The organism is Bdellovibrio sp. HCB2-146 (assembly GCF_047345725.1).
Classification (GTDB): domain Bacteria; phylum Bdellovibrionota; class Bdellovibrionia; order Bdellovibrionales; family Bdellovibrionaceae; genus Bdellovibrio.
Genome location: NZ_JBLEQP010000002.1, coordinates 173,015 through 400,824, shown reverse-complemented (window position 1 = coordinate 400,824; position 227,810 = coordinate 173,015). Strand labels below are relative to the sequence as shown.

Below are 227,810 nucleotides of genomic sequence, written 5' to 3'. Positions count from 1 at the left end.
GTTTAACGCAATTTTTCCTGCGGTTTACTTTGTGCATTAAGAGCTTTAGTATTAAAAAAGAGGCAAAAGTGAGGAGCGGTATGGGCGCAATGGAATGTCAGACAAAATGGCTAGGTGAATCAGCTGGAGGGTTGGCTTTTTCAGCCCAGGTGCGCCAACACAGTTTCATCATGGATGCGGGCCAAAGTTCGGGCGGAAAGGACCAAGGTCCTTCACCGAAAGAAGTTCTCCTCGCCAGCATCTGTGCCTGCTCAGGAATGGATGTGGCTTCCATTCTGAAAAAAATGCGGGGAGTCGTTGAAAGCTGTGAAGTGAATGCAAAGACGGAAACAACTTCAAGTTACCCATCGATCTTTAAAGAAGTCTTAGTCGAGTACAAAATCAAAGGTTCTGAAATCAGTGAAGAGCAGGCGTTGAAAGCTGTTCGCCTCTCAATGACAAAATATTGTGGTGTAAGTGCAATGGTGGTCGATGCTTCACCAATCAGTTATCAAGTGCATTTGAACGGAAAATGGATTGGCGACGGCAAGGCACATTTCGAAGAGGTTGCCGAGTGATTGCGTTTGAAATTCCCTTTCATGAAATGGATTTTACTTACGCGAGATCGCGCGGCCCGGGTGGGCAGAACGTCAACAAGACGAATTCCGCAGCCATTTTGCGCTGGAATCTCTTCTCTTCGCATGTGTTTAATGAAGAAACCAAAGCAAAGCTCGCCAATAAACTTCAATCACAGCTGACTGTGGATGGGGACTTATTAGTGCGCAGTGAGGTGCATCGCGATCAAGATCAAAATCGCAGTGAATGTATTCGAAAATTGCATGAAATTTTGCGTAAAGCTTTGTTTGTTCCACGCAAAAGAATTGCGACGAAACCCACGCGGTCTTCGCAACGAAAACGCGTCGAGAGTAAAGTGCGCCGAAGTGAAGTGAAACAAGGAAGACAGAAGATCAAACTCTAGGTGCCTCATGACACAAAGAGTCCGAGGTCTTGACGATGCTGCGACTTACCGATAATTCATAATTATGACAACAATTTGGAAGTTCTTAAAGTTCGTGTTGGCGCTTCTTATCCTCGTCGGCATCGTCTGGGGTGTAGTGGCAAACTACAGTGTGATTTTCTCAAAAACAGTGGTGGGTGAAATCACACGTGTTGAAAGAGTCGAGTTGCCAGTTGCTTTAATGGCGCGCCCTGATCAAGTGACATCGAAAGTTTTCTCTTTCGCCATTGGAATTAAAGATCAAAAAACAGGTGAAATCTACACAGCTTCTTCTGAAGATCGCCAGTGGGCAGTTGCTGAAAAAGGTCAATGTGTGGAAGCCGTTTTTCTCCCTTATCCACCTTGGGAATTCACTAAAAAAGACACTTACTTTGGTGCACGCTTAGTTCGTTTATACGAGTGTGCTAAGTAATGCTTGAACTTCTCCTTTTGGTGACTGCCATTGGAGCTGGATTTCTTGGAGCGCTTCTAGGACTGGGTGGCGGGATTATTATCGTTCCCGTCCTGACTCTTGTTTATCACGTCGATATTCGCTATGCGATTGCCGCCAGTTTGATTTCCATTGTGGCAACTTCTTCGGGTGCAGCGGCCAGTTATCTGAAGGATTCATTAACAAATCTTCGTCTGGCCGTATTTCTTGAAGTTGGAACCGTGAGTGGTGCAATTGTCGGATTCTTACTGGCAAGTTACATCAAAGCGCAGTTTTTATTTTTGCTCTTTGGGGTATTTCTTTTGTTTTCCGCTCTGATGATGCTTCGTCGTCGTGGTGATCATATTTCGCAACATAATCATTCTTGGGCGAACAGCATGCGTCTCGATGGCGAATTTCCGGATGGAAAAGGTAACATCGTAGCTTACAAAGTCGAGCATGTTCCTTTGGGTTTGTTTGCTATGTTCGGGGCTGGCGTTTTGTCGGCACTTTTAGGAATTGGCAGTGGGATCTTTAAGGTCCTGGCAATGGATGGAGCAATGAAGCTCCCGATGAAGGTGTCTTCGGCGACTTCAAATTTTATGATTGGTGTAACGGCTTCGGCCAGCGCAGGAGCTTATCTTTTGCGTGGAGATGTTCGTCCTGAAATTGCCGCACCTGTAGCAGTGGGAATTATCATTGGTTCGACTGTGGGCGCTCGCGTGATGATGAAAATGTCGCCGGGGCTTATCCGTAAAATTTTCGTAGTTGTCCTTGCGATTGTTTCCGTTCAAATGATTATGAAGGGATTGGCATGAACCCACAAGACAACCAACTTCATGATTTAGAAATGATCATCAGCAAAGTCTTGCGCATCGGAGTGATGACTGCGGGAATCTGCTTGCTCTGGGGCTGGGTCGGAATGTGGATCAAAGATGGTGATGCCCTTTCTCATTTTCAAACTTATCAACCAGAACCACTTTTGGAAAAAGTCCAGTGGGCTCTTTTAATGCAAGATCGTCCACTCCTGATTGCACTTTTCGGTTTGGTTATTTTGGTTTGTTTGCCGCTATTGCGTGTGTTGTTGACTGGCATTCTTTTTTGCAAACAAAAAGATTTCCGTCTTGCTTTGATGGCTTTCCTTGTCTTTGGAACTTTGGTTGCAAGTTTCTTTTTAGGGATTGAATTGTAGCTTTTGTTCCCTCACAAAATACAAAAATTTAAGGCCGCCTTTTCTTGGAAAGCAGTTAACCTGCGCAAAAGAAAAAGGAGTCTCTATGATCGTTCGAGATATCATGCACTCAGGTGTTCGAGTCATTAATCATCAATTGTCTGTTGAACAAGCAGCTAAGATGATGGAACAAGGAGATTTTGGCAGCATTCCCGTTGAAAAGAATGACAAGATGATTGGGATGTTAACCGATCGAGATATCGTCATTCGCGTGGTAGCCGCCGGTAAAAATCCCAAACTGACCAAAGTGAGCGAATGCATGAGCCGAGGTATCAACTGGTGCTTCGATGATGATGATCTAGAAACTGTCGCACGAAAAATGAAGGAAAATAAGCAGCGTCGTTTGCCTGTGGTTAATAGGCAAAAACGTCTGGTCGGAATGATCAGCCTTGCAGAGATCACGAATCTTCGTGAGCAGCCAAGAATTGCGCAGGAAGTCCTCTCTCAAGTCACTCATTAGTTTCTGGGTTTGGAGTCTGGGTTTGGGAAAGAAACCTCCGACCCAGATTCCAAAATTGCGAATCAGTTCAGAAAATCTTTTAGATATTATTTTTAGATATTATTTGGGTTGGGTGCCGAAAATTTCGAGCAAACGGGACGCTATTGCTTCTGGATTTCTTTCCATAAAATCTACCTGCAGAGGGTAGGCTCGTGCTGAGTCTTTTAACAATTGTTCTATCATGGCGTAGCTGCGGCCGAGGGGTGTGTCTTCAGGGGCCGACGAACGTGGGTAAATCATCACTGAAACGCTCGTTGCAAGCATTGCTTTTACTACGCACAGAGTGCCGCCAAAATTGTTTTGGTAGTAGAAGTCTGGCATCTGGATGGACTCTTCGATTTTATTCAAACGAGAGCAATGAATAACGGCTTTGAATTGTTGTTGTTTAAATAGATCGAGAAGTCGTTGGTAATCGCAGAGGTCTGCCTCGACGGTCATTCCGAAAGCAGGAAGGCTTTCATAAGTGGAATGCATTAGCTTATCGATGGCAATAGGATCAAAGCCCGCCTTTGCGATGCTTTCACAAACAAGATTTCCAAGTTGCCCGGCACCGCCGGTGACTAAAACTTTAATTTTCATTCTTAAACTAATTTATTCGCCAAATACCAAGGAAGCAAAATGTAAAGAGTGACATCACGAATTAGATAGTAAGCAAAGAAGGCTGCAAATATTTTCCAGCCAAAACGTTGAATGACAGCTTTTATGCCGCCTTCGCGAAAGACCTTTTTTACCTCAAGCAAAAAGCGCGGGGTCAACCGATCTAGAAATTTCACTTTTTCTGGCGCATTTTGCATAAAAGATCCCTCTGCTTCGTGTCTCCTCTCCTTTAAAGGGCATAAGCTGAGGGGTCAAGGAAAAGGGGGGATCCGTGAAAAGGAGGGAATGAGAGAAGGATCTGAGGGGACTTTCCACGGACCCGCTCCTAGGGCCTTATTATGACACACTTAATGATGCTCATGGTCATCGCTAGTCCATCTCTGGTCTGGAGTCTTAGCATAGAGGAATGAATCTGAAAAATCTCAAAACCACAGCCTTTATTCAATTGTACGGCCTTTTTAAAATCCCGTTGGTGCTGTTCGTAAGCCCGCGTGTTGTCGAAGCGACAGATCAAAAATTTGTTTTGAAACTTCCTTTGAAACGCCGAAACAAGAATCACCTAGGATCTATGTACTTTGGAGCCTTGGGAATTGGCGCGGAACTTTCAATTGCTGCCGCAGCGGTGATGGCAATTGTGGAATCAAAACAAAAAATCGATTTTGTTTTCAAAGACTACAAAGCCGATTACACCAAGCGCGCTGACGGACACGTGCATTTTGTTTTTGAAGATGTAGCTGCCGTTAAATCTTTGATCGAAGAGGCAAGAACCAATCCGAACCGCATCGAGAGAAAATTTAAAGGACACGCGGTCGTGCCCTCTAAATCTGAAACAGAGCCCGTGATGACTTACGAGCTCACGCTGTCGGTGAAGAACAGATCACTCAAGTCCTGATTTGGAGAGAGCTTTGCTGCTCTCTTCAAACTCGTTGATGAGCTTTTGGTAAATCTCACGCACCGATAGGATATCATCGACAAGGCCGACAGATTGGCCGGCACTCCAAACTGTTTTCCAAGTTGGATTGATCGCCGCTTTTTCCAGCGACTTCATGCCCATGAGGTGAATCAATGGCACCATGTACTTCTTGGTCATTTTATTTTCTTTTAAAACTTTTATCGCCCAAGGAAGATCCGTTCCAAGTTTTTGTACATAAGGAGTGTTGATCACAGCAGCCGGAGTTCCTGAAACTCGTGTCGTCATCACAATATCTTCAGGTGTTGATTTCACGACGGCCTCTTTATAAGCCAGATCCACTTGCGCCTCTTTGCTCGCGATAAAGCGAGTTCCTATGCTCACGCCCGCAGCTCCGAGAGCCAAACTTGCCGCAATCATGGAGCCATGGCTGATTCCGCCGGCTGCGATAATTGGAATCTGTAAGCGAGTTTTAAGCCAAGGAATTAAAACCAACGGAGAAATAGGCCCCGCATGTCCACCAGCTCCGGCGCCTACCGCAATGACGCCATCAGCTCCTTGATCTTGAACTTTTAAAGCGTGTTCTAAATTCGTGACATCACATAAAACTTTGGCGCCGTTTTTATGAGCCTCTTCAATCACACGCTTTGGATTTCCCAGTGATGTAATGAAAAGATCCACGCCGTGATCAAGCGCAATTTTAAGATCTTCATTTTGTCGGGTGTTGGATTTATTAACGATGATATTGACGCCAATCGGTTTGCTGGTTCGGCTGCGGATTTCCTTAAGAGCCTCTGCGTATTTTTCGATGGGACGATAGTTCAAAGCAGGAAAGGTTCCAATCCCACCAGCCTCACTGGCTTCGGTGACGATGTCTGTATTACTCACTAAAAACATCGGCGCCGCGATGATCGGGAAATCGACTTTCATCAATTCAGAAAATGGTGTTCTAATTCTTTTCAGCATATTTACGTACCTCAATTTTTTGCGAAGAATAAATTCCTGTGTGACCAGAGAAAATGTAACTCGTGATACATGCAATCGCCATGTAGATAGCGGGCGCGGATCCAAACATTTCAAGAGCCATTAGTAACGAAGCGAGCGGAGTGTTGGCGGCCCCAGCAAAAACGGCGACAAATCCCATTCCGGCAAGCAGTCCTGTTGGAAGTGTAAAGATGGTCGAAAGAAAACTTCCTAAAGTGGCTCCAATAAAAAACAGGGGCGTGACCTCACCACCTTTAAAACCGACACTTAATGTGATGACAGTAAAAAGAATTTTCAAAGCAAAGTCATAACTGGCACTCGGATGATAAAAACTATCCGCAATCACCGGAATCCCAAGGCCGAGATAGCGTTCCGTTTGCACAATCAAAGAAAGAGCAATGATGACGAAGGCACCTAAAACCACGCGCACATAAGGTGAGTTGATCGAGCGGTTCAGATAGTTAGAAAGATGATGCTGACTGGTTGAAAAAATCCAAGCGCACAAACCAAATAAGGCCCCTGCAATAAGTGCTTGTAAAAGGCTTGTGGCATTCAGATCAGGAACAATAACAACCGAGTAGGAGGTGTGCGTGATTCCCCAGGCTAAACAAACTGCATGGGCAATGATGGCTGACAGCAAGCAGGGGAGCAGAGCACTGTAGCGAATGCGTCCGATAGTTAGAACCTCAAGACCAAACACCGCGCCCGCCAGAGGTGTTCCAAAGACTGATGCAAATCCTGCCGACATTCCCATCATGAGAATTTGCTGGCGATCAATCGCGAATTTTCTAAAAACTGCGGCCCATCGATCGGCCAAGGCTGCTGCCATCTGAATAGCCGTTCCTTCACGTCCAGCAGACCCACCAAAGAGATGTGTGAGTAGGGTGCCGGCATATACAAGGGGAGCCATACGAAACGGAATAACAGCCTGGGGCTGATGAATCTCTTCCAAAATGAGATTATTTCCACGCTCGATTTTATGTCCATAGCGAGAGTAAAGAAAAACCACGAGAAGTCCGCCGAGTGGCAAAAGATAAAGAAGCCAAGAGTGGTCTTCGCGCGTTTTTGTGACCCAATCAAGAGTCCACAGGAAAAAAGCAGAAGCAGAACCGGCCAGAGTGCCGATGATCACAGAGTTCAAAATCCAAAAGCTAAGGGTGATAAAAAAATCTTTGAACTTGTGAATAGGATCCTCCTCGTACTTTCAGCATACGAGGAGGAGTAAAGGACGCAAGGTCTTTTTTACGCTTTGATGTAGCGGCTCATGAGAACGAAAACTTCATCCTTGATCGCTTGCTCTCTTTCAGGTGTTTGTGGACCTAAAAGGCTCAAGTTCAAGATGTTGTTAAAGCAGCTCACGATGAACAATGCGATCATGTCGCGGTCGCGACCAGGAATCGCAGGTAAATGTTCAAGAACGGCTTTTTGATAGTGCTCAAAGAACACGCGGCGAGTTTCCCAGTAATCAAGCATCCCTTGAACGCCTTGAAGAGCTGTTCTAAGTGGACGGTTGTCGTGGAATCTCGTGAATCCAATATCAATGAAAGCATGAACTTTCGCGTCGATATCTGGAGCATGGAGTTTCGCTAAATGCTCTTCGATATATGCCAAGTCTTTCTGTAAAAGATCATCGATAACCGCAGCTACAATAGCTTCTTTGTTAGCGAAGAACTGATAAAGAGACCCGATACTGACTCCTGCCATCGCAGCAATTTTATCGGTCGTGATCGCATGGTAAGGCTCCTGAACAAGTAGACGTGAGCAGGATTCAACAATGCTGGCGACCGTTTCCTTGGACCGCTTTTGAACAGGGATTTTCAGCATGTACTTCTTGTCTTGTTGTGTGTGCGCTGGAACTGCACTCATAATTTCCTCCCTTCGAGGTTCGTAAACTTAGCTCACGTTCATATTCACCCGACGGGGGTTAACATTCAATACTGGTGCCTAAAGTATCATTTAGCAGTACTGCAGTCCTCCCAGAAGGTACATTTTGACCGTTTCTTGATTAAAATTGAGCAATAATAGATTTTGTGAGAAATTCTCACGCTACAAATACGTATCATTACGGGATAGCAATCAAGAAGCTGTTCAATGATGGTGAAAATTCGAATTTCACCATTACGAACGTGAAATCTTACGGATTAATACGAGTAATTTATCATGAAGTAAAACTTTAAATTTGAAGGAAATACCAGAATATCACTGGGAAACCGCTCTCAGAGCGGGTTTTGCGATGTCGAAAAATATTTTTTAAGCAGCCGTCCATCGCAATGCGACATCGCTGTTTTTGCGTGGACTCGCGTTTATAAAAACACTTCGAATTCCTAAGGCGATGGGGTTTCTATATAGCGCTCCTCGGGTTTTTCATAGAACTTGCGTGTGATCACATACACCGGACAGTGAGCCTTTCTCGCGACATTACGTGAGTAACTTCCCAATATCGCTGCACTCATCGGACCGCTCTGTGCTTCCATGATCACGAGATCCATTTCTAATCTATCGATGGATTCCAAAATAATTTCGTCCACAGCTCGGAAGCTGTTGTCGACAATAAAGTGTGCCGTGACACCTTCTTTTTGTGCCCATTCAATCCAATGTTGAGCGCGTTGTTTTTGATATTCAATTTGATGTTCGATGATCTGTTCCAGGGTTAGCATTTTGCCTTTGTAGTTATAAACCTGCGGGCGAGTCTCAAGGTCAAAAAGGCTTTCCACCGGACGAGTGATAATATGCAAAAGCGTGATTTCAGAATTAAAAATTTTTGCCACATCTAAAACATGGCGGAAGTTATCTTTGGAGTGATCCCCAAATTCTGTTGGGAACATAATATTTTTAAAGTTATTCAGACGATTGGTGTGCGTGCCGATGACGAGGACAGGAATGCTGGATTGAAGTAAAAGACTTTCCGCAAAGCTGCCTAAAATAAAGCGCTGAAATCCTTGGCGACTGTGACTGCCGACGACAATCAAATCCGCTTTGACTTGTTTGGCATATTCTACCAAGGTCTCTGCAGCTCCGGCATGAGACTGCGATGCGTGCGGGATGACTTTAGGGTCCTTCAAAAAAGGTAAGTTGTAGTCTTCCAATACTTCCAGAAATAAAGATTCAGCCGTCCGCGAATGATCTGTGACCCAGGTTGGTACCTCATATGTTGGGAGGACAATTTCGTTTTCGCGCAAAAGATAGAGAGGTTGGATGTCTGCCTGTGTGAGTTGATTGAGCTGCTTTAGGCAGAGTGCCATCTTCTGGTTGAGCTCTTTATTGTCTTCAAAAGCATCCATGGCCCAGATGATCTTCATAAAACCTCCCGCATTATCTTCTATTGCGCCAAAGCCTTGTGGGTTGCGCAAGAAGGCTGCAGGGAATGTGTCGGAAATCACGGACGTGAGTCGCGATATCTTAATTTTTATTTGAATAAGAGGTCTTGGGATTCTTTTATGTAGCTGAGGCCGCGTTCGTAGATTTCATCGGCGTTTGCTGGGCATTGTTGTTTGTTTTTTAGGGAAGGGTCTTTTTCCCATAGGTAGCATTCTTTTTTGCCGAAGTGGCGGATGTTGAAAACTAAGGCCCAGGGACCTTCGAACCATGCGGTTTGGCCTAAGTGGAAAATTGATGCGCCTTCTGAAAATTGGTCGGGGCGCAAAATCGATCGCCCTAGGAAATTTTCGGCCTGTAGTCCCATGAGGTCGACCATTGTTGCGCTGACATCGTTTTGTGTAAAGGCACCTTTCACTAAATTATCTTGGAAGGGTGATTTTCCTTTTGGTGTGACGGAGTGATACTTCATCAAAAAAGGAATGGCGTAGTGTTCGAAAATGTTTTGTGCTGAAAAACTTGTGTGATCCGAGAGGAGAACTAGCACCCAATCTTTTTTCCACTGGCGTTTTTTGAGTTGCTCGTAGAAATAACGAAGTTCCGTGTCAGCATGATGAACTGTGCTGAAGTGGTAAACAGTGTCAGTCTCATCGCCAAAGGCAGGATCTGTTCCTGGTGGTAATGCCAGGTCGTGAGTTGTGTTGGTGTTAACGCCGATGATGAATGGTTCCTGCATTTGATTCATTTTCGTCAGCGTAAATTCATACAAAGATTTATCAAAAACACCCCAGGTGTTTTGCGGGAGTTTTTCTAAATTGGGAATTTCGCGCTTCCCGTATGAATCTTGGAATCCAGCTTTTTGTGCCATCGGCCCAACGCCACTTGTGAGCGCATCAGATCCTTGAAAGAATGCAGATGAATAACCTTTCGCTTGAAGCATTTGTGGGAAGCAAAGAAAGTTTTTATTTTCAAGTTCCGAACTCATGATGCTTTTGCCCAGCGGATTAGGAAGTCCGCACAGAGTTGCAAACAAACCTTCCGTGGTGCGATGACCACCAGCCAGCATCAACTCCACATGCAGAGAATCTTTTTGTAAGGAGTTAAAAAACGGCAGAATTTCTTTATCCTGTTCGACACGGTTGACATAAACCCCGGGCCAGCCCTCAAGGAAAACAATAACGACGTTGCCATCAAAGTTATGCAGAGCTTTTTTGATTCCGCGTTGAGCCCGCCATTTATGAAAAACTTCCGCCGTGTTTACGGCAGTTGGAATATCCAGTTGTTCGCGTGTGACTTTCGGGCCTGCGAAAATCGCCCAGAGGATGCTATAAGAGCCGTTCATTGCCAGTGTCGCACCTGTAGCCCCGCCACCCGCACGATAGGCCCATGAAGGATCCTGAGGGATGCCTTCAAAGTTTCGAATCATTCCAAGGCTTAGAGCTAAAGTCAGGAATAGTAAAACCCCGCGTTTCCACCAACCTTGAACAGGCTTGATAAATGTAAAGCGCGACTTGATCAGGAAATAAGCAACCAGGAACGAGAAAAGAACCTTCAGCCAGTTTTGTTCAATTAAGCCACCTAGAGAGCCTTGAATCGAAAGCAGGCTGTAAACTTCGTAGGAAATATGGCGACCGGATTCTTTGACATAGATCGCATCCGTGCTCATTCCGACGGCATAGGCGAAGAAAAAGAAAAACTGCAAACTCTTCTGGGCCTTTTTGCTGAGATTAAAAATCAAATGCAGACCAAAAAGAATTAGGAAGAAAAATCCCGCCATCGCCAAATCAAAATGCCAACCGTACCAGAAAGCACCGAAGCTGTTTTTGATCGAGCTTAGATCAGAGAAGCTCCAAATTTTTAAATAGAAGGCGACAAAAGCACGAAAGGCCATCCCAAGGATGGCCATGCGTAAAATGAAAGAAATGGCGGCGCCGAAGAATGAAAACAAGTCGGAAACCTAGTTTGAAGTCGCAGGTGATCCGTTGGTAACGCCTTGTTGAGCTTGCAACTCAGCTTGCTCTTGTTTCAAGATGTACTTCTTCGTTGCTTCCGGAAGTTCTTTCCACATACGGAAAGACAACCAAGCGCCCATGATCGCAAATGGAATCAAGAACAATGGCCAGTAAACCCAGTTTTTATGGCTGAGGTAACCGATTGCCAAAGATTGCAAACCTGAACCCAAGTACACGCAACCATCCACGATACCGGATGCAGTTGCAGTCATTTTCTTACCACCGAAATCGGCAGCAGCTGTCCCAGACATCAAAGAGTGAACACCGATAACTGCCAAAGTCATCAAGACCGCAGCCGTACCAAAGATCGTAGGATTGTTCATCAAAGTGATTGTCATGATGATCAAAAGAACAACCATCACGATATTATTGATTGCTGCTGGAGGGCCACGACGTGATTGGAAGAAACGGTCTGAAACCGTACCTGCCAAGAAACCGCCGATGATACCTGTTAAGCAAAGCAAAAGACCCCAGTTCTTCATAAAGAATTCAGAACCGTGGAAGAAAGCTTCATTTGTATTTTGAGTTTCTTTAGCGAAAACCAAATACCACTGCATGATACCGTTACGAATCACGCCTGATGTGAAATCCACAAGAGCGATCGTGATCATAACCGGGTTTGTGAAGATCTTTTTAAGCATGAAGCCAATAGAGATTTTCAACTTATCGTCATTCATTTGAGGGTCATCAGAAGATGCGTCAGCTGTATCGAAATCGTCAAAGTTTGCGTCTTTAGGGGAGTCTTTCAAAAGAACCATGTCGATCAATGCCCAGCACACAAGAAGGAACGCAGGGATTGTGAATACCAACCAAGTTGCATCTGTCACGCCTGTGTCGATAGCGAAGATGTGTTGGATAAAGTTACGGAAAGCAGAAGGTTCACCTTTAGAAGTCAAAGTCGAAGCATCAACGATCGCTTGACCCCAGTCGAAGGCAAAGTACACACCGAATGAAATCAATGTACCAAAGATCGCGCCGAAAACACCGCGCTCACGAACGTGGAACCAATATGCCTTAATCTTAATAATGGAAACTGCACCGTAAGATTGGAAGAACATATTAAGTGCGAAGAGAACTGACATCGCCAAAACCATGTTCGTTTTCAAGCGACCGATCAAATACAAGTAAGTCACGCCACCCATTAAAAGATTCATAAGAGCAGAACCAAGAGCTGCGATGATGATACCTTTTTTACCGCCGATTTTATCGACTAGGGGACCGTTGAGGAGGAAAGAGAAACCGTAAGTGATTGTTCCGGCTGCGAAGATCAAACCAAATTGTTCTTTGGTCATCATGTCGCCAAGGGCGTTTTTAGAAACAGCGAGATTGTATCGACCCATGTAGAGGAAGGCGTAAGTCATGCCTAGTGGGAACCAGTTCATAAATCTGCGCACCATAAACTTGCGACTGTGATTTAGAGGGTTGTTCTTAAAGTATAAGAAAATCACAGCAAACAAACACAGGCTAACGAGTACCAACGCCATGGGGCCTCCATTTAAATTTTCGCGCTCAACTTAGAGGATAATTACCGCATTTGCAATCTAAAGGGCCTCACTTTGCAGAGCGAATTTCATCAGGATTCTGTCAAGACGGCTTCAGTTGCGGCTCACATGGCGGTCTTTATAAATTTTACGCAACACATTAGGTATATGAAGAATAATAAGGTTCCTTATAGAGGAGAAAATGCCCCCTTTCGGGGTTTGGGAGAGGGTTTTTATCCATAAGTAACACTTATGGAAGGAGTAAAAATTATCAGTTTGTCCTTATAGGTCTAGTTCGATAAATTGAGTCTCAGAACGGGACACAAGATTGATCCCGAACCCTCGGTAAGACCCAGGGCCCCTCTTCAAAGTGCGAGAGTCCGGCCCACAAAAGCGAAGCCGTAGTCACGGCGCCCTAACATCCCACCTTATAAGCCCACCTAACACTCCTTACCGAGGCTTGCACGCGCCTGCGTCGATCTGTTAGTTTTCATTCACTATGTTTAAATACCATCCGCTCTACGAAAAACAAAAAGACACCACTCAATACAAAAAAATCTCGTCAGACCACGTGAAAGTCGAAAAAGTCGGCGATCGTGAAGTTCTCGTTGTCGCTCCGGAAGCTCTTGAGCTTCTAGCGCAGGAAGCATTGAAAGATGTCTCTCATCTTTTGCGCGCGTCGCACTTAGAAAAGCTTGAAAGAATTCTTCAAGACCCTGAGGCGTCACCGAATGATCGTTTCGTAGCAGTGGATCTTTTAAAAAACGCGGTGATCGCGGCTCAGGGCGAATTTCCGTCTTGCCAAGACACGGGAACAGCGATTGTGGTCGGTAAAAAAGGTGAGCGTGTGTTCACTGGTTTTGATGATAAAGAATTTCTCTCCAAAGGTATTTACAATACTTATCAGAATAAAAATCTTCGTTACTCGCAAATGGCGCCGATTAGTTTCTTTGAAGAAAAGAACACAGGATCAAACCTGCCAGCGCAAATTGATATTTATTCCGAAGCAGGTGATGAATATAATTTCTTGTTCCTGGCAAAAGGCGGCGGCAGTGCGAATAAATCTTATTTGCACCAAAAGACCAAGTCAGTTTTGAATCCAGAGTCATTTGAAAAGTTCGTAAAAGAAGTTTTGAACTCTTTGGGGACAGCCGCGTGCCCTCCTTATCACTTAGCTCTGTGTGTGGGTGGGACTTCTGCTGAAGAAACTCTCAAAATCGTAAAATATGCCTCTGCTGGATATTTAGATGGTTTGCCAACTTCAGGAAGTGATGGTGGTCGCGCCTATCGTGATCTTGAAATGGAAAAGAAAGTTGAAACTTGGGCGCGTGAAACAGGTATTGGCGCTCAATTTGGTGGTAAATACTTCGTGCATGATGTGCGCGTGATTCGTTTGCCTCGTCATGGAGCCAGTTGCCCAATTGGAGTGGGAGTTAGCTGTTCAGCAGATCGCAACATCAAAGGCAAAATCACGAAAGACGGTATTTTCCTTGAGCAACTCGAATTGCACCCAGAACAATACTTGCCGAATCATTTGAATGATTCTTCGGCTGAAGCAATTGTGATTGATCTGAACAAACCAATTCAAGAAACACTGAAAGTTTTGTCAGCCCAAAAAGTCGCAACTCGTGTGATGCTCAATGGTCCAATGATCGTAGCCCGCGACATTGCCCACGCAAAACTAAAAGAAAAAATGGACAAAGGCGAAGGCGTGCCAGAGTACTTTAAAAACTATGCAGTCTATTACGCAGGACCAGCAAAAACTCCTAAGGGTTATGCCTCGGGTTCATTCGGCCCAACAACAAGCGAACGCATGGATCCATACGTAGGCGAATTCCAAAGCAAGGGTGCTTCAATGATCATGCTGGGCAAAGGCAACCGAAGCCCACAAGTAACAGAAGCATGTAAAACATACGGTGGATTCTACTTAGGCTCAATCGGCGGCCCAGCTGCGCGCTTAGGAAAAGAATGCATAACAAAAGTAGAAGTCCTAGATTTCCCAGAGTTGGGGATGGAATCAGTTTGGAAAATCGAAGTAAAAGACTTCCCAGCGTTCATTATCGTCGATGACAAAGGAAACGATTTCTTCAAGTCCTTCATCAGAAAACTGTAAGAATAACATCAAGGTCGATCATCACGATCGACCTTAAGCAATTTTTAAAAACTAGTTCGGTACTTCGCAACGGATCGTGCAAGTCGCATCACAGAATACTTGAACGGGTTTGCTGCCTGGTGGAATGTAGTTCGGTGAGCATCTTGTGTTGCAGAAAGGTGAACCGAATTCTGGACGGCCACGATTCATTTCACAACGTCGTCTGCCATCGTAAGTTGCCGTTTGTTCAGCTCTTCGTTTTACATCATCAATGCAGAAGCTTCCGCGATTCGAGCAAGTTGCAAACTCACGGCCGTAACCATACTCATAAGTGATACGCGAAAACTCAATTGCGCCCTGGATTTCATAAGCATCCTGTTGAGCATCATAAAGTTCTTGTTGTGCCCAAGCGGCATTCATTCCTAAAGCCAACGTGCAAAGAAAAACGAACAATTTCATCCCGATCTCCTCGTTTGTGTTTATAACACTATCATTTCGTGAAGCTCTGCCGAGTTCAATCCTTTTGTAAGTTGTCCTTCAGCAGAATCGGCAGTGCGCGACTGACGAGATTCAATACAACCGGTCCTAGCAATAATCCGGGAAGACCCAACATAATAACTGCTCCCACCACACAGGTGAAGCTGATAACGGCCGAGATATCGTTGTCTTTTCCAACAAGCAGAGGCTTTAAAATATTGTCGATGGTTCCTGAGATTGTTGCGATAATGGCTAAGCCAATAGCTGCTCCCGTTCTGTCCCCTAAGTACGCTAAAAGGGCCAAAACATATCCAACAGGTGCAGCACCAATAACAGGAATAAAAGAAACGACAAAGGTAACCGCTAGAACCAACCAGAAATCTCCTTCGCCGAAAACCAAACTTCCCATGCCCACGATAAAAGCTTGAATCACACCGACGACAAAGGTTGAAAAAAGAGTGATCGAACAGCTGTCTTTGGCAATCTTAATAATCTTATCCGTCGTGTCTTCCGCAAGCGGGGAGTACGACACAACAAAGTATCGAACACCGTTTGCTTTTAAAAGCATGACCAAAAGAAGAATAAAAAACGTAAAGCTCGAAATCACGAATGCTGGCAGTTGAGTGACAAAATCACTGGAGAACTGAAGAACAGAAGCGCCCAGTTTATGCAAACCAGATTCGACGATATCGCGGGCAGGGGTGGCCAGATCCACTCCGGTAAAGTCAGAAATTCTTTGGATGTTTTGGATGGCGAAGTTTTTTAAAACTTGAACCTGATTTGCGATGCGATCTTTTTCAATCTCTTGGGGACGGCTGAGGTACATCACCGCACGGTATGCAGCTAAAAATAACGGAATAAAGAAAACACCGAGTCCCGCAAGAAGAGTGACTGTGATGGTGAGAGTTCGGTGTGAGCGAAAACGCTTGGCCATCTTTTCAATCCAGTCGTGCAGACCTAACGCAAAGATGCCAGCTAGAATCATCGGGAATAAAAACGGCCAATTAATATAAATAAAGGCCGTGATAAGTGAAAGTATGAAAAACCACAAAAATACACGTGTTTGATTCTGAGAGTATGATGGCATGAATCAAGCTTAGGGCGTTGCGCCCCCGAGGTCAACCCGATGCGCTTGTGACAAAGCGAAGTCCCAATTTTTGAGTCTCTTCGGCTGCATCCCACTGGCTCCAACGCACCTGGCCTTCGACGGAGACAAACTCACCATCTTTGCGCTGATAAGAGAGTTGGATAAAATCTTTGTCTTTATAAAAAGGCGCTTTGATTTTAACGCAGGACCCATTTGGTGACACATTTTCAAAGGACCCCGGTAAGATCGGCTGAAATCCTTTATTAGTCGTTCCTGCTGGTAAGAGCGACGGGCTTACCAGTCCGCGCACTTGGTTTTCTTCGCGTTGATCTTGACGAAGCAGTGGCGTTTGACCGGCGAGGTATTTGGTCAGAATCGTTGGTAAATGAGACTCTTCGGTTTTCCATAGGACTACAAACTCATTAGAGGCTTTTACTTTAAGTTTCATTGAGCTTGAAAGCTCTTGCACAATAAAAAATGTTTTTACCCGAGAGTAAGTTTTTTGAAAGTAACGATAGAGCTCGAAGTGGCGTAATTCTAAAAATGGTAAATAGGCCAAAATGATTTTTTCAGATTCATTATTGATCAATTCGGCTCTGAGTTCGTAAGGATTCTGAATCATTTTAACATCCATGTTGCTTAAAGACTTCAGTGTCTTTGGTTTTTCTGTGAGTCCTGTCACAAAGATTTGTGTTTTCATGAAAACCTCCTGTGTGAGAGGTCTCAAAGCAAAGAAGGCGCCAAGGAGAGTTCGATTGTAGAGGCCTCTGAACTGTTAGAGAGCTGACAGGTGTTAAGTGCCAGCTAACAGGGGGCAGTTCTTAACATCCCAAAGGGAGACACATCTGGTCGGATTTCCTTTCTTTTCAAGGTCTTAAAGGAGGGCTAATATAGGAAGCGCTCGAGGTGAGTATGCAAACCAAGACAGTTGTTATTGTGGGTGGTGGCTTTGCTGGATTGTCTGCTGCCAAAGTGTTGGCCAATAAACCAGAAGTAGAGGTCATTCTGATTGACCAAAGAAATCATCATCTTTTCCAACCTCTTCTTTATCAAGTTGCAACCGCAGGACTCAATCCATCTGATATTGCCGTGCCGATTCGAGGTCAGTTTCCAAAAGCTCCGAATGTCGAGGTTCACTTGGGTCGGATCGAAAACATCAATTTGCGGGAAAAGTATCTGCAGATCCCGGAAGGAAAACTTTCATTCGATTATCTTATTCTCGCCTGTGGAGCTCAGCATAGTTATTTCGGGAATCCCCAATGGGAAGACTTCGCTCCAGGACTTAAAAGTGTGGAGCAGGCGACCGAAATCCGCCGTCGCATTTTAACAGCGTTTGAAGAAGCAGAAAATGAGATTTCTGAAGAACGGCAAAAGGAGCTACTTACATTTGTGATTGTTGGCGGGGGCCCTACAGGTGTGGAGCTTGCGGGTGCAATCGCTGATATCAGCCGCACGGTTTTAGTAAAAGATTTTAATCGCATCAATCCAGCAAGTGCTCATGTTATTTTATTAGAAGCGGGTCCTCGTATTCTTGCAAGTTTTGATGAAAAACTCTCGGCTCAAGCAAAATCTGATCTAGAGACTTTAGGTGTGGATGTGCGACTGGGTGCACGAGTGATGAAAATCGATGGATCAGGAGTGCAAGTAGGAAATGATTGGATCGCGGCGAAAGCTGTGTTCTGGGCGGCAGGAGTGAAGGCCGCAAAAATGCATCTGGATCCGACTGTCGAGTTGGATCGTGCCGGGCGAATCAAAGTGAAAGGAGACTTTTCGGTACCTGGGTTTCCTTCGGCATTTGTTGTGGGAGACATGGCTTCGTTTGAAATGTCCGCTGGAAAATTTCTTCCCGGCTTGGCACCAGCCGCAATTCAAGGTGGCAAGTATGTGGCGCAAGTGATTCTCAATGAAATTCGGGGCAGGGCTCGGGGAAACTCCTTTCAATATCTCGACAAAGGCCAAATGGCGACGATTGGAAAAAAGAAAGCCATCGCTCAGGCGAAGTTTTTCAAGATGACAGGTTTTCTGGCTTGGGTTGCCTGGCTCTATGTTCACATTCTTTATCTGATCAGTTTTAAAAATAAGTTCTCGGTATTTTTACAGTGGTCTTGGAGTTATCTTTTCTCGAAAAGAGGCGCTCGTTTGATCACGGAGCGCGATTGGAAGCTGAAGGACTGATAGCTTCGTTGAGGGTTTTTAACAATGGAGTTTTTTCGGCTGGCACCATTTCCGATACAAAGTGCCACCAAAAATATCCACCAACAAAATTTTCATGAAATTGCGGATCTTTGCTCATGCTATAGAATTCGCGAATCAAATTTATTTCGTACTCAGATCCAAACTGTGGTTTTTCTGGCCCGATTTCACCGAATCCGACTTTTGCATTTGGGAAAATCTGCGCTAATTTGATGAAGACCTCTTTCCAGCGAGGTTTGATTTCGAAACACTGGTCGGGGTACCAACTGACAAATACATAAGATAAGCCCAGGCGCATTTTTTCGGATTGTGACGATCGCGCGGAAGGCTTCTTGTCGAGTTCGAAGTGTTTGTGAATCCAGGAGAACATATCACTCCCGGGAGCTTCAATGCAGTTCACAGTGTCTTCAGGTTCTCCTTCATAAAAGAAAGTCACAGCGGTGAGAGATTTCTTCTTGGAAATTTCCTCATAGGCATTTCTGATTTTTTCAAAAGCGTGAGGACCCAGCCAAAGTCCATTCACTTCATTTCCAACTTCCCAAATGTCGACTTCGTTTTGGAGTGCCCGCCAAAAAGTTTGTGTACGCAAGCGATAGGCTTCCGGAGTAATATTTTTCATCTCAGAGGAGTCGGCAATCTGTCCCATAATATACGCAGCTGATTTCATTTTTATCAGTGCTGATTTATAAGAGTTAGGACTTCGTCCAAAATCAAATACGACTCGGGCTGTGGGCTTGATAGTGATTTGTGAAAGAGATCTGATAATTTCTTGAACAGGTGTCACATCATCAATCGTGACACCAATAAGGGGGCTTGGCGGAGTTTCGCCGGTAGCTTTGACTGCAAAGAGCAGACTGAGACTAACAAAGATTCCGCCGAAGTATCCCCTCATTGTTTAAACCTCTTATAGATTGAAATACCGCGAACGAATGACTTTCTCTGTCGATGGTTTTCCGATGGGAGAAAATCCGTTATCGTTTTCACCATTTTTATTTGGATCGACTGAGATCTCCCAAAAACAGATGCCTTTAAACCATGGCCATTTCGCATCCCAGAAGGATTGAAAAATCGCTTCATAGGCCATGGCCTGGTGATTAATATTGATCTCTCCAGATCCTGCATAAGTGAATGGATCGATAAAACCGTTGTGGACAGATCGGAATCCCAATTCTTTGATAATGGCTTTCTGAGTTTGGCCAACAGCCATTTCAATTTGAAGAAGACCAGTGTCAATCTGGCTTGCGTATGAATCGGCTCTTGATTTTAAAACAGACACCATGGCGTTTTCGTCTGTTGGAAAATTTTGTCCCTTGGAAGCGAGCGAACGATAAATATCAAGTCCAATGGCATCGAGTTCTTTCCAGAAACTAGAGAGGTCTTGCCAGATTTGTTTTTCCGTAGGATTTGTACGATCTGATAAATCGGCAAGGCGATAACGCCATCTCTCGAATTCGCCACCGGATGCCGCCAGTCCGTTGGAGTTAACTGTGTCATCGGTAAAATTGATATCGTACATCAAACGAATACCAGGGGCTTTGAAGCGAGCGTAACGTAAGAGTTCAAGCCATCTTCCTGGAAAACCGTAAGGGTGTTCTTTCCATTGGTCTTCAATACCGACTGTCATTGAATAAAGCTCAGCTCCCAAAGTAAACTCATCTGCTTTTGCAATACGGGCCACAGTTAAATAGATATCTAAATAGATGCGAAAGGATTCGAACCAACGGTTGGGATCCTTTGGCTGAATATTTCCATGCCACCAATTTTTAAATGTTCCATCCGCTTGTCGTTCTATATAGGGAAACTCTCCGTGGGGTCCGACGACGAAAAAGATCGGGCGGAGTCCAGCAGTCATGCCTTGGGATTTAATGTATTTGATGAGTCTGCCAATTCGAAGAGCTTCTTTGGATCTTTCGGCTGGTGGGGTTACGGGTGTGATTTCTGACGTGTAGGGTCCGTTCATAGTCGCGCGAACATTGAGAATGATATGATTCGATCCCAAAGATTTTGCGGCATCGACGGCTTTTTGTGCCGGTGTTTTCTCTTGTCCTGCTGGGGCAGCGTCATAAACGAAACTGCCATTTTCCGTGAGGTTAAAGCCCGCAATATATTTATCAAGGGCCCAAGCGGGTGAGCGCAAGAGTACAAAAAAAGCAAGTAGTACCAGTTGTTTCATATAAAGCTCCGACTATTCAATTCGATATAAAGTTGTTTTTTCTGTTGAAAGTCCCACACCACCAACAAGTGTTTGAATTTCAAGTTGATCACCGCGAAGAACACCACGAAGCTGCAACCATCCCGCACCCGGACGACGTCCGGTTGTCAGGTAGACGATGCCATCGGTGCCCAAACTTCCCAGCGTCAGATCCGCAAAGAAAAGAGTGTTGCCGACTTCTTCCAGTTTCCCCACTAAGTATCCGTCGAGGATAGAAACGGAAAGTCGAACATGAGCACTCTTGCCAGAAGGGAAAATGATATTTCCTTCATAGACACCCGCTGGCTTTTGTTTTTCTTTGCTGATTTCTACATAACGATCTTCAAAACTTTGAACCCTACGTCCTCTAAAAAGGCGCGACTCCGGTCGAATTGCAAATTCGTCTTTAATCCAAAGGAAGCCTTTTTTATCCAGGGCAATATGCAGAGGTGCATTTCTCTCGTGCGTCGTATCGGGTTCGCGGTCTGAAGCAATGAACTCCATTTTTTCAAAGTCGTAAGAAATGTTATAAAGGGATCGTTGTATTGAACGATCGGCATTGGACAGACATGCTATGACCAAATTGTCTCGAGCGATGGCTAGAGTCAAAGTCCATACTTCACCGGCGTTGTCGACCATTGCGTATTTTCCTTCGAGATCTTGAACTCGCATCACGACAGGTGTCGAAGAATGACTGAGCCATTTGAGAAGCTGTGTGGCTTCTTTGGTCAGATCAAGTTCTTGTGCGCGATTGACTAGCAGACCGGAGAGTTGCAAATAAGTGTAAACATAGTCAGGAGATGGGTTGTAACGAACTGACATCCACGCTTGTGCGAGGCCTTGGATTTGGCGTGGATTGAGGCTGTCAATGGCGCGTTTGAATTCCTCCTTCTTAATGACTTCTGCCAGATTGACCATTCGGATCAGTGTTTCCACGATCAAATCTTGGACGGCGGTGACTAAAGATGTGGGGGCTCCGGTCTGGAGAGTTTGGCCGTGCAAATTAATCGCAACCAAAAGATCAAGGTAATCATGTCCTTCTTTTTTGTTGTCGGCTTTTAAAGAATAAATCTGCAAAGCCATGATATCGACATACTCTGCAAACTCCGAGGGAATTTTAACTTTTCTAATCCACTCCAATTTATCAGCTTGGGTAAGTCCTGGACTTTTGAGGACATTAACTGCGGTCGTCGAAAGAATGCGACGAAACCCAATAAGAGAATAAGAATTATCACCCGCTATTTTTTGAACCAGAGGAAGAATGGATTCCAAGTTATTAGCAGCGGTTTTTAGGCGCCCTAAATCGGTCACTGAGTCGAGCTGATAATCAACCAGACCTAAAAGACGCTCAATTACAGGTGGAGTCATCCATCGCACATAGTATTGCATCCGCTCTTGAGAATCTTGTGTAACATTGAGCCATCGCATCCCATTGTCGGCCATAAGTGAAGCCAGATCCTTCACGGCATTCGGATAATAATCATTAAGCTGGGAAACATTTGCGAACTCGGTAAGCTGATCGAGGAGATAAAAATATTTATCAAAGGTCGCGGGATCTCGCATTTCTGGAATATTGAGTTCAATATCCATGATGATAGCGCGCAAATCTGCACGTCCACCTTTGGCTCTTTTTAAAAGCTCATCGGGTTCGGCGAGTTTCAGTGTCGCAAAGACCTGAGTTGTGAATAAAAGTGTGAACAAAAACGTGCCCAAGATTTTCATAGGGTATCCTTATAAATAGGTTCAGGTCTTTTTGAGACAGTGTTGTTTTTAATAAAGGCGTTAATATCGATAAATTTGTATCCGAGTTTTTTAAGCTCACGGATTATGAACTGCAGCTCAGCAGGATCTCCCGGGAATCTTCCTCGGCCTCCTTCTTCATAGCTTGTGACTAAAAACGGGTGATAGAAAAACGAAGCCCAAGCATCTCGCAAGACAAGGTTTCGTTTGGCATCGGCAACAATTTCTTCTTTTGAACGGGGAGCTGTAACATGTTCATTAATAAAGGGCTGAGAATTCCCTAAATTTTCAGGAATCAAACGTTGACCGTAAATGTCGCCATAGATTTCATAGGGAAACATCTGCCCTGTCCAAGGAGAACCCGTATATTGAACCGCCAAGTTTTTAAATGCATTTTCACGAAGTGCAGCGGCTTGCGGATGTGTTGATGACATATATAAACGTGGATCTTCTTTTTCGGGCACACCTCGCGCTTGAATATTGTAGTAAATGACTCGCCCAATGTTCCAAGGAAAGACGCGGGCGAAAATCAGATAATCTAAAGGGCTTGCTTGATAGTGTGGCATGAGCCAAATCGGAGCCTGCACTTGAGCGGCTTTCATGACAACGTTTCCATCTTCCAATTTATTGAGTACGTATGAAACACTATCTTCCGTCAGAGGCTGATTGTTGCGAGCATCAAAGAATTCAAAATCATCCCCGGAAGATCCGCTGTGGGGATTTTTGTGATTGCTGTATTGGTGAGTGACTCCGTGCCAGATGAACCCCGCATCAGGTCTTTTTTGAATTTCTCGCAGATAGCTCATAAACGGAGGGTGGCGATCCATTGTCACAAAACTTTGGAAAGGTGAGCGGGTAAAGTTGTAAAGAGGATCAAAGAAAATAGGAATGATGGAGATATTCACGGGAACTTGTTCTTCTTCTAAAAGGTCCGTCACTTTGTAAAGCCAGCTTAGAGGAATCAGTGCGTGGACATCTTCGATACGAAGAATCGCATGCTTGGCGTCGTGGCGAGGAGCTTCGCCAAGAATATCAAATAGAATATCTGCAAATACGAAATACCGATCAGCCTCATGAATAAAACTTAACGGGATGTCAGCAATATAGAAGTGATTACCTGATCTCAAGATGTAAGGAGATTTTTCGGCTGTAAAGTTGTGCTGGGCAGTGGCGAGCACTTTCGAACGATTTGGATAAATTTCAGAAAGAAGGGTTTGTTCAAAGGGAGCTAAATACACACCCGGTGCATCTTTACTCCAACCGCCATATTTAAAAAATACTTCTCCTTTATAGTGAATGTTTTTAAAGTATGTCGGATTTTTGTTTTTATCTAAGTGATCATAATCTAGATGTGAAAGACCTGAATAGCGATAGCCGAATATTTTTTCAAAGTCTGTTCCCAAATTCCAAACTTTGTATCCAAGCCAGGCTACGTTTTTTTTGGTGGCAACATAGTCTTGATAAAATTCTTGTGGAACGCGATTGTCGAAATAAGATGCGATGTAAATCGAGGCACGGCAATTTTCGATATCACCTTTTTTATAAAGCTCAATCGGGGACACAATTTGTTGATATTCAGGGAAGTGCCCCAGTAAATTTTGAACAAGGACTGAATAAGTTTTCCCCATCCAATATTTAGGATCGTCGGATTTGTCATAATAAATGTTTACACATTTTGTCCCCGCATATGAGGACAGGGTTATGAAAAAGCTAAGTAGAACGTACAAAGTATTGCGCATTGTTTTGGCCCCCGAATGGACCGAAAAACTAGCAAATGTCGGTAATTGCGCAAATTACCTTCAAGAAATTTCAATTTATTAACTTAGCCGCATTGCACACGTCATGTTTGAGAAATAAAGACGTCGCTTGTTTGTGATCTTTAACATATTTAAATTTAAAAACGGGGACAAGAAACTTAAGTGCAACCACGAATCAAAAACAAAATGATTAATACTGGAATTGGAATGCCAATCAGCCAAAGAAATATCCAACCGATCTTTCCGTTGTTGTTAAATAATGAATTCATATTGACTCCTCTCGCGTGAATTACTGAGTCCGTTTTGTTTTCCATTATCTCCTTTTTTGCGAGCGGGCCCAATACGAAATTTTACAGTTGCGAATGCTCACTCATTGTCGATTGTCGAACATGAAGTCGAGTTTCCGAATGAAATACAGATGCAATTACGACTTTGCGCCATTTACCGTCTGCTCGCTTCTTGTTAGGCTTGATGCAAACACCGAGTGAACTCGGAAATAGGGAGGAAAGTATGGCTAATCAAAATAAAAACCAAGGTGAATCTCAACGACAAGGCGAACAACGCAAAGGTGGCCAAGAGCAGCAACAGCGAGGTGGCGGCTCTTCTCAAAGCGGCGGCAGCCAAAATCAGCCAGGTCGTGGTTCAAGCACATCTGGATCTGAAGGCACAAAACGAAATGCCTCCAGTCGTAGCTAGGTTTTTAAATTTTTTGGGTGAGCCCCTCAGTGATGATGAGGGGTTGCTCCCTGTTCATGTTCCTTGTGAAGTCCTTCCGCAAACTCCTCAATCATTTTTTTATTAAAAGCGGGAATATCTTCCGGTTTGCGGCTGGTGACCAGGCCGTTATCAACCATGACTTCGGCATCATACCATTCAGCTCCGGCATTTATCATATCCGTTCTCACCGAAGGCCACGATGTGACTTTGCGGCCCGTCAGGATACCGGTTTCGATTAAAAGTTGCGGTCCATGGCAAATTGCTGCGATCGGCTTTCCTGAATCGACAAAATCTTGAGCGAAATCCACGGCTCTTTCGTCATTTCGAAGTTTGTCAGGATTCATCACACCACCAGGAAGAAAAAGGGCATCGAAATCTTCAGAATCCGCTTCCTCGAGATCTTGTCCTACTTCGATCAGCGATCCCCAGTTTCCCTTTGCCCATGCTTTGATATGCCCTTTATGGGGGGAAACGATCACAGTTCTCGCACCAGCTTTTTCCAGAGCAGCTTTTGGTTCGAAAAGTTCAGACTCTTCAAACCCATCTGTTGCAAGAATCGCAATATTTTTACCGTTGAGTTCGTTGGCCATATTGTTCTCCTATTTTTTTGTGTGAGCATAATTAGACTTGATATCCCTATTTAACACTCAATTCGTGACACTTGCGACGATACATACTTTGCTGCTTTTGTTTGGCATAAACTCGTCGCATCCTTTGACGTTTTGGCAGGGCACTGTTGGACTAAGGTTTCGCAGTAAAACAAAAAAAGGAGTTTTCTTTATGCTATCAAAGTATGTTCTTTCTTTGTGTGTTTCCGTGTTTGCTTTTTCGGCATTCGCTGCTGAGGGTGATGTCGTTGTCACTCAAACAGGTCAAAATTCAATTGAAGCAGTAAGCGCAACAGAGGTGGAAGCCAAGGTTGTGAAGGTCGATAAAAAAAAGCGTCTCTTAACTTTGAAGAAGGAATCCGGTGAAGAAGTCACAATCAATGTGGATCCAGAAGTTCAAAATTTCAATCAAATCAAAAAGGGAGATATTCTTAGAGTCAGCTACCTTGAGTCGCTTGCTTGGGAGTTGAAAAAGAAAAATCAAGATCCGATTCGTGTTACTGAAGATACCGATATTGTTCGAGCAGCTCCGGGACAAAAGCCGGGTGCGATGGCAAGCAAAAAGGTCACAGCAACTGGAACTGTCACAAAAGTGGATGAGAAAAATCACGCTGTCACTGTGAAAGGTCCAAAAAGAACTATCGTGTTACAGGTCCCAAAACCAGAAGTGTTTAAAAATATCAAAGTGGGGGATCAAATTGAAGCTACTTATACGGAAGCTCTTGCGATCTCTATAGATTCAGTAAAAAAATAGTTTTTAACCCATGTTTGGTCTAAAAAGGGAATCCCGACTTGGACCAAACATCCCAACACATCACTCCGGCCACAACGATAGATGCGAAACTCAAAAGTAATACCGCGCCAGCAGCGCAATCTTTAGCTTTGCCAATAATTGGATGTTGTTCGGGATGAAGACGATCGATGATAAATTCCAAAGCTGTGTTGATCATTTCTGCTGCCAAGACAAGCGCAATTAAAACGATAATCAGCGCCCACCAGAGGGGCTCGGGTCTGAGCACCATTAACAATATCAAAGCGCCCCATGCGAAAAGTGCCTGAGTACGAAAGCTAGATTCGTTTTTGAAAGCTATTTTTATTCCGTTCAACGAATATCGAAGACGGCGATGAAAGGCTTGGTTCTTCATGCTTTCCATTGAAACAAATTTTGCTACAAAAAACTATGAGAAGTTAAGGAGCCGATAAAGGAGGCTCTGGAGGAAGAGGTTTTTTAGCCCACTGTCTGATGATATTGATCAGTTCACTGCCTTCAACCGGCTTGGCAACGTGAACTTGAAATCCTGACCTCAGAGCCTTTTCCAAATCTTCGGGAGCCGCGTAGGCGGTGAGTGCAATGGCAGGAATCGAACCTCCGTGTCGTGGATCAAGTTTACGCACCATCTCGATCAAATAATAACCATCATACTCCGGCATGCCAATATCGCTGATTAAGACGTCGGGCCTGTTGGCAATCACTTTTTTAAGTCCTTCAGTTGCAGAACTGGCGGTGTAAACTTCTGCTCCCGCGCGTGATAACAATTTGGCCAAAAGATTCAAAGCATCTATCTGATCCTCAACAACTAACAAGCGCAAACCTCGTAGTGGCAGTGTCTGAACGCTGCCTTGATCTTTCGGAAGTGTCAGTGCAACTTTAACCGCATTAATGGGAAGAGTGACAACAAAAGTGGACCCTTGGTTTTTACCGGCACTTTGAGCTTCAATAACTCCACCATGCTGTTCGACGATGTTGCGACAAATAGAGAGCCCTAGGCCTAAACCCCCATGACGGCGCGTGGTTGAGGCGTCTTCTTGACGAAAACGTTCGAAGACATAAGGAAGAAAACTAGCTTCGATTCCTTGCCCATCATCTTTGACAGCCACGCGGACCTGAGATTCCACAACGCTTGTTGTAATTTCAATATGCCCATAGCGAGGAGTGAATTTAATCGCATTGGACAGGATATTCCAAAACACCTGCTGCAATCTTCCAAAGTCACCGGCTATGGACGACGCCACAGGATCAATGTGTTTCGAGATTTCAATATTTTTTGAGTTAGCGGTGTAAGCGACGGACCCAATAGCGGCCTCAATAACATCATTGATGTTCACGTCAGTGATATTGAGTTTTAATTTTCCGGTCACGACCCGCGAGATATCGAGAATATCATTTACGATTTGGGATTGAATTTTCGCATTGCGATTAATGATATCGTAATACTCACGGCGTTCTTCATCCGAGAGTGGGTCGGTGCAAAGCATGTCACTGTATCCAATGATAACATTAAGAGGTGTACGAAGCTCATGTGAGACGGTCGCAATAAACTCGTCCTTGAGTCGATTTGCCGTCTGAGCTTGTTCATATAAAAGGGCCTTTTCCGCCGCTTCTTTGTGTAGACTTTCGTTCGCCAATTCGAGGTCGCGAGTCCGATCGTTGACCTTTTGTTCGAGTTCTTGATTTAGTTTTTCAAGTTCCTCCTCCGTGTTGCGACGACGAAGAAATAGCCCTATCTTCCGTCCGGCCTCTGCGAGTATTTCGATGATTTTCTTGTCTTCAGCAATAACAGAGTTGTTATAAACGTTAAGAACGCCAAAAGTTTCGCTACCATCGTGAATTTTGGCCGAAACGCAGGTGTGGAGATGAACTTTTTTTGCGAGTTCTTGTCGATCAAAAGTGCTGGTCGCAGCCACATCGACAATCCAATCGCAATCGCGATGTTCTAAGCGTTTCACGGCAAAAGCATCATCGCTTTCAAGAACCATTTCAAAAGATTTTTCTAAAAATGGTTTGTATGTATTATCAGGGATGCGCATTCCCCGTAAGGTCAGCTTATGGGTATGATTGAATAGCCAAATTTCAGCGACTTGAAAATCAATACTCTTTACGATCGCTTCTAGCAGGGGGTTGATGGCCTCCGTAACAGTGTCCGCCTCCATCATCACGCGAGTGATCTGAAGTTGTGAGCTAATCGTTTGTTCGGCCATTCTTTTTTCTGAAATATCGTGCAGGAAAGAACCAAAGAATGTCTGGTTGTCTTGTTGGAAAGGATAGATGGTCAGCTCAACAGGAATCTCCGTATTGCTTTTATTACGTGCGCTGATTTCAAACCGGCGGTTTAATACAGGACCCTCTCCGCTCTGTAAATAGTGCGCAAGACCTTTTAAATGAGCTGAGGCGTAGCGGTCAGGAATAATCGTGGACGTAAGCTCCTTTCCCAGGGCTTCAGAGCGTTTCCACCCAAAGATAACTTCGGCTTGAGGGTTCCATTCGACGATATTACTTTTTGAATCAATCACGATCAGAGCATCGTGTGCTGCATTTACAATTTGGCGAAATCTCTCCTCGCTCTGTCTTAGGGCCTCTTTTGATTTTTCTAGTTCGACCACTTGTTTTTTAAGAGGAGCTTCCGTCCTCTTTTTTAGGGCGCCGATAATCAAGGCTGTAAGAGGGATTGTAAAGGACCAAACGAGTATTCGAACCCAGCTATTGTTGGGAACAAAGTAGAGAGATTCGGGATTCGTTGCTGTGTAGCTAAAGTAAACCAGCGCGACTAAGCCTGTAAGTAGTGAAGACAGCGTTCCTGCATAATATCCCGTTGCTGCCATCAACAGGAACAGTGGAGAGATGGGAGGAACTGGATAAGCAGTTTCAGTCGAGTACTCGATAAGACCAATGACAACAATCGCAATGCTCGGTCCGAGAAAAATTTTAGAATATTTGTTTTGAAGCACATTCTTAGCCATCCATCACGTCCTTTTCAGAACAGAGTGTTCACCGGCCAAGAATATAGTTTGGTAATTTAGAAAAAAGATCTATGAACTTTCGCAGATAGTGGGAAAAAACATAAACAATATCTATTTACGTGCGAAAGATAGGGAACGCCGAGCTATGAGCCCGACGTTTCCTCTGTTGATGTTTCTGCAACTGCCGGGAAGTAAACGCTCTTGGCGTTGATTTGGTGGCCCGCAGGAATACCAGTGCCTAATTCTTCCGCGCGGAAAACATTTTCTGGTAAATTCAAAGTCTTGCGAACTTCTTCCATTGTTGATGGAACAAATGGCGCCAACATGATCATCAGATTTTTAAGTACATAGAAGCACGTGAACAAAGCATCTTTTCTTTCTGCTTCAGGCGCACGGTCATCATGAGGTTTGAATTGCGTGAACAAAGAATTAATTTGTCGCGCATAGTTTTCAATCTGGCCCAACAAAATCGCGTAATCGCCTTTTTGCATATTTCGCAAATACATTTGCACCAGCTTCACAGTTTCGGCTTCGACTTTACCGATCAATGTTCCTTCAGGAACTTTGCCGCCAAATTTCGAGTGGCAAGCAGAAATAGGTTTCTCAAGAGCCGCATTCATCGGTCCCGCCAAGAATTTATTTCTTTCCGCAAAATGATCAAAGTCAAAGTTTGAAGCTTTCACTGCCAAACTTAAAAGAGCCAAGTAATAACGAACTTGGTCTGGAGAGTAACCCATCTCAAGCAATTGGTCGCCCGAGTAGAAGTTTCCTTTCGACTTACTCATTTTTTCGCCATTCACCATCAAATGGTAGCAGCTCAAAATTTCCGTCATTTGCAAATCACCTTTTTGCGGCAATTGCAGAGGATTATTTTTATGTCCCAGCCACATTGAGCCTTGCATGATCACATAGAAGAACACATTGTCTTGTCCCAGGAATTGCACAACGGTCGCCTCTGGGTCACACCAGAAGTCTTTGTATTGATCCGGATTGCGACCTGATTCTTTCAAAGCCACTTGGGTAAAGACGATTGGAGCAATCAACGAATCCGGCCAAACATACAGGGTTTTGCCTTTCATGTCTGGATCCAATTCCGCAGGAACCGGAATACCCCAAGATACGTCACGTGTGATTGGGCGCGCCCCCCATTTATCAGTCGGATGTGATGGAATGCCAGCTGCTTCAAGTGTCGCTTGAGCCGTTGCCAAGTCTGCTTTTGAATCAAAAAGACATTCTACTTTTTTACCAGCAACATAACGAGATTTATGTTTTGGCAAAGTTGCTTTGATCTCTTTGTATTTTTCTTCGAATTGATTTTCAAAACGGCAGCCAATTAAAACCGTGTTCGTGACTTCTTGAATGACAGCCGAACGCCATGCTTTTGTTTTACTTTCAATCCAAGTTTTAAGAGGATCTGCGACTTTCCACATGTCCAGCCACCAGTGAGCCGTGTCTTTAAGTTCTGGTTTTGCATCACTCAACTGGCTGCGTGGATCTTTCAAAGTACTAGGATCAAATTGCGTACCGCAAGCATCACACTCATCTGAATAAGCTTCTGTGTTGCCGCAATTCGGGCATGTGCCGCGGACGAAGCGGTCTTGCAAGAAGCGATTCATTTTTGGATCGTACCATTGCTTGGTGATACGTTTTTCCAAAAGGCCGTTGTTAAACAAACGTCGCAAGAAATCTTGAGAATAAGCCTCATGCAAAGGATAAGTTTCAGGACGAGATGTGCCCGTGAAAATATCGGTTTGGATCGAATAATTTTTGAGTGTCAGTTTTTGTTTTTCGTGAATGTTATCAATGAACTCACGAATTGTTTTACCAGCTTGAACGGCAGCCACTTCACTGGTTGAGCCGTGATCGTCATTTCCGTTCACGAATAAAACATTTTCCGCGCCGATCAGCATTCTCATCCAACGCGCATAAATGTCAGCTGGAACGTGCGCACCCGCAAGATGTCCTAAATGAAGAGGACCATTGGCGTAGGGCATACCGGCCGTGACGACAACTTTCTTAGGTTTTTTGAAGTTCGCGAGAACTCCTTTAACATCTGTTGGTGGTGCAAATTTATTTTCTGGTTTTGATCCTGGCTGCATATAGACCTCTAGAAGAGAATTTATCGAAAAGACAGTGTATGTGCACTAACTTTTGCGCATGGAAGCGAGAGATTTTTTTGGCAATCTGCCTGTTTTCAAGTTCATTCTTCGAAGAACAGTCGATATTGCTCCCAGAGAGGTCGTGAGAGGCCGTATAAGGTATTGACATTGTTTTTGATTTTTTTCACTTGGAGGGGGGTTTTTGTCCTCAGGGGATTGCGGAGATGTTGGGGGAGTCGGTATAAAGTTCAAGTTCTGATTACTACCAATTGATTAAAAGGAGTTCCTATGAAAAGTGTGATTATTGGCTCGATGCTTGTTTTGTTCTCTGTAAATGCGTTTTCTTCCGAGCTAAAAGATCTCAAGTGTTATTGCTTCGAAACGAGTACACTTCCTGCAGATCCAAATTACGGTCAATGGCCAGGAGACGATGAAAATAACGAGGGTACATACAGATCAGACGTTTTAGCGCGTTGTTATGTTGGGAATGATTTTGATTCCGCTGCGGACGATAAAAAGGTTGAGATTTTAAAGGCTGTATTTACCAGCGGTGCTCGATCTGAAATCGACAAAAAAGTTAAAAAAATCTGCCCGGTTGCAAAAAAACAAGCTCAGATAGTCTTGTCTTCAGGGTCAGCTAACTAATTATTGTTGAACTTGCGAGAGATTTGGAAAAAATGGTTGCGGGGGCAGGATTTGAACCTACGGCCTTCGGGTTATGAGCCCGACGAGCTACCAGACTGCTCCACCCCGCGACAAGGAAGCTCAGTTATAGGGGAGAAGGGTTGTTGGGTCAACCCTCATTCCAAAATATATCAAAATAAGTGCAACACCCTGTCCCAGAGTCTTACTTCTTAACTGAAACAGTCTCTGATTCACCCTTCGAATTCACTGTGACAACTTTGGTTTTCGACACGCGAATCGTCGGAACTTCAGAGCCATCACGTGCGAGTTTTTCAATTTCAAAAGGAACAATTTGCTTGGGACCTTTGCGACCTGGATGAAGTTTCCATTGGTGCGCACAGTTTTTAGAGCAAGTGTCTTGTTTGTGCTCAAGTTTCGCGCAATCAACACAGATCAACTCTTCTGAGTCACAACGTTTGCATTCAATTTTGATTTCAGATGGCTGACCACAGTGCGGGCAAAGTCCGTATTTTTGTGAGGGTTGTAAATCTGCATCGAGCGCTACGCGATGATCGAAAACAAAGCATTCGCCTTCAAACTGATCGCGCGGATATTCCTTCATGTAATTGAGAATTCCACCTTCAAGCTGGTAAACGTTGTCGTAACCTTGTTTTTGCAGCTCCAAGATTCCTTTTTCACAACGAATGCCGCCGGTGCAAAAGATCAACATCTTTTTATCTTTGCTGATACCTTGAGATTCAATGTACTGAGGAAAATCCGTGAATTTCTCGATGTTCGGATTTAAAGCACCTTTGAAAGTTCCGATTTTGTATTCATACCAGTTGCGAGTATCAATCATCACAAAATCTTTTTCTTCCTTCAAAACCTTATTCCACTCTGTCGGTGTCAGGTGATGATTGATACCTTCTGGCGGCATCATCTCTGGAATTCCCGTGGTGACGATTTCTTCGCGAATTTTCGCTTTGAAACGACGGAAGGGAGCTTTTGGAGAAACAGAGTCTTTAAAGAACAACTCAGGAGCGCTAAAGTATTCACGAATGAATTGCTTCCAAGCTTCAAAAGATTCAACCGAAGAAGCAGCACAAGTGGAGTTAAAACCTTCCGTTCCAAGAATCACAAGACCCTTGACGTTCAATTCTTCTGCTTTGTTTTCGAGATCTTTTTGAACAGCGGGAACATCCGCCAATTTCATAAACTTATAGAAAGTCGTTACATAATAGTTCGACGAGGAAGTCATATTGTCACCTTCGTGTCCTATCCACTGGCTCCAAACCAAGGGGAGTTAAAAGTTCAAGTCGGTTATAAGGGCTTTTTAAGATTGAGGCAAGGTCCGACCCGGGTTAGCCTTAAATCTGAGGGGACTTTGTATGAAATTCGCGGTTCTGAACATGATGGCCATCAGCTTTTTCACTTTTTCCGCTGGGGCAAACGATAATAACTCCTTTCCCATTCCAAGATTGAAAGGTCTCTTCGCATATCAGGGAACATTTGAAGTTCCTGATATTCGCCGTTTGGAAATCGTTCCATCTCAAACCCCGGATGGAAAAGCGCGGCTCAAATCTCTACGCCAAGACGGGCATACGTGTATTCTAAAAAATCCTCAGAACTACCAGTGCTGGAAACACTGGCAGCCGGAAGTTCCGCCGGCAGGACTTGCGGAGTCACTGCAAAAATTTTTAAATGGACGAGAAATCGAATTCTCTGTGACAGATGTAGAACCCGAGTTGGTTCATAACGGCTCCACGACCCAAGAATGGTATGTCCGCGAACCCGTGCGCGTTCAAAGTAAAATAGTGAGTCTGTACCGTGTATCGCGAACATATGATGGGCAGATTTTCGTTACCTTCCCGGTCAGTGAAGATCAGCCCATCGGAAATCTTCACTATCGGAACAAAAAACAACTCGGTTTTCGCCTTGTGGCCAATCAAAAAGAATCTGCTTCTGTGACTTGGACTTACACGCTTCTTCCGTTTTTCGAAGCCGTATTGTAAGTGCGCCGCGGCATTTACTTGTAAGCCCTGAGTTTTCCCCGTAAAACACTCAGTGGAAGGATACATTCACATGCTTGCACCCGCACCTGTTCAAAAAGAAATTCAACGCCGCCGTACGTTTGCGATTATCTCGCATCCCGATGCTGGTAAAACCACACTCACTGAAAAATTGCTCTACCATGGTGGCGTGATCCATGAAACGGGTGAGGTCAAAGGAAAGTCAGGAACAAAAGCTGTGACATCCGACTGGATGGCGATGGAGCGTGAAAAAGGGATCTCCATCACGTCTTCGGTGATGACATTCGATTACGATGGTCTGCGCGTGAATCTTCTCGATACTCCCGGCCATAAAGACTTCTCTGAAGATACGTATCGTGTTTTGATGGCGGTGGATTCTGCCTGCATGTTGATCGACGTTGCCAAGGGTGTGGAAGAGCGTACCAAAAAACTTTACGAAGTCTGCCGTCTGCGCAAAGTACCTATCTTCACTTTCGTGAACAAGCTTGACCGTGAAGGTAAAGATCCACTGACGTTGATTGATGAAGTTGAAAAAACTTTGAACATGCAATGTTACCCAGTGACATGGCCTTTAGGTATTGGTCAGCGCTTCCGTGGTATCTACAATCGCTTGACGAAAGAAATCTGGATCTACGATCAACGCCGTGAGGAAGTAGAAGACTACAAAATCATTCCTTTTGAAAAAGGTAAAGACGATCAAATCCTCTATCAATACCTCGATAAAGAATCAGCTGACCAAGTTTTAGAAGAACTTGATTTGATCGAAGGCGCATTGCCACCGTTTGATGTAAACGAATTCCTCAATGGAACAATTTCTCCAGTAACTTTTGGTTCGGCGAAACAAAATTTCGGGGTGGATACCTTCTTGAAGTTCTTCACTCAGTACGCTCCAGGTCCGCAAGCTCGTCATACCAAAGACGACAAGGACATCGATCCATGTGACGACAACTTCACTGGTTTTGTATTTAAAATCCAAGCTAATATGGATAAACGTCACAGAGACCGTATTGCGTTCATTCGCATTTGCTCAGGAAAATTTGAGCGTGGCATGAAAATCAAACACTCTCGTCACGACAAAGAATTGCGCTTGTCTTACGCCAGCCAATTTATTGCAGCCGACAAAGAAACGGTTGATGATGCGTACGCGGGTGACATCGTCGGTGTTGGTGATACCGGAAACTTCGCTATCGGTGACTGTGTGTTCGCTTCAGGTCGCGTAATTTTTGAAGACATTCCGAAATTCGCTCCGGAACTTTTTGGTCGTCTCTCTGTGCGTGACGCTTTGAAACGTCAAAAGATGCAACAGGCTTTGAATCATTTGTCTGAAGAAGGCGCGATTCAGTTGTTTATTGATCCAATCGTCGGCCCACAAGATCCAATTATCGGTGCGGTCGGTGAACTTCAATTCGAAGTTTTGCTCCGCCGTTTGCAAGACGAATACAACTTGGAAGTGAAACTCAACCGCTTGCCTTATGGTGTGGCTCGTTGGCCAAGAACGGCTGATAACAAACCAGTTTCTGATCTAAAAGGTGGCGCCAATATGTTCCGCGATCTTCAAGACAATCCTGTGGTTCTTGTGAATCAAGAATGGGATTTGAACTGGTTAAAGCGTGAGAATCCAGATGTGGAGTTCCAGACAAGTATCTCGCGTGTCAGATAGGAGTTGGCAGTGAGTCTTCCTTTAGAAATTAATAACCTTCGTAAGCTCTACAAAGGCGGCACAGTTGAAGCCGTCAAAGGTGTGAGTTTTAACGTCAACCCAGGAGAAATTTTTGGTCTCTTGGGTCCGAATGGAGCAGGAAAAACCACGATTATTTCAACGATCACAACGTTAGAGCAGCCCACCACGGGCTCCGTGAATGTGTTCGGCGTGAATGTGGCTAAAGACCCGATGTTCACGAAAAAGCAAATCGGAGTGGTTCATCAAGAAGTCATCAATTCAGGCTTTTTCGATGTTGAAGAAATTTTAACATTCCATTCTGGCTATTATGGTCTTCGTAAAAACAAAGAGCGCATTCATTTTCTCCTCAATAAACTAGCCCTCTTTGAGCATCGAAATAAAAAGGTCAAACAACTCTCAGGCGGTATGAAACGTCGTCTGATGATTGCCAAAGCCCTGGTTCATACACCTAAGCTGCTACTTCTTGATGAACCAACAGCCGGTGTGGATATTCGACTGCGTGAAGATCTTTGGAAATTTGTGGTCGAGCTTCGTAACGAAGGCATGTCGATTCTTCTCACGACCCATTATCTGGAAGAAGCTGAGCAACTTTGTGATCGCGTGGGAATTATTAATCTGGGCTCTCTGATGGCATTGGGCAACACCAAAGAAATCATCCGCCAGTACACGCATAAAAAAATTCGCGTGATTTTAACAGAACGTCATCCTTTGCAGTCGCCGTATTTGGTAGAAACTGTCGGTAAGGAGTACATGTTTATCGTTCCTCAGAATAAGTCTTTGGGAGAATTCCTCAATGAAACCAAAGTCCCGATGGAACTTATCAAGGACGTGCATATCGAAGAAGGTGATTTGGAAGAGGCTTTCTTAAAAATCACCAGCAAACAAGAAGCACAGGTGCCTCTATGACAGGATTTATCACTATCTTTCAGAGGGAAATCGCCCGCTTTTTAAAAGTCATCGTGCAAACGGTGATCACACCTTTCGTTTCGTCTTTCCTTTATCTATTGATCTTTGGTGTTTCGCTCGGCGAACAGATGCAAGCCCACCAAGGCGTGAGTTATCTCGCATTCTTGATTCCAGGTTTGATGATGATGGGTCTTATCAACAATGCCTTCCAAAACTCATCTTCGTCGATTGTATCGTCGAAGTTTTCAGGGGACATGGAAGATCTGCGGGTTGCGCCCGTGACCGATCAAGAAATCATCTGGGCGATGAGTCTTGGTGCTTTGGTTCGTGGGACCTTGGTTGCAGTTATTACGTATATCGTGGGTTCGCTTTTCATGTACTACCAACAAGGCACTTGGCTTGTGATTGTACATCCCTTTGCGACGTTGTTCTTCTTGATCTTAGCAGGACTTATTTTCGGAATGATTGGGATTAGTATCGCATTTTGGGCGACAACGTTCGACCAACTCTCGGCGTTCTCGGCTTTTATTTTGTTACCTCTGACATACTTAGGTGGTGTGTTCTTATCCATCGAACACTTGCATCCATTCTGGCAAGCGGTTTCAAAAGCAAATCCGTTGCTGTATCTAATTAATGGTCTGCGTTTTGGAATCCTTGGTGTCAGTGACGTGAATGTCTGGACCGCGGGAGTTATCTCTCTTATTGGCTTCGCCGTGTTCTATGGGGTCGCGCGCTGGAGTCTGAAAAAAGGCTCGTTCCAACGCTGGTAAATCTTCACAATTTGAGTCTGCATTTTGCAATCAACGGGTTCTCAGAGGGATCATTCCCCTCTGAGAAATATAACGACCCTTGAGGACTCTTATGAGAGCGTTCATCGCCATTTTTTGCATTCTGACTACTTCGTTGACAGCACTGGCTGGCGACGTTTTTTCGTATAGCGCTGAGATCTTTCATAAAACTTCTCCGAACATTGTTCCTAAGGCCGAAGTTTTAATCAGTGCCTATCAAGCCAAATGCGTCTATCCACCTCAGGTCCCACAACCTTGTTTTCTGTTAGAACAAGACATCAATCCCAAAGGGCGCGTTGATCGAGTTTTGCTTTTTAGGGGCGAATCGAGCATCAAGAGTCAGCCGGTGACTTCAAGTTTCTATCGGACGGCTAAGAGTGAATCAGGTTTTTGTCGTTCATGTGATGAATCTGAATTAACAAAATATCTTTTCGATGTCGGCACGCCGCTTGAGAAAGGTTTTGAATTGCCAGTTTATCTCCGTAGGCAGGACCTCAGTTGGAGAGATATGAACGGCCGTCTCGCAGCTCTTAATAACGAAAACAAAAAGACGCTTATTGAGTTGTTGGCGATTCGTCACAAGATCGGAGCAGGACTTTATTTCGAAGAGGGAAAGCAGCCCTTGTTCGATCCTTTGATCTCGTTTTCGTACGATCCATTTGTGGCGGATTTGTTTGGTGGAATTAGTCAGAAAAAAGAGGGCGTCTTGTGGATCGTGTCGGTTCCAAAGTCTGCTCTGAATATCGTCAAGAGAAAAGACTGCCAGAAGCAGTCGTTGGTCGTTGGAAAATTATATGACTTCAACGCATGTATTGATGAGGCGATCAGTCAGCAAGAGTCTGAGATCAATGCCTATCTCTATCTTCCCAAAGACTACTACTTTGGGAAGATCCTCAATCGCTAGGACCTAGTTGTAACCCGGAGCGATCACAACAGGAGTGACTTCTTGCGAAGAAACTGGTGGAGCGGCTTGCGTAGGCGCGGCCGTTTGTTGTGCTTGTGCTGTTTGGGCTTGGACTGTTTGCATGTGCACTTGCGCTTGAGAAACAGGAGCAACCGCTGTTTGAATTTGTTCTGCAACCACGGAGAAGTTCAAAGATTCAAACTGACGAAGGCGGCGCTTCTCGTCTTCCATGCGTTGTTCTTCTAATTTCTCAACGATAGTTTGTTCAGTTTGGCGTTCCATTTGCTGGCGAGCCAAGCGCAAGTTTTCAGATCCAGAAGTGTGAGCGCGCAAGTTCTGAGCGTTTGCAGAGAAAGCCGCCAATGTGATCAATGATAAAACGATAGATTTCATGTTCCGCCCCTTCGCGAAGAAGCCCTTCATACTCACAAAGTGACAACAATGGACCACACGATGCGCCGCATATATAAAAAGGTAAAAAGCCCTGTGCTGCAGCAAGCCATGCCCAGCATCTTTGTCATTCTCTCTCTGATAAGTTAAATACTCTTTCTTTGGGAGTTTCACATGTTTGAGAGTTTATCCGACAAAATCATGAACAGCCTTAAAAAGGTTCGTGGTCAGTCTAAAATTACGGAAGCAAATATCGAAGAGGTCATCAAAGAGATTCGTCTGAGTCTTCTTGAGGCCGATGTGAACTTCAAGGTCGTTAAAACTTTCATCGACAAAGTAAAAGCAAAAGCTCTCGGCCAAGACGTTCTTACCAACGTCAATCCCGGCCAAATGTTCGTTAAGATTGTTCACGATGAATTAGTGAATGTTTTGGGTGGGGGCGCTGTTGACGTCAACGTGCGTGAAAACCCAAGTGTGATTTTCTTAGTAGGTCTGCAAGGGGCGGGTAAAACGACTTCTGCGGCGAAACTGTCTCTTTATATTCGTCAAAAACTTGGAAAAAAACCGGGACTTGTTCCTGCCGATATTTATCGTCCGGCGGCGATTGATCAGCTTCAAACATTGGGACGTCAAAACAACATCCCAACATACCCAACTCAAGTGGGAATGAAGCCGGAACAAATTCTTGAAAACGCCAAACAATGGGCGCGCGACAATATGGTCGAAGTCGTTATTGTCGATACGGCCGGCCGTCTGCAAATCGATGAAGATTTGATGGGTGAGTTGGGTCGCTTGAAAGAAATCTGGGGCCCACAAGAAATCTTGCTCGTGGCCGATGCAATGCTCGGTCAGCAGTCCGTAAATGTTGCGGAAGGCTTCCATAAACGCTTAGGCCTTACAGGTCTTGTGCTTACAAAAGTAGACGGGGATGCGCGCGGTGGTGCGGCTTTGTCTATTCGTGAAGTGACAGGAATTCCAATTAAGTTCCTCGGTGTCGGCGAAAAAGTTTCCGCTCTTGAGGTGTTCCATCCAGATCGTCTTGCGGGACGTATTTTGGATATGGGTGACGTTTTAAGTTTGGTCGAAAAAGCGCAAGAAGTGATCGACGAAAAAGCCGCTCGTGATTCCGCGAAGAAGATCATGAAAAATGAATTCACGTTGGAAGACTTCCTCACGCAGATTCAGCAGCTTAAAAAAATGGGCGGATTCGAAAGTATTCTGAAATTTTTACCTGGCATGGGTGAGCTCAGTAAGCAGCTAAAAAATATGACCCCGCCAGATGCTGAGATGAAAAAAATTGAAGCCATTATCCATTCTATGACTCTGCAAGAGCGCCATAACCATAAGATCTTGAATGCTTCGCGTCGTATGCGTATCGCAAAAGGAAGCGGAACTCAGGTCCAGGACGTCAATAAGCTGATAAAACAGTTTGAAGACGCGAAAAAGATGATGGGCGGTCTTATGAAAATGGGAATGGGTCGAGGCGGGATGAAGTTCCCATTTTAATTACTTGATATTTTAACTCCAACACAGTACACAGTTGGACTTACTGTTTGAAACAAGAGGTTTATACATGGCAGTTGTTATTCGTTTGGCTCGTATGGGCTCTAAACATGACCCAAAATATCGCATCACTGTGGCAGATTCACGCCGTTACGTTACTGGTAAATTCCTTGAAGTTCTTGGAACTTACATCCCAACTCCTAAAGGTAACGATAAAAAGGTTGTTCTTGATCTAGCTAAAACTGAAGAGTGGATCAAAAAAGGTGCACAACCTACTGACCGTGTAAAACACGTTATTAAATTGGCTCAAGCTAAATAATTTGTTGGCATCGGACCGATATTCGATAGAATGTCATATAGGACACTATCTGTGGGGGTAATGTAATGGATAGCTTGAAAGACCTCGTGGAATTCATGGCGAAGTCTCTTGTAGACAACCCTGAAAAGGTTGAGGTGGACGAAATCCCTGGCCAACAAACAACGTTGCTTGCTCTTAAGGTTGATAAAGAAGACCTTGGGAAAGTTATTGGTAAGCAAGGTAAGACGGCAGCCGCGATGAGAACAATCATCCGTGCAGCTGGGACAAAGCTAAATAAGCGTTATCATCTTGATATCGTAGAATAGTCGCTAATTTAAAAAATTTAGTCTCATGGAAGGGGTTGGTTTCAACCCCTTTTTTTATTTGTTATAAGCACAGCTAAAATTTCTTAAAAATGTCTTCGCATAGGCGCTAGACGGAGTAGGTATTATGAAGTTAGTCGGTAAGGTAAGAGAAGCGCACGGGCTTAAAGGAGACCTTTACGTATTGGTTTTCTCTGGCGATATCTCTTGGGCCAAAAAAATGAAGTCCTTCACTCTTAAAAAGAAGAATGAAGAAGAAGCATACGAGTTCGAAGTCGAGCGTATCAAGCCTTTCAAAAAAGGTATCATCGTAAAAGGTAAAGGCATCACGGATCGCACGGCAGCAGAAGGTCTTGAGCACTCCGAGTTCTTTATTGCAGAAGAACTCTTGGTTTCAGCTCCTGGCGAAAGAATCTTCCTAAATGAAATTCAAAATTTCAAATTGAAAGATCCAGAACAAGTTTTATTGGGAGAGATCGTTTCTTTCTCTTCAAATGGGGTTCAAGATCTTTTGGTTGTGAAAACTGCTGATGACAAAAAAGTCGAAGTTCCATTCGTTGATGAGTTCATCAAGAAAATCGATTTCAAACATCAAACAGTCGTGATGGATTTGCCTGAAGGACTTTTTGATCTTGAGAATATTTAATGCTCAAAATTGATGTCATCACTCTTTTTCCTGAGATGATCGAGAAGGCCGCAAGTTACGGCGTTCTCGGTCAGGGCTTGAAAGAGAGTTTGCTCGAAGTGCAAGCTCACACACCTCGTGAGTTTGCCTCCGACAAGCATCGCACCGCCGATGATCGCCCTTTTGGTGGCGGTGATGGCATGATTATGCTCGCTGAAACTCTGGAAAAATCCATCTTGAAAGTGAAACATAAAAATTCAAAGGTCGTCTATATGTCTCCGCAAGGGGAGGTATTGACTGACGAAAAGGCTCGAGCTTTAGCAAAAGAAGAGCATTTGATTTTTATATGTGGTCGCTATGGTGGAATCGATCAACGCATTTTGAATCTTCACGTCGATGAGGAACTCTCAATTGGTGATTATGTCTTGTCGGGTGGGGAGTTGGGCGCATTGGTGGCTATTGATGCCTTGTCGCGCTTTATTCCAGGTGTGCTAGGGCACGGGGAGTCTGCTGATAAAGACAGCTTCTCTGACGGTTTATTGGAACATCCGAACTTTACACGTCCTCGTGATTTTCACGGGCAGAGTGTTCCAGAAGTATTAACGAGTGGGAATCATGCTTTGATCTCTGAATGGAAAAGAAAGGTGTCGGCTCTGGTCACGCTCAAGAAAAGACCCGACCTCTTTCTTGCCTATTTAGAGAAAGAAAATATCGCGTATCAAAATCTGAAAAAGAAAAAAACAGGGAAGCCTCTCGAAGAGCTTTTAAAGTTTTGGAAAGCTCTTTCAGAAAGCGATAAGAAAACTCTGGGGCTCAGCGATCTTCGTGAGGAGGATTTCCGTGGCTGACACGACTTACGTTCCACGCCTGGCTATTGGCTTGGTTCATTACCCGATTTATGACCGTTTGAAAAAAACCGTTGCGACGAATGTGACGAACTTTGATATTCACGACATCGCTCGTGCGGCGACTGTTTATGGGGTGGAAAAATATTACATCATCCATCCGATGCAAGAGCAGCTGATGTTCGTAGAACGAGTTCTTGATCATTGGAGAACGGGTCAGGGCGCGAAGTTCAACCCGAAGAGGAAAACCGCTTTGGGACCCGTTAAAACCGCAGAGAGCATTGAAAAAGCTGTGGCTGACTGGGGAGTTCCGGACTGTCTGACTATTGCGACTTCGGCTCGCAATGAAGAACACCCGAATAAATATACATTTGCGGGCCTGCGTCATGAAATGCATGTAGCGCAGAAACCCGTTTTTATGCTATTTGGTACGGGCTTCGGTATGACAGAGGACGTGCTCAGGTCCTGCTCAGGGGTCTTGGAGAGTATCCGAGGGGCTCCGCCGGCTGATTACCGCCATCTTTCCGTAAGATCGGCAGTAAGTATCTGTCTTGACCGCGTTATGGGTCCATGGTAGACCCTTGTTTTACTTTTGTGAAAAATTGACTGCTACAAGGATTAAGCAATGGCTAAAGAAACAAATCTCGTTCGTCGCGTAAGTGTTAAACCTGCTAACAAAAACGTTCAATCTTTCGATTCAGGTGACACTGTAAACGTATATGTAAAAGTTAAAGAAGGTGAAAAAGAGCGTGTTCAGCTTTACAAAGGAATCGTAACTAAGATTCAAGGTGCTGGCGCTGCAAAATCTTTCACAGTTCGCAAAGTATCTGCTGGTGTTGGCGTTGAAAGAACTTTCCCGTTCTCAAGTCCAATCCTTGATAAAGTTGAAGTTGTAACTCGCGGTAAAGTACGTCGTTCTCGCTTGTTCTTCCTTCGTAACTTGGCAGGTAAAGCAGCGAAAATCGAATCTGAATTGGTTGCTGCAGGTTCTGCAGAGTAGTTCGATCCGAAACACAATTAAAGTTGTTGTTGATAAGACCTGGGTAAACCCCAGGTCTTTTTGTTTCAGGCTCCTGCCTGAAACCCTCGCAAGCGAGGGCTACGCGAAAAAATAGCATCCTGCTATTTTTGTTTTTCGCCTATTTAAACGCGAGTGGAAATCCTCGCGCCGCGCATTTAAAATCATATCTGGACTCTCTGCTAGAGACTGTTTAACTTTTCGCCTCTATGGCGAAGAAAACAGCGAAGAAATCTACATCAGCGACAAGCACCAAGAAGATCATCACGAAAAGCAAAAAGGCAGCCGAGCTTCCGAAAGTGGATTGGCGTATGTTTGCTCCTACACCTATTATTGGCGTTGATGAAGTTGGACGTGGGTGCCTTGCCGGGCCCGTGTATGCGGCAGCCGTGATCTTTCGCTCTGATGAACTTTCTGATCTTGTGACGGATTCAAAACTTTTATCCGAAAAGCGTCGCGAGGAACTTCACGATCAAATTTTAGCGGTTCACCAAGTTGGTATTGGATTCGCAACACCTGAGGAAATCGATGAGCTCAATATTTTACAAGCCTCGCTTTTAGCGATGAAGCGTGCGATTGAAGCTTTGAAAGTTTCATCAGGTCACGTTCTTGTAGATGGGAATATGAAAATTCCGGGGCTCGTTGGATTTCAACAAACAACTATCGTCAAAGGTGACTTGCGAGCAGCTCCTATTTCAGCGGCTTCGATTGTTGCCAAGGTCACGCGTGATCGTGTGATGAAAGAACTAGGAGCGAAGTTCCCACTTTATGGTTTCGAAGTTCACAAAGGTTACTCAACACCAGTCCACAAAGAAAGCATCGTCCTCAACGGGCCCTGTGCCGTGCACCGCAAGTCCTTCGCGGGCGTTAAAGAATACGTCTAAATCCACTCATTGGGCGCACAAACGGGGAATCAACTCCGAAGACCATGTGCGCCTTTATTATCAGAAAAAAACTTACCAGCTTATTGAACAGCGAGTAAAAACTCCGTTTGCGGAAATTGATTTGCTCTTTCGTACGCCGGAAGGTCATCTGCTTTTGGTTGAAGTTAAAACAGCTAACTCTGTTGCGTTTTATAATTATCGAGTGACCGCGGGACAAAAAGAGCGCCTCTTTCGAGCGGTGCAGTTCTTAGCGGCACGATTTGAATGCCTTGTGGAACTTCACTGGGCTTTCGTCAGCATCGAGGGCGAAATCACCATCATCAGCGACATCAGTGGTTGACGGACTTTGATTAGTCTTGCGCAATAGAGATATGAAAAGACTTTTGCAGATCTCTATTCTCACTCTTCTTATTCCTTCTTTGGTTCATGCAGCCGACCTCAAAAAATTTTTAAAATCTTGTGCCTGGGGAACTTTGATGGGTGCAGGGGCGGGAGTTGTCAGCTTGGCTTTCACAGATAAGCCGAGTGAAAACTGGAATAACGTTGCCAAGGGTGCCAGTTTAGGTTTGTACGGCGGTATTGCTTACGGCTTGATTCAAATTAACCAGTCAGAGCCGCAAGTAGATCAGCATCCTGATTTTTCTTTAGCTCCCCAGTTTCGCGATGGCCAAGTTGAGGGCATTCGTGTTTCGGGAATTCTCTATTCGTTCTAAATTAAGAAACTAGAAACCGAACTGATCCAGAGTTTCTGGAGGAAGTGCCGGTTTTGGAACTCCATCGAAAGTAAATTCAAAACTCAGACTGAAGTTCGTGTCACCACCTGTGACCTGATCTTGCATGGCTGTGATAAGCCAACAGTCGCCCGGCGGTTTGAACTGAGCAATGTAAGCCCATGACTTGATTTTGTCCTGCGATTGAGATTCAGTCCAATTCGCATCGTAAACCAATTTCCCCATCAAGTTCAGATAGCGAGAGACGAAACCGGCAGAGAACGTATAGTCTTCAGTACGATTTTTGGTATTCACTTCCTGGCCAGGCGTAATTTTGTAGTTTCGTGTCAGTCCCACTTCGCCAAATCTTCCCCAGTCATCCATCACGCGAACACGAGACGAAATATTAGTGAGATCTTCTTTAGGGAAATAATTGAAAATTGAATACGTTTGGAAACGATCCATGCGTACGTCAAGCGTGGTCACGATATCAGACCAAGGTTCACGGTCGGTTCGGTTGGCTTGAGTCGCATCATAAGACTGAGCGATTTTAAGTGAGGCAATTTGGCGATAGTCGGGGCGATCTCCTACCCAACGTTTTTCAACGATCTTATTGATAAGACCTAACGTCACAAGGTTGCGATCGTAAATACGGTCATTATAGTCAAATTGCAATCCATACGGACTTCCTAAGTCACCATCAGAAATACTGTCGCGCGATGTGTACGGGGCATCGTCGATCTGGCCACTTCCAAAAAACGGATGGTTTTTAGCATCCATCCAAGGGATATGAGTGTAAGCAATCGCCGGAATGATTTCATGTTTATAGCGCGTGGATTTCGGATTGATCGTATCGCCGTATATACGGCTAAAATTCATACGTCCACCCAGCTCTGTGCGAAGGTAGCGACGAACATAGTTTGTTTCATCGCCAGCTGTAAACGTGTAGTGAGTTTCACGATAAGCAACGCGTGGAATGATATCAATGCCATCGCCAATCTTTATTGGATAATAAATCGCGGGTTGGAAATCCAAACGTTGACCTGCACGAATCAGATCCGTGTTCGGATCATAAGTTCCGTCGAAGACGCGACGACAAATAGGATTGTTTTCCCAATTCGGATCACTACAGGTATTTTTTAAATATCTTAACTGATTGCCAGTCGAAGGATCCGTGAATGGATCTAAATCGTCATAAGCATTTCCTGCACGGGCGAAATTCACATAATCCAAATCCATCGAAAAAATGAAGTTGGTATCATAAATATTTTTTTGCGCCTGAGAAAAGCGGAGTTCGGGAAGACGATGAACGGCATCGTAGTTTCCAGACAGAGGGTCCCCATGCAACATGTTGACGTAATAAGAAGAGTCGACACTGTAGTGTTGATCCTTGGTGTTTTTGGTCAACGACATACGGTTGTCCATGGCCGAGTCACCGTGATTTTGTGTTTCAAGTGGGAAGTCTTTTGGATATTGCAGGTCACTGGCTAAATTAACTTGAGCGCGATGCACGTACTCATCTGGCATTTCAAAGTAGTGATCATAGCGAATAAACCAACGGTTCATCGCGCGACCTTGTTCATCAAATGGTCTGTAGCGATTGAATCTTTCTTCGTTGGCAAAGGCGTCATCGTACATTGTTGAGGTGTTGAGCATGCCCTCGCTGTCGTCATTCAGCATGTAGCGATACTCAAGCAATCCTTTAAGACCCCTTTTTTCGTAATTTTTTGCTGTGATTGTCGCATCAGTGTTGCGAGAAATCGCCCAGAAGTAGGGAAGCGCGAAGGCCACACCACCCGTACTTGATTGTTCAAATGTCGGAGTGAGAAGGCCCGATTGTCTTTCGCTTTTAAGAGGCACGATCAGATACGGAAACCAAAAAACCGGGACATCCCAAAAACGCAAAATCGCATTTTTGATGTAGGCATATCCGCCCATCTCAGCGCGCACAGTGCTACCGCTAAAACTCCAAGACGCTGGGCAGTTCGAGCAAGTGGTGTAGTCGGCGGAGCTGACGATGAATTCTGCATCTCCGATTTTTTGTAAAGTCGTGCCGGAAAACACGACAGGGCCTGATTGCACAGAGCCTTCGTAAATAATGCCGGTGTTGTTTTCGTAATCGAGATAAATGCGATCACCTTGAATCGTGTTCTTGGCATCTTTGATTTCTACGTTGCCGAAGAGTTCGATTTGTTTGATGCGCAAGCCGACGCGTGCTTTGTCAGCTTTGATATACTGACCTTGATAAACCATCTGAATATTGCCTTCTAAGATCATGGATTCTTTTTGAGAATCATAGAAGGTGCTGTCGGCATCAATTAAGATACCTTGGATTTTGGTTGCGGCACGCGCTGCTGAAAAAGGCAGCAAGCCTCCCAAAGAGATCAGAATAAAAAACAAGATGATAAAACGTTGAAGCACCGAGGTATTGTAGGAACATTTCTGGCCGTTTGTCGAGATGAAACCCCGGTCTTTTTTTGGACTCAAAACGTCACAAATTTCTGCCGAAAAATCGGGAACTATAGCTATTTATGCAAAGAGGTTTTCATGGAAGTTAAACTCGTGCTGGACGGGGATATTACTGTTGTCGCTCTAAGTGGTCGTATGGAAATTGAGAAAGCACAGGCTTTTAAAGCGGCTTGCTTGCGCAATTTTCCCAATAGAAAAATTGTCTTTTGCATGAGAAACCTCAGCTTTGTCGGTTCTTCGGGTATTCAAAATTTCTTTAGTGCGTTGAGTGATCTTAACTCATCGAATAAAATGAACGCGAAAATTGCGGGTCTCAATCAAGATTTTACCCGCCTTTTTCAATTTTCTGAATGTCCAAACTTAGAACTCCACGAAAACGTGGAAACTGCGATTCAAAGCTTCTAAAAACTATTCTCCGCGACGAATTTCACTGAGTTTTTGGCTCAGTTCTAGGTTCAATCGCTCCAAGGCAGCTGCGGCTGCCTTTAGTTTTTCATTTTCCTCATTCTTGGCAGCCCACATGAAACGCAAGCTTTCCATTTGCTCTTGCATTTGGAAGTGCTCTTTTTCTAGGCGTTGGATCTTTTCTGAGTCCTCAACAACACGTACTTGTAAGTCCGCATGCTCCACACCCAGTTTTTGATTCTGACGAGAAAGCTCCTGCATACGCTCGTGATTCTGTGCGAGATCTTTTTCCAGACGCTGGCGCATTTCTTCTTTCGAACGGCGTAAAGCGACAAGCTCATTTTCAAGACTGTCTTGACGCTCTAGGGCAGCGTGAAGTTTGAGTGATTTAATCTCAAGTTCCTCTTGAACTCTTGTGAGGTGAGCCAGGTCATGGGTCATTTTTGTGATTTGACCTTCGTAGAACTCGATCATCTCTTTTGATTTTTTATCCTGAACTTCCACTTGGTAGATGGAGTTTTTAGCGACTTCCATCATCTGATGACGAAGATCACGAAGTTGAGCTTCACGATTTGCCAGCAAACTTTCAGTTTCAGCCAGTTTTAAATCTTGCGTACGAGAGTACTCTTTAAGTTGTGCGATGTAAGGGCGAACTTGAGTTTTGATCTTCTCATGATATTTGAGATGACGACTCATTTCGCTGGCAAGACCCTGTGATTTTTCTTGAAGGGCGCGGATTTTTTCTTGTTGGATCGCGCGTTCTTTTTCAAGTTGATCAACTTTGTTTTTCCAAAGATTGTCTTTTTCTTTCCACACCAAAAGTTGGTCTGTGGTGGAAGATTGAGACATCCGAGCTTTTTGGGCTTCTTCAGAAAGACGTTGATTTTCGTTTTCCAGTAAGGAGAGTCGACGCAGCGAAACTTTAAGTCGCGCCATCAAGTCTTCATTCTGTGAAATCAGATTTTCAACGGTTGAAGATTTAAGAATCTCTTTTGGGAGATGACTGAAATCGTTTTTCTGAGGGACTTCGTCCGGCAAAGGAATGCCTTCGCTTCTGCGTTGAACAGTCGGTTGGTCGAAATCGAGATGTGCTAAAATTGCGCTTTGGAATGAATCGGTTTCCATAGCCCTCCTCCATGAAGTCTAGGTCGCCACAAGACTATTGTCTCAAGATGGGTCGACCTTAGTCAAACTCACTTCTGAAGTCTGGACCTTAGTATAAACTAGACGGGGGAGGCTGAATTCCTCCTCGTAATCTTCCGAAGAGAGAAATATGGCAGTTCCTGCAGTTAAAGATGCTCCAAATGGAGTGGTTGAAAAAACAGAAAGTGCAGATCCCGCATTGTTTGATGTGGGGGTGGATCGCTCCGATCTTGGGCGACCGGACTCTATTCGCTATAACATTTTGGTTTGGGTTTTGGATGAGCGCTATGACAAAGCCATTGAAGAGTTAAAGGACTTTCTAGAAAAGCCTTCGGAGTATCCAAACTTCAAAGATAAGGTCACGCGATATATTTATCACTCAATTGATCTTATTTATGCCATCAAAGCCAAGCGAAGTTTCCCAGGAATCAACTCGTTGACCCGTGCAAAACAACAAGAGCTGCGTGAAAAGTTCAAAGAACACTTCCGCGAACTTCAATATGTTCTAAAAGTTGTTGAGAAAATTCAGAGCGATCTGCGCATTCAAGATGTGCGCTCGACAATTTATGTTGTGAAGGCTGTCTGGATTTCGGCGTTGGCCATCATTCTTTTAGCGTTCTGGCTCGATATCGTAAATGGTCTGGCAAAGACCACAATCGTTGTCTTTGATGACGGCTTCGGCAAGTTCGCGAATTGGCTTGCCGAGCTCGTCGGTTTCTAAAGAATTACTTTAAAGATTTATAGGCTGCTTCAAGAACAGGAATCACCTGTCCGCGATCTAATACGCGACCATTTACGAAGATTGTCGGCGTTCCTTGGATCTTGGCATTTTCGCCTTCTTTTGCCATTTTTGAAACCAGTTCGCGGATCTCCGGGCTTGCGACACATTTTTTAAGATCTTCAAGTGGTGCTTGAATATGTGTTGCGATCTCTTCGAGATTTTTATCTAAGTTCCCGGCTTGAACGATTTCAGTTTGCTTGTCGAAGATATAGTCGTGAGCGGCCCAACCTTTTTGCCAATTTTTCTCTGCACACATCGCTGCGAATGCAAGTCCGCAAGAAATGCCATCTCCGCGACCACCAAGAGCTTCATTGCAAGTTCCATCAAGTGGGAATGGTTTGTAAATCAAGCGCACATCGGGATGGCTGTTGACGAACGAGTGAATCGGAGCTGCCGCAGATTTACAATGTCCGCAACGGAAGTCGGCAAATTCAACGATTGTCATGACAGGTTCACCAGAACCTTTTTGCATGATAAGTCCTGTTGTTTGATCAAATGTCTGCTGAGGAGCGACATTCCAATAAGCGACTTTTTCCTTCGCTAATTTATCAACTTCACTCATTCCATGGCTTTCAAGATACATAATATTTCCCAGGAAGGCGATCACAGGAATTGCAATAGCGAACCCAAGAACCCATCTTTGGGAAACAAAAACGTCTTTGATATCTTCGACAATATTTGAAGCTGAAAGGTCTTCTGCGCCCAACCAAGCGCCGATAAATCCAATTACCGACAAAACGTAAGCGCTGATACAGAATAAGCACACTGAACCGATTTTAGTGAAAGAGATGATTCCCATCACCACCGAGGCAATCACTGTCACTAAAGAGAAGAGGAAGGCGTAGCGTGATGTTTGAGCGCGATCTTGCGTCAGATTCCAGCGAGTGACCGCAAGGAAGTAAAGAAGGACAAGGTTTGTAGCCATACCCCAAAGAGCAATTGGAATTCCAAAGAGCGCTGAGTAGCTGCTCGCCGTGACGACATCGCAGTTCATAGTTTCGCTGACGTTACAAACGGAAGGTCCCTCTTGGGTTCCAAACTTCAAAGCATAGAAGTGTTGAGTTAGGTAGAGATGAACGCCGATGGCAGCCAAAGTCGTCAAAAGTGCAAGAAGAAGAAACTTGTTTTTTAAAGCGCTGTTTTTCATGACTTCATTCAATCTTAGAATGTCGCTTGAAATCAATCAAAATTATGTGAAAATCTATAGCCATCAAGGATTGATGTTTGGACGATTTGCAAAAATGGATACGAATTCGAAAGGACCTCTACGTTCAGATGGAACGTCAGGTACGAGCACGACTTGGGGAGGATACTCCGGAGTTGCTGCGTTATCGCAAACTATATGAGAAGGAATTCAATAAAAAGTGGCAGCCCGTAGCCCATGATGAACTGTGGGACCAGGTGGCTCAATCGCGTGTTTTATTGATGGGTGATTTTCACGCCCTTCATCAATCTCAGAAAGCACAAGTTCGAGTGCTTCGAAATATTCCCAAAGAGCGCAGAAAAATTTTGGCTGTCGAATTTTTTGAAGCTGCGGATCAAGAAAAAATCGACCGTTATCTTAGTGGCAAGATGTCAGAGAAAGACTTCTTAAAAGGAATTCAATGGCAGAGTCGCTGGGGATTTCCATGGGAGCACTATCGGCCGTTATTGCGATGGGCGCAAAAAAATAAAATTCCAGTTGTTGGTTTGAATCGCAGTTATAAAAAACGCACGGGGACGACATTAAAATCTCGGGACGTTTTTGCGGGAAAGAAAATCGCTGAACTGGTGAAGCAACATCATGATGCCTTGATTTGTGTGATTTATGGTGATTTGCATCTGGCCAAAGAGCACATTCCCGCTGAGATCGAAAAAAATCTGGGACCTGCATTTTCCAAGCATATTCTGCGTCTTTTTCAAAACTCTGAGAAAATCTATTTTCAGCTCTTAAAACAAGAAAAAGAAGCTCATGCCGATCTGATCCGTATCTCGCGAAATATTTTTTGCCTGATGAGTGTTCCTCCTTGGGTGAAGTGGCAGAACTATCTGATGTATCTTGAGCAAGCCTATGACTTGGGTTTGGCAAAAGGTTTGATAGACGAGGATGACGAGGATGAAGAGTTTCTCGATTATTCAGACCATGTCGGCCGTTATGTAAAAATCATATCTGATGAACTCGGGCATCCCGTTTCTCTTTCGGGTTTGTCAGTGTACTCGACAAAAGATAAATCGTTCTGGTCGCAATTGAAATCTGTCTATGATTTGCGCAAGCTAAAATGGATTGAATATCTGATCGCTGAAGAAATGTCTTTTTATTTGCCCGAAGCGCAAATTGCCTATTTAGCTCGTCCTACGGTCAATCACGCCGCCTCTTTAGCTATGCAGTATGTGCATGCGCAAATGAGTCCGCAGTTGAAACTCGCTTCTGATATGCCGAATGACTTTGAAAGACTTATTTGGCTTGAGGGGATTTCTTATTTTGGGTCTAAGATCATCAATCATAAACGCAAAACAGATACGATTGCTGATATCAAATCCAGTTTGTCGTCAAAGGGTCCTATTGATTTAGGCAAAGAAGCTTTACAGCTTGCCCTCGCTCAAAAAATGCATGAATTGATGGCAGTCACAGGATCTTCGCGTCGTAAGTTGCAAGCCAAGCCGAAGCGAAAACTCAGTTTTGTCGTGGCGGCCCGCCTTCTTGGGGGAATTTTAGGGGAGCGGTTGTATTTCGGTTATCACAAAAAGATTTTGTCTCGTCAGACAGTTGTTGGATTTTTGAAAAAACCCGTGAGTTCTGAGAGTTTTTCTGTAGCCTATTATGAGATGCTTGAAGTGATCGAGGCTTTGCCCGTGCCGTTTCACAGTAAAAAGGAAAAGTTATGAGTCAGAGAAAATGGTATTACAGCCAGAATCTAAAACCGCAAGGGCCTGTAAGTGAGGAAGAAATCCGTCTTAAAATTCACCGGGGCGAAATTGGTTTGTATGACTTACTGTCCTTAGTCGAAGAAGGAACTTGGAAGCCCGCAAGCGAATGGCGATACTTTGAAGCGAGTCTTTTTCCTTCTCAACAAAAAGTAGCAAATCCTGAAATGGGTGAAGATTTGGATGCCTCTTGGGTCTTGCTCTTAAACTCGAAACAAGAAGGGCCGTTTAGTTCTCAACAAATTCTGCAGATGGTGAGAAGTCAGCAGATCACAGCTTCTCAACTTATTTGGAAATCAGGATTATCAGGATGGTGTCAGATTGGAGATCGTCCAGAATTTCGCAGCCTGATTAATTCAGAGCATCTTTAAGATCTTTACCTGGTTTAAAACGGGGAACGTAAGCGCTGGGAATTTTCACTGTTTCGCCAGTTTTTGGATTGCGCCCTTGACGAGGTTTGCGAGTGCTGCGTGAAAAAGTACCAAAGCCGACCAACTTCACTTCGTCACCTTTTTTAAGAGCTTCTTGAATCACTTTAAGAGTAGCATCCAGGATCATCTCGGACTGGCTTTTGGTGCTCTTTGTTCGCTCGGAAACAAGTTCGATCAGTTGCGCTTTGTTCATTCTGAAATCCTTACCTGCAGGGCTTGTCAGGTTAGTTTTTGCGCCGTGTAACGTCAAGTTAAAATAAAATTAAGCAGATTATTAGCTTCCCCTTTGTCATCATTGAAAAAACGGGCAGACTGAATGTTCGAGAGAGGTGAGTATGATTTCAATTATTGGTACTTTGTTGATTTCGTCCCTGAGTTTTGCGCAGGCGGATCTGCATTTGGTTGGGACTTTGTATGGACTTAAATCGAAACAAACAGAAAAGCTTTTTACGAGTGATGTTGATTTGAAAATTGAAGTTGACGGCACTTCTAGCACTCAATCTGTCTACAAGGATCTTCAGGGGCAAGTTGTTGTCATTGAAAAAGGTCAGTTGCGTGGAGTGGAATTAGAAAAGTACGAAATGGATCGTCCGCAAACAAAGGAAAAAGGCACTATCACAGTGAACAACGGTCGAGTGCACTTTGAATATCAAGGTCCCGACGGAAAAAAGAAAACTGATGACGAAAAGGCAAAGGGGACGATCGTATGTACGGCAAACTTTAATGCCTATGTACTTGCGAATTGGGATCAATTGATGTCTGGAAAAGATCTCGATGTGCGCTTCGCGGTTTGGGATCGCCTTGAAACCGTGGGTTTTACCTTGCAAAAAGTCGGTATCACTGAAAAAGACGGGAAAAAATGGCTGGAGCTTCGTATGAAGCCGACAAGTTTTGTGATTGCCGCTTTAGTTGATCCTCTTTATTTTGGCTACACGGTCGAGGATAAACAGCTTCGTCTTATGAAGGGGCGAGTCAGTCCTAAAATTCAAAAAGATGGAAAATGGAAAGACCTGGATGCGGAAGTCGTCTACACTGAACCAAAGTAGTGTTTCATATTGAGATAAATCTGCAGCCTTTTAAGGCAAGCTCCTAAAACTGCTCAATTTTTTTCGAATCTGTCCGATAAAGAGACTATGAAAAACAACAATAGTCTTTTTGTCGTCTTTTGTCTTTGTTTGACTGTCGGCTTGATGGGCGTTTACGTCACCTTCGTTGGTCACTTCAATGGCAAAAAAGAATTTGAGATGCGTTTAAGTGCCAAGCAAAAAGAAGTGGAGCAAGAGCGCTTCCAAAATGCCTTGTTGTCCTATCAGCTGAAAGACTTTCAACAAAGTGTTGCACAGCTGATGCCGGATGAAAAAAAGCTCGTCGCTCAATACGATCTTAAAACCTTTTCTTCAGCTGTTCGGTCTCCAGCAAGTGAAAGTGCCATTGATCTTTCGGGTGTCCTTTTTGAAAAGGGAAAGACTTACTTTAACAATCAAGACTATGAACGCGCGATCAAAGAATTTAACTCTTTGCTTGAGAAATATCCTTTGTCTCGGTATTCCGTTGAATCTCAATTTTTCGTAGCGGAAAGCTATTTTCTCAAAAGAGATTTCCGTAACAGCCTAGAGCGTATTGATGAAATGGTCACTCAATATCCAAGTCATGATTTGACGGGCTTTATTTTGCTACGTATGGGGCAAATTTCTGAGCTCAACAATCAGACGGAAGAGGCTTCTGAGATTTACAACACAGTTCTTAAAAACTTCCAAAACGACTCTCTTAAAAAGCAGGCCGCGAAACTGGCAAAAAGTGTGAGTTACGAATAATGAAGAAGGTTTTTCAATTCTTTCTTTTTCTAGCGGCTTTTCAAATGGAAGTACGGGTTCGTGCTTCCGGGGATTTGCTGCAGCAGCCTGAGGCTTGTCTTCAAACTAAAGGCAGCTGTGTGGTTCAGGCTCCGGCAACGGAGTTTGTATTTCAACGAGAAGGATTGAGTTTAAGAGCTCCACCTCAAGCAACACTTGAAAGAAAATCCGAAAAAGAATGGCGTCTTATTCAAGGTTCTGTGTGGGTCGAAAAAGGACATAAGGTCAGCGTTGAAACCGTTTTTGCGGAAGTTCGTTCTCGCGACGGAGAATTCTGGGTTTTAGAAAAGGAAGGCCGTTTTTGGATTCGTAACATCAGTGCGGATTTAACTGTTCATTTGCGTGATGGAAAAGAATTGCCGCTGCCGGCTGGTTTTGAATTTTGGGTGAGTGGAATCAATACCAAAGCTCAGAATGAATTTGGAGTTTTGCAGCCTATTTCTTTAAAGAATCACTTGAAGGATTGGGCGCAGCTTTATCCTGGCACTTCGGAACAGTTTAAGAAAGATGTTCAGGAGTTAAAGGAAAACTGGAAGTCTTTAGCTTCTAAAAGTGGAGATATCTATCAGCAGGTGACGAATCGTCGTCTTGCTTCAATTGCCGAGGCCAAGCGCCAAGAGCAGATCCGCAAGGACAATGCTCTTGCTGAGCAGAAGCGCGTGAAAGAGCTTTATTTTCATAAGGTCTTTGAGCGCTAGATCTTAGTCTTGATTTTTGTTTTCAGACAGTATCACTCCGAGAATCTTTCTAAACCCCATGATAGGCTAGGGAATAGGAGGATAGGATGTCTTCTATTTCATCATCAGACCGTGCACGTCAGGACGAAAAGATTCGTCAGACGCGTGAAGAATACGAAAACCGCGAGGCGGAAAATACCAAGAAGCGTAAAGCTGAAATCACTCGTTTAGAAAAACGCCACAATGATGAAATCAATAGGATTTCTGAGAATTACGAAGATCGCATCGATGCTTTGAAGTCGCGCAATCGCGAAGTCATGAACGAAAAAGATGCAGCGAATAATCGTAAAATTGAAGAAGTTCGCAATACTTATCGCGAGTCTCTAAAAAATCGCATGGAAGACAATTACAACGACCGCGAGGCCGTTCGTAGTTCGTATGAAGGTGCGCTTAAAAAGCAAAAAGAAGTAAATGAATCCCAAAAAGAAAATCTCGTCACGCAGCTGAATGATGAAATCGGTCTTCGTGATGAGAAGTACACCGAAGCTCTTGAAACTAACCGCAAACAAACGCAAGACACGATTCGCGAAAATGCCCGCAAATTAAACACAGCTCATGAAAAAGAGCGTGAAACAATTGCGAGGGGTCATGATGAAGTGCGTGGTAAAGATCGCCGCGAAATGAGTGAGATGAAAAAGTCATACGAATCTCGTTTGCGCGAATCAGATCGCCGTCGCGAAGCGGATAATTCTCGCTGGGCACAAAAATACAAAGATACTGTCATCAATAACAAAGATGAATATGGCGATAATATAAATATCAAGCAAGAGATCATGAATTCAGAGAGAAACGTGATCCGCGAGAAGTTCGAAAATGCCTTGGCAAAAAAATCAAATGCCATGGATGAGCAAAATCAAGAATTCCGTGATTCAGTTAATGAGCGCGTGAATACACAAGTGCGTTCACGTGATAGTCAAATTCAACGTCTGCAAGGTCGCTTGAATAACGAAATTTCTAAAAATGAGCGTCTGCGTGGAATCGAGCGGCGCAATTTGACAAATGCTTATGAAAAACGAATGGACCTTGTTGAACAACAGCGTGATGACGCTATTGTGACGATGAAGGATTTGAATGATGAACGTATTTCAGGAGTTTTGAGAAATAATCAAAAGCTTTTGCAAAATGCGGATCGTGAAAACAAATCTCAGGTCAACCTGATGAATTCGCGCCATCGCGAAGAGCGCGAAAATATGATTCAACAACACAAGGATCAAGTTACTCAGGTGACAAGCAATGCGGATAGTCGCGTGCAAAAGGTTATCGATCTGCAAAACAAAAACAACGATCAAATGGGTCGTTACTATGTAGATTCTCTGGATACAATGAAGGGGAATTACATGGAAAGAATGGATCAAGTTCAAGAAAAGAATCTTCAAGACAGAACCGCGCAGAATAAGGTGATGACAGAAAGATTTAGAAATCTTGAAACAAATTTTCAGAATAAGCTTGAGCAAACAGTAAAAACCTATGAGGACAAGTTGGCAAACCTGAAGGACAGCCAAAGCCGCGAGATCAAGCGTCTTGAACAGATGCATGCGCAGCGAATGTCTGAAAAGGAAAAGGCGACACGCCTCGAAAAAGAATCTATTACGCAGAAGTATGAGGCCAAGTTGGCGCAATCCAGCGAGTCTCATCAAGATCAGCTTGATAGAATGAATAGACGTCACGAAGAAGATATGCAAAACTTAGCGGTGAAGGTGAATTCTTATAACAGGAAGGCATAAGGCATATGTTAGCGGATCGTAGAGCGAAAATTGTGGCAACAATCGGTCCAGCCACTCGTGAAGAGAAAAATCTAGAAAAAGCAATTAAGGCGGGTATGAATGTAGCCCGCCTTAACTTTTCTCATGGGTCCCATGAAGATCATTTAAAAGTTGTCGAATCTATTCGCAAACTCTCAAAAGAGTTAAGAGCGCCTGTTGCGATTTTACAAGATTTGCAGGGTCCAAAAATTCGTGTTGGTAAATTTGAAAAAGGCTCCATTGAAATCAAACCTGGGCAGAAGCTCGTGGTGACGACTGCTGCTGTTCTTGGGAAAGAAGGACTTATTCCGTCCGATTTTAAAGAGCTTCCTTTGGCTTGCTCTCCGGGAACAAAAATTCTCTTGGATGACGGCTTAATGGAACTCAAAGTTCTGCAAGTCCGTGGCGAAGAAGTGGACGTCGAAGTTGTCTATGGTGGTATTTTAAAAGACCGTAAAGGCATGAATCTTCCAGGTGTGAATTTGCCTGTGGAGTGTATGACGGAAAAAGATTTGCAAGACCTTGAGTTTGGAATCACTCACAAAGTGGACTATATTGCGCTCAGTTTCGTTCGTCATGCTCGTGACATTCGTAAACTGCGCGAAATTCTTGAGACTCGAAAATCTCAGGCCAAAATTGTCGCAAAAATTGAAATGGTCGAAGCTCTTGAGAACCTTGAAGAGATCTGCCGTTTGAGTGACGTGGTGATGGTGGCGCGCGGAGATTTGGCTGTTGAAGTCGGTCAAAGTCGTTTGCCGGGCTATCAGAAGCGTATCATCCATGTGTGTAACGAGTTGGGTCGTCCAGTTATCACGGCGACTCAGATGCTGGATAGCATGGTTGAAAACCCTCGTCCAACGCGAGCTGAGATCACGGACGTTGCCAATGCGGTTTTGGATGGAACAGATGCATTGATGTTGTCGGCGGAATCAGCAAGCGGAAAATATCCGTTCAAATGTATTCGTACCATGCATGAAATTATCAGCGAAGTTGAGCGCAACGAAGAGGAATACTACAAAATCTCTCTTGAGAGTGAATTCCTCAGTGCTCCCGCTGCCATTGCAGCAAGTGCCTCATTGAGTGCTTTAAAGCTGAATGCTACGGCGATTGTGTGTTTAACGACGACAGGTAAGACGGCTAATATCATTTCAAGCTTTAGACCGCGTGCGAAGATCATTTCAATCACGCAGCATATGGAAGCTTTGAATGCGATGGAAATGCTCTGGGGTATTCAAACCCACGTGATCAAGCCTTATAAGACAATGGAAGATATCCTAACTCAGGTTGATCAATTGGTTGTGACTCATGGTTTGGCGAAAACGGGTGACAAGGTGATCCTAACGCTTGGGCAGCCGATTGCCTCGGGTGCAAAGACCAATTCAATATATGTGCACACGGTGGGTGGAGAATCATTCCAGCGCTTGCCAGATGATCAGTTGCCGCTTCGTTGTCAGACGGATCCGGTTGTTGAGTAGTCAAAAAAGTAAATTGTAGAAATAAAAAAAAAGCCTCGGGAGACCGAGGCTTTTTGATTTAACGAAGTTTCTTTTTGAAAGTATTCACCATGTCCCAGTTGCGGGCGAGGGGCTCAACGTAAGGAAGTTCTACCATGATGTAGACTCCTTTTTCGTCCATGATTTTTTCTGTGAGATATTTTTTCTCAATCAAGCTATTCACATCTTCTGTGCGAATGAGATTTCCAGTTTCTTTCATGGAATCGTTTTGTACGTCATTCAAATTGACTTTGTAGAGGCCTTTGTTGTTTGGCTCTACCTTTTTTGCAAAATGTAAGATTCCGTTGAGGATACGAGTTTCAGCTTCTGTCATCGGTGGCAAACGATCTTTTTCTTGTTTAAAGAGCCACTCATTATACCAATCAACAAAACCAAAAAGCTCTGCAGGTTTTAGGTTGGTGATTTTTTGTGTGCCGTCGCCGCGATCTTCTTGAGACAAGTAGCCAAGATCTGTGAGGGCATTCACCACAGATTGCATTTTGTTTGTCGCTTCTTGGAAAATTTGAATTGTATAATTGCGTAGAAGCACAGACGAGTAGCTGTGTGTGCCGTTTTCTTCTGGTTTTCCGTATTTATGACCAACAAGATTTAAGATCGAAATATATTTGTTGATGATATGAGGAGGGAAGCGCTCTTCATCCGGATTTGAATTCTCAAGAATTTTAATTTTCTTATTCGCTTCACGAAGATTTTCGTTCAGCGTTTTCATGATCGCACGCACCCAAACTGGAAGTTGTTCCATTTGTTTTGTGAGTGAATCATATGGGAGAGAAATCACTTCAGAATCTTTATTAGCTTTGACGTTAGCGCTGCGAGGTTTGTTGTCGAAGAGAGCCATTTCTCCAACCATCGCGCCGGGTTTGATTTCCGCAAGGACGACTTCAGAGTTGCCTTTCGTCTTCGTCACTGCAAAGCCGCCAGTTTTAACGATATACATAGCATCCGGTGCATCACCTTCGCGGAATAGATACGTATCTTTTGCTACTTTTTTCGCTTCAGCCACAGCATGCTCCTGCTTAAATAAAGGAGCTTCCATTATCCCCATAAAAGGGGACCTCTGCAATTCGTCAGTGAGACCTAGACTTAAGAATGGTAGTAATCGGTTGTCTATCTTTTGGACACTGAGAGAAAGATTTTTAGGCCTGCTTGTGACGTGGTGTTTTCAAGGGTAATTTCTATTTTTTGTATCTATAGATGGGATGAAAGTATGAAAACAATGTCTTTGATCGTAATTGCTTTGATGATGAGTCTTCAAGTTCAGGCATTTAGTGTTATTGAAGAAATCGATATCTCGACTCAGAACACACGTGTTTTCTTAATTTTCGGAACTGTCTCCGGAACTTCTTCAGGTATCAGATTGTACAAGCAGCTTGAGGCTGCAAAAGATGACCTCGTTTATTTCGTGGGTACAAAAGGCGAAGTCCGCACAGCAAACGCAGAACGTGCATTCCAAATAGTGCGTGAGATGATTCCGAATCTGCAAGCGACAGATGAACAAATCGCTCTCGAGATCCTCGCAAATTTTGATCAGTAAAAAAAGAAAATAGAGATAGAAAAGAAGAGGCGCCAAAAGCGCCTCTTTTATTTCTAGAATGTCATCGCTTTGCAATCAGGAGCAATCGTCATTTTGCCCTCTGTTGCTGCGAGTACTTTTTCCGGTGTTAAATCCGGAGCGTACTCTTTCAAGATAAATCCATTATCTGTCACTTCGATCACGCCAAAATCGCTCACGATTTTTTTAATACACTTAATGCCAGTGAGTGGCAGAGTGCACTTCGTGCGAAGTTTAGAATTTCCTTCTTTGTCTGTGTGTTGCATAGCTACGATCACGTTTTTGGCACCAGCGACAAGATCCATTGCGCCGCCCATGCCTTTGATCATTTTTCCTGGAACCATCCAGTTGGCAATGCTGCCATCTTCAGAAACTTCCATTGCACCAAGCACAGTCAAATCAATGTGACCACCGCGAATCATCGCAAAGCTGTCAGCGCTTGAAAAAAAACTAGCACCCGGAACTGCTGTCACAGTTTGTTTGCCGGCGTTGATCAAGTCAGGATCGATTTCATTTTCTTTCGGGAATGGTCCCATTCCTAAAAGGCCGTTCTCGCTTTGTAACATAACCGATTTGTTTTTCGGGATGTAGTTCGCAACCAAAGTTGGAATACCGATACCCAAATTTACGCAATAGCCGTCTTCAACTTCTTGAGCAATTCTCTGAGCAATTTGTTCACGTGTTAATGGCATACGATCTCCTATTTGCTCACAGTTTTTTGTTCAATGCGTTTTTCGTAGTTTGAACCTTGGAAGATTCTTTGCACGTAAACACCTGGCGTGTGAACTTGATCTGGATCGAGCTGACCCACTTCAACCAATTCTTCCACTTCCGCAATTGTGATTTTACCAGCTGTCGCCGCCATCGGATTAAAGTTGCGAGATGTTTTTCTGAACATCAAGTTTCCGAACTTATCACCCTTCCAAGCTTTGACGAAAGCAAAGTCACCCACGATGCCGCGCTCAAGAACATAATCACGACCGTCGAAGTTTTTAATTTCTTTGCCTTCAGCAACTAGAGTTCCCACTCCTGTTGGAGTATAGAATCCCGCGATACCCGCACCACCTGCACGCATGCGTTCAGCCAGTGTACCTTGTGGGCAGAATTCGACTTCCAGTTCGCCACTCATGTAGAGTTTTTCGAACAAAGCGTTTTCGCCGACATAAGAAGAAATCATTTTTTTCACTTGGCGTTTTTGCAAAAGCAAACCCAAACCAAATTCATCCACACCTGCGTTGTTAGAAACGCAAGTGAGGTTTTTAGCACCCAACTCAACCAAACGAGCGATGCTGTTTTCGGGAATACCGCAAAGTCCAAAGCCACCCACAACCAAAGTCATTCCGTCTTTGACGTCCCAGATGGCACTCTTTGCGTCTTTATAAACTTTATTGCTCATAAAAATCCTTAAGCTTTTTCGATGATCAAAGCGACTGCTTCACCGCCACCTATACACAAAGTCGCAAGACCATAGCGTTTGTTGTGAGTGTGAAGAGCGTGAACAAGCGTCGTCAAGATACGAGCGCCAGAAGCACCAATTGGATGTCCAATTGCCACCGCGCCACCGTGAACGTTGACTTTCGCAGCCGGGATTTCAAGTTCCTTCATTGCCACTTGAGTTACAACTGCAAAGGCTTCGTTGATTTCCCAAAGATCGATGTCGCCCACTTTCAAACCTGCTTTTGCCAAAGCGCCTTTGATCGCGCCAACAGGAGCAGTTGTGAAGTATTTTGGATCGTGAGCGAAAGTTCCGTGCGCCACGATTTTAGCCAAAGGTTTGATACCGCGTTTTGTCGCTTCAGAGGCAGACATCAAAACGTGAGCCGCAGCACCGTCATTGATTTTAGAAGCGTTCGCCGCCGTGATTGTTCCAGCTTTATCAAAAGCAGGTTTCAAGCCAGGGATTTTGTCGAAGTTTGTGTTAAATGGCTCTTCGTCTTTTTCAATAACAACAGTGCCTTTTTTACCTTCGATAGAAACAGCAGCGATTTCATTTTTAAATACGCCCTTGTTCCATGCTTCTTGTGCTTTTTTATAAGAATCAATTGCGAAAGCATCTTGTTCTTCACGAGTGAAGTTATGCTCTTTCACGCAGATTTCAGCTGCATTTCCCATGTGGAAATTGTTGTATGGATCCCAAAGACCGTCTTTGATCATAGAGTCTGTCATTTGCGTCGGACCCATGCGGTAACCACTGCGAGAATTTTCAAGCAAGTGTGGAGCCAAAGTCATGTTCTCTTGACCACCAGCGACTGCGATTTTTGTATTACCCAAAGCAATAGAGTCAGCAGCTAGCATCACAGCTTTAAGACCAGAACCGCAGACTTTATTGATCGTCATGCAAGGTGTGGAGTTTTTAAGTCCAGCGTAAAGAGCCGCTTGGCGTGCCGGAGCTTGGCCGACACCTGCAGTCAAAACTTCACCCATGATGCACTCATCGATTTCATCAGGAGAAACTTTTGCACGTGCAATGGCTTCTTTAATAGCAATAGCGCCCAACTTAGGAGCAGCTAGACTTGAGAATCCGCCTTGAAAAGTAGCTACTGGCGTTCTTACGCTGCTCACGATCACAACATTTTCCATATTTCACCTCTTGTGTTCTTGAATATTCAAAAAAGATTTACTTAAATTAGAAAGCGACAGTCAAGCAACGCGGAGTCTCCGAGGAGGATATCAACGCATGTCAGCGATCTACACTTTACTACCACTTCTTTTTGTTCAATCTGTTTTTGCAGCCACTTTTGAAACTCCTGTTAAAGAAGGAGATCGCCTGGTTCTTAAAGGACTTGAGGCTCAAGTTTTACTCACAGGACAACCAGGTGCGACACTTAAAATTTCCGGAGTTGAAGAGTCAAAAGCAGAGGGCAGCTACGTCGTTGAACGTAAAGATAATATCATTGAAGTGCGTATGATTGAATTCAATGGCAAAGCAAGCTGGAAGAACATCCTGCCGAAAGCCAACACACAGCTGAGAAAAATTGAAATTTCAGGATTGTCTCTCCCAACAGAGGTGCAGTTGCGCGGCGGAAGCGTTGTGGCGCAGCGTTGGGTGAAGGATTTGAAGGTGAGTGTGACTCACGGACGAATGAGTTCTGCTAATGGATCGGGCAGTTTGCAGGTTTATGTGCAAAAAGGTGACGTGAATATTCAAGATCACACAGGTCGAGTGAATGTTGACGGATACTCAGGAACTTGCGCTCTTCGCAATATTCAAGGTGATGTCGATGCTTCATGGTTTGCGGGACAATTAGGACTTGAAAAGATCCGCGGTTTTGTTGCACTCTCGACTCAAACAGCCACCGCGAAACTCAACTCTGGCGCGGGAACTGTGCAATTTGAAAACGGCAAGGGTAGTTTGACCTTGCAAGCTTTCCAAGGACGCATCGAAGGTCAAAATCAAGATGGCAACGTCACGATTAATTTGCCTTTGGATTCGGAAGTCGAAGTGAAATCTAAATCGGGCAAAGTGGCGATAACAGTCCCACCAAGCTCAGGAGCTCAGGTTAATCTATTCACAGTTGACGGGGAGATCAGTGTTCCTGGTGAATTGCGTGTTGCGAAACTCAGCGCAGAGAAATTCGCCCGCGGCCGATTGCGGGGCGATGCGCAAAGAGCGAGTGTTTTTGTGCGCAGCCAAGAGGGTTCCATCCTCCTGAAATGAGTTGACAGTAATTGATAAATACAGCAGACCTTATAGGTTCTTTCACTCTTACGTAACTAGGTAGAAATATGGCAAAAATCTTAAAAAAGAAGCCAGTGGCGAAAGCCGCAGCAAAACCTGCAAAAAAAGCCCCTGCTAAACCAGCAGCCAAGGCCGCTCCTGTTAAAAAGGCAGCGCCAAAAGCCGTTGTAAAGAAGAAGGCTGAAAAAGCTCCTGCTCCAAAAGCTCCGGCTAAAAAAGTAGAAGTGAAAAAGAAGGTTGAAGCAAAACCGGTCGCGAAAGCTCCGGCGAAACCTGCTGCTAAACCAGTTGCCGCTAAAGAAGCGAAAGAAGTTCCTGTTAAAAAGCAGGACAAGAAAACTCCACAACCTGCGGCCGAAAAAACTCCTGCTAAAAAAGACGCCAAAGCTCCTAAAAAAGGTGCGAAAGCGAAAAAAGAAAAAGACGAAGAGGGTATGGAGGACGATTACATCGCCGATGACGACATGATGGGCGATGAAATTGGGGAGTACGAAGAGGAACTCAAAGCCGTTGAGGAATCTGAAGAAGAAGTAGAAATCGAAGAAGAGTGGACAGGCGAAGAAAAACCTAAAACGGATGAAGAAATCGTTCTTACAGACGCTGAAGGTCGCCGTTACTGCCGTGCTCGTGACTGTGATCAGATCGCAGCTGTCGATGCTTACTGCCGTTACCATTACTTGCTATTTTGGAAGAAAATCCAAGTTCGTAAGAAGATTCTCCAAGACGGAAAATTGGAGAGATACGTAGAAGAACTCACATCTCGTTACCCGGATAAATTCCTTGAGATGATCCGCCGTGACCTCAGAACTGAGAAGGACTTCTTGGGCGCGATTCAAGAGCTTGAAATCGATGAATCAGCGAATGAGAACGAATTTGAAGAGGATACAAACGCCTACGTGGAAGAAATTCGCGGTATGGGCGATAACAATGGTTCTGGCGTTGAGGACGACGAGTACTAAAAATTGTATTGCAAATGAGAAATCGCCTTGGTAGGACTAACCGAGGGATCGCAAATATATGTCGGAAATAGGGTCCGACGTTTCTACCCGCTACCTTAAATAGCGGACTATTTGGAGGGGAATATGTTAAAGGGGCTTCTAGTAAGTGCTCTGTTGGTTCTAACAACAACGTCTGCAATGGCCATGGATGCGTTTCCAAAAGGGCCGGACGCAACTTTAACTCCTGGCGAACTTTGCATGTATCCTGATTCTCGTCGTTACCCTGAAAATATTGCATACTGTGAGCGTGATGTATCCCGCGAAACAAAAGCTGAGGCTTTTGAGGAATACGACCAAATCGGTTACCGCACTCGCACTATGAAGCGCCAAAACTTCAAAATCGACCATTACATCCCACTTTGCATGGGTGGCAGCAACAGTATCAAAAACTTGTGGCCACAACACCAAAGCGTCTACACAATCACAGACCCTCTTGAGCAAAAAATCTGCGAAAAGATGGCGGAAGGCGTGATGCTACAAAAAGACGCTGTTGAGATGATCAAGTTCGGTAAGGCTAACTTGGATCAAGTGGGCGACTTGATGGAAAAACTTGAAAACATGTAGTTTTCAAGTTTTAGAAATTCGACATTAGAAATTCGAAAATAAAAAAGGGAACTTACAGTTCCCTTTTTTCGTTTTGGGTTTTCGATAGAGGCGATCTAGTGAAGATCGCCTTTTTTCTTTCCCTTGCCGCTGAACATACGAGGGCCTTTGTCTTCATCTTCGTCGTCCTCGTCGTCTTCTTCGTAATCGTCACCGAAATCTTCGTCTTCATCATCACGAGGAGGAGAGAGTTCCTCGTCCTGTTCTGCGCGAGACAAAGCATCTTCGTCTTCCGCATCTTCAAGAATCATCGCACCTTCTTCAAGGCCCAAAAGGCGGTTGGCTTCCGCTTCTAGATTTGAATTTTCAGTCGAGTATTGCAGATACAGCTTTTGACCTTGGAATGGGAATTCCTTCCAAGTGTAAGGGAAGTCCACGTCGCCATCGTTTTCGAAGTATTCCATCATCATGCTGGCAGCAGCGTCGATGCAGTTATGAATACGAGCGACAGCGTCTTGTTTGTCTTGAGAATAATCCATGGAAACTTCGAAGTTCGCTTGGGCCAGGCGACCTTTTTGATGGAATCCGACGCGGAGCAGAATTTCTTGTTGGTAAATACGGCCTTCGACGATCAATTCGGCGTCATCGAAGTGCTCAGCAAAGTTTTCCGTGAAAACTGTCTGGATTTGTTCTGAGTATTCCTTCGGAAATGCAGTCCATTTTTTTGAGCTTTTGAGGCGTGGGTTCATAGGAATCCTCCTTGGAACTAGACAAAATTAAGGCTGTCCTCTATAACTCACTTTCTTTAATGACACAAGAGGTAACGAGGCATGGAACAGAGTACACAAAATCCTGAAAGTGCTCAGCAAAATCAAGATATTGGACAAGGCCGTGGCGTTTATATTTCCACTTACGGCTGTCAAATGAATGTGAACGATACTGAGCGCATGTATTCTCTGTTGGAGATGCAAAACTTTACTCCGGTTGATAAACCGGAAGATGCGTCCTTGATTATCATCAATTCTTGCAGCGTGCGCGAAAAGCCTGTTCACAAAGTTTATTCTGAAGTGGGCACTTTCCGTAAAATGAAAGAAAAAAATCCGGGCCTTAAAATCGGCGTTGGTGGATGCGTAGGTCAGCAAGAAAAAGAAAATCTAATCAAGAACCAACCGATGATTGATTTCGTATTTGGTACGGATCAAATCGACAGCCTACCAAACTTGGTTGCGGAAACTTTCACAGGTCCTAAAGAACGTCGCGTGAACGCGAAGTTCGAGCACCGTGCGCCTTATCATATCGAGACCATGGTTCGTAATCCAGGTGTCGCGACTTTCGTGAATATCACAAAAGGTTGCGATAATTTCTGTACGTTCTGTGTGGTTCCGTACACTCGTGGTCGTGAGAAGTCTCGTCCATTGCAGCACATCCTTACGGACATTCAGCACCTTGTAAAACGTGGTGTGAAAGAAGTGACGTTGCTCGGTCAAAACGTCAACTCATACAAAGCCGAAGAAGGTTTGGACTTTGCAGACCTGTTAGCGAAAGTAGCTCGCGAAACCGATATCGAGCGCATTCGTTATACGACGTCTCATCCAAAAGATTTCAATCAGAAGTTGGCTGACACAATGGCAGCTCACCAAGATAAAATTATGGAATACATCCATCTTCCATTCCAAAGCGGAAACTCGAGAATTTTGGATCGTATGAACCGTAACTACACTCGCGAACACTATCTTGAAAAAATCGAGATGCTGAAAAAGACGATTCCGAACTTGGTTCTTTCAACTGACATCATCGTGGGTTTCCCAGGTGAGACAGAAGAAGAATTCATGGATACAGTGACAATGGTTGAGCAAGTGGGCTTTGAAACTATCTTTGCTTTCAAATACTCACCTCGTCCTTTCACGAAGGCTGCGAAATTCGAAGATCAAGTTCAAGAAGAAGTAAAAACAGAACGTTTGAACCGACTGTTCGATGCTCATGACAAAATGGCATTTGAATTGGTGAAACGCTATGAAGGTCAAACGATGAAAGTCCTCGTCGAGCAAGCGGACCGCGAGGTTGGTAAAGTTCAGGGACGTAGCACAGGTAATAAACTTGTGCATTTCCTGGGTAGCCAAGATTTGATTGGAAAAACTGTGGATGTGAAAATCACAAAAGCCTTCCCAGCTGTTTTCCGTGGAGAGCTGATTCAGTAATGAAAGAGATTTTGGATTTGAATAACATGAAAACTCAAATTCTTTTTGCGAACGAAACGCAAGAAGAAGAGAGCTTTCATCAAAACGACTTGGTGAGACTTTTCCCTTACGGACTTTCTGTAAGTGCGGATGTGACAAGACCATTCTTGTTACTCAAGGATGAAGCTCATCAATACACTTTGCCTGTGGCGATCAGTCCGATCGAAGCGGGCGTGTCCTTGGCGCAATCCAATCGCACTATCTTGCCTTCAACGCCGCACAAATTCAGCGAGATGTTGATGCAGGCCCTGGGTGTTGAAATTCGCCAGGCCGTCTTTGTTGAGATTAAGGGCTCGCACCAGTACATGCGCTTGTATATGTCTGGTAATCCTGCTGTGACCTCGCTAAAGCTTCGTGCGGATGAGGCGATGTCTTTGTGTCTGTATTTGAATGTTCCGCTTTATGCGACGAAGTCCTTTATTGGGAAATCGCGCGTAATGACGGCAGACATTGAGGCGTCTTCGCAAAAAATCCCGGGGATGGGAAATCTCGACCGTGGCAACGGTTATCTCAATTAAGTTAAAAAAAGAAAACCCCTCCGTAAGAGGGGTTTTTAATTTTAGAAATTGCATTCCATTTCAGTTAAGTCGCGACCTATTTTAAGTTTGGTATTGATCCAAGCTGACCAACCGGGGCCTTCTTTGGGTGTTGATTGAAAATAAACTTTTTCTCCATTGCGGTTGCGGCCCACACCAAAAAGTGTCGGGTTGTTGTACGAGTCCACTCCCTGTTCGAATTTCATAGAGATCACTTCGGTCTGCCAAGTCAGAGTTGATTTTCTCAAATTGATTTCGATATCGGCGTGGCAGTAGATGGAATTCAGGCTGGGAGCTCTTCCGTCTTTGGCGTTCGCTAAGCTCGAAATGCTCAAAATAGTTAAGATTGCGAGGACTAGGATTTTCATAAACGTCTCCTGTGAAAGTCGTGTTATTGCCAGTATTGCACTCTCTATGCCACGTCTTGGCACGGGTACAGATGGGTTAACTTTAAGATCACGCCGCGTTTCATTTCGGGGTGAGCATTTTTAGCCTGTCCTTGCCGCATTTCGTTGTCTGTTTAACTGAGGGTTAACACAACATTCTTCAGGTTTTCCTTTAGATTTTTCAGCGAACACCCTCTATAATCTTGGACTATGAGTGAATTTGTAAAAGCCCGCGGCATACAACCGGTTATTGGTGAAAAAGTTTTTCTGGCAGACAACTGTCGCCTTATTGGTGATGTGGAAGTCGGTGATCATTCTTCGATTTGGTACAATGTGACCATTCGAGGCGATGTTATGCCGATCCGTATTGGCAAAGAGGTTAATGTTCAGGACGGCACCGTTATTCACGGAACTTATCAAAAATACGGTACAACCCTGCATGATCGAGTCACTATTGGCCACTTGGTGATGCTGCACGGTTGTGAAGTTGGGAAGGGCACTCTTGTCGGTATGGGGTCTATCTTGATGGATGGGGTCAAGGTCGGGGAGCATTGTTTAATTGGAGCTGGGACGTTGCTGACAGAAGGAACTGTGATTCCTCCTCGCAGTTTGGTCGTTGGTCGCCCTGGAAAAGTGAAACGCGAGCTCACGGCTGAAGAAATCGACCTGCTTGAGAAATCAGCAGATAACTATCTCCTCTACAAGACCTGGTATGAATAAAATGCCAGAAAGGCATTTTATCGCGAAGCCCCGCCAGGGGTCGAGGGCAGGAGCCCAAGACAATTAAATACTACTATGATTTGACTTCCGGCTCTCTGAATCGGGATGATATATGCATCCCGAGGAGAGTCTTATGGAACGAGAAATCCCCTACGCGTTGACCTTTGATGATATTCTTTTGCTGCCACAATATTCGGAGATAACGCCGACAGAAGTTGTGCCTCGCGCGCATTTTGCCCGAGGAAAGTTTTTAAACACTCCAGTGATTTCTGCTGCGATGGATACGGTGACTGAAAACCGTATCGCACGAGTGATGGCTCAGCATGGTGCCTTGGGAATCATTCATAAAAATCTGGATATCGACAGACAAGCTCTCGAAGTTGAAAAAGTAAAAAAGTACGAGAGCGGTATGATCATGGATCCTATCACTCTTGGTCCTGATCACTTGGTTCAAGATGCGGTGAACTTGATGGAAAAATATTCTATCAGCGGCGTGCCGGTCACAGTTGACGGAACACTGGTGGGAATTCTCACAAACCGCGATTTGCGCTTTGAGGAAAATTTCGATCAACCTATTCGCAATATCATGACGAAAGAAGAGCTCGTCACGGCGAAAATGGGAACAACCCTTGAGGAAGCCAAAAAGATTCTACAAAAACACCGCATTGAAAAATTACCGGTGGTTGATGATCGCGGAAAATTAAAAGGTCTGATCACGATCAAAGACATTGAAAAAGCCAAAAGTTATCCGCAGGCCACCAAAGACGAACATGGTCGTTTGATGGTCGGCGCCGCCATTGGTGTGGGTGCAGACTCAAAACAGCGCGCCGATGCTTTGGTTCTTGCTGGGGTCGATGTGCTGTGTGTGGATACAGCTCATGGTCATTCAAAAAATGTTCTTGAAATGGTGAAGTATATTTCGCAACGACACTCCGACGTGATCGTTGTTGCTGGTAACGTTGTGACTTCAGAGGGTACCAATGCATTGATTGATGCAGGAGCTGATGTTGTAAAAGTCGGTGTCGGTCCCGGAAGTATTTGTACAACTCGTGTAGTGGCGGGTGTCGGTATGCCACAAATTTCTGCGATCTTAGAATGTGCAAAAACAGCGAATGCTCGTGGTAAAACAATTATCGCCGACGGTGGTATTAAGTTCTCTGGCGATATCACAAAAGCTCTCGCGCTGGGTGCAAACTCTGTGATGATTGGAAATCTTCTCGCAGGAGCGGAAGAGTCTCCAGGTGAAACTATTTTGTTCCAAGGTCGTACATACAAAGTTTATCGCGGCATGGGTTCCATCGGCGCGATGTCTCGCGGCTCCAAAGATCGCTATGGTCAAATGGATATCGAAGACGCAGAAAAACTTGTTCCCGAAGGCATCGAGGGAAAAGTTCCTTACAAAGGTTCCGCTTCCGCTGTGATTCATCAACTGGTGGGCGGATTGAAATCGGGTATGGGTTACTTGGGTGCTCGCAATATCGAAGAATTGCAATCAAAGGCGAAATTCGTGCAAATCAGCTCGCAAGGTTTGCGTGAGTCTCACGTGCATGATGTGAGTATCACCAAAGAAGCTCCGAATTATCGCATTGAGAATTGAAATTAGAGAGTTGGGTTTAGAATGAATTATCGTCCGTTTATTATTTTGGATTTTGGTTCGCAATTTACACAACTGATTGCGCGCCGATTGCGCGAACTAGGATATTACTCTGAAATTCACTCTTACAAATATTCGACTGAAGAGATTAAAAAGAAAAATCCCTATGGAATTATTCTGAGTGGCGGACCAAATTCAGTTTATGAAGCGAATTCTCCACAAAGAGATGTTTCGGAGCTTCGTAACATAAGTCCTCTGATGGGCGTTTGTTACGGAATGCAATTGCTGACGCATCAACTGGGTGGTCGAGTTGCAAAAGCAGATCATCGTGAGTACGGGCTTAATTATGTAACATGGACTTCGGTCATATCGGGAGTTCCGCAAAAGCAGAAAGTTTGGATGAGTCACGGTGACGTCGTAGAAGCGCCACCAAAGGGTTTTGAGATTATTGCGATGTCTGATGGGAGTCATCCCGCAGCGATGCGTGGTGACGGTGTTTTGGCTGTTCAATTCCATCCGGAGGTCGCTCATACGGATCACGGAAATGATCTCTTGAATTATTTCGCCAAAGATCTCTGTCATGCGAAAGCGGATTGGGATGCTCCACATATTCGCGATCACCTCTTTGAAGAAATCCGCAAGCAAGTTGGTGCAACTGATCACGTTTTGGTGGGATTAAGTGGCGGCGTTGATTCAACAGTTGTGGCTACACTCCTTACGAAAGCTTTAGGTGCTGAACGCGTACACTGTGTTTTTGTTGATAACGGACTTTTGCGCAAGAATGAATATGAATCAGTTCTGGCGAGTTACAAAACTATCGGTCTGAATGTTCAAGGTGTTGATGCCTCCAAGGAGTTCTTGTCGGCTCTTAAGGGGAAATCAGATCCGGAAGAAAAACGCAAAACCATCGGGCGTGTCTTTATAGAGGTTTTTGAGAAAAGTTACGATCATAAATTACCAATCAAATGGTTGGCTCAGGGAACGTTATATCCTGATGTGATTGAAAGTGTTTCATCAGTTGGCGGCAGTGTGACTATTAAGTCTCATCACAATGTGGGTGGTCTGCCGGAAAAAATGAAATTGGGATTGGTAGAGCCTGTTCGGGAGCTTTTTAAAGATGAAGTTCGTGCATTAGGCGCGCAATTGGGTCTGCCGCGTGAAATGTTGTGGCGTCACCCGTTCCCGGGGCCTGGTTTGGCGATCCGTGTTTTGGGTGAAGTGACGGAAGAAAAATTAAAAATTCTCAAAGACTGCGATGATGTCTTTATTTCAGAACTCCGCCGCCGTGGTCTCTATGAGAAAATCTGGCAAGCTTTCTGTGTTTTACTACCTGTTAAAACAGTGGGTGTCCAAGGTGACTCTCGCACTTACGACCATGTCTTATCATTACGAGCTGTGACTTCGAGTGACGGTATGACGGCGGATTGGTATCCATTTGAGTTTGAATTTCTGCGTGAGGTTTCAAATCTTATCACCAATAAAGTAAAGGGAGTGAATCGCGTGGTCTATGATATCACCTCGAAGCCTCCTGGTACTATTGAGTGGGAATAGTTTGGATTACTGAATAGAAAAATAAAATTCTGGGATGTAACTAGGCGGCTTGGTCTTGTGGTGCTACATCCTCGCTCCATGAAAAAATCAAATAAATTAATTATTGTTCTGTTGTTAATTCTAACAGGGGCTGTGGCGTTCGCTGCTGTCGCTGCAGAGATCATTTATCAAACATCTGGCTTATCCGAGCTTAAACTCACTCGTTCCGAAGACGATATGCGCTGGGTTTCTACGACCTTGCAAAATTATGAACTCTATCGCGATTTTGAAAGCGAAATGGATTCTTTGTATCTGGTTGAATCTCGTGTGAATCGTCAATCTCCGTTAGATGCAGAAGGAATCACCGGAACGGCTCAATGGACGGTTCGATCGGGAGCTCGCCTGGAGAATTCGCTCTGGAATCGCTCGGAACAAGCAACGCGCCTTTTTGTTGATCACAGTTGGGGTCTGGTTATTTCGAGTCTGGGTGGATGTTGTGCGCAGATTGATGGCTATCGTGCGTTCAACATCAAAACAGGGAAATTAATTTTATCGTACAATGATTTTTCATATGACGATGCTATGGAAATTCCTTACGTTCTCAGTGTTCCAAACTCACCACTGGAGCCGCGCTTTATTGGGGTCATCAGTGGTGATAGCACTCGCGATTTGGATTTCGTTGATCCCGTTGCTGGAACAAATGCGGCGGCGCTAATAAAATATGCCAGTCGAGATTCAGCGATTTTTCAAAAATTGCAGATGGATATACTGGTAGCCCCGGGGTGGGGAATCAGTGTTTTGGATGCGAAACTTGAAAAAGACCCTGCTGTCTTGGATAGTGGTAAAATTGAAATCAGTCGTTCGGTGGCGACGCTGTGGAATATTGATAAACAGACGGACCCTATGAAGATCGAAGGAGTGCGTTTGGTCTTGGTTGTCAATGCAGGAAATGGGGATAAAACCATCAAAATTCCGGTTCGAAAAGACCGTTTAAGCCTTGAAGCTGCGGAAATCCCGGAAGGCGTTCATATTCGCGTTTTATAGGGTGTTGATGCGTTGTTTAATATGGGTTGCTGGACGAAAGGTGTCTAGCGACTTTTCTCGATCTAAGATATGAATTTATCATGTCTTTTGCTCATCTTCATGTTCATTCTGAATACTCTCTTTTAGAGGCTGCTTGCCGTGTAAAAGGTATCGCTAAAAAAGCGGCCGCTTACGGTATGCCAGCGGTGGCCTTAACTGATAACGGCAATATGTTTGGTGCGGTGGAATTTTATTTCGCTGCCAAAGATAACAACGTCAAACCACTTCTCGGTTTGGATGCTTACATTGCTCCCGGATCTCGTCATGATAAAAAACAAGATCGTGATCAAGTGGCTCAAGGTCCTCGTCGATTGGTGTTCCTTGCGCAAAACAATGATGGCTATCGCAATCTCTGTAAGCTGTCTTCAATCGGTTATCAGGAAGGTTTCTATTGGAAGCCTCGTATCGATTATGAAGTGATCAAAGAATACAATCAAAATTTGATCTGCTTAACTGGCGGACTTCGTGGTGAGGTGGCGGAAGCTTTCTTGCGTGAAGGTCCAGATGCGGCACTTGCAAAAATTCGTCAACTCAAAGAAATTTTTGATGATCGCTTGTATCTTGAGATGTGCCGCACCGGTGTGCCGGAGTGGGATCAAATCAATCCGTTCTTGTTAGAAGCTTCAAAGATTGTTGGTGTTCCTGTTGTTGCGAGTAACGACGTTCACTACATGTCACAAGACGATCAGATGGCTCAAGAAGTTTTGATCTGTATTGGGTCGAATAAAACCTTGGGTGATGAATCTCGTTTCCGTTTGGGGACGGATGAGTTCTATCTAAAAAAACCTGAACAGATGATTGAGCTCTTTGCGGATATTCCGGAAGCGATTTCGAATACTTTGCAAATTGCAGATCGCTGTGATGTGAAATTTAAGTTGAAAGATGATCAAGGGAAACCTATTTACCATCTTCCAACTTTCCCAACTGATGAAGGTGTTTCGCTTAAGGAAGATATCGCTCGCAAGTCCAAAGCTGGATTGTTGGAGCGCTATGAAGAAGCTATTCTGCGCGGTGAGCCTGTTCCCGAAGATAAAAAACCAGACTATGACAAACGCTTGGAGTTTGAGCTTGGTATTATCGATCGCATGGGTTTCAACGGTTACTTCTTGATCGTCCAAGACTTCATCAACTGGGCGAAGAATAATGATATTCCGGTCGGGCCGGGTCGTGGATCCGGTGCGGGTTCATTAGTCGCTTACTGTTTAAGAATTACCGATCTGGATCCACTTCCAAATTTTCTTCTCTTTGAGCGTTTCTTGAATCCAGAACGTATTTCGATGCCCGACTTCGATATCGACTTCTGTCAAGATCGACGTCAGGAAGTGATTCAATACGTAACTGAAAAGTACGGACAACAATCCGTTTCGCAAATTATCACTTACGGTAAATTGCAAGCCCGTGCGGCAATCAAAGACGTCGGCCGCGTTTTGGGTATGACATTCCCTGAAGTGGATGCAGTTACAAAACTTATTCCTGAAAAACTTGGTATCACTCTGAAAGATGCTCTTGAGATGGAGCCTCGTATGGGTGAGATGATGGAGATGAATCCAACAGTGGCAACACTGATGGATCTTGCTCAGCGCGTGGAAGGTATGGTTCGTCATGCTGGTATCCATGCTGCGGGTGTTATCATCGCCGATGGACAACTGGTTCGCCATGCACCTTTGTATAAGGGTGCAGATGGAGAGCAGGTTGTTCAGTACGATATGAAGCATGCCGAGAAAATCGGATTGATTAAATTCGACTTCTTGGGTCTTAAAACTCTGACTCATATCAATCATGCGCTTCGTTTGATTAAGAAAAATCGCAATAAGAAAGTGACGACCAAAGAAATTCCGATGAATGACGTCGCGACTTTCGAGATGATGTCACGCGGAGATACCGCTGGGGTGTTCCAGTTCGAGGGTGAGGGTATCACCGATGCCACTCGTAAGATCCGTCCATCCTCTTTTGCGGATATCACGGCGATTACATCGTTGTATCGTCCAGGTCCAATGGCGAATATTCCTGACTTTACTGACCGTAAACACGGGAAGGCGCCAGTTGAATATCTTTTGGAAGACACGCGTGAGGTTTTATCAGAGACCTACGGTATCATGGTCTACCAAGAGCAGGTTATGGGTATCGCCTCTCGTATCGCCGGATACTCACTCGGTGAAGCCGATATGCTTCGTCGTGCGATGGGTAAAAAGATCAAAGAGGAAATGGATCAGCAGCGCATTCGCTTCATGAAAGGGGCGAAAGAGCGCGGTTATGATGAGAAAAAATCAGAAGAACTTTTCGATTTGATGTATAAGTTCGCCGATTACGGTTTCAATAAATCGCATGCGGCTGCTTATTCTGTCGTGACTCTGCAAACGGCGTGGTTGAAGTGTCACTATGCTGCTGAGTTCTTTGCAGCCCTTCTTAGTACCGAGCTTTCAGATACGGATAAAATCGTAAAGTACTCGAAAGATGCGGCGAAACGTGGTCTGACCGTAAAATCTCCGCACGTGAATTTCTCGGATTACCTTTTCGATGTTCACGGTGATGAAATTTACTTTGGTCTTGGCGCCATTAAGGGTGTTGGTCAAAATGCCGTGGAAGCGATCATTGAAGCTCGTGAATCTCTGCCAGAGAAAAAATTCAACAGTTTGGATGAATTCTTTAACAGCATCGATACTCGTCGTGTGAATAAAAAAGTGATCGAGTGTTTAATCAAGGCCGGTGCTTTTGATGGTTTTGGCGCGCATCGTGCTCAATTGATCAACGGCTATCAAAAATTCTTAGACCGGGCTCAGGGGTTACAGAAAGACCGTGAGATGGGTCAGTCCTCTTTGTTTGATTTGGGACCTTCTTCGGAAAGCATCGTTGTTTTGGAAGAATGTAAACCTTGGAGCAGAACAGCCTCATTATCTTACGAAAAAGAAGTTTTAGGTTTCTATCTGAGCGATCACCCTTTGAAGGGGTTCGATACTCTGTCGGAGCTTTGGACGACTTGTAAGGTGATTGATTTGCCAAAACAAATGCCAGCGCCGGGTACGGCAGAATATGAAGCTCTCAAGAATGCGAAAAAGGATTGGAAAAATCGCGATGCGGGTAAAAAGCGCGTTGTGGTGGCAGGACTTATTTCCGAGCTTCGTGAGTTGATCACAAAAAAAGGAACTCGTATGGCCTTCGGTAAAATCGAAGACCTCACGGGATCTTGTGAATTGGTGATTTTCCCAGACTCTTTTGCAAAATTTGAGATGCAACTTCGCGACGAGAGACCGGTTCTTGTAGGTGGTTCTTTGGAGGTTGAAGAGGGGGCTGCGAAAATTATGGTCGATAATATCGCTCCTCTTGAGGATATTTTAAAGAAAACCAAGAAAATGGTCTTCAAGTTACATAAGATTGAGCCGGCGGATTACGTGCGCCTTCAATCATTGATGAAAGAATATCCAGGCCCTACGACAGTCAGTATAGAAATTGATGTTCCTGAGGTCGAAAGACGTGTCACAATGGAGATAGGCAACACGTCTGGTGTGAATGTGAATAATGAGTTCTTTGAAGGGGTTCATATGTTATTTGGAAGAACCGACTTCATTGAATTAAGGAGTTAAGAAGTGAAAGCAATTGGAGTGCTTTGTTCGGTATTGTTTTTATTTGGGACGGCGTTGGCTCAGCAGTCGGATCTTTTAGAACGCGTTTATTCAGGCAGTTCGAAAGAAACCAATCCACAAGCTGTAAAAAGAGAAATTCAAGAGCAAGCGTTTCAAAAAATCTCTGAAGACGTGATTAAGGAATTAATCGGCGAAGAGCGTTTTGCGAAAAATAAAACTCTTATCAATAATAAAATTATCAAAAATTCCGGACGTTATATTCCTTTCGTAAAACCATCTGCGGTTACTCAGGAAGGTGAAGAAAGTAAAATGTCGGTTTCGTTGAAAGTTTCTTTGAAGGATCTTAAACAGCTTCTCCAAAACAATTCTCTTTTGGCGGACAACGATACTTTGCCTATCGTTCTTCCAATGGTGAGTTGGCAAGATCGCGTTCAAGGCCGCAGCTATCGTTGGTGGCAGTCCTTGAATAAAGAGCCACAAGGTTTCTTAATGGCGGAAGGAAAAATTTTTGAAGAGTCTTTGCGTGAGGCTTTCCAAAAAAATAACTTCTTCTTAATTAAACCCATTGAAAGCGGACTGGGTTCCCAAGTTCCTGTGGATTTCCAAAACGAGAAAATCAGTTCGGAAGATTCTCAGTTCTTTGCAAAAATGTTTAATGCTCCGGTGATTATCGATGGCCAAGTGGTTTTATCTAAAGCCGATAAAGGCAATGGCTATCGCATTGAAGTGAAAATGACAGCTGTCCAAGTGAGCAATGGTCGTGCGATTGCCGATGTGTCTCGTCGTTTTGAAACTTCAAACGGCGTTTTTGAAAACGTTGTGGATAAGAAAATTAAAGAGATTTCCGATGCAGCTGCTAATGACTTGTCGGTGCAAGTTCTCGATGCATGGCAAAGAGGTTCTGTTGGTTCTAATATTCTTCGTATCACGATCAAGGGTCGCAATACATTGACGGATGTGGAGTCTTTGAAAGAAAGCGTTCGCACTCAAATCACGCAAGTTAAGAACATCCGTGAGCGTCTGGTGACTTCGGATTCAATCAGTTTTGAGGTGGATACGACTGTTTCTTCAGAGGAATTGGCGGGCCGTCTGGAGTCTTTGCAAGTGGCTAACAAGAAGTTGGGCCGCGTTTCAGCGGACAGCGATGAAATCGTCATGAAGTGGAATCAATAAAGGAAGGGCTTATGAAAAAAGGACTTTTAATAGGCTGTGCTTTGTTTTTATTTTTAGGGTGTCAGACGTTGGATCGTTCAAGCCCTACAGTTCGAAGAGAAATTAAAGACGAAAATTTCAAATCTTCAAAAGAAGACAACTCTCCACGCAAGCGTGTGATGATTTTACCTTTTCTGGATGTTTCAGATAAGCGCCCACCAGAACTGCGAGAAAAGGCTCGTAAAGCCTTTATTACAGATCTAAATCGCACTGGTGAGTTGATTGCCTTAGATAGTCGTGAGTTGAATGTCGATCTTGCTAAGATGATGGAAGGCAGTCAGTACAAAATGACCGAAGTCGCAAAGGCGGCTCAGGCATTAGGTGTGAATGCGGTTCTAGAAGGTAAGATCAACGATATCCGTATTAAAAGAAAAGCCGACAATGTAGGGGTGATTCGTCATCTGGCAACTCAATTTGAAGTTGTCGCCCAAGTTCGTATTGTTCAAGCTCGTACGGGCAATGAAATTTTTAATACAGTTAAAACTGTGACCGTTGAAGAGCAGGGCACTCGCGTTGCTGAGCGTGTGGAAACAGATCGTTTTCTTGCGAATAATCCTGAGATGATTGAAATCATCGTGAAGGATGCGTTTTTGGATTTCTCTCCACAAGTGATTGCGGCGTTGGATCGCGTGACTTGGGAGGGGCGTATCGCAGCAATCAATGGCGATCGTTTGTATCTCAACGTTGGTAAAATCTCCGGCCTTCTTGTGGGTGATCTTTTGAAGGTTCTTGAAGAAGGTGACGATGTGTATGATCCAGAAAGCGGTGGGCATATCGGTCGTGTTCCAGGACGTTTAAAAGGCACTTTGGAAGTGATCAGTTACTTTGGGAATGACGGCGCGATTGCTGTTATTCACTCCGGTTCGGGTTTTAAAGAAAACGACCGCGTTGAACTCTACTAAATTCTAATGCGGATCTATCGGTCCGCTTTATTTTTCAATAACGCTTATTTTTCCATTTGGTTCTAGGACCGCAAGATCGACGCGATCCAGGTTCTTGACTCCTTGTTCGCGCAGCGCCGACAGGATCTCGGCTTCGGAAAGCTTCTCGCTCCTGCGAACATGATCATTAAGTTTCCCTTTTTCAATCAACACCCGCGCCTTGCCATCAAAAACTTCTTCGAACTTTCGTGATTTAAATGCCAGAAAATCAAGGGTGTAATTCATAAGGATAAATGTTGTGACCGAAATCAAAGCGGCCGCTACGGAATTGTCTCCGCCAGTGATGGCAGCACTAATGCACTCACTGATAATTAAAAGCAAAACGAAATCAAAGGGGCTCATTTCGCCAAGCTGCTTTTTTCCAAAGATTCGCAGCAATAAAAAGACGGCGGCGTAAATGACGACAGCTCTAAGAATGTAGTCCCACCAAGGATTTTGAAGTTCCCACATGGACTCAGACTAGCAACGGGTCGTTGCGGGAATGAAGATTGAATGTATTGAATCTTAACATGATGCAGTAAGTCTTTGGTGTCTTGCAGAACTTCGCCTTCTGGTTTATCAATATTACTCATTCATTTTCGAATGTGCGGATATAGCGTAGTTGGTAGCGCGCTTCCTTGACATGGAAGAGGTCACTGGTTCAAGTCCAGTTATTCGCACCAAATCTCCCAAAGGTTCCTGCTTCTTTTTTGAGTCTACACTGCATCAAAATCTGTTAGAGATCGTTTAAGCAATTCCAGTTCGATTTAATTCTATTTCCTAGAATGTTCATGCTTTTTGAAAGAACCAAGCACTGAGCTTGATTGATGCGACCTTGTTCGCGCAGTCGATCCCAGCAGTACCAACGCATATCATCGCTGTTTTCAACGTCTGCGTTTCTTTGTGCGGCAACGAGGCAGGCCTCGATTGTGAGTTGTTCATTGAGCGCAGTTAAGCAGCCCCAGTCGTCACCGGTGTATTTTGAAGCAAGTAAGCACGAGGTGATCGTAGAGATAGGTCGGGAAAGATTTTGTTTGAAACTTTTGCGTTCAAAACAAGATGCCAAGACGCCATTAAAAGTATTCAGGTTCGCCGGACCCAATCCCCATTGCGGATCAAGATTTACTTGCGGAGTTGTTTCCGCCATAAAACACAATTGTTCGGTACGAATATAATCAAGTCCACCGGCAAGGAAGTTTTCAAAACTGTCTTGTGATGATTTCCTATGGATATCCGGCGGAATAATATTTGTTTTTAAGAGCAGATCGTAAATACGTTTTTGTAGTCCCAGCATATGAGAGGACTGAGACAGAATCGCACGACTGACGCGATAAAATTCCCCAAGAGATTTTGGATTCTCTGAAAGAAATCTTCCAAGCGCTGAAGCGTTTGGCATCTCGAGGGCGGCATCGTAGTTCTTACGGATTTCTTGAGGTGAAAATGCCTTCGCGAGGACTTCGGATGAAGGAACCTTTTCGTTCAAGGCGCAGCGTAGGCGACGAAAATCTTGAGCTTCAGAATCGCCCTGAGTGATACGAGCATTGCGACCTTTAAACGCAGAAGCAAGTGCTTGTGATGAAGCCCCGAACTCAGAACGTTCTTTCGGAGTTGAATTTAAGAAGGCTTTCTTAAGGAGTGGTCCAGCTGTGACACCTTTTGGTCCTGTGCTATCAAATCCAAAAATCAATTTCGCCTGTGGAAAAATCGCCCGCATTTTGTTTTCAATAGAGCTCCAAAATCCGCGTAACGAGCTGCTGCCACCATCTCCGCATTTTCTAAGGGGAAGCCATCGCCAACCAAGACTCTTAAGTATTCGTCGATATTGCGATGATCTGCCTTCTTGGAGGCCAGAGTGTTGCAACCCATCAGGTAGACGGATTTTGCGCCAAAGACGCCGTTACATTCATTTGAACAACTCTGTGAAAGCATTTCGTCCATTGAAAGTGTAGGAATCGTTTTTTCGCCAAAGAACAAACCACCAAAGTGACCAGAGACTAACAAGATGTCGCATTTGATTTGCGACTGACATGCTTTTTGTAACCAAGCGGGATCTTTGCTCGAAGGAACAAGTTCTGTGAAGGTGACAGAGGGATCGCCAGAGTAAACACTCTGCAGAGCTTTTTTCTCGTCATCCGAATTGAACGTCATAGTACAAACATGAAGGGCAAAGGCCTGAGAACTAAAAAGAATAAGGGAAGCCAAAAGGGTATTTATTAGAACGTTCATGTAAATCTCGCTGTGCCGAATCTAAGGTATTCCTGCAAGTGTCACAAGAGGCCGCATAAACGATGGAAGAGATTTCCTGACAATAATTTTGACAGCGTCACTCTTGCTCTCCTCGTCATCACTTGTTTTTGAAAGATAATTGAGGCCCCATTAAGGGATAGGAGAGTAAAATGATAGATTTCTACACATTTGCGACGCCGAACGGGAAAAAAGTGAAGATCATGCTCGAGGAGCTTGGAGTTCCTTATAAAGAGCACACCATCAATCTGCGTAATATGGAGCAGAAGACACCTGAGTTTTTGGCGATCAATCCAAATGGGAAAATCCCTGCGATCGTTGATAATGAAGGGCCATTTGGAAAGAAAACGACAGTTTTTGAGAGCGGTGCCATTCTTTATTATCTTGCCGAAAAATACGGAAAATTTATCGGCTCGCACCTTGATTCGAAAGCTCACACCATGCAATGGGTGATGTTCCAAATGTCAGGTATTGGTCCTAACTTTGGAAATCTTCACTATGGCTTGAATTCTATGGAAGTGAAAAATCCGGCATTTATCCAACGCTTCGAAAAAGAATCAAAACGTCTTTTGGAAGTGATGGAAACGCAGCTTCGTAAAAACACTTATCTAGCTGGCCATGAGTACACAATTGCTGATATGGCCACGTATCCGTGGATGCAGGGTTTTAGAGCCACGAGAGAAGAGTGGTTTACGAACTTGCCGTCGGTCCGTCGCTGGATGGATGCAGTGGGGTCTCGTCCACCTGTGCAAAAGGCTTTAGCTTAGTCTATTGAGATTTCTCGGCGGTGAAGCAGATTTGATCAAGGTGAAGTGTTCCTTCAGCTTTGTATCCATACTCTTCGCCGTAAAATTTCGAGAGTTCGAGTCGTTTTTGTTTGAGTTCCGCTTGCGTGGGATTTCCATAAAAGCGCAAGAAACTCTCGCAGCGATTGCGAATAGCTTTGGTGATAACCCAGCGCTGAGGCGCTTCGAGGTCTGAAGGGTTAAAGGCTTCGTTAAAATGATCTGAAATAAAGGGTGCAAGAATTTCTTCGCGGCGAAGTTCTGGGTTGATCATAAGTGTTCTGTCGGCACGAACAAGCACCATTGGCGGAAGAGTTCTGTTTCCGATGTTAACTTCATGAAAAATATTTTGATAAAATTTGAATCCAGAATAGTTGGTGGCGAGATCCGCATTGCTGTAAACGCCATCTGCGACCTTACCAAAATATCCTGATTCTCCGGTCGTTCCGACGTCAATGGCGAGGATGTGTCCCACTTCGATTGACCGGCCCTTATAGAGCATTTCTTGTTGTTTCGCGTAGTATTGAAATCCTTGCGCAAAGAAGTGTCCGATCTTATCAGTTCCGAAATAGTGCCCATAAGCATTCATCGTCGATGAAAAGACAAAATAAGTCGGGCTGATGAGGCGGTGGAAGTTCGCATAAGAATAAATGTTCCCCATTTTGCCTGGATCAAAGAGAGCATCTCGGTTTTCTTCTTCATCGAATAGAGAAAGATCCCATCCGAAAACAGCGTCTCGCTGTTCCTGCCAGACAAGGTTTGGATAAAACTTCTTGCGAAAGAAATCGATAAAGCCGATTTGGGTTTGCAAGGAATTGTATTGATTCACAAGTTCGCGATGTTTTTGCTGAAGGCGTGCATAGTTTTTTCGAATATATTCAGGAGCTTTGTTGCGAACCGGATCTTGAATGCGATCGCGCGCGTGGAGTTTTTCAAATTCTTTAATTTTTGTTTCAGCGATCAAGATTTCTGAGGGCAGAGTTTCCATCGTGGTCTTATGATCATGAATCGCCTCAGTCAAATAGTCATAGATATGGGCGGACATCGAAGGGCCGAGGTCCTTCAAAGGCGCCGGGGGAACGGTGTATTGGTCGGTCTCATAGGCGATCGCAGGCGCTGACAGCACGCAGATCATGGCAAAAGCAAATGAGATAAGACCCAAAACACTCTTCATGACTCTCGAGTATTTCAAGTCCGATGCCAGATATACGCAAACATATGCTCAATGGACTGATTTCAAAGAGGAAATGCCAAAAAAGGCGATCGATTGTCAGCTCTTTTACATACAAAAAAGGCCTGTTTCATTTTGAGACAGGCCTTAAAAGTTTAAATTGTTTCTTCGTTTTGCGACTCAGGCGATGTTGGAGTCACCGAAGCTTTAAGACCTTTAAAATCCCAAAGTTCTTGATCCATCAACTGGCTTGGCTTGATATTTCCAAGAGCGGTTTGAAAGGACGCATAGACATTTGGAATTTCTTTTTCCAAATCACGCATGAGTTTTTTAATACGTTGGCGTTTTAAGCCATCTTGAGATCCGCAAAGATTGCAAGGAATCACGGGGAAAGCCCAAGTTGCTGCAAGTTCTTCGATCTCGCGCTCTGAAACATAACATAAGGGGCGAACCAAAATGTTTTTCTCATCATCTGATTTTAATTTCGGTGGCATTGCTGCTGTTGTACCGACATAGAACATGTTCAGCATCGCTGTATGAACAATGTCATCCCGGTGATGACCAAGAGCAAGCTTTGTAAAACCACGTTCATGCGCATAATCGTACAAAATCGCGCGACGAAGGCGAGAGCAAAGCGAACAGTAAGTTCCACCTTGAACTTTTTCTTTCACGATGGAATATGTGTCGCGCTCAATCACATGCAACTTTACGCCAAGTGAAGCGACCCAAACTTTAAAAGCTGCCGCATCAAATCCCGGTTGCTTTTGATCGAGGATCGCCGCTTCGACTTCAAAACGACGCTCAGAGCGTCTTTGGATTTCAGTTAAAAGGGCGAGTAAGACACTTGAGTCTTTGCCGCCAGAAACACAGACCATCAAACGATCGCCATCTTCAATCATGTTGAAGTCATTCAGAGCTTGGACGATCTGTTTACGGATTTTGATTGCCAGCGGATTTTCGAAATCGACGACCATTTAAGTTTCCTGTGTTGAGGCCCCTCTTGTACCGGAAATATCTATGACTTGTCGAGCTAATTTGATGTTATGAGATTTCAGAGCATCGATCCCACGAGTAAAGATTTTATCCCCAATAGCGAACTGGGACCCGTAGCTGTCGATAAAATAAATAATTTTCAATTCTACCCAATTTTCAGTGGTGTCGCTCACATAAGCCCAAGGAGCGGGGATGCCGCGAATTTCGCCGATTCCCGCAGCCACACGTTCCAAAACTTGTTTGGCAAGCTCGACGTTTTCTCCATAAGCAATGCGGAAAATCAGACGACGCACAATTGGATTTTCAGGCGGGGAGAAGTTTGAAATTTGCGCGTTCGCCATAAAGCGATTTGGCAATGTGATCAGCTCATCTGAAAAACCCACGAGTGTCGTTGAACGCCACGTGATCTCGCGCACTTGACCCACTGTTTTTTGGATACCACTCACGATTTCTAGCCAGTCGCCAATTTCAAAGTTGCGGTCAACCTGCAATGAAATACCAGCAAAAAGATTTCCCAAAGTGTCTTGCAAAGCCAAACCCAGAATGACAGAGGCCGCCGCGGAAGTCGCCATCAAAGGACCGATTTCAAGTCCGAAGATATGGCTGATACCCCAGAAAGTCAGAACGATGGAAAGAATCAAAGAGAAAATATTTACCAGAAGCAACGGAACCCCATGCTTCATCGATCCTAAAAATAAATACTGCAAAACAATCAGGCGCGATGTTTTAACAAAAACAACGTTCCCCCAAATGTAGGTGATCAATGCAATATACGGAGTGATGCGATGAGCTTCCGTGATTTGAGATCCTGAGCTATTGAGGAAAATAAAAAACACAAACAAGAAACTCAACGCCATAAAGTGACGCATCAAAGTTCGGAAGTGATTGCGAATACTACGATGTCTTTCTTCCGTCGCTTCGCCTAAGAAAAACTTATAGAAAATCCAGGCCACCGCGATCAAACAGCCCAGTAATATGAAGGGTTCTAGACCTAAGAAGTCGTAAAGAGCCTGCGTTTTGATGAACTTTTCTGCCATAGCTGTGGATTCCTCGCTGAGCTTTATTATAGTGACTATTTTTTGGTCGAGTCGAGTCTAAAATTTGTGAGGACGGTCATTTCATTTCCTTAAGCTGCCGATAAAAGCAGCATGAGAAAATATGCACTCTATCTGACGCTGACGGGGCTTATGACAGCCTGCTCCCCTGGGAATCAAGCAATTGAAAACTTGGCATCACAAACGACTGACAACATTGCCTGCAAAGATCAAAAGCTGGAAGAAAAACTTTGGGATGGCTTGAAGTCATATCTGATCGAACAACAAAGTATTCCCACTGCGGGAGAGCTTAAAGATGCTTTGCATGCGCAAGTGGATAAACTGGCATCTGAGAATCCACAATTCTCTCAAGATCAACAAAATCGTCTTTTGGGTAATTTGGATCAAGTTGTAGAAACGTTGCTTTCGGAGGCTCCGAATGGGGAGCGCGCTGAAACACCTGAAGATCTCTTGATTTTGCTTTCCGCAATTGACGTCGGAGACCGTACAACAGTTTTCCGCTCTTACATGCAGGATAAAGTTCGTGGTCAGTTAACAAGTTTAAGTAAAACTGTTGAGAGCTTGGACCTAGCCTGTAATCCTTCGACCCCAAGTGATGACAAAGACAACAGCTCAGCGGGAACTGAAACTCCTACTCAACCCACAACTCCGGATCAAGGAACTGTTCCAGAATCCAATCGTGATTATGCTTATCATAAACAACAAGCTCTGGCGAAAGGTGAATCACTCGCTGTGTTTGGTGGGCGTTGGACTTTTGCGACAGCCTATCAATCTTGTCAGAGTGTGCAATTGCCTTCGATGAATGATCAAACTCCAGATCTTGAAGGTATTCAAATTACCGGAAGACATTCGGATGGCGTCGGTAATAAACGCACGATTGCAAGTTTAAGCAAAGTGCAAAGCACTCATCCGTACATTAAAAATGTGACCAGCTATGGTTCGAGTTGCTTCAATGTGCGCCAAAGCCCCTTGATTTACGACTACGGCGGAAAGCCTTATGCAACAACTTCCAGCATAGCAGCTATTGATCTTTTTAAAAATAACGGCAGTGGTACAAGTGTTTTAGGGATCGACTGTTCAGCATATGTATACTCTTCGCTAGCAACAGCGGGCTTAAGGCTTAAAGAGGGACGTGCACTGAAGGCTTCGGACTCTTGGGCATGGGGATCGACGGCTTATGTTGAACCTTCTAAAAATGGTCTGACGTGTTTATCAAAAATCACAGTCTCCTCGAGTTCTTCTATTAAAGCGGGTGATATCGTAGCTGTTCCTGGACACGTCCTTTTGATTGATAAGGCAGGCATAGATCCATTCGGGATTGGTTCGATCACGAAAGAATCCGACTGTGCGAAGCTGAAATCAAACGTATTTGATTTCGTTGTGGCGCAAAGTTCTCCAAGCAAAGGGGCTGTTGGGATTAACTATTTCGAAGCACGTGACTACCTTCCGACAAGTGAAAAAATGAAGGCGGGGCTTGAGAAGTACGCCTATTATGCGTGCCTAGCGAAATTCAGTGGCAAAACCTATACGCCAAACCTAGGAACACTTTCCGTGGTTCGCCATAAAGGTACTAGCGCCTGTATGACGACGCGAGTTTCATTAGCCAAAGAGTCCTGTATCGCCAGCTGCGGATCCCTTGAACGCTAAAAAAGGTACCCGGTGACTTTTTCGTTTTCCGGGTTCTTTTTCAATTAAGATTTCGGCTAATCGACCTGTATAGGCGTTCTGTATTTTTTCTAATCGGACGCCTTTTTGCGTCTATTTGATCAGTAGCGTCCGGATTCGACAGTATGCGTTCCAAAAAAGTCACCGGGCACCTTTTTTTTCATTGCGGATTTTAAAGGGGCTTGTGGGGGGTTGTTTGTGTTATACAAGTTCCTATGAAAAAGCTGAGTGTTTTTACGATTGTTTTCTTAATGGCGAGTGGGGCTTTGGCATCGAACACTGGAAATCGTTCGTATAAATTTTGTGATGATATCACTCGCGTCGATAAACTTTTGGATCGCACTCGTGAAAGCAAAGAGCGAATTAAGCGCGAACGTCTTGAGATCGAACGCATCGTGGTTTCTAAAGATCGTAAAGAAATGTATCTGATTTCGGGAGAAACTCTTCTTCGTAAATATACCGTGGCTTTCGGGACCACTCGTCGCGGTCACAAACAATTTCAAGGTGATCGTAAAACTCCAGAGGGTATTTACTTTATCAGCGGTAAAAATCCGAACAGTAAATTTCATCTAAGTCTTGAAGTTTCTTATCCCAACGCACGTGACATCGCTTTTGCTCGTGCGCGAGGGCAAAGTCCTGGTGGCGACATTATGATTCATGGTCTGCCGAATCCAAGTAAGTACTCTGATATCATTCGTGGTATGCATCCGATGGATTGGACCAGTGGGTGTATTGCTGTAACGGATGAGGAAATTGAGGAAGTTTATAGCCTCGTGGAAAAGGGAACTCTGATCGAAACCTGCAAAATGTCTGAGGTTGAGCCGCCCCCACGCTTTCGCTATGAAGCACCTAGACCCTAGTCTGGACTGATTCAAGAATAACTCCGTTTTAAATAGTATTTCATTTAACATATGACTTAGAAGTCTTGGTTCTTGTTAAGTTTTTCGGTCCCTGTACCGAAAAGAATCAAAATACGAGGTCATTATGAGATGGAAGCCCCTTCGTTGGTTGAAAGCAACTGCATGTATCGCATCGACTGTTACGATGTGTATTGCGCCAGTCGCGCACGGTAAAGCCGCAAAATCACAACGTGATCAGTTCAATGAATTTGTGAAAAAGACGGGTTTGTCGTCACAAGTCACAGTTGGAGAATTCTGGAAGCAGGTTCGCCATGCTTATCCACCAAAAATGCGTTCAGCAATGGATTCTTGGGTTGCGATTTATCGTAACGAAAAGATGCCAAAGCTAAATGCGACTTTCGTAAAAGGTTCTGACGGCCAAGAACAAGTTCGCTTGATGTTCAGTCATGAAGGTAAAAACATGACAATCACGCTCACGGGCGATCGTGATAAGCCGATGAAAATCGGAAACGTTGTGTACTCTCGCAAAGAACTCACCAAGTATGATGACGTTCATCCATTGATCAAAAAGATCATCACTTCTGATGCCTCGCTTTCCAAAGGCGTTGCCTTTAAAATGCAAAATCAATTGGGTAAAGACTTTATCTTGTCTCCAAAAGAATTCGCAAAACTATTGCCTCGTCAACGTGCTGAGTACTTCGTAAAAGTACGTCTTGCAGTTCAAGCTGCTCAAAATGTTTATAAAACAAAATATGGCGCGCAGGCTTTGAATGATCTTAATAATAAGTATGAATATGCGCTTTCAATCTTGTTCGGGGATGAAGCTGAAGCTGCTTCAAACTTGACTGGTAAGCCTTGCGTTTACGCCGGTTACCTGACTCTTTACGGAGAGAATGGTTCGTGCGGTGGTGCAGTTGAAGGTGAAAAGCATTATACAGCTGCTAAGTCAGCAAGTATCGCAAGCTGCCCTGGTAACGACCAACCTTGTAATCCGATGGTTTACGGTTACAAATCTGACGGTAGCAACTTCTGTGTGCCATCTGCACAAAGAAAAAATGCAACGGCGATTTGTGGATCTGATAAATACTCTCCACTTAAAAATGCTCAAGACAAAAAACGTATCGTTGAGTCTTATCTTGCCAAACGTGGTAAGAGCGTAAACTTGATCCTAAATAGCGAAGATAAAATTTCAGAGACACAGTTGTCTGAAATTGCCCCTTTCTTGACGGATCTTAAAAAATACATCAACGATGCTGTTGGTGAGTGTGATAACGATCCACTTAAATCAATCCAAAAACAACGTAAGGACCAACAGTGGGCCTGTGATGCGATTCGCACGCGTGCATTTGACCTGCAAGCGTTCGTAACAAATCCAACTCCTGTGATCTTGCCTCCTGGAGATCAACCAGTGGCTGTGAACTCTTGCGATATTGACAAGCCAGGTTCGCAACCTACGAATGATCCAAAAAATCCTTGTAGTTGCCCAGAGGGTACTGAAGAAAAACCAGGTCAAAAAGAAGATGGAACAACAGGTCCTATTTGTAGTCCAATCGCTGTGGTAGCAGCTGGTGCGGGTGCGGTGATTCCTGGTGCTAAAGAAGGCGAACCAAAAGAAGAAGATAAAAAGTGTGAGCACTTCCTTTGTATTCCGCCAATTGTATGGTGGGTAGGTGCTGGTCTTTTAGGTGCTTTCGCTCTTTGGAAAATCTTTGATAAAGACAAAGATAAAGACAAAAATAAAAACGAATATACTCCACCTGTCGCGACGGATCCAGGTACAACACCGACAACTCCAACAGAGCCGGTGACGCCGATCAATCCGCCAGCATGTGCTCCACCAAAACAAATCATCAACAACGTGTGTACGTTGCCACCGATTGATGTTCTGCCAGAGCCAGAGTTGAACTCTGAGGGCGGCGGCCTGGAAGCTCTTCCAGGAATGGGATCGGGAGTTCGCTAGATGATCCCAGAAAAGGATCAAGAGAAAATTAAAATACCAAACAATGAGAGGGTTCCTGAAAAGGACCCTCTTATTCGTCGTAGAGGACCAGCCTTAGATCTTTTCCGTGGTCGTCGTGTGATGCACTTTGAAAACGGAACAGGTTTTCAAGGTGGACCGTCACGTCGTAAAGGTTATAAATTAGCTCTTTGGTCATGGTTTGCTTCGATGATCGATTGCTTGATTCTAATTTCTATTAGCAGCATTTTTATGGCGGCTTTTTCTTTTTTAATGCGCACTGATTTTGGGGCTCTCATCGGCAGTGTGACCCAAAATCAACATCGCGTGATATTATTTCTCGAAGTCTTTGCTCTTTGTGCCTGGGCCTACATGATCGTCGTTCGTTCTGTTTTAGGTTCGACAGTTGGGGAATGGGCTTGTGATCTGCGTTTGGGGCAGCCACAAGAACGCCTCCGTGCAAACTACATCCTGCGTGTCGCATGGAGAAGCACATTGATTCTGATCACAGGGCTTGTGACATTGCCTGTGTTGTCTTTGATCTTGGGTCTTGATCTTGCGGGTAAGATCTCGGGTCTTCGTTTATTTTCTTTGAAGTAAAGTCAGCACTTCATAGTGCTGCGTCTGTGGAAACTGATCCAACAAACTCATCTCTGCAATTTCATATCCCCATTGTTTTAGGCGCGATAAATCCTTCGCCATTGATTCGGGAAAGCACGACATATACAAGAAATAAGGTGGACGTTGTGATTCTTGCAGGCTCTCTAGGGAATCAATAAAACCCATGAGGCCTGAGCGCGGAGGATTTGCCAAGATCAAATCAAACTCGGAAAAATCTTGTGTGATTTTTTTCTGGAAATCACCAGCGTGAATTTTAAGTTCTCCACTTTTGCGTTTGATATTTTGAGGAAGTGTTTCCCAAGTTTTTTGCAGCCCATCTAAAGAAAGACGATCCACTTCACATGCCGTAAGGCTCTCGGCGACAGCCAGGGCAGGGAAGGTGAGATTGCCAATCCCCGATCCAAATTCAATTACACGAATGCCCGAATGATTTTTCAACCACTCTTGAATTTGCTCAGAGATGAGTTTGTTCGCCTTTAAACTGGGTTGAGTAAAGCTCGCCACATGACAGAAGAGGTTCACAGCTTCATCATGCATCCATGTTTGAAACCAAACATTCAGTTCTGGGTCACGAAGTTTGTAGGCTGGACCTGTCCATTCAGGAACTTTTCTGCGTTGACCCATTTCAACAAAGGCTTTTTCCTGCAAAGATCTTAAAATCGACTGTTCATCAAGCAATGTTTTAATATCGATGTTCGCAAGATCGAGCCAAACTCCCCGTTGCTCTTGCGGGCCGACTCTGAGGCGAATAGATGCTTTTTGAACAGGCCATTTGATGTTACGGAACTCATTCAACCAAACTTGTAATTCTGGCGAGAGTTGCGAACATAAAGTGATATCGACAATATTGCGGGAGGTTTTTTCAAAAAGACCAAAGCGGCCTTCTTGCCACGTAAAATCCAAACGGTCTCTTAGACCCTCATGACCTGCAGAAAGAATCTGAGTGTTTCCATGAAACGACAACTGAAATGCCTGCAAATGACCTTCAAGATCGTTCAGTTTGCGCTTAATTTGCAAGTCATAGGTGTCCCCTAGGTATGAGCATCCAGAACACGTGGATTGCTGTGGACATGTACTTGTAGCGTTCGAAATGGGTTTGACTTGCATAAATAGGGTTCCTGCGATATTTCGACATCTTACCAGGAGATTTGCTCTATGATGAGAGTTTTATTGTCCCTTATAGTTCTTCTAGTGTCAGGCTCGGCATTCGCAGTCAATACGAACCCCCTTATGAGAACCTGCGTTCGCCTCGGCGGCCAGTTCTGGGCGCCCCAAAAAGAAGATAAAACCGATGATCTTCCCCTTTGTTTCTTTGGAGCCGCTGGTATCGGCGCCCACGCGCTTTTAAGCTTTAGGACAGGTCAAGGACCTTATCAGGCAATTCGCGTCTATAAAACAACTTCTGGTAAAACTTGTGAGCATGCCGGTGCTGTGACTGTTCGAGGTCAAGATACGAACGGGCAGACTTTTGAAGTTTGTGAGTTCCGCGATGGTTCTTTGATTGAGAGAAACACACTTTTGCGCGGGCTAGGTTCAGGCGCGAATGCGGGTCTTGATCAAGTTCTTGGTTCAACGTTCTAGATCACTTCATGCTGACAGGAAGGATGCAGCTATTCGCATCCTTCGTCACACCGTCTTCAAGATGAAGGTCTCTTTTAGTAAATCCCAAAGTCACGTGTGGGAAAAAGAGATCGGGATTAAAATCCAAAGCGCGTCCTCCGCGCGAAATATAAAGCTTCTGAACTTCTTTGCGGTAAGCAAGCAATCCCTCTGAGTCTACAACAAGATAATAGGTCGAATGAGTCGCGCCATCGACCTGACCATTACCTTTGCCGACGCATGAAATTTTAAAAGCCGTCTGTTGTAAATTGCGTTTTTCCGCCAAGCTATTCAGCTCCTGAATGCCGATGCGTTTTTTGAGAACCTTGTCATACTCAGGCGGCGTAATAACAGTAATATGGGCTTCGTCTCTGTGAAGAAGGCTTTGTCCTAAATGTTTCTCAAGGTCTTTTCTGGCGTCAGAGAAAACCGGATAAGGCAGATTCATCGCGATATAGGACTTCATGGGTTTGGCTTCGCTGTGGGCTATAAAAGGAACGGGCGTAAAAGCCTTAGAAGAAACCGAAAAACTTTTCGATGAAACAACAGCAGTAGAGGTTGAAGGGGTGCTCTGTGAAGCAGAAGGAGTACTTTTGTTAGGGGCGGCGCAGCTCGTCACTAAAAGGGAGATGAAAACCCATTGAATACCTCTCATGAAAACACCCCTTTTCTTTGACTTCAAAACCTGCTTTTACTAGCCTACCTGGGCTATGAAAAAAGTTAAAGTTCTTCTTACATATTCGCTCTTTATTGTTCTCTCGTCCTGCCAATTTATGGAAACAAAATCTGGTGCGACAAAGTCTGCAGAGAAAACTTCTCACGATACTTTTTTGAATGAGTCTCATGGTCTTATCCAAGATTCTCGCCAGTTGACGTTCGTGGGTCCAAAATCAGGCGAAGGCTACTTTAGTCCGGATGGAAAATGGATGATCTTTCAAAGTGAAAGAGAGCCCGGAAATCCTTTTTATCAGATGTTCGTGATGAATTTAGAGTCGGGTGCAACAACTCGTGTTTCTCCGGGTAAAGGTAAAACGACGTGTGGCTGGATTCATCCATCAATGAAAAAGGTGATGTACTCATCAACACATCTGGATCCAGAAACAGACAAAAAAACTCAAGAGGAATACGACAATCGTAAAAAAGCCGTGAAGGCTCGTTACTCTTGGAGCTTTGATCCGAGTTATGACATTTTCACATCCGACCTGAACGGCAAAAATATCAGACGCCTCACGAAAGACATGGGTTATGATGCTGAGGGTTCTTATTCTCCGGACGGTCAATGGATTGCATTTGCATCGAACCGCGCAGGCTACACAGAGAAATTATCCGCGGAAGATAAAAAGCTTTTTGATCAAGACAGCTCATACATGATGGATATTTACATCATGAAAGCAGATGGAACTCAGGTTAAGCGTTTAACCGATTCAAAAGGTTACGATGGAGGGCCTTTCTTCAGTGCTGACGGTAAAAAGATCACTTGGCGTCGTTTCTCCCCGAACGGATCGACGGCTGAGATCTTTACTATGAACATCGATGGCACAGAACAAAAGCAAGTCACGAATCTTAAGTCGATGTCGTGGGCTCCGTTTTTCCATCCATCAGGTGATTACATCATCTTTGGTTCAAGTGTTCTGGGTTATTCCAATTTTGAGCTTTTCATCGTGGATTCCGAAGGAAAGCAAAAGCCAGTTCGTGTGACATTCGACGAAGGCTTCGATGGTCTTCCTGTCTTTACTCCAGATGGCAATGGCCTTTCTTGGACTCATCGAAGTGAGAAAGGTGATTCACAAATCCTGATGGCAAAGTGGGATGATGCAAAGGCTCGCCAGCTTTTAAAGCTTCCAGCGCAAGATCCGTTAGCGGGATCTTTAAAGCCAGAGATCCGTGTCGAAGACATCAAGAAATGGATTTATTATCTTTCAAGCTCAACACTTCAAGGACGTGGCACAGGCACGGCAGAAGAAAAGCTTTATACAGAAAAGCTCACGCAAGCCTTGAGGTCCTGGGGATTGGTTGGAGCCGGCGCAAAAGGTTCGTTCATCGACACCTTCGAATTTACTTCAGGTGTGAGTCTAGGTGCTATGAATCAACTTGAAGTTGTAGGGTCATACAAAAAGAAATACGAAGTTTCTAAAGACTTCGAGCCTGTTTCTTTCTCCATGGTTGGGGCATTAAGAGAAGCTCCGATTGTTTTTGCCGGTTACGGTATCAAAGCTCCTGCTAGTGATAAAGAGGCTGCTTACGACTCTTACAAAGGTCTGGATGTAAAAGGCAAGTGGGTCATTGTGCTTTCGGATCTTCCGAATGATGTAGTTCCGGTTCGTCGCCAGTATTTGAATTTGTATGCGCGTCTTCAACACAAAGTCACTGTGGCTAAAAATGAAGGAGCTATTGGTCTTTTGGTTGTAAATGGACCTGAGAGTGGTTTGCCTGAGCGTTTTGGCAAATTAAAATTTGAAGGATCTCTTTCTGAAAGTTCTTTGGCAGTCATTCGACTTTCAACGGCGACCGCAGTCGATATGATTAAATACGCGGGCCAAGATCTTTCATTGCTTCAAAAGCAATTAGACCGTGGTGAAATGCCAGAAGGTTTTGCAATTCCTTCAGCTTACATTAAGGCGCAAGTGGATTTGCAATTCCAAAAATCGACTGGCGTGAATGTCGTGGCGAAACTTGCGGTGCCGAATGCGAAGTCGTCGGTCGTGATCGGTGCTCATGGTGATCACTTGGGCTTTGGCCAATTCGGCAGTTCTTTGGCGAAAGGTGGCGATCTAGGGCGTGCCCATGTGGGGGCTGATGACAATGCTTCCGGGGTTTCAGGTGTGATGGAACTTGCGCACTATTACGCCAACTTGCAAAAGACTTCTCCGCATCTCTTAAAGAAGAACTTATACTTTGCGGTATGGTCTGGGGAGGAATTAGGAAATCTTGGTTCTTCCCATTTTGCTAAAAAACTACCTGCGGGCACAGAGGCTTACATCAACATGGACATGATTGGTCGTCTGAAAGATCGCTTGTTTGTTCAAGGCGTGGCATCTGCAGATAACTGGTCTTCATTGGTTGAAGAGGTGGGAGTTCGCACGGCTGTTCCGTTAACAGTTCAAGAAGATCCTTATTTACCAACGGATTCAATGGCATTTTATTTGGCGCAAGTACCGACGGTGAATTTCTTCACTGGATCCCATGCTGAATATCACACGCCTCGCGACATTCCAGATTTGATAAATTACCAAGGTGTCTTGAAGGTTTTGTCGGTTGTTCAAGGACTGACAGGTCTTCTAACAGACTCATCCATTCCAATGGTAAAATACGTGAAGGTTGGAAGTTCGCAAAATAAATTGGAAGGTCGTGCATTCCGCGTTTATTTAGGCACAATCCCTGATTATAGCCAAGAGGGCGTTCAAGGGGTGCGTATCTCTGGAGTTTCCAAAGGAAGTCCTTCTGAGGATGCAGGACTTAAAGAGAACGATATCATCGTAGAATTTGACGGAACGAAAATCGAAAATCTGTATGACTATGTTTATACTTTGCAGGCTGTGAAGCCGAATAAAGAGACTTCGATTAAAGTTCGTCGTGCTGGAAAGATTGAAGAACTTAAAATCACTCCTAAGTTAAAGGAGTAGTTTTATCAGCTGCTCTTGGGATTTGGAGTCTTTCCGCCCCGAGAGGTCTTACTGACGGCCATAATGGCCGTCGGTCCTTGGTAACTTTAGAACTGTAGTTTTGGGCAGTTCTTTTTCAAGAATGCCGATAGATTTGTATCATTGTAGCGGAAATAGACGTCGCCGCTTGATTTGTATGTGAATAATTGTGGATTTTTGATTGAGCAAGAAGCGCCCTGTGCATCTTTAAATGTTGAATAAGCACTTTGTCTTGAAGAGGGCGCTCTTCCTACTGAAAAGCCAATATCGAGCAAAAGACCCTGATATTGAGAGATTTCAACTCCACCTTTATTGTCTGGACGAACTTCTGGAGCTACTGTGACTTTACCTTTACTAGCTGCAATCATTTCGCCAGTTTCATAGTCAAAATAAAACTGATCACCAGATACAGCTGTCACTTCAAGGCGACGTGTTTCTGAATTCCATTTAAAAGTCGGCTCTGACGATTTACGTGGGAAGAAGAAGTATTCGCGAGCTCCTGTGGAGTCGGAATCATCGCCCCAACCATAAGAGTTAAAGATCATCAAACTACCATCACCTGTGAAAAGGTAATTTCGGTAAACTCCGCCTGAAACTTTGTAGTTGCTAACGCTGAGAAAACAAACATTGGACCCCGAAAGATTTTGTTGGATCTGGATGGTGCCATGTCTTTCGACTCTATCGGGACATCCACTCACACTTTCATCTGCGGCCCACGTTTTCGTGCTCAAACCCAACAGAAGTAGCAAAACTAATTTCATAACGTACTCCTCATACATTTAGGAAAACTGACTTCAAAGCCGCTGTCAGCAAGAGAAGCAAAACCAAACAAAAAATTAACGAAATCTGGACTCGGCAAATTTTAACCTTTTGTGTTTCTATTGAAGTCCCACCTAAAGTAGTAAGGAATTCTCGACTTATGAGTTCGTTTGTTGAAGATTTTAAAAAATACCAAAAGCAAGAAAGACTGTTAACAGGCACTATAGTCCTGGTCTCTGTGCTCGCGCCGGTATCGTTTACTTGGTTGATGGAAAAGAAAATTCATTGGTCGCTTTCAGGGTTGGTGGGTGTGATCTTTGTGTTGATTGCTTTGTGGTTGCATTTTTATCGCAGCCAAGTCGCAAAGAAGATGCTCGATCAGTATGAGACTTTAGACATCGGCGCGGTGCTTGCGAAAAAGCTAACACCGATGAAGCCACGAAAATTCGTAGTGACGAATAGAGGTTACAATCATTTCTATTTGCGTTGCTTAGAGACAGGGGAACAAGTGCTGGTGTCTAAACACAGAGTGCGCGAGGATTTCGAGATTGCAAATTGATTTCCCTTGAACGCGGCGTGACCCTCTTTGCAAAGGGGGTCTTCCATGAAGTTCGTCTCTTTATTTCTGGTTATTTTCCTTTCTGTTTCGGTCTTCGCTTCTGAAGATCAAACTCAAGCTGAATTTGAACCTGGTTATTCTTGTGATCAGGCAAATCTCAAAGGCGTGCGTTTTAATTACTGCCTTCGCAAAACAAACCGTCAAAACACAAAGGACATCGTCTATTACTTTCATGGATCTGGTGGGGATGCAGATCAGTGGTATCGCTATTATTTTATGACGATGGCGATGCAACGGCGCTGGAGTTACCAAGGATATGATCCGATGATGATTTCGATTTCGTTTGGTCCTGATTGGGCTCTGATCGACAACGATCGCTTTAAGCTTCTGAGTTATTTTAAATACGTCGCGGTTCCTTTTTTAGAAAACAAAGTCGGGGGTTTGCAAAACGGAAAAAGAAAACTCATTGGTCTTTCCATGGGAGGATACAATGCGATTCAGGTGGGCCTGCGAGAACCGCGTATGTTCACGCGAATTGCTCTTCTTTGTCCTGCTATTTCAACTGTGGGGCCCTATGATTCAAATCGTGAAGTGAGCGCTTATATTCGCCGAACCGGAGCATGTCCCAGTTTAGTGCGTAGGATGATTCGAATTTCTCGTCAGATATTTACCGATGATCGGGATTGGGAAGACCACGATCCTTTGCGAATGATCAAAAACTACAAGTCTCCCCACAAACCGAAATTTTATATTTCTATTGGTTGGCGAGACAGTTTTGGTTTCTATGAGGGTGCACAAAGATTTCAAAAGACAAGTGCCCTTCAGAAAATCTTCAGTTTACAGTGGGTACCAGTACCAGGACCTCATTGTATGTTCGATCGTAATTCGGCAGCGGATTTCATCATGGAGGATTAGCCTTATGGCAGAGATGGAACCTTTCAGATACGTGAATCGCGAAGGCAAGGTAAAGGGCGCAGATATCAATCCAGATGAATACCGCGAGGAGATTCGACTCTTGATCGATAGAATCGTCAGGCTGTTGGTGGATCAACCAGACACGGTGACTGTCACAACCTATGTGGGACCAAAGACGACTGTCTATCGGGTGGATTGTGCTAAAGAAAATTTAGGACAAATCATTGGATCTCAAGGGAAAACTATCATGGGACTTCGAGCTGTCGTTCATGCGATGACAGCCCGAAATGGTATCCGTTCTATTGTAGAAATCCCGGTTTAATTGCCGTTATTAGATTCGTCGTAAACGCGGTTAGCTTCCACGATAGCTTCAGCAAGCTGAGCATCGCTATGAGTTGTCATATCAGGATGGTTTTCGCGAATCACCTTGATAGCGTCCTCAAGAAGTGAACCGCGAATTTGTCCTTCGGAGCCAATGAATGTCAAAGCATCATCGTTGGCTTCTCTGATGATTCTTCTTTCTGCATCTTCACCAGCGACAGCTTTTGAGAATGTTGACTGTGAGCTTGCGGTAAGCCCTGAAGGATGAATCGCCATTGCCGTTTGAGCCACAACCATTGATAAAAGAATAGCCCACACTTTCATAAAACACTCCTTAGGTAAATGTGCTAACGGGTTCCTTCAAAGCAGGATAAATGCCAGCCTAAAATCTATTTAATGCGATTAGGGGCCCACCCCTTTGTCAATTCAGTTTTAAAAGGACAAAAGCAGTCACTGCGAAAGGGTCTTTATGGACATGGATAAGAGGGGGGAATTACTTCTTAAAAATCCAAAGTGGACCTATCAATAAGAACTGCAGATCCTTAAAAAAAGAAGGTTTTTTGCCTTCGATTTTGTGACCTATAAACTGACCTATCCAGGCGACAACAAAGATCGTAAGACAAGAATAGAAAAGACACGAAAGTGTCGTTTGCTGTTCCCAAAAAAAGAGGATCAAAAAGCTCACGAGGAGTTGCGGTAAGATCAGATTTAGGGCCTTTATTCCTAGACGAACGTAGAATGGTAAAATAAGAATGGCAACCACGACCGCGGCGTTCAGAAATCCTAATTTTAAAACCCAGAGCATTCCTAAAATTGAAAAGAAAATCGCAGGGACACAGATTCTGTGCAGCTTTTGATTCATCTTGTTTTGATGGCTTTCGCTGTATTCTGAAAGCCAGCTCTCAAGTGTTCGCATAGGGCTATGTTAAATCCGAATTACCATATTCTCAAATGGAAACTGGACGGAGCAACCTAGGCGTGGTTGACAACCCCTTGGGTCTCAGAAAGAGTCTATAGAAAGTACGTGAGGGGTTTTAAATGAGATACGTTTTAGCAACGCTTATTTGTTCTGTTTCTCTTTCTGCGAATGCTCGCCATTTTGAATGCGAAGCCACCGCAAGTTCAAACAATACTTCTTACACGTTGTCGGTTTTTCCAGATCGCATACAAGCTTGTGTGGGCGGAAATTCTTGCATCGATTATAAAGTGAAAAACTGCAATGTTCGCTCTGTTGAAGGACCTCATAATAAAGTTCAGCTTGAAGGATCTTGTGAATGGAATTCGACTCCAAAGCAAGTCACGATTTTTGAATTCACAGCTGCGAATACGGGTCTTTTAACCGACTTTAGTTCACGCATTAAAGGCTCTTCAACAAGTCAGTTGATTAATAATAATCTTGATTGCGAAATCGCCGAGTAGTTTGCGATTTTTCTAAAGGCGCGGCAAATAACCCGCGCCAATAACGCCCGCGTGATTTTTGGTTTTTGCAATTTCAATCTTACATTCAAAAGCAGGGTTGACCTGTCTGATCAAGTTCTTATAGTGAGACTTCATATCTTTAAAATAAAGATCGCGAATTTTAATAAGACCGCCGCTTAAAAAAATCTTTTCTAAATTATAGCCAATCGACAAATTGTAGCAAAGGCAGGCTAAAGCCCACGACATATCTTTGTAAAGAAGATCGTACTTCTTATCTGCCAGCAAAGTGAGTTCTTCGATGGATTGTCCCGTAAATCCTAAGTCGCGTGCGCGGCGAAGAAGTCCTGTTCCAGACGCGATTCCCTCAACTGTGTTGTGATGAATTTTTTCCGGTTGTTGTTGTAGACCGCGGATGTCGACAACAGTGTGACCGTACTCAGAACCCATTCCACGGCTTTGCGCAGGTTTGCCATTAAAAATCAATCCCGTGCCCACGCCGGTGCCGACAGTGACGACAGCATAGGAGGACATACCTTGCGCGCCACCAACCCAGCCTTCCGCTAATGCTGCAGCAGTTGCATCGTGTTGAAAGAATACTTTCGTTTTAAATTTATTCTTTTGGACTTCAGCTTGTAAAAGGTCACGGATCGGAACGACTTTCCAGCCAGGATAGTTGACGGGATTAACAAGTTTTCCTTGTTCCGTGTTCAGTGGACCTGCGCTCGCAAGTCCGATACCTTTGAATGAGGGACCTGAGGTTTGTTTTGGAAAGCGACGTTTGAAGTCCATTGAGATATCAGACATCAAACTGATCACGCGTTTTTGCGTTTTGCTCGGTGAGCCTTCGCGTTTCATGTCTACAGGCACTTTGATAAAATCAAGCATTTCGCCTTTATGATCCAGCAAAGCTGCCGCAAGTTTTGTTCCACCAAGATCTAGACCAATCGTATAAGTCGCCATTATTTTCCTCGCAAAAGAACCACGGCTGATTGTGGCGTCAGAGAAACTTGCACAAGTCCACTTTGAACACGATACGTTTGTGTCGGGGAGAGGATGTTGTGATAAATTCCGTCAGGAAGAGATGTTTTAAAATTTTGATTCATGTACGTTGAGCCAAAGTTGATGCTCACAAAGCCAAGATCTCCCCGGCTAAAAGCAAGCGCGCTGTTATTATTCCAGAGATTTTGCACATGGAATTGAGAATCCGTTTGATTGCGGAAGTTCACCATAGCCGCTACCTCAGCTAAGCGATGTTCACAGGTCCAAGGTGCTCGGCAATTGTTATTTGCATCCAGAATTGCAAGTGTGTGCAAACTTTGATTAAGCGGAGGGCCGGCTTCCTTGTCTTGATACGAATACCCTGTGTAAAGATGCGGATATCCAAACGGCCAGCTCAATAAAAATACCTGGGCTAGGCGATAAAGTCGCGACTCAGAACCATTGTAACTAAGGACACTCGAGCTTCTTTCAAGGTCGTGATTGGTCAAAAATACCACGGACTGATCAGTTGAAGGAAAACCATCTGCCGCATGAAGAAGTGCGTTCATATCAAGTGTGCGCACGGCGTGAGCTATTCTTTCAGAATAGGTATAGGCCATTACATCACCCGCACCGAGGTATTCTTCATAGCTAATGGCACCTGATGGGATAACTTCGGAATAAATATAAGCCGAGCGATTGAGTTTTGATAAAATGGATTCTAAGTCTTGTGCTGGAATGTGCTTGGCGGCATCGATGCGAAATCCTGCCACGCCTAAATCCAAAAGGCGATTGAGATACTCGGCAATCTTCCCCTGCACATACGGTGAGCTTGTGGCTAAATCAGCGAGATCCAGCAACTCACAGTATTGAACTTCGAAACGGTCTTCATAATTTTTAATATCGTTGTTGCCGTTGCGATGGCAGTGATTAAAGTCTTGGATTTGATAAAGGCCAGGGTAGTCATAGTGACTAAAAGCAGACCCTCCGATTCCAACTCCACCCGGGATTCCCGTCGCATGATTAATCACCGCATCGACATAAATATCAACGCCGGCTTTTTTACATCTCTGGATCATGTCGACAAATTCAGCTTCGTTGCCACTTCGTGATTCGATTTTATAACTAACAACCTGATAGCGAACCCACCAAGGTTGGTTTTGCCAAACAATATGTTCGTGCGGCGGTGAAACTTGGACGGCTGAGAAACCCTGAGGTCCCAAATAGATTTCGCATTCTTTTGCGATATCTTTCCACGGCCATTCGAACATTTGCAAAAATACGGTGCGTGACCCCGCAAAGGCTTGGGTGCTTATCAGCGAAACTAAAATAAACTGAATCAAGAATCTCAGACTCATCCGTGACCCTTGTTTAAACGTTGATTAAGTCCTGTTTTTTTATCAAACAGGTGAGCCTTAGTCAGATCAATTTTAAGTTTCAGTTTTTGCCCTGATTCAAATTGATAAGATGAATCCACTAAAATACGAACGTTTTGCCCCTCTAAAGAACCATGGAGCATTGTTTGACCGCCCAGATTTTCTGAAAGCTCGATTTGATAATTGCCAAGCTCCAACTCGTTTGAATTGGCCACGCCTTGAGAAATTCTAAACGCTTCTGGTCTGACACCTAATACTTGATTAGGCTGTTGGGCTTCTGACCATGGCAAACGTTTTACCAAATCACCTTCAATGAAATTCATCTCTGGAGAGCCAATAAAGCTCGCGATAAAAAGATTCTTAGGTTGATGATAAATCTCACTCGGTGTTCCGATTTGCTCCACCAAACCATCTTTAAGAACAGCGATGCGATCACCCATCGTTGTCGCTTCCATTTGATCATGTGTAACATAAATCATTGTACTCTTGATTTTTTGGTGGATGCGCTTGATCTCAACGCGCATTTGACTGCGCAGATGAGCATCTAAATTTGATAAAGGTTCATCGAATAAAACAATCGAAGTTTGGCGTGTCAGTGCGCGACCAAGGGCTACACGTTGTCTTTGGCCCCCGGAGAGTTCTTTTGGTTTTCTTGCAAGCAAGTGATCAATTTGCAAAAGTTCAGCAATTTCTTTGACTCGTGATTCGATTTCTTTGGCTGATTTCTTTTGCAACTTTAAAGAAAATCCCATGTTCTCGGCCACGTTCATGTGTGGATAAAGCGCATAGTTCTGAAACACCATAGAAAGATCTCGGTCTTGCGGTTCTTGCTTGGTGATATTTTTACCATTCACTCGGACTTCGCCTGAATCTGGAGATTCAAGACCGGCCAGCGTCCGCAGCAATGTCGATTTTCCACACCCTGAAGGTCCAACCAGAACTAAAAATTCGCCGGAAGAAATCTCAAGATCAATTCCTTTAAGAATATGAGCCGGGCCAAAACTTTTAGAAATTTTTGAAAATTCAATAAGTGCCATAATCAACCCTTCACGCTGCCCATCGTAAGACCAGAGACAAGATATCGCGATAAACTAATGAACAAAATCAAAACAGGAACACTGACAACCAAAGCCCCAGCCGCATAAAGCCCCCATTGTGTGGCAAGACTGGCTTGAAATGAGCGCAACCCCAAAGGCAGGGTATAAAGCTCAGGATCCTGCAAAACTACGGCAGCAATCACGTACTCGCTCCAGCTGGTCATAAAACTAAAAAGAGCGGTGATCACGAGCGCTGGAGATGAAACAGGTAATATAATTTTGTAGAAGGTCATCCATTTCGAACAACCATCTAAAACAGCCGCTTCTTCCAATTCTTTTGGAATGGTGTCGTAATAGGCCTTCATTTGCCAAATACAAAACGGCAAAGCTGTTGAAGAATAGATTAAAAACAGTCCCCAGAAATTATCGATCAAATGCATTTTCGCTAGAATGATATAGAAAGGAAGAATCAGCATTGTCGCCGGAAACATTTGGCTGGCTAAGAGTGAAAACAACATCAAATTGCGACCACGGAAACTGTAACGAGACAGCGCATAGGCACTTGTCGAAGCAAAGGCCACGCCTAAAAAAGTAGTCACCGCTGAAATGAGCAAAGAATTTCTCATCCACAGTAAGAAATCAGTTTCGGTAAAAAGTACGATGAAGTTTTTAATACTCGATTGGGCGCCAAAAATTTCTAGAGACTGTGTTTGAAAAGCATTATCGCCACGCAAAGAAACCGACAATACGTAGAGCATCGGGTAAATTGAAAACACAGCAAATACTAATAATGTAGCCCAGGCGAAGAATCTTTTAATCATGCTTTCTTCTCCTTTTTGTATTGGCTACGAAGCGAGTTCAAACTCCAGATCACAAGAATGGCGAAAATCAAAACAGAAACGGCCGCTGCATACCCATAGCGATACAAATTGAAAGCCGCTTTATAAACGTAACTTACCAAGATATGAGTTTGATCCCCTGGCTCGCCACCGTTACTGACTAGCCAAACCACATTTAAATTATTAAATGTCCAAATGGATCCTAAAAGAGCGGCCGGAATCATCACTGGCGCCAGTAGAGGCAAGGTAATGTGACGAAAGCGTTGCCATGCATTGGCTTTATCTAAATAGGCGGCTTCATACAACGAATGCGGAATCGATTGCAATCCTCCTAGGGCGACAATCATCATAAACGGAAAGCCCAACCAGACGTTGGTGATAATACAAGCCGCAAATGCCGTGAAAGGTTGGCTTAGCCATTGAACTGGGGACAGATGTAAATACTGTTGCAGGAAGATATTGATAGGCCCGTATTCTTGATTGAAAAGCCCACGCCAAGTGAGAGCCGTAATATACTGAGGCACCGCCCACGGAATGATCAGAAGAATTCTCCAGAATCCTTTAAACGGCATTAACTGATTGATAATAACAGCTAAGAAAATTCCTAAACTCACATGGAAGAAAACATTCACGCCCGTCCAGATTACAGTTTTTATGAGCAGTGAATAAAATTTCGGATCTGAGATGGCACTCCAATAATTGTGAAAGCCAACAATCGACCAATCCTGAAATGTACGAAGGCTAAAATTGGAAAACGAAATCGCGATATTATAAAAGAACGGATAGATGATAACGGCAAAAATTCCGACAAATGCCGGGAGCATCATGAAATAGACAAACTTTTGCGGACCTTGAAATCCTTTAAAAAAACTCATCAGAGAATTGCGCGAGAAATACAGCAGCAGGATCACGAGTAAAAGACTCAGGCCTTTCACAACCAGAGCACCAGCATCTGGAGCGATGACATCGTTCATGCTTTTAATTTGCGATTCTGCCAGGCTCTGAGCCGCATCTGCACCTTGAGCTGGCGCTAAAGAGCCTGCTAAAACTTTCTGATACTGAATGCGTAAGCTGTCCCACACGCCACGCACTTCGGGTACAACCGGCATGGGAGTTCCCACTTCCATGATATAAGACGACGCTTGAAGCAGTGGATTATTTAAAACCACCGGCTCTTTTCTTAATTCCAGCAGGGAAGGCATGACGCCTACTTTTTCAGTAAAGAGACGTTGAACACGAGCAGATGTTAGGTAACGCAAAACTTGAAGGGCGGCATTCTTATGTTTCTCACTTTGAAAGTGTGAATTCAGAGAATAGCCAACTGTCCCAACTAAAGGACGAGGCCATTTCTGAGTGCCGCTGATCATCGGGATACGGGTGATGCCGAAATCGACACCGGCATCTTTATAATCTCCCCACGACCAATCACCATTGATCAACATCGCAGCCTTGTTTTGTTTAAAGAGCGCATTAGCTGTTTCGTAATCACATTCTTTAGGAATGATTTTATATTTATCGCGAAGGTCGAGAATAAATTGAAAGGTCTGACTGAGGCCAGGTTGGTTTAGCTGGGGGTGTGAGTCTGTTGTCATAAACTCTTCACCAAAAGCAGGAATCAAAGGCGCAAAGAAAAATGGTTCTGTGTAGTTAAAGACCAGGCCGTATTGATCCGTTTTTCCATCCCCATCAAGATCTTGAGTGAGGCGCTGTCCAATTTTAATTAATTCATCACTGTTCTGCGGTGGATTTTTTAAAAGCTTTTTATTGTAGAGAAGCATCAAGTGGTTCCCAACGGTTCCACCCAGCATATAGCGATGACCTTGATAGTGCGGAAGAGCCAAGGGATCAAATTTGGAAAGCTCTTGTTCTTCTAAGAGTCCATCCAAAGGTTGAATAATTCCCATTGTAGCAAATGGACCAATTTGATCACTTGGACCAAACACGAGTTCAGGACCACTTTTTCCCATAGCGGCTGCTTGATAGCTTGATCTCAACTCTTCTGTTTCGCGGTAAGTTTCGCGAATAAGAATTTCTGGATTTTCTTTTTCAAACATTCGCAGAGCTTCGCTCAATACTTGGCGATGAGAGTAAATCATCTGATGCCACAGCTGAATGCGCACAGGGCTGCTTCCCCAAGCATGGCTTGCCGTCATAAATGCCGCAAAGAAAAAAGCTAGGAGATGCTTCATCGCTTTTTAACTCCTGCGCCTTTTAAAATAACTGTCGAGCGTCCAGGAATCCAAATTCCACCCATGGATGAATTGATTTGAACTTCAGCAAGTGCCGGATCAATCTGAGCATCAAACAAAGGGTGCAGCTGCCAAGAACGTTTTAAAAGATCGTGATGAAAAATTCTTCCTTCACGTGAGGCATTGAAAAATACGAGAAGACTTTCCTGTGTATTGTCGAGATAAAGAGCAATCAGTCCGGGCTCTGCTTTTGTATCATTATCAATAAAACGCAGATGATTGGCGATTTCAGCAGGAGTATTTAATTTAAACAAAGCAGAGCTTTGTCTCACGCGAAGAAGTGCTTTGAAATATTCCTTAGTTTGCAAGATCAGTTGCGATGAGGCTCTGAGATCTTGCGTGCGAAGTCTTGGCTCCCAGAAGGACCAGTCAGCCTGATTTTTCCAGGCTGGAGGAAGAGCTTCTCCCCAGAAGTTATCTGCCCCAGTCCAATCAATGCGATTAAAGAAGTCACCTGAGTTGTAACTGTCTTGATCGCCATTTTTAGAGCGCAAGAGTTCACTACCAGATTCAATAAATGGAATCGACTGACCCAATAATGGAAGAGCCAGCAGAAGTTGTTGCATGCGTTGGCGGTCTTCTGATGTCGCTGTTTGTGGAGAGCGTCCCCAAGTAAAGAAAGGCGCTTTGGCTTGAATTGCATCCCATAATGGATAACCATCGTGGGCTGACACATAATTAATGCTTTCTTCCGCAACAGCACCGTAGGCCACAGGTTGGCCACGGAAGCGAAGGCTGTATCCCGTGATCGCATTACCAAGATGATCGCGGAATGTCAGATCACGTAAATTTCCAGCTAGACCTACTTTGATCACGTCACCTAAATGCAAAAGTTTGCTTCGTTGTGATGGAAGATCCACCGGCGTATTGCGATTTGCCGGCTCTTGATTGAAATCAAAGAACAAGCCGGTAGCAAAACCTTGATCTGATTTTTCAGATGAATTTGTTGTTCCGCCGCGAGCCGCATCGCGAAGTCGATCATTAAAAAATCCAATGCCGCTGCCAAAGGAGTTCTCATGAGTCATGGCCTCATCAGGATGAGAGTCATAGAAGGAACCAAAGGTCCAGCCCTCTCCGTAAATCAGCATTTTAGAACCATCCACACCATCCTCAGACAACGTCAGGGCACGCAGTTCATCGCGAATTTTCAAAACCGTACTACGAGAGTGAAAAGACATCAGGTCAAAACGAAAGCCGTCGAGTTTGTAGTTCTTGGCCCAAGAAAGGACGCTCTCGAGCATCAGCTTTTCCATCATACGATGTTCGCTAGCTGTATCAGCGCAACATGAAGACGTATGTGTGAAGCCCTCTTCGGTCAGGCGGTAGTAATAAAGCGGAACGATTTTATCAAAAACAGAATAAGGCTCCAGAGCATTTTGATACGTGTGATTAAAAACCACATCTTGAATCACTCGCAGGCCCATCTGATTTACCGACTGAATCATTTGGCGGGCTTCACGAACGCGTTCATAGCCATCGCCGTTGACGGCATAGCTGCCTTCAGGAGTAAAGTAATGAACAGGGTCATAACCCCAGTTATAAGAATCCTGTGCGCGAACCTGACCAATTTGATCTTGTGGTCGAGAAAGATCAGAGGAGGGACTTGTATCTGCAATCGGCCACTGAGACTTCACTTCATTGACGCTGCCAAAATCATTGAATGGCAAAATATGCAAATGAGTGAGTCCAGCTTCAGCAAGTTCTTTAAGGTGTTGTGTGCCTTGGCTTTGTTGCGCAAAGGCCAAGTATGTTCCTTGCGCGTATGCAGGTGTGCTAGGATCCTGCGCGCTGAAATCACGCAGATGCAGTTCATAAATGACCGAATCTTTAGTCGAGTCCAAATACGGTTTTTGCAAATAATCCCAACCGGATGGTTTTGTTTCCGCAGAATTCAAATCAATCAACTGGGAACGCTCGCCATTTAAAGAAAGACTTAAACTATAGGGATCTGTGACGAGGTGATGCTCAATACGATTCGTATAAGGCTGATACACTTGCACTTCATAGAGATAGTAATAATTCTTAAAGCCACTTTGCAGGTCAAGACTCCACACACCTGAACTATCTCTTTGACAATGAAAGGTCTGGGAAACGGGTGAAGTGCTGTCTGTAAAGAAATGCACTCGCACACTTTGTGCTGTTGGCGCCCAGAGTTTAATTTGGCAGGAACTCGGATTGCAGTGCCCACCCAAATCAGTGCCTTCATAATAAAATAACTGATCAAGCACTCCGGCATATTGAATCGCCGTGTGGTCTAGAATATTCTGTTGCGCATCCGACACGACAAGATTTAACGGGCGCGTGATCAGGTAAGCAATTTCATTTGCATTTAGGTTTGCCGTACTTAAAGAAACCCAATTTCCATTTGATGAGATGACTGGTAGCGAAGTAACACCTGAAGGCTGTAAAGTTTTAGAAATATCCATCAACGAATACTTCAAATTCGCATTCACAAATAATCCCGGTGCCAACTTCACATGAATAACATTGGAATCCACCCAATGCGCACGTGCTGAAATAGCATGCACCTTAGATGTGAAAACTAAAGTTAGAAAAAATAAGGAGACAATACTTCTCCAAGAAGTTTGCTGCAAAATAAAGAGTCCCTCTGCGTAATCAGTAGTCTGCGGGGGACTTTATGGGTATCCCTCGTGTTTTTCAAGGATTTGCAGAATGAAATTTTTGAGCTTCTTAGTCGTGAGTTTTTTCTCATTACAGGTCTTCGCAATTGATGCTGAATTTTTAGGCTATCTTCGCGGAGGAACCGGATTAAATTTTCAAGGTGGGAAACAAGAATGTTTTTACAACCAAGGAATTCCCGGCAATTTCCTACGTTTGGGGAATGAATGCAGCTTTTATTCTGAGATCGCGGTGATCTTTCATCATAAAAAACCGACTGTGGAAGATTCTGTCTTTTTTCGCACGCAGGTTCGCATGATGTTTAACGCGCTAGGCACCAGCCAGTGGGAGCCTGCGTCGACAAGAGACATTAATCAAATCGAAGCTTTTGTGACCGCAGGAGGTCTCTCAGAACTCCCAGGGGAGCTTTGGGTGGGAAAACGTTTTTACCGCGACGTCGATTTGCATATTTTTGATTGGTACTACTATGCAGATATGAGCGGTGTCGGAGCTGGTTGGCAAAATATTCAAGCCGGTCCTGGACTCTTTTCAATCGCACATCTGATTCAAACAAACGAAAACGTACAAACTGATGTGGGCCGTCCCACTCTGCAAGCAATTGATTTGCGTTGGGCGCAAGTTCCACTCAGTCATGATCATAAGTTAAATTTCTGGGGTGTTTTTTCGTGGGCACCTGCAGGTGACGACGGTACAAATAAATACGTTGCTTCAAACGGCTACTCTGTCGCTTCACGAATGGAATCTTTTATTGGCGAAGGTGTGAATAATTTCAGCCTCATGTATGGCAAAGGCACGATGAAAGATTTTAATATCTACGCCAGCAGCGCAGTTCCCGCGACTGATGACAGTCAGAATAAAGCTTGGAGTGTTCGTGCTGTTGAGAACTGGAATAAAGAAGTCACAGATCGATGGGCTTTTATGTTGGGTCTAGCTGGGGAGTACGGTGATACAGGTGCTGACACTGACAGCAGACGCTATTTTTATGAAGTGGGCTTGCGACCCCTTTATTATGTCACCGATCGTTTTCAGTGGGTGCTTGAACTGGGGTACTCAAGGATCTTGAATGAATCTGAAAAAACCGGTGGCGATCCCGTTGGTGAGCGTGATCTCAGTCGTATCACCTTAGCCCCACAAATTTCTTTTAGTAAGTCCATCTGGGGACGACCGGTTTTAAGAGCTTTTGTTACACATACTATTTGGAACACAGCAAATAAATCATACGTGGGTGTATCTGCTCCTTCCTTTAAAGAGGAAACTGCGGGAACATCTTTTGGTTATCAATTCGAAGCTTGGTTTTAGGAGTTCTCAAATGTCGAACAATGCCGTCACCGAAAAATGGTGGAAAGAAGCCGTCGTTTATCAAATTTATCCACGTAGTTTCAAAGACAGCAACGGCGATGGCATTGGTGATCTCAAAGGTGTCATCGAAAAGCTCGATTATTTAAAAGATTTAGGTATTAACGTTATTTGGATTTGCCCCATCTTTAAATCACCCCAAGACGACAATGGTTACGACATCAGCGACTATCAGGATATCCACGCTGAATTCGGTTCTATGGATGATTTCAATGAACTGCTTAAACAAGTTCATGCGCGTGGAATGAAATTGATTTTAGATCTTGTGATTAATCATACAAGTGATGAGCATCCGTGGTTTTTAGAATCCAGATCTTCGAAACATAATTCTAAGCGCGACTGGTATATTTGGCGCGACGAAAAAAATGGCCAAGAACCGAATAACTGGGAAAGTATTTTTGCCGGACCTGCTTGGAAATTGGATCCAGAAACGAATCAATATTTCATGCATATTTTCTCTGCAAAACAGCCAGACCTGAACTGGGAAAATAAGGACATGCGTAAAGCTGTTTACGATATGGTTCGTTGGTGGCTTGATAAAGGTATTGATGGATTCCGTATAGATGCGATCAGCCACGCGAAAAAAATGCCGGGCCTTCCAGATTTGCCAAATCCAAAAGGTTTAAAATATGTGCCATCTTATCCCATGCACATGAATGTCGATGGCGTATTGGATTATGTCGGTGAGTTGTGTGAAGAAACCTTTGCGAAATATGACGTTATGACTGTTGGTGAAGCCAATGGTGTCAATTCCGCAAAGGCTGAAGACTGGGTTTCTGAAAAGAAAAAACGTCTGAATATGATTATTCAGTTTGAACACACAAAATTGTGGGATTCTTTAGGAGAAGAAAAATTCAACCTCGCTGAACTGAAAGAAATCTTCTCGAATTGGCAAAAAAATTTGCACGGCATTGGTTGGAATGCGTTGTTCGTAGAAAATCACGACATCACCCGCATTGTTTCGCGCTGGGGAGATCCTGAAAAGTTCCGTAGAGAAAGCGCAACGTCGATCGCTGCGATGTATTTCTTGATGCAAGGAAGTCCATTTATCTATCAAGGCCAAGAAATCGGTATGACAAACACCGAATTCAATGGGCCAGATGATTTCCAAGACGTTTTTGCAAAAAATCATTTTGCTATTCGCCGTTCAGAAGGCGCAACAGATACACAAATCACAAAAGAAATCGCGCACACTTCACGCGACAATGCGCGTACACCAATGCAATGGAATGCCGACAAAAATGCCGGATTTAGTTCAGGCACTCCTTGGTTGAAAGTAAATCCGAACTATCAGCAAATAAACGTAGAAACGGAAAGCAAAGATCCGCAGTCTATTTTGAATTTCTATAAAAATCTCATTCGCTTGCGTCGTGAGAATAAGATTTTTATCTATGGAAGCTTCGATCTTGTCCTTCAAGATCATCTAGATGTTTTTGCGTATTCAAGAAAACTAGGGTCGCAAGAAGCACTTGTGATCTGTAATCTTAAAGGCAAAAACACAACAGTGAGCATTAAAGTGAAACCAGAAATGAAACAAATTCTGGCCAACTATCAACAGGCATCGCAAATCACTGCTAACTCCATTGAATTAAAACCTTTTGAGTGTGTGGTGTATTTGCAGGTCTAGTTGTAAATTAAACGGGGAGAGGCGCGATGCTCGTCCACGTTGTCTCAAACTGAGAATCCTCTCTGTAATGTCTTTATTTTCTACTGTTTAAGACGGAGAATGAAGAGCTCGACCGAGGGGGAATAATGCGTCGTAAGTATCTGGCAGTGCTGGTCCTGTTTTTCAGTGGTTTGGTCTTAAGTGCACTTTATACTAACATGGACAGAGCGATACTTACGACTCGTTTAAATATCTATGTTTCTCCTTCAGGCAATGATGCGGCAACGGGTCTGACTGCAAATGCAGCTGTTTTGACTTTAGCAAGAGCGCACGCGATTGCTGCCGCTCGTATGAAAAGCAGTCCGACCGATATCATCGTGAATATCGCACCCGGAACTTACTACAATCAATCTGTAACCTGGACCGCAGTTCACAAAGACTATTATGTCATCATCAAGGGAACTCAACCCTACAGTCGTCCGCGATTTGATGGGCGTATTGATGGTCAAGCAACGTTGGGTTCAAAACGTGCATTTTTCGTTTTAAATCACGGTGGATCAGCGTCGAATTTGACAATCGAAAATCTCTCGATTGCTTATTATGCGGAAGCGATTTCTTTTAATGGCAAACGTGAAAATCCGGATTTAGGTTTCAACGGCAGCAACAAGATTATCTACAACCAATTTGACCGAATCGGCAGCCTCTATATGACGGATAAAACGCCGGGTTATGCTGTTGTTCGATTTTTAAACTCACGAAACAATGTGGTTTCAGGAAATACCTTTACGAATATCCATAATGCCGCCGGAGATACGTCGTTGTTGCATTCGCTGTATATTGCAAGCTATTCCGGTAATAATACTATTTCTGGCAACCTTTTCCGCAGTCAATCCGGTGATCCGATTCGCATTCGAGACTTTAGTAACTTTAATACGATCAATAAAAATGAAATCGATAGAGCGGGTTCATTTGGTTACAGCGAATGGTATTGTGAACAAGCGACTCAAGCTAACTGTACGAAAGCGATCCCAGAATGTCCTTCTTGGGGCAATACCTTTACCCAAAACAATTTAAAAAGTGTCGGTGTCTTTAAAATCTATATTAATCCGACCTACGTTGCGAGTTCTTCAGCTTGTAAATTAGCTCCTCCGGTCGCTGCGAGTGGAAGACGCTTAAGAACAGCGTTAAACGTAACAAATAGCACGATCATTATTGCGACAAAACTGAACGACAGTATGTTCGTGAATTTCTGTCCAGCCACAGCAAGCTGCGTGAATAGTTCCCTCAAGTGTTTAGCAACTAGAACTGGAACATCAAGATGGCTATGCGATGCCAATCGCTGGCGTTTGTGCGCAACCGATAAAGACATCGGCACAATCTTTATCGGTGTTCGCTGCGAACGACAAAATGACGGTACGATCGGTTGGACTTACTAATTTGATAAAAGTTTCTACGTAGAAAATCAAAAAAGGTCCAGAAAGAGACGAAGCGGGGGCAGGTGAGGGTGACGAGCTCATCCCCTTTTCGTACACTTTTTAGGAATGAAACAACAAGAAAAAACTCTTTCAAATTTTCAAGTCATCGGAATCACAACTCGCACATCAAATGCTGACGAAATGAAAGGTGCTGGAAAAATTGGTGATCTGTGGAAGCGTTTTTATGCAGAAGGAATTGTAGATCAGATTCCAAGTAAAACAGATCATTCAATTTTCGCGGTTTATCACGCATATGAAAGCAATAAAAACGGCGCGTATTCGATCACTTTAGGATGCAAGGTTGAGACAGGAACTCAGCCTCCAGCCGGAATGGATGTTTTAAAGATTCCCGCACAAAATTATGCGCAATTTACGACGACCAAAGGTCCAATGCCTCAAATCGTCATCGAAACCTGGCAGAACATTTGGATGCAAGAAGATCATTCAAAACTTAAAAGACAATACACATATGATTTTGAAGTCTATGATCAAAGATCAGCAGACCCAAGATCGTCAGAAGTTGATATTTACATCGCGTTGAAACCTTCATAACGAATTGAGTTGGAAATAAGCCGACAAAAAGATCCTTAAACGTGGGTCGGAGCCCGTATATACATTCTTCTGATAAGTTATATTATGTAACATACAGTATGGGTGTTTTCTGGCAGGAATCTATATCCATATCCAATTAAATTGATCTCCGAGGCTCTAAAATGCCCCAGGTTCAACGTTTGCACCATTCCGAGTCACTCAGATCGGCTTCTTCTGCGACTCGTTATTGTTGGTTTTAAACCCTTAATTTAGGTAGCCTCTTTAAAGGCTTTTTCTGGGGGTTTTATGAAGGCCGTTTTCAGCATCTTTATCGCAGTCATTTTATCTGCCTTTTTAGGTGCTTGTTCAAAGTCTTCAAAACCTAATAAGCCTAAAGATGATTCAGGCATTCGAACTCAATCCGAATCCTGGCAAAAAGATTTTCCTACTCATTGGTGGCAACCAATTTCACGAGATCAAGCTCAAGCCTGGGAAATTTTGCCTCAAGATGCAGGTTTTAAAGAAGTTATTTTAAGCAAACGAAATGAACTCGGAATCTTATCGAATTTTGCTGAAACTCCATTTGTATTTCATGGCATTTGTTATCCGACGATCGAAGCCTTCTGGCAGATGATGAAATATCCTGAGTCCCGCGAAGATATTCGATGGTCCTGGATTCAAAAATGGAAATACACGCGCCAACAAGTCTCACAAATGAACGGATACTCCGCAAAACATGCTGGTAGCTTTGCAAACTCATTGATGGAAAAAAATCAAGTCAACTGGGTCACATTTGAAGGTCGCCAAATTCAATTTTATAAAAAAACTCCTGGCGAACATCATGATCTTATTGCTCAAGCTTTGCTTGAAAAAGTTCGCCAAAACTCGCAGGTCTTAGAGATTCTTTTGAAAACAAAAGATTTAACTTTAAAACCTGATCATCATGTTGATGAGAATTCACCACGCGAATGGCATTATAATTTGCTGTGGATGGATATACGCTCTGGGCTTCAAAATGGAACGATTTCTCAAGAAACATCCGAAGATATCTCTTTGAAAACCTGCAAAGCTAAATCTTACCCGACTCGTAACTAGACCTGGTCTTTTGAATTAGTTGTCGTCGATTTTACCTTTGAGGTCGATAACAGCACTATTAACCCACTCACCCGCTTTATTTTTAAGCTTAATGTTCACTTGAAGTGGATTTTGATCGTCTCGCTCAAAGATCTTGATAATGCGACCATGCTTTTCCGGGCCCGAAACAGGAATCTTATCTCCTGGGGCATACTCTTGAAGGATATAAATGCGTTTCAAACCATTTGGATCCATGCCACCAGCGATGGATGTTTCATGTTGGCGCGGGAAATAGTTTTTCCACGTCGGATCTGTCAGTTTAAAGCTTGAGAAATCAACGACACCGTATTTTGGCTGCAAGAATTCAAACACCATATGAGTTGTTCCTGAAGCAACGCTTGAACTGCGATCAACATAACCCTTATCCATCGCAAAACGAAAGGCAATCGTGCTTAAATCCGCCGCTGAAACAAAATATGTTTTTGCAGAGTTTGGAGCTGTATATCCCATATGTTTTGCCGCATGTTGAGCCGCTGTTTCAACAACTCGACCTGCAATTAAATCCGCATTGAATTGCAACAACGCATGTTTGGTTAATTCCACGCGATCATCAAAAATACTTCGTGCAACTTCAGAGGCAAAGCGACCTTTGTACGATTTAAAATACTGCAAAATATTGCCATCAGTCAGTGCCCACGGATTCGAAACACCACGGAATAAAGTCGCGTCTGTGAAATAATATTGCTCGAGATAGTTCTTAAAAGATTCAGGCAACGTCTCAAAATTCTTAATAAACTCTGTAGGTACCAGCAAAACTCGAGCTGTTTCAGGAATGTCTTTGTTATAATGAGTTTTCACATAGTCTTTATAGCCATTAAAAATCGACTCAGAAGTTGTTTTTGATGAAACATTTCCAGTCATCAAAACTGTTTGATAGTAAGATTCAAAGATCAGAGCTTCCTCACGAGACAGACCATTACTCAAATCTTTAAGTTCTTTTACAAGTTTAGCAGTTTTTGCAGAAGCAACACCTTGAACAGCGTCTTGCATATAAGCTGTCCATTCTGCAAATGAGTCCGAGACTTTTGGTCTAAAACCGCGATCTAAGGATGCGACGATCTTATGTTTCGCAATGAATGTGTCGACGATAGCTTCTGCCAATTCATTATTACGATTTAAACCCAAGCGTCCCATCGAGCTTTCGATATGCGAAGCTTTGCTTGAAAAAATCGACTCGAAATAAAGACCCAAGGATTTTACACGCCATTCAAGCATTGCCAAAGCTTGCGGAACTTCGTTCGGATTGTTTTTAATACGAACTTCTGCTTCATTTAAAGACCAAGTTAAAAGGTCATTTAGAATAGCTGTGTTTGCAGCCGCTGATTTTTCAGGATCTGCTGTTTGACGAGACTTAAGATCCTTCACCAACCCTTGAGTGTCTTTAGAAAGAAGATCAAAGAAACGATCTGCCGTCTCGTGATTCGGATAAAAGATCTCCCCGATTTGAAGATTTTCTTTATCAATCACCCCGATTTTGGTGAGTTCTTTTGTCGGCTTAAAACTCAAGAATGGGTTTGCTTTTATGTTACGTACTTCAGTGGGATTTAAAATTGAAAACCCTTTAAATGAATAACTCCCAATCACGCGAGCATCATTTGAATCTCGGAATTTAAGAGTTGCTTTACCATCCGTTAAAGCTCTGTGAGCTTTTTGAATTCCCGAAATCGTAAGTCCTTCAGTACTTAAAATCCCAAGAGCTTGATTGTAAAGAGCTGCAGAAACTTGTTTTTGACCAAAGAAAGCATAGGAAAAATCCAACTTGCCAAGATATTCCGCGATAAATGCATCTTCAGGTAAAGCCGTGCGAGGTTTTGCGGTGATTTCAATTGCCGTTGTAGATACAGATTTACGACGCGAAGGTGATTTTTCAGTTTTTACTTCCTCATTCGCCTTGGCAAGAGTTGATCTAAAACCAAACAAGCCTTCACAAGTTTTAGCTGCGGCGGCATGTGTCTCAAATGAGATCAAAAAGAGAAAGGCAAAAAGCATCGAAAAAAGTTTTTGAGGCTTCATTATTGATCACCCTTTGTAGTTTTAAAGTACTCAACTTTATAGTCTGTAATTTCTGTTGTGGGCTGAACACCAATACGCAGAAGAGACTGAGTTAAAATAGGTTTCAAAGCTTCCATCGACTTCTGACGGCTTTTTTCTGTCCATTTTGTATAGTCCTGCGGAGTCTTTGAATTTAAAAGATCCGAAACTACTAAATAAGCTTCAAAGTGTACCGTCGGCGCAATTACGCCCGCTGCTTTTTGAAGCTCTACATCGACAAGATCATTTCCATCTGCAATTTCTTGTTTCAGCCATCGTTTTGATTCGAGAGCTGGAGAATCAACATGCACATGTTCACCACTGCGCTGAACCAGACTAAAAGTTGTGTTACTTAAAATCATTCGTCCATTACCATCCGCATACGTTTGTGGAGAGACCACATCGCCAACTTGATAAATAGGATTTAAAGACCCCGCCGTACCTAATAACAGAATATTTTTAACGCCATGATTTTGGAGTGCTTCAATCAATACCGTCGCACGATCGCCATATTCGTTATCAATAAACCAAACCTTTTTTCCATTCGCAAAAGTCATGGCTTGAACACCCATATTTTGTAGTTCGTGTTCCATGAATAAAGGCTTGATCCATTTCTGAGTCGCATATCTGTGATTGGTGGCGAGATAAGCTTCGCGAGCTTTCACAGGATTATTCTTGGTGATGATCTCAAATGATGTATTTGAAAAACCAAAAACAACAAGATCAGGCACCTCTTTTAGAGCTCTAAAGGTTCGGCGATAAATAATATTATAAGAAACAAGCTGGCCTTTGGAGTAAATGCGATTCTCATCCACGCGAGCCAGGCGCAAGAAACTTAAAACCTGCAGATAACGACTCTCCCCGTTTACATTTGTAAAGACAAAAGCCGAGCGACCGTTTTTAAACTCCACGCGAACGACATTAAACGCACCAAAATCGTTTGGAATTTCTTTAATCTTCACAACATCGGGAGCTGTGAAGAAGTTCTTATAAAGAGTTCCTGGGCCTTGCAAAATAATGTAATCAACGTTTTCGTTATGAACTTCGGAAAGTGTTTCTTTGCCGATTTTATTGCGTAAATAAGAAGGCACATCTTCAATTGTGTGAGGAGCATAAGGATCTAACTCATCAATAATACGCGGGAAAGAAAAGAATCCAAAGACGTCTTGGCAAGACTCCTGAGCTTGTGCATACGAGGCAAAGCCAATAGAGAACAGCAAGCTTAGAGAAAGCTTCCCCAAACCCCGCAAAACGGAGCTTTTCAAACTCTTTACACGCTCATAATTTAACAAGTACATGAATCCCTCAAGCCAATTACGTTCTTCGCCACCAAGGCATTTGCTAGATATGTTCCAGCTATAAATGCCTTGAATTGGATTTGAGGGGGTATGAGATGTCTAGATCGTAATCACCAGACCTAAAAGTGGCCTTGGTCGCAAGCTTCAGGAGTCGCCCAGAACAAGCTAGAAGCTTTCACCTTTTCAGGTTCGCTATTCTTTTTTGCTGACAGTTTTGTTGTTTCAATCGTCATTTTACAGCAACGAAGCTGACGAACGCTTCCTTCAGCAGTGAAGCAACTTCCGCGGGAATCTCTTTGCATATTAACGCCGAGACTGGAGCAGCCCTGCCTTTCAAATTCTTCGCAGCGAGGATATTTTATGTCTGATGTACGTGAGTCAGCCTCAGCCCACAGGTTTGATTTCCCCACTAAAACCGGATCCCACATACCAACACTCAAAACCTGGTTTGCTTTAAATTTAATGTATTTTCCCTGTGGGTAGTTGAAGTCACGAAGGTCTTTAGCCACTTCATCAGGATACTTCATACCATCACAAGCCGTATTGTCGACCTCGAAGGACATATTACGAGCGACGACTCCATCGTAAAAGAGGCTTCCTAAAAAACGTTTTGTTTCGAAAGAGGACCAGTGTCCTACATAACCAAGTTTAACAACATTTCCATTCCACTTCTCTGGAAGCGCACTCATTCCTTCAGCTTGAAGAACAGTGATGGATTCAGCACAATCTTTTTGCCCAGCCAACCACATGGCACAACCGGCTTTAAAAAAGCCGACCTGACTTTCAGGATATTGTCCTGCCTGACAAGCACAATAGGTTTTGGCTTGAACCATCGAAAAAGACAAAAGCGTCGCTAAGAAAATAAAAACTATTTTCATCCAAAGACTCCCGTTGCAGTTTTAAAAACACTCCGGAGAGCGCAAAATGCAAATCAGGATCCCTACTCAGATATTTTATATTGGATTTAAAATGAGAAAGCCTTCCCTTTTTACACGGGAAGGCTTAATGCAGGCACTTTATAACGAGCCGTTAATGTTATTCAAATGTCCATTCTTTAAAGCCGGCCTTTAAAGCTGCAGCTAAATCTTTACGATCAATCTCATAGATATTGCAGTTACCAGTTGGTGAACCACAAACTTGAATTCTCATCATGCCATCGTTTTTATTGATACTGGAATAAGTCTTAATACCTTTAAGATCTTTTTCCATTTCATTCAGAGGAATAGCTCGACCTTGACCACATTGAAGTGATCCATCTGGTTTATAAACTCTTACACGATCTTGAGAAGAAGATGAATCCGCACCAGCAGCCACAGCAGCCTCCGCACCAACTTTAGTTTGAGCTTCTTTTTGCGTGCGACATTTTGCTGTCGAGCAAGCCGACATCAATGCCACAGAAGAAAGTAGAACAAGAACGAGCTTCGTCATCTTTGACTCCTAAAAATAAGGGGCGCGCACCCATCCAGCATCCAATGCCCACAGGTTGGCTTCACCCGAAATAAAGTAAACGCGATCATTTTTTTCATCAACTAAAGGAGCTGCCAGAATACCGCGACCTGGTTCCATACTTCCTAAAAGTTTGCCCGTGTTTTGATCTAAGAAAAACATACTTCCTTGAGACTCCCCAAATACCAAAACACCTTTAAGACTTTTAATAGCCGTTCCGATGCCTTCATTGAGCTTATGAGTCCAGATCTTATCGCCATTTGCTTTGCTAAGAGCCCAGATTTCTCCGTTAGTCGTTGGATAGAAAAGTTTGTCACCGATGACAGTCACAGCGCTGTAACCACCGCCATCTACACGCCACAAGATTTCGCCCTTGTCGGCAGAGACGCAGTAAAGTTTGTCGTCATAGCCTGCGATATAAATCAAATCACCATCCAGAACTGGAGTTGAATCGATATCACGGAAACGTTTGTTACGATTTAATTGCGCTTCCCAAACAACATTGCCTGTTTTTGCGTTCAGTGAAACCAAAGAACCATCTGAGAAGCCAACAAAAAGATTTCCATTACGAAGTGCTGGAGCCCCTCCGCCACGGATAGAGAATTGAGACGTGTCTTGACGAGAGTACAACCACAACTGACGTCCTGTTGCTGCGTCAAGAGCATAGAATACGTTATTTCCGGCCAAGAAATAGATCACACCTTCATACAACAAAGGTTCAGAAAGGTTTTCGGCTTTAGTTTGAAAAGCCCATTGTACTTCTCCGGTGCTCGCGGCAATTGAATAGAAATTTCCATCGCTTGCACCAAAGAATAAACGGTCTTTGATAAGAGTGGCACTTGGTTCAACACCATTGACGATTGGCAAACGCCATTTCAAGCGACCCGACTCACGTTCATAAGCCGTCACGCCGTCCATCGCATTACCTTGAATCAAAAGATCGCCAGCGATAACTGGCGTCATGCGATTGATCTTACGGAAGCCAAGATTGTCTTTCTCGGTCGTGCGGCGAACCCAAGCTGTTTTCACTTGAAATTCGCGTTTGTTGTTTTTCTCCGTCCAGTTGTCCATTTTCTCGTTAAGAGTCGTACAACCAAATAGGAACAGACTAAGGGCACCAAGAAATACAAACTTCATGTTTTACTTCCTAAAAAGAACTAAAGATTTTTCTTCGCTTTCAATAGACGCAAGTACTTTTGCGCCTCACGAGCCGCTGCGAAGTCCGCAGTTGCATCTTCTTTTTTCGATACTTGAGTATAAAGCTCTTCTGCTTTTGCAAGATCATTCATTGTCTCAAAGCAAAGACCCATGCGAAGTTTTGCTTCGTCTTGAGCAAATGCCAAAGCTTTTGAGTTCACAATGTTTTGCCATTTATCAACAGCTGCTTTGCAATCCGCTTTATTAGCGAGGATATTACCTGCTTGCATCCATACAAGGGCCGAAACAGCGTCTGAAGATCCAAGACCTTTTGTGACTTTATCAAGAGCCGCTAAAGCCTCGTCGTTTTTACCGTAGTTTGAATAAATCTCACTCACATTCAAAGCTGCCATTTGTGCTGCTGTTGTATTTGGAGCTGATGCAATAAGAGCTTCAAAATCAGCCAAAACTGTTCCGTAGTCTTTTTGCATATCACCAGAAGCTTTTTTAGAAGCGTCTACTGGAGGAGCTTTTGTTTTATCTTTTGCCGTAGCGGCCATCAATTCCGCACGAACAGCCTCATCAAAGCCACGCTTTTTCTCGTTGTATGCTTTTTCGATAAGGAAATACTTCTCTTGCTGAGAAACTTCTTTTTTCTCAGACATGTAGCTCCAAAGCGACCAGCCGGCACCCAAAACGATGAACGCAGCGATTGCGCCCAATACCAATTGAGAGTGGCCTGTAGTCCATACAAAGCCTTGGCGGAGTGTTTTCGTAACTTGATCTGGTGTTTTAAGATCTTCTTTAGAAATTTTTGTGCTCAAGATATTCCTCGCTGTTTATACACTTCGAGGAAAGATTGTTCTAAGAGACTAGACTATTGTCAAAGAAAAAGCCCCGTTTTCAGGGGCTTTTTCTGGAAAATAAGAATGAAAATGGATAATTCTTAACGGTTGTTTACTTCTTTGAGAGTCGTAAACGCGCGTGATGATTTTCCTGGGTGGCGTTGCTTCAAACGGCCGATTGTCGCAATGCGCTCTTCAGCAACACGGTCAGCAGCTGTGTGCGTACCGATATTGTCACGTTTTGCGATCTCAAATACTTTAAGCATGTTGTCGTATACGCGGCGTGTTTTTTCAAACGCTCTGTCTGGAGAGTAACCCTCAAGCTCTACGAATACGTTCATCAAGCCACCAGCGTTAATAACGTAATCTGGAGCGTACAAGATGCCCAATTCTTTCAATTGATCACCGTGACGTGCTTCTGCCAAGACGTTGTTCGCGCCACCCGCAATAACTTTTGCTCTGATTTTAGAGATGCTCGTGTCGTTAACAACAGCACCCAAAGCACATGGAGCCAAGATATCGCACTCAGCGAATACGATTTCTTCAGGGCTTACAGCTTTCGCGCCGTAAGTTTCAGCCATTTTTTTAGTACGAGCCATGTCGATATCAGCAACTGTCAAAACAGCACCTTCTTCAACCAAGTACTTCACAAGGTTAGAACCTACGTTTCCAAGACCTTGAACAGCGATGCGCATTCCTTTAAGTGAATCTGTACCGAATTTTTCTTTTGCAGAAGCTTTAATCCCCATCAAAACACCGTGTGCTGTGTATGGAGATGGGTCACCGGATCCACCGAAGTCTTTAGGAATACCAGTCACCCATGGAGTTTCCATGTAGATGTGTTCCATATCTTGAACGCCCGTACCAACGTCTTCCGCTGTGATGTATTTACCGTTCAAAGAGTTTACGAATTGACCGAACGCACGGAACAATCCTTCTGATTTTTGAGTTTTTGGATCACCGATAATAACAGCTTTACCGCCACCCAAGTTCAAACCCGCAGCCGCGGCTTTGTAAGTCATCCCTTTAGAAAGACGAAGAACGTCAACAAGAGCTTCGTCTTCGTTCTTATAGTTCCACATACGAGTTCCGCCCAAAGCAGGTCCCAAAGATGTGTTATGAATTGCGATGATGGCTTTAAGACCAACGTGAGGGTCGTTACAGAAAACGACTTGCTCATGGTCACCGTGCTTGGAAATAAGCTCGAAAGTACCCAAAGTAAGCTCCTTCTTTTTAGAATTGCCCGGTGATCATGTTTTGATTTGAGTAAAAAGACTAGTAATAATGCACTGCTGCTATTTTACCACACCAAGGCATGATCATTCTGTTAGCAGAACCTAAAAAAAGAACGGGGAGTCTAGCACTCCCCGTCTGAAATTACATTTTTTCTGGAGCCGGAATTCCAAGAACCGCAAGTCCTTCTTTTAAAGTCTTGCCGACAGCAGCACTTAATGCCAAGCGCGCTTCGCGGATGTTTTCATCCTTCTCAGTACCGATTGGACACTCGTGATAGAAGACATTGAACTTCTTCGCGAGTTCATAAAGATAAGTACAGATCGCAGCAGGTTTGAAATTTTCAGCTGCTTGCGCCAATGACGTATTAAATCCAAACATCGCTTGCATCAGCTGACGCTCACTAGCGTGAGTCAGTAGATTCCATTGCGGCTTATTTGAAGTGCGTGGGAATTTACGCCCCAAGCTAGCAATACGCGCATGGGAATACTGCACGAAAGGTCCTGATTCGCCATCAAGTTTCAACCATTCGTCCATATCAAAGATGATTTTCTTATTCGTATCCATACGAAGCATACCGTAGAAAATCGCACCTTTTGCCACCTGTTCCGCAGTCGATTCGATCTCTTGTGCCGACCATTCGTCTTTATAACGTTGTAAGTAATTCGTCTTTACATGTTCTTGCATGTTGTGAACAAGAGCGCTGAGCGGGACGATATTTCCCTTACGAGAACTCATCGCGCCATCTGGCAATTCCACATAATTATATTGAAGATGGAAGCAATTTTTCGCCTGTTCAAACCCCAGCATTTCCAACACACGGAATACTTGTTTAAAGTGCAAAGCTTGGCGCATATCGACGATATAAACGCTTTTTTCAATCTTAACGTCTTCGAATTTATGTTTCGCCAATAGCAAATCTTTAGTCGCGTAAAGACCCGTGCCGTCCGATTTTAATAGCAGACAGAAACCGAGTTTTTCTTCTTCTAGATTTTTACCGATCGCGCCTTCAGACTTTTCAAGTTTTCCTTCAGCATAAAGCTGCTTCACCCAAGCAACCGACGGAGAATCCATTTCCGATTCAAAATACCATTCGTCAAAATGAACACCAGCCCAGTCATAGATCTTTTTCATCAGATCGATCGACCACTGACGAGTTTCAAGCCACAAATCATAGTAAGGGCCCGTCTTGCCTTCAAGTTGATGAAGAATCGCTGTTAATTCTTGGCGATTCACCTCTTCTTGAGGTGTGCCGTTTTGATCTTCTAAAAGCAAATGCGCTTTTGAATACATGCGTCCCAACCATTCGCCTTTTCCTGTTTCAGGAACCGGTTCTTGATTGTGTTTTTTCATGTACCAAAGACATTTTGCAACGTGTGTTCCCATATCACCGGGAAAAGTAGAAGAAACGATTTCACGACCTGCATAACGAAGCATGCGGACGATTGAGTCACCCAAACACAAATTACGCATATGTCCCACGTGAAGTTCTTTATGCGTATTGGGCTGAGAGTATTCAATCATTGTTTTTGGAGATTTTGAAACAAGTTCTTTTTTAAAGAATTGGCCACTCAAAATATCATTCAATACAAGCTCACCAATTATAGCTGGCGAAAACGTCAGATTTAAATAAGGACCTGCGGCTTGTGCTTTAATAAGATGTGCGTCGATTTCAAGAGCGGCCGCGATTTCTCCAGAAATAGCTGGAGGTGCTTTTTTTAGTGCTTTTGCGAGCAAGAAGCAACCAAACGCCAAATCCCCCATGTCGGATTGAGGTGGTTCAACGAGAGCTTTATAGATTTCTTCTTCAGTTGCCTGAAGGTTGAGCTTCCCTAAAGCTTGGAGAATTTTTTTAGTCGCTAAAAGTCGGATTGAATCGTGTTTAATCATCTTATTTTCCAATGAACGTCAAAGTAGCCCAACATAAACTGAGTAACAGAAAAAATATACTCATCTTGCGGTGAAAATTCAGGTCTTTTTTGAAGCGATTCAAATTCGCTTCTAAATTTGCCTTTTCCGAGAGCAAAAGATCCAATTTCTGCTCCAAAAGTGCCTGCTGCTGAAGTCTTTGATCGCGTTCCTGATCTAATTCCGCCAAGGCTTTTTGATGCAAAACCTGCGGGTTTGTCCCCGTAAAATAATGCGGCGTTAAACCAGGGATTTTTTCTCGCAAAACCATGTACCACTGCAAAGCTCGCCAAATATGCGGGGGAGCTTCGTCACCTTGTTTTGTCCAACGAGTCCAACTGGAAGGATCGACCATTAATAATTGGGCCATTTTTCGTTGTGAAAGCCCAAGATCCAAACGAACGGACTCCAAAGACCCCATTTGACGGCGCATAACCGTGACTTGAGCTTCGTAATTCATTCGAAGAGATGTTTTAGAACGGGGACCTACCTCCTCCTCTTCAAAGCTCTCGTTTAAAACGTCATTTTCAAAAAGGTCTGGGGGTATGGGTTGAGCCTCAGTCTCCATATAAACGCTCCTAGATCGTTGTATTTCACAACATTACTATTGGATTTCACAATAAATAGCGTTGTAGAATACATATATTGTTGTTCTAAGAGTTTTGCAGGGTCAAGCTAAGTATTTGAAACCACAAAAGAATCCTTCCAGCCATACCCCAGATACCCCTTTTTCAAATCAGACTTAATCTTATAGTCATAAGCTTAAGCACTAAATATATGTTTTTATTGTTGTTTTAAATATGCTGATTTGGATGGTGTTCATTCGATGCATCGCGTTATCTAAACCTAGGCCATGAGTAAACAAAAATAATTTACCTATCAACTCTTTTGATTCAGCGCATCACGAGGAACCCCTTGCCATCTCTATCTGGACCCTGAATCATGAATTCATGTCATCGGCAGCTCGGTATCAGCTCAACAAAACCAAATATCTTCTTCCACCCGAAACGGAACGTTTGCGAAAGATTCTCACGGATTTTCAAGACAAGGATCCACGCAATTGTTTGATGATTTGGACTGCTTTAAGAACCGGCGCCCGCGCTCAGGAAATTTTGAACATTCAACGCAGCGATTTAAACCCCTACGATGAAACGATTTTTATCCGGGGAATTAAGAACTCAAATGACAGAGAAATTCCGGTTCATTCCGATTTTTTTGGCCGCCTTCATCGCTTTGCAGAGCAACAAGGCGAACAAAAGATCTTCGACATCACATACACACGTCTTTATCAGATCTGGGAACTCTATAGACCCATTCCTAAGAAGTTTCATTCTTTGAGACATACCTTTGCGATCGAGCTCTATAAAAAGACCAAGGATATCCGCTTAGTCCAGGTCGCTCTTGGCCACCGCAATATTGCAAACACCATGGTCTACGCCGATTACGTTTATTCTCAACAAGAACTCAGAAGACTTATCCTTTAAGGGGCAGTCGGATGGCGCTTTTTCATCGATTTAAAAGGGAAAAGCCGCTTCCAGGGGGGATGGAGAGCGGCCTTTTGGGGGCAATTCAATTTAAGAGCAGAACCAGAAACTATTCTTGATCGCGGATTTCAGTCGCGAGGCGATCGAAACCTTCATCAGCGCGATATTGTGTTTTTTCCTTCTGGAACACCAACAAGTCTTTCTTTGTTGGAGAGTTATAAGAAGTTCCAGAGTTTTCTACGATCACGATGCGCTCTCTTCTGTTTGCATCAGCAACCGCTTGGCGAGTTTCAGCCATGTTACCTTTAACAGAGTCATGAAGTTCAGTTTGCGCCTTTACGTTTTCAGTGATCAGCGCGTTAAAATCTGCAACTTTCGCGAAACCCATTGTTGGGATCATCATTGCGATCGCTACTACGATTTGATTTTTCATAACTTGCTCCTTGGTAAACTTTGCTCTTACAAACCTATAGAGCAAGCTCGGTGCCAAGCGGGTCCTTTTTATTTTGATCTGGGAAACGGGCTGTGACATTCTCGGGAGTAAATTGGCTGACAGGTGTCTAAGTTCTAGTGATTTTAGGTTGCCCGGCCGTGATTTTGTCTCAAAATGAAACAAAGATTTACTTAAATGCAGGTGGATTCTCAAAATGATTAAGAGCCTCTTTCCGACCTTTATATATGATGCGCCTCTAAAGACTCAGGGACTTACTCAACTTAATAAAGAGCTCAAAGCAGAAGCCCTTAAAATTGCAGAGATTGATGAAGAAGGTCAGGCTTGGTCAAAAAAGAACTATCCCGGTGGCTTCACATCCTACGGATCTATGGCGCAACTTCATCTGTTTTCAACGACTTTTGAATTGTTAAAAAAAGACCTGGATAAACACGTCGCTAAATTCGTAAAGCATCTTGAAATGGATATTAATCCCAAAGAATTGCAAATGAGTTCTTGCTGGGTCAATGTCATGCCCACAAGTGTTTATCACAGCATGCATATCCACCCGCTTTCCGTGATCAGCGGAACTTATTATGTTCAAACACCGAAAAATTGTTCTGCGATCAAATTTGAAGATCCACGTATGGTTGGTTTTATGGCGTCACCACCTCGTAAACACAATGCGAAGCCTCACAACCAACGTTTTCATTCCATCGAACCCAAGGCCGGCAATGTGATTTTATTTGAAAGTTGGCAACGCCACGAAGTTCCTGCCAACGAATCAACACAAGAGCGTATCAGCATTAGTTTTAACTACGACTGGGTGTAAGAGTGAGTTTAAAGATTGAAGGTCTGACAAAAAAATATGGAGATCGAGAAGTTCTTAAAAACTTCTCTCTTGAGATTCCAAGCGGCAGTTTTACAGCTGTCGTCGGACCTTCTGGTTGCGGTAAATCGACATTACTCAGACTGATGGCAGGACTTGAAACTCTGACTTCAGGAAAGCTTTCTTATGACTCAAATGAAAATCAAGATTTGGGTTTCGTTTTTCAAGATGCACAATTGTTAACTTGGAGAACTGTTTCAGAAAATATTCTGTTACCCCTGGAGCTTAAAAAAGTTTCTCTTTCAAAAGAAGCAGCTCAATCAAAGGTCCAAGATGTTCTTAAAAAAGTAAAACTCGAAAATGTAGCGGATCTTTTTCCGCATCACTTATCCGGTGGCATGAAAATGCGTGTATCATTGGCGCGCGCTTTGATTTCAAATCCTAAATGGCTTTTTATGGATGAACCCTTCGCGGCCCTTGATGAACTCACACGCTTTGATATGCAGGATCTTCTTAAAGACCTGTGGCTCAAAGAAAAGATCACCGTGGTCTTTGTGACTCATGCGCTGACGGAAGCGGCCTATTTGAGTGAGCGAATTGTTATGTTAAGCGGAAAAAATGGTTCTATTTCAGGAGATGAAAAGCCACCGAAGACAAACTTAAACGGTGAAGACTTCAGAGCCTCAACGGAACTCAATCAATTTGTTAAAACTCTTTCTGAAAGGTTGCGCGCATGAAGAAACGAATGCCAGCCTTGATTCTTTTTATTGTTTTAACTGCACTTTTGGAAATTTTCGTTCGGACGGGGATTATTGAATCAACTCTCATCCCCTCCCCTTCGATGATTTTGCAAACTATGGTCGAGATGAAAGCGGATTTCGCCGAAGCTTTCAAAAGTACTTTCTTAAATACTGTTTATGGCTGGATTCTGAGTATGATGGTAGGAATGGGTTTAGCATTCCTATTCTCACTGTCAGCGCTTTTAAAAAGAGCGGTGTTGCCATTCGCCGTGTTTTTCCAAACAGTGCCTATCATCGCCATTGCACCCTTATTGGTTATCTATTTCGGCTTCGGCAGTCCAACAGTTATAGCAGCAAGTTTTATTGTTTCATTGTTCCCGGTGATCGCAAATACACTTGTAGGTCTTGAAAGCCCGACTGCAGGACAATTAGAGCTATTTCGAGTATACGGTGCGGACTCGTGGCAAATCCTCACCAAACTCCGCCTACCAAGCGCTTATCCATATGTCTATTCAGGACTTCGCATCTCAGCAGGCCTTTCGATTGTCGGCGTGATCGCCGGAGAATTCGTTGCCGGTGGCGGACTTGGTGCCTTGATTGACTCTGCCCGCACTCAACAACGAGTGGATATAGTCTTTGCCTGTCTTTTATTATTGTCTGTGATGGGACTGCTATTACTAGCAGCATTGGGTCTTATTAATAAAAAACTGTCGTTCTTAAGTTCGGAGAGTCTATGAAATCCATAGCAATTATTTTTGCTTTATTGTTCGCACAAACCGTTTTCGCGAAACCGGTTGAATTGATTTTAAACTGGAAAGCAGAGCCTGAGTTCGGGGGGTTTTACGCAGCTCAGATTCAAAATCTTTACCAAAAGTACGGAATTGACGTGAAAGTTGTCGAAGGCGGCTCTGGAACTCCGACTGTGCAAATGCTTGCAAATGGAAAAGCTGATTTCGCGATTGTGAGTGCTGATGAAATCATCTTGTCGCAAGATCGCAATAAGAAAAACAAAGTCAAAGCACTCTTCGCCGTTTATCAAACAGCACCTTACATCATCATGACTCACCAAGAGCGCGGCTTTAAAACATTGAAAGACGTGTTTCAATCAGATGGCCTCCTCTCTGTTCAGTCAGGACTGCCATACTTTCCGTACCTAGTTAAAAAGTTCGGCAAACCAAAGGCCCAAGTCGTTCCTTACACTGGGGGAGTTGCTAACTTCATAAAAGACAGTAAATTCTCACAACAAGGGTTTGCAACGACAGAACCAATAGCTGCTGAAAAAGCGGGCGCGAAAATCAAGAATTTCCTAATCGCCGATGAAGGATTCAACCCTTATCTCGTCGTTCTCGCAACAACTGAAGAAGTAATTAAAAAGAACCCTGAACTTGTAGAAAAAATGGTGAGAGGTTCTAAAGATGGTTGGAATTTCTATCTGCAGAATCCTAAATCTATCAATGAACACATGGCAAAACTTAATAAATCGTTGGATTTAGATACTCATAATAAAGCAGCCGAAATTCAAAAACCATTTATCGAAGTCAAAGGCGTTGAAGTTGGTAGCATGTCCGAAGAGCGTTGGACGACACTTGTGAATCAACTTTATGATCTAGGCCTAATCAAAACCAAACCTTCCGCAAAAGATTTGGTTCGATAGTTTACTTCTTATTAGCTGGACCTGGTGGTGGCGGCGCCAAAGATGGAATCGTCACTCCGGTCAAAGAAGTGGATTCGGCCGCATTGCTTGCAGGAGAACGATTCATTTTTTGCACGATTAATTGAATAGATTTTGCGCCCTGAAGCCAAACTTTCGCCATTTGGACCTCTAAAGGGTGATCGGCAATGTTGACCATCTTCGTTCTGATTTCAACAGCACGGTCGGCGAGAGCAATTTCTTTTTTCATCAATGCAATCGACTCAAAAGCTTGCGCCAAGACACCATGACATTCAAAGTTTTTTGAATCCCATTTCAGGCCCTTCATGGCAATTTCCTTGGCTTTTTCATAGTCAGCTTCCTTACCGCCCTTCGCAACTAACTCTGCTTTCGCTGCATATGCATTTCCTAAGTTCGTCCGAGCTGCGCCAAAATCAGAAGTCTTCAAAAGTTTTTCACCAATTTCGATAGCCTTATCGTAGTCTTTTCTATGATTTGCCAAGATGATTAAATCGTTCATGATGTAGGGATCATCTTTCAAATAAGTTAATGCGCGATTATAGTAATCTTCAGCAGTCTTATGATCATCCTGAGTACTTGAAATATTCGCTAGTGATCTCCAGATAAGACCTCTCTGATAATCATTCTTCGCCATAGAAAGAGCTTTTAAATAGGATTGGCTGGCTAACTTATAGTCTTTCTTCTCTTCTGACAAATACCCACCAAGACGATAGAGTTCGTAACCCTTTTCCTTGGAGGCATAAAATGCTCTGGTGAAAAATTGAGTAGCCTGAGTTGGCAAATTTCCAAATGAATAATTGTAAGATTTTTGAATCAACGCCGATTCGTTGTTCGAATCTCGAGCCAAAATCTCATCGATCCACTTATGAGCATATTCCAGATATGTCGGCCCATAAACCTTACTCATTCGCATAGCAACCCATCGTGCTGCCCGAGTTTTTAAAACTATCACCTCTGCGTTTGTTGGATCTTTTTCCAACAACTGATCTGCAATCGTCTTCATCGTGCGCGAGATGCGATAAATTTCTGGTCCCGAACCGGAATTCGCAAGTTTATTGAGATTATCGACTGTATAATCTTTCAGTCGATCCGCGAGAGTTTTTGTAGGGTCTAACTCAAATAGTCTCACTGCCTGCGAATTCACACAACTTTCAAAGTCTCCAAGTGAGTACGCATAGTCCTTGTCATTTATTTCCGCTGCAGTAATAAAGTCCTTTTTTAGAAGAACTTGATCTCGAATCTCAACGCCTTTTTCAACCTTAAAGATCTTTCGCTCAATTTCGTACCATGGACTTGCAGCCCAACACCCATATTCTTCGTTTTCATTGAAGTCATATCCCTCGACAAAAACCTTGCTTACGAACTTTCCTTTCGGTGTGCCATAAAAATCCGTCACCCGTTTAGGCGCATAGGCAACACCATACAAAGTCAACACTCTTGGGAAAGGCACCATCAGGAAGGCTTTATCATCTTCACGTTTCAAAATTTCCTCTGAATGGGTATTTATGTCTGCTTGAAACTGCGAAGCAATCCGTGTTTTGTAATTTGCTTTCACGCTGTCTTTAGCGACCGAACCATAAAGAGCCAAAACTATTTCATTGGCCGCCTTTTCATTCTTCATGAACGCCGTATTCAAAATTTCAGAGGCATACAATCCAGTCGTTGTAATCTTACCAGTCGATTCAACTTTATCATCGGGAGTTACCTTAAGGCTTTTTTCCACTGTAACCACATGGTCGTCAATTTTAGTTGCTGGGACAAACTCAAGGTCTTTCGTATCTTTGGACACATTTAGAGCTTGTGATTCCGCGATATCGATACCAGGCGCTTTTGAATTACTTGTGGTATTTGTCGGATCCACCCACAAGATGCTTTTATCCGGCATTTCAACTCTCACAATAAGATGGTTAAATCCAGGAAACGCAAATTGCGGTTGAGAAGGAATAGCTTGAATTCGATTCATTGGATCGTGAGGGGATCTTCGCACAACCAAGGCGACATTTGCCTTGATACCAATTTTTCTCAACATCGCAGTCGTGCTTGTTGCAAAGTCCTTACAATCTCCGATCTTGGATTTGGCAATTTCTTTGTGTCCACGTGGGAAAAACATTTTATCAAGCGAGGTCCAGTTACCCGAATACGTCATCACTGAGGCAAGCTCTGATGTCACCGTATCAATCTTTTCATAGATGTCATTTTTCGTGCTGGCCTTAGTTACAATTGCTTGAAAGGATGGTGGCAATTCATCCGAAAGGATTTTTTCGTACTTATCCGCAAAAATATTTACGAACTGGTTCCAATTCTCCAGAGTCGTGACATGTACGGAAGGAAAACTTGAATGAGTTAAAATTGGAATATTTTCGTCCTTGATGTTTTTCGTGAACGCTCGAAGCATCTTAATCTTCAGAGTGTATTGCCCCTTATCATCTTGCCCTTCTTCTACAGACAAATATTTTTGCGGATCAGAAAGTACAAAATTTAATTTCTTTACGGAGCGAATCAGAACCTCGCCACTTAATTCGGGTTCTTTCAATCCATAGACAAACGACATTGAAAACGAACCTGGAAACGTCGCCTTTTTATATTTGGTTAAAAGCTTGTAAGAAATTGTGGATCCCATTTGCAAATTGGTAAATGGAATGACGAGTTCTTTAAGACCGCTGATACCTTGTTTCGACACAGGATCTGATGCCGCGCGAACTTGAATCGTTTTAATATCAACCGGAATTTCTTCACCCTCGGTTATTGAGGACGCCTTCAACACCTGCACACTCATAATCTCAGGAACGAACGGAATGGTCTCAAGTGCCAGCTTGTTACGTCCGGCTTCATTTTTTGACGTAAACATACGCTGTTCTTCCATGACCGCTGTTCCATCAGCTTTCACAGTCACAACCGCATTGGCATGATTTATTACCACGTCGGCCTTATCAGCCTCCCCCCATTCCGCAAAAGCAAAATGAGATGAAAGCACCAACCCAAATATTAGGAGCGTATATAAAGACGTCTTCATACAAGTACTAACGGAACTCTATAAACAATCCTTAGTTATAGTTTTGCTTGTAATCTTTTTGTCTCGATTTGAGATGTGGACATAAAAAAGCACCCGTCAAAGGGCGGGTGCTTGAACAGGTATCTACATACGTGCTTCTCGACCCACGTCGTAACGTGGAGTTTGTCGACGTTCTTGAGTGCGAACTCTGTGTTCGACTCTTTCGACAAAGTCACGAACGTGTTCACAGACTGAATCAGGTTGCTCAATCACAAGAGCATAACCTGCATTAGGAATCGTTTTAAATTCGCCGTTTGGAAGAGTGTCGGCAAATTTTCTATAAGATTCCAAAGCTTCAGGGCGTTCTTCCGCACCTGCAAGCACAAGCACAGGACATTGAACTTTACTGAGATCTTCACGAACATCAGGTCGTTCAAACAAAATACGTGCCGCTTCGATTTGTTCTGGGCTTAATTTCGAAAGATGACGAATCCATTTTTCTCGTCTCATGACAGAAACTGGGTCTTTCGTATCTTTGAACGTAGGACCGAACCACATATCCGCAAATTCTTTTGCGTGAGCTTTCATGCCTTCTTTTTTTGCGACATCCAAGAATCCCAACGCTTGTTCTTTTTCCTCTTTAGTGCTGTCTTCAGGACTTACTCCCATAAGAACACAGCTTCTAAGAAGATCTGAGTGACGAATCGCGAGTTGCAATCCAACATAAGCCCCCATGCAGTTACCTACAAAGTGACAAGGAGCAATTTGCATATCTTCAATCAATCGTGCCACGTCATCTGCAGCTTTATCTAGATTTGGACTTCCTGGGCTTGCACTTTTACCAAATCCCCGATGATCATAAGTTATGACTCGGAAGTCTTTAGAAAGTGCTTCTACAAAAGGTTCAAAGACTGATGTGTCGGTGAAAACTAGTGGACTTAAAAAGATCGCGGGAGCATTTCTAGGCCCGTGATCTTCGAAATAATATTCATTTCCGTTGATACGAGTTGTTGCCATACATAACCCCCTTTTTCTTCCGGTTTAAGACTACTCCTAAGCAAAGTTTTAACAAGAGGACCCCGCCCAACTCTGGCTTGACCAGAGGGCGAGTTCGTGAGTAGAGATCAAACTAATATTGAAAATAAAATCAGGAATAATTTCTGGTTTTATTAGTCAAGAAGCCTTGTACCCTTTAAATACATTTGTCCACGTTCAGCAGGTGTCTTGACAGCGGATAAATGAGATTTTTCATTGATACATACTGGGATGAGCATAGTTAATTCTGTGCTCGCCCTGAAAGAACGTGGAGCAGCTCCTTGCCCCAAAAACGGGTCACGAGGCGCAGACGAATTTGTATTACCATAATCTGAATTGGCAAAGCGAATATCCTGTTGAGTCGATTGTGGATTTATATACCGGTCACACTTCCAAGTCGCCAAATCAAAAGTCGTAATAATGTCGGCATAAACCCAGGCACGGAAGATCGCAAGATCCTTATTATTAAATTTGCCTTCAAAATCCGGAAATGATGCACATTTATAGAACGTGCATTGAAAAATTGCTGCGTTTATTTCAAACCAAGCATTCTTAAAGATCCAACCAGCAACTCGGCGGCTAGATAAAACCTCTTCTAATCTTTGCGTGAGGTAATTTCGCACATTGCCTGCGATTTCTCTTAAAAGCGGGTGAATTTGACGACCTGTTTTATGAGCATAATCATAACTCGGTCCTTCGCGAAAGTAAGCCGCAACAACACGGTTATTGAATTGGGAAGATAAAATCATTTGTAATAAATTTTCATGTAACTGAACTAACTGTGGACTCGGCTCGCTATACATTTTCACATAAGCATTTTGTTCTGACCCCGCCTCATGCACCATTTGCGACCAAAGTGAAGCTACTTCCGTATTAAATGATTCGAGCGTCGAATAGTCCACGACCGTCGACAAATTATAGACCGTAGCATCTTTAAATACTTCACCAAAATTCGCAAAGCTGTTGCTACTAAAAAACAGAGAGAGAAAGATGAGGTATTTTGATAGCGTCATAAATTTCTACCTTCTTAATCCAACAATTTTGTTTGCGATAAAAACTTATTTCCTCGTGATACCGACGTACCCGGCGTGACAAAATCTTCTTGGTTCTTACAAAGATTCGTTAACACCATCTCAAATACTCCGCGACGAGAACGCGGGTCCAATTTACCCAGACCACTTCCTGAATTTGCATGAATAAGATCTTCGTAAGCTGCTCCTGCATTCAAGTAGCGATCACAGTTCCAGTCGGCCAAGTCAAATGCATAAATTACGTCCGTGTAAACCCAAGTTCGATAAACTCTACGGTCCATTTCCGTATACTTTTCGGAATGGAAACATTTTCCCAAAAATGCACAGAGTTTAATTTCTGTATTAACTTCTTGGAAAGGTCTTTTAAGAACAAATCCGCGTACCCGACCGCTTGCTAAAATCGATTGTAACTTTGTCGTCACAAAACTTCTCACATTACTGACCACATCACGCAGAAGAGGATGCATCTTACGCCCAACTTTATAGGCGTAATCAAAACTTGGCTTTTGCTCGTGGTAGTCAAAAATCTTAAAGTCATTATGCTGTGACGAAGAAATCACCTGGAGCACGTTTTCATGTAGTAGGACCAAACGAGGATCCGGTGCGGATGAATTATACATTTTCTCAAGTGCAGCCTGCGGAGAACCAGACTCAATCACGAGTTGATTCCAAAGTTTTTCAGACTCTAAATCAAGCTCCAGAAATGTTTGATAATCAAAAACACTCGAAAGATCGTATTTTTTCACATCCGAAAAAGGACCTGCCGCAAAAATGCTCCCTGATCCGATAATCGCCAGAAAAAATACGATAACGGCGGCGAAGCGTGTTCCTATGTTCGCAATAAACATCACGACCGAGCTCAGGATCAAACTTAAAAGAAGGTAAACACCACGGATAATCATTAATGGCTCCCCTTCGGAAAGTAGGCCGACGAAATTTCAATAACAGACTCGTATTTTTTAGGGAGAAGACTTTTTTGATAAGCTCTTTCGCTTGCAGGAAGATCCTGAAAACATTTTTCTGCAATATCATTGAACGCCACATGCGTTAGATCCCTAAACGGATTCCTCAAAATAAATTCATCATAAATCGTCACATACGCCAACCAAGCCGAATTGATACCTGTGCAAATCTCGTCCTTGTTTTGTCTTGTTCGAACCGCAGACACTTGCGCTGTAATATCCGCACCGTTTTCTATATGGTACTCACCCGCAAAACGATGAGCGATCACCGACGCGCGTCCTGCTTTACGAGCGAAGAAATAAACATCCTCACCTAATGCTTTGGAACAGTTTTGAAAGAGATGATCATTCTCACTGTCCATCGCACACCAAACTGCTTGGCCCGTCATACCCCAAGCATATTCATCACGCTTGAAAGCGAAGAGAGGAATTGGAATACGTGGTCGAATTTCTTTTCCGAAGTTTGCAGAAATATTAAAAAGAACAAATCGCATTAAGCTGGAGATGCGCAATTTTCTCGAACTCACATAAGTATCTGAAAAATAAGAAGAGTCGACAAGCCCCGTGACTCGCGCATGCAGATCAACCAATCGAGCATCAGGTTTGTTATTCTTTAGCATGATCCAATCAAGAGCCGCTCTCTCAGAGCCCTTCTCTTGAATCAACGTTTTCCAGAGATCTTGAGCCTCGCTGTCGAGCTCTTCGAACGTCCCAAAATCAAAGACAGCAGCATCCTTTACCTGTTCCTTAGGCGCCGCCACCGTGAGCACCCCACCTAACAAAAAGAGGGCTATCATCAATAAGTTGAGAGCTTTCATATGTCGGAATCTCCTGCAAATCGTGTTCTAGGAGAAATATAGGATTTCGCCCCTAAAAAGCCCCCAAACTTAATTTAACAACTTTGAGCCAACCCCTATTGTCTATAGATTTAACAAGTACTCACGATGGGCACCCCTTATCCCGCTGATGGACCTGATTCCCCTTGACCAGGCGCCCCATTTGCCTTAAAACGGACCCTCTCTCTATAAGGATCCTATATGTCTATGAAAATTAATCTGACAGAAGTCCCAGAAGAAGGACGTAGCTACCACTGGAATCGCGAAACCGGCGAACTCAACGCCGTTTTAAACGATTTGATTGGCAATACCAGCCACGAAGCCGATTTTTTCATCAAACCTTTGAATTCAAAAGACTTTGAACTCACTGGCACAGTTCGCACGAAATTGCCTGAACAATGCGGTCGTTGTGGAATTGATTTCGCTTTTCCAATTAACGAAAAGTACCATGAAATCTTGATCCCGAAGCAAAATCAGCCCCGCAACAGCAAATATTCAAAAGTAAATCACGTCAGTGACTTGCCTCAAGGTGGACCTGAAACTTCAGAATATGAGGGAAATCTATTTGATATGGGTGAATTCCTTCACGAAGTGGTGGCTCTTGCTGCGCCTTTTAATCCAGCAGGCCCAGAAGATGAAAATGGGGATTGCTCAATTTGCAAAATTCCTGTGAAAGGTCGTAGCTTTAGCTATGATGAAAAAATGCCGGAAGAAAAGCCACAAAACCCATTTAACGTTTTAAAGAATATTAAGCTGAATTAAAGGCTTGATTTTTAATGAAGTTTAGCTAAATTACCGTTCTTTGTAATTTGATTGTACTATTGGAATTTAAAAGAGGTTCGTCATGCCAACTCCTAAAAAGAAAACATCTCGCTCTCGCCGTGATATGCGTCGTTCACACGACGGTTTGTCTACTCCTGCAGTTGCAGTTGAGAAAAAAACTGGTGAGCTAGTTCGCCCACACCGTGCTGCTAAAGGTGCAGACGGCGCTTACTACTACAAAGGTAAGCAAATCAGCGCGGCTAAGTAATTAGTAAAAAAGAAGGTATTCCATGGCTGGACAATATCGATCTCGAGTATCAGGGATAGGCTCGTATCTACCAGAGAAGGTTCTCACGAACCATGATCTTGAAAAAATGGTGGAGACGAGTGATCAGTGGATCATCGAAAGAACCGGGATCGAACGCCGCCATATTACGCCTGAAGGTCAAGCCACATCTGACTTGGCCTTAGAAGCTTCCCGCAGAGCTCTTGCGGATTCTAAATTAAATCCAGAAGACATTGATATGATTATCGTCGGCACTGTGACTTCAGACCGACAAATGCCGTCGACTGCTTGCTATTTGCAAAGCAAACTCGGTTGCCGCAATATCGTTTCATTCGACTTAAACGCCGCTTGTTCTGGATTTATTTACGGACTTTCTATTGCTGACCAGTTCATTCGCACAGGAATGTACAAAAATATTCTCGTGGTTGGCGCCGAAGTTCTTCATCGTTTCGTAAACTACAAAGACCGCGAAACTTGCATCCTTTTTGGTGATGGTGCGGGTGCATGGATCTTGAGCCGCGCTAATGAAGGCGACAATCAAGTTATCCATAGCAGCCACATGCATGCCGATGGAAATCTGGCGGAACTCTTAACTCTTCCAGGTGGCGGAAGCTTAGTTCCTCCATCGCAAGCTGTTCTTGATTCCAACATGCAATACGTTTCAATGAAAGGTCGCGAGATCTTTAAAAATGCCGTTCGCGCGATGGCTCAATGCTGCCAAGAGGCACTTGAGGCGAACAACACAGCTCCCGAACAAGTGGACTGGATCGTTCCTCATCAAGCCAATAAAAGAATTATCGAAGCCGTTGCGGATCAATTTAAGTTCCCAATGGAAAAGGTTATCGTTTACTTACAAGAAACTGGAAACACATCTTCTGCCTCTATTCCACTTGCATTTGACTGGGCTGTTCAGACTGGGAAAATCAAGCGAGGTCAAACCATTCTTCTTACCGCATTCGGTGCAGGTTTAACTTCAGGCAGTATTCTGTTGAGGTACTAAATCATGTCGACATTGATATTTCCCGGACAAGGCAGCCAACAACCTGGCATGGGCCGTTTTCTATTTGAGAACTTCAAAGTTGCACAGGAAACTTTTGAAGAAGGCTCTGAAGCTTTAAAGCAAGATATGAAAAAACTGTGCTTCGAAGGCACAGAAGCAGAACTTGCTTTGACTGAAAATACTCAGCCGGCGCTTTTGCTGGTTTCAACTGCAACGCAAAGAGTTCTTAGAAAAGAATTCTCAGTAAAAGTTGAGGCTGCTGCTGGTCATTCTATCGGCGAATACGCGGCCCTGGTTGCTGCAAACGTGATTCGTTTTGATGAAGCCATGCGCGCCGTTCGCACTCGTGGCCAAGCAATGCAATCTGCCGTTCCAGTTGGACAGGGCGGGATGGTCGCACTTCTCGGCCTTGAGCCCGACCAAGCGCAGATCCTGTGTGAGTATGCAGTGAAAAATTCTGGCTTTGGTCCCCTCTCCCCTGCGAATTTTAACTGTCCAGGGCAAATTGTGATCAGTGGCTCTCAGAAAGCAATTGATTGGCTTAAGGACAACTTTAAGCCGGAAGTGATTTTTACTGAGGCTCCACGTCGCGCGAAAATGATTCCTCTTCAAGTTTCAGCTCCATTTCATTGCGAAATGATGAAGCCAGCGGAAGAGAAAATGCGTCAAGTCCTGACCGCAATGGAATTTAACAAAGCAGATTTCCCTATCGTTCAGAATTTCCATGCTAAGATGGAGAGCGAAGGTTCGGTTCTGCGTGAAAATCTCATTCGCCAAGTTTCAGCACCTGTCCGCTGGACGCAGAGCATGGAAGTTCTCAAGAGCTTGGGCCACAAAAACATGATCGAGTGCGGAGCAGGAAAAGTCCTTCAAGGATTGCTCAAAAAAATCGACGGCGAATTCTTCCAAGTAGCGACCACAACAACTCTTGAAGATATTAAAAATATTGAAGAATCTTTGAAAGCTTCGAGTCATTAATATTTCTTGAGCTTTATTCAGAGTTCGTTCACAGTGTGGCTTAAAAACGGCACACTTAAGAACAGTACAAGGATTTCGTATATATGGGCCAATCACTTCAAGGAAAGAAAATCGTTGTAACAGGTGGCAGCCGCGGCATTGGAGCTGCGATTGTTAAACACTTGTCTGATGAAGGCGCACAAGTTGCTTTTACTTATTCTTCTCGTGAAGAATCTGCTCAACAAGTTGCCCACTCTCTTACTGGCGATGGTCATTTCTATATTAAGATGGACATTTCGAGTGAAAACTCAGTAAATGAAGCAGTTGAGCATATACTCGAGAAATGGCCTGAGATCGACGGTGTTGTAAATAACGCCGGTATCACGAAAGACCAGTTGTTGATCCGCATGAAAGCGGAAGATTTTGATTCTGTTGTGAACACAAATTTGCGCGGAACATTTCTCGTAACAAAAGCATTTACTAAATCAATGATGAAAGCACGCAAAGGTTCCATCGTGAATATCGTGTCCATCATCGGCGAAACAGGAAATGCGGGCCAAGCTAACTACGCGGCTTCTAAAGCTGGGACGATTGCTTTTGCTAAGTCCTGCGCTCTAGAGTTGGCTTCACGCAATATTCGCGTGAACAACGTCGCTCCAGGATACATCGGCACAGAGATGACGGAAGTTCTTTCTGAAGATGTGAAAAATAAAATCTTGGAAAAGGTACCAATGAATAAAATCGGCGAAGGAATTGATATTGCGAACGCCGTAAGATTTTTATTAAGCGATGACTCCAAATACATCACAGGTCACACCTTGGATGTAAATGGCGGCATGCACATGAATTAGAGCTTTAAAATAAGTAAGTCACTAGGAGGACACACAATGGCTATTCATCCAAAAGTAAAAGATATCATCGTAGAACAACTTGGCGTTGACCCTGAGAAAGTAAAGCCAGAAGCTTCTTTCATCGACGACTTGGGCGCAGATTCTCTTGATATCGTTGAGCTTGTGATGGCTATGGAAGAAGAATTCGATCTTGAAATCCCAGACGAAGACGCTGAGAAACTTAAAACAGTTCAAGACGTTGCTTCTTACCTTGAGAAAAAAGGCAAAGCGTAGGTTTTTATGAACTCCCGCTTAGAACGCCCATCTAAACCTCAAAAGCGCGTTGTGGTGACCGGAGTCGGTGCAGTTACTCCCCTTGGTAATACTATCGAGGAGAGCTGGGCTGCTGCGATTAAAGGTCAATCTGGAATTGCGAAAATCACGAAATTCGACACAACAGGCTTTGATGTTACTTTTGCTGGCGAAGTGAAGAACTTTAATTCGGATCTTTACGTCGACAAAAAAGAGCAAAAGAAAATGGACCTGTTCATCCATTACGCTATGGCAGCATCTAAAATGGCGCTCGACATGGCGAAATTGGAACTCACTGAAGAAGTGAAAAATAAAACGGGAGTGATCATCGGTGTTGGGATGGGTGGCCTTCCCATCATCGAAGAACAAGTCATGAAAATGAAAGAGAAAGGACCTGGCCGAATCAGTCCTTTCTTTATTCCATCTGTGATCACGAATTTGGCTGCAGGCCAAGTGAGTATCGCTTACGGACTTAAAGGTCCGAATTATTCTGTTACATCAGCTTGCGCATCTGGCGTTCACTCTATCGGTGAAGCTGTTCGCTACATCCGCGATGGCGTTTGTGATGCGATGTTAGCAGGTGGTGCGGAAAGCACTGTATGCCCTATGGCTATCGGTGGTTTCGCTTCCATGAGAGCTCTTTCGACAAGAAATGATGCTCCTGAAAAAGCCAGCCGTCCTTGGGACAAAGACCGTGATGGTTTTGTTCTTGCGGAAGGTGCCGCTGTTCTTTGTATCGAATCTCTTGAGCACGCTGAAAAGCGTGGCGCAAACATCATCTGTGAGATCACTGGTTACGGTGTTTCTTCGGATGCGTACCACATGACATCTCCAGCTCCAGAAGGTGCCGGCGCATTTATGGCGATGGAACAATGTCTTCGTGATTCAGGGCTTAAAGCTTCTGACATTCAATACGTGAACGCACACGGAACAAGCACTCCAGTCGGAGATGGTCTTGAGTCTGCGGCGATCAAACGTTTGATGGGCGATCACGCTAAAAAAGTGTGGGTATCTTCGACTAAGTCTATGATGGGTCACTCTTTGGGTGCCGCGGGTGCAATTGAATCTGCATTCTGTATCATGGCTTTGAAAGATCAAATTGTTCCACCAACGATCAACTTGGAAAATCCAAGCGAAGATTGCGATCTTGATTACGTTCCAAACAAGGCACGTGATGGAAAGATCGAGAACGTGTTGAACAACAGCTTTGGTTTCGGTGGAACCAATGCTTGTATGATCTTCTCGAAATTAAAATAGAAACTGAATGAAGGCCTCCAAAAGAGGCCTTCATAATTTTAAGACAACGGAGTTTTCACTTTATGAAATTGTACGTCGGTAGCGATCATGCAGGCCTGGATTTAAAACTTAAAGTAATGGCTGCACTTTCTGACGTAGAATGGGTGGATTTCGGCACAAAAACTCCCGACTCTGTCGATTATCCTGATTACGCCGACCTCGTCGCTAAAGAGATAGTTAAAGTAGAACTTCAAAATCAAAAGTCCGGAGTTCAAGATCCACTTCAAGGTCCAGCTATGGGTCTTTTGATCTGCGGCTCAGGACAAGGTATGGCGATCCGCGCGAACAAATACAAAGACATTCGCGCAGCGCTTTGTTGGAATGAAGATATCGCCCGTCTTTCACGGGAACATAATAATGCGAATATCCTTTGCCTCAGCGCACGTTTCACAGCGCCGAATGATGCTATCGCAATGGTGAAAACGTTTTTAAAGACAGCCTTTGAAGGTGGTCGCCACGCCAAGCGCGTTGCGAAACTCAGTTCCGACACCAACTGTTAATTCATTTTTCTCTCTCCCAAATCATACGAGCCCAGTGTTAACATTCAAGGGAACTAGTTAACTCCGATGAGGTCTCGTATGAATTCAACTTCTCTCACTCTTTCACAAGTCGATCCAGAAATTGCCCAAGCTATTGCGCGCGAATCTGAACGCCAGCAATTTGGTTTGGAAATGATTGCTTCTGAAAACTACACATCAAAAGCAGTGATGGAAGCTCAGGGCTCAATCCTAACCAATAAGTACGCGGAAGGTTACCCAGGCAAACGCTACTACGGCGGTTGCGTAAATGTTGATACAGTTGAAACTCTAGCAATTGAGCGTGCAAAAAAACTTTTTGGAGTTCAATACGCAAACGTTCAACCACACTCGGGCTCACAAGCTAATATGGGTGTTTACTTGGCGGCGTGCAAAACGGGCGACACAATTTTGGGAATGGATCTTTCTCACGGTGGTCACTTAACTCACGGATCTCCTGTCAATTTCAGTGGCTTGTTGTTCAAAGCGGCCTCTTACAAACTGGATGCACAAACAGGACGTATTAATTACGACACGATTCGCACAACAGCGAAGGAAGTAAAACCTTCATTGTTGATCGCGGGCTACAGCGCTTATCCACGCACTCTTGATTTTGCAAAGTTCAAAGAAATTGCTGACGAAGTCGGCGCGCAATTGCTCGTAGACATGGCCCACTTTGCCGGACTGGTCGCAACCGGTCACCACCCGTCTCCAGTTCAGTACGCGGATTATGTAACAACAACAACTCACAAAACTTTGCGTGGCCCTCGTGGTGGCATGATCATGACGAACTCGGAAGAAAAAGCGAAGATCATCAATTCTCGCATCTTCCCGGGAATTCAAGGTGGACCACTTGAACATGTAATCGCGGGTAAAGCGGTTTCTTTCGGTGAAGCTTTGAAACCAGAATTCAAAACTTACAGTCAAAACGTCATCGACAATGCGAAAGCTTTAGCGGAAGAAATGTTGTCACAAGGATTCCAACTTGTGACTGGCGGCACTGACAATCACTTGATCCTTGTCGATTTGAGTGACCGGGAAATCACAGGAAAATTGGCTGAAAATTCTTTGGATGAAGCCGGTATCACTGTGAATAAAAACACAGTGCCAAATGAAAAACGCTCTCCATTTGTGACAAGTGGTATCCGTATCGGAACACCAGCTCTCACAACTCGTGGTATGGGCACAAAAGAAATGAAGCAAATCGGAAAATGGATTGCTCAAGTACTGAACAACCCAGAAGACACTGGACTTAAGAATAAGGTTCATAATGAGGTCAAAGAGCTCTGCAGGCACTTCCCGATTTATTAATTTTAACCCATTTTTGGGGAATTAATGCTTTGGATTCAATGGCTTATGAGGTAAAATCGAAGCCATATGACACCAGGATGGAATCAACTTCGAACTTCTAAATTCGTGAAAGTAGCAGGATGCATCGCCATGATGGCGATTACTGGATCCTGCACGACCTTTCATACCCCTATTTCACGCGAAATGTTCAATACCGATGGCTCGGCAAGTCCGCGTTCTGTGGCTTCAGATGCGGATCCATCGCTTCCGCCAACAGCGGATGACCTGCATTTCGATTGGCCCGTAGATAGCGCTAGAATGACCCGTGGCTTCTTGCCACACAAAAGACGCCCTCATCTCGGCATTGACCTGGCTGCGCCTAAAGGCACGCCTATTTTGGCGGCACAAGGTGGCACCGTGATTTACGCTGGTCGTGAGTTCCGTGGCTACGGAAAAATGGTATTGATTGAATCAGGAAATGGCTGGGCGACTTTGTATGCCCACTTCGACAAGATCTTAGTTTCTGAAGGCCAAAGAATCCGCAAAGGCGAAATCGTCGGAGCAATGGGCCGCACTGGCCGTGCAACCGGAGTCCACCTGCACTTCGAAATCCGCAAAGACCGCGGCCCGATCGATCCACTACCGCTGTTACCGAAAGTCACCGCACAACTTTAAAAAAACAAAAGGGAGATGGAAATCTCCCTTTTTCTTTTCTGGCGTGTCTAATAAAAAAGGCCACCCGAAGGCGGCCTTTTAAATCTCTAACTTCTTTGTGGGAAATTAGAAGATGTTGATTGTTGAAGAAAGACCTACGTTTGTAAGTTCTGGCTTCAAGTTTTCTGGAGCAAATTGCATATTTGGGTAAAGGTAGATGTCACGAGTAACCGCGATACCGATACCAAGAGATTGAGTGTACATGTCTTTTTCGAAAGTCAAAGCATCGTCAGAGCGGTTGTGGCTATAAACGAATGGTCTGAAAACAGTACGGAAAGAGTAACGGTCGTTGAAAGAGTATTCTACGAATGGATAGAAACCGAAGTAGTAGTCAGCACGACGGTCATCGTTACCAATTACGTCAGAAGAGTTAGCACCATCGCTGTAGAAAGTGTTACCGACAGAAGTCGACAAACCTGGTTGCCAGTTTGAACCTTCGATATCGAAGATAACAACGTGGCTCACACCAAGGTCACCAACCATTTTATACAAATCAGTGTAAACTTGTTTTGTATGGTGGCTGTAACCTACAGACAATGAGTTTTGAGTTCCACCGATACGACCAGCAGTGCTCCAAGTAAGAGAAGGAGTAGAAACGTCAGTTTTACCGCCTTCATTTTTCAAACGAGAAACTTCTTCGATGTTACTGTGGAATGGTTGACCAACAGAAACGCCAGTAGAAAGGTTCAAACGATTTTTTGGATTGATACGGTAAGAAACACCGACTTCACCAGTCAAGTTAGTTGCAGTATCTTGAGTTGCGATACCAGAATAGTTCGGACGAACTTTACCAAGAGGCTCAACCAAGTTACCACCGTTCAATGCGAACTCGATGCTAACTGAATATTTAGATTTCGATCCAGATTCAGCACGCATTTTCGCGTTCGTGATCTCGTCATCGATATCTTTTGTTTGTTCGTCTTTCTTTTGAACATCAGACATTTTGATTGTGCTTGTGTTCGAAGATTGGTTTTGTTGTTGCTCTTCCGCTTGAGCAGATGCCGCAACCATTGATCCCGCCAAAATCAGTGACAATAAAACTTGTTTTTTCACTGGTTTCCCTTTCCTTAGTTGGTTTTTTAAACCTTTGTTAAAACTCAATTTCAAAATTTAAGTGGTTATTCTGATCAAGAAGTTCGTACAACTTCTGTGACCAAACTGGTCCCAAAATGGAGCCATACCCCCAATAAAGCAAGTAAGGTGCCAGATGTTCGGTCCCCTTTCAACACCATTTCTTGACGAATTCTTTTCAAAATCCCATTACTTGGCCCGATTTGACGGAAATCAATGCTTTGCGTCTACAAAACCAAGGATTACAGAGAGGATCAGATACTATTTACACTTGTAATACCTGTAGAGTTTTCATGCGAAGAGTCAAATTGCCCGAGCATTTTCAGCGCGACATACTTAGCTAACTATAGAGAGGATCCTCTATGCTACCGATGCCTCGCGCTCAGCAAGAGCATATTTCCGAAGAGAGAGAGTTTTTGTACAAGGTGGGTTTCACCTTGAACAAAGCTATGTTCATCATTGATCGGTTGATGGAAGAACTGCGCGAAGAGCAAGGAAAGCTCGAGAACGATCCAGAAGTAGAACGATTGTTTTCAAATCTCTCTACACATTTAAGCGAAGTCGATACTTTGGTAAAATCCCGTCATCATAACTTGTCGGAAGTCCTCGATGAAGAACATCGTCGCGAGAAAAAAACAAAGGGGAGTTCCTCTCGAAACTCCCCTCAAAGGTCGCCCTGACTTTTAAATTCTATTAAAGACCAATTCCCGCATTGAAGGAATTAAGATATCCCACCATTGAAGATGGATCCGCTAGTTTACCGTTGAAGAACACGCGTGCCGAACCTGGTTTAAATAATTGATAGACAGAACGTGACGGATCATTGAAGTAAATTCTCACACCTTCTTGAATTAGGAACTCACCAGAAGACGTGTACACTTCCATCGCTGCAAAATAAGGTTCACAGCTTGAGTTTAAGCACATTGCGTGGAATTGAACTTGGTAGTTACCCACTCTCACTGCACCTTCGCGAACTTCAGAACCTGTGTGCTGAGTTGTGACTTGAATTTGTTGGTTGTTCAAAACAATTTGTCCTGTGATTTGAGCAGCTGTTCCATTACGAGTGCGTTGAAGGCCTACGATATCAGCTGTGTGTAAACCTTTACCTGCAGCGTATTCACCAGCAGCGCCTGTTTCTTCGATATTGACGGCCGCAGCTCCCGTTCCATTTCTAGCGTAGCGTGCAGCGAAATCTGAATCCTTTTTTGCGCAGGCAGCAAGAGCCAACAATGCGATCAAAGCAGGAATTTTAAATACATTTAGAGATTTCATAACCGTCTCCTTGATAATTCAAAGTCTTCACTTTCTAACTAATGCAAAGACAGATCCACCTATGCCAACTGCTAAGTGATGAATATCAATGAGTGTTCTCATTTTGAGACTGACATAATTTTGTTTCACTCTGAGAGAGGACCTCTTTTGCGCACAGGTGTGTAAAAGAAAAGGACAGAGGGATTTTGAGGAGGACAAAAAAGAAGGGAGCCGACGGCTCCCTTTTGCGAAGCAGATTTCCCTTCAATGGGACAAACACTCTATCTAAGAATGTTATGGCCTCGCTCATGAATAGATTATTCCATCTGTATTTTTTCGCAAGTCCGGATCGGCGATTTACCTCTCAACACGAGACTATTAGCATTTCACTAGAGGAATAAAATGCCCAATTTAGGTCTCGTACTTTCAGGTGGTGGAGCACGTGGTGCTTATCAGGCAGGAGTGTTATCTGCCATTGCTAATATTTGCGCAGAATCAAAGATCCAAAATCCCTTTGATATTTACACAGGAGTCAGTGCGGGTGCGATCAATGCCACGATGCTGGTAGGAACACCGCTGAATTTCTGCGAATCTACAGCGAAGCTTGTGAAAATCTGGGAGCAACTCAGTTCAGAACAAGTTTTTATCAGCAATCCTTTAAGTCTGTCTGGTGGCGGAATTAAATGGCTGGCGGAACTTTCATTAGGCGGATTAAAAAATACGCCGGGAATCTCACTTCTTCGAACCACCCCACTGCGCGATTTGATTTTAAAGAACTGCAGCTTTGAAGACATTCAAAAGCGAATCGATAACAAACAAGTCCGCGCCTTGGCGATATCGGCATTGGATTACTACACCACGTCGACGGTGACGTTTATTCAAGGGCAAGAAGAGATTGAACCCTGGCAGAGAGTTCGGCGAAGATCTGAACGCGCCGTTATTTCGGCTGAACATATGATGGCGTCTGCCGCTATTCCGGTTTTATTTCCGCCGGTCAAAATTGGAAACTCTCATTATGGCGATGGGTCCGTTCGAAATTTTAGTCCGTGCAGTCCTGCGATTTTTATGGGCGCACGAAAACTGATCGCCATTGGAGTTCGTAAGCCGCAAGAAGTTTGCTACAGTTCTCACTCCCCCGGACTGCCTTCGTCACCAAGCCTTGCCCGAGTTATTAACGTTTTACTGCATGCCGTGATGATGGATGGTTTAGAAATTGACATCGAAAGGATCGAGCGTATCAATCAGAATCTACGCAACGTCTCAGAAGCTGAAAGAAAAAACCTGAGTGTGGGATATCTCGACTATCTTTGGATTTCACCTTCACGCGAGATATCCGCTGTTGCCAACAAACGAACGGGAGAACTCCCAACAATGATTCGCTATCTTTTAAAGGGCCTGGGAAGTTTGGATGAAGCCAGTGAACTGGCAAGTTTTCTTTTGTTTGAATCCCAGTACTGCAAAGAGCTTATAGAACTGGGCTTTGAAGACGGTATGAAGGCGAAGGATAAAATTCGCCATTTCGTTGAAAATTAAATCTCGACTTGGATTCCCACTTCGATCACTTGATTTGGTGGGATTCTAAAGAACGCCGTCGGTCTTTGTGCATTTTTCGACATCACGGCGAAAAGTCTTTCGCGCCAAAGCGACATACCGACTTCGCCAGGACGAGCATCACCTTTCTCGGCGATGATAGTTTCACGGCCCAATACGAATGTTGTCTCTGTCACATTGAAGTTGATGTCCTGACTGCGACAAGCTTCAAGGATGTGCTTCATTTTTGGAGTTTCCATAAATCCATAATTCGCGATGATGCGATAGATGTTTGGAATAACCTCTTGAATAGAAATTCGCTCACGCTTTGTAACAAACGGAACTTCTTTGGTCTGAATCGTCAGAATCGCCACTCGTTGATGTAAAACTTTATTGTGTTTCAAGTTATGCAAAAGTGGTACAGGCACACCCCATGGGTCTCCTGACATGTAAACAGCGGTTCCCGGAACACGCAAAGGCGGCTCACGCAAAAGCTGCTGACAGAAATCTTCAATTGGCATTGAGCGCTCTTTCAAACGACGGAAAAGAATCTGACGTCCTTTTTGCCATGTTGTCATCAGCAGATAAATCAATGCACCAATTGCGAGCGGAACCCAACCACCGTGCGTGATTTTACGAACGTTGGCTGTAAAGAACGCCATGTCCATAATAAAGAATATTCCGAAAATGGATGCAGCCTTACCAAAACTCCAATTCCATTTTTGACGAGCGACTTCGTAAGCTAGAATTGTTGTGATCACCATGGTCGCAGTCACCGCAATACCATATGCCGCAGCCAAGTTACTTGATGTTTGGAACGTTAATACGAGCCAGATCACACCAACAAAAAGAGCCCAATTGATTGCAGGCACATAGATCTGACCAATTTCTTGGCTGGATGTATGAACGATCGAAATACGCGGACAGAATCCCAATTGGATGGCCTGACGTGTGATAGAGAAAACACCCGAGATCAATGCTTGAGATGCAATTGCTGCTGACATGGTCGCAAGAACAACCAATGGAAGAGTCGCCCATTGTGGTGCAAGTAAGTAAAATGGATTTGAGACAGCTTCTGGATTATTAAGAAGCAAAGCTCCTTGTCCGAAATAATTAAGCACCAATGCTGGCAAAGCCACAAAGAACCAAGACACACGAATCGGCTGTTTACCAAAGTGCCCCATGTCGGCGTAAAGCGCTTCACCACCCGTGACCACGAGGAATACAGAACCAAGAACGATAAATCCGTGCCAGCCATTGCGATAGAAAAATTCAAATGCATGATGAGGTAACAGCGCCTCGAAGATATGCGGATTTGTGGCAATACCGTTAATACCTAAGAGTGCCAGTGCAATAAACCACAACAAAAGCACGGGACCAAAAATCACACCGATGCGACCCGTTCCATATTTCTGTAAAAGGAAAAGCGCATTGATGACAAAGACTGTGAGCGGAATGATAAACGGTTTAAACTGCGGAGCTGCGTACGTGAGACCTTCCATCGCAGAGAGAACCGAGATCGCCGGCGTGATCACGCCATCACCATATAAAAGTGCCGCACCGAAAAGTCCCAGCGTCGTCATAATCCAACGACGACGTGTGATGTCCTTTGTATGCTGACTGCGCACAGCAAGGGCCATCAGAGAAAGGATTCCACCTTCTCCTTTATTATCTGCGCGCATAACGAAGACCATGTACTTCACGCAGATCACAGCAATCAATGTCCAGAAAATCAGAGAGAGAATACCAATCACGTTGTCCGGAGTTGGCGCCAGACCATATTCCCCGAAACATTCTCGTAAGGCGTACAAAGGACTGGTTCCGATGTCACCAAAGACCACGCCCAAAGCCCCAAGAGATAACATTAAAATATTGGCATTTTTTTGCGAATGAGCTGAGCCTTCGATGTGAAACCCCGTTAAAAAAGCTTTTAAGTTCACAGTTTAGACAAAGGACTATGGCTTGTCAGCAACAGCATGACGCATAGCGACCTATTGCAAGAAGTTTAATTGCCATCTTTTTGAGCTTTTTGAGATCCTAAAAGGAGTTAGGGGTGAACCGATTATGTTTCAATCCACACTTTTTAAATCCAAATGGCTTTTAGCGGCCTTACTGCTTTTAGGTCTCTTCTTTTTTGAAAATCGACTTCCTGCCCGAGTGGAGAATGCTTCTAAGACTTCTTACTCTCGATAAAAGAGTTCGCATCAAGCTTCGCTCCCGCGAGGGCTTTCGAAAACTTTTGGAAACCTTGCGCTTGGCGCAACAACAATTGCTTGATTAGATCATCCGTCGGCTGACCTTCAGCATTGAAGACCTTAAAAACGTTCATAATGAAAACACGTTCAGGGAAAATAAACGCATTTCTATATCCGAAAATTTGTTGAAGATGCTCAACCGGACGAAGCCCACCAAACATTCCACCGATTCCGATAAAACAAACCGGTCTGTATTCAAATGACTCTGGGAACTTCAAGTGATCGATGAAGTACTTCAGTACACCTGGCATCGAACCATTGTACTCTGGGCACACAACAATAAGACCATCACTTGTCAGTACTTTGTCCATGTACGGGCGCATACCTTCAGATTGTTTTCCATATTGCAGGTCGCCTGCATGAAGGTGCTCTTTTGCTACTTTTAAATCAATGATCTCAGTGGCTTCACCGAGAGAGCTATAGAGAGATTGCACATATTTCGCAACCTTCAATGTGTTTGAGTCTGGTCTGTCTGTCCCCGCAATAATGTATTTCATCGGTGTTTCTCCTAGACAAAGTTATACACCTTTCGTTCTAATAAACTCAATCGTCAAAAACAGGGAGACCTCGGTGAATCCAAAAATATGGTTCATTCATAACGAAGGGCAAGTCACGGGCCCTTATGATCATGATGAAATTGAGAGCAAAGCTTCTCAACATCCTGAAATGCAAATTTGGGGACGAGGTCAAGGTGAGTGGGTCTCACTTGCAAAATGGCGTCAGAATCTCAAAGAAATTCCAGCTCCAGTAAAAGCCGATCTTGAAGTTCAACAACTTTGGAAAGCGCGTATCAATGGTCAAGAACGTGCTCCGATGGCGTACGACGATCTTCTCAGCTTATTGCGTGCTATCCCCGATCTTTCAAATGTCTATGTTGCTGCTGAACCACAAGGCACATGGAAGGAAGTTTATGCGGTTGAGCGCGTGATTGATGATTTGGGTGTGAGCCGTCGTGCGCATCCTCGAGTGCCAATCGTGGGCAGTTTGCATGGTGAGAGTGAAACCAAGGGAGAGTTCACCTGCCGCGTGATTTCTGTCAGTGAGGGCGGGTTTGGTGTTAACGATGCTAAAAATCTGCAAATTGGCGAAAAATTTATGGGCACTTTGACCAGTCCCAATCTCTATGTGACCATCAACTGCACTTGTGAAGTCGTTTATGTAGGCAGTGATGGCTATGCTGGTATTCGCTTTGTCGGACTTCCTGCTGAATATAAAACGTCCATTGTGGAGTATGTAAATAAATTTGCAACAGGCTGAGGTGTATGAAACAGATCCTTAAGATATTTTTGATATGTCTTTTTTGGATCTCACCGGCACTCGCTCAGAAGCAAAAAAACTATGAGTGGGCTTTGCACATCGATACACGCCTGGACCTCACGTACTTTCCTGAAGAAAATGGCGACACCAATAATTTTCTGACCAAACTCGAACTCGATCCGAACTTTTTGTACAAGCACGAAAGCGACTGGCGATTTTTTATCAAGCCCACTTTTGTCGCAAACCCCGATAACAAATCAACTGAAGAACAGTATTTCTTAGACCCCACCGAAGCTTATCTGCGCTACTCGGGGGACTCCTTAACCTTACAGTTAGGTTACAGCACTTTTTCATGGGGTGTGACAGATGGCTACAATCCACTCGATATCGTAAATTCTAAACAATACTACGACCCTCTTCACAGTCGAAAATTAGGCGCACCTTCTCTCACCCTGTCGCAAAGTCTCTCGTGGTTTGATTGGGATTTTACTTATATCCCGCAAAATCGCGGCGCCACCTTACCAGGAACAGAGAGCCGTTGGCTCCCCCGTGAAGTTTATGTTCCACTTGATCCCGCCAATGACATTGTGCTGTTACTTCCAACCGAGCTTCGCTATCACTACAACTCTCGACAAAGTTTAGATCATGCGCTCGATAATAATTTAGCCATGAGGATACAAAAACATTTTTCCACTATTGATCTTGCCTTGTACGGATACTCGGGCGTGGCTTCGTTTCCCTTGGTGCAACCCATTGTCACTGGAACTGTGATTGCGGTCTCACCAAAACAAATCGTGCAGGTGGATCCAGATGTGTACTTAAATACGATGAATTATCCCACTCAGATGGGCGGATTGACATTCGTAAGTTCACAGTGGGATTTTCTTTTTAAGTATGCAACAGCCTATAGTCAAAGTATCGGCGACAACCCATTGCTACCTGGATGGACTCACGAAAATATCGTGGCTCTGGAAAAAACCTTTCAAATGGGCAGCAGTGGGATGCTGATAGGAGTTCTTCAATACTCATTTCTGAATGCCGAGAAACGCAATGACTCCAATCTGTCGTTGCTCGAGATTTTTCGCAATGCTTGGATGATTGGCGGAAAGATGAGCTGGAAGGAAGTGTGGAATCTATCCTTGTCAGCTCTTTATGATGTGAATCACGACACTCATTATGAAGAGCTTATTATCGGGCGCAGATTTGCCGACCGTTGGACTTTAAGTCTGGGCGCCACTTTAATCAGTGGCGACCTTGCAGATCCACTCGGTGTTTATAATAAAAATGACAACTACAACTTAAGCCTCTCCGCTTCGTTTTAGTTCCCACTAAGGCGTCAGGTACAGATTCAATTCGGATTTCGCATTGACATCCACTTTTTGAATCTGCAGCTGCAATTCTTGATGAAGTGGAATTTTTGGCAAATCATAAGTGAGAACTTTTCCCCACAGACTATCTACCACCTTGTCGCGAATTGTACTTGCCGAAAACTTCTGTGACGGACGGTATTTTTTCACATAGTCCGCATCCCATTTGTAAGACAAACCAATGCTCGGATTAGGAAGTTTCGCGCTGAGCTTTCCTTTTGCAACTGACAATTGTACCTTGGACTTCAGTGGCACCGTGAAATTCATAAAAGAGCGATACTCTCCTCCGCGCGGTGCCCACATCTTTGCCAACAGATTGGAATTCACTGAGTACTGCAGTCCCTGACCCGTGACTTCCATGTCCTTATTTGAATTTAAATCAAAGAGGAATTTTGTCGACTTTGAAAACTTACGAAGCTCTGGCCAAATAAAAAATTGAACCAGACGCGAATTCATGACTGTGGAAAAACCCGGAACTTTGTCGGAACCAATACGGTGCGACCAGCTGTTGGCGGAAAATGCTTCTGTCACGACTTCTTTAGCAAATTCCTTTGGCAAACGAATAGCAACTTGATCCGTGGATTTTTCACCCCACAGAGTGCTTTCCAAAGTCAGTGATTTATTTTTCTGATGTGTCGACTTCTCAAAGACAATCGTTAGTTTTCCTTTTGCCCACAGACCATTATCCGCATCTTCTTTTGTTTCATCGAAAACTAAAGAAATTTTAATATCAGGACGGCTTGAAACAAGTTCGCGCGGTGTGGAAAGATCTAAGCCAATTCCAGAAAAATATTCTTCCAAATATCGTTTGATTGTCTCGCGCTGAGGCTCAATGAATGCTTTGGAATCTTGGGCAATAGCCTTAACTTGATCGCGAAGGAGTTGATCAAATCCTTCAACACCTTCACACTTGATCTCTCCGACAACTTCAAGAGCGCCGGGATTCCACGCCAAAGTAAAATCACGAATCTCAGCACCCACCCGTCCTACATCCAATCGCGGAGCTAGACGAAGAGAGAACTTCCCAGAATTCTTTTTAAGATTCAAAGTCACATTCTCACATTTTGCCTGAATGCGAAAGCGACCTATAATACCGCCGACTTCACGTTCGATAATATGATCGACAGAAATTTTAGAAATCAATAATTGAGCTTCGAGATTTTTCGACTGCAGTTCAATTTCAGTCTTGCCTCCATCGCCGACGGAAGGTTGCTCCAGGCGCGTTTTCATTTGGAGGTTCATTCCTTCAAAAACTATCGGAACATCTTGGGCGACGTAGGTCTGACTAGGAAATTGCCAATTTGCCTGAAAATCTTGAGATTGGAGTTTCTTCCATTTTTCCTCGATGAGTTTTTGTTGAAACTGTCTAGGTATTTTAATTTCAAACTCTGAATCTAGTACTGAAGAAGAAAATGCTGTAGAACATATCAAGAAGCTTGAAGCCAGGACCGATAGGGCTTTCGCCTTGGAATAACTCTGTTTCATCATCACGCCTTTCATCAATGTTCTCCAAGATACGGTGTAAAAGAAAAATCCCAAAGAATCTTTTTCCGAAGGAATCGAAAGAAGACAAAAGTATGAGAATGAAAAAACCAAGCGTCAAAAGCATATCCATTTTTTCTTTATTCCTCTTTATCACACTCTCAGTTGTGAGCTTATTCCTGGTTCCAGGTTTGCAGACGCAATACAGTCTTCGTCAATTTTTACCCGTTGATAATCCCCTCTTACAAAGAGATGAACAAGCTCGACAACTTTTCCAACTTTCGGAATCGCAGCCATTTATCATCACAGCCAAAGTGAGTGATGATGACAGCTGGTTTACTCGCGAGCACGTTCACGCCTTAGAAAGCCTCACAGAGCTTTTAGCGCATTTTCCAGGAGTGAAGAATACCTTGAGCTTAGCAACTGTTCAGGGCGCGATTAACAATTCCTCGGGGCTTACTGTAGGTCCGCTTTTAAAGAATCTTCCTCAGGAAAAATGGGAGTCAGAGGTTTCTAAAAACCCTCTCATATCTCCTGCACTAATTTCCAAAGATGGAAAAACTGTTTCCATTATTGTGAACATTAAATCTCTGACGACCAAAGAACTGCAAAGCCTACGAGAGAATTTGGAAGTGACAACCAAAGCTTCAATTCCTTTTGCGAAGATTGAATTGGGCGGAACTCCGGCCGTACAAACAGACGTCGGACGCCTACTCCATACCGAAGTTCGAAACTTTGTGGTGTTAGGATTTATTGCGTGTTTTATCGTTTTGGCGCTCGTATTTTCAAACTGGTCTCCGCTCCTTGTCTCTTTTATTATTATCCTCTGTGCGAATCTAATTGTCCTCGCCGTGTTTGCACTGGCCGGGTATCCATTTTCGGTTCTTTCAAGCACAATTCCTATTCTGACAACTGTGGACGTGGTGTCTTTAATTATCCACACGCTCCTTCGCTATGCGGAGGAAAAGAAAACGCGACCACATCTCTCACATCATGAACTGGTCACATTCACTCTTAAAAAGATGTTACGTCCCAATTTGATTGCATCCATCACCACGCTGATTGGTTTTTTGAGTTTAGTTACAGTGAAGGTTCCGTTGATTCGCGATTACGGAGTCACGGCCGCTCTTGCAATCTTCTTGGGCTGGGTTGTGACAACGGGAATGCTTTTACCTTTGCTCTATTTCCTACCGGGACCACGCGCGCGGGACTGGGCCTGGGCCAAAGCTCGCTGGGGGCTTTACCTCTTTCGACGCTCGGGTGTCTGGGCATTATTGATCATTTTGATTTCATCTGCGCTTGCGATAAATGGAAAAAATCTTTCTTGGTCAGCACGCCTGTTTGATGATCTTCCAACGAATCACCAAGTTCGACTTTCTACAGAAACTATTGATCGCGAACTTGGAGGCATGATTCCCCTCGATATCGAAATTAAAAGCAAAGAAGATGCCTGGAATGATCCAAATCTTCTTGCTCAACTTGACGATCTTTCGCATCAGATTCGCGCAATCGAAGGCGTTGGCAGTGTCGTGGGTTTACCAGACCTTATTGCCGCGTCCAACTTACACCAGTCTCGCCTTCCAGCCAGCCGCAGCTCGACAGCCGAAGTCTTTTTCCTGTTCTCACTTTCCAGCGAAAGCCCTCTTAAAAACTTCCTTACATCAGATGGATCCACGACTCGTTTGTCTGTTCGAACGACGGATTTACCGGCAAATCAATTGCAGAGTTTAGTGGATAAGATCCACAATTCAGCGCAGATGGCGTTTCCAGACCTCTCAGTTCAAGTCACAGGTATGGGCTCAACGATTCCGTCGCTTAACAATGAACTTTCACATGAGTTGATTTTTGGTTTCTGGCAATCGATGGTAGCGATCTTTTTCGTTTTAATTTTCGTATTTAAGTCTGTGCGTTGGTCGTTGATCGCCTGCATTCCGAATCTTGTTCCTCCGGCCGCCCTTTTAGGGTTTTTGGCTATATCACAAACTCCGATCAAACCGAGTGTGGCGATTATCTTTTCGATCGCCTTGGGTCTTGCGTTTAACAACACTGTCTATTTTTTAGAAAGACTTAAATTCTTGCAGAAGAACAATCGGACCAAAAATCTTGAAATCGAAAAGACGTTGTGGCTTGAAGGAAATCCTTGTTTGATATCAAGTTTGACTTTGCTCACAGGGTTCTCTGTATTTATGGCATCCTACTTTGCCATGAACAGAATCTTTGGCTTTTACATGTTACTATCCATGCTAGCAGGTCTGGTAGGAGACTTAGTTCTTCTTCCGACACTCTTAAAAAGCTGTCCATGGCTTTTGATGCCTTGGAGCTTAAGAAAGGAGAAAGTCATGGCAACAACTTCAGCTTTCTTTTTAGCGATGATCGTTCTATTTACGCCTCTTTCTTCCAAAGCACAAACTCCGACAATTGAACAGATCGGCAAAGAAATGTCTCAGCGTTTGAGTGCTAAAGATGAAGAGTTTGTCGTAAAAATGAGAATTATCGAAGCAGATGGGTCCGGCAAAGATCGCGAAATGAAAATCTGGAGACTGAGTCCTGCAAAAAATGAACACTCCATGCTTGTGCGTATGCAAAAACCTCAGGATTTGAAAGGCACGGCCTTACTAGCAACAATCAAAGGCGATCAGGAAGAAAAATGGATCTACCTTCCTTCAACAAAACAAACTCGCCGTCTCACTGGTGAAAGTGGACAAGGTGGCATTTTAGGTTCTGAATTGGCGGTTGAAGATTTTGATTTTAATCGCGAAAAAGGCACCGAAAGTGCCGTAAAAAAAGAAATTGAAGTGAAAGGCAAGAAGTACTTGGTCGTTGAAAGCAATGTTGGGGCGACTTCAGCGAATTACTCAAAAGTTGTGAGTTATATCCATGCCAGTGAATACTTACCCATCAAGGTCGAATGCTTTGATAAGCAGGGAAAACTATTAAAGGTCTTGGAAGTTGCAGATTACAAGAAACTCCCGGGTGGTAAATGGCGCGCCGGCAAAATTCAAATCAAAAACGTTCAGAACAAACGTGGGACTGACATTGCCCTGTCTCAGATCAAAATCAATCAGGGTTTAAAAACTTCGCTGTTCACCCCTAAATCTTTGAGCGAAGACTAAACTCCTACTGAACCGGAGTCATAACCCGATCAAAGCTGCCGTCCTTCTTCATTGCCTCGATGGCGCGGCTGAATGAATCAGCTAAAGATCTTCCCTCTTCGTTGTCTTGGAAGGCGTAAAATACTTCCTGCTTCGAAAGAGGAATTTTTTTATTATACTGAATGTCTTTTTGTCCACTTAACAACAAAGCCTGCAGGCCTGAGCGTTCTTCTACGACGAAAGCATCAATCAATCCTTGCGACAACTTTTTCATATTGGTGACATCGTCTGGAGCAAACTCAAACTCAATTTTTTTATTTGCGGTGAGTTCTTTTGCATAGGGATAGCGGAATGTCAGACCGACCTTTTTCCCCTCGAGGTCTTTCAACGAATAAAGCTTTCGTCCTTTTTTAGAAAAGACAAAATCCACCTTGGTGTAAAATGGAATGGTGCGAGCGGCCTTTTTGGGCATGTACACTTCAAGCGCCGGAAAAAAGGCTTCAACTTTATCGGTACTAAAATCAAGAAGTGTCCGCGAGGTTGGATAAACAGCTATTTGAACCTCAAGCTGGCTGCGTTTGGCGATTTCTTTAGTTAGATCAATGAATAAACCCTTGGACTCCGATTCAACCATCAGAGGAATAGGAAACGTCGCAAGTTTAACAACTTTCGCGTGTGCCGAGATGCTTCCGACGCAAATCAAAAAACTCAAGAGTCCGGACAGAACAAGCATAGATAAAGTAGAAGTTTTAATCTGCATTCTTGCAAGAGGAATCATATGATTCAGCATTACAAATCGAGTGCACGGAGAGCGATAGTTGACTTGCGTTTTCCATAAAAACCATCTCTGGCCACAATAAAAAACTGATTCGCACGCAGAGCATTCTTCAGAGTTGCTTTGCAGGAGTATGTCGTCACTAAACTGGACTCAGCGCAAACTTCAGAAAACAGTCTTGTCAGAAACTCCTCTTCCCATAAATAAGGCGACGTTTTAGAACTGAAGGCATCATACATAATTCCGTGATAGCGATCGGAAAATGGCGTCGAGGGATCCAAAGCGCTGGAAATCTTGTCCAAAGTTGAAAAATGATGGCGAAGAAATTTTTTAATTTCGTCCGCGCGCACCGAACTTTCGCCAATGACGGCTTTAACGGCCGCTTCATAGATGGAAACAACTTCTGACGAGAGCTTCTCTTCTTGCCCCCACAACCAGAGGTAAAACCACTCACGCAGCTCCGGCAAACTTTCATAACTGGTTAAACGAGAAATAGATTCGGGACCTTTCTGTAAAAGAAGAGCTTCTTTCGCAATGGCCATTTCAATATAACCAAGCCCCAACCCGACGACCATGAATGACGGTCGTTCGATCTGTTCGAAAAGACGTCTTGCCGGAGTTCCATATATAAGAAGAGTTTCGCCGCAGGCACCTGCTGAGTGGTGCATGGATTCGCCGTGATCTTTGAGAGGATCTACCGACTCTAGCAGACGTAAAGTAGGGCTTCCATCTGCTGTCATTTCGATTTCAAAGCCTATATCGGCCCAAGATTTCATTCGTTGACTTCCTGCGAAAAGAAAATGATAACAACCGCCTATGGAAAAAGGCTGGTTGGGTCTTCCCTATCATACAATTAGCGAGCACTACAACAGGCTCTTTCAGGAAAAGGTCTATAAGATTCCTGTGTCTGTCGTGGATGATTGCCCGAATCGTCGCGGACTTAAAGGCATGCAGACATGTGTGTTCTGTGACGTATGGGGATCTGCTGCAAATGCAGAGAGTCTTTCCATGGAACTTCGTACGCAGATTGAAAAGTATCACGATCACATCAAGCACAAATACAAAGCCAATGCTTTTTTGATCTATTTCCAAGCTTATACAAATACTTTCACGAAAGTTTCAGCACTTCGTCACAATTTCGATGTCGCTCTTTCGTACCCTTGGGTGAAAGGCTTTACTCTTGGAACTCGTCCTGACTGCTTGTCGAAAGCAGTTTTAGATCTGTGGCAGGAGTATCACGAAAAGTCATTTGTTGCCGTTGAACTGGGCGTACAGAGTTTCTTTAATGATGAATTAGAATTCATGCGCCGAGGCCACACTGCGGAAGCTTCTATCGAGGCGATTCACAAGATCGCAAGCAACACGAAGGTCGATCTGGGCATCCACTTGATCTTCGGAAGTCCTCAAGAAACAGATGAACGCATTATTGAGACGGCAAAGATCGTCAATACGTTGCCTATCACAAACGTAAAACTGCACAACCTCCACGTCTTGAAACAAACACCTCTTGAAGACATGTATCATGCGGGAGAGTTCACTCCGATTGATCGCGAAACTTACGCGCGCCGAGTGAAATTGTTCTTACAACATCTCTCTCCAACAATTGCACTTCATCGTTTGGCTGCATATTCATCTCGATGGGACGAATTGGTCGCGCCTGAGTGGACGAAGAACAAAATGGGCACGCATCAGGCGATCATTGATTATCTTCGTGCCGAAAAGGCCTATCAATCAGAGCTTTTCACTGCACGTAACGAAGAAGAACAACGCGTTCAGAAATCATTAGAGGCAAAGTCGCAACCGATCACTTCGGTGCATGCTTAGATTTTGCGCAATTTAAGATCGTGTAAGATCAGTACAGACAAATTTCATCTTTTAAAACCAGGAAACAGGCATTTAGCAGCTGGACCATGGTTTTACCTCGGGGAAAACTAGACCTGTGCTGAAAGTTCCCGCAGGACAGACGTGTCAACTATAAGGTAAATCCTGCTTAATTGATGAGCAACGTCACAAAAAACTTAGCGTTATAGCGAAAAATATCCTTGCAAGTTTTTCACAAGCTCTTAAGATCGGAATTGAGACGAATACCCGCCTTATTGATGAGGCACCTGTGAACAACCCCTAGATATAGGGGTCGGACCAAAGGAGGTCTAAACGGGATCAGCTAAGTATTAGCAACTCGGATTCAGCTCTACAGCATACATTTATATATATTTAACCACGACTTAAGCCTTACGAGGGGTGAGGACTTGAGAAGGGGATTTTTTTGCCCAACGGACAGGGCAGAGGGGATTCAGCAATGTTGGAAACAACAGCTCACATCATGAGAGTCAAAAAGAGAGATGGCACTTTAGAACCGGTCGACGTCACGAAGATCGTTGAACGTGTTACTCGTAACTGCCAAGGTTTGACACAAGTCGATCCATTGCGTGTTGCTACAAAGGCTATCAGCGGTCTTTACGATGGCGCTACTACGAATGAACTTGATAATCTTTGTATTCAAACAGCTTCATTGTTGATTGGTGAAGAGCCAGAATATTCTCGTTTGGCTGCTCGCCTTCTTTCTACATATATTGATGAAGAAGTTCGTTCACAAAAAATCCAATCATTCGCTGACTCTGTTACTTATGGCTTCCAAGCAGGTCTTTTGAATGAATCTACTTATAAATTCGTAGAAGCAAACAAAGCAGCTCTTTGCGCAGCTATTGAACCGTACCGCACAGACCGTTTTGAATATTTCGGTTTGCGCACGGTTTATGACCGTTACCTTTTGAAAAACCCAAAATCTCGCCAAGTATTTGAGACTCCTCAATACTTCTTTATGCGCGTGGCTTGCGGTCTTTCAACTTCAGTTGAAGAAGCTATCGAATTCTACCGTTTGATTTCTTCTCACGACTACATGCCTTCTACCCCTACTCTATTTAACTCAGGCACTCTTCGTCCGCAGATGTCTTCTTGCTATCTTTTGGATTCTCCAGAAGACGATCTTCGTGCGATCTACGACAAATACACAGACGTGGCTTTGTTGTCTAAATTTGCCGGTGGTATCGGTCTTTCTTACTCTCGCGTTCGTTCACGTGGTTCTTTGATCAAAGGAACTAACGGTCACTCGAACGGTATCATCCCTTGGTTGAAAACTTTGGATTCTTCAGTTGCGGCTGTAAACCAAGGTGGAAAACGTAAAGGTGCTGCCTGCGTTTATCTTGAAACATGGCATGCGGATATCGAGGAGTTCCTTGAGCTTCGCGATAACACAGGTGACGAAGCTAAACGTACTCATAACTTGAACTTGGCTAACTGGGTTCCGGATTTGTTCATGAAACGCGTTGAAGCGGATGCGATGTGGTCTTTGTTCGACCCACGCGTAGTTCCTCATTTTGTTGACTCATTCGGTGCTGAGTTTGAAAAAGCTTACGCTGAAGCTGAAGAAAAGAAATTGTACTCAAAACAAATCAAAGCTCGCGACCTTTACAGCCGTATGATGAAAACATTGGCACAAACAGGTAACGGCTGGATGACTTACAAAGACTCAGCTAACATGAAAGCCAACCAAACTGGCGAAGCTGGAAATGTGATCCATCTTTCAAACCTTTGCACAGAAATCCTTGAAGTGACTTCAAGCAAAGAAACTGCGGTTTGTAACCTGGGTTCAGTCAACTTGGGTCGCCACGTAGAAAACGGTCAATTCAATTTCGAAAAATTGGCTCGTTCTGTACGTACAGCTGTTAAATACTTGGATCGCGTTGTTGATATCAACTTCTACCCAATCCAAACAGCCCAAGATTCAAATCACAAATGGCGTCCAGTTGGTTTGGGCGTGATGGGTCTTCAAGATGCATTCTTCCAATTGAAGTTGCCTTTTGATTCTGCAGCCGCTCGTGATTTGTCTGCAAAAATCCAAGAAGAGATTTACTACAATGCTCTTTTGACTTCTTGCGAATTGGCTGAAAAACACGGAACTCACGGTGCTTACGAACAAACTCGCGCAGCAAAAGGCCAATTGCAATTTGACCTTTGGGGCGTAACTCCTTCTCAACCGGCTCGTTTTGACCAGTTGAAAGAGAAAATCAAAAAGCACGGTTTGAGAAACTCTTTGATGATCGCGATTGCTCCAACAGCAACTATCGCGTCTATCGTGGGTTGCTACGAAGCGATCGAACCGCAAGTATCTAATCTGTTTAAACGTGAAACACTTTCTGGTGAATTCATGCAGATCAATAAGTACTTGGTTGGCGAATTGAAATCTTTGGGCCTTTGGAACGAAGATCTTCGTAACGAAATCAAAATGGCTGACGGTTCTATCCAAGACGTCGTTGCAATTCCTCAACAATTGAAAGAATTGTATCGCACAGTTTGGGAAATCCCGATGAAGTCATTGATTGATATGGCTGCTGACCGTGGTGCTTACATCGACCAAGCTCAATCTTTGAACTTGTTCCAAGAAAGCCCAACTATCGGCAAACTTTCTTCTATGTACATGTACGCTTGGAAGAAAGGCGTAAAAACGACTTATTACTTGCGCTCTCGTCCAGCGACGAAAATCGCAAAAACAACTGTGAAAGGTTCTTCAACTTCAGCAGCCGCAGGAAACGCAGCTCCTGAAATGATGGATGCCGCTCCTGCAGCAGAAGCAGCTCCTAAAAAGACTTACACAGATTCAGAAGTGATCGCTTGCTCTTTGGAAAACCCAGAAGCATGTGAAGCTTGTCAGTAGGGCGACGGTAGTCGCGGAGTGTTCCGCCGTCCGTGGCGGCGGAACTGAACCAGCTCGAAGAGGGGCTGAGAAATTTTGGAGAACGTTATGATTCTAGATCCTGGCTTTAACTTAACTTTAAGACCAATGAAGTACCCAGTTTTTTACGAAATGTACAAAAACGGGATCAAAAACACTTGGACAGTGGACGAAGTTGATTTCTCAACTGACCTTGTGGACCTTCATTCAAAAATGACTCCAGCAGAAAGACATTTGATCTCTCGCTTGGTGGCATTCTTTGCAACTGGTGACTCTATCGTGGGGAACAATCTTGTATTGAACCTTTACAAACACGTGAACTCTCCAGAAGGTCGCATGTACTTGTCACGTCAGCTTTATGAAGAAGCTTTGCACGTGCAATTCTACCTCACTCTTTTGGACACTTATATTCCAAATCCAGACGAGCGTGCGGAAGCTTTCGCAGCGATCGACAATATTCCTTCAATCAAAAAGAAAGCAGATTTCTGCTTTAAATGGATTGATTCAATCAACACGCTGGAGTCTTTGGAAACAATCGAAGATCGTCGTCGTTTCTTGATGAACTTGATCTGTTTTGCAACTTGTGTGGAAGGTTTGTTCTTCTATGCAGCTTTTGCTTACGTTTACTTCTTGCGTTCAAAAGGTCTTTTGTCAGGTTTGGCTTCTGGCACAAACTGGGTTTTCCGTGACGAGTCTATGCACATGGCTTTCGCTTTGGAAGTTATCAAGACAGCTCGTAAAGAAGAACCAGAATTGTTCAACCAACAAATGGAAGACATGGTCACTCAAATGTTGGAAGACGCAATTGAGTGCGAAATGGACTTTGCGAATGACGTATTGCAATTGGGTGTTGCAGGTCTTTCAGCAAAAGACATGCGCCAATACCTTGAGTATTGCGCTGACCAACGCCTTGAGAGCTTGAGCATTGCTCCTCGCTACAACGTGAAAAATCCATTCTCGTTCATGGAGCTTCAAGATATGCAAGAATTGGCAAACTTCTTTGAGCGCCGTGTTTCCGCGTACCAAATGGGTGTTACGGGAGCGGTTGCTTTCGACGAGACTTTCTAAGATACTCTTCAAAGCCCCGATGAAAATCGGGGCTTTTTTCATTTTAGGCATATGAATAAAACAATTCTCTGGTCGGTCTTTTTTCTTATTTGCTTTGGCGTTGGACTTTTTCATGGGTCTAAGCCGACTGGCGTGAGTTCAAGTGAACTTTTATTTCCACCTAAAACAATTCAAGTTCTTGTCACTGATGAAATCCTTTTTCCAGAAGGAATTCGTAACGAACTGGAACAAAAGCTTTCCGTCCGCTTCAATGTCACCGTGACTCGTGATTGGAATTCTTATTTAGTAAAATTAGTTGAAAGTTCTTCAGCGGATTTGATCATCACACCATCTTTTTGGTCGAACACTTTGCAAAAGCAAAATCTTTTGGCTGATATCGAAGATCTGAGTCCTGAATTGGTTAAAGAAGTTTCTCCTGATTTTCTTAAAGGAACTAGCCAAGCCGTTAGCTTTTTCCCTCTCTACTGGATGAAGACTGTTTTCATTCTTCCTGAGAAAGTGACTTTCACAGACTTTGTTAAAAATAAAAATCTACCGACACTTTATCTTTTGGCTGATGAAGACTTAGTTTTAGCCCATCTTAAAAATTGGGAAAAACAAGGAATTCTCGAGAGTATTTTGCAAAAGAAAATACTCGTTCACCCGCTTGAACAAACCCACGCTCATGTCCTGAGTGATGGCGCACAGGAGTCCGCTTTACACTTAATCCCTGATACTTCAGATGATGTTCCCTATACGAGTGCTTTAATGGTTTGGGGCGCTTCCATTCCTCAAAATTCTGCCAATAAAAAAACGGCCCTAAAGGTTTTAAAATATATCGCTTCGGTTGAGTTTCAAAATAAGTGGATTGAAGAATCGCCTTTTAGCTCTTGCCTCAGCTCTTTAGCTGATAAAAAAATTCCGCTGAATCGTAAAGCAGAATGGGTTCGTGATTTAAAATTAAATGAAACGATTTTAATTGAAGACAAAGACGGTGATGCTCTGAAAAAGCTTCGTGAGACTTACAAACTCAACGTTTTATAGTCTAGGTGTTTTTTCGTCCCAACATATGAGCTGTACCTGCTGCAACTTCGACCCATCCGTTAGTAGTTCCAATTTGCGTTGGAGTGGATCTCCAGGTTGTATCTCCAAGCCCCAGTTTCCCATTGGCATTATTTCCCCACGACCAAGCTGTTCCATCCGTACGCAAGGCAATATTCGATCGTCCACGAGCAGAAACTTTAGACCATATACTCACTGTACCGATTTTAGTAGGAACAGCATTAACCCACATTCCCATCGCGATTGAACCATTGAGAGCATCTCCGCATTGCCAAATAGTTCCATTACTTTGAATGGCCGTCGTATGATTATCACCCGCAGCCACCTCTGCCCAAAGAGTCGAAGTTCCAACTTGAACTGGCGAAAAGAACGGTATTGCAGAAGCACCTGAAAGTGGTCGCCCCCACGCATAGAGCGTACCGTCGGTTTTAAGAGCCATACCACCTTGTGTACCGCCCATCACTTTACTCCAATTAGTTCCCGAAATTTGAATAAAGCTACTCACCCTTGTCGTAACACCAGAACCTAAAAACATCCATTCAGCATCCGCATAACCCGTTGCCCACAAAACTCCAGTAGAACTAATCGCAAAGGTATTCAATCGAGAAGCTCCAATAGATGCCCACGTGTGACCAGAGGCAACTTGCACAGGTGTACTTCTTTCGGTTGTATTTCCTAATCCGAGTTCTCCATTAAAGTTATATCCCCACGTCCACATGGTTCCGTCCGCTTTTAAACCAACAGCGTGTCTTGTACCTGCTGCAATTGAAACCCACGTCGTATCAGTTCCGATCTGAACAGGAGTAGACACGTTACCGGAGCTTGCTCCATTACCTACTTGCGAGTGAAGAGCATCTCCCCATCCCCAAATCGTACCTGTGGTGGTTATCGCGTAACTATTTTCACCCCCAGCAGCAACATTTGACCAATTAACAGCTGATCCAACTTGTGAAGGAGAACTTCGTTTTGTACTTGCGGTACCATAACCCAATGAGCCCGATAACGAACTTCCCCAGCTCCAAAGGGTTCCATCTGTTTTAACAGCCACTACATGGGAATCACCAGACGCAATCTTTGCCCAATCAGAAAGAGCGCCCACTTGAACAAATGTGCTTTTATCTACTCGGTCACCTAACCCAAGTTCTCCGGTTCCGTTTTCTCCGACCGCCCACAAAGTACCCGTAGTTTTGATTGCGTAAGATGAATAAGGGCCAACAGCAACATAAGCCCAATCGCTCTCCGTTCCTATTTGAACAGGGGATTCTTTATTAACAAGTGTTCCATCACCCATCTGTCCATTTTCATTGTATCCCCACGCCCATAACGTTCCATCGGAACGTATTCCCATACCTCCTGCAAAATCATACGTATTCGCAGAGTCATCCTTACGATTGGCGACCATTGTCCACGTGAAACTTCCCGACTGAATAGGTGTTGAGATCACGAGCCCTAACTGACCCATTTCATTACTACCCCAGGCCCACAAAGTACCGTTGCTTTTAATACCAAGACTGTGTCGTCCGCCTGCAGCTATTTTAGTCCACGTTGTGTCTGTCGTAATTTGAATAGGTGAACTGATTGATGTGTGAGTGGAGTTACCGATTTGCCCTTGAGTGTTCGATCCCCAGGCCCACAATGTTCCGTCTGTCTTGATTGCAAGAGTGTGATTCGCACCTCCTGCAATTTTACTCCAATTCGAGAGCGAGCCAATTTGTATAGGAGAACTTTTTTGTGTGGTTGTACCGTCACCGAGTTGTCCTAAAGTATTAAGACCAAAACTCCACAGCGTATTATTAGTTTTGAGAGCCACAGAATGATATTCACCAGCGGAAATGACAGACCAATCTGCTGCAGACCCCACCTGCATAGGAGTGGATTTATTTACGGTCGTCGCATCACCTAATTGTCCGTTATTATTTCTACCTGAAACCCAAAGGGTGCCGCTTTTAAGTAAGAGGGAATGCTCAGCGCCGGCGGCAATCCCCGTGATCGGAGCTATTCCTGTCGACGTCGCCGTCGTCACGTCAGTCGTCCCGCCATTCGCAAGACGACCACTGCCACCCGCACCCCAACTCCATAATACATTGGCGACGCTTCGCTTAGCGCGACGCAAGCGCGGAGCTGAGATTGCAAAAACTTTGGCTGGCAATGAAGGGATCGACGCTAGAATTCCAAGACCAAAAATACCATTCAAGAAAGAACGTCGCCCTATTTTCTCACTCGGAGATTTTCTTGAGGGCATAAACAAATTTTAGGTCAGCCCAGGTTATTCAACAAGATATTTCGGAGTCTCACTCACACTGAATGCTTCAAAAATGCAGCATACTTAGAGAGAGCTTCTTAGTACTTAGTCAGATTGAATTGAAAACGGCCCCGAACATCATTCGTCACAAGTTGCGACGGCGTATTATAGGCAACCATTTGAAGTTCTAAAATATATTGGCCCACAGCCCAACCGTTGATACTGATCGCAAGAGCAAAGCGTCCGTTTTTACATTGAGCTTTATTTGCGGTTGCTGCCGTTAGAGTTGTGTTGAGATCCACCAACCCCAATGTACCACCATTATATTTTGCCACAATGTAGTGGTACGGATACGTCGAAGCCGCACAGTCACCTGTGATTTCAACTTTTGTATTGGCAGTGGGAACACTGATATTCACCGAACTTGAAGTGATCATCAGGTCATTGGCATTTGGAGTTTTATCGAGAGCATGACTGGATGGATCCGTAGAAGAATCCGTAAGAAGTGATGTATCCGCCGTGGGTCCACAACCCACAAGTGCAAAAGTAAAGATCGACGCTGCAATCAGCAAGTCTTTCTTCAATGATTTCATACAGTCCCCCGACCCTTACAGGATACCCAACAAGATGCCTGGAACTGAATCAGTTTCTCGCAAAGTCTAGTTTTGAGACGCCATTTTAGAGCGAAAACCAAGACCTCGTTCCAAAATGAGAGGATCGAGGAAGAGAAAGTAGGTCGACATCATAATCAGCGAGAATGGAATGAGCCCCATCGCAAGAGCAATACCCACGTGCATACACACGCCCATCAAGAGCCAAGCACAACGAGTTTTCTTCCACATCACCATTGCCGGGAAATAGATCTCAAAAATAATTGTCATAAATCCAGCAATTGGAATCACCCAAGGAACTGCTCGTAAGAACGTAAAATCCATCATCGTCATTTGCGGATTGGCCATCACACTCCACAAAGCCGTCCCATCCCACCAAGAAGCACCACGGAGTTTTTCAAACCCCGTGTAGGCATAGACCACACACATCTGAACTTGAATCATGCGCATAAAAGCGGAACTAACAATGTCAGATTTCTTAAAATCGCTCTTTTTGCGCCACATATTTAAAATACTTAAGCGTTCACAGGACTGCGTGAATGAAAGATACAAAAGCAAAATGCTTCCGATAATATCCGCACCATAGTTGGCGGCATAGTTTCTTTGAACGAAGGCGATATCAATCACCCAAGCAAAAAACATCAGCCAACGCCCGCCAATCCCCACAGTCAATAACAACAACAGGAGAACCAAAATACCATGCACAAGCGGATTTAATGAGTCAGGCCAAAACGCCCATAAAAATGCCGGTCTCAAAGTTTCACCAAAAACATCCAGCGCTTTTGATTTCGGAATCCAGCTTTCATCCGTAAAGTAATTCAAATTCGCCGTGCGAATGAGATACATCACAAACAATGTTCCGCAGAGAACAATGCGCATATATGCAACCGATAAAAGATCTTGAGGAGCAAACCAGAATTGATCCCATGATTTTAAGATCTTTTTCATAGATCCACCTCGTCTTCACCAGAGCCGCATTTGTAGCGTTGTGCCGAGAATTGCAACTCATCAGACATCGACGAAACAGCTTCCGTTTTTTTCATCACGACCTGATCGAGGAACGGCACCGTTTCAATCACATGCTCCATATCCACCGAAGTCGCGCCCGGATATTGGCGGCACAACCAAGGGCCAAAGAGATATTTTAAATGCTTGGGATTGATGATCATAAAGCGCATCACATAAAGTTCGCGGCTATTAAAGATCGAATCGTTGCGCTGATTTTTTTGAGCAGGAAAATAACCTTCGATAGGTTCCTTCTCATCCTCGCCAGAATCATTATTAAAGTAAACCATGTAACGGATGTACATAGTATGGGCCGGATCGGGTGAAAAGAAATTCCACCCGACATTCACACCGAAAATATTCGCATAAGGAGCGATATATCGAGAGGTCACACGCCCAAGATAGCCACCGGCATTGGGCATGATCACTATGACGATAATATGATAGACGATCCAAAGACTCAGAAGAGTCTTAAGAATTAATGCCGCCTTCTTCATCGATGTCATCTGCCTCTCCTAAGAAAGGAAGCTCTTCGTCTTCGGAGTTTTCCTCTTCAGAGAACAAGCTGTCATCAGACGCGACTTCCATATCTTCATCGTTATCAAATTTCTCAATTGCATCTTGCAATTCGTCGTCTTCAGAACCTTCCAATGATTCTTCAGACATCATTTCCATACCGTCTTCAGTCATTTCTTCAGAGGCTTCGTCAGAAGCTTCTTCTGAAGTTTCAGCTGATTCATTAGCAGAATCCGCCTCTTCTTGACCTTCAACTGGAGCCGCCGCTTTTTTCATGAAAGAAGATTTTCTTTCTTCTGCTTTTTCAGCTGCGATCTTAACAAGAGTCGTACCCGCCGCAATGGCTTCGTCGTACTTGATCAACCAGTTTTGGTCACGAGTTGTAACCGGCTCACCCATCGCAAGTGCTTCGCGGATGTTCTGAGCTTTTTCTTCATCACGTTTTTCAGCTTGGCGACGTTTTTCTTCTTCAAAGAAGTTTGTCGAAGTTGCGATATCACCCAATTGCTCTTCAATTTTCATCAACTCATCTTCACCCGCAGAATAGTTTCCAGAGTAAGATTCAGACATTGAATCTGTGATTGAAGCCAATGTTGGTTTTTCTTCCGCCTGTTGCTCGTCGATACCTTCAGGCAACAATTCGTCGATTTGTGAAAGTGTTGGCAACTCTTTCAAAGTTCTAAGACCAAAGATCTCAAGGAACTTACGAGTTGTACCGTATTGCATTGGGCGACCTGGAAGCTCGGATTTACCTTCAAAGCAAACCAAGTTTTTCTCCATAAGAGCGCGCAACAAGTGACCCGACTCAACGCCACGGATTTCGTCCACTTCAGATTTAACAAGAGGCTGCTTATAAGCCACGATTGCCAAAACCTCCAAAGCCGGACCAGAAAGTTTAAACTGACGCGCTTTCAATGTGCGCTTCAAGAATTCCATATTGTCGATTTTAGTGCGGAGTTGGTAGCCACCTGGAACTTCTTCCAAAGTCACACCACGACGTCCACCTGCGTATTCCACAGCCAATTGATCAAGGGCTCTACGGATTTTATCGCCTTTGATGTTTGTGCCTTTAAAGAGCAATTTTAATGAAGCTAAGCTTGTTGGGCGATCGCTCGCGAACAGCACGCTCTCAATGATACTTTCGAGGCGCTCTTCTTCAACGAATTCAACTTCTTCAATTTCAGCGGATTCAAAACCGTCAAGCTCAGTTCCTTCAAGAGAAACTTCTTGCTCGTCTGTTTCTTCTACATCGCTTTCAGATGCTTCTGGCAAGAAAGCTTCAGACTCTTCTTCCCCCTCAGAAAGGAAGATCGAAGCTTCTGTTTCAACGTCGTTTTCTTCCATAGACATTTCTTCTGATGTCTCAGTTTCTTCTACAGAAGTTTCGTTTTCGATTTCTTCAAACAAATCTTTTTCTTCTGACATGATTCCCCTCTATGTCAAATCCGTCACGTCGTCTTTAAATAACTCATTTTCAGCAGCGAGGATTTCTTCATCCGACGCCAAATCATCAACCGAAGGAATCTCGATCATATCGATTCCTTCCTCAAGACCTGCGCCCAACTCTAATTGCGCTACTTCTTCAGCTGGAACATCCAAATCCACTTTTAATAGATCGTCGTCAGCTTCGATTTTTTTAGAATCTTCGATAATTTTAGATGCCGCTTCCGCCGCATTCATCGAGTCGTACTCTTCTACGCGAGAAAGCACGTCCTGCTCGATTGGTTTTTTTGGGTCAACCCAGATATCAGAATAAGCTTCTGTTTGATAAAGTCCGACAAACCCCATTTTACCAAGCTCAAGCAAAGACAAGAACGTGATCAAAGTTTGGCGAGCTTTGTCTTCAACCGAAGTTACAAGATCAACCAGCGTCACTCTGTGACCAACGATCAAGCGATCTTTCATTTCCATGATACGGCTTGAAATCGACTGAGCCTTTTTCGCTACTTCATGGACTTTTTTCTTCACAGCACGCAAAACACGGCGGTAGCTCGAAATCAAAGAGAACAACGCATTCTCTTCAAGAACGATTTCGTCTTCTTTTTGTGCTAAGACCTCACGCTCACCACGCAACCACACGTCACGACCAACAAGCGGACGATCGTAAAGAAGCTTCGCCGCCTCTTGATACTTTTGGTACTCAAGAAGTTTTTGAACAAGTTCTTTACGTGGATCTTCAGTTTCAACCACTTCCCCGTTTTCGTCGTACTGAGGAAGAAGCATACGAGATTTGATTTGAATTAACGTAGAAGCCATCGCGACGAATTCGCCGGCAACTTCCAAGTCCAATTCTTTCATTAATTTGATATATTCGAAATACTGCTTCGTGATTTCATGGATTTTGATGTCCATGATATCCATTTCTTCTTTACGGATAAGGTAAAGAAGCAGGCCTAGAGGTCCTTCAAATTTTGGCAGCTGTACTGTAATACTCATCGAAATGATCCCCTCACCACTTCATGCTGGAACGTATAATGCCCAAAGTTTTCTGTGCTTCTTGGCGAGCCTTGTCAGACCCAGCGGCGATGATTGAATCAAGCTGACCCGCGGAATTCAACAACTCTTTTTTCTTTTCTCTTGGTCCCGCTGACATTTTCTCGATATTTTGCGCCAGGCGCCCCTTGCAGTCTCCGCAACCGATACCAGCAGAACGACACCCCGCTTCAACCCACTCTTTGTCTTCCTGAGAAGAATAAAGTTTGTGATAGCCGTAAACAGAGCATTTTGTTGGTTCCCCGACGTCTTCACGACGAACGCGTGCAGGGTCAGTCACCATCATATTTACTTTTTTCTTCAAATCTTTTTCAGAATCTTCCGTCAGGAAAAGAGAGTTGTTGTAGGACTTAGACATCTTGCGACCGTCCAAACCTGGAACCAACGGAATTTCAGTTAAAAGCGGATTCATCTCTGGCAATTTTGCTTTGTAGAGATGATTAAAACGACGAACAATCTCACGCGAGATCTCTAAGTGAGCAACTTGGTCTGCTCCCACCGGAACTTTTTGCGCGCGATACATCAGAATATCTGCCGCCTGCAAAACAGGGTAAGCAAAACGACCTAAGTTGTAAGTATCGCTGGCTTTCATTTCTTCGATAGCATCTTTCCACGTGTTCACGCGTTCCAACCAGCCCATCGGCGTGAGGTTCGCAAGAATCATGAAAAGCTCAAGATGTTCGGGAACGTGGCTTTGCACGAAAATCGTGCTGCGCTCAGGATCCACTCCCCACGCAATAAATTCTGCAATCATTTCACGAGTCCACGGCGCGATCTCTTTAGGAGATTTATAAGCCGTAGTCATTCCGTGCCAGTCCATAGCTCCAAAAAAGCATTCGTACTCTTCTTGAAGTTGAACCCAATTTGAAAGAGCGCCCCAATAGTGACCGATATGCAAACGTCCCGTGACACGCATACCTGACATGACTCTTTGCTTACGTACTGGAGGAGTGGTCACTGCAGGAGTCTCAGATGTCATATTCCGAAGCCTCCAAGAGCGAGCGTTACCAAGTGATTATAAGACCAAATAACCGGAACAGACAGAATGCGAAGCATTCCCGTCAAAACCAGAATCATCAACACCATGCTGGTGATGTGCTCGTGTTGTTCCAATTTATAATTCCACTGTGCTGGCAAAAAGCGCGCAAGCACTTTACCACCATCCAATGGATGTAGAGGAAGAATATTAAAGAAAGCCAAAAACAAATTCGTAACGATAAATGTTTTTAGAATTTCGATCATGCCGTTAGCGTAAGTCATTCCCAGGAAGTACTTCGCAACAACTGCGATCAAAACCGAACCCACGATCGCCAAAAGAATATTAGAAAGAGGACCCGCCAGCGCAATCCAAAACATATCAATACGTGGGTTTTTAAGATTACGCGTGTTCACTGGAACTGGTTTCGCCCAGCCGAAAAAAATCGGAGTTGCCAACACGATCGACACCAGTGGCAAAATCAAGGTTCCGATCATATCCATGTGCACCAAAGGATTCATGGAAAGTCGACCCATCATCTCTGCCGTGTTGTCACCGCGACGACGCGCAACCCAACCGTGTGCATACTCGTGGAAGCACAGAGCAAAAAGAAACGGGATAAAATAAACGCCTATCTTGGCACCAATTTCAGCAAAATCCATATTCATACCTTTCGAGCTTAAAATCATACCTAGACTCTTGTCCAGCATCGTGAGCATGCTGCACATTTAAAGTGCAATCATCATAACACACACCGTTAAGAGAAAAGCTCTCGTCTTTCCAAGCTCTTGTCATTGGGCCGTCTTCCAGATACGTTCTCTTCCGCTTGATTAACGAAAAAGGGAGAGATCATGTCTGACGTAAATAACGCTCGTCCTGCACTCACAATGCTTTCTGAAGACGAATTGGCTTTTAGAGATGCTGTACGCGCATTTGCTGAATCTGAAATTAAACCTCAAGTGACACACATGGACGAAAAGGCGGAGATGAATCCGGAACTAGTCCAGAAACTTTTCGAGATGGGCTTGATGGGTATTGAAACACCGGAAAAATACGGTGGCGCAGGCTCGACTTTCACAATGGCGTGCTTGGCAGTTGAAGAACTTGGTCGCGTAGACGGTTCTGTTTCTGTCCTTGTCGACGTTCAAAACACATTGACGACAAATGCATTCCTTAAATGGGGAACTGAAGCTCAAAAAGAAAAATACTTGAGCCAAATGGCAACTAAATGGGTTGGCGCTTACGCGTTGTCTGAATCTTCATCTGGTTCTGATGCTTTCGCATTGAAACTTCGTGCTGAAGATAAAGGTGATAAATGGGTTTTGAATGGTTCAAAACTTTGGATCACAAACGGAAAAGAAGCGAATGTATTTATTTGTTTCGCGAACATGGCTCCAGAAAAAGGCTACAAAGGTATCACAGCGTTCATCGTTGAGAAATCTTTCAAAGGTTTCAAAGTTGGTAAGAAAGAAGACAAATTGGGTATCCGCGCTTCTTCAACTTGCGAATTGTTGTTTGAAAACTGCGAAGTTCCAAAAGAAAACGTTTTGGGCGAAGTTGGCAAAGGCTACAAAATCGCAATTGAAACATTGAATGAAGGTCGTATCGGTATCGGCGCGCAAATGATCGGTATCGCTCAAGGCGCTTACGAAGCAACTCTTTCTTACATCAAATCACGCGAACAATTCGGTAAACCAATTGCTCACTTCCAAGGTATCCAATTCCAATTGGCAGAAATGCGCACAGAACTTGAAGCCGCTCGCTTGATGGTTTACAACGCCGCTCGCTTGAAAGATGCAGGCCAAGACTTCATCGAATCAGCAGCGATGGCGAAATTGTACTCTTCTCGTGCAGCTGAAAAGATCACTTCTAAAGCGATCGACCTTTTCGGTGGCAACGGTTTCACAAAAGAATATCCAGTTGAGAAATTCTGGCGTGATGCGAAGATCGGTCAGATCTACGAAGGAACGACAAACATGCAATTGCAAACAATTGCAAAAATGGAACTAGATAAGTAAAAATAAGAAGGGGCTCACAAAGAGCCCCTTTGATTTTTTATGGAGCGACGGAAATGCTCAAACACAGTCTTTTACTTGGTACACTTTTTTGTAGCCTTTCTTTGTTCGCTCAATCACCGGCGACCTTTCGCCTGCATCTCAGTCAAGAGCCGATAAACCTAGACCCAAACAAACAAAATAGCTCCAGCGCGAGTTACCTTCTGGGAAATCTGTATCGCAATCTACTTCGCTATGACAACGATGCAGGTCTTGTCCCGGAACTTGCGGAAAAATGTCAGCGCGAAAAAACTGGTGACCTCACCTGCACACTTAAAAAAAATCTCAAGTGGTCTGACGGCTCACCACTGACTTCTGCTGATTTTTTACGAACTTATAAAAAGATCTTAAAGCCTGAAAACAAAGCTCCCCGCGCCGATCTACTTTTCCCTATTAAAAATGCTCAAGCAATTTATGAAGGAAAGCTTTCCGATGATAAACTGGGAATCACAACCCCTACTCCACTGACTTTAAAGTTTTCCTTTGAATCCTCGACTCCGGAGTTTGAGTATCACTTGAGCTCTCTTGTTTTGTCGCCAACCAAAGAAAACTTACAAGTGTACAACGGACCTTACGTTTTAAAAGATTGGTCGCGCGGTAAGAAAATCATTCTTGAGAACAATAAGTTTTATGTTACAGATGGCTTGAATCGCCCGCTGGTCGAGTTTCTTTTTATCGAAGAAGATTCCGTAGCCTTGCAGCTTTATGAAAAGCAAAACTTAGATTTCCTTCGCCGTTTACCAACGCTTTATATTCCTAAATTTAAGTCGCGCCCGGATTTCGTGTGGAGTCCGATGATTCGTTTTGACTATTTTGGTTTTGGTCCAGAGCTTAAAGATCGCGAGGATGTACGCAAAGCCCTGACATATTCTCTGAACTACCCTGAATGGCAGAAGTTGTTTTCCTCAGAAGGACGTCCTGGCTGTGCTGGATTGCCAGATAAATGGTTCCCGAAGGCCGCACCTTGTTTTGATTTCGATCTTAAAAAAATTCCTGCGATAACTTCAGACAAAACCTGGACTGTGATGTTCTCTTCGTTGGGCGGAGATGACCACAAGAGAGCGACTGAGTGGATGCAATCGCAGTGGATGCAAAATGCAAGAATCAAAACCCACATCGTCTTAAAAGAAAACAAAATCTATCTGCAAGAACTCCGCAAAAATCCACCGGCGATTTTCCGTAAAGGCGTCACGCCCGACCGCCCGACGTGCCTGGCCGCCCTGGAAACATTCTCCTCTCAAAATCCGGAAAATTACATTCAGTTGAAATCGCCAGAGTTTGAAAAAATTCTGCTTAAACTTTCATCATCCGCGAAGATTCAAGACAAGAAAAAATTCTGCTTAGAGGGTGTTCAATACTTAATGAATCGACATCTTCTCATTCCGACAGGAGCAATTCATTTCTCAATTTTAGCCAATGAGAAGTTTATAGGTTGGAAACTGAACGAAATGAATGAGCTGGACTTGTCTGGTTTGCGTTCAAAACCGTAATATAATTACTATGACCACCAAAACGCAGTCCGTTGATATCCTAAAAGACCAGACCATATTCAGTGAAGGTGACCCTGGTGACTGCGCATACATTATCGAAAAAGGTCGCGTCCTTATTTACCTTACCCGCGATAAAGAAGAAATTCCCTTAACGATTTTAGGCGAAGGCGAAATTTTTGGTGAAATGTCACTGATTGACAGCCAAGCTCGTTCTGCATCTGTGCGTGCGCTTGAAGATGTGCGTTTGGCAATCGTCACAAAACAACAGGTTTTGGAACGTGTTTCAACGGCCGACAAAGTCGTGCAACTTTTGATGCGTGTTCTACTAAAACGCCTGCGTCGTCGTAACGACCCGACAAATCCCAATGCTCCTGTATCAGAACTCGAGATTGAAAATTCAGGTGTCGGTGCTGATGGAACTGAAAGCGCCCTTGAGCAAATCAAGTTGGAAAATCAAATTTTCCAAGCTTTTCAGAATAAAGAATTTGAATTGTACTATCAGCCGATCGTGAATCTAAAAACGAAAAAAATCAGTGGCTGTGAGGCCTTGCTTCGCTGGAACAGCCCGACTCGCGGTATTGTTTCGCCGAATCTTTTTATCGACATCATTGAGAACTCTTCAATGGTTATTCCAATTGGCCACTGGATTATCAATCAGGCTTTGAAAGATTTAAAAACAATTCAAACTCATCTGCACTCTCATAAACGCAATAAAGAAGCAGATGATTTCATGATGAGTATTAATATTTCCGGCCGTCAGTTCACTCACTCTGATTTCGTAAACAACCTTGAAGATCTTCGTGAAAAGCATGACCTGCAAACAAAGAACATCAAGCTTGAAATGACAGAACGAGTGATGATGGATGGAGCTATTGCCCTGGAGGCTCTAAATCAGTGCTATAACCAAGGCTATGCGCTTTCTATTGATGATTTCGGAACAGGTTTCTCGGGTCTGCAATATCTGACTCAGATGCCTATTAGCTTCTTAAAAATCGATCGTTCATTCGTCATGAAACTTTTAAATGATCCCAAATCTAAAGCCGTCGTCAGCTCCATTATTCACTTGGCCCACGCGATGGACATCGAGATTATCGCAGAAGGCATCGAAACGAATGAAGAGGCCCTGGTTCTTGAAACTTTGGGCGCTCGCTATGGACAGGGTTATCTTTTCTCCAAGCCAGTTCCGTTGCGTGACTTTATCTCTCAGTTTTAATCCATTTCAGCTCAAAAACGTCTCAATATAGAACGATTTCACAAGCTTCTATCAAAAGCCTAAAGTCCGTTTTTACTCCTCCGATAAGTCTAATGTCTTAAGACATTGAACCAGCTTAAGATCATCAACCGGAGGTCGCTTAAATGGCTGACAAAAAGTTCGAAAAACAAATTCCAAACAATGTCGTTTCTCTTGAATCTGCTCGTTGCTGCGGCGAAGGCTGCAAAAAGAAATCTGAAAAAGCAGGTTTCTGCGCTGAGCACTTTGATTGGTTTAAAGCAGGTTTGATTACGAAAGAAGGAGCGAAATGCTCTGACTTTGACAAAAAGTATTATCACTACGTTGCGAAAAAAGCGGCTTAGTTTCTCGTTCCTGTTTAGAATTCCAAAATCCGTTAAAAGCCAGACCTTCCCAGTCTGGCTTTTTTTTTTATTTTTAAAACTCGTTAGATAATAGGCAGCGCCTAAATGCGCAAAGACGCTATTCTCCGCAGCTTGAATAGTAGAGGTAGTTTCCAGGACCGATGAAGAGCGAATGAAGAGCTCCGGTTGAACTCAAGCTCGAGCCGACCGACCAACCACCCACAGCGTAATTGGCCGGTGTCGCCGCCACAGGACTTGATATGACTGCATTCGCACCAGCATGAAGTTCTGCAGCCGTGACAAAAAGGCCACCGAAAGTTTGAGAGGTATAGGAATACATCAAGCTGCCATTTGACGATAACGAGCCTCGCGAGAACGTCAGCCAAATTTTTCCAGCTGAAGAAAAATTCAATCCAAGACTTAAAAGTCCGTCCGTCGCTGCCGCCGTTAAACCACTCACACCTAACGTACTATCAATCACACCGGAACCTAAAGTTCCCCAGTTGACAGAGAGATGGCAAGTCGCCAAGTCACTCGTGCATTCGCGATAGCGAAGCAAATTAACCGAACGATCATAAAAAGCAATTGCGGGACGAGAGTTTGTTGGGTTTAATTTGATTTCTAGCCCCATCCCACCACTTGCCGTAATCACACTTGCTGGAGAACTCCATGTGATTCCGCCACTACTACTTCCTGAATAGCGAATGGCATTGTTCGTGGTATCGTAATAAGCAAGAACCAAATTTCCAGCTCGATCAAAATCAGTGGAAAGCTTAGAAGTCACAGCGGTACCAGAATCAAGCGTAGTAACGGATGTCCAATTTTCTGCACCAGGATTAAAAACAGCAGTCGAAACTGTTTTAGCCACCGAACCTGCATTGGAAACAATCATCACGGGCTTGGCATTTCCCAGGGTATACGACATCGCCAATGCGACAGCATTCACTCCCGGGAGAATTGGCGCAGCAACAGCGCCAATTGGGAATTGATGAGTCTTCCACGTACCAGTGCCATCAGTCAGAGTGTTTGTCGCTAAGAAATAACGTAGACTGGAAGCATCGTAGTAGGCAATCCAAGGTTTATCATCGTGATCAAACTTTAAACTGACCGATTGTGGAGAGACGGGACCGGGAACTGTGACATTATTCCAACTGCTAGCTGCGGAACTTCCATTTCTAATTGCATATTTTAGAACACCTGTTGTCGCAGAGCCTACGGAAAAATCGACGTAAGCCGCAGCGGGAATTCCATCACTTGTACTTTCGATAGTGGCACTTTTGGGAAATTGCGCTGTTGTCAAACCGATTTGCCCCGTCGAATTCAGAGGCGCATTACCGAAGACCATTCCTGATGCATTTGAAGGAGAAGCAAGAGTCGAAGTTAAACACCCAGTTCCCCCACTTGGACACGTGTTATAGGCTAAGACCATATTTGCCCACGTCAACGCTGGAGTGACAGCAGCTGTTCGTCCATACGTCATAAGCAATTGATCATGACCTTCATCAACAACAAAACTTCCTCGTGTGGCACCGGCCGCAGGCAACCCAGCTGCTCCAACAGTTTCAACATTTCCGACAGTGCTCCAGGCGGCAAGCGGATCTCCCGTCAATTGATTAAAATATCGAATGTTTGTTTGTGCTTCATTGGCGACAAAATGAAAACGTCCCTGACTGTCGCGATGAAGTTTTCCCCAAGCATTGCCGACATTGGCACCTGCAACAATTTGTCTGCTCGTCGCACTGAAGGTCAGTGCACCCGTCGCACATCCGCCCGTATTCTGCGCATAAGCACGTATTCCGCTGGCGGAGGTTTTTGCGACCACGTGAAAGGGAGCATCCACAGTGTTGGCAATGGACAGCTTTGTGGTCACTTGGTTTGCACCTGTTGCAACTGTGCCGTCCGTGATAACCGCTGTTTGCCAATTGGCCGGAAGGGCGCAGTCGGCAAGAGTCGCGCTTGCACACCGAGCGATCTGAGAGTTGGCAGTTCCACCAAAGACGACGTAAGGTTTAAACACGTCAGAACCATTATTGCACCATTGAATATCGGCGGAATGATTCGTCGCACTTGCAGTAGCTGAAATAGAATTTGCAATCGCACCCATTCCGACATAGTTCGAAGCAGAATCGCAATCAGATGAGCAACCAATAAAACGAGCCAACGTTCCAACAGCGCTGATATACAAAACACCGACTTGATCGAGTTCATTCACAGAAACTTCAACAGCTCTGGTCGTCATAGTGGCAACGGTCTCAATCGCAGTCACAGTCCATGCCGAAGCCGTTGTTGTGCTTGCGGAATTTCGCGCTGCCATATAGACAGCCGTTGCTCCATTTGCCCAAAATATCAATGGTTTTCCTGAAGATAAAAAAACCAATCGCGGAAAATTTGTTGTCACCCCACCTGCGACGACTTCGTATTTAAATTCTGAACCGTCCCAATAACCGTAGTTTAAAGTTAATGAACCTGTATCAGTAAAGACCACAGACGGGGTAGAACTCACAGGATTCAATGTCACGTCCGAAAAGGCACCGCGAAGCCCTGCCGTCGTTCCCGCAGTTGCTTTTCGCCCATAATCCAGAACTTTAGTAACGGGTTCTTGGCAAAGATTTTCATTCGCTGCAGGCGTTGGTTCCGGGTCACTGTCTGCAAGATTATGAGCCGAGCCTCCGGAACCATTGCAACCTGTCAGCAGTCCGTTGAGGCAGCTGAATATCGCAGTCAGAATTAAAATTCGTTTTGCCAGTGCCATTATCGCTTCATCCTAAAAAAGATATTCGAGTTCAATGGGGATCGTGAATTGCGTTCTTACATCTGTCGCATTCACGGTTCCGCGAGAACCTGTTCCTTCAAACTGTATTGTTTCATACTGATAGTTGAGCCCCAAAGAGAGCTGCCATCGAGGCGTGATCTTGTGATTGAACTTCAGTTGCACTTCCGCGCCCAGTGCACTGGGATTTGACCCTGTTGTCACATCACTTTCTCGAATATGATGAGGGAAGTAAATTTCAAGATCTGCCTCCAAAGAATCAGTTTGATTGGCAAAATCATTTTTTAATTTTAACGAACCCGTAGGACCACGGGTATTTAAGTTCGTTAGCGCCACGTTCGGTGTAGTTTCATCAACACTGTAATCAACCATCTTATAACCAATGCTGGCCTGAACTTGCCCCCAGGCTGTGGAGAAAAAAGGTTCTGACAGTAACGTAAGAGCATATTCTTGTCGTTGTACCGAAACTTCGGAAGGCGTCAAACCTGTCGCGACTTTCTGCTGACCAGAAGTGACATTATAATCAAAAATAATAAATACCCACGAACCTGTTGGTTTGTTTTTAACATTCAAACCATAGTTCAACATCATCGTATCGGGTTGCTTGGCATTAAAGCCTGAACCTGTGACTTCGTTTGCCGTGATCGCGGTCGCACCACGAATGCCAACAGAATTTTGCAGCGATGAAATAACATCCTCGCCCCATGCAAAAGGGGCGATCGTCAGCGAAATGAAATGTACAAAAACGTGAGCTGCGAGCTTCATTATTGAGGGCTCCTTATTGAGTTGATCGGGCCGTTATAATGAAAACATGAGAACTCTAAAGATCTCGTAATTTAACAGGATCAAAGGAGGGAGCGCGTGACTCGCCGAACATCCAGAATTCAGGACTTACTGCGCGGCAAATAACATTAATGTGAAATTAGAAATGGCCCCAGAAGGCCGTGAAGAGAATCACGCCACAGATAAAGAATTTAAATCCTAAAGAACAAGCTTCGCGCAAGGACATAGCTTCTCTTCGGCCCGCCTTTTTGCTAGCATAAGGCCAGTTTCAACGACGTCGTACACAGAAAGGTCCCTCGTGAAAAAAGCCGCCCTTATTACCGGAGCTAGCAGCGGAATCGGCGCTGCCACTGCCATTGAATTTTCTAAAAACGGCTATTTCGTTTATTTGATGGGACGAAACAAAGAACGCTTGGAAGAGGTGGCTATGCGCTGCCGCTCTGGAGCGTCGTTAATGTCTTGTGATATGACCGATACCAAGGCTTTAGATAAACGCCTCAGTGAAATGCTAACGAATAAAGCTCATCGCATTGAAGTGCTCGTAAACAATGCTGGTATTTTTGAACGCCACACAACAGAAACTGGCACCGATGAAATTTGGATGAAGCAGTTTGAAGTCAATATGTTGATTCCCGTTCGCATCGTACGCGCCTTTTTCCCGTATTTTAAAACTCACGGCGGCGGCAGTATCGTGAATGTCTCGTCAACATTGGGAATTAAACCAGCCGCCGGCACATCGGCATATTCAGCAGTGAAAGCAGCGATGATCAATTGGACTCAGTGTCTGGCGCAAGAAGGTGGCCCGTATAAGATTCGCGCCAACGCCATTTGCCCGGGAATCGTCGACACCCCTATTCATCAATTTCATTCTTTACCGGAAGCAGAGAAAAACAAAGCTCTTGAATCCATGCAAAACCTGCAACCACTGGGTCGCATCGGAACTCCTGATGAAATTGCGAAATCAATTTACTTCTTGGGCTCTGACCTCTCAAGTTGGACGACAGGTGCTGCTTTAGCCATTGATGGAGGAATTAATCTCGCATGATCCTTTATCTTAAAAAACCTTTTTGCTCCGCACACTTTTATACTCAAAAACAGTGGTCCGAAGAAAAAAATTTGGAAGTTTTTGGTCGTTGCCACACACAATATGGACATGGCCATAACTATGTCCTGGAGGTCGGCTTTCAAACCTCTCCGGCAACGCTGCATGCAGATCGTAAGATGTACTCAAATATCCTAACAGCGCTCACTCACCGCCTGGATCATGAGCACCTCAACTTCGTTGTTCCGGAATTTCAGGATAAAATCCCTACCACGGAGAATATTTCTCTTTATTTTTTCGAGAAATTAAAAGAAGTTCTGCCTCTAGAGAAAATCAGCTCTGTGAAGCTCAATGAGATGGATACCCTGTGGACGGAGATGCGACCGTGAGTGATGAAGAAAAAGTACGTTTGTCGAAATTAATGGCCGAAAAAGGCATCTGCTCCCGTCGTGAGGCGGATGAGTATATCGCGCAGGGCTTGGTGCGCGTGGATGGTGTGATCATTGATCAACTGGGCACAAAAGTATCCCCGAAAGCCAAAGTTACTTTAGAAGCAAAGGCTCTGAAGCAACAAAAGACTCTGGCGACTATTATCCTGAACAAGCCAGTAGGTTGGGTTTCCGCGCAACCGGAGCCGCCTTATCAACCAGCTATTAAATTGATCACTCCAGAGAATCAGTTTGGTCCAAGCAAAATACGCTTAAAACCCGAACATATGAAGGGCCTTGCCGTTGCAGGACGCCTGGATATCGACTCTCAGGGATTGTTGCTCTTTACTCAAGACGGTCGCATTGCCAAGCAAATCATCGGCGAAGAAACAAAGCTTGAGAAAGAATACCTTGTACGTGTTGTTGGGAATCTTCCCGACGACAAGTTAAAACTTCTCCGACATGGCCTCTCTTTAGATGGCAAACCTTTAAAGCCTGCTCAAGTCGAATGGCTGAATGAAGACCAATTGCGCTTTGTCCTTAAAGAAGGAAAAAAACGTCAAATCCGCCGTATGTGCGAAGCTGTGGGCCTCAAAGTAGTGGGTCTGAAGCGAGTCCGCATCGGAAAATTAAAGCTCGGAAAGCTCCCTGAAGGCCAATGGCGCTTCTTGGAAGAGGACGAAGAGCTATAAGTTCGATTTCACATTTAGGCTCTGTCTAAGGTTTTGACAATCAAGCAGAGTCTTCATGGTCCCCTGTAATTTCACCAAAAAGCCTCAAGCACGTGTTATCTTGCATCAACATTTTTACATGAGGCTTTGAATGACTTTCAAATCAGTATCTATAAAGAACCTTGTAACTGTTGGCTTCCTTTCCCTTTCTGTCGCTCTTGCATCGTGCACGGACGCTGACAAAGGCGTAAAGGGTAACTCTGCGGAAGACGCGAACCTCTTCCAAAAGAAAAACATCACGTCTTTCCACTTGAGTGGAACTAAAAAGATCGCTCTGACTTATGATGACGGTCCCACTCCTGGCGTGACGGATGAGCTTTTGGACGTGCTCCGCCAATACAATATTAAAGCTACGTTTTTCATCTTGGGTGCATCAGTTCGTGGCCAAGAAAAAACTCTTGAGCGCATGAGAGCTGATGGACACGTGATCGCGAATCACTCTTACTCTCACCAAAACTTGCGTGAAAAAGTATACGAGCGCGATGCAGACGCTTTATGGAAACAAATCGTTGGCTCTGACAAACAAATCGCTCCATACATGAATCCAGCGCACAAAAAATATTTCCGCGCACCTTACGGAGCATGGAATGCAACTCACGCTGATAAATTAAATGCAATCCCACAAGCGGCTGAATACATCGGTCCGGTTTTCTGGGATGCAGGTGGCGAGATCACTCCGCGTGGCACACGCCCTCGTTCAGCTTCAGAAATCACAACAGCTGCTGACTGGGACTGCTGGACCGCGAATTCTAAAAAAGGCATCTACCCATTGTCAGTTGATGTTTGTGGTGCTGGTTACTACAAAGAGATTTCACGCAAACAAGGTGGCGTGGTTTTGATGCACGATAAGAAAATCCAAACTGTGCAAATGTCAGCGAAACTTATTCCTAAGTTGATTGCTGAAGGTTACGAATTCATCACTGTGGATGACATCCGCGCGATGGAACAATATCAGTAATTAGTTTTTCTGAGACTCAAGAGCTGGCTTAAGAAAATCCAAGCGCAGCTCTTCGTAATAGCGAATCTCGGCTTCCGTAAAGCCCGCTTTACGACGTAAAACATGGTTGAGAGGTTCGATCCTTTTCGGCAACCGAGTACGTAGGGAATCCATGCGTGCCGGGAAGTCTTCTGAAGGATCGATATCTTTCGATGAACAGATCTCTCGATACCAACGTGAACCAAAGTCGACGTGACCTATTTCTTCGAAATTTATTTGCTTAACAATTTTTTGGATTGTGTGTTTTCCTTCAGTTCCCTCAAGACGACGGATCAAAGTATCTCCAGCGTCAAGACCACTTCCTTCTAAATATCTGTGCACAATAAGAATTCTATCTAAGATATTGTCCTCGCGGCTTGTTGCCATCCATAGACCATTGTGGATGGGCCAGTCTCCCCATTTGAAACCCAATTTATCAATGCCCTCTAAGCACATTGCTAAATGTTCGGCTTCATTGACTGTGACAGCTAAAAGTTCTTCTTTAAAACCTTGAGGAGCATTCGGAAACTCCACCAGGGTGCGGAGACCTAACTCCATGGCTTGGAGTTCGATATTGGCCAGATCGTGAAGCATGCGGGCTTGACCTTCTGCGGTAGAAAAACCCTTTTTAGGTGGGTGTTTTTTCGCGTGAAGGACTTCGATATCGCGGACGGGATCATAGGGGACGAGGCCGGGTTCTTTAAGTTTCATGGCCTCTTCGCAGGAGGACTGAATATGCTTAATTTTATCCCATACAGGGGCGATATCGAGGGTGAACATGGCGGGTTTTATACATGAAGTCGCGTGCCGAGGCTAGACATTCCCCCGGGGGCTATGGTTTTATTAGGGAACTATGGGAAAAAGTTGGAAAAACGCAGGCAAAGTAGAAAAGGCGGCCCAAAAGGGTCAAATATTCACCAAACTCGCAAGAGAGATTGCGGTTGCAGCTAAAGCTGGTGGCCCTGACCCCGACGCCAACTCCCGACTTCGCTTGGCAATCGATGCAGCGAAAAAAGTTTCCTGCCCGAATGATACAATTGAACGCGCGATCAAAAAAGGCGCGGGTCTTTTGGATGACGGTAAAGCGATCGAAGAAATCACTTACGAAGGCTACGGCCCTCATGGTGTTGGCGTGATCGTAGAATGCCAAACAGACAACAAACACCGTACAGCTCCAGATATGCGCCATGCTTTCAAATCTCACGAGGGCAACATGGGCGAGCAAGGATCTGTTGCATGGATGTTTGATCGCGTAGGCCTTTTGGAAGGTACGAAAGCTGGTACGTTTGATCCAGATGAAGAAGCCATCGAAGGTGGCGCAAATGAAGTTTACGCCAACGATGATGGATCTTACGAGTTCTATACAGCACCTGAAGATCTCGATGCCGTTCGCGATGCTCTGACAAAACGCGGTTGGAAAATCACCAAAGCAGAATTCTCATTCACTCCAAAAACTCCGACAGAGTTGACCGATGAACAGAGAAAAGACGTCGAAGAGTTCTTGGGCTATTTGGATGATATGGACGACACTCACCGTGTCTATGCCACTCTTTAATTATTAACTTTAACTAAATACAAAAAGAAAAAGCCACAAGTTGATCTTGTGGCTTTTTTATTTTCTCTCTTAAGAACCAAACTTAGTGTCTGACTTGTCTCAAAGCTTCAGAGATGTAAGAGATATCTGTTACATCTTCACCGCGGCAACCATCTTCTGTGCAGCGATTAGAAATTTGGCAGCTCTTGCCATTTTCACGAGAGTATTTGAAATCAGTTTCGCCACGAACCAAGATTCCTACGATCTCGTCAGTTGCAGCACTGAATACTGCAGAACCAGAGTTGCCACCGTATGTATCAAGATTTGTTACAAAGTAACCTTTTTGTTGTGAACGAACTGTTCCGCCCAAAGTTACTTTCGTTGGCAAACCCGATGGATGACCGACAACGTAAACTTCATCACCCGGAGTTACAGGTTGAGAAGAGATTTGCAAAACGCGGTGACCGATCACCGCGCGATCCAAACGAACAAGCGCGTAGTCTTGGTTTCCTGTGTATTCACGAGCGATCACTTCTTTACAGTTATAAACTTCGCTTGCTGGCAAAGAGATATTGGCTTCGCTGGCGTTGTTCATACGATAACCGAAAACGAAAGAGTAACGACCACAATCTGTTTTACTCATACAGTGACCTGCAGTTGCAATCAAATCAGCACCTACAAGCGATCCTGAACAGTTGGCAGCAGCTGGTTGCTGAGCAAATGGTTCGGAAGAACAAACGCCCATTTCTTGTTGGAAAGAACCAGAACGGATTTCAAATGTTCCACCCGCTCTTGCTTGCAAACTTGCTTTCGGAATCAAAGCCACAGTTGAATCTGCGATTTCGCGGATGCTGGCTTTTTCAATTTCGTAGATTTCATGACGGCCGTCTTCGCCGTAGATGACTTTTGGAGTGACGTTAACAAAACCCACAGACATTGTGGCAGCGACCGCAAGACTTAAACTCGCAACGTACGAATTCCTTTTCATAATCACCTTTTGATGTTCATCATGAACATCATCCCCTCATAGATATAAGTCTCTTGAAAAGGATGCAGAAAAACAAACTATTTTTTTGATTTTAACAAATAATCGAAGGCCGCTGCGTAAAGCTTAATTTGCTTTAACATCGAATGAAGACCGTTCGCGCGACTTGGAGAAAGATTTCCTTCGAAACCCAAGGCCTTTAAAAATTCTGGCGGAGTCATTAAAACTTCCGACGGAGTCGAGCCGGAATAGACTTTTAGTAGCAAAGCCACCAGTCCTTTAACAATCAAAGCATCACTGTCACCTTGAAGGATCATATGACCCTGATTATCCAAACTTGCATGCAACCAAACCTGTGACTGGCATCCCTTAACCGCGTTCTGTTCGGTTTTTAGTGACGCGTCAATATCAGGCAGTGACTTACCCAAATCGATGATTTTGCGATAGCGAGCTTCCCAGTCCTCAAGGGCTGAGAAATCATTGATCACGGCTGCTTGTCTATCATGAATACTCACGGCTTAACTCTCTTTCACTAACTGAGGGAGAAGTCCAAAGATCTGCTCTTCCAGATCCAAACCTTGCTCCCCGATCATTTCGTGGAAGGCCTTTTTATCTAACTTTGTGATAATTTCGTAGCTCTTTTTAAAAAAGCCTTCTTGATCATCAAAATAGCCATTCCAAAGTTCTCGGGCCTTCTTCTCTGTTAAATTCCAGGATTTCTTTTCCGCTGCGGTCCCGTCCTGACGATTGTGATAATCAAGAAGGTCCATGATTTGGCGAGGCGAAAAATCGAGCATAACGAGGGCTTCTTCCAAAAGAGCTAACTCTACGTACCACAAATAAGAATTCAAAGACTCCCAGAACTTCAAACCAACTTTGCCATAAGAGCTTTTGCAGAAAAATGTCGTACAAACCACACCGCGGTTGCGCCAGATATTGCAGTTGGAATTTTCACGATTAAAGTAAGGACAGAGCCAATCTTCGCGTTGACCGAAATCACCTTCTTGACGTTGATTGAACTCGACCTGAAAACTCACCGGCGCCACCATTCCAATTGGCAATGAGTATTCACGGCGTTCAATTTTACCACGGAGAATTTTATGAGCTTCAGTTGCCGCCGGATCATTAAAGATCGCACCGATCATGTAATTTGGAACGAACGGATGAAATGTGCAGCATTTCAGATCTTCGCGGTAATGAACTTTACCACGGTGACGAGGTCGCGACATGGCGCACGTATCACAAGTGGCTTTGGTTTCTTCAGGACCAAAATCAAGGATCTCGCGCGGCAAGAGTTTGCTGTAAACTTCAGGGATCTGGTGACGTAAAAGCATGCCGTTTTATAGCATGCTTTGGGTCTTAAACTCCACCCTCTTTGAAAACCAGATAAAAACGATCTGATGAGACTTTCAAATACAGAGTATTCTCTTCATTTCGGAATGTGAACTGACCATTATCCTTCGTAAAGAACTGGCTATGCAGCTTTTTCGCCTCGTCGCCCTGGATATCCAGGACTGCATACCCCGGAGCAAAGCGACCGTAAGATGAGTTTTGCACAAAAATCGAGCACTGATAATTATTCTCGCCTCGATGAGCGCAGATAAAATTGAATACTCCTTTTGGCGTCAGGAGCTTCTTACCTTGACCGGCGATGGAGCCTTCGACGGGTCTATCCATGGCATCAAAAAGTGCCTGAGGTGAACCGTCGACCGTTCCGTCATAGTTCACTGAGGCAATGTTGATCATCATCTGCATTCCAGCAAATTGTCCTTTGGTGACCGCTTGAACTGAAATTGCAGCAAACAAAACCGTGATTGAAAGTAAAAGGTGTTTCATCCAAATATCCTGAGCGAGGATATTTGGATGGTCAACTCCTAAAGGTCCTATTGTCGCTTACATGCCATCTCGGATTTATAGATCGCCGAACCCGACTCTTCGAACTGAATAGTGCCAGCAAAGCTCTTAGATCCATCATCAAAAAGCTGAATCTCTAAGTTCCAACCATTGTATGTGTACACTGTTGCGGCTCCAACCACTCTGGTTTCCGTTGCGCTATTGTTCAAAAGAAGGTCACCCTTCTTATCCCAAAAACGCAAAGTGGAGTTCTCCGTCACAACCTGCACGCGAGTGCCATCAGTAACACGGCAGGAAACAACAGATGCAGAGCTAACAACTGGAAGCATTGCCAATAACGAAACGATGACTGCTTTCATAAAATTCTCCTTAATATTAAAACCCCTCAGATTGGGGGTGTCTTATATCACCGAGTTTTAATCGCAATTTTCATTCCGATATCAGATGCTACTAATAGTGATCTTGCCTCAATGATACTGTCGAGACTGCCGACGGGGGGCTGCAAAATGGCCCTCTTGAACCCTGACTTAAATAAAGGAAACACTGTGCATTATCACCTTACTGCTAATAGCGACGGATGCAGCGAATATAATACGCCGTGCTTTTCGCACCTGTGACTGTTTGAGTTCCATCAGAAATTTTAATTGTTGTGGCTGCAGAAGTGCTCGCTTCCGTTGAACTCCAATAATAGTTCGCGGTTGTGCGAAACCCTGGAATAAGATCGGTGCCGATTGCATATCCGTAGGTCGCGCAGTTGGGGTCTTCTTGCGGGTAGCTCACGCCTCCTGACGTCCGCGATTTACAGTATAAAAATGCCAGCTCTGATTTGCTTGGTAAGTACCAGTCTTGATAACCGCCGTAATTGAGCTTGTCACAATAATGAGCGGCCGGATGATATCCTCCCTCACTGGTATTTGTGATTGCAACGATCGCAGCTGTATTCGCATTGCCTCGATAACTCGAAGAGCTTTTTGTCGCAACAGCGGTTACGTTTTCAACTCCTGGAATATCATAATTATTCGCAGTTCCACGCCAAGCTTTAGTGATGGCGTCTGTTGTCCCGGGACAGTTCGGAGTAAATTCAGTTGCGGGATACGATGTTGTTGTACCACTGGGTTCATACTCGCAGCCTCCAGGGGTGATCATGTACTTTCCGCCATCGAAATTTCCTGAAAATAAACTGCCTCCCTGACAGACAGTTCCAATAGTCACACCTGGAGAATCGCAAGGATCGGGAAAGTTTACCGATATCCCTGAAAGCTGCACAGTCCCCGTGACACCCGTTGCGCTGTCTGAAACTATAAGACTCCCGACCAACGGTCCATTAAGAGAAATACCACTGATCTTTGCGCGAACATCTATTGTGCATGTAGAATCTCTTAACAGAGGTACACCGGAAGCACACGTTCCCCCGACTTGTTCAAACATACTTGAAAGCGTCACCGTAAAACCATTTGCAACTTTGTCACCGGAGTTTTTAATTAGAATCGTCTGCGAGGAACTTTGCGGAACACCTGTGTAATCAGCGTCCAAGCCCGTGACAGAAAGATTTGAAATATAACTAACAGGACTAGCAAGACTTGCTAAAAACGATGGTCGTATTTCCCGAACACATCTGACCAATAAAGCTAAATTCTTTGCGCTATTCGAAGTTTGTCCAGAAGCCGCCGCCAATTTGTAGCTAAAGCCGCCGCCTGTCGAATATTCGTTCGACGTATGATAGGATCCCGTCGTCGCAAATCCAGGTAAAATATGCGATCCGCTGCCATATCCAAAGTTCACGCAATTCGGATCCTCGTTGGGATAAGACACTCCGCCTGAAGTTCTTGATTTACAATACAGATAGGCCATTTCTGTTTTGCTGGGCAGATACCAATCCGTATATCCACCGAAGGCATTTTTATCACAATAATGAGCGGCCGCATGGATTCCCCCTTGCGCGGGATCGGTGACCGAAATAATCGCGGCCGTGTTAACACTTCCTAAGACCGTACTGGCATCCGCATTTGCAGAAACATTTTCGACTCCTGGAATATCATAATAGGGATTCGTCCCACCATCATTCCAAAACTTCGTCATGACATCTGTGCCTGAGCAAGTCGGTGTGAAATCAACACCCGACGAAGAGGTCGTCGTGCCACTAGGCTCATACCCACACCCTCCCGGCATCACCATGTACTCGTGTCCATTCCAGGTGCCAGCGTAAATCGTACCGCCCGCACAAACGTCACCAATCGATGGAGTTCCTACGTAGCAGTTACCAGCCGGTCGACGACGCGCCAACCTGGTACCCATGAAGGCATCACCTATAGAAATAATAAAAAAGGTTCCGATCAAAAATGTACAAAGTGAACGCTTCAGCATGCTTTATTAAAGCAAGTACTTGCGACACTCTTCACGTGTCGAGAGACAAACTCTCAGAAAAGCGTTCGTGCGTATGAACGCTTTTCTAAGACTTACGATATTTTAATATTCAAGACTCACTCCGAGAGTGAACTATAGTACTCGAGATAGACGACACCGGGTGCTCCAGCACCCCCCACTCCTTCAGCACCTGTTCCTCCGCCTCCACCAGCACCGAAGCCTTCTCCACCAGAACCGCCAAGTCCAGAGTATCGGTCATCAGAGCCCCTTCCGTCTTCGGCCTTGATGAATATCTCACCGAGTTGAATTCCGCCGCCTCCGCCGCCGCCGTTATAAACTGTATTTGAACCGACACATCGGCCGCCTGGGCCCGCCGAGAACTTATTCAGTTTGATAAATTCATCGAGTGAATCCCAAGCGCTGCCAGCACCACCCGCACCACCATTGCGCGAGACAAAACCATTTTTTCCTGGACTGCCAGCAACTCCACCCGCTCCCGAGCAAACGCCGTTAACACCACTTCCACCACCGCCGCCGCCGGATCCACCGCCGATACCGCCATATCCCATCGACGTGTTATAGTAACCCGAATATCCTCCTCCGCCGCCTTCAGCAAAAAGCAAACTACCGAAACTAGAACTCTCGCCTTTCGATCCATTATATCCACCGCCGCTGGCTCCAGCTCCCCCGCGTCCTACTGTGATGACCACCTCATCGGTTCCTTTGACAATCACTTCTCGAGTGCGAACAGCGCCACCGCCACCACCACCCGCGCCAAGACCGCGCGCAAGATGCCCACCGCCGCCACCTCCACCGGCACCAACCGCAGTGACACGAACTCGATTTACATCTTTAGGAACTTTAAAAACTCCAGACGATCTAAAAATCTTGAATCTATTTGCGGAAAGGCTTTCTTGAAGTTGATACAGGCGAAAGTACTCATGACTTAATGCCAATGAAACTTCGTATTGAAAGTCGTTCATCAAGGCTAATGACACAAGTTCGTGAACAACCAAACGTACACGTGATTCGTTATCTTGTATTTTCTCCCAACCCGGACGAGATAGAATCACCAAACAAAGTTCAGGATCGTTAATTGCTATCACACTGCGATTTTGAAGATCTAAAAACGGCTTTTCAGAAATTTGCACCCGCAAACAAGAAAGCACACGGCTCATTTCTTGAGTCTGTGCTTGAACGAGTTTGTCGGAGGACTTTGCTAAGACGGGAACGACTGCTTTGGCAACGTCGTAAAAAGACCACTCCAAAAAATCGCCTCCGCCACGAGTGCCACAAGAACCTCCACTGCAAACATGTGCCAATGATACTGACGAAGTGATAAGAATCAGTGAAACAAGAAAAAGTAATCTCATACAGCAGGCCCTACTTTCGCCAAACGAAACATCTGCACTCCCACGTGATAAACCGAGTCTTTTTGTTTCGTGCGATTTGCTAAAATAATCATTTTCGAAAAGAATTCTTCAATAATTTCGTTCGCCTCAGATAACTGACTTGAATCGAATGAAAATGTCTCAGAACCGACGAACCTCTCCTGCGGTTTTTGTTCGATCAAAGAACGCTTCGCTCGATCCATCATTTCCATGTGGAACTGGCGCAAATTCAGATTCACGGTTTCTGATGAAGCCATGACACCCGTCCCTTTTTTTTGATAAGATCCATTCGCTAAGAGCTCAAGTTGTCCAGCTTCGACAAGCGATTTTAAAAGCTGTCGAGCGTGATCTTGTTGAAGTGAAAGAGCTGCAGCGGCGGACGCCTCATTCAGTTGAAAACCATCGATTCCAGCAAGCTCTATCAAGGTAAACAACCAACACTGAGTCAATGACTCGATCTGATCTTTATCCAACTGGGTGCGAGACGCTTGTGCTGAAACAGACTCTACTTCATTTTTTAATTGCTGGTAACGAATAGACTCAGGCGATACCAACTGCAATTCAACGAGCATACGAAAATAGCGAGCTTCCGATGGCTGGAGCCTCAGCCCTGGTGTTATTTTCTCTGCGGATTCCAAAGTGAGGACTTTCTTGTCTCTTAAAACATCTGACAAAGTTGAAACAGGCACGTCCAAGGTTTGCGCAAAAGCTCGCAAAGAATATTGGGGGTTTTTCAGTTGTTTCCGTTTGAATATCTCGCGCAGAAAATTTCGATAATCGTCATATTGAAAAATCATTCTCTTGAAATAGAAGAGAATCTCACTGTATTCAATCAGCTTCATAGAGTCGACAAAACCCTTTCGAACCTTGACCTTCAATTAGGGAACAATCGCATTTCGGCGACAATCGACCGCTTAAATCTTAGTCACCCCTCACTCAAAACTCGTCACCTGTCTCAAGACTGAACGGGGTACTTAAACGCCCCATTATGAGACCTTTTTCATTAGTATTTCCGACAACTTACACATCACCTCTTTGGCATCCCCATGGCCTTCCTGGTCCAGGCTTTGCTCTTAAGGTTTGTGTAAGCAATTTTTAACTGAGGGGAATTATATGAAATCAATCGCAGTTCTTATCTTACTCGCTTTTTGCAGCAGCTCTTTTGCTTGGACTTCAACAGCTCCACAGACAAGAGAATACGTTTTTAAATACTCACTTTCAGGCAAGACCTTGGAAATCCGCAAACCTGCTTCTTCCTATGAAGACGCCTTTGAACAAGCCGCTCAACAGTGCTTTAAGTTCTATAAAGGATCTGGCAAAGTCTCCGAAGACCGTGGTCTTGACATTATCGACGTTTGTGCGAACCCTCGCTCATAGGACAGCGCGCTACGTTATAGTTTCCACTTCCTTCAAACCTCGCCTATACTAGGGCCGTAATTGAAGGAGTTCATCCATGGGTATTCTTAAAAGCATCGGCGATTTCTTGTTCGGTAAAGATCCAGATATCTTTGACGAAAAAGGCAATGTTTCTCACAAGCTTCCAAAAAAGAAATGGGATGCTTGGTACAATCGCACGAAAGTAGATCCACAATACAACTGGCGTAACCACACTGGGATCACAGGTCCTAACAAGAAAAAGTAATTTCTTGCTTCACAGTTGTTGAATTGAAAAAGCACTGACGAACTCAGTGCTTTTTTTATTTCTCGCTTCCTAAGTCTTTTTGCAACTTTTCAATGACGGCTGTCCGTTCGATCCCTGAGGAAGCTCTTAAGAAAAAGACGTCGTCGACCTGGCGACCCCAGGTATGCACTTGGGCCCCGCGAATGCTCAAATCCAAGTCCGACAAGGCCTTTGTCGCTGCAGCTAAGAGTCCAGACTGATCAGGGCCTTTAAAGCTTAAAACCCACTCCTTATCATCGGCACTCACCCACTGAATCTGATCGAACTTAGGATGAGGGAGTTCTTTGCTTTTGATATTCGCTTTTAATAACTGTGTGATCTGTTGCGGAGACTTTGTCGTCTGAAGCTGGAACCAGTCGTAAACGCCAACTTTTGGAAGCGTGTGAATAGAAGCATGGCGGACGCCAAGACCCAGTGAGTACAACTGAGTGACGTAATCCACGAGCACACCTTTACGATCGCGCTTTTGATGGAATCGAACCCAGGTCTCGCCTTTTTTGGTTTTAAGAATTTTCGGTTGAAGATCCGTTTCGCTTTTTTCAGCTTGAAGAAGATCTTGCGAAAGTTCCTCCACAGAAATACTTTCGATTAAAGACAATCCCAGCTCTTCAAAAATCTCAAGAGGCAGTGAAAGTCCTTTTTTATTTTTGAATTTATAGAAATGGAAAAAGCCTTCTGCTTTTTTGGATTCCAAATTCAATACAAGCTCTTTGAGCAGACTTGCCTTCCAATCATTCCACGCTTCGGGATTTGTCGCGCGAATGTCGACGGCTGTAAAAAGTGCGAGACGATTGAGGGCGGCCCCTTCCACTCCCATCAAGCGAAGCTCTTGCCATACTTTTGGATCTTTCGAGTTTTTACGAAAGGCTGCTTGTGAAAGCTCCAGATGATTTTTCACCATCCACTTCACGTCGTCGGTGAACTGTTTGCTAAAACCAAAACTTTTGAAATCACTTTGTACGAACTTCACACCGGCTTCCGAGTGATCATGTCCTTCAAGACCTTTTGCAAGATCATGATACAGACAACTCCAAGAAAGCACCTGCCAGTCATAACTTGTCAGTTTCGCATGAAGGAATTTGAGAGGTCCCAGACTGGAGGGTTTTCGATATAAACGCTTCACTTCACGACAGGCCTGCATGATATGAGAATCAGCGGTGAATCTGTGATACTGATCGTGCTGAACCCATCCTACAAGTCTTAAGAATTCGGGAACGAGTTTGTCGATTAAACGAGAGCGAAAGACAGAGACCAGGAACTCATCTGAAGCTTTGATATCGAGAACCTTTTTTAGAATATCCCCGCGGAGTTTTGCGTTTTTCTTTAAGTTCTTTTCCGGGAAAAGCTCATCCAAGTGCTCGCGGACTTTCTTTTGCACCAAAACGTTTGAATTTTTATGTAACGCAAGCGAAAGATCGGCTGGCTTTTTAAAACTGCTTCTTTCGGTTTTTTTGAGCTCCGCTTCCGATGATTCCGCAACAGCTACAATCCAATCTGAATAAAAATTCACACGCGAAAGGCCACGTTGAAGATCGCGCATAAAGTCTTTATGACTTTTAAAACCTAGCCATTTTGCCATATCAAACTGTGAAGTACTCACAAGGATATCGCCCATTCCTTCTAAGTGAAGCTTTTGGCGAATTCCTAACAGATACTGGCGGTAATATTTGAGAACATCCAACGCGTGGGCCGGGTTCACAAATTTTTCGGCAAAAAGGTCGTAAATTTGAAGTCCTTGCTCCAAATCACGCAGGCTTCCCGGGCCATACTTAATATTCGGCTCAAGGTAGTTCGTGATGGAGTCGTACCTCGATGCTCGCTCCGAGCGTTCTTTTTTAACAGCCTTGAGCAATTGAGTACGAAGAGTTTTCTTTTTACTCCAAATGCGTCGCTGCTGCTCGTAGAGTTTTTTAGCACCCTCTGCCGTGAGGGGCCGCGCCTTTAAAAGAGCTAAGACATCGAATGCCTCTACCCCCACAGTCCAATCTTGCGGATCTTGCGGAACGCGGTATCGTAGTTTTAAACCCTGCTCTTGAACTTTATCGACGAAACTTTTGACCAAGGCTTCATCGCCACAGAATAACAAGTCGATATCTGATTTCGGGGCAAGCTCTCCCCGCGCCCAAGATCCTAAAAGAATTGGATGGATTTCTTTCCACTCGGGATGGCTTTGCATTCTTTCTTCTAGTTCAGCCTCTAACCAATGGGAAAAGCTCTGCGAAGAAAAGACCGAGATCTTTCTGACATCTCCATCGGGAGTCATCAAAGGTGGATTTAAGATCTCTTGCGCAAGCTGCAGTTTGTCCGAACTTAAGAAAGACTTATTTGCCATAGATTAAGGCTAGCTGATGTTTTTACGATTGAGAACGGATTAGTTTATTTTTCTCGCGGAGTTCCCAGGCACTACTAGCTCCGAAAAAAATCCAGACAAACGGAATAGACATCTTCGCTCGGGGCAGGCTCCGCCTTCTTGTGGATGCTTTCGATGGAGTTTATCAACAATTCACGAATTTTTTTTGCCGTCGGACCATCGATCGACAAAACAGTCGCATAATGAATGTCGTCCGGTTTTCGAGTAGAGATTAAATTCATTGCATGCAGGCGACGGTTCAGCTGAAATGTTTGATCCATGGCAGAGTTCTTGGGAAAGTGAATGGATCCTCCTTGAAACATCCATCGGCCCTTTTCAAATTTCACCAGGTTGAATTTTTCAAGACAGTGAAGATGGTATTCCACGATGGATTTTTCCAGGCCAAATCTTTGAGCTAAGGCCGCCGCCGTTTGTAACGACTCGCAACTCGTACCGGAGTGAAGAACTGACGGAATCCAAGAAGCGCAATAGTATAAATTCAACTCATTCAAATCTTTACTTTTCAAAGATGAAATCCGGCTATCTACCTCACGATGCAAATCGTACAATTTTTGGCGGGCGGCCTCAAGATAGGCCCTTAAAGCGGGAGTTCCAGCCTTCGTGAGCCGAAGAATGGTTAAGAAGTACTCGATTTCAGCCTCATTGAAGTTGAGGAACTGACACAGCTTAACACCATGATCTTCGGTGAGATCGGCTTTATCTTTGAGTACTTGCGAAAGATACGCCGCCTGACATTCCATGGCCTTTGCCAATTCAACCTGAGTGAAGGTTTTAGAGGTTTTCTTGGTAACAAGGATTTGAAGAAAATGGCGATAGTCGTTGTATTCAAATACGTTAGTCATTAGCGCAATGTAGTAAATGTTTTATTAATTTAAAAGATATATTTGATATATAAAATATATAGCATACTACATCGAAGTAGCATATAACCCCTTCATTGAACGGACTCACAACAAAGAAAGTTTTTATGAAAAAAATATTTTTTTTATTATCTCTCGGAGTTATCGCAAGTTTCATGAGTTCAGCAGCCTTCGCAGGACCAGTGATCAGTGGCGGCGGCACAGGAGACACCCAGCAGTATGCCTCATGCACCAATGACGAATTAAGTTTTGTTATCCGTGGCACGGCTGTTGTTAACTTTAAACAAGGTTTATTGATTGCTGGAGATGGTTCCAAGGCCTTTTTTAAATGTGATTTAAAAAATACGAACCTCGTTCCGAATACACCGAGCGCCGGAAATTTGGTTTGGTCTTGTGAGCAGTATCCTGCCAATGACGGAATCTATCAAATCCAAGTACAAAGCAGTGGTGTTACCGGACTGACTTCTGCCTATCTTGTGCAAAAACAAGTTTATCCGCTTAAGCCTAAATATATCGCAACAATGAACTGCCACTAGTCTTAGCTAGTGGCGGGCAGCAGTCACTCATAATCTAGACAAAACATTTTGAAACTGATCCATAAGTGTGTACTCGAAACGCACTGATTTTTTGAAGTCAGTGCGTTTTTTTATTTCAACTATTGAGAGACCAACTCTTTCCACTTCGCGATTTGGTTCATCGCCTCAAGTGGACTCATGTTCATCAATGGATATTCGCGAACTTCGGCCATCAAGCTCTTCAGAGCGGCTTCTTTCGCTGCATATTCTGGATCGACGTTGACGACTACTGGAGCCTCAACAATGGCATCCATATCCACTTGATCAAGAAGTGACAACTGGCTGCTGGCTTGAACTTTTTTGGATTCAATATCACGAAGCAAACCTTTTGCACGCTTTGTGACACTTGCCGGAAGTCCCGCAAGCTCTGCTACTTGAACCCCGTAAGATTTCAATGCAGGACCTTTAACCAAAGTATGCAAGAAACGGATTTCGCCGTTACGTTCTGCCACTGTCATATGTGCATTTACGATTTGACCGTAGCTTTGATCCAAAGACGTCAATTCATGATAGTGAGTTGCAAAGAACGTCAATGCCTTCACATCGCTCAACAAATGCTCAAGAATGGCTTGTGCCAAGCACATACCATCGAATGTAGATGTACCACGACCAACTTCATCCAGAATAACCAGAGAATCTTTAGTCGCATTTTTTAGCATCGCTGATGTCTCAGTCATCTCAACCATGAATGTTGAAAGACCTTCTGACAATTGATCGCTTGCACCAATACGCGTGAAGATCGCATCAAAGATCGGCAAGATCGCTTCGTCACATGGCACGAATGAACCCATTTGCGCCAAGATGGCATTCAAAGCCACTTGTCTCATCAATGTCGACTTACCGGCCATATTCGGACCTGTCAGCAACAAACAAGAATGCGCACGCATATCCATGTCGTTGGCAACAAAGTTTTTCTTCACTGTTTGTTCAACAACTGGGTGACGGCTGGCTTTTAATTTCAAAGCGCCATCAGCAGAGAATTGAGGACGTACGTATTTTTCCTCAAGGCTCAACCAACCCAAGCTTGAAAGAACATCGAGCTCACTGCACTCTTGTGCGAGCTTAATAAGTGACGGACATTGAGCTAGGATTTCTTTACGCAGATTTTCAAAGAATTCAAATTCAAGGTCTGCGCGTTTTGTATTCGCAGAAAGAACTTTTCTTTCAAGCTCAACCAACTCGTCTGTGCAGTAGCGTTCTGCATTCGTCAAAGTCTGCTTACGTTGATAGTGCGCAGGTGCTTTATCTTTATGCGTGTTTGTGATCTCGATGTAGTAACCGAAAACATTGTTGTAACGGATCTTCAATGATGAAATACCCGTTTTTTCTTTTTCTTCAGCTTCCATACGAGACACCAACGCCTGAGAGTGCGTTGAAAGCTCGATGAGTTCATCCAATTCAGCTGAAATGCCAGAACGGATCAAATAACCTTGTTTTGTTGAGAGAGGTGGTTCTTCCACGATCGTGCGCTCGATTTTGTATGCAAGTTCACGAAGCGGTTCGAAGTTCGCAGTTCCACCTGAAGCATTTACTAAAATTTCAAGTGCGCTTACACCGGCGTGAACACTGCCCGCAAGAGCCAGCAAATCACGACCATTGCACTGAGGTTGAGAGATTTTCCCCAAGCGACGTTCGATATCGCCCATTTGTCCTAAAACTTGACGGACGCGTTTTAATTCAAGAACGTGCTGTCTCCAGAACTCAACCGTGTTCAAACGTGCTTCAATGGCTTTTTGATCACGAAGAGGGAAACTCAACCACTGACGCAGCAAACGGCTACCCGCTGAAGTTTGTGTGCGATTGATCGCATAGAACAAACTTCCCAGACCTTCACCTTTATACGTTGAGAAGATTTCCAAATGACGAAGTGTCGTTCCTGAAATCTCCAAACGGTGTTCAAGGTCTTTCTCAACAAACGGAGACAAAGTCGAAAGAGCTTCATCACCAGAAAGACTTTTAACGTATGAAAGCATACGAGCTGCCGACATCGGTGCTTCAAATTTAAGAAGCGGATGCAAAACATCCAAAGTATCTTCGTGGAAACTGATCAAAGTTCCTTGCAGTCCTTGAACCAAAGCCTCATCTTGTTTTGCGACGACCACTTCCGCAACTGGCAAGATTTGCAAGAAGCGAACAAGCTCGGTCGGCTTATTTGAACGGAAAAAGAACGCCTCGCCTGTTGTTGTGTCAAGGAAGCTGATCGATTCATTCTCTAAAGAAACCAAGTAGTGCGGCTTTGTACCGTCCAATGTGTCGGAGTCGTAAACCATTCCCGGAGTGAGAACGCGAGTCACCCCACGCTTCACAATTCCTTTTGCAGTTTTCGGATCTTCCAATTGATCGCAGATCGCAACTTTAAAACCTGCCGCCAAAAGTTTGTTGATCGGTCCGGCGATGGAGTGATGAGGCATCCCACACATAGGAGTTTCATCTTGTGATTTTTTATTTCGTTGAGTCAGCGCAATGCCAATGACCGGAGCTGCTTTCACAGCGTCGTCAAAAAACATTTCAAAAAAGTCGCCCATTCTAAAGAGCAAGATTTTGTCTTGATGAACGGACTTAATGTCCCAGTATTGCTTCATGAGAGGTGTAAGATTTGACATAGGCAGAAAAGGTAACGAACCACCCGGGCCATTTCACCCAAAAACGCATTGCAAAGTCAAAATGACGCACCGCGCTCCTTATCGAGCAACTCTTTCCTTTTCACCATTTCAAGATCTTCTCTTGCTTTGCTTCTTTCCTCAGCATACGAAGGTCCCTCATTCGAGGAGAACCTATGAAAAACCTTATTTTCGGAGCAGTTGCCGCTCTTGCATTTTCCACTATCGCGCACGCAGATCCATTTATTGAATGCCCACCAGACAGCAAATCAAGCCCTGGAATCAGCATTTCAACAACGGAAGACGGAACTCTTCAAGCAGTCGTCCAAGACGAGCAAAATGTGTCTTTGATTTCTGAAGAACACGAAGGCTTCGAGGCTGTTTTGAAAGCTATTGCAAACCGCGATTGCAAATTCTACTAGTTGATCACAGAGGTTAACTTGTTGGAGTTCCCTCTTTGAAAGAAGGAGGAACTCCACGCTTCAGTTTGCTCCCGAACAAACCAAAATGCAGAATCCCTCCTTCAAAAATTAATGCGAAATTGTCGGTTCTTTCTGATGGAACTGTTCTTCTGTCGAACCTTTCAAAGCGCCTGTTGACGCCTGTCCCTCCATCACCGTTTGCAGAACATGATCAAAGTATCCGGTTCCAACTTCAGCTTGATGCTTGACTGCTGAGTATCCGCGAGAGGCGGCCGCAAATTCTGCTTCCTGCAACTCGACGTAAGCTGACATACCTTTTTCTGAATAACGTTGAGCCAGGTCGAACGTGTGGTAATTGAGCAAATGCCAACCCGCCAACGTGATAAATTGGAACTTATATCCCAATGCTCCCAGACGTTTTTGAAAATCGGCGATTTCTTGATCTGACAAGTGCAGTTTCCAATTAAATGAAGGTGAGCAATTGTATGCCAAGATTTTTCCAGGATAGCGACGGTGAATTTCTTCGGCAAATCTTTCTGCTTCTTTCATATCAGGCTTCGAAGTTTCAAACCACAACACATCCGCCCATGGTGCGTACGCCAGACCTCGTGCGATCGCATAATCAAGACCACCTTTGATAAGATAATAACCTTCCGGCGTTCTTTCTCCTGTGAGAAACTCACGATCCGCAGGATCGATATCAGAAGTCATAAGATTCGCACTCAGAGCGTCGGTTCTTGCTACAATCACAGTTGGAACATCTAAAACATCTGTCGCCAAACGTGCCGCCTGCAGAGTCCGAATAAATGTGCTGGTTGGAACTAAGACTTTCCCAGCTAAGTGTCCGCATTTTTTCTCTGCTGCTAATTGATCTTCAAAATGCACGCCTGCAGCTCCGGCTTCAATCATAGCTTTCATCAGTTCAAATGCATGCAGTGGCCCACCAAAACCTGCTTCGGCATCAGCGATAATCGGAGCATACCAATTAAGCCCCTTTCTATCTTGCCCGGTTTGATTGGAAATTTGATCTGCACGCGCAAAGGCATTGTTAATTCTTCGCACTAACGCCGGAACAGAGTTTGAAGGATACAAACTTTGATCGGGATAGGTCTGCCCTGCTAAATTTGCATCAGCAGCAACTTGCCAACCACTTAGATAGATGCTCTGCAGTCCGGCTTTCACCATTTGTACCGCCTGCCCACCTGTCATCGCACCAAAAGTACTCAGCGGCTCGCTCCCCTTCAAACCTTGCCACAAACGGCGTGCCCCCTGCTCTGCAATTGAATAACGAACTGGCAAAGTCGTGCGAAGTTTCACCACGTCCATGGAGGAATAATTTCTCTTAATTCCCTGCCAACGGTCTTCAGTGAACCAGTTATAGTCGAGCTGTCGCGACTGCATCTCTGCGCTGAGTAACATATTCCTCTCCTTTACTTTCCATAGAAATTAAAATTGGATAAGCACTTAAAGTTAAAAACTCTTCGAAATGACTCGCGAGCACGAGGTTATTAAGTAACGTCATGGCCTTGTCGAGATGAAGCAGCTGCATCGGTATTATTTTATGAACCACTTCGTTTAAAATTTTATGATACAAATCCGGTACAAAGCTTCTGCCATCTGCAAGAATCACTCGATGATGCAAACACTGCCATAACTGACTTCTAGAAATTTCCGCAGTTGCAACATCTTCCATCAAGTTGTGAATCCCCACAGCCCCCATTCCTGAAAACCAATTATCGAGATACAAGAGTGAGACTTCGATATTCGAGCGGATCCCTTCTTCCGTGATACGACCATGATAAGGAGGAACACGCAGCAACTCTTCCTCGCGCACATGATAAGATGTTTTATAATTTTTTTGATGCGGTTCTGATCCTAGCGCTTTATCAAACTCAAACTCGGCCACCGCAATCAAATCAGGATGTGCGACCCAAGTTCCGTCAAAGCCCAAAGAAGCTTCGCGTTTTTTATCAGCTGCAACTTTGGCAATCGCATTCTTAGTCAGCTCTGGATCGCGACGATTTGGAATAAAGGCCGACATTCCACCAATCGCATGCGCCCCACGTTTGTGACAAGTTTGCACGAGCAGTCGACAATACGCCCCCATCATGGATTCATTCATGGTGACAGATTGACGATCGGGCAAAATGAAATCAGGACGCGTATGGAACTTTTTAATAAGACTGAAAATATAATCCCATCTCCCGGCATTCAACCCGACGACGTGATCTTTGAGAGAATAAAGAATCTCGTCCATTTCAAAAGCGGCAGCGATGGTTTCAATTAAAACAGTGGCGCGAATTGTTCCCACCGACAACGCCAAACGCTTTTGTGCAAAACGAAAGACATCATCCCACCACAAGGCTTCTTCTTGATTCTCTAATTTTGGTAAATAGAAATACGGAGCGGTGTTTCGGCGAAGAAGTTCATGAGCATTATGAAAAAGATAAAGTCCAAAATCAAAGAGCGATGCTGAAATAGCCTGACCGCGAATCTGAAAATGTTTTTCTTCCAAATGTAAACCGCGCGGCCGAACCACAAGGGTCGCAAGTTTTTCATTCAGCCTATAGACCCGACCTTCTTCGTTGGTATAAGTCAGTTCACGGCGTACGGCTTTCTTTAAAGCACTCTGGCCCGTTAAAATATTCTGCCATGTAGGAGATAATGAATCTTCAAAGTCGGCCATAAAAACTTTTGCGCCTGAATTCAACGCATTGATAATCATCTTCGGCTCAGCCGGACCCGTGATTTCAACTCGACGATCCAAAAGATCTCGCGGAAGAGGCGCAACCGTCCATTCGGAATTTCGTACCGATTCGGTGTCGGCATTAAAGTGAGGCAAGCTGCCATAGGCAAACTCCGCCGCTCGAGAACGACGCTTTATTAAGAGATGCCGTCTTAAGTTATCGAAGTTTTCATGGAGGGCTATTAAGAACTCAGCCGCATCCGGCGTGAGAATTTCCGCGCGTAAAATCTCTTCTGACATTGCGATCATCTCCTTATAGATGACGCTAGGCTGCCCTTTTGGCTGAAAAAATGACAGTGACGAAATTGAAATAAACGTTGTAATTTCGTAGGCTTAGAGTTTTTATTCAAAAGCAATTACTCTACATATGTTGAGCCACAGAAGGATTGGCTCAGTTCTGTGAGAGTATCTTTGAGATTTTTTACGGTCCTCTAGGGCATAACATGAGTGACTCTTGAAAGGAGCTTTCTTATGAAAAACCTACTTCTTGTTTCTTTGGTATTCCTGTCCGTCATCAGCGCAACTCAGGCCTTTGCTGGCGATCATTGTCGTCGACAAGACAATCGCTGCGAACAAAATTTCAGACGCGCAGACATCTATAAAGAATTACTTACAGCAGAAGGTGGCGACGTTAACGACGCCAAAGCAGGACTCGAAACAATTGATGCTCTCTCTCGAGATCTGGGGAGCAGTCTTAATACAACTGCGGCTAATTACATTTACATACTCAATCTTCTCGGCGGAAGCTATTACACACAGACCACGAAAAGCACAATTCTTTCCATTAGCGCGTATGTAAACCGAAACTATCAGCTAGCTGACATTGTTGATTATTTTGCCGATATTTATCAGGCGGAAAACCGCGACGTGAACGATGCCAGAATAGGATTAGAAACTGCTTGGATAGTTGCCAAAACGAATCGTATTTCACTATCAAAAGCCGTCGGTCTTCACATCAAATTGTTAAATTTGCTTGGTGGTAGTTACTACACTGAAACTACCAGAACAATTTATGCACAACTAGCGAATCATGGACGATACTATCCTGAAACCTTTCCCATTGAAGACGTCTATCGTGCCTATGTCACACTTTACGAAGCAGAAAATCGTGACGTGAATGACGCCATGACGGATTTGGATGTTGTTATGAAAGGTGCTCTTGCATGCGGAAATCTTCAGGAAGCACTTCAAGAATTCACCAGCATTCTGAATTCTCTTGGCGGCAGTTACTACACACAAACTGCGCAGAAAACTTATCGTGATATTTTTGGACTGTAGTTTTAAGAGAGTCGCACTCATAAAAGGTGCGACTCTTTTTAATTTCTATTCAAGAGCCTTCATGAGTTTTCCGTAGATTCCATCGAACCCACCGTTACTCATGATCAAAATCACATCGCCGCGTTTAGCGCGTGATTTAAGAGCTGTCACAATCTGATCAGCACCGTCGAAATCCTCAGCGGTCACGCCTGATTTTTTAAGGTCCGCAACTAATTCGTGACTAGAAAAACGATTTTCTTCGTCAATTTTAGATTGATCAAATGCCTTTGCGAGCATCACTTCATGTGAACCTTTAAAAGCTTCAACATAGTCCTGCTGAAAGACTTTACGACGAGAAGTCGCACTACGAGGCTCAAAGATCGAGAAAACTTTACGGCCTGGATATTTCTTTTGAATACCTTTTACAGTTTCACGCACCGCTGTCGGATGATGAGCAAAGTCCTCAATCACTAGAATGCCGTTTGGCTCACCCAAGATCTCTTGGCGACGCTTCACACCTTCAAAAGATTCCAAAGCGATTTGAATACGGTTTTCAGAGAAACCGAGGCATTTCGACATGGCGACCACTGCAGTTGCATTTAGGACGTTGTAATCGCCTGTGATTTGCATGTTGTAAGGACCTAAGATCTCACCTTTGTGGTGAACTTCGAATCCCAAACCGTTAGCATCTTGGAACAGGATTTTTGCACGGAAGTCAGCATCCGCTTTAAATCCATACGTGAATGAATTCTTGGCTTTGCAAAGCTTACGAAGCTCCATAACATTGTCATCTTCTGCGCACGCAAGCAAAGTTCCATTTTCAGGAATCAAATGCATGAGCTTTGCAAATGAATCCTTTACCGCTTGAAGATCTTTGTAGATATCCGCGTGATCAAACTCAACTGAAGTCAAAATCGCATGTTTGGGACGGTAGTGAACGAACTTAGGAACTTTATCAAAGAAGGCGGTATCATATTCATCACCCTCGATAATAAAATAGTTTCCCTCTGGATTTTTAAAAGACTGAGAAAAGTTTTTCGGAATACCACCGATAAGAAAACCGGGCTTCACGTTGGCATTCTCAGCAACCCACGCCATCATCGATGTCGTCGTCGTTTTTCCGTGAGTTCCAGAAATCACAACGCTTTCACGATTCTGAATAATGAATTCACCCATCGCTTTGGGCAATGATGTGTAGGGAATTCCCAATTTTACCAATTCTTGTGCTTCTTCATTGTTCGCAGAAATAACATTTCCCACGATCACAAAATCAGGGCGTGGGTTTAAGTTGGCTGCCTTATAACCCTTCATGATCGAAATTCCGATGCTTTCAAGTTGAGTCGACATCGGTGGGTACGGATTCATATCACTGCCGGTGATTTTAAATCCACGGTCTTTTAAAAGACCTGCAAGGGACGCCATTGCGGTTCCGCAAATTCCCATCAAATGAACATGACTGCCTGGTTTTAAATCCATTTAAAAATCCTTACTCTTATAATCCTGAGCGGCGATAGTTTTCTACAATCCAATTATGTATTTCTGGGCGCAAACTTGCAAAGGCCTTATTATCAGCTCCGTACAAAACGCGATTCGAGAGAACAATCACGCTCATATCCATTTTTGGATCATACCATACCGACGTACCTGTAAAGCCCGTGTGTCCAATAGAATCCAAAGAGAAGTAACTGCCACAACTTGCAGTTCCCGGTGTTGGCATCATATAGCCCATCGCCCAGTCACCCTTTCCTTCAGGAAGAGCACGCTTCGCAAACAACTGTGCGGTCTTCTGACGAATCGAATAGCGAGCAATACCAAGAATTTGCGAGCGTAAGTGCAAGGAATACCAACCCACATCATCCACACTTCCAAAGAGTCCCGCGTGCGTTGAAACACCGCCTAGAGTCCAGCAGTTCAAATCGTGAACTTCACCTTGGACAAGCTTACGACGCAGTGGACATTCTTCTGTTGGAGCAAAAAGACTTTGTTTCAAAGGCAATTGATTGCCTGGGTGGAAATCCAAAGTCGTTCCAGAATAGAATTTATTTTTGATATCCGTCCAAATCTCGAGAAGTCCTTTATCGTAAAACTTCTCCAGGACAAATCCTAAAACCCAAAAGCCAACATCGGAATAAACCGCGGTCTCTTTTTTCTCAACTGGCAAAGATTCGAGGATCTTACGAAGCTTTTCTCTTTTAACAGTTTCACTTTCTGTCCAATTGATTTGCTCATAAAGAGGCGTCCACCAAACTAGACCAGAAGTATGAGTGAGAAGTTCAGAGAGTTTGGTTTCTTTATGCTGAAACCAAGGCAAGACATCTGAAACTTTTGTTTCAAAGTTCCATTTACCCAATTCAAATGCCTGCATCATGGCCTGGGTCGTAAAAATCACTTTCGTGAGGCTAGCTAAATCATAATAAGGATAGGTGTTGCCAACCGCCACATCACAAATAATACGACCACCTTGATAAGCTCGAACCATCACACCAGGCGTGGTGTCGCGGATGCGCTCTTCAAGTTGCTTCATCAAATTTTTCTCTAGGACTGAGAACTTCATTAAGGACGTCCTCCTGTTTGAATAATTAAGTGACCGCGCCCTGCTTCAACATTGAGTACGCAGGGAGTATTAAACGGAATAGGTCTTTGGATCGTACCATGGCCAGCCTGCATTCCAGAAAACACCGGAATATCCAAATCATCTGCCCAACGTTTAAAGACTTTATTAAAATTGTTTTTACCTGTCGCAGGCTCCGCACCGCCAAGGAAATCTCCCAGCAAAATCCCATGACATTTTTTTAAAACGCCACCCTGACGAAATTGCTCTAACATGCGGTCAATGCGATAACCGCGCTCTCCCCAATCTTCGAGGAAAAGCAGTTTATTGTCGGCATTGATTTGCCACGGAGTTCCCATCGAGCTCTGCAAAGTCGTCAGATTACCGCCGACGATTTTCGATTTTAAATTTCGAACTTTTTTTGCCGCATCATTAAGTGGTTTTAACTTCTTAAACTCAACTTCAGTTTGCTGGCCAAAGAAAATACGATGCAATTCTTTTTCATCACGCGGAGGAACAACTCCACGCCCCATGCGATCAAGAATCGGAGAATGAAAGACCGGCCAACCCCATTCTTGAATAATGAACGTCTGCAATGAGGTGACATCACTGAGACCAATAAGGAGTTTTACTTCCTTTGGCTTTTTCATTTTCGCCATCATCGGCAACAAGCGATTGCTGCCGTATCCACCACGCAAGCACCAAATCACGCGGGAGTCCTTGGCTTCCAAAGCATTTTTCAAAAACTGAAAACGTTCTTCATCTTCGTTTGAATGCAAGAAATGCGGTTTGATCAAATTTTTTGGAATACGAGGAACAAGCTTCCATTTCAAAAGAAACTTGCGAGACCCTTCGATCTCTTCAGCCGGCGACGGATATCCCGGAGATATCGCATCAATCACATCTGATTCTTTAAAAAACTTCCAGTAAGGCATTATTTAACTTTCTTCAAAATTTCGCGCACGGATTTCTTATGTTTCTTTCCTGCGAAAATTTCCTCAATCTCACGAGGTTTCAATAGTTCGCTGACAGTCTCATCCGACATCAAGCGATCTTTGAGATGCTCACCGTATCCCAAAGAATGACAAAGTCTTTGCACCAAAGCGTAAGCTTCTTCACGAACCATTCCTTTTTGAACCAGCGCTAGAAGCACATGTGAACTAAAGAGCTGACCTTGAGAACTTTCGATATTATCCAGCATCCGCTTTTTATTTACATCCAAACCGTCCAACAAAACGCTCATCCGATGAACAGCGTAGTCAGCCACAATAAATGCATCCGGGAAAATCACGCGCTCAACGGAAGAATGACTGATATCGCGCTCGTGCCACAAAGCCACGTTTTCCATCGCTGACACGGCATAACCGCGGAGCAAGCGTGAAAGACCCGTGATATTTTCAGCACTGATGGGATTTTTCTTATGAGGCATCGCCGAAGAACCTTTTTGACCCTTCGTAAAACCTTCAGTCACTTCACCCACATCACTGCGTTGTAAGTGACGAAGTTCCACCGACAGACGTTCAAGGCCGGTTCCCAACAAAGCCAAAGCAGAAATCATTTCCGCATGGCGGTCTCTAGGAATCACTTGAGTCGCAATTCTTTCAGGAACAAGTTTTAATTTTTTTGCAACAGCAGCTTCAACTTTCGGTGGTTGACTTGAGAACGTACCAACAGCACCACTCAATTTACAAACACGCATATTGTTCAAAGCATCTTTCACGCGTTTTTTATTACGGCGAGTTTCTTCAAGAAATCCTGCCATTTTAAAACCAAATGTCGTGGGTTCCGCAAACATCCCGTGAGTGCGACCCGCGCAAAGCGTGTCTTGATGTTTGTTCACCAAAGTCTTCAGAGATTTCTCTAAGTTCGTAATCGTTTGCAGTAAGAGTGCACCGGCTTCTTGGACTTGCAAACTAAAGGCCGTATCAAGAACGTCCGAAGACGTCATCCCATAGTGAATGTATTTTCCGTGAGGGCCGACATTTTCGGCAAGATTTGAAACAAACGCGATCACATCGTGCTTGGTTTCTCTTTCAATCTCGGAAATTCGTTTAACACTAAATCGCGACTTTTTACGAATGGCTTGAGCCGCTGCTTTTGGAATAATTCCCATTGTGGCTTGAACTTCGGCCACTGTGATTTCAACTTGCATCATCTTCGCAAAACGTTGATCTAAATCCCACAAAAGTCCCATCTCTGGACGGGTGTAACGCTCGATCACTGCTCTTGTTCCTTTCGTTTTGCTTTTTGCTCTTTCAGAAGTTTTTCTTTCCACCAGTTGGAGAGCTCTACACGGATGGTTTCATCGTTTTCAAAATAAGCACTCCACGCATAGTGAGGCCATACCTCAGGACCACCGAGATAAAGATTCTTTTGAATGCTTTTGCCACGGCGGGCTTCGTCTTGCTCTGCAAACACCGGATGGCGAGGAGCCCCGAGTTGCGCATAAGTATAATAATACTCTTGCGGGAAGCTCAAAACCTGAGGTTCTGACAAAGACATGCGAGAAACTAAAATTTCACGCATGCGCTTACTGCGATCTGTGAGATATTCTTTGTTAAATCTTTGCACCGTCGGAATTCTCATCCACACGTCAAATTGATCTGGCAAAGATGTTCGTTGAAGCACCATCATATTTTCATGAGTCCACGGGGACTCTCTATCTTCCAACATCACAGTGTGAAGCGGAAGACTGTCGCGCTCAAAACAAGACTGCAAACCAACGCGGTAACGAACCCAGCACCATTCAGATTCCAAGGCGCCCTCTGGGAAGAAATATTTCCCCAGACGTTCGTTCATAAAATACGTCTCTTCACTCGATAACATCCAAACAATTTGCTCCAATCGGAACAATCCTTGCTTTTCCCCCGCCAGCTCTAAACCTGTAACAGATTTTCCCGAACCGAAGGACACGTCGACAATTTGCTGGGGACGGAGAACTTCCACGCCTTTGCTTTCAAGCCACTGAAAGGATTTTTCAAGTCCTGCACGCGTACTGCCACGGACTAAGAATGAAGAAAATAGAGGAAGTGCTTCGCCTTCTAGAGCAGATTTAGCATTCGGCGCGTAGGTACTACCTGCCCATTGGTGCGCAAAATGCCACAACCAAGATTTTTGAAATGAAAACGACGAAGCGCTTTTGTAAATTGCTTTTTGAGTTTTTTCGGTTTGATTGCTGAGCAGAAAATCTTGAATTGCGGGATGCAATTGCAACTTCTCGATTTTGAATTTACTCAAAGGACCTTTACACTCAATCGGCCCTTCTTTTAACCAAAGGGTAAATCCTTCTGGAACTTCCACAAACGGATCGTCTGCATAGAGGCGCTCTAATTGAGATTCCGAAATTCTTTCGTTACGAAAAAAACCAAACGGACCCTCAACATCTTCTGTTGGCCAAACACCTAACTTAGAAGAAACGTCCACCAATGTTGTTTTGATTCCTTCGTGAGCAAGACTCGCTGCTAACCAGTGCCCGCGACCATAGGCTGAAATAATAATAACTGGACTGCCAAGTTCCATGGTCGGAATGCTCCTCTAGCTGGTCTGCACTTCAGCTCAACTGAAGTAGTGAAAAAACGCGTAAGACTTCTGAACTATTAGAAAATCAGCGGCTTTTCTTGTCAACGACTCACACCGCATCAATTCACTTGCGACTCCCTTATTCGAAAGAACCCCGCTAGAATAAAAACACTTTCTGGAAAGGTCTTTATGAAACATCTGTTTTTAGCTCTTAGCCTCCTTGTGACAGCACCTACTTTCGCTGCATCTGCTCAGAACTTTTTTGAACTCTCTGCGACTGATATCAGCGGTAAGAAAGTTAATTTTTCTACTTACAGAGGCAAAGTCGTCCTTGTCGTCAACACGGCTTCCGAATGCGGCTTCACACCTCAACTCAAAGAACTGGAAGAAATGTACAAAAAATATGCAAGTCGTGGCTTCGTTGTCCTTGCCTTTCCGTCGAATGACTTTAAGCAAGAACCAGCTAGTAACGCAGATGTAAAAGCCTTTGCCGCAAAAGAATACGGAACGACTTTCCCATTTTTCGAAAAGGCCCCTGTCAAGGGCCCTGAGAAACAAGAAATTTATAAATTCCTGACTGAGAAAAAGCCGGGAGTTCTCTTTAAAGATGTCGCTTGGAACTTTGAAAAATTCTTGGTGAACAGAAAAGGCGAAGTGATCGAACGCTGGTCATCGATTACGAAGCCCTCAGCTGGCTCGGTCACAAAATCAGTTGAAAAAGCCTTGGCAGAACCGCTTTAAGGTTTGAGAAGTTCTCGTTTAATACTATCACTGGTTGGGAAATCAGGGCGCTTGATCAAAGCTTCGATCAATTTGCGATGATCTTCATAATCTTTTTGCGCGCCGGCCATGGAACGATTTTGACTGGCGCGAACTCGCAATTCGTCTTTTTCTCTATTCAAAGACTCAAAAATCGCCTGTGCTCGCTGATCGGATCGCAAATCCCTTGACTGAGTTTTAATAAAATACTCCGCAGCCTTATCGTAATCTTTTGCACCGGCATTGATTTTTGCAGCGACCCAATAGTCACGTTCGGTTTTGCCAACTTTCGGGTCCTTCATGATAGACTCTAAGTTTTGCGCCGACCTTTTGTAAGACTCAACGGAAGCCTCAATTTTTCCATCGCGCGCGGCTTTTTCGGCATCAAGCCTTAAAGAATTGGCCTTACTTCGAGTCGCAAAAACTTCATCTGCCCATTGACCTGTCACACCTTCACGCATCAAAAGCTCACGTTCGTAACGATCAAAACCCGCTCTTTCCAGAATCTTGGATTTTTCTCGGAGTTCCTGAGACGTATAACTGTAATAACCTCGACCAGAACCCGCACCCACTTCATGGGCATCGATAATGGCTTTTTTCTGCGCATCCGAGAGGACTCGCCCTTCCGCGCCCCAAATTTCAGTCAAACGTTTTTCCGCATAAGCGATGCGCTCTGTATTTGAAAGCTGACCCATTTTTCGTAAGCCCGAAAGTTTCGCAATTTTTGAAGCTTTCGCCGCCTTAAATGCGATGCCAGCACCTCCACCAAATGTGGTAGCAACTGAAGCAACTGCCTCGCAAAGCATCTCTCGGTATACTTGCGTGTTGTAACATTGAGGCTGAACTTTTAGATCCTTGAGAAGCTCTTTTGCTCTCTCAATAAGACCCGGCCCGACTTTTCTTTGAGCATCCCGATACGCAACAAATTCCTGCTCTTTCACATCTAGATTTTGTCCGCGTTTGCGCTGAACTTGCGACATCACTTGGTGATTTCTTTTCTCTCGAGCTTCTTGCAAACGAGCACGGATCATTCCGCAATGCATGTTTTCAAGTTGAGAATCAGAAAGCTTCGGAACTCGCAAAATTTCCGGGACGGCAAGATTGTAGTCGTCGAAAATCGCACGTTTGCTTACCGGATCTTTTGCGCATTCTTGCTCGGCCGCGATTTCTTTGCGCAGGTCAAGACCTTCAATCATCGAAACCCCGAGATCTTCAACAAAATTCCAGCCACCTTGGGCGCAGTCTTTTAAAAAACTATTCGATGTTTCAAAAGAAGTACCTTGAGACGAGCAATCCAATTGCTTGCGCAAGACTTCGCCGGGCTCCATTTTCGCGTAGAGGGCCTGACACTCGGAACTGTTTCGAGTTTCAACGCAGACTTTGTCTGAAAGTGCTTCCAGCTTACCCAGATTGTTTTCATGTGGATAACAAAGCTGATCTGTTTCCGCATAGGCAAAAACCGAAAGAGACCAGACTATTAGGAAGTATTTAAACTGCTTCATCTAAAGTCCTATCGGTTGAGCCGCTCTCAAATTAACGCCTCACCCCCACTTTCGCTTCGCTTTTCCCGGGGATCGTCTCATTATGAATCATAATGAGATTCTTCCCTTCAAGTTAGACACTTTTCTTTGAAGTTTTTCCCATTTTCATTCGATAATATAGGTATGGGGGAAGCTGTGAAAACCACGTCTTTAATTTCTCATCTCTTTTTGGCACTCGTTTTGGTGGGATGCGGACTCCTATTGTCTCATCCAGCACACGCTCAATCTCAATCCGACCAGAAACATTATCTTTTAGCACAATCAGATCCAGACGAGGCCTATGACCCGTTCACTGACTACAGTGAATTCGATGAAGAGTCTGACGAAGAAGCTGATATCAACTTCTTCCGTAACGGTCGCTTCTTTACAATTGGTTTGTCTGGCGGTTACCGTGGCTTCACTGGCAACATGGCCAATATCTATGATCCAGCTCCAAACTTTGGTATTTTCCTGAGCTACTTTTTCGATCTTCGTTTGGCTCTTTCCTTGGGATTCCAAACAGGCGATCACTCTGTGAAGTTCACAACTCAGAATAAAACAAACACCTACACAGGTAACGTGTCACTTTCCTCTTTAAACTTTGATTTGAAGTATTACTTGAACACGCAAAACGTAACTCGTGGTCTTGCCGATTTAAATCCGTACATCTTGGGTGGTATCGCGCAATTCTATCGTACTTATACCATCAACACTCTTGATGATTACGCGCGGGATGCAGCGATGGGCTTCGATATCGGTGCAGGTCTAGAGATCCCACTCATGCGTAAAAAAGCTTACCTCGGTATTCAAGCAGCTTATCACTATGTGAACTTCGGTGATGAAAACAAATCTTTTGTCACAACGGGTGAACGCCTTGATGAAACGATCACAGGCGACTTCTATGACCTACTCTTCATCATAGGAATGAACTTCTAATCTCGTATTAATTTCTATTTGCTGAAGAGCAAATCAATGACTTGTAAAAGGAGGCCCAGTCCGATCACAATGGGCCCTCCCCACCAGATAATAAATTTCCAGTGCGGATACATGGTGTAACTCACGAACTTATCTTTATCGATAAAGCTCGCCTCTTTTTCTTTCTCGCTGGTTCCACGTAAGAATGTCACCAAGATTCCCAATGTCACCACTGGTAAAATCCAGTTGATCAATAAAGAATCCAAGGACTCAATCAACGACCGATTGCCAATACGAACAGTTTTAAAGAGAGAACTTGAAAGAGCCGGGAAAATCGCCAATGCCAGAGCAATAAGACCTGAATACCAAGTCGCACGTCCCCGCTCCATTTGTTTACGGGCATCCACCCAGTTCGAAACGACAACTTCCAACAAACCGATACTGGCATTCAGAGCCGCCAAATACAAACACGCAAAGAACGCCAATCCAAAAAGAGCGCCCCCACGAATCGACAATAAATATCTTGGCAAGACTTCAAACATTAAAGCCGGATCCGTTAACGGCACATTCGAGGCTTGAAATGCGACTGGAAAAATCATCACCACCGCAACCAATGACAACGCCGTATCTACCAAGGCTACACGGAACCCTGCTGTTGGAACATGATCCGACTCCCGCATATAAGAACCGAAAGTGACCATGGTCCCAAACCCCACAGAGAGAGTAAAAAACACGTGACCTAAAGCGTGCCCCAAAGATGACAAAGTGAGTTTTGAAAAATCAGGATAAAACAGGAAACGCAAAACTTCTGGAGTTGAAGGCAGAGAGAACGAACGGAAAAGCAAGATCGCAACTAAAACTGCAAATAATGGCATCAAGGAGCTGATCCAACGCTCAAGTCCTTCCTGCACACCCTTCACCACCACAACAACGGTGATCAACAGATGCACGGAAGCCAGCAAGAGCTGCAACCAACCATTGGACATCAACGACGCCAGATTGGTTTTATCAACAGCCATTTCAGGACCCGCAAAAAGACTCACTAAAAACTGAGTCATGAAATGCAGAACCCATCCACTAATCACGGCATAATAGGAAAACACAACGATACTGAGGATCACGGCAAAGCGACCACTCCATTTAAACCCAGTACCTGCACGCTGGCTAAGTTGCTGGGTGGCCACGATCACCGATTTACGAGAGTTTTTCCCGATCATCAGTTCCGCGATCAAAAGTGGCGCGCCAATCGCCAGTGACATAAAAACATAGAGCAGGATAAAGGCCCCGCCCCCGTTTTCACCCACGACATATGGAAAGCGCCAAAGATTTCCCAGGCCACAGGCAGAACCAATGGCCAAGATGTAAAATCCAAAGCGCGTACGCCACGAACCGCGTTTAGCCATTCGAATCGCCACCACGACGGGACTTCATACAGAAGATACGAATCGGCATCCCGTGAAGATCCCAACGTTCCTTGATGTTCTTAATCAAGAAACGACGGTACGAATTCGTCACACCATCTGGATGATTTGCAAACGCAATAAACGACGGTGGTTTTTGATAAGTTTGAGTCAAGTAGTAGAACTTCACATTCGTTGTTCCCCAAACCGGAGCTGGAGCCTTACGAATTGTTTCAAAGAAGAAGTCATTCAACTCTGAAGTTGGAACGCGGAAACTCAACTGTTCTGAAACTCGTTCGATCATTGCAAATAAGTCGTCAATACCTTGACCCGTTTTCGCACTCGTAAAAACCACGTTTACGTCATCGAAAAAGTGAAACTCGCGCTGAACTTGTTCTCGGAACGTTTTGCGATACTCCGGAATCTCACGACCACCTAAGTCTGATTTATTCGCCACCAAGATCACACCTTTGTGATCTTCTAGAATCGCTTGCATGATACGAGCATCCTGGTCGCTTGGACCTTGAGTTCCGTCGACCATCAAAAGCACGATATCGGCTCTGCGAATTGCTTCTTGAGACTTAAACGCGGAGATGATCTCTAGATCTTCTTCACGTTTTGCAGAACGACGCAAACCCGCTGTATCAACCAAAGTGTACTTCTTGCCGTTGTACGCAAATGGAGAGTCGACAGAGTCAATCGTAGTCCCAGCTACGTCTGATACGATCATGCGGTTGGTACCTAAGATCGCATTACAAATAGAACTCTTACCAACGTTAGGCTTACCAACGATGGCGATGTTCGTGCCCTCTTTCAGAGTCATCACTTCCGTATTGATTTGGCCTGTGATCCACTCAAGGATCTCAGCAATACCACGGCGTTGTTCAAAGGCCGCAGTGACCATATCGACACCGAATTCGTAGAAATCCGCTTTTGCCATTTCTTCGTCAGTGATTTTATCAATTTTATTTAAAACCAAAAGAAACGGTTTACCTGACTCATTGGCTACGCGAATGATGTCACGGTCTTCAGGAACAAGTCCTGCACGACCATCCATCACGGCCACGATCATATCCACAGAATCTAAAAATTCTGTGACTTGTTCACGGATAAGTTTAGAGAAGATATCTCCTGCTTCCGTGATACCGCCTGTATCGATAAGATCAAAGTTCTTACCCCAGATTTCAACGGGCTCAATGATAATATCACGAGTCACCCCAGCTTGGTTTTTTACAACGGCCTTACGAGTTTCTGTGACGATGTTAAACAATGTCGATTTACCGACGTTGGGACGACCGATAATCGCAACTTTGGGTGCGAACTCAGTCTTCTGATTTTGCTGCATATCCCAACTCCTTCATCATTCTTTTATTTTCAAACCATTCAGGTTTCGCAATGACTTTCAAATCCAAGAAAATCTTAGAATCCAAAAGTTTTTCAATTTCTTTACGTGCTTCCATGCCGATTTGTTTGATCACAGCGGCTTCTTTACCGATCACGATCGCCTTGTGGCTCTCTTTAGAAACGATAATTTCCATGTGAAGTTTTGGCATTTTGGACTCTTCGTCGAACTTGATCATACGAACAGCCATCGAATATGGAACTTCTTGATGTAGAAGCTCAAAGCACTTTTCACGTACGATTTCAGTCGCCATTTCACGCACGTTTTCGTTTGTGAAAAGCTCAATATCGTAAAGTGGTGCTGGACTCTCAGGCATCAACTCCAAGAACTCAATCAAAAGAGCATCGCGCTCTTCTGCATCTTTTTTAGAATCTTTCGCCGAGAAAGAAAGCACTTTGCCTTTTTTCTTTTCAATCATGTCTTTCAAAATCATCACACGGTGACTTTTTTCTGCCAAATCCGTTTTCGTAATCACGGCAATCCAAGGTTTTCCACTTGCTGCCACCATATCGATGATTCTTTCAGCATCTTCTGGTTTTTGTTCATCAACGCTCACAACCGCAATCAAAGCATCCGAGTCACCGATCACTTCTTTCGCTTCTTGAGCCAAGAACGCATTCAAACCTTTATCAGCTTTGATCACGCCCGGAGCATCCACGAATACGATTTGTCCTGCGTCTGAGGACCAAATGCCCAAAATACGACGACGTGTTGTTTGCGGTTTTGAAGAGACAATGGATACCTTCTCATCAACCAAATAATTCATCAGCGTGCTTTTGCCAGCATTTGGCTGCCCGATGAGTCCTAGAAATCCTGCTTTGTATCCCATTTAATTTGTCTCCTTCAACCGCTCAACTAGCGCGTTTTTTGCCGCTACTTGCTCGGCGTTCTTCTTACTTTTTCCACGGCCTTGGGCCCAAACTTCGTCCTTCACTTTAACACAAACTAGAAATTCCCGTTCATGTGGAGGACCTTCTTCTGCGAGCACCTCATAACGAGGCGTCTCTTTCATCGACTTTTGTACCAATTCTTGTAAACGCGTTTTGTAGTCACTCTCAAAATCTGCCTGACCACTGCAAACACGAGTACACAGTTTTTCGAATTCTTTTCGCAAATACGTACGAGTCACTTCAAAACCCGCATCCAGATACAAAGCACCCACAAGCGCTTCAAAACTAGATGAAATCAAGCGAGGCTTGGAGTCACCACCGGTCTGGATCTCGCCTTTACCAAGCTGCAAAAGCTTATTAAGACCCATCTCGATCGCCAGCTCCGAAAGAGCATTCTCATTCACAATACTGGCGCGTTTTTTAGACAGACCGCCTTCTGTGTCTTGAGGGAATTTCTCGTATAGAAACTCTCCCACAACCAGGTCAATCACCGCATCACCAAGGAATTCTAACTTTTCGTTATGCTCCGTCGGTGTTTTTAATTCATTTGCATAGCTTTTATGAGTCAGAGCTCGCTCAAGAAGCTGAGGATTTTTGAACTTATGTTGAAGGCGTTCTTCTAAAGACTTCATACCTTCACCTCCGCTACCAAGTGACCTTCCATGTGTTGTTTATTAGAGTGATCATACCCTGTTACAACCAGATCCACCTCTTGGCCCGACCAGTGCTCTAGGAAGCTTTCAGCACCCATGATATCCACTGGCCAGTAGTCGTGACTAAGACCTTGTCCGCCTTTAGCGGCGTTTTTCAGAACCAGAACTTTTTTAGATGTTCCGATTTGTTTTTTTGCTTCTGCTTCATAACGACGAAGACTCAATTCACGCAATCTCTGCGCACGCTCGGCACGAACATGCGGATACACAGATTCTTCCAAAGCAGCGGCGCGAGTTCCTGGGCGTTCACTATAAGGGAAAACGTGGATTTTCGTCCAAGGAAGCTCAGCCAGAGTATTGTAAGTATCTTGGAATTGTTCTTCTGTTTCAGTTGGGAAACCGACAATCACATCCATACCGATAAAAGCACCTGGCACCTTTTCAGCAATGGCCAGCAAAGACTTACGAACATCGTCTTGCGTGTATTTGCGCTTCATATGGAAAAGCACATCGGTGTTCGCACTTTGAATGCTCATATGGAAATGAGGACACATGCGAGGGTCTTTATAGAGATCCAACAAGCGCTCTGTCACTTCCACCGGTTCAAGCGACGACAAACGGAAACGTGGCACTTGGGTTTTAGCGAGAAGATTTTCGATCAAATCTTCAAGAACATATTTTTTGCCGGTTGAATCATCTTCGTAATCCCCGATATGCACGCCTGTCAGAACAACTTCGCGAGCGCCTTCAGCGTAAAGATCATTGATACGTTTAACCAGTTCGGAAACAGGAATACTGCGACTTTTACCGCGCGCATAAGGAATAATACAATACGTACAGAAGCTGTTACAGCCGTCTTGGATTTTTAAGAATGTGCGCGTGTGTTGGCTTTCAATACCACCACCGGCTTCCAAATCTTCTTTTTTAAAGATATTGGACTTAAAGACTTTTTCAGTCAGTTCACCTTTGAAATGCTTATTCAAAAGTTCAGGCAGTTGACCCTTATGAGAGTTTGCCACAACCAAGTCAGCACCTGGTAGATTCGAGAACGAACCCGTATCCACTTGCGCCGCACAACCTGTCACGACAACCGTACAGAACGGGTCTTTAACTTTAAGACGTCTTATGTAACGGAGAGCTTCTTTCGTTGCTTCCGCCGTTACCGCACAAGTATTCAGGACATGAATGCGCGCCGAAGAATCACCGCGCACCACAGGTGCAAAGCCGTTTGAATTCAGATTTTTCTGAATCAAGCCGGCATCGTAAGTATTCACCTTACAACCGAAGGTGTGTACCTGATACTTTAGAGAGTGATCCATCCGCCCCCCATAAGTTGACGATCACGATAGAACACAGCTGCTTGCCCCGGCGTCACCGCACGTTGGGCATCTTTAAATTTCAATTTATAACCAGTTTCAGTTTTCAAAACTTGCGCCGGAGAAGCTTTGTGCTGATAGCGGATTTTCACATTCATCATCTCGCCATCTTGGATTTCGCTTAGCAAATGCAAATCCACGACGTCCACTTCATGAGTGAACAAATGAGATTCATCACCCACCCAAACTGTGTTGTCTTTTGCGTCGATTTTAATCACGAATAATTTTTCGTGATAATCCATACCAAGACCTTTTGATTGTCCATAGGTGTAGTTATGAATTCCATCATGAGGAGCCATCACTTCGCCAGTTGGGAAGCGTTTGATAAAACCTTTTTTCGTATCAAGAACGGCTTTATCAACTTGGCCTTTGATAAAATTTTGATAGCCGATATTTCCAACAAAGCAGATACCTTGAGAGTCTTTTTTGCGAGCTGTTGAAAGCCCCATACGCTCAGAATACGCGCGAACTTCAGGCTTTGTCATATCGCCCACTGGGAATTTCAATTTCGGAATCAAATTTGGATCAATTGTGAACAAGAAATACGTTTGGTCTTTCCAATCATCCGTCGACGTGTGAATAGACGCTTGACCTTTGTCATCGTAAACGATTTTTGCATAGTGGCCTGTTGCCAAATAATCGCAATCAAGCTCTTTCATTTTACGAACCAAGTGGTCAAATTTCAGATACGTATTGCAGTTCACGCAAGGAAGCGGTGTTTGCCCTTCCAAGTATGCTTTTAAGAATGGATCAATGACAGATGCTTTGAATTTCGCTTCACAGTTTAAAACGTAAAACGGAATTCCCAAACGATCTGCGACAGACCTTGCATCGTCAACGTCGATGCTTGAACAACAAGTCCCGTTGCCTTCTTCGATATCACATGTGGAATAATCCCACACTTGCATCGTAGCCCCGATCACTTCATAACCTTGTTCGACTAAGAGCGCAGCCGCGGCAGAACTGTCCACGCCTCCGCTCATAGCAACAAGAACTCTCCCTTTAGACATGGTAAGAATCTCCTTCTCCTTCATTCAGTGTGCGCAGTCTTTGCACCACAGTTTTTAATGCTTCAATAAATCCATCGACTTCAGCTAAAGTCGTTTCCCATCCAATGCTGAGACGCAAACTGTTTTGCGCTTCTGCACGAGTCAGTCCCATTGCTAAGAGCACCGGACTGGGCTCTGGGTTTCCGCTTGAGCAAGCAGCTCCCGTTGAAACCGCGTAACCTTGAATATCAAGAGACATCAACATCGTCTCCCCGTCCACACCTTGCAAAATCAAAGAACTTGTATTCGGCAAACGTGCTGTCTCCCCGGCCGTCACCGTCACGTCAGCAATTTCCGCCAGAATGCGTTTTTCCATATAGTCGCGCAGCGTTTGCAATTCCTTGGCTTTTTCAGCAACTGTCGACAAGCGACGAGCCGCTACACCTAAGGCGCCAATGCCAAGAGTATTTTCCGTGCCCCCACGGCGGTGACGCTCTTGTGCGCCCCCGTGAATCAAGGAACTGACGTTGTTCCCCTTTTTCACATATAAAAAACCAGTACCTTTGACAGAATAGAATTTGTGTCCCGAGAATGATGCAAAATCCACATCCAGGTCGCGAACATTCAAAGGCAATTTCCCAAACATTTGCACAGCATCCGTATGAAAGAGTGCCCCCACGGCGTGCGCTTTTTTCGCAAGCTCTTTAATCGGGAACAATGTGCCTGTTTCGTTATTCGCGCTCATAACTGATACCAATGCTGTGCGCTCACTCAAATGCGATTCAAAGAACTCCATATCGAGTTCGCCCTTACGGTTCACAGGAATATAATCAACTTCCGCGCCGAGAGCTTTTAAGTGTTCCATAGTCTTCATCACGCTTGGATGTTCGACGGCAGAACACATGTAGTGATTGCGGTGTTTTTTATCCGCAGAAACAAATGGACCTGTTTGATAGTAATCGAACAAGCCTTTCAAAACTGTGTTGTTAGATTCACTGCCACCTGAAGTGAAAATGATTTCAAGTGGGTGCGCATGAATATTATCAGCAATAATTTTGCGCGCATCACGGATGATGTTTTTTGGTTGTCTTCCCGCCCAATGAATTGAACTGGCGTTCCCCCATGCGGACACGATTTCAGGCAAAGCCTCCTGGACCTCGCGACTCACAGGAGTCGTGGCATTGTGATCAAAATAGTGGAAGACTTTGGTCGAGTTCATAAGCTGCGGGAAATTAGCACATTTTATAAGTATTGAAAACCATTAAGAGAATATGGGAGTTTTGGGCTGCCTAGGACCTGGCCAGGACTGAAATAAGTTCAGGGGTTTTTCACTCAAAAAGCCCCTAAAGCCCTTATGTTCCTAGCTTTTTTGACCGATAAACAAGCTAATGAGCACAACCGCTTGGTATGAACATTTTAAAGAAAAGCTTGATGGCCTTCAAGAAGACTTCGCCAGTAGCCATGCGAAAGTAAGCCTATTGGTCTACGCCTTCCAGATTGAGCGCATCAGTTCTGAGGAATACTTGTCTTGGGCGATGGCTCATTACCAACTACCTAAACTTCAAAGTCGATTTTTTTTAGAGACTCCTCCATCCCAGGAAATGTTCGCGAAGTGGGCGACCCATTATCTATGGTCGGCGGAGTGTCTGCCTGTGGCGGAGTGGGATGGGTCGCTTATCGTGGCGTGTCTCCAACCGCCGCAGGATTTTCCTTCATCTCTGAACGTTATTCCGGTCCTTGCATCTGTGGAAGATCTTGCGAAAGCTTGGGAGTCTTATCACAAAGAAGAAGAACTTGCGATTCCGACAGCGGAAACTCAAAGCGTTCCTGAAGGAATTGATTTATCTATGGCAACTGTTGTTCATCCGAACAAATCAGATGCCTTTAGCATTGAAGATTTAGGCATTGATTCATCTGATGACTCATCTCCTTCTGTTGACGGTGAAGAGTCGGAAGATGCCGTAGCGGAAATTGCTCCAGAGGAAGCTCTTGAGGGTTTAAGCTTCGACGCTCCCACAACACTCGTGAAGCTTGAGTCACTTGCTCCATTGGCGGGTGAACAAACTTCGACGGGACTTATCAAAACAGAACCTGTTGCAAAAGCAGAAGTTTCTGATGCGACAGCTATTTTCAAGCCAACAACTCCGGACACAGAGCCCTTAACTCTGTCTTCGATTCCAACACCTGCACCGGTTTCAACACCGACTCCTGCACCTGCCGTTGCCAAAGCAGCTCCGGTGATTCCTCCGCCTCCACAAAAGAAGGCTGAAGAAACAAAAGTCGACGATAAAACCAACACAGGTATTCGTACAAGAGATGTTGCTGGAACAGCAGCAGCGGCTGCCGTCGCTGTTCTTCCCGTCAATCCTCAAGCGAAAGCAGCAAAACCATCCTCGAACCCAGGTATGGATGCCAGCTTCTGTCTTGAAAGTTTGAAAAAGAAAAATGCTTCGCTAGACGAGAAAGTTAAAACAACTTTCACGGAAATGAAGAGCCACTTTGAGAAATCTTTGATCCTCACTTTGGATGAAAAAGAAAGTCAGTTACTAGTTTATGCTTGGGATGAAAGTTTTAAAGGCGTTCGCGATCCTTCGATCCGCGTGCCTTTACGCCTGCCAAGTATCTTCAATATCGTGGCTTCAACTCAAAAGCCTTTCCACGGGTACATCTCTTTGAATGAAATCAATGAGAAGTTCTTTGAGGATTGGAATCAAGGCCGAATCCCAGACCACGTCACCATCACACCGTTAATTTTGGGTGAAAAAATGGTCGGCATGCTCATGGGATTCGCTGAAAAATCAGCTTATAACAAAATGTCCTTGGGTCTTGCAGAAAGACTTGCGACTGATTTTGTTAAAAACCTTAAAGCTGCTTAAAACTGAGCGACCATTCCTAAAGTCGCTGCAAATCCTTCACTGTAATAGCTGTATGACTGCTCATAGCGGTAATCTGTGACGTTATCTAAACGCAGATACACTTCAAAACTTTCATTCAGATACTGGCTGGCTGACAAGTTCCCAATCACATAACCTGGAAGCTCCGTATAAGTCGTTGAGCCGTTTTTATCAGAGCGAGGACCTACACCTACGATTTCTGCCTGAATCTGGAAGGATTCCCAAGTGTAGCCATAACGAGCGCTACCAGACACCAGCGGACGACGAATCAACCATTGCTTATTCGTTTCATCCCAAGGCTCTTGATAGCCGGCGACTAAGGAAACTTGATTGTTGGGATCAATTGTCCAACCGTAAGCGGCTTCCACACCTTTGGTGTTGGATTTACCAATGTTATAGAACTTACGAGGAGTACCTTGAGTTGCCATCAAGTTTGAAAACTCTGTGTAGAACACCGTCATCGAAGCATTCATGCTGTCGTTTAATTTTTGCTGATGGCTCAATGAATAGCTGACAGATTTTTCTGCTTCTAGATCTGGATTTCCGTAAGAGCTGTACAATTGAAATAACGAAGGTGATTTAAAACCTGTTGCAACTTCAAATTTTGTGTTTTCCTGAAACACAAGTCCCAACTGCCCCGTTACAACTCCGTCTTCGTATTCCCAAGTTTCAAAGCGCCCACCGAAAGAAGCCTTAATTCCTGAACCTAAATCTTGATCGTACTTAGCAAAAATTCCTCTTAGTTCAGAGAAGACATCTGAAGCCACCAGTCCCTGATCCGAATAACGCATTTGTTCTTTTGTGTATGAAGCACCCACATCAAGTTGCGAGCCTTCAAGGTCAAGAATGCGAGCTTCGCCACGCACTTGAGTTGTTTGTCCTTCGTAAACCTGATGAGTCAAGATTGGGTTTGCAACACTGACGGGTTGATCGTAAGTGCTGTAGCTCCATTGATGACTGACCCCTAACTGCGGTTTGAATTGATTTTTTGTAGAACCAGTTACAAGTGAAACGCCTGTTTGCTCATTCGCGATTTCAAAATCATCGGCATCGATGATTCGAAAACTTGGATAGCTCGTACTGGCAGAAAAAGAATCATCCGCCAGATAAGTCGCTTTACCTTGAATAAACCATTCCGCATCTCGACGGTAAGATAGATCAGTCGCCACGTTTTTGCTTGGATAGATTTTGTTAGAGTCTAGGACGGGAGAGCGGTTGTTTTTCTGACCCAAGCGAGCGTTCGCCGAAAAAACACCTTCCACCATCGTTGTTTGATAAGTCGCACCCACGTTTGCTTTATCAAATGATCCAACCTCTGCGATCACTCTTGGTTTGCGCGGCGTTTTTGGGATTGTTGTGATTTTAATGACACCGCTCATCGCTTGACCACCAAAAAGGACGGACTGACTTCCTTTGATGATTTCGATTTTTTCGACCGTGCGGATATCGAGATTATTCAAATTAAATGTTCTTTGAATGGTTGCCGCATCATAAAACGGAACGCCATCAATTAGAATCAAGACATGCCCAGAGTCTCCACCGCGAATGAACAGTGAAGACGGTTGAAACGGCGTGCTCGAAGCTGAGATGTTTGCCTGAGTCGAGAGCAACGTTGTGATGTTAGGGGCTTTTGACTTTTCAATTTGTTCGCGATCAATCACAACTTTGTCAGAAGAATTGAAAATCGTTTCCTGAACGACAGTTTCAAATTCCTGAGCTTTCGCTATGAAAGCGTTTAAAAGAACGGCTGCTAACAAAATACTTTTCTTCATCTCTGATGATCCTTACTGATGTTGAAGCTGGAAACGATATTTATAACGAATTTTAACAGCGACTTTTTTGTCACCGATTTTAGCTGGTAGGAATTCAAAATTCTTAAGAGCTTGCTGAGCGGCTTCATCAAGACCCGCGCCTAATCCTTGAACTAAAATGACGGAACGAACTTTTCCGTTTTCATCAAGAATCAAATCACAGACGACAAGACCCTCGATGCCTTTGGCGCGGGCCTCATCTGTGTATTGAGCTTTGATTTCTTTTAGGACTTTGGGTTTTTGCGTGAGAGCACTCCATTCCCCCAGAGGACCGGAATCTCCTTCACCGCCTCCGCCATTTCCGCCTGCTCCTGCGCCTGTTTGAGCTTCTGTAGCAACCGGCAATGATTGATTTGTTTGGTGGGCGCCATCAGAAATAACAGCCGCTTTCTTCGATGCTATCAGCTGAGGGCCTTTGCTCGCCTTGGGACCACTCGGTCCACCGGGCATCACAGTTAGATCTAAAACGTCGGTGGGAAAATCATCACCTGAGTGAGAGCGGGAAAAATAAAGTGCGCCGCCTGCTAACAAATGCAGAACGAGGGAAACCCCACAGAAAATGACGAGTGATGCGGACTTCATGAGCATTTATGTCTAGCAACAAATCAGGGGTTTTGCAAAATGAGGAATAGAATGAAAATCAAATAAGACGTGCTGTCACAATGCGACGATTTTCAGCAGCAGGATCTTTCTCGATTTTGACTTCCACGCGTTGCCAATTCAGAGGCAAATAGTCGAAATCCAGTCGTTGCGCCCACTCAATAACCACAAAACCTTTTTTGGGAGCGAAAAGATCCCAAAAGCCGGAGCTTTCGAGGTCATCGTCGTCTTTCAAACGATACAAATCCAAGTGGTCCATGGATTTCCCATCTGCATTTTCATAACGCAGATGGATCGCAAATGAAGGCGATTGAACATCCTTCATGCCTAAAATTGAAGCAATTAGTTGAACCGAAGTGGTTTTGCCTGCACCGACATCGCCCGATAACAGTAAAATACTGCGTTCGCT

The 227,810-nt window shown here is 44.2% G+C and carries 218 protein-coding genes, 2 tRNA genes and 1 riboswitch (1 of these 221 cut by a window edge); of the genes, 108 read left to right on the top strand and 112 right to left on the bottom strand.

The features are described from left to right. Positions 1–80: 80 nt before the first annotated feature. The 6 genes from ACLWOR_RS12860 (at position 81) to ACLWOR_RS12835 (ending at position 3,097) form a co-directional block, all read left to right on the top strand. The gene (locus tag ACLWOR_RS12860; RefSeq protein WP_413941147.1) at positions 81–557 is read left to right on the top strand and encodes an OsmC family protein; all 477 of its coding nucleotides are present in this window, start codon (positions 81–83) and stop codon (positions 555–557) included. Further along, positions 554–958, top strand: a complete 405-nt coding sequence (gene arfB / locus ACLWOR_RS12855; protein WP_413941146.1) for an alternative ribosome rescue aminoacyl-tRNA hydrolase ArfB — start codon at positions 554–556, stop codon at positions 956–958. The genes ACLWOR_RS12860 and arfB overlap by 4 nt, the downstream gene beginning before the upstream one ends. A 64-nt stretch (positions 959–1,022) precedes the next feature. Then, positions 1,023–1,409: a hypothetical protein gene (locus ACLWOR_RS12850; RefSeq protein ID WP_413941144.1), complete on the top strand. Its 387-nt coding sequence runs from the start codon at positions 1,023–1,025 to the stop codon at positions 1,407–1,409. Beyond that, positions 1,409–2,224: a sulfite exporter TauE/SafE family protein gene (locus ACLWOR_RS12845; RefSeq protein WP_413941143.1), complete on the top strand. Its 816-nt coding sequence runs from the start codon at positions 1,409–1,411 to the stop codon at positions 2,222–2,224. The genes ACLWOR_RS12850 and ACLWOR_RS12845 overlap by 1 nt, the downstream gene beginning before the upstream one ends. Continuing rightward, positions 2,221–2,598: a DUF1634 domain-containing protein gene (locus tag ACLWOR_RS12840; RefSeq protein WP_413941142.1), complete on the top strand. Its 378-nt coding sequence runs from the start codon at positions 2,221–2,223 to the stop codon at positions 2,596–2,598. The genes ACLWOR_RS12845 and ACLWOR_RS12840 overlap by 4 nt, the downstream gene beginning before the upstream one ends. A gap of 85 nt (positions 2,599–2,683) precedes the next feature. Then, a complete protein-coding gene (locus ACLWOR_RS12835) occupies positions 2,684–3,097 on the top strand; it encodes a CBS domain-containing protein (protein ID WP_413941141.1) in 414 nt (137 codons plus the stop codon). A 99-nt stretch (positions 3,098–3,196) separates the two neighbouring features. Here ACLWOR_RS12835 and ACLWOR_RS12830 read toward each other — a convergent pair whose 3' ends face one another. Both ACLWOR_RS12830 and ACLWOR_RS12825 read right to left on the bottom strand, forming a co-directional pair. Then, positions 3,197–3,715: an NAD-dependent epimerase/dehydratase family protein gene (locus ACLWOR_RS12830; protein ID WP_413941140.1), complete on the bottom strand. Its 519-nt coding sequence runs from the start codon at positions 3,713–3,715 to the stop codon at positions 3,197–3,199. A gap of 2 nt (positions 3,716–3,717) precedes the next feature. After that, complete coding sequence (locus ACLWOR_RS12825; RefSeq protein WP_413941139.1) at positions 3,718–3,930, bottom strand: hypothetical protein; 213 nt, start codon at positions 3,928–3,930, stop codon at positions 3,718–3,720. A gap of 209 nt (positions 3,931–4,139) precedes the next feature. On the opposite strand from ACLWOR_RS12825, the gene ACLWOR_RS12820 reads away from it, so the two are divergent. Then, on the top strand, positions 4,140–4,625 hold the full coding sequence (locus ACLWOR_RS12820) for a DUF4442 domain-containing protein (RefSeq protein WP_413941138.1): 486 nt from the start codon (positions 4,140–4,142) through the stop codon (positions 4,623–4,625). Here the strand turns inward: ACLWOR_RS12820 and ACLWOR_RS12815 are convergent. The 6 genes from ACLWOR_RS12815 to ACLWOR_RS12790 all read right to left on the bottom strand — a co-directional run bounded on the left by ACLWOR_RS12815 (position 4,611) and on the right by ACLWOR_RS12790 (position 12,438). Next, a complete protein-coding gene (locus ACLWOR_RS12815) occupies positions 4,611–5,609 on the bottom strand; it encodes an NAD(P)H-dependent flavin oxidoreductase (protein WP_413941137.1) in 999 nt (332 codons plus the stop codon). The genes ACLWOR_RS12820 and ACLWOR_RS12815 overlap by 15 nt on opposite strands. After that, positions 5,593–6,759 (bottom strand): voltage-gated chloride channel family protein, encoded by a 1,167-nt coding sequence (locus ACLWOR_RS12810; protein WP_413942170.1) that lies wholly within the window; start codon positions 6,757–6,759, stop codon positions 5,593–5,595. Before ACLWOR_RS12810 ends, ACLWOR_RS12815 begins: the two co-directional genes overlap by 17 nt. Positions 6,760–6,869: 110 nt before the next feature. Then, positions 6,870–7,493: a TetR/AcrR family transcriptional regulator gene (locus tag ACLWOR_RS12805; RefSeq protein WP_413941136.1), complete on the bottom strand. Its 624-nt coding sequence runs from the start codon at positions 7,491–7,493 to the stop codon at positions 6,870–6,872. A 458-nt stretch (positions 7,494–7,951) separates the two neighbouring features. Next, positions 7,952–8,926 (bottom strand): universal stress protein, encoded by a 975-nt coding sequence (locus tag ACLWOR_RS12800; protein WP_413941135.1) that lies wholly within the window; start codon positions 8,924–8,926, stop codon positions 7,952–7,954. Between the two features lie 107 nt (positions 8,927–9,033). Beyond that, on the bottom strand, positions 9,034–10,848 hold the full coding sequence (locus tag ACLWOR_RS12795; RefSeq protein WP_413941134.1) for an LTA synthase family protein: 1,815 nt from the start codon (positions 10,846–10,848) through the stop codon (positions 9,034–9,036). 51 nt (positions 10,849–10,899) lie between these two features. Beyond that, the gene (locus ACLWOR_RS12790; RefSeq protein WP_413941133.1) at positions 10,900–12,438 is read right to left on the bottom strand and encodes an MFS transporter; all 1,539 of its coding nucleotides are present in this window, start codon (positions 12,436–12,438) and stop codon (positions 10,900–10,902) included. 496 nt (positions 12,439–12,934) lie between these two features. Here ACLWOR_RS12790 and ACLWOR_RS12785 point away from each other — a divergent pair, with 496 nt between their 5' ends. Continuing rightward, positions 12,935–14,548: a fumarate hydratase gene (locus ACLWOR_RS12785; RefSeq protein WP_413941132.1), complete on the top strand. Its 1,614-nt coding sequence runs from the start codon at positions 12,935–12,937 to the stop codon at positions 14,546–14,548. A gap of 51 nt (positions 14,549–14,599) precedes the next feature. On the opposite strand, the gene ACLWOR_RS12780 is transcribed toward ACLWOR_RS12785, so the two are convergent. From ACLWOR_RS12780 to ACLWOR_RS12770, 3 genes are read right to left on the bottom strand one after another with little or no spacing between them, the layout of a single operon-like run. Then, complete coding sequence (locus ACLWOR_RS12780) at positions 14,600–14,986, bottom strand: hypothetical protein (RefSeq protein WP_413941131.1); 387 nt, start codon at positions 14,984–14,986, stop codon at positions 14,600–14,602. A 55-nt stretch (positions 14,987–15,041) separates the two neighbouring features. After that, positions 15,042–16,091: an AI-2E family transporter gene (locus tag ACLWOR_RS12775; RefSeq protein ID WP_413941130.1), complete on the bottom strand. Its 1,050-nt coding sequence runs from the start codon at positions 16,089–16,091 to the stop codon at positions 15,042–15,044. A gap of 31 nt (positions 16,092–16,122) precedes the next feature. Beyond that, the gene (locus tag ACLWOR_RS12770) at positions 16,123–16,791 is read right to left on the bottom strand and encodes a PilZ domain-containing protein (RefSeq protein WP_413941129.1); all 669 of its coding nucleotides are present in this window, start codon (positions 16,789–16,791) and stop codon (positions 16,123–16,125) included. A gap of 212 nt (positions 16,792–17,003) precedes the next feature. Between ACLWOR_RS12770 and ACLWOR_RS12765 the strand changes: the two genes are divergently transcribed. Further along, the gene (locus tag ACLWOR_RS12765; RefSeq protein WP_413941128.1) at positions 17,004–18,266 is read left to right on the top strand and encodes an NAD(P)/FAD-dependent oxidoreductase; all 1,263 of its coding nucleotides are present in this window, start codon (positions 17,004–17,006) and stop codon (positions 18,264–18,266) included. On the opposite strand, the gene ACLWOR_RS12760 is transcribed toward ACLWOR_RS12765, so the two are convergent. Genes ACLWOR_RS12760 through ACLWOR_RS12745 form a run of 4 tightly spaced genes read right to left on the bottom strand, consistent with a single transcriptional unit; the run spans position 18,235 to position 23,843 of the window. Beyond that, positions 18,235–19,176, bottom strand: a complete 942-nt coding sequence (locus ACLWOR_RS12760; protein WP_413941127.1) for a hypothetical protein — start codon at positions 19,174–19,176, stop codon at positions 18,235–18,237. The genes ACLWOR_RS12765 and ACLWOR_RS12760 overlap by 32 nt on opposite strands. 12 nt (positions 19,177–19,188) lie before the next feature. Further along, positions 19,189–20,457: a glycoside hydrolase family 113 gene (locus ACLWOR_RS12755; RefSeq protein WP_413941126.1), complete on the bottom strand. Its 1,269-nt coding sequence runs from the start codon at positions 20,455–20,457 to the stop codon at positions 19,189–19,191. Positions 20,458–20,469: 12 nt separating this feature from the next. Then, positions 20,470–22,197 (bottom strand): hypothetical protein, encoded by a 1,728-nt coding sequence (locus ACLWOR_RS12750; protein WP_413941125.1) that lies wholly within the window; start codon positions 22,195–22,197, stop codon positions 20,470–20,472. After that, on the bottom strand, positions 22,194–23,843 hold the full coding sequence (locus ACLWOR_RS12745) for a DUF2334 domain-containing protein (protein ID WP_413941124.1): 1,650 nt from the start codon (positions 23,841–23,843) through the stop codon (positions 22,194–22,196). Before ACLWOR_RS12745 ends, ACLWOR_RS12750 begins: the two co-directional genes overlap by 4 nt. 639 nt (positions 23,844–24,482) lie before the next feature. Between ACLWOR_RS12745 and ACLWOR_RS12740 the strand changes: the two genes are divergently transcribed. Then, complete coding sequence (locus ACLWOR_RS12740; RefSeq protein ID WP_413941123.1) at positions 24,483–24,668, top strand: hypothetical protein; 186 nt, start codon at positions 24,483–24,485, stop codon at positions 24,666–24,668. 26 nt (positions 24,669–24,694) lie between these two features. Here the strand turns inward: ACLWOR_RS12740 and ACLWOR_RS12735 are convergent, their stop codons facing one another. Next, a complete protein-coding gene (locus ACLWOR_RS12735; RefSeq protein ID WP_413941122.1) occupies positions 24,695–25,279 on the bottom strand; it encodes a type 1 glutamine amidotransferase domain-containing protein in 585 nt (194 codons plus the stop codon). A 190-nt stretch (positions 25,280–25,469) separates the two neighbouring features. On the opposite strand from ACLWOR_RS12735, the gene ACLWOR_RS12730 reads away from it, so the two are divergent. Further along, on the top strand, positions 25,470–26,051 hold the full coding sequence (locus ACLWOR_RS12730) for a hypothetical protein (protein WP_413941121.1): 582 nt from the start codon (positions 25,470–25,472) through the stop codon (positions 26,049–26,051). Positions 26,052–26,070: 19 nt separating this feature from the next. Here the strand turns inward: ACLWOR_RS12730 and ACLWOR_RS12725 are convergent, their stop codons facing one another. The 3 genes from ACLWOR_RS12725 to ACLWOR_RS12715 form a co-directional block, all read right to left on the bottom strand. Further along, complete coding sequence (locus ACLWOR_RS12725; protein WP_413941120.1) at positions 26,071–26,442, bottom strand: diacylglycerol kinase; 372 nt, start codon at positions 26,440–26,442, stop codon at positions 26,071–26,073. A 43-nt stretch (positions 26,443–26,485) separates the two neighbouring features. Beyond that, positions 26,486–29,035, bottom strand: coding sequence for an ATP-binding protein (locus ACLWOR_RS12720; protein WP_413941119.1), 2,550 nt, complete (start codon positions 29,033–29,035; stop codon positions 26,486–26,488). A 143-nt stretch (positions 29,036–29,178) separates the two neighbouring features. Further along, entirely contained in the window at positions 29,179–31,134 is a 1,956-nt protein-coding gene (locus ACLWOR_RS12715; RefSeq protein ID WP_413941118.1) for a methionine--tRNA ligase, read from the bottom strand. A 288-nt stretch (positions 31,135–31,422) separates the two neighbouring features. Between ACLWOR_RS12715 and ACLWOR_RS12710 the strand changes: the two genes are divergently transcribed. Beyond that, positions 31,423–31,779, top strand: a complete 357-nt coding sequence (locus ACLWOR_RS12710) for a hypothetical protein (protein ID WP_413941117.1) — start codon at positions 31,423–31,425, stop codon at positions 31,777–31,779. Between the two features lie 33 nt (positions 31,780–31,812). On the opposite strand, the gene ACLWOR_RS12705 is transcribed toward ACLWOR_RS12710, so the two are convergent. Together ACLWOR_RS12705 and ACLWOR_RS12700 are read right to left on the bottom strand one after the other, a co-directional pair. Next, positions 31,813–31,889, bottom strand: a tRNA-Met gene (locus ACLWOR_RS12705). 92 nt (positions 31,890–31,981) lie between these two features. Next, entirely contained in the window at positions 31,982–33,016 is a 1,035-nt protein-coding gene (locus ACLWOR_RS12700; protein ID WP_413941116.1) for a rhodanese-related sulfurtransferase, read from the bottom strand. Positions 33,017–33,146: 130 nt separating this feature from the next. On the opposite strand from ACLWOR_RS12700, the gene ACLWOR_RS12695 reads away from it, so the two are divergent. From ACLWOR_RS12695 to ACLWOR_RS12675, 5 genes are all read left to right on the top strand, one after another. Then, the gene (locus tag ACLWOR_RS12695; protein ID WP_413941115.1) at positions 33,147–33,770 is read left to right on the top strand and encodes a hypothetical protein; all 624 of its coding nucleotides are present in this window, start codon (positions 33,147–33,149) and stop codon (positions 33,768–33,770) included. Between the two features lie 70 nt (positions 33,771–33,840). Next, positions 33,841–35,448 (top strand): peptide chain release factor 3, encoded by a 1,608-nt coding sequence (locus ACLWOR_RS12690; protein WP_413941114.1) that lies wholly within the window; start codon positions 33,841–33,843, stop codon positions 35,446–35,448. A gap of 9 nt (positions 35,449–35,457) precedes the next feature. Further along, on the top strand, positions 35,458–36,375 hold the full coding sequence (locus ACLWOR_RS12685; RefSeq protein ID WP_413941113.1) for an ABC transporter ATP-binding protein: 918 nt from the start codon (positions 35,458–35,460) through the stop codon (positions 36,373–36,375). Then, positions 36,372–37,145, top strand: coding sequence for an ABC transporter permease (locus tag ACLWOR_RS12680; RefSeq protein WP_413941112.1), 774 nt, complete (start codon positions 36,372–36,374; stop codon positions 37,143–37,145). The genes ACLWOR_RS12685 and ACLWOR_RS12680 overlap by 4 nt, the downstream gene beginning before the upstream one ends. A 91-nt stretch (positions 37,146–37,236) precedes the next feature. Beyond that, entirely contained in the window at positions 37,237–38,067 is an 831-nt protein-coding gene (locus ACLWOR_RS12675; RefSeq protein WP_413941111.1) for a hypothetical protein, read from the top strand. 3 nt (positions 38,068–38,070) lie between these two features. Here ACLWOR_RS12675 and ACLWOR_RS12670 read toward each other — a convergent pair whose 3' ends face one another. Next, complete coding sequence (locus tag ACLWOR_RS12670; RefSeq protein WP_413941110.1) at positions 38,071–38,460, bottom strand: hypothetical protein; 390 nt, start codon at positions 38,458–38,460, stop codon at positions 38,071–38,073. A gap of 171 nt (positions 38,461–38,631) precedes the next feature. On the opposite strand from ACLWOR_RS12670, the gene ffh reads away from it, so the two are divergent. The 10 genes from ffh (at position 38,632) to ACLWOR_RS12620 (ending at position 44,666) form a co-directional block, all read left to right on the top strand. Continuing rightward, on the top strand, positions 38,632–39,963 hold the full coding sequence (gene ffh / locus ACLWOR_RS12665) for a signal recognition particle protein (protein ID WP_413941109.1): 1,332 nt from the start codon (positions 38,632–38,634) through the stop codon (positions 39,961–39,963). A gap of 67 nt (positions 39,964–40,030) precedes the next feature. Then, positions 40,031–40,279 carry a 30S ribosomal protein S16 gene (gene rpsP / locus ACLWOR_RS12660; RefSeq protein ID WP_413941108.1) on the top strand — a complete coding sequence of 83 codons (249 nt, stop codon included), beginning with the start codon at positions 40,031–40,033 and terminating at the stop codon, positions 40,277–40,279. Between the two features lie 65 nt (positions 40,280–40,344). Next, positions 40,345–40,584: a KH domain-containing protein gene (locus ACLWOR_RS12655; protein ID WP_413941107.1), complete on the top strand. Its 240-nt coding sequence runs from the start codon at positions 40,345–40,347 to the stop codon at positions 40,582–40,584. Positions 40,585–40,708: 124 nt separating this feature from the next. Further along, entirely contained in the window at positions 40,709–41,227 is a 519-nt protein-coding gene (gene rimM, locus ACLWOR_RS12650) for a ribosome maturation factor RimM (RefSeq protein ID WP_413941106.1), read from the top strand. Next, the gene (gene trmD / locus ACLWOR_RS12645) at positions 41,227–42,054 is read left to right on the top strand and encodes a tRNA (guanosine(37)-N1)-methyltransferase TrmD (RefSeq protein ID WP_413941105.1); all 828 of its coding nucleotides are present in this window, start codon (positions 41,227–41,229) and stop codon (positions 42,052–42,054) included. Before rimM ends, trmD begins: the two co-directional genes overlap by 1 nt. Beyond that, complete coding sequence (locus ACLWOR_RS12640) at positions 42,047–42,628, top strand: RNA methyltransferase (RefSeq protein ID WP_413941104.1); 582 nt, start codon at positions 42,047–42,049, stop codon at positions 42,626–42,628. Before trmD ends, ACLWOR_RS12640 begins: the two co-directional genes overlap by 8 nt. A gap of 48 nt (positions 42,629–42,676) precedes the next feature. Then, positions 42,677–43,051, top strand: a complete 375-nt coding sequence (gene rplS / locus ACLWOR_RS12635) for a 50S ribosomal protein L19 (protein ID WP_413941103.1) — start codon at positions 42,677–42,679, stop codon at positions 43,049–43,051. Between the two features lie 227 nt (positions 43,052–43,278). Beyond that, positions 43,279–43,953 carry a ribonuclease HII gene (locus tag ACLWOR_RS12630; RefSeq protein ID WP_413941102.1) on the top strand — a complete coding sequence of 225 codons (675 nt, stop codon included), beginning with the start codon at positions 43,279–43,281 and terminating at the stop codon, positions 43,951–43,953. A 46-nt stretch (positions 43,954–43,999) separates the two neighbouring features. Then, the gene (locus ACLWOR_RS12625) at positions 44,000–44,293 is read left to right on the top strand and encodes a YraN family protein (protein ID WP_413941101.1); all 294 of its coding nucleotides are present in this window, start codon (positions 44,000–44,002) and stop codon (positions 44,291–44,293) included. Between the two features lie 31 nt (positions 44,294–44,324). Then, on the top strand, positions 44,325–44,666 hold the full coding sequence (locus tag ACLWOR_RS12620; protein ID WP_413941100.1) for a hypothetical protein: 342 nt from the start codon (positions 44,325–44,327) through the stop codon (positions 44,664–44,666). 9 nt (positions 44,667–44,675) lie between these two features. Here the strand turns inward: ACLWOR_RS12620 and ACLWOR_RS12615 are convergent, their stop codons facing one another. After that, positions 44,676–47,084 (bottom strand): LPS-assembly protein LptD, encoded by a 2,409-nt coding sequence (locus ACLWOR_RS12615; RefSeq protein ID WP_413941099.1) that lies wholly within the window; start codon positions 47,082–47,084, stop codon positions 44,676–44,678. A gap of 126 nt (positions 47,085–47,210) precedes the next feature. On the opposite strand from ACLWOR_RS12615, the gene ACLWOR_RS12610 reads away from it, so the two are divergent. Further along, positions 47,211–47,537, top strand: coding sequence for an STAS domain-containing protein (locus ACLWOR_RS12610; RefSeq protein ID WP_413941098.1), 327 nt, complete (start codon positions 47,211–47,213; stop codon positions 47,535–47,537). Between the two features lie 3 nt (positions 47,538–47,540). On the opposite strand, the gene ACLWOR_RS12605 is transcribed toward ACLWOR_RS12610, so the two are convergent. Further along, a complete protein-coding gene (locus tag ACLWOR_RS12605) occupies positions 47,541–48,662 on the bottom strand; it encodes a hypothetical protein (protein WP_413941097.1) in 1,122 nt (373 codons plus the stop codon). Between the two features lie 148 nt (positions 48,663–48,810). Between ACLWOR_RS12605 and ACLWOR_RS12600 the strand changes: the two genes are divergently transcribed. Then, complete coding sequence (locus tag ACLWOR_RS12600; RefSeq protein WP_413941096.1) at positions 48,811–49,401, top strand: hypothetical protein; 591 nt, start codon at positions 48,811–48,813, stop codon at positions 49,399–49,401. Positions 49,402–49,405: 4 nt separating this feature from the next. Here the strand turns inward: ACLWOR_RS12600 and ACLWOR_RS12595 are convergent, their stop codons facing one another. Continuing rightward, complete coding sequence (locus tag ACLWOR_RS12595; protein ID WP_413941095.1) at positions 49,406–50,608, bottom strand: vitamin K epoxide reductase family protein; 1,203 nt, start codon at positions 50,606–50,608, stop codon at positions 49,406–49,408. A gap of 128 nt (positions 50,609–50,736) precedes the next feature. On the opposite strand from ACLWOR_RS12595, the gene ACLWOR_RS12590 reads away from it, so the two are divergent. Both ACLWOR_RS12590 and ACLWOR_RS12585 read left to right on the top strand, forming a co-directional pair. Then, positions 50,737–52,326, top strand: a complete 1,590-nt coding sequence (locus tag ACLWOR_RS12590) for a ChaN family lipoprotein (protein WP_413941094.1) — start codon at positions 50,737–50,739, stop codon at positions 52,324–52,326. Next, positions 52,323–52,736 (top strand): GYF domain-containing protein, encoded by a 414-nt coding sequence (locus ACLWOR_RS12585; protein ID WP_413941093.1) that lies wholly within the window; start codon positions 52,323–52,325, stop codon positions 52,734–52,736. Before ACLWOR_RS12590 ends, ACLWOR_RS12585 begins: the two co-directional genes overlap by 4 nt. Here the strand turns inward: ACLWOR_RS12585 and ACLWOR_RS12580 are convergent. After that, a complete protein-coding gene (locus ACLWOR_RS12580) occupies positions 52,717–52,989 on the bottom strand; it encodes an HU family DNA-binding protein (protein WP_413941092.1) in 273 nt (90 codons plus the stop codon). The genes ACLWOR_RS12585 and ACLWOR_RS12580 overlap by 20 nt on opposite strands. Positions 52,990–53,131: 142 nt before the next feature. Between ACLWOR_RS12580 and ACLWOR_RS12575 the strand changes: the two genes are divergently transcribed. The 5 genes from ACLWOR_RS12575 to pyk all read left to right on the top strand — a co-directional run bounded on the left by ACLWOR_RS12575 (position 53,132) and on the right by pyk (position 58,603). Further along, positions 53,132–53,842 carry a hypothetical protein gene (locus tag ACLWOR_RS12575; protein WP_413941091.1) on the top strand — a complete coding sequence of 237 codons (711 nt, stop codon included), beginning with the start codon at positions 53,132–53,134 and terminating at the stop codon, positions 53,840–53,842. 87 nt (positions 53,843–53,929) lie between these two features. After that, the gene (locus tag ACLWOR_RS12570; RefSeq protein WP_413941090.1) at positions 53,930–54,610 is read left to right on the top strand and encodes a tetratricopeptide repeat protein; all 681 of its coding nucleotides are present in this window, start codon (positions 53,930–53,932) and stop codon (positions 54,608–54,610) included. After that, positions 54,610–55,347, top strand: coding sequence for a hypothetical protein (locus ACLWOR_RS12565; protein WP_413941089.1), 738 nt, complete (start codon positions 54,610–54,612; stop codon positions 55,345–55,347). The genes ACLWOR_RS12570 and ACLWOR_RS12565 overlap by 1 nt, the downstream gene beginning before the upstream one ends. 86 nt (positions 55,348–55,433) lie before the next feature. Beyond that, entirely contained in the window at positions 55,434–57,110 is a 1,677-nt protein-coding gene (locus ACLWOR_RS12560; protein ID WP_413941088.1) for a hypothetical protein, read from the top strand. A gap of 5 nt (positions 57,111–57,115) precedes the next feature. Then, positions 57,116–58,603, top strand: a complete 1,488-nt coding sequence (gene pyk / locus ACLWOR_RS12555; RefSeq protein ID WP_413941087.1) for a pyruvate kinase — start codon at positions 57,116–57,118, stop codon at positions 58,601–58,603. 58 nt (positions 58,604–58,661) lie between these two features. On the opposite strand, the gene ACLWOR_RS12550 is transcribed toward pyk, so the two are convergent. Next, entirely contained in the window at positions 58,662–59,645 is a 984-nt protein-coding gene (locus ACLWOR_RS12550; protein ID WP_413941086.1) for a Crp/Fnr family transcriptional regulator, read from the bottom strand. 204 nt (positions 59,646–59,849) lie between these two features. Here ACLWOR_RS12550 and ACLWOR_RS12545 point away from each other — a divergent pair, with 204 nt between their 5' ends. After that, positions 59,850–60,176 carry a DUF2388 domain-containing protein gene (locus ACLWOR_RS12545; RefSeq protein WP_413941085.1) on the top strand — a complete coding sequence of 109 codons (327 nt, stop codon included), beginning with the start codon at positions 59,850–59,852 and terminating at the stop codon, positions 60,174–60,176. A 53-nt stretch (positions 60,177–60,229) separates the two neighbouring features. On the opposite strand, the gene ACLWOR_RS12540 is transcribed toward ACLWOR_RS12545, so the two are convergent. From ACLWOR_RS12540 to ACLWOR_RS12530, 3 genes are read right to left on the bottom strand one after another with little or no spacing between them, the layout of a single operon-like run. After that, positions 60,230–60,886 carry a CoA transferase subunit B gene (locus ACLWOR_RS12540; RefSeq protein ID WP_413941084.1) on the bottom strand — a complete coding sequence of 219 codons (657 nt, stop codon included), beginning with the start codon at positions 60,884–60,886 and terminating at the stop codon, positions 60,230–60,232. An 8-nt stretch (positions 60,887–60,894) separates the two neighbouring features. Beyond that, a complete protein-coding gene (locus ACLWOR_RS12535) occupies positions 60,895–61,590 on the bottom strand; it encodes a CoA transferase subunit A (protein WP_413941083.1) in 696 nt (231 codons plus the stop codon). An 8-nt stretch (positions 61,591–61,598) separates the two neighbouring features. Then, positions 61,599–62,774 (bottom strand): thiolase family protein, encoded by a 1,176-nt coding sequence (locus ACLWOR_RS12530; RefSeq protein ID WP_413941082.1) that lies wholly within the window; start codon positions 62,772–62,774, stop codon positions 61,599–61,601. A 97-nt stretch (positions 62,775–62,871) separates the two neighbouring features. Between ACLWOR_RS12530 and ACLWOR_RS12525 the strand changes: the two genes are divergently transcribed. The 3 genes from ACLWOR_RS12525 to ACLWOR_RS12515 all read left to right on the top strand — a co-directional run bounded on the left by ACLWOR_RS12525 (position 62,872) and on the right by ACLWOR_RS12515 (position 65,435). Continuing rightward, complete coding sequence (locus ACLWOR_RS12525) at positions 62,872–63,852, top strand: DUF4097 family beta strand repeat-containing protein (protein WP_413941081.1); 981 nt, start codon at positions 62,872–62,874, stop codon at positions 63,850–63,852. 68 nt (positions 63,853–63,920) lie between these two features. Continuing rightward, entirely contained in the window at positions 63,921–64,832 is a 912-nt protein-coding gene (locus ACLWOR_RS12520; RefSeq protein WP_413941080.1) for a hypothetical protein, read from the top strand. A 32-nt stretch (positions 64,833–64,864) separates the two neighbouring features. Beyond that, positions 64,865–64,962, top strand: a riboswitch (purine riboswitch). After that, positions 64,956–65,435, top strand: a complete 480-nt coding sequence (locus ACLWOR_RS12515; RefSeq protein ID WP_413941079.1) for a hypothetical protein — start codon at positions 64,956–64,958, stop codon at positions 65,433–65,435. It overlaps the preceding riboswitch by 7 nt. 95 nt (positions 65,436–65,530) lie before the next feature. Here the strand turns inward: ACLWOR_RS12515 and ACLWOR_RS12510 are convergent, their stop codons facing one another. Next, positions 65,531–66,163, bottom strand: coding sequence for a hypothetical protein (locus ACLWOR_RS12510; RefSeq protein WP_413941078.1), 633 nt, complete (start codon positions 66,161–66,163; stop codon positions 65,531–65,533). Between the two features lie 81 nt (positions 66,164–66,244). Between ACLWOR_RS12510 and miaB the strand changes: the two genes are divergently transcribed. Then, positions 66,245–67,612 (top strand): tRNA (N6-isopentenyl adenosine(37)-C2)-methylthiotransferase MiaB, encoded by a 1,368-nt coding sequence (gene miaB / locus ACLWOR_RS12505; RefSeq protein WP_413941077.1) that lies wholly within the window; start codon positions 66,245–66,247, stop codon positions 67,610–67,612. Further along, positions 67,612–68,169, top strand: coding sequence for a bifunctional nuclease family protein (locus ACLWOR_RS12500; protein ID WP_413941076.1), 558 nt, complete (start codon positions 67,612–67,614; stop codon positions 68,167–68,169). The genes miaB and ACLWOR_RS12500 overlap by 1 nt, the downstream gene beginning before the upstream one ends. 41 nt (positions 68,170–68,210) lie before the next feature. Here the strand turns inward: ACLWOR_RS12500 and ACLWOR_RS12495 are convergent, their stop codons facing one another. Continuing rightward, positions 68,211–68,555 (bottom strand): hypothetical protein, encoded by a 345-nt coding sequence (locus tag ACLWOR_RS12495; protein WP_413941075.1) that lies wholly within the window; start codon positions 68,553–68,555, stop codon positions 68,211–68,213. Between the two features lie 228 nt (positions 68,556–68,783). On the opposite strand from ACLWOR_RS12495, the gene ACLWOR_RS12490 reads away from it, so the two are divergent. From ACLWOR_RS12490 to ACLWOR_RS12460, 7 genes are all read left to right on the top strand, one after another. Further along, positions 68,784–69,293 (top strand): gamma carbonic anhydrase family protein, encoded by a 510-nt coding sequence (locus ACLWOR_RS12490; RefSeq protein ID WP_413941074.1) that lies wholly within the window; start codon positions 68,784–68,786, stop codon positions 69,291–69,293. A 133-nt stretch (positions 69,294–69,426) separates the two neighbouring features. After that, positions 69,427–70,890, top strand: coding sequence for an IMP dehydrogenase (guaB, locus tag ACLWOR_RS12485; RefSeq protein ID WP_413941073.1), 1,464 nt, complete (start codon positions 69,427–69,429; stop codon positions 70,888–70,890). 21 nt (positions 70,891–70,911) lie between these two features. After that, a complete protein-coding gene (gene guaA / locus ACLWOR_RS12480; protein ID WP_413941072.1) occupies positions 70,912–72,438 on the top strand; it encodes a glutamine-hydrolyzing GMP synthase in 1,527 nt (508 codons plus the stop codon). Positions 72,439–72,516: 78 nt separating this feature from the next. Continuing rightward, entirely contained in the window at positions 72,517–73,461 is a 945-nt protein-coding gene (locus ACLWOR_RS12475) for a hypothetical protein (protein ID WP_413941071.1), read from the top strand. A gap of 80 nt (positions 73,462–73,541) precedes the next feature. After that, positions 73,542–77,081, top strand: coding sequence for a DNA polymerase III subunit alpha (gene dnaE / locus ACLWOR_RS12470; RefSeq protein WP_413941070.1), 3,540 nt, complete (start codon positions 73,542–73,544; stop codon positions 77,079–77,081). 3 nt (positions 77,082–77,084) lie between these two features. After that, the gene (locus ACLWOR_RS12465; RefSeq protein WP_413941069.1) at positions 77,085–78,254 is read left to right on the top strand and encodes a hypothetical protein; all 1,170 of its coding nucleotides are present in this window, start codon (positions 77,085–77,087) and stop codon (positions 78,252–78,254) included. A gap of 11 nt (positions 78,255–78,265) precedes the next feature. Continuing rightward, positions 78,266–79,195, top strand: a complete 930-nt coding sequence (locus ACLWOR_RS12460) for a hypothetical protein (RefSeq protein WP_413941068.1) — start codon at positions 78,266–78,268, stop codon at positions 79,193–79,195. Between the two features lie 27 nt (positions 79,196–79,222). Here the strand turns inward: ACLWOR_RS12460 and ACLWOR_RS12455 are convergent, their stop codons facing one another. Continuing rightward, positions 79,223–79,684: a DUF421 domain-containing protein gene (locus ACLWOR_RS12455; protein WP_413941067.1), complete on the bottom strand. Its 462-nt coding sequence runs from the start codon at positions 79,682–79,684 to the stop codon at positions 79,223–79,225. Further along, on the bottom strand, positions 79,573–79,806 hold the full coding sequence (locus ACLWOR_RS12450; RefSeq protein ID WP_413942182.1) for a hypothetical protein: 234 nt from the start codon (positions 79,804–79,806) through the stop codon (positions 79,573–79,575). Before ACLWOR_RS12450 ends, ACLWOR_RS12455 begins: the two co-directional genes overlap by 112 nt. Positions 79,807–79,820: 14 nt before the next feature. Between ACLWOR_RS12450 and ACLWOR_RS12445 the strand changes: the two genes are divergently transcribed. Next, positions 79,821–79,896: transfer RNA gene (locus ACLWOR_RS12445), tRNA-Val, on the top strand. Between the two features lie 53 nt (positions 79,897–79,949). Here the strand turns inward: ACLWOR_RS12445 and ACLWOR_RS12440 are convergent. Continuing rightward, entirely contained in the window at positions 79,950–80,927 is a 978-nt protein-coding gene (locus ACLWOR_RS12440) for a hypothetical protein (protein ID WP_413941066.1), read from the bottom strand. Further along, positions 80,897–81,361, bottom strand: coding sequence for a hypothetical protein (locus tag ACLWOR_RS12435; RefSeq protein WP_413941065.1), 465 nt, complete (start codon positions 81,359–81,361; stop codon positions 80,897–80,899). The genes ACLWOR_RS12440 and ACLWOR_RS12435 overlap by 31 nt, the downstream gene beginning before the upstream one ends. 248 nt (positions 81,362–81,609) lie before the next feature. Here ACLWOR_RS12435 and ACLWOR_RS12430 point away from each other — a divergent pair, with 248 nt between their 5' ends. Beyond that, entirely contained in the window at positions 81,610–82,224 is a 615-nt protein-coding gene (locus ACLWOR_RS12430; protein ID WP_413941064.1) for a glutathione S-transferase family protein, read from the top strand. Position 82,225: 1 nt separating this feature from the next. On the opposite strand, the gene ACLWOR_RS12425 is transcribed toward ACLWOR_RS12430, so the two are convergent. From ACLWOR_RS12425 to ACLWOR_RS12415, 3 genes are all read right to left on the bottom strand, one after another. Continuing rightward, on the bottom strand, positions 82,226–83,416 hold the full coding sequence (locus ACLWOR_RS12425) for a hypothetical protein (RefSeq protein WP_413941063.1): 1,191 nt from the start codon (positions 83,414–83,416) through the stop codon (positions 82,226–82,228). 152 nt (positions 83,417–83,568) lie between these two features. After that, the gene (gene ttcA / locus ACLWOR_RS12420) at positions 83,569–84,387 is read right to left on the bottom strand and encodes a tRNA 2-thiocytidine(32) synthetase TtcA (protein WP_413941062.1); all 819 of its coding nucleotides are present in this window, start codon (positions 84,385–84,387) and stop codon (positions 83,569–83,571) included. Beyond that, on the bottom strand, positions 84,388–85,443 hold the full coding sequence (locus tag ACLWOR_RS12415) for a mechanosensitive ion channel family protein (RefSeq protein ID WP_413941061.1): 1,056 nt from the start codon (positions 85,441–85,443) through the stop codon (positions 84,388–84,390). Positions 85,444–85,554: 111 nt separating this feature from the next. Here ACLWOR_RS12415 and ACLWOR_RS12410 point away from each other — a divergent pair, with 111 nt between their 5' ends. The 4 genes from ACLWOR_RS12410 (at position 85,555) to ACLWOR_RS12395 (ending at position 90,543) form a co-directional block, all read left to right on the top strand. Continuing rightward, positions 85,555–87,108, top strand: coding sequence for a hypothetical protein (locus ACLWOR_RS12410; RefSeq protein WP_413941060.1), 1,554 nt, complete (start codon positions 85,555–85,557; stop codon positions 87,106–87,108). Between the two features lie 233 nt (positions 87,109–87,341). Continuing rightward, complete coding sequence (locus ACLWOR_RS12405) at positions 87,342–87,986, top strand: L,D-transpeptidase family protein (protein WP_413941059.1); 645 nt, start codon at positions 87,342–87,344, stop codon at positions 87,984–87,986. A 124-nt stretch (positions 87,987–88,110) separates the two neighbouring features. Then, the gene (locus ACLWOR_RS12400) at positions 88,111–89,946 is read left to right on the top strand and encodes a hypothetical protein (RefSeq protein WP_413941058.1); all 1,836 of its coding nucleotides are present in this window, start codon (positions 88,111–88,113) and stop codon (positions 89,944–89,946) included. Then, positions 89,947–90,543 (top strand): RDD family protein, encoded by a 597-nt coding sequence (locus ACLWOR_RS12395; protein WP_413941057.1) that lies wholly within the window; start codon positions 89,947–89,949, stop codon positions 90,541–90,543. Here ACLWOR_RS12395 and ACLWOR_RS12390 read toward each other — a convergent pair. After that, the gene (locus ACLWOR_RS12390) at positions 90,526–91,581 is read right to left on the bottom strand and encodes a methyltransferase (RefSeq protein ID WP_413941056.1); all 1,056 of its coding nucleotides are present in this window, start codon (positions 91,579–91,581) and stop codon (positions 90,526–90,528) included. The two genes, ACLWOR_RS12395 and ACLWOR_RS12390, sit on opposite strands and share 18 nt — an antisense overlap. Positions 91,582–91,794: 213 nt before the next feature. Between ACLWOR_RS12390 and ACLWOR_RS12385 the strand changes: the two genes are divergently transcribed. Further along, positions 91,795–92,145, top strand: a complete 351-nt coding sequence (locus ACLWOR_RS12385; RefSeq protein WP_413941055.1) for a hypothetical protein — start codon at positions 91,795–91,797, stop codon at positions 92,143–92,145. Position 92,146: 1 nt separating this feature from the next. Here the strand turns inward: ACLWOR_RS12385 and ACLWOR_RS12380 are convergent, their stop codons facing one another. Further along, positions 92,147–92,629 (bottom strand): hypothetical protein, encoded by a 483-nt coding sequence (locus tag ACLWOR_RS12380; protein ID WP_413941054.1) that lies wholly within the window; start codon positions 92,627–92,629, stop codon positions 92,147–92,149. Here ACLWOR_RS12380 and ACLWOR_RS12375 point away from each other — a divergent pair. Both ACLWOR_RS12375 and ACLWOR_RS12370 read left to right on the top strand, forming a co-directional pair. Next, positions 92,628–92,807: a hypothetical protein gene (locus tag ACLWOR_RS12375; protein WP_413941053.1), complete on the top strand. Its 180-nt coding sequence runs from the start codon at positions 92,628–92,630 to the stop codon at positions 92,805–92,807. The genes ACLWOR_RS12380 and ACLWOR_RS12375 overlap by 2 nt on opposite strands. A gap of 66 nt (positions 92,808–92,873) precedes the next feature. Beyond that, positions 92,874–95,786, top strand: coding sequence for a M28 family peptidase (locus ACLWOR_RS12370; RefSeq protein ID WP_413941052.1), 2,913 nt, complete (start codon positions 92,874–92,876; stop codon positions 95,784–95,786). Between the two features lie 86 nt (positions 95,787–95,872). Here the strand turns inward: ACLWOR_RS12370 and ACLWOR_RS12365 are convergent, their stop codons facing one another. Further along, positions 95,873–96,565 carry a hypothetical protein gene (locus ACLWOR_RS12365; RefSeq protein WP_413941051.1) on the bottom strand — a complete coding sequence of 231 codons (693 nt, stop codon included), beginning with the start codon at positions 96,563–96,565 and terminating at the stop codon, positions 95,873–95,875. Positions 96,566–96,723: 158 nt separating this feature from the next. Between ACLWOR_RS12365 and ACLWOR_RS12360 the strand changes: the two genes are divergently transcribed. Genes ACLWOR_RS12360 through ACLWOR_RS12350 form a run of 3 tightly spaced genes read left to right on the top strand, consistent with a single transcriptional unit; the run spans position 96,724 to position 98,359 of the window. Further along, positions 96,724–97,122, top strand: a complete 399-nt coding sequence (locus ACLWOR_RS12360; protein ID WP_413941050.1) for a hypothetical protein — start codon at positions 96,724–96,726, stop codon at positions 97,120–97,122. A 45-nt stretch (positions 97,123–97,167) separates the two neighbouring features. Continuing rightward, positions 97,168–98,037 (top strand): alpha/beta hydrolase-fold protein, encoded by an 870-nt coding sequence (locus ACLWOR_RS12355; RefSeq protein ID WP_413941049.1) that lies wholly within the window; start codon positions 97,168–97,170, stop codon positions 98,035–98,037. Between the two features lie 4 nt (positions 98,038–98,041). Continuing rightward, on the top strand, positions 98,042–98,359 hold the full coding sequence (locus ACLWOR_RS12350) for a KH domain-containing protein (protein WP_413941048.1): 318 nt from the start codon (positions 98,042–98,044) through the stop codon (positions 98,357–98,359). On the opposite strand, the gene ACLWOR_RS12345 is transcribed toward ACLWOR_RS12350, so the two are convergent. Both ACLWOR_RS12345 and ACLWOR_RS12340 read right to left on the bottom strand, forming a co-directional pair. Beyond that, positions 98,356–98,682, bottom strand: a complete 327-nt coding sequence (locus ACLWOR_RS12345; protein ID WP_413941047.1) for a DUF2388 domain-containing protein — start codon at positions 98,680–98,682, stop codon at positions 98,356–98,358. The two genes, ACLWOR_RS12350 and ACLWOR_RS12345, sit on opposite strands and share 4 nt — an antisense overlap. A gap of 169 nt (positions 98,683–98,851) precedes the next feature. Beyond that, a complete protein-coding gene (locus ACLWOR_RS12340; protein WP_413941046.1) occupies positions 98,852–99,274 on the bottom strand; it encodes a DUF962 domain-containing protein in 423 nt (140 codons plus the stop codon). A gap of 122 nt (positions 99,275–99,396) precedes the next feature. On the opposite strand from ACLWOR_RS12340, the gene ACLWOR_RS12335 reads away from it, so the two are divergent. Then, positions 99,397–99,777 carry a hypothetical protein gene (locus ACLWOR_RS12335; RefSeq protein WP_413941045.1) on the top strand — a complete coding sequence of 127 codons (381 nt, stop codon included), beginning with the start codon at positions 99,397–99,399 and terminating at the stop codon, positions 99,775–99,777. Between the two features lie 12 nt (positions 99,778–99,789). Here the strand turns inward: ACLWOR_RS12335 and ACLWOR_RS12330 are convergent, their stop codons facing one another. Genes ACLWOR_RS12330 through ACLWOR_RS12305 form a run of 6 tightly spaced genes read right to left on the bottom strand, consistent with a single transcriptional unit; the run spans position 99,790 to position 108,784 of the window. Further along, entirely contained in the window at positions 99,790–100,737 is a 948-nt protein-coding gene (locus ACLWOR_RS12330; RefSeq protein WP_413941044.1) for an ROK family protein, read from the bottom strand. Further along, entirely contained in the window at positions 100,737–102,113 is a 1,377-nt protein-coding gene (locus ACLWOR_RS12325) for an alpha-amylase (protein WP_413941043.1), read from the bottom strand. Before ACLWOR_RS12325 ends, ACLWOR_RS12330 begins: the two co-directional genes overlap by 1 nt. Next, the gene (locus ACLWOR_RS12320) at positions 102,110–103,168 is read right to left on the bottom strand and encodes an ABC transporter ATP-binding protein (protein ID WP_413941042.1); all 1,059 of its coding nucleotides are present in this window, start codon (positions 103,166–103,168) and stop codon (positions 102,110–102,112) included. Before ACLWOR_RS12320 ends, ACLWOR_RS12325 begins: the two co-directional genes overlap by 4 nt. Positions 103,169–103,170: 2 nt before the next feature. Continuing rightward, on the bottom strand, positions 103,171–103,989 hold the full coding sequence (locus ACLWOR_RS12315) for a sugar ABC transporter permease (protein ID WP_413941041.1): 819 nt from the start codon (positions 103,987–103,989) through the stop codon (positions 103,171–103,173). Further along, positions 103,986–106,196: an extracellular solute-binding protein gene (locus ACLWOR_RS12310; RefSeq protein ID WP_413941040.1), complete on the bottom strand. Its 2,211-nt coding sequence runs from the start codon at positions 106,194–106,196 to the stop codon at positions 103,986–103,988. The genes ACLWOR_RS12315 and ACLWOR_RS12310 overlap by 4 nt, the downstream gene beginning before the upstream one ends. Beyond that, the gene (locus ACLWOR_RS12305; RefSeq protein WP_413941039.1) at positions 106,193–108,784 is read right to left on the bottom strand and encodes an alpha-1,6-glucosidase domain-containing protein; all 2,592 of its coding nucleotides are present in this window, start codon (positions 108,782–108,784) and stop codon (positions 106,193–106,195) included. The genes ACLWOR_RS12310 and ACLWOR_RS12305 overlap by 4 nt, the downstream gene beginning before the upstream one ends. A 145-nt stretch (positions 108,785–108,929) precedes the next feature. Here ACLWOR_RS12305 and ACLWOR_RS12300 point away from each other — a divergent pair, with 145 nt between their 5' ends. From ACLWOR_RS12300 to ACLWOR_RS12280, 5 genes are all read left to right on the top strand, one after another. Continuing rightward, positions 108,930–110,195, top strand: coding sequence for a carbohydrate porin (locus tag ACLWOR_RS12300; RefSeq protein ID WP_413941038.1), 1,266 nt, complete (start codon positions 108,930–108,932; stop codon positions 110,193–110,195). Positions 110,196–110,205: 10 nt separating this feature from the next. Beyond that, positions 110,206–111,879 (top strand): alpha-glucosidase, encoded by a 1,674-nt coding sequence (locus tag ACLWOR_RS12295; protein WP_413941037.1) that lies wholly within the window; start codon positions 110,206–110,208, stop codon positions 111,877–111,879. A 125-nt stretch (positions 111,880–112,004) separates the two neighbouring features. Then, on the top strand, positions 112,005–113,294 hold the full coding sequence (locus ACLWOR_RS12290; RefSeq protein WP_413941036.1) for a hypothetical protein: 1,290 nt from the start codon (positions 112,005–112,007) through the stop codon (positions 113,292–113,294). A gap of 105 nt (positions 113,295–113,399) precedes the next feature. Beyond that, positions 113,400–113,885 carry a GyrI-like domain-containing protein gene (locus tag ACLWOR_RS12285; protein WP_413941035.1) on the top strand — a complete coding sequence of 162 codons (486 nt, stop codon included), beginning with the start codon at positions 113,400–113,402 and terminating at the stop codon, positions 113,883–113,885. A gap of 285 nt (positions 113,886–114,170) precedes the next feature. Then, the gene (locus tag ACLWOR_RS12280; RefSeq protein WP_413941034.1) at positions 114,171–114,959 is read left to right on the top strand and encodes an NADAR family protein; all 789 of its coding nucleotides are present in this window, start codon (positions 114,171–114,173) and stop codon (positions 114,957–114,959) included. 15 nt (positions 114,960–114,974) lie between these two features. Here the strand turns inward: ACLWOR_RS12280 and ACLWOR_RS12275 are convergent, their stop codons facing one another. From ACLWOR_RS12275 to ACLWOR_RS12235, 9 genes are all read right to left on the bottom strand, one after another. Then, complete coding sequence (locus tag ACLWOR_RS12275; RefSeq protein WP_413941033.1) at positions 114,975–117,011, bottom strand: hypothetical protein; 2,037 nt, start codon at positions 117,009–117,011, stop codon at positions 114,975–114,977. Further along, entirely contained in the window at positions 117,011–118,327 is a 1,317-nt protein-coding gene (locus tag ACLWOR_RS12270; protein WP_413941032.1) for a hypothetical protein, read from the bottom strand. The genes ACLWOR_RS12275 and ACLWOR_RS12270 overlap by 1 nt, the downstream gene beginning before the upstream one ends. Before the next feature lie 119 nt (positions 118,328–118,446). Beyond that, on the bottom strand, positions 118,447–119,205 hold the full coding sequence (locus ACLWOR_RS12265; protein WP_413941031.1) for a hypothetical protein: 759 nt from the start codon (positions 119,203–119,205) through the stop codon (positions 118,447–118,449). 157 nt (positions 119,206–119,362) lie between these two features. After that, a complete protein-coding gene (locus tag ACLWOR_RS12260; protein ID WP_413941030.1) occupies positions 119,363–119,755 on the bottom strand; it encodes a hypothetical protein in 393 nt (130 codons plus the stop codon). A gap of 9 nt (positions 119,756–119,764) precedes the next feature. Beyond that, complete coding sequence (locus tag ACLWOR_RS12255) at positions 119,765–120,910, bottom strand: PQQ-binding-like beta-propeller repeat protein (RefSeq protein ID WP_413941029.1); 1,146 nt, start codon at positions 120,908–120,910, stop codon at positions 119,765–119,767. 20 nt (positions 120,911–120,930) lie between these two features. Beyond that, the gene (locus tag ACLWOR_RS12250; protein WP_413941028.1) at positions 120,931–121,734 is read right to left on the bottom strand and encodes a tetratricopeptide repeat protein; all 804 of its coding nucleotides are present in this window, start codon (positions 121,732–121,734) and stop codon (positions 120,931–120,933) included. Positions 121,735–121,856: 122 nt separating this feature from the next. Next, on the bottom strand, positions 121,857–122,972 hold the full coding sequence (locus ACLWOR_RS12245) for a Glu/Leu/Phe/Val family dehydrogenase (protein ID WP_413941027.1): 1,116 nt from the start codon (positions 122,970–122,972) through the stop codon (positions 121,857–121,859). A 160-nt stretch (positions 122,973–123,132) separates the two neighbouring features. Continuing rightward, positions 123,133–124,878: an arginine--tRNA ligase gene (gene argS, locus ACLWOR_RS12240; RefSeq protein WP_413941026.1), complete on the bottom strand. Its 1,746-nt coding sequence runs from the start codon at positions 124,876–124,878 to the stop codon at positions 123,133–123,135. 1 nt (position 124,879) lies between these two features. Beyond that, positions 124,880–125,464 (bottom strand): hypothetical protein, encoded by a 585-nt coding sequence (locus ACLWOR_RS12235; RefSeq protein ID WP_413941025.1) that lies wholly within the window; start codon positions 125,462–125,464, stop codon positions 124,880–124,882. 382 nt (positions 125,465–125,846) lie between these two features. Between ACLWOR_RS12235 and ACLWOR_RS12230 the strand changes: the two genes are divergently transcribed. Continuing rightward, positions 125,847–126,380 (top strand): tyrosine-type recombinase/integrase, encoded by a 534-nt coding sequence (locus ACLWOR_RS12230; RefSeq protein ID WP_413941024.1) that lies wholly within the window; start codon positions 125,847–125,849, stop codon positions 126,378–126,380. A gap of 109 nt (positions 126,381–126,489) precedes the next feature. On the opposite strand, the gene ACLWOR_RS12225 is transcribed toward ACLWOR_RS12230, so the two are convergent. Continuing rightward, positions 126,490–126,813 (bottom strand): hypothetical protein, encoded by a 324-nt coding sequence (locus ACLWOR_RS12225; RefSeq protein ID WP_413941023.1) that lies wholly within the window; start codon positions 126,811–126,813, stop codon positions 126,490–126,492. A gap of 214 nt (positions 126,814–127,027) precedes the next feature. Here ACLWOR_RS12225 and ACLWOR_RS12220 point away from each other — a divergent pair, with 214 nt between their 5' ends. Genes ACLWOR_RS12220 through ACLWOR_RS12205 form a run of 4 tightly spaced genes read left to right on the top strand, consistent with a single transcriptional unit; the run spans position 127,028 to position 130,033 of the window. Further along, positions 127,028–127,642 carry a TIGR02466 family protein gene (locus tag ACLWOR_RS12220; protein WP_413941022.1) on the top strand — a complete coding sequence of 205 codons (615 nt, stop codon included), beginning with the start codon at positions 127,028–127,030 and terminating at the stop codon, positions 127,640–127,642. Positions 127,643–127,644: 2 nt separating this feature from the next. Beyond that, complete coding sequence (locus tag ACLWOR_RS12215) at positions 127,645–128,376, top strand: ABC transporter ATP-binding protein (protein ID WP_413941021.1); 732 nt, start codon at positions 127,645–127,647, stop codon at positions 128,374–128,376. Further along, positions 128,373–129,116 (top strand): ABC transporter permease, encoded by a 744-nt coding sequence (locus tag ACLWOR_RS12210; RefSeq protein ID WP_413941020.1) that lies wholly within the window; start codon positions 128,373–128,375, stop codon positions 129,114–129,116. The genes ACLWOR_RS12215 and ACLWOR_RS12210 overlap by 4 nt, the downstream gene beginning before the upstream one ends. Continuing rightward, on the top strand, positions 129,113–130,033 hold the full coding sequence (locus tag ACLWOR_RS12205; RefSeq protein ID WP_413941019.1) for an ABC transporter substrate-binding protein: 921 nt from the start codon (positions 129,113–129,115) through the stop codon (positions 130,031–130,033). The genes ACLWOR_RS12210 and ACLWOR_RS12205 overlap by 4 nt, the downstream gene beginning before the upstream one ends. Before the next feature lies 1 nt (position 130,034). On the opposite strand, the gene ACLWOR_RS12200 is transcribed toward ACLWOR_RS12205, so the two are convergent. From ACLWOR_RS12200 to ACLWOR_RS12180, 5 genes are all read right to left on the bottom strand, one after another. Continuing rightward, positions 130,035–133,064: a DUF3857 domain-containing protein gene (locus ACLWOR_RS12200; RefSeq protein WP_413941018.1), complete on the bottom strand. Its 3,030-nt coding sequence runs from the start codon at positions 133,062–133,064 to the stop codon at positions 130,035–130,037. Positions 133,065–133,187: 123 nt separating this feature from the next. Then, positions 133,188–134,060, bottom strand: coding sequence for an alpha/beta fold hydrolase (locus ACLWOR_RS12195; protein WP_413941017.1), 873 nt, complete (start codon positions 134,058–134,060; stop codon positions 133,188–133,190). A 152-nt stretch (positions 134,061–134,212) separates the two neighbouring features. Further along, on the bottom strand, positions 134,213–135,091 hold the full coding sequence (locus ACLWOR_RS12190) for a hypothetical protein (protein WP_413941016.1): 879 nt from the start codon (positions 135,089–135,091) through the stop codon (positions 134,213–134,215). Positions 135,092–135,105: 14 nt separating this feature from the next. Continuing rightward, on the bottom strand, positions 135,106–136,011 hold the full coding sequence (locus ACLWOR_RS12185; RefSeq protein WP_413941015.1) for a hypothetical protein: 906 nt from the start codon (positions 136,009–136,011) through the stop codon (positions 135,106–135,108). Continuing rightward, positions 136,011–136,889 carry a hypothetical protein gene (locus tag ACLWOR_RS12180; protein ID WP_413941014.1) on the bottom strand — a complete coding sequence of 293 codons (879 nt, stop codon included), beginning with the start codon at positions 136,887–136,889 and terminating at the stop codon, positions 136,011–136,013. The genes ACLWOR_RS12185 and ACLWOR_RS12180 overlap by 1 nt, the downstream gene beginning before the upstream one ends. 219 nt (positions 136,890–137,108) lie before the next feature. Here ACLWOR_RS12180 and ACLWOR_RS12175 point away from each other — a divergent pair, with 219 nt between their 5' ends. The 10 genes from ACLWOR_RS12175 (at position 137,109) to ACLWOR_RS12130 (ending at position 144,830) form a co-directional block, all read left to right on the top strand. Then, a complete protein-coding gene (locus tag ACLWOR_RS12175) occupies positions 137,109–137,669 on the top strand; it encodes a YceD family protein (RefSeq protein WP_413941013.1) in 561 nt (186 codons plus the stop codon). An 82-nt stretch (positions 137,670–137,751) separates the two neighbouring features. Then, positions 137,752–137,937: a 50S ribosomal protein L32 gene (rpmF, locus tag ACLWOR_RS12170; protein WP_413941012.1), complete on the top strand. Its 186-nt coding sequence runs from the start codon at positions 137,752–137,754 to the stop codon at positions 137,935–137,937. A gap of 22 nt (positions 137,938–137,959) precedes the next feature. Then, complete coding sequence (locus tag ACLWOR_RS12165; RefSeq protein WP_413941011.1) at positions 137,960–138,955, top strand: beta-ketoacyl-ACP synthase III; 996 nt, start codon at positions 137,960–137,962, stop codon at positions 138,953–138,955. Positions 138,956–138,958: 3 nt separating this feature from the next. Further along, the gene (gene fabD, locus ACLWOR_RS12160) at positions 138,959–139,933 is read left to right on the top strand and encodes an ACP S-malonyltransferase (RefSeq protein ID WP_413941010.1); all 975 of its coding nucleotides are present in this window, start codon (positions 138,959–138,961) and stop codon (positions 139,931–139,933) included. Positions 139,934–140,016: 83 nt separating this feature from the next. Beyond that, the gene (fabG, locus tag ACLWOR_RS12155) at positions 140,017–140,763 is read left to right on the top strand and encodes a 3-oxoacyl-[acyl-carrier-protein] reductase (protein WP_413941009.1); all 747 of its coding nucleotides are present in this window, start codon (positions 140,017–140,019) and stop codon (positions 140,761–140,763) included. Positions 140,764–140,799: 36 nt separating this feature from the next. After that, positions 140,800–141,036: an acyl carrier protein gene (acpP, locus tag ACLWOR_RS12150; RefSeq protein ID WP_413941008.1), complete on the top strand. Its 237-nt coding sequence runs from the start codon at positions 140,800–140,802 to the stop codon at positions 141,034–141,036. 6 nt (positions 141,037–141,042) lie between these two features. Further along, the gene (gene fabF, locus ACLWOR_RS12145; RefSeq protein ID WP_413941007.1) at positions 141,043–142,311 is read left to right on the top strand and encodes a beta-ketoacyl-ACP synthase II; all 1,269 of its coding nucleotides are present in this window, start codon (positions 141,043–141,045) and stop codon (positions 142,309–142,311) included. Between the two features lie 62 nt (positions 142,312–142,373). Continuing rightward, positions 142,374–142,850, top strand: a complete 477-nt coding sequence (locus ACLWOR_RS12140) for an RpiB/LacA/LacB family sugar-phosphate isomerase (protein WP_413941006.1) — start codon at positions 142,374–142,376, stop codon at positions 142,848–142,850. Positions 142,851–142,928: 78 nt separating this feature from the next. Beyond that, positions 142,929–144,176, top strand: a complete 1,248-nt coding sequence (glyA, locus tag ACLWOR_RS12135; protein ID WP_413941005.1) for a serine hydroxymethyltransferase — start codon at positions 142,929–142,931, stop codon at positions 144,174–144,176. 66 nt (positions 144,177–144,242) lie between these two features. Further along, positions 144,243–144,830: a M23 family metallopeptidase gene (locus tag ACLWOR_RS12130; protein WP_413941004.1), complete on the top strand. Its 588-nt coding sequence runs from the start codon at positions 144,243–144,245 to the stop codon at positions 144,828–144,830. A gap of 105 nt (positions 144,831–144,935) precedes the next feature. Here ACLWOR_RS12130 and ACLWOR_RS12125 read toward each other — a convergent pair whose 3' ends face one another. Beyond that, positions 144,936–145,922, bottom strand: coding sequence for a hypothetical protein (locus ACLWOR_RS12125; RefSeq protein ID WP_413941003.1), 987 nt, complete (start codon positions 145,920–145,922; stop codon positions 144,936–144,938). Between the two features lie 380 nt (positions 145,923–146,302). Between ACLWOR_RS12125 and ACLWOR_RS12120 the strand changes: the two genes are divergently transcribed. Further along, positions 146,303–146,620: a hypothetical protein gene (locus ACLWOR_RS12120; protein WP_413941002.1), complete on the top strand. Its 318-nt coding sequence runs from the start codon at positions 146,303–146,305 to the stop codon at positions 146,618–146,620. Positions 146,621–146,633: 13 nt separating this feature from the next. Here ACLWOR_RS12120 and ACLWOR_RS12115 read toward each other — a convergent pair whose 3' ends face one another. Further along, a complete protein-coding gene (locus ACLWOR_RS12115; protein ID WP_413941001.1) occupies positions 146,634–147,212 on the bottom strand; it encodes a hypothetical protein in 579 nt (192 codons plus the stop codon). Between the two features lie 381 nt (positions 147,213–147,593). Between ACLWOR_RS12115 and ACLWOR_RS12110 the strand changes: the two genes are divergently transcribed. Next, the gene (locus ACLWOR_RS12110; RefSeq protein ID WP_413941000.1) at positions 147,594–148,724 is read left to right on the top strand and encodes a patatin-like phospholipase family protein; all 1,131 of its coding nucleotides are present in this window, start codon (positions 147,594–147,596) and stop codon (positions 148,722–148,724) included. Here the strand turns inward: ACLWOR_RS12110 and ACLWOR_RS12105 are convergent. Further along, positions 148,721–150,586: a potassium transporter Kup gene (locus tag ACLWOR_RS12105; protein ID WP_413940999.1), complete on the bottom strand. Its 1,866-nt coding sequence runs from the start codon at positions 150,584–150,586 to the stop codon at positions 148,721–148,723. The genes ACLWOR_RS12110 and ACLWOR_RS12105 overlap by 4 nt on opposite strands. 305 nt (positions 150,587–150,891) lie before the next feature. Further along, positions 150,892–151,473 carry an NADPH-dependent FMN reductase gene (locus ACLWOR_RS12100; protein WP_413940998.1) on the bottom strand — a complete coding sequence of 194 codons (582 nt, stop codon included), beginning with the start codon at positions 151,471–151,473 and terminating at the stop codon, positions 150,892–150,894. A gap of 73 nt (positions 151,474–151,546) precedes the next feature. Between ACLWOR_RS12100 and ACLWOR_RS12095 the strand changes: the two genes are divergently transcribed. Further along, positions 151,547–152,233: a PilZ domain-containing protein gene (locus ACLWOR_RS12095; protein ID WP_413940997.1), complete on the top strand. Its 687-nt coding sequence runs from the start codon at positions 151,547–151,549 to the stop codon at positions 152,231–152,233. Positions 152,234–152,238: 5 nt separating this feature from the next. Next, positions 152,239–153,555 carry a hypothetical protein gene (locus ACLWOR_RS12090; protein ID WP_413940996.1) on the top strand — a complete coding sequence of 439 codons (1,317 nt, stop codon included), beginning with the start codon at positions 152,239–152,241 and terminating at the stop codon, positions 153,553–153,555. 6 nt (positions 153,556–153,561) lie between these two features. Here ACLWOR_RS12090 and ACLWOR_RS12085 read toward each other — a convergent pair whose 3' ends face one another. Beyond that, positions 153,562–154,830, bottom strand: a complete 1,269-nt coding sequence (locus ACLWOR_RS12085) for a hypothetical protein (RefSeq protein ID WP_413940995.1) — start codon at positions 154,828–154,830, stop codon at positions 153,562–153,564. 419 nt (positions 154,831–155,249) lie between these two features. Here ACLWOR_RS12085 and ACLWOR_RS12080 point away from each other — a divergent pair, with 419 nt between their 5' ends. Further along, positions 155,250–158,195, top strand: coding sequence for an outer membrane lipoprotein-sorting protein (locus ACLWOR_RS12080; RefSeq protein ID WP_413940994.1), 2,946 nt, complete (start codon positions 155,250–155,252; stop codon positions 158,193–158,195). 4 nt (positions 158,196–158,199) lie between these two features. Here ACLWOR_RS12080 and ACLWOR_RS12075 read toward each other — a convergent pair whose 3' ends face one another. Together ACLWOR_RS12075 and ACLWOR_RS12070 are read right to left on the bottom strand one after the other, a co-directional pair. Further along, a complete protein-coding gene (locus tag ACLWOR_RS12075) occupies positions 158,200–158,907 on the bottom strand; it encodes a substrate-binding periplasmic protein (RefSeq protein WP_413940993.1) in 708 nt (235 codons plus the stop codon). Between the two features lie 56 nt (positions 158,908–158,963). Then, positions 158,964–159,725 (bottom strand): MnmC family methyltransferase, encoded by a 762-nt coding sequence (locus tag ACLWOR_RS12070; RefSeq protein ID WP_413940992.1) that lies wholly within the window; start codon positions 159,723–159,725, stop codon positions 158,964–158,966. Positions 159,726–159,765: 40 nt separating this feature from the next. On the opposite strand from ACLWOR_RS12070, the gene ACLWOR_RS12065 reads away from it, so the two are divergent. From ACLWOR_RS12065 to ACLWOR_RS12050, 4 genes are all read left to right on the top strand, one after another. Continuing rightward, positions 159,766–160,773, top strand: coding sequence for a TIGR01212 family radical SAM protein (locus ACLWOR_RS12065; protein WP_413940991.1), 1,008 nt, complete (start codon positions 159,766–159,768; stop codon positions 160,771–160,773). Positions 160,774–161,248: 475 nt separating this feature from the next. After that, the gene (locus ACLWOR_RS12060) at positions 161,249–163,663 is read left to right on the top strand and encodes a ribonucleoside-diphosphate reductase subunit alpha (protein WP_413940990.1); all 2,415 of its coding nucleotides are present in this window, start codon (positions 161,249–161,251) and stop codon (positions 163,661–163,663) included. Positions 163,664–163,750: 87 nt separating this feature from the next. Continuing rightward, complete coding sequence (locus ACLWOR_RS12055) at positions 163,751–164,749, top strand: ribonucleotide-diphosphate reductase subunit beta (protein WP_413940989.1); 999 nt, start codon at positions 163,751–163,753, stop codon at positions 164,747–164,749. A 51-nt stretch (positions 164,750–164,800) separates the two neighbouring features. Then, positions 164,801–165,772 (top strand): hypothetical protein, encoded by a 972-nt coding sequence (locus ACLWOR_RS12050; RefSeq protein WP_413940988.1) that lies wholly within the window; start codon positions 164,801–164,803, stop codon positions 165,770–165,772. Position 165,773: 1 nt separating this feature from the next. On the opposite strand, the gene ACLWOR_RS12045 is transcribed toward ACLWOR_RS12050, so the two are convergent. From ACLWOR_RS12045 to ACLWOR_RS12010, 8 genes are all read right to left on the bottom strand, one after another. Beyond that, positions 165,774–168,032 carry a chromosome condensation regulator RCC1 gene (locus ACLWOR_RS12045; protein WP_413940987.1) on the bottom strand — a complete coding sequence of 753 codons (2,259 nt, stop codon included), beginning with the start codon at positions 168,030–168,032 and terminating at the stop codon, positions 165,774–165,776. Between the two features lie 98 nt (positions 168,033–168,130). Beyond that, the gene (locus ACLWOR_RS12040) at positions 168,131–168,625 is read right to left on the bottom strand and encodes a hypothetical protein (RefSeq protein WP_413940986.1); all 495 of its coding nucleotides are present in this window, start codon (positions 168,623–168,625) and stop codon (positions 168,131–168,133) included. Between the two features lie 66 nt (positions 168,626–168,691). Beyond that, entirely contained in the window at positions 168,692–169,591 is a 900-nt protein-coding gene (locus tag ACLWOR_RS12035) for an HTTM domain-containing protein (protein WP_413940985.1), read from the bottom strand. Continuing rightward, positions 169,588–170,154 (bottom strand): hypothetical protein, encoded by a 567-nt coding sequence (locus ACLWOR_RS12030; protein ID WP_413940984.1) that lies wholly within the window; start codon positions 170,152–170,154, stop codon positions 169,588–169,590. Before ACLWOR_RS12030 ends, ACLWOR_RS12035 begins: the two co-directional genes overlap by 4 nt. Continuing rightward, positions 170,120–171,589 (bottom strand): SMC-Scp complex subunit ScpB, encoded by a 1,470-nt coding sequence (gene scpB, locus ACLWOR_RS12025; RefSeq protein ID WP_413940983.1) that lies wholly within the window; start codon positions 171,587–171,589, stop codon positions 170,120–170,122. The genes ACLWOR_RS12030 and scpB overlap by 35 nt, the downstream gene beginning before the upstream one ends. Positions 171,590–171,598: 9 nt before the next feature. Continuing rightward, positions 171,599–172,600, bottom strand: coding sequence for a segregation and condensation protein A (locus ACLWOR_RS12020; protein WP_413940982.1), 1,002 nt, complete (start codon positions 172,598–172,600; stop codon positions 171,599–171,601). Between the two features lie 13 nt (positions 172,601–172,613). Next, positions 172,614–173,636: a tryptophan--tRNA ligase gene (trpS, locus tag ACLWOR_RS12015; RefSeq protein WP_413940981.1), complete on the bottom strand. Its 1,023-nt coding sequence runs from the start codon at positions 173,634–173,636 to the stop codon at positions 172,614–172,616. After that, a complete protein-coding gene (locus ACLWOR_RS12010) occupies positions 173,633–174,322 on the bottom strand; it encodes a site-2 protease family protein (protein ID WP_413940980.1) in 690 nt (229 codons plus the stop codon). Before ACLWOR_RS12010 ends, trpS begins: the two co-directional genes overlap by 4 nt. Positions 174,323–174,484: 162 nt before the next feature. Here ACLWOR_RS12010 and ACLWOR_RS12005 point away from each other — a divergent pair, with 162 nt between their 5' ends. From ACLWOR_RS12005 to ACLWOR_RS11990, 4 genes are all read left to right on the top strand, one after another. Continuing rightward, positions 174,485–175,651 carry an acyl-CoA dehydrogenase gene (locus ACLWOR_RS12005; RefSeq protein WP_413940979.1) on the top strand — a complete coding sequence of 389 codons (1,167 nt, stop codon included), beginning with the start codon at positions 174,485–174,487 and terminating at the stop codon, positions 175,649–175,651. Between the two features lie 53 nt (positions 175,652–175,704). Beyond that, complete coding sequence (locus ACLWOR_RS12000; protein WP_413940978.1) at positions 175,705–177,177, top strand: peptide ABC transporter substrate-binding protein; 1,473 nt, start codon at positions 175,705–175,707, stop codon at positions 177,175–177,177. Positions 177,178–177,187: 10 nt separating this feature from the next. Continuing rightward, positions 177,188–178,390 (top strand): EAL domain-containing protein, encoded by a 1,203-nt coding sequence (locus ACLWOR_RS11995; protein WP_413940977.1) that lies wholly within the window; start codon positions 177,188–177,190, stop codon positions 178,388–178,390. A 143-nt stretch (positions 178,391–178,533) separates the two neighbouring features. Continuing rightward, on the top strand, positions 178,534–178,752 hold the full coding sequence (locus ACLWOR_RS11990; protein WP_413940976.1) for a hypothetical protein: 219 nt from the start codon (positions 178,534–178,536) through the stop codon (positions 178,750–178,752). Between the two features lie 118 nt (positions 178,753–178,870). Here the strand turns inward: ACLWOR_RS11990 and ACLWOR_RS11985 are convergent, their stop codons facing one another. Then, positions 178,871–181,504 (bottom strand): hypothetical protein, encoded by a 2,634-nt coding sequence (locus ACLWOR_RS11985; RefSeq protein WP_413940975.1) that lies wholly within the window; start codon positions 181,502–181,504, stop codon positions 178,871–178,873. Between the two features lie 12 nt (positions 181,505–181,516). Then, complete coding sequence (locus tag ACLWOR_RS11980; protein WP_413940974.1) at positions 181,517–182,287, bottom strand: hypothetical protein; 771 nt, start codon at positions 182,285–182,287, stop codon at positions 181,517–181,519. 316 nt (positions 182,288–182,603) lie between these two features. On the opposite strand from ACLWOR_RS11980, the gene ACLWOR_RS11975 reads away from it, so the two are divergent. The 4 genes from ACLWOR_RS11975 to ACLWOR_RS11960 all read left to right on the top strand — a co-directional run bounded on the left by ACLWOR_RS11975 (position 182,604) and on the right by ACLWOR_RS11960 (position 185,464). Next, the gene (locus tag ACLWOR_RS11975) at positions 182,604–183,350 is read left to right on the top strand and encodes an SDR family NAD(P)-dependent oxidoreductase (RefSeq protein ID WP_413940973.1); all 747 of its coding nucleotides are present in this window, start codon (positions 182,604–182,606) and stop codon (positions 183,348–183,350) included. After that, positions 183,347–183,736, top strand: coding sequence for a 6-carboxytetrahydropterin synthase (locus tag ACLWOR_RS11970; RefSeq protein ID WP_413940972.1), 390 nt, complete (start codon positions 183,347–183,349; stop codon positions 183,734–183,736). Before ACLWOR_RS11975 ends, ACLWOR_RS11970 begins: the two co-directional genes overlap by 4 nt. Beyond that, positions 183,733–184,467, top strand: coding sequence for a pseudouridine synthase (locus tag ACLWOR_RS11965; protein ID WP_413940971.1), 735 nt, complete (start codon positions 183,733–183,735; stop codon positions 184,465–184,467). Before ACLWOR_RS11970 ends, ACLWOR_RS11965 begins: the two co-directional genes overlap by 4 nt. A gap of 130 nt (positions 184,468–184,597) precedes the next feature. Then, complete coding sequence (locus tag ACLWOR_RS11960; protein ID WP_413940970.1) at positions 184,598–185,464, top strand: polysaccharide deacetylase family protein; 867 nt, start codon at positions 184,598–184,600, stop codon at positions 185,462–185,464. Here the strand turns inward: ACLWOR_RS11960 and ACLWOR_RS11955 are convergent, their stop codons facing one another. Then, positions 185,465–186,262, bottom strand: coding sequence for a DUF455 family protein (locus ACLWOR_RS11955; protein ID WP_413940969.1), 798 nt, complete (start codon positions 186,260–186,262; stop codon positions 185,465–185,467). Positions 186,263–186,335: 73 nt separating this feature from the next. Between ACLWOR_RS11955 and ACLWOR_RS11950 the strand changes: the two genes are divergently transcribed. Then, complete coding sequence (locus ACLWOR_RS11950) at positions 186,336–187,037, top strand: YebC/PmpR family DNA-binding transcriptional regulator (RefSeq protein WP_413940968.1); 702 nt, start codon at positions 186,336–186,338, stop codon at positions 187,035–187,037. Positions 187,038–187,119: 82 nt separating this feature from the next. Here the strand turns inward: ACLWOR_RS11950 and ACLWOR_RS11945 are convergent, their stop codons facing one another. From ACLWOR_RS11945 to ACLWOR_RS11910, 8 genes are all read right to left on the bottom strand, one after another. After that, positions 187,120–188,004, bottom strand: coding sequence for a trypsin-like peptidase domain-containing protein (locus ACLWOR_RS11945; RefSeq protein ID WP_413940967.1), 885 nt, complete (start codon positions 188,002–188,004; stop codon positions 187,120–187,122). Positions 188,005–188,081: 77 nt separating this feature from the next. Beyond that, positions 188,082–188,516, bottom strand: a complete 435-nt coding sequence (locus tag ACLWOR_RS11940; protein WP_413940966.1) for a SufE family protein — start codon at positions 188,514–188,516, stop codon at positions 188,082–188,084. 3 nt (positions 188,517–188,519) lie between these two features. Beyond that, positions 188,520–189,335 (bottom strand): hypothetical protein, encoded by an 816-nt coding sequence (locus tag ACLWOR_RS11935; protein WP_413940965.1) that lies wholly within the window; start codon positions 189,333–189,335, stop codon positions 188,520–188,522. Positions 189,336–189,360: 25 nt separating this feature from the next. After that, positions 189,361–189,837, bottom strand: coding sequence for a hypothetical protein (locus ACLWOR_RS11930; protein ID WP_413940964.1), 477 nt, complete (start codon positions 189,835–189,837; stop codon positions 189,361–189,363). Positions 189,838–189,884: 47 nt separating this feature from the next. Next, positions 189,885–190,214: a hypothetical protein gene (locus tag ACLWOR_RS11925; protein WP_413940963.1), complete on the bottom strand. Its 330-nt coding sequence runs from the start codon at positions 190,212–190,214 to the stop codon at positions 189,885–189,887. A gap of 205 nt (positions 190,215–190,419) precedes the next feature. Continuing rightward, entirely contained in the window at positions 190,420–192,150 is a 1,731-nt protein-coding gene (locus ACLWOR_RS11920) for a DUF1566 domain-containing protein (protein WP_413940962.1), read from the bottom strand. A gap of 185 nt (positions 192,151–192,335) precedes the next feature. Beyond that, positions 192,336–193,592 (bottom strand): glycine-rich domain-containing protein, encoded by a 1,257-nt coding sequence (locus ACLWOR_RS11915; protein WP_413940961.1) that lies wholly within the window; start codon positions 193,590–193,592, stop codon positions 192,336–192,338. After that, a complete protein-coding gene (locus ACLWOR_RS11910; RefSeq protein WP_413940960.1) occupies positions 193,589–194,407 on the bottom strand; it encodes a TIGR02147 family protein in 819 nt (272 codons plus the stop codon). Before ACLWOR_RS11910 ends, ACLWOR_RS11915 begins: the two co-directional genes overlap by 4 nt. Before the next feature lie 316 nt (positions 194,408–194,723). On the opposite strand from ACLWOR_RS11910, the gene ACLWOR_RS11905 reads away from it, so the two are divergent. Further along, positions 194,724–194,987: a hypothetical protein gene (locus ACLWOR_RS11905; protein WP_413940959.1), complete on the top strand. Its 264-nt coding sequence runs from the start codon at positions 194,724–194,726 to the stop codon at positions 194,985–194,987. A gap of 76 nt (positions 194,988–195,063) precedes the next feature. Beyond that, a complete protein-coding gene (locus ACLWOR_RS11900) occupies positions 195,064–195,252 on the top strand; it encodes a hypothetical protein (RefSeq protein WP_413940958.1) in 189 nt (62 codons plus the stop codon). A 55-nt stretch (positions 195,253–195,307) separates the two neighbouring features. Here the strand turns inward: ACLWOR_RS11900 and ACLWOR_RS11895 are convergent, their stop codons facing one another. Next, positions 195,308–197,623, bottom strand: a complete 2,316-nt coding sequence (locus ACLWOR_RS11895; protein WP_413940957.1) for an HD domain-containing protein — start codon at positions 197,621–197,623, stop codon at positions 195,308–195,310. 74 nt (positions 197,624–197,697) lie between these two features. Next, complete coding sequence (locus ACLWOR_RS11890) at positions 197,698–198,504, bottom strand: TIGR02147 family protein (RefSeq protein WP_413940956.1); 807 nt, start codon at positions 198,502–198,504, stop codon at positions 197,698–197,700. 125 nt (positions 198,505–198,629) lie between these two features. Here ACLWOR_RS11890 and ACLWOR_RS11885 point away from each other — a divergent pair, with 125 nt between their 5' ends. After that, positions 198,630–199,058, top strand: coding sequence for a hypothetical protein (locus ACLWOR_RS11885; protein WP_413940955.1), 429 nt, complete (start codon positions 198,630–198,632; stop codon positions 199,056–199,058). 119 nt (positions 199,059–199,177) lie between these two features. Here the strand turns inward: ACLWOR_RS11885 and mutS are convergent, their stop codons facing one another. Continuing rightward, positions 199,178–201,679 (bottom strand): DNA mismatch repair protein MutS, encoded by a 2,502-nt coding sequence (gene mutS, locus ACLWOR_RS11880; protein WP_413940954.1) that lies wholly within the window; start codon positions 201,677–201,679, stop codon positions 199,178–199,180. A 194-nt stretch (positions 201,680–201,873) separates the two neighbouring features. On the opposite strand from mutS, the gene ACLWOR_RS11875 reads away from it, so the two are divergent. Continuing rightward, on the top strand, positions 201,874–202,119 hold the full coding sequence (locus ACLWOR_RS11875; protein ID WP_413940953.1) for a hypothetical protein: 246 nt from the start codon (positions 201,874–201,876) through the stop codon (positions 202,117–202,119). A gap of 108 nt (positions 202,120–202,227) precedes the next feature. On the opposite strand, the gene aceA is transcribed toward ACLWOR_RS11875, so the two are convergent. Continuing rightward, positions 202,228–203,538 (bottom strand): isocitrate lyase, encoded by a 1,311-nt coding sequence (aceA, locus tag ACLWOR_RS11870; RefSeq protein WP_413940952.1) that lies wholly within the window; start codon positions 203,536–203,538, stop codon positions 202,228–202,230. Further along, positions 203,495–205,105: a malate synthase A gene (aceB, locus tag ACLWOR_RS11865; RefSeq protein ID WP_413940951.1), complete on the bottom strand. Its 1,611-nt coding sequence runs from the start codon at positions 205,103–205,105 to the stop codon at positions 203,495–203,497. Before aceB ends, aceA begins: the two co-directional genes overlap by 44 nt. A 231-nt stretch (positions 205,106–205,336) precedes the next feature. Here aceB and ACLWOR_RS11860 point away from each other — a divergent pair, with 231 nt between their 5' ends. Continuing rightward, entirely contained in the window at positions 205,337–206,143 is an 807-nt protein-coding gene (locus tag ACLWOR_RS11860) for a hypothetical protein (protein WP_413940950.1), read from the top strand. A gap of 45 nt (positions 206,144–206,188) precedes the next feature. On the opposite strand, the gene mpl is transcribed toward ACLWOR_RS11860, so the two are convergent. From mpl to ACLWOR_RS11835, 5 genes are read right to left on the bottom strand one after another with little or no spacing between them, the layout of a single operon-like run. After that, positions 206,189–207,598 carry a UDP-N-acetylmuramate:L-alanyl-gamma-D-glutamyl-meso-diaminopimelate ligase gene (gene mpl / locus ACLWOR_RS11855; protein ID WP_413940949.1) on the bottom strand — a complete coding sequence of 470 codons (1,410 nt, stop codon included), beginning with the start codon at positions 207,596–207,598 and terminating at the stop codon, positions 206,189–206,191. A 16-nt stretch (positions 207,599–207,614) separates the two neighbouring features. After that, positions 207,615–208,676: a serine hydrolase domain-containing protein gene (locus tag ACLWOR_RS11850; protein ID WP_413940948.1), complete on the bottom strand. Its 1,062-nt coding sequence runs from the start codon at positions 208,674–208,676 to the stop codon at positions 207,615–207,617. Then, positions 208,676–209,608, bottom strand: coding sequence for a S66 peptidase family protein (locus ACLWOR_RS11845; RefSeq protein WP_413940947.1), 933 nt, complete (start codon positions 209,606–209,608; stop codon positions 208,676–208,678). Before ACLWOR_RS11845 ends, ACLWOR_RS11850 begins: the two co-directional genes overlap by 1 nt. Then, the gene (gene purB / locus ACLWOR_RS11840) at positions 209,608–210,894 is read right to left on the bottom strand and encodes an adenylosuccinate lyase (RefSeq protein WP_413940946.1); all 1,287 of its coding nucleotides are present in this window, start codon (positions 210,892–210,894) and stop codon (positions 209,608–209,610) included. Before purB ends, ACLWOR_RS11845 begins: the two co-directional genes overlap by 1 nt. Further along, a complete protein-coding gene (locus ACLWOR_RS11835; protein ID WP_413940945.1) occupies positions 210,891–212,192 on the bottom strand; it encodes a hypothetical protein in 1,302 nt (433 codons plus the stop codon). Before ACLWOR_RS11835 ends, purB begins: the two co-directional genes overlap by 4 nt. Positions 212,193–212,381: 189 nt before the next feature. On the opposite strand from ACLWOR_RS11835, the gene ACLWOR_RS11830 reads away from it, so the two are divergent. Beyond that, on the top strand, positions 212,382–212,933 hold the full coding sequence (locus ACLWOR_RS11830; RefSeq protein ID WP_413940944.1) for a glutathione peroxidase: 552 nt from the start codon (positions 212,382–212,384) through the stop codon (positions 212,931–212,933). On the opposite strand, the gene ACLWOR_RS11825 is transcribed toward ACLWOR_RS11830, so the two are convergent. Continuing rightward, positions 212,930–214,453 (bottom strand): hypothetical protein, encoded by a 1,524-nt coding sequence (locus ACLWOR_RS11825; protein WP_413940943.1) that lies wholly within the window; start codon positions 214,451–214,453, stop codon positions 212,930–212,932. The genes ACLWOR_RS11830 and ACLWOR_RS11825 overlap by 4 nt on opposite strands. A gap of 162 nt (positions 214,454–214,615) precedes the next feature. Between ACLWOR_RS11825 and ACLWOR_RS11820 the strand changes: the two genes are divergently transcribed. Continuing rightward, positions 214,616–215,407: an outer membrane beta-barrel protein gene (locus ACLWOR_RS11820; RefSeq protein ID WP_413940942.1), complete on the top strand. Its 792-nt coding sequence runs from the start codon at positions 214,616–214,618 to the stop codon at positions 215,405–215,407. 14 nt (positions 215,408–215,421) lie between these two features. Here ACLWOR_RS11820 and ACLWOR_RS11815 read toward each other — a convergent pair whose 3' ends face one another. The 7 genes from ACLWOR_RS11815 to ACLWOR_RS11785 are packed head-to-tail and all read right to left on the bottom strand — an operon-like array spanning position 215,422 to position 223,315. After that, positions 215,422–216,789, bottom strand: coding sequence for a sodium-dependent transporter (locus ACLWOR_RS11815; protein ID WP_413940941.1), 1,368 nt, complete (start codon positions 216,787–216,789; stop codon positions 215,422–215,424). Next, the gene (gene der / locus ACLWOR_RS11810) at positions 216,782–218,131 is read right to left on the bottom strand and encodes a ribosome biogenesis GTPase Der (protein ID WP_413940940.1); all 1,350 of its coding nucleotides are present in this window, start codon (positions 218,129–218,131) and stop codon (positions 216,782–216,784) included. Before der ends, ACLWOR_RS11815 begins: the two co-directional genes overlap by 8 nt. Beyond that, positions 218,109–219,017 (bottom strand): GTPase Era, encoded by a 909-nt coding sequence (gene era, locus ACLWOR_RS11805; protein WP_413940939.1) that lies wholly within the window; start codon positions 219,015–219,017, stop codon positions 218,109–218,111. Before era ends, der begins: the two co-directional genes overlap by 23 nt. After that, a complete protein-coding gene (gene rnc, locus ACLWOR_RS11800; RefSeq protein ID WP_413940938.1) occupies positions 219,018–219,710 on the bottom strand; it encodes a ribonuclease III in 693 nt (230 codons plus the stop codon). It lies immediately after the preceding gene. Then, positions 219,707–221,050 (bottom strand): tRNA (N(6)-L-threonylcarbamoyladenosine(37)-C(2))-methylthiotransferase MtaB, encoded by a 1,344-nt coding sequence (gene mtaB, locus ACLWOR_RS11795; protein ID WP_413940937.1) that lies wholly within the window; start codon positions 221,048–221,050, stop codon positions 219,707–219,709. Before mtaB ends, rnc begins: the two co-directional genes overlap by 4 nt. Next, positions 221,035–222,117: a tRNA 2-thiouridine(34) synthase MnmA gene (mnmA, locus tag ACLWOR_RS11790; protein WP_413940936.1), complete on the bottom strand. Its 1,083-nt coding sequence runs from the start codon at positions 222,115–222,117 to the stop codon at positions 221,035–221,037. The genes mtaB and mnmA overlap by 16 nt, the downstream gene beginning before the upstream one ends. Further along, on the bottom strand, positions 222,110–223,315 hold the full coding sequence (locus ACLWOR_RS11785) for a cysteine desulfurase family protein (protein ID WP_413940935.1): 1,206 nt from the start codon (positions 223,313–223,315) through the stop codon (positions 222,110–222,112). Before ACLWOR_RS11785 ends, mnmA begins: the two co-directional genes overlap by 8 nt. Positions 223,316–223,484: 169 nt before the next feature. Here ACLWOR_RS11785 and ACLWOR_RS11780 point away from each other — a divergent pair, with 169 nt between their 5' ends. Further along, entirely contained in the window at positions 223,485–224,972 is a 1,488-nt protein-coding gene (locus ACLWOR_RS11780) for a hypothetical protein (RefSeq protein ID WP_413940934.1), read from the top strand. On the opposite strand, the gene ACLWOR_RS11775 is transcribed toward ACLWOR_RS11780, so the two are convergent. The 3 genes in view from ACLWOR_RS11775 to tsaE are tightly spaced (at most 58 nt apart) and all read right to left on the bottom strand, a layout consistent with a single transcriptional unit that may run on beyond the window. Next, the gene (locus ACLWOR_RS11775) at positions 224,969–226,762 is read right to left on the bottom strand and encodes a TonB-dependent receptor plug domain-containing protein (protein WP_413940933.1); all 1,794 of its coding nucleotides are present in this window, start codon (positions 226,760–226,762) and stop codon (positions 224,969–224,971) included. The genes ACLWOR_RS11780 and ACLWOR_RS11775 overlap by 4 nt on opposite strands. A 12-nt stretch (positions 226,763–226,774) precedes the next feature. After that, on the bottom strand, positions 226,775–227,383 hold the full coding sequence (locus ACLWOR_RS11770) for an energy transducer TonB (RefSeq protein WP_413940932.1): 609 nt from the start codon (positions 227,381–227,383) through the stop codon (positions 226,775–226,777). Positions 227,384–227,441: 58 nt separating this feature from the next. Further along, on the bottom strand, positions 227,442–227,810 hold the 3' portion of the coding sequence (gene tsaE / locus ACLWOR_RS11765) for a tRNA (adenosine(37)-N6)-threonylcarbamoyltransferase complex ATPase subunit type 1 TsaE (protein WP_413940931.1). It continues 78 nt past the right edge of the window; the window shows 369 of its 447 coding nt (coding positions 79–447); the start codon falls outside the window, past its right edge — the gene reads right to left on this strand; the stop codon is at positions 227,442–227,444.

What these genes read in the sequence shown, in the direction of transcription:
- ACLWOR_RS12345 (WP_413941047.1), bottom strand. Translation starts at nt 98,682, where the DNA reads ATGAAAGTGTGGGCTATTCTTTTATCAATGGTTGTGGCTCAAACGGCA.
- ACLWOR_RS11950 (WP_413940968.1), top strand. Translation starts at nt 186,336, where the DNA reads ATGGGAAAAAGTTGGAAAAACGCAGGCAAAGTAGAAAAGGCGGCCCAA.
- ACLWOR_RS12260 (WP_413941030.1), bottom strand. Translation starts at nt 119,755, where the DNA reads ATGACGAAGCTCGTTCTTGTTCTACTTTCTTCTGTGGCATTGATGTCG.
- ACLWOR_RS11930 (WP_413940964.1), bottom strand. Translation starts at nt 189,837, where the DNA reads ATGAAACACCTTTTACTTTCAATCACGGTTTTGTTTGCTGCAATTTCA.
- pyk (WP_413941087.1), top strand. Translation starts at nt 57,116, where the DNA reads ATGTTAGCGGATCGTAGAGCGAAAATTGTGGCAACAATCGGTCCAGCC.
- ACLWOR_RS12680 (WP_413941112.1), top strand. Translation starts at nt 36,372, where the DNA reads ATGACAGGATTTATCACTATCTTTCAGAGGGAAATCGCCCGCTTTTTA.
- ACLWOR_RS12600 (WP_413941096.1), top strand. Translation starts at nt 48,811, where the DNA reads ATGGCAGTTCCTGCAGTTAAAGATGCTCCAAATGGAGTGGTTGAAAAA.
- ACLWOR_RS12225 (WP_413941023.1), bottom strand. Translation starts at nt 126,813, where the DNA reads ATGAAAAATCAAATCGTAGTAGCGATCGCAATGATGATCCCAACAATG.
- ACLWOR_RS12020 (WP_413940982.1), bottom strand. Translation starts at nt 172,600, where the DNA reads ATGAGTATTACAGTACAGCTGCCAAAATTTGAAGGACCTCTAGGCCTG.
- ACLWOR_RS12695 (WP_413941115.1), top strand. Translation starts at nt 33,147, where the DNA reads ATGAAATTCGCGGTTCTGAACATGATGGCCATCAGCTTTTTCACTTTT.
- ACLWOR_RS12440 (WP_413941066.1), bottom strand. Translation starts at nt 80,927, where the DNA reads ATGCGGGCGATTTTTCCACAGGCGAAATTGATTTTTGGATTTGATAGC.
- der (WP_413940940.1), bottom strand. Translation starts at nt 218,131, where the DNA reads ATGCAGCAAAATCAGAAGACTGAGTTCGCACCCAAAGTTGCGATTATC.
- ACLWOR_RS12335 (WP_413941045.1), top strand. Translation starts at nt 99,397, where the DNA reads ATGAGATACGTTTTAGCAACGCTTATTTGTTCTGTTTCTCTTTCTGCG.
- ACLWOR_RS12575 (WP_413941091.1), top strand. Translation starts at nt 53,132, where the DNA reads ATGATTTCAATTATTGGTACTTTGTTGATTTCGTCCCTGAGTTTTGCG.
- mutS (WP_413940954.1), bottom strand. Translation starts at nt 201,679, where the DNA reads ATGAAGCAATACTGGGACATTAAGTCCGTTCATCAAGACAAAATCTTG.
- rnc (WP_413940938.1), bottom strand. Translation starts at nt 219,710, where the DNA reads ATGAAGTCTTTAGAAGAACGCCTTCAACATAAGTTCAAAAATCCTCAG.
- ACLWOR_RS12800 (WP_413941135.1), bottom strand. Translation starts at nt 8,926, where the DNA reads ATGAAGATCATCTGGGCCATGGATGCTTTTGAAGACAATAAAGAGCTC.
- ACLWOR_RS12060 (WP_413940990.1), top strand. Translation starts at nt 161,249, where the DNA reads ATGTTGGAAACAACAGCTCACATCATGAGAGTCAAAAAGAGAGATGGC.
- ACLWOR_RS12770 (WP_413941129.1), bottom strand. Translation starts at nt 16,791, where the DNA reads ATGAAAACACAAATCTTTGTGACAGGACTCACAGAAAAACCAAAGACA.
- ACLWOR_RS12200 (WP_413941018.1), bottom strand. Translation starts at nt 133,064, where the DNA reads ATGAAGACGTCTTTATATACGCTCCTAATATTTGGGTTGGTGCTTTCA.
- ACLWOR_RS11820 (WP_413940942.1), top strand. Translation starts at nt 214,616, where the DNA reads ATGGGGGAAGCTGTGAAAACCACGTCTTTAATTTCTCATCTCTTTTTG.
- miaB (WP_413941077.1), top strand. Translation starts at nt 66,245, where the DNA reads ATGGAACAGAGTACACAAAATCCTGAAAGTGCTCAGCAAAATCAAGAT.
- ACLWOR_RS12140 (WP_413941006.1), top strand. Translation starts at nt 142,374, where the DNA reads ATGAAATTGTACGTCGGTAGCGATCATGCAGGCCTGGATTTAAAACTT.
- ACLWOR_RS12455 (WP_413941067.1), bottom strand. Translation starts at nt 79,684, where the DNA reads ATGTGGGAACTTCAAAATCCTTGGTGGGACTACATTCTTAGAGCTGTC.
- ACLWOR_RS11920 (WP_413940962.1), bottom strand. Translation starts at nt 192,150, where the DNA reads ATGGGTACCAGGTTGGCGCGTCGTCGACCGGCTGGTAACTGCTACGTA.
- ACLWOR_RS12630 (WP_413941102.1), top strand. Translation starts at nt 43,279, where the DNA reads ATGGCGAAGAAAACAGCGAAGAAATCTACATCAGCGACAAGCACCAAG.
- aceA (WP_413940952.1), bottom strand. Translation starts at nt 203,538, where the DNA reads ATGTTACTCAGCGCAGAGATGCAGTCGCGACAGCTCGACTATAACTGG.
- aceB (WP_413940951.1), bottom strand. Translation starts at nt 205,105, where the DNA reads ATGTCAGAAGAGATTTTACGCGCGGAAATTCTCACGCCGGATGCGGCT.
- ACLWOR_RS11915 (WP_413940961.1), bottom strand. Translation starts at nt 193,592, where the DNA reads ATGAGATTACTTTTTCTTGTTTCACTGATTCTTATCACTTCGTCAGTA.
- mnmA (WP_413940936.1), bottom strand. Translation starts at nt 222,117, where the DNA reads ATGTCTAAAGGGAGAGTTCTTGTTGCTATGAGCGGAGGCGTGGACAGT.
- ACLWOR_RS12185 (WP_413941015.1), bottom strand. Translation starts at nt 136,011, where the DNA reads ATGATTATCCGTGGTGTTTACCTTCTTTTAAGTTTGATCCTGAGCTCG.
- ACLWOR_RS12805 (WP_413941136.1), bottom strand. Translation starts at nt 7,493, where the DNA reads ATGAGTGCAGTTCCAGCGCACACACAACAAGACAAGAAGTACATGCTG.
- ACLWOR_RS11815 (WP_413940941.1), bottom strand. Translation starts at nt 216,789, where the DNA reads ATGGCTAAACGCGGTTCGTGGCGTACGCGCTTTGGATTTTACATCTTG.
- ACLWOR_RS12815 (WP_413941137.1), bottom strand. Translation starts at nt 5,609, where the DNA reads ATGCTGAAAAGAATTAGAACACCATTTTCTGAATTGATGAAAGTCGAT.
- ACLWOR_RS12130 (WP_413941004.1), top strand. Translation starts at nt 144,243, where the DNA reads ATGACACCAGGATGGAATCAACTTCGAACTTCTAAATTCGTGAAAGTA.
- rpmF (WP_413941012.1), top strand. Translation starts at nt 137,752, where the DNA reads ATGCCAACTCCTAAAAAGAAAACATCTCGCTCTCGCCGTGATATGCGT.
- ACLWOR_RS12210 (WP_413941020.1), top strand. Translation starts at nt 128,373, where the DNA reads ATGAAGAAACGAATGCCAGCCTTGATTCTTTTTATTGTTTTAACTGCA.
- ACLWOR_RS12740 (WP_413941123.1), top strand. Translation starts at nt 24,483, where the DNA reads ATGGCTAATCAAAATAAAAACCAAGGTGAATCTCAACGACAAGGCGAA.
- ACLWOR_RS12270 (WP_413941032.1), bottom strand. Translation starts at nt 118,327, where the DNA reads ATGTACTTGTTAAATTATGAGCGTGTAAAGAGTTTGAAAAGCTCCGTT.
- ACLWOR_RS12065 (WP_413940991.1), top strand. Translation starts at nt 159,766, where the DNA reads ATGGAAAAAGGCTGGTTGGGTCTTCCCTATCATACAATTAGCGAGCAC.
- ACLWOR_RS12330 (WP_413941044.1), bottom strand. Translation starts at nt 100,737, where the DNA reads ATGGCGACTTATACGATTGGTCTAGATCTTGGTGGAACAAAACTTGCG.
- ACLWOR_RS12725 (WP_413941120.1), bottom strand. Translation starts at nt 26,442, where the DNA reads ATGAAGAACCAAGCCTTTCATCGCCGTCTTCGATATTCGTTGAACGGA.
- rplS (WP_413941103.1), top strand. Translation starts at nt 42,677, where the DNA reads ATGGCTAAAGAAACAAATCTCGTTCGTCGCGTAAGTGTTAAACCTGCT.
- ACLWOR_RS11845 (WP_413940947.1), bottom strand. Translation starts at nt 209,608, where the DNA reads ATGCCTTACTGGAAGTTTTTTAAAGAATCAGATGTGATTGATGCGATA.
- ACLWOR_RS12055 (WP_413940989.1), top strand. Translation starts at nt 163,751, where the DNA reads ATGATTCTAGATCCTGGCTTTAACTTAACTTTAAGACCAATGAAGTAC.
- era (WP_413940939.1), bottom strand. Translation starts at nt 219,017, where the DNA reads ATGGGATACAAAGCAGGATTTCTAGGACTCATCGGGCAGCCAAATGCT.
- fabD (WP_413941010.1), top strand. Translation starts at nt 138,959, where the DNA reads ATGTCGACATTGATATTTCCCGGACAAGGCAGCCAACAACCTGGCATG.
- ACLWOR_RS11780 (WP_413940934.1), top strand. Translation starts at nt 223,485, where the DNA reads ATGAGCACAACCGCTTGGTATGAACATTTTAAAGAAAAGCTTGATGGC.
- ACLWOR_RS12070 (WP_413940992.1), bottom strand. Translation starts at nt 159,725, where the DNA reads ATGAAATCTTGGGCCGATATAGGCTTTGAAATCGAAATGACAGCAGAT.
- ACLWOR_RS12385 (WP_413941055.1), top strand. Translation starts at nt 91,795, where the DNA reads ATGAGAACCTGCGTTCGCCTCGGCGGCCAGTTCTGGGCGCCCCAAAAA.
- ACLWOR_RS12525 (WP_413941081.1), top strand. Translation starts at nt 62,872, where the DNA reads ATGTCAGCGATCTACACTTTACTACCACTTCTTTTTGTTCAATCTGTT.
- ACLWOR_RS11900 (WP_413940958.1), top strand. Translation starts at nt 195,064, where the DNA reads ATGGGTATTCTTAAAAGCATCGGCGATTTCTTGTTCGGTAAAGATCCA.
- ACLWOR_RS12835 (WP_413941141.1), top strand. Translation starts at nt 2,684, where the DNA reads ATGATCGTTCGAGATATCATGCACTCAGGTGTTCGAGTCATTAATCAT.
- ACLWOR_RS12290 (WP_413941036.1), top strand. Translation starts at nt 112,005, where the DNA reads ATGCGTCGTAAGTATCTGGCAGTGCTGGTCCTGTTTTTCAGTGGTTTG.
- ACLWOR_RS12325 (WP_413941043.1), bottom strand. Translation starts at nt 102,113, where the DNA reads ATGAGTCTGAGATTCTTGATTCAGTTTATTTTAGTTTCGCTGATAAGC.
- ACLWOR_RS12590 (WP_413941094.1), top strand. Translation starts at nt 50,737, where the DNA reads ATGGAACGTCAGGTACGAGCACGACTTGGGGAGGATACTCCGGAGTTG.
- ACLWOR_RS12495 (WP_413941075.1), bottom strand. Translation starts at nt 68,555, where the DNA reads ATGAAAATCCTAGTCCTCGCAATCTTAACTATTTTGAGCATTTCGAGC.
- dnaE (WP_413941070.1), top strand. Translation starts at nt 73,542, where the DNA reads ATGTCTTTTGCTCATCTTCATGTTCATTCTGAATACTCTCTTTTAGAG.
- ACLWOR_RS11990 (WP_413940976.1), top strand. Translation starts at nt 178,534, where the DNA reads ATGGCTGACAAAAAGTTCGAAAAACAAATTCCAAACAATGTCGTTTCT.
- ACLWOR_RS11935 (WP_413940965.1), bottom strand. Translation starts at nt 189,335, where the DNA reads ATGCTTTTACGTCACCAGATCCCTGAAGTTTACAGCAAACTCTTGCCG.
- ACLWOR_RS12860 (WP_413941147.1), top strand. Translation starts at nt 81, where the DNA reads ATGGGCGCAATGGAATGTCAGACAAAATGGCTAGGTGAATCAGCTGGA.
- ACLWOR_RS12775 (WP_413941130.1), bottom strand. Translation starts at nt 16,091, where the DNA reads ATGCCATCATACTCTCAGAATCAAACACGTGTATTTTTGTGGTTTTTC.
- ttcA (WP_413941062.1), bottom strand. Translation starts at nt 84,387, where the DNA reads ATGGTCGTCGATTTCGAAAATCCGCTGGCAATCAAAATCCGTAAACAG.
- ACLWOR_RS12085 (WP_413940995.1), bottom strand. Translation starts at nt 154,830, where the DNA reads ATGAAAACGCGCCTGGAGCAACCTTCCGTCGGCGATGGAGGCAAGACT.
- ACLWOR_RS12840 (WP_413941142.1), top strand. Translation starts at nt 2,221, where the DNA reads ATGAACCCACAAGACAACCAACTTCATGATTTAGAAATGATCATCAGC.
- ACLWOR_RS12435 (WP_413941065.1), bottom strand. Translation starts at nt 81,361, where the DNA reads ATGACGTTCAATTCGGATGACGAGAAAAAAGCTCTGCAGAGTGTTTAC.
- ACLWOR_RS12565 (WP_413941089.1), top strand. Translation starts at nt 54,610, where the DNA reads ATGAAGAAGGTTTTTCAATTCTTTCTTTTTCTAGCGGCTTTTCAAATG.
- mpl (WP_413940949.1), bottom strand. Translation starts at nt 207,598, where the DNA reads ATGGATTTAAAACCAGGCAGTCATGTTCATTTGATGGGAATTTGCGGA.
- ACLWOR_RS11895 (WP_413940957.1), bottom strand. Translation starts at nt 197,623, where the DNA reads ATGGCAAATAAGTCTTTCTTAAGTTCGGACAAACTGCAGCTTGCGCAA.
- ACLWOR_RS12090 (WP_413940996.1), top strand. Translation starts at nt 152,239, where the DNA reads ATGAAACAGATCCTTAAGATATTTTTGATATGTCTTTTTTGGATCTCA.
- ACLWOR_RS11875 (WP_413940953.1), top strand. Translation starts at nt 201,874, where the DNA reads ATGAAAAACCTTATTTTCGGAGCAGTTGCCGCTCTTGCATTTTCCACT.
- ACLWOR_RS12110 (WP_413941000.1), top strand. Translation starts at nt 147,594, where the DNA reads ATGCCCAATTTAGGTCTCGTACTTTCAGGTGGTGGAGCACGTGGTGCT.
- ACLWOR_RS11835 (WP_413940945.1), bottom strand. Translation starts at nt 212,192, where the DNA reads ATGGAACTTGGCAGTCCAGTTATTATTATTTCAGCCTATGGTCGCGGG.
- ACLWOR_RS12360 (WP_413941050.1), top strand. Translation starts at nt 96,724, where the DNA reads ATGAGTTCGTTTGTTGAAGATTTTAAAAAATACCAAAAGCAAGAAAGA.
- ACLWOR_RS12165 (WP_413941011.1), top strand. Translation starts at nt 137,960, where the DNA reads ATGGCTGGACAATATCGATCTCGAGTATCAGGGATAGGCTCGTATCTA.
- ACLWOR_RS12515 (WP_413941079.1), top strand. Translation starts at nt 64,956, where the DNA reads ATGTTAAAGGGGCTTCTAGTAAGTGCTCTGTTGGTTCTAACAACAACG.
- rimM (WP_413941106.1), top strand. Translation starts at nt 40,709, where the DNA reads ATGAAGTTAGTCGGTAAGGTAAGAGAAGCGCACGGGCTTAAAGGAGAC.
- ACLWOR_RS12310 (WP_413941040.1), bottom strand. Translation starts at nt 106,196, where the DNA reads ATGAAGCATCTCCTAGCTTTTTTCTTTGCGGCATTTATGACGGCAAGC.
- ACLWOR_RS12010 (WP_413940980.1), bottom strand. Translation starts at nt 174,322, where the DNA reads ATGATTTTAAGCTCGAAAGGTATGAATATGGATTTTGCTGAAATTGGT.
- fabF (WP_413941007.1), top strand. Translation starts at nt 141,043, where the DNA reads ATGAACTCCCGCTTAGAACGCCCATCTAAACCTCAAAAGCGCGTTGTG.
- ACLWOR_RS12730 (WP_413941121.1), top strand. Translation starts at nt 25,470, where the DNA reads ATGCTATCAAAGTATGTTCTTTCTTTGTGTGTTTCCGTGTTTGCTTTT.
- ACLWOR_RS12405 (WP_413941059.1), top strand. Translation starts at nt 87,342, where the DNA reads ATGAAAAAGCTGAGTGTTTTTACGATTGTTTTCTTAATGGCGAGTGGG.
- ACLWOR_RS12580 (WP_413941092.1), bottom strand. Translation starts at nt 52,989, where the DNA reads ATGAACAAAGCGCAACTGATCGAACTTGTTTCCGAGCGAACAAAGAGC.
- ACLWOR_RS12195 (WP_413941017.1), bottom strand. Translation starts at nt 134,060, where the DNA reads ATGGCAACAACTCGTATCAACGGAAATGAATATTATTTCGAAGATCAC.
- glyA (WP_413941005.1), top strand. Translation starts at nt 142,929, where the DNA reads ATGAATTCAACTTCTCTCACTCTTTCACAAGTCGATCCAGAAATTGCC.
- ACLWOR_RS12355 (WP_413941049.1), top strand. Translation starts at nt 97,168, where the DNA reads ATGAAGTTCGTCTCTTTATTTCTGGTTATTTTCCTTTCTGTTTCGGTC.
- ACLWOR_RS12230 (WP_413941024.1), top strand. Translation starts at nt 125,847, where the DNA reads ATGTCATCGGCAGCTCGGTATCAGCTCAACAAAACCAAATATCTTCTT.
- ACLWOR_RS11955 (WP_413940969.1), bottom strand. Translation starts at nt 186,262, where the DNA reads ATGTTCACCCTCGATATCGCCCCTGTATGGGATAAAATTAAGCATATT.
- acpP (WP_413941008.1), top strand. Translation starts at nt 140,800, where the DNA reads ATGGCTATTCATCCAAAAGTAAAAGATATCATCGTAGAACAACTTGGC.
- ACLWOR_RS12255 (WP_413941029.1), bottom strand. Translation starts at nt 120,910, where the DNA reads ATGAAGTTTGTATTTCTTGGTGCCCTTAGTCTGTTCCTATTTGGTTGT.
- ACLWOR_RS11885 (WP_413940955.1), top strand. Translation starts at nt 198,630, where the DNA reads ATGAAAAAAATATTTTTTTTATTATCTCTCGGAGTTATCGCAAGTTTC.
- guaA (WP_413941072.1), top strand. Translation starts at nt 70,912, where the DNA reads ATGAATTATCGTCCGTTTATTATTTTGGATTTTGGTTCGCAATTTACA.
- ACLWOR_RS12845 (WP_413941143.1), top strand. Translation starts at nt 1,409, where the DNA reads ATGCTTGAACTTCTCCTTTTGGTGACTGCCATTGGAGCTGGATTTCTT.
- ACLWOR_RS12735 (WP_413941122.1), bottom strand. Translation starts at nt 25,279, where the DNA reads ATGGCCAACGAACTCAACGGTAAAAATATTGCGATTCTTGCAACAGAT.
- ACLWOR_RS12670 (WP_413941110.1), bottom strand. Translation starts at nt 38,460, where the DNA reads ATGAAATCTATCGTTTTATCATTGATCACATTGGCGGCTTTCTCTGCA.
- rpsP (WP_413941108.1), top strand. Translation starts at nt 40,031, where the DNA reads ATGGCAGTTGTTATTCGTTTGGCTCGTATGGGCTCTAAACATGACCCA.
- ACLWOR_RS12370 (WP_413941052.1), top strand. Translation starts at nt 92,874, where the DNA reads ATGAAAAAAGTTAAAGTTCTTCTTACATATTCGCTCTTTATTGTTCTC.
- ACLWOR_RS12320 (WP_413941042.1), bottom strand. Translation starts at nt 103,168, where the DNA reads ATGGCACTTATTGAATTTTCAAAAATTTCTAAAAGTTTTGGCCCGGCT.
- ACLWOR_RS11925 (WP_413940963.1), bottom strand. Translation starts at nt 190,214, where the DNA reads ATGAAAGCAGTCATCGTTTCGTTATTGGCAATGCTTCCAGTTGTTAGC.
- ACLWOR_RS11860 (WP_413940950.1), top strand. Translation starts at nt 205,337, where the DNA reads ATGAAAAACCTACTTCTTGTTTCTTTGGTATTCCTGTCCGTCATCAGC.
- ACLWOR_RS11785 (WP_413940935.1), bottom strand. Translation starts at nt 223,315, where the DNA reads ATGAACTCGACCAAAGTCTTCCACTATTTTGATCACAATGCCACGACT.
- ACLWOR_RS11910 (WP_413940960.1), bottom strand. Translation starts at nt 194,407, where the DNA reads ATGATTTTTCAATATGACGATTATCGAAATTTTCTGCGCGAGATATTC.
- ACLWOR_RS12545 (WP_413941085.1), top strand. Translation starts at nt 59,850, where the DNA reads ATGAAAACAATGTCTTTGATCGTAATTGCTTTGATGATGAGTCTTCAA.
- ACLWOR_RS12760 (WP_413941127.1), bottom strand. Translation starts at nt 19,176, where the DNA reads ATGAGGGGATACTTCGGCGGAATCTTTGTTAGTCTCAGTCTGCTCTTT.
- ACLWOR_RS12715 (WP_413941118.1), bottom strand. Translation starts at nt 31,134, where the DNA reads ATGCAGCCAGGATCAAAACCAGAAAATAAATTTGCACCACCAACAGAT.
- ACLWOR_RS12570 (WP_413941090.1), top strand. Translation starts at nt 53,930, where the DNA reads ATGAAAAACAACAATAGTCTTTTTGTCGTCTTTTGTCTTTGTTTGACT.
- ACLWOR_RS11830 (WP_413940944.1), top strand. Translation starts at nt 212,382, where the DNA reads ATGAAACATCTGTTTTTAGCTCTTAGCCTCCTTGTGACAGCACCTACT.
- ACLWOR_RS12115 (WP_413941001.1), bottom strand. Translation starts at nt 147,212, where the DNA reads ATGAAATCTCTAAATGTATTTAAAATTCCTGCTTTGATCGCATTGTTG.
- ACLWOR_RS12285 (WP_413941035.1), top strand. Translation starts at nt 113,400, where the DNA reads ATGAAACAACAAGAAAAAACTCTTTCAAATTTTCAAGTCATCGGAATC.
- mtaB (WP_413940937.1), bottom strand. Translation starts at nt 221,050, where the DNA reads ATGGATCACTCTCTAAAGTATCAGGTACACACCTTCGGTTGTAAGGTG.
- ACLWOR_RS12105 (WP_413940999.1), bottom strand. Translation starts at nt 150,586, where the DNA reads ATGTTATCTCTTGGGGCTTTGGGCGTGGTCTTTGGTGACATCGGAACC.
- ACLWOR_RS12175 (WP_413941013.1), top strand. Translation starts at nt 137,109, where the DNA reads ATGTCTATGAAAATTAATCTGACAGAAGTCCCAGAAGAAGGACGTAGC.
- ACLWOR_RS12620 (WP_413941100.1), top strand. Translation starts at nt 44,325, where the DNA reads ATGAAAAGACTTTTGCAGATCTCTATTCTCACTCTTCTTATTCCTTCT.
- ACLWOR_RS12295 (WP_413941037.1), top strand. Translation starts at nt 110,206, where the DNA reads ATGTCGAACAATGCCGTCACCGAAAAATGGTGGAAAGAAGCCGTCGTT.
- ACLWOR_RS12275 (WP_413941033.1), bottom strand. Translation starts at nt 117,011, where the DNA reads ATGAAGCCTCAAAAACTTTTTTCGATGCTTTTTGCCTTTCTCTTTTTG.
- ACLWOR_RS12350 (WP_413941048.1), top strand. Translation starts at nt 98,042, where the DNA reads ATGGCAGAGATGGAACCTTTCAGATACGTGAATCGCGAAGGCAAGGTA.
- ACLWOR_RS12450 (WP_413942182.1), bottom strand. Translation starts at nt 79,806, where the DNA reads ATGAGTAATATTGATAAACCAGAAGGCGAAGTTCTGCAAGACACCAAA.
- ACLWOR_RS11905 (WP_413940959.1), top strand. Translation starts at nt 194,724, where the DNA reads ATGAAATCAATCGCAGTTCTTATCTTACTCGCTTTTTGCAGCAGCTCT.
- ACLWOR_RS12030 (WP_413940984.1), bottom strand. Translation starts at nt 170,154, where the DNA reads ATGACATCGATGAAGAAGGCGGCATTAATTCTTAAGACTCTTCTGAGT.
- ACLWOR_RS12710 (WP_413941117.1), top strand. Translation starts at nt 31,423, where the DNA reads ATGAAAAGTGTGATTATTGGCTCGATGCTTGTTTTGTTCTCTGTAAAT.
- ACLWOR_RS12280 (WP_413941034.1), top strand. Translation starts at nt 114,171, where the DNA reads ATGAAGGCCGTTTTCAGCATCTTTATCGCAGTCATTTTATCTGCCTTT.
- ACLWOR_RS12595 (WP_413941095.1), bottom strand. Translation starts at nt 50,608, where the DNA reads ATGAAAAACAGCGCTTTAAAAAACAAGTTTCTTCTTCTTGCACTTTTG.
- ACLWOR_RS12045 (WP_413940987.1), bottom strand. Translation starts at nt 168,032, where the DNA reads ATGCCCTCAAGAAAATCTCCGAGTGAGAAAATAGGGCGACGTTCTTTC.
- ACLWOR_RS12675 (WP_413941111.1), top strand. Translation starts at nt 37,237, where the DNA reads ATGAGAGCGTTCATCGCCATTTTTTGCATTCTGACTACTTCGTTGACA.
- fabG (WP_413941009.1), top strand. Translation starts at nt 140,017, where the DNA reads ATGGGCCAATCACTTCAAGGAAAGAAAATCGTTGTAACAGGTGGCAGC.
- ACLWOR_RS12750 (WP_413941125.1), bottom strand. Translation starts at nt 22,197, where the DNA reads ATGAAAATCTTGGGCACGTTTTTGTTCACACTTTTATTCACAACTCAG.
- ACLWOR_RS11850 (WP_413940948.1), bottom strand. Translation starts at nt 208,676, where the DNA reads ATGAAGTTCTCAGTCCTAGAGAAAAATTTGATGAAGCAACTTGAAGAG.
- ACLWOR_RS12300 (WP_413941038.1), top strand. Translation starts at nt 108,930, where the DNA reads ATGAAATTTTTGAGCTTCTTAGTCGTGAGTTTTTTCTCATTACAGGTC.
- ACLWOR_RS11775 (WP_413940933.1), bottom strand. Translation starts at nt 226,762, where the DNA reads ATGAAGAAAAGTATTTTGTTAGCAGCCGTTCTTTTAAACGCTTTCATA.
- ACLWOR_RS12000 (WP_413940978.1), top strand. Translation starts at nt 175,705, where the DNA reads ATGCTCAAACACAGTCTTTTACTTGGTACACTTTTTTGTAGCCTTTCT.
- ffh (WP_413941109.1), top strand. Translation starts at nt 38,632, where the DNA reads ATGTTTGAGAGTTTATCCGACAAAATCATGAACAGCCTTAAAAAGGTT.
- ACLWOR_RS12690 (WP_413941114.1), top strand. Translation starts at nt 33,841, where the DNA reads ATGCTTGCACCCGCACCTGTTCAAAAAGAAATTCAACGCCGCCGTACG.
- ACLWOR_RS12410 (WP_413941060.1), top strand. Translation starts at nt 85,555, where the DNA reads ATGAGAAAATATGCACTCTATCTGACGCTGACGGGGCTTATGACAGCC.
- ACLWOR_RS12220 (WP_413941022.1), top strand. Translation starts at nt 127,028, where the DNA reads ATGATTAAGAGCCTCTTTCCGACCTTTATATATGATGCGCCTCTAAAG.
- ACLWOR_RS12490 (WP_413941074.1), top strand. Translation starts at nt 68,784, where the DNA reads ATGAGTGAATTTGTAAAAGCCCGCGGCATACAACCGGTTATTGGTGAA.
- ACLWOR_RS12415 (WP_413941061.1), bottom strand. Translation starts at nt 85,443, where the DNA reads ATGGCAGAAAAGTTCATCAAAACGCAGGCTCTTTACGACTTCTTAGGT.
- ACLWOR_RS12265 (WP_413941031.1), bottom strand. Translation starts at nt 119,205, where the DNA reads ATGAAAATAGTTTTTATTTTCTTAGCGACGCTTTTGTCTTTTTCGATG.
- ACLWOR_RS12785 (WP_413941132.1), top strand. Translation starts at nt 12,935, where the DNA reads ATGTTTAAATACCATCCGCTCTACGAAAAACAAAAAGACACCACTCAA.
- guaB (WP_413941073.1), top strand. Translation starts at nt 69,427, where the DNA reads ATGGAACGAGAAATCCCCTACGCGTTGACCTTTGATGATATTCTTTTG.
- ACLWOR_RS12540 (WP_413941084.1), bottom strand. Translation starts at nt 60,886, where the DNA reads ATGCCATTAACACGTGAACAAATTGCTCAGAGAATTGCTCAAGAAGTT.
- ACLWOR_RS12850 (WP_413941144.1), top strand. Translation starts at nt 1,023, where the DNA reads ATGACAACAATTTGGAAGTTCTTAAAGTTCGTGTTGGCGCTTCTTATC.
- ACLWOR_RS12075 (WP_413940993.1), bottom strand. Translation starts at nt 158,907, where the DNA reads ATGCTTGTTCTGTCCGGACTCTTGAGTTTTTTGATTTGCGTCGGAAGC.
- ACLWOR_RS11960 (WP_413940970.1), top strand. Translation starts at nt 184,598, where the DNA reads ATGACTTTCAAATCAGTATCTATAAAGAACCTTGTAACTGTTGGCTTC.
- ACLWOR_RS12365 (WP_413941051.1), bottom strand. Translation starts at nt 96,565, where the DNA reads ATGAAATTAGTTTTGCTACTTCTGTTGGGTTTGAGCACGAAAACGTGG.
- ACLWOR_RS12765 (WP_413941128.1), top strand. Translation starts at nt 17,004, where the DNA reads ATGCAAACCAAGACAGTTGTTATTGTGGGTGGTGGCTTTGCTGGATTG.
- ACLWOR_RS12120 (WP_413941002.1), top strand. Translation starts at nt 146,303, where the DNA reads ATGCTACCGATGCCTCGCGCTCAGCAAGAGCATATTTCCGAAGAGAGA.
- ACLWOR_RS11985 (WP_413940975.1), bottom strand. Translation starts at nt 181,504, where the DNA reads ATGGCACTGGCAAAACGAATTTTAATTCTGACTGCGATATTCAGCTGC.
- ACLWOR_RS12530 (WP_413941082.1), bottom strand. Translation starts at nt 62,774, where the DNA reads ATGGAAAATGTTGTGATCGTGAGCAGCGTAAGAACGCCAGTAGCTACT.
- ACLWOR_RS12755 (WP_413941126.1), bottom strand. Translation starts at nt 20,457, where the DNA reads ATGAAACAACTGGTACTACTTGCTTTTTTTGTACTCTTGCGCTCACCC.
- ACLWOR_RS12035 (WP_413940985.1), bottom strand. Translation starts at nt 169,591, where the DNA reads ATGAAAAAGATCTTAAAATCATGGGATCAATTCTGGTTTGCTCCTCAA.
- ACLWOR_RS12510 (WP_413941078.1), bottom strand. Translation starts at nt 66,163, where the DNA reads ATGAACCCACGCCTCAAAAGCTCAAAAAAATGGACTGCATTTCCGAAG.
- ACLWOR_RS12655 (WP_413941107.1), top strand. Translation starts at nt 40,345, where the DNA reads ATGGATAGCTTGAAAGACCTCGTGGAATTCATGGCGAAGTCTCTTGTA.
- ACLWOR_RS11825 (WP_413940943.1), bottom strand. Translation starts at nt 214,453, where the DNA reads ATGAAGCAGTTTAAATACTTCCTAATAGTCTGGTCTCTTTCGGTTTTT.
- ACLWOR_RS12610 (WP_413941098.1), top strand. Translation starts at nt 47,211, where the DNA reads ATGGAAGTTAAACTCGTGCTGGACGGGGATATTACTGTTGTCGCTCTA.
- ACLWOR_RS12380 (WP_413941054.1), bottom strand. Translation starts at nt 92,629, where the DNA reads ATGAAGTCCTATATCGCGATGAATCTGCCTTATCCGGTTTTCTCTGAC.
- ACLWOR_RS12535 (WP_413941083.1), bottom strand. Translation starts at nt 61,590, where the DNA reads ATGAGCAATAAAGTTTATAAAGACGCAAAGAGTGCCATCTGGGACGTC.
- scpB (WP_413940983.1), bottom strand. Translation starts at nt 171,589, where the DNA reads ATGTCAGAAGAAAAAGATTTGTTTGAAGAAATCGAAAACGAAACTTCT.
- ACLWOR_RS11995 (WP_413940977.1), top strand. Translation starts at nt 177,188, where the DNA reads ATGACCACCAAAACGCAGTCCGTTGATATCCTAAAAGACCAGACCATA.
- ACLWOR_RS12825 (WP_413941139.1), bottom strand. Translation starts at nt 3,930, where the DNA reads ATGCAAAATGCGCCAGAAAAAGTGAAATTTCTAGATCGGTTGACCCCG.
- ACLWOR_RS12500 (WP_413941076.1), top strand. Translation starts at nt 67,612, where the DNA reads ATGAAAGAGATTTTGGATTTGAATAACATGAAAACTCAAATTCTTTTT.
- ACLWOR_RS12180 (WP_413941014.1), bottom strand. Translation starts at nt 136,889, where the DNA reads ATGAAAGCTCTCAACTTATTGATGATAGCCCTCTTTTTGTTAGGTGGG.
- ACLWOR_RS12340 (WP_413941046.1), bottom strand. Translation starts at nt 99,274, where the DNA reads ATGCGAACACTTGAGAGCTGGCTTTCAGAATACAGCGAAAGCCATCAA.
- trmD (WP_413941105.1), top strand. Translation starts at nt 41,227, where the DNA reads ATGCTCAAAATTGATGTCATCACTCTTTTTCCTGAGATGATCGAGAAG.
- ACLWOR_RS11945 (WP_413940967.1), bottom strand. Translation starts at nt 188,004, where the DNA reads ATGAAAAGGAATTCGTACGTTGCGAGTTTAAGTCTTGCGGTCGCTGCC.
- ACLWOR_RS12780 (WP_413941131.1), bottom strand. Translation starts at nt 14,986, where the DNA reads ATGAAATTGTTCGTTTTTCTTTGCACGTTGGCTTTAGGAATGAATGCC.
- ACLWOR_RS12050 (WP_413940988.1), top strand. Translation starts at nt 164,801, where the DNA reads ATGAATAAAACAATTCTCTGGTCGGTCTTTTTTCTTATTTGCTTTGGC.
- ACLWOR_RS12430 (WP_413941064.1), top strand. Translation starts at nt 81,610, where the DNA reads ATGATAGATTTCTACACATTTGCGACGCCGAACGGGAAAAAAGTGAAG.
- ACLWOR_RS12745 (WP_413941124.1), bottom strand. Translation starts at nt 23,843, where the DNA reads ATGGGGAAAACTTATTCAGTCCTTGTTCAAAATTTACTGGGGCACTTC.
- ACLWOR_RS11980 (WP_413940974.1), bottom strand. Translation starts at nt 182,287, where the DNA reads ATGAAGCTCGCAGCTCACGTTTTTGTACATTTCATTTCGCTGACGATC.
- ACLWOR_RS11890 (WP_413940956.1), bottom strand. Translation starts at nt 198,504, where the DNA reads ATGACTAACGTATTTGAATACAACGACTATCGCCATTTTCTTCAAATC.
- argS (WP_413941026.1), bottom strand. Translation starts at nt 124,878, where the DNA reads ATGATTAAACACGATTCAATCCGACTTTTAGCGACTAAAAAAATTCTC.
- ACLWOR_RS12395 (WP_413941057.1), top strand. Translation starts at nt 89,947, where the DNA reads ATGATCCCAGAAAAGGATCAAGAGAAAATTAAAATACCAAACAATGAG.
- ACLWOR_RS12040 (WP_413940986.1), bottom strand. Translation starts at nt 168,625, where the DNA reads ATGAAATCATTGAAGAAAGACTTGCTGATTGCAGCGTCGATCTTTACT.
- ACLWOR_RS12830 (WP_413941140.1), bottom strand. Translation starts at nt 3,715, where the DNA reads ATGAAAATTAAAGTTTTAGTCACCGGCGGTGCCGGGCAACTTGGAAAT.
- ACLWOR_RS11770 (WP_413940932.1), bottom strand. Translation starts at nt 227,383, where the DNA reads ATGAAGTCCGCATCACTCGTCATTTTCTGTGGGGTTTCCCTCGTTCTG.
- trpS (WP_413940981.1), bottom strand. Translation starts at nt 173,636, where the DNA reads ATGACATCTGAGACTCCTGCAGTGACCACTCCTCCAGTACGTAAGCAA.
- ACLWOR_RS12425 (WP_413941063.1), bottom strand. Translation starts at nt 83,416, where the DNA reads ATGAAGAGTGTTTTGGGTCTTATCTCATTTGCTTTTGCCATGATCTGC.
- ACLWOR_RS12315 (WP_413941041.1), bottom strand. Translation starts at nt 103,989, where the DNA reads ATGATTAAAAGATTCTTCGCCTGGGCTACATTATTAGTATTTGCTGTG.
- ACLWOR_RS12790 (WP_413941133.1), bottom strand. Translation starts at nt 12,438, where the DNA reads ATGGCGTTGGTACTCGTTAGCCTGTGTTTGTTTGCTGTGATTTTCTTA.
- ACLWOR_RS12100 (WP_413940998.1), bottom strand. Translation starts at nt 151,473, where the DNA reads ATGAAATACATTATTGCGGGGACAGACAGACCAGACTCAAACACATTG.
- ACLWOR_RS11970 (WP_413940972.1), top strand. Translation starts at nt 183,347, where the DNA reads ATGATCCTTTATCTTAAAAAACCTTTTTGCTCCGCACACTTTTATACT.
- ACLWOR_RS12585 (WP_413941093.1), top strand. Translation starts at nt 52,323, where the DNA reads ATGAGTCAGAGAAAATGGTATTACAGCCAGAATCTAAAACCGCAAGGG.
- ACLWOR_RS12560 (WP_413941088.1), top strand. Translation starts at nt 55,434, where the DNA reads ATGTCTTCTATTTCATCATCAGACCGTGCACGTCAGGACGAAAAGATT.
- ACLWOR_RS12605 (WP_413941097.1), bottom strand. Translation starts at nt 48,662, where the DNA reads ATGGAAACCGATTCATTCCAAAGCGCAATTTTAGCACATCTCGATTTC.
- ACLWOR_RS12375 (WP_413941053.1), top strand. Translation starts at nt 92,628, where the DNA reads ATGGGTTTGGCTTCGCTGTGGGCTATAAAAGGAACGGGCGTAAAAGCC.
- ACLWOR_RS12795 (WP_413941134.1), bottom strand. Translation starts at nt 10,848, where the DNA reads ATGGCCATCCTTGGGATGGCCTTTCGTGCTTTTGTCGCCTTCTATTTA.
- ACLWOR_RS12520 (WP_413941080.1), top strand. Translation starts at nt 63,921, where the DNA reads ATGGCAAAAATCTTAAAAAAGAAGCCAGTGGCGAAAGCCGCAGCAAAA.
- ACLWOR_RS12190 (WP_413941016.1), bottom strand. Translation starts at nt 135,091, where the DNA reads ATGACGCTATCAAAATACCTCATCTTTCTCTCTCTGTTTTTTAGTAGC.
- ACLWOR_RS12005 (WP_413940979.1), top strand. Translation starts at nt 174,485, where the DNA reads ATGTCTGACGTAAATAACGCTCGTCCTGCACTCACAATGCTTTCTGAA.
- ACLWOR_RS12400 (WP_413941058.1), top strand. Translation starts at nt 88,111, where the DNA reads ATGAGATGGAAGCCCCTTCGTTGGTTGAAAGCAACTGCATGTATCGCA.
- ACLWOR_RS12235 (WP_413941025.1), bottom strand. Translation starts at nt 125,464, where the DNA reads ATGGAGACTGAGGCTCAACCCATACCCCCAGACCTTTTTGAAAATGAC.
- ACLWOR_RS12720 (WP_413941119.1), bottom strand. Translation starts at nt 29,035, where the DNA reads ATGGCTAAGAATGTGCTTCAAAACAAATATTCTAAAATTTTTCTCGGA.
- ACLWOR_RS12460 (WP_413941068.1), top strand. Translation starts at nt 78,266, where the DNA reads ATGAAAAAAGGACTTTTAATAGGCTGTGCTTTGTTTTTATTTTTAGGG.
- ACLWOR_RS12700 (WP_413941116.1), bottom strand. Translation starts at nt 33,016, where the DNA reads ATGACTTCCTCGTCGAACTATTATGTAACGACTTTCTATAAGTTTATG.
- ACLWOR_RS12475 (WP_413941071.1), top strand. Translation starts at nt 72,517, where the DNA reads ATGAAAAAATCAAATAAATTAATTATTGTTCTGTTGTTAATTCTAACA.
- ACLWOR_RS12205 (WP_413941019.1), top strand. Translation starts at nt 129,113, where the DNA reads ATGAAATCCATAGCAATTATTTTTGCTTTATTGTTCGCACAAACCGTT.
- ACLWOR_RS12820 (WP_413941138.1), top strand. Translation starts at nt 4,140, where the DNA reads ATGAATCTGAAAAATCTCAAAACCACAGCCTTTATTCAATTGTACGGC.